Source organism: Prevotella sp. P5-126, from assembly GCF_002251185.1.
Taxonomy (GTDB): Bacteria; Bacteroidota; Bacteroidia; order Bacteroidales; family Bacteroidaceae; genus Prevotella.
In genome coordinates, this window is record NZ_NPIZ01000053.1 from 1 (window position 1) to 230,686 (window position 230,686).

The following is a 230,686-nucleotide window of genomic DNA, read 5'->3' on the forward strand; positions in this document are numbered from 1 at the left end:
AAATAGAGACAAATGCGGAGCCAAATTCTATTGGCTCAGAAGCCCAAGCGAGTTGGGCAACTTGCAAATGTCGGTGCAAAATTGATAAATAAAAATGAAACTGCCAAACTTTTCGGCAACTTTTTATCGTTTAACAACTTTTTTGCTTGGTTTGAAGGGTGTTCACAGAATCATCGGGGACAGGTTCACAGTTATTAACCCGTCCAACTTTGTGGGTTCACTTCACCTTGATATCTGGGAGTCAATAGACTGGCGAAAGGTGCTGAAAGAGATCACAACGAAAGCATATTGGAATTATCAAAACGCCCTTGAAATTCCATTAAGTGACTATGTAGTTCCAGGCACAGAGCATCAGAATCGGATTATCGCTACCCTATGCCAGTTGCTGAAGGAAGCCTACAACATGAACGTTGATGAGCAGACTCACAAAGTGATATTAGAAAAGAAACCATCGGATGTTTAGGCGCTACGCGGAGGACAGCAATTCTTCCCATGTAGGCAGAAAGACGGAGGCAACCCTTTTATATGTTATATAATTCAAGTTTCGCAACTAAGGGATTTGTCCCTTAACTTCTCTCTAACTTCCCTCTAACTTCTCTCTAACTTCCCTAACTTCCCTAACTTCCCTAACTTCCCTTAACTTCCCCACATGCGAAAGTTCAGTTATATAATAGGTACGCGCATGTATGCACGTGCACACGCGATGTTGCAAAATTTCGACCACTCGACCACCACAACAGCATAACACGCTATGTGTGTGCAGTTTACGTGTGTGGTCGATTACGCTGACTCGCGGTATTCGACCACCATTCGACCACCAGGTCCTCTACCGTTACCATCATAAAAACAGTCCAACCGCAATAGCCGCCAATACATGATTTGTATGTTCTGATGTCCGGCAACACCCTTGTCAAACGTAGGGCAAAACTATTGCATAATATTTGACGTCACTCTTTTCCGATAGTTGAAACAACTTGTTTACAACGTTGAAAAGCCCCTTATCTAACGTTTGACAGCACTCTTATCCAACGTTTGATAACACTTTTATCTAACGTTTGACAATACTCTTATCTAACGTTTGACAATACTCTTATCTAACGTTGGATAACACCTTTATCCAACGTTGGACAAAAACTTTGTCAGCCGTTTGAAAATGCCTGAAAATAATTTTTGTTTACTTCGCGTGAATATCCACCATGATTATCGGAAAAAGCATGTGTGGTCGAAGTGTGGTCGAAAGCACGGGTTTGGAACAATTGACCACAGCATAAAGATGCTGTCTCATAGTCGATTACACCACATCTGTGGTCGTGTGGTCGAAATTTTTAGAAAACTTATTTTTTTTATTTCCTTCTGCAAATTTCCAGTTTTTTCGTACCTTTGCCACAAACCAATAACAAAGTGCAATGAACAGAGTGATACAATTCTTTAACTATGATCAGTGTTATCAATACTATACAAAGCGGATTACGAATATTAGACAGGCCAAAATTCATGGAGAAACCATCGTTGCCAAACCTGTGCTATTGGTGGCTCTGATTGATGGCATTGAAGAAAATGTGTTCACTAACAACCAGTTTGTTCTCAATGATTGGATAGAAGAACATTATAACAAACTGATGCGGGAATATACCAAAGACTCACAGTTCGACGGTACTACAGAAATAACGAAACCTTTTTGGCATTTGGAAACTGACGGTTTCTGGCATTTGAATTACTCAGGAGAACAAATCAGCAAAGGCCACACACCATCAAAATCATGGTTGAAAGAGAATATAGAATTTGCATATTTCGACGAGCCATTATGGATTTTGCTGCAAAACAAAGTATGGAGAATGAAACTGCGAGAGTATATCGTAGAACATAAACTGACCGATGACTTTTGGAACAGCAGAATGGTGGCAGAAGGACTTGGAGCTATTGCCGCCATTTTGTTGGTAGCATAAAATGGCAAATTCTGGATGCCATTAATTAACACGACTGGGTTAGTGTCATGCCCAATACACAGAAAAAAAGGAGTTAAACTTTCGTCTAACTCCTTTTTAAAGCGCTTCAGGATGGGCTTGAACCAACGACCCCCTGATTAACAGTCAGGTGCTCTAACCAACTGAGCTACTGAAGCAGGTTTTTCTGTTTTGCGAGTGCAAAGGTAATACGTTTTTTTGAAATACACAAACTTTTTGAGAAAAAAAATCGTTTTTCGGTTATTTTTCTATAATTTTGCATCTTATAAACATAGAAACAATACGAAAAACAATATGATCATGAGAAAAAACAACGTATGCCAACTATGCCGATTGACAGCTTTTGCCGCACTACTGGCATGGCTTCCCATGAATATGAATGCACAGGAAGCGAGAAACCACAACTTAGATGTGGCAAAGAACATCGAAATATTCAATGCCATATACAAGACACTCGACCTAATGTATGTCGATACACTCGATGCCAATACCGTGATTGGCAATGGCATCAATGCGATGCTGCGATCACTCGACCCCTATACCGAATATTACCCTGAGAGCAAACAAAAGGACTTGAAGATGCTGATGACAGGAAAATATGCGGGTATCGGTGCAGTGGTACGCTACCACCAAAAACGAAAACAAGTGGTCATCGACGAACCTTTTGAGGGAATGCCCGCTGCAAAGGTGGGACTGCGCAAGGGAGATATCATCTTGCAGATTGAAGACACGCTGATGACCAACAAACCCGTGGCATACGTCAGCGACCATCTGCGTGGCGATGCAGGCAGCACCATCATGATCAAGATTAAACGTCCTTCGACGGGCAAGGTGATGAATTTCAAAGTGACACGCGAGAGCATCAAGACACCTGAAATAACCTATTATGGTATGCGCCCGGATGGCGTGGGATATATCAACCTGAACACTTTCTCTGGCGAACCAGCCAAACCTATGCGTCTGGCATATCTCGACCTGAAACAACGCGGAGCGAAAAAACTCATACTCGACCTGAGAAGTAATGGTGGCGGTTCGGTTTCGGAATGTGTGGACATTGCCAATATGTGGCTGCCTAAAGGTTTGACATTGGTGGAAACCAAAGGAAAGTTGCGCCGTGCCAACTCTGACTACAAAACCCGACTGGAGCCCATCGATACCGTGATGCCCATCATCGTACTGGTGAACGACGAGACAGCTTCTGCCAGCGAGATTGTCAGCGGTTCGATACAGGATCTTGACCGCGGATTAATAATAGGTACGCGCACGTATGGTAAGGGACTGGTGCAGATTCCTAATGTTGACCTACCCTACAACGGTAACCTCAAGCTGACAACATCAAAATACTATATCCCCAGCGGACGATGCATTCAAGCCATCAACTATAAACACACCGGCGGTGGCTATAAAGAACATGTGCCCGATTCGCTGACACACGTATTCTATACACGCAATGGTCGTGAGGTACGCGACGGAGGTGGTATCATGCCCGATATCGAAATCAAACCCGATACCATGTCGAACATCCTCCTGTATCTGGACCGCATAGACTCTACCGAAGTGATGTTTGACTATGTGGTGGATTATATATCCAAGCATCCTACCATTGCTCCTGCCGACAAGTTCCATCTGACCGATGCTGAATATGCCGACTTCACCCAACAAGTGCTGAAAGCAGGATTTACCTACGACCAGATCAGCAAGAAACAGTTTGAAGAACTCATCAAAACCGCAAAATTCGAAGGATACTACGACGACGCAAAGGCTGAATTTGAAGCACTGAAAGCCAAACTCGACCACCATGATATTGAGCGCGACCTACAACAGCACCGCAACGAAATACAACGGCAGATAGAACAAGATATCATATCCGCCTATTATTTCCAAAGCGGACAACTGCTCCACATGCTGCAAACAGACAAAACTCTGAAGGAAGCAGAGCGAATACTCAACACATCAGGAGAATACGAAAAACTATTATCACCCAAAAAAGTGAAATAAAAGTGGAAATACTTGCAAGATTGACAGAAATGTCGTAACTTTGCACACGTTCAGAGGAATGAGAGACTCGCAAGAGCCTCTCATTCTTGTTTTAATACCAATAAAGGTGTATGATAAATAAAGACGTAGTAAAGGCCGCAGTAGAGGAATGGCTGAGTCAGAATGACTACTTCCTCGTGGACGTTGACATGACGCCCGACGGTCGCATCGTGATCGAAATCGACCACGCCGATGGTGTATGGATTGAAGACTGTGCCGCGCTGAGCCGCTTCCTGCAGGAAAGACTCGGAGAAGAACTCGGCGAGTATGAACTGGAAGTGGGTAGCGCCGGTATCGGACAACCATTCAAAGTCGTACAGCAGTATATCAACCACATTGGCAAAGAAGTGGAAGTGCTGGCTGCCGACGGTAAGAAATACCAAGGCGTGCTCCAGTCGGTAGCCGACGACGGACTGTCGTTTGTGGTGGTGGTCAAGGAGAAGCAGAAGATTGAAGGGAAAAAGCGCCCCGTATTGGTGGATGTGGAGAAGACCTTCAATACCAACGAGGTGAAATATGCCAAATACCTCCTCGCCTTCAAATAATCTCTGACACGTGAGCTAAAGAGTAAACAAAATAAAAAGATTATATAATGGCTACAAAAAAAGAAGACAAAGGTCCGTCAATGATTGAGACCTTTAAGGAATTTAAAGAGACCAAGAACATCGACCGCACCACTCTCGTCAGCGTGCTGGAAGAGAGTCTCCGCAACGTACTTGCCAAACAGTTCGGTAGCGATGAGAACTTCGACGTCATTGTCAACCCTGACAAAGGTGACCTCGAAATCCACCGCAACCGTATCGTAGTAGCTGATGGTGAGGTTCAGGACGAAAACAAAGAGATTTCGCTCACACAGGCACAGAAAATCGAACCCGACTACGAAGTGGGCGAGGAAGTGAGTGAAGAAGTGCGCTTCGAGAAATTCGGACGCCGCGCCATTCTCAATCTCCGTCAGACTCTTGCCTCAAAGATTCTTGAACTGGAGCACGACTCGCTCTACAATAAGTACAAGGATCGCGTAGGTCAGGTAATCAGCGCCGAGGTGTATCAGATGTGGAAACGCGAAGTACTGCTCATCGACGATGAGGGCAACGAACTCCACTTGCCTAAGTCAGAACAGATTCCCAACGACAACTACCGCAAGGGCGAAACCATACGTGCCATCATCAAGGAGGTGCAGAACGAGAACAACAATCCGCGTATCATCCTCTCACGCACCAGCCCTGTGTTCCTTGAGCGTCTGCTCGAAGCCGAAGTGCCCGAAATCAACGACGGTCTCATCACAATCCGTCGCGTGGCACGCATGCCAGGAGAACGTGCAAAGGTGGCTGTAGAAAGCTATGACGACCGCATCGACCCAGTAGGAGCCTGCGTAGGTGTGAAGGGTAGCCGCGTACACGGTATCGTACGCGAGTTGGGCAACGAGAATATCGATGTCATCAACTATTCCAGCAACACACAGCTCTTCATTACTCGTGCGCTGAGTCCCGCCAAGGTGACCAACCTCAACATCAATCCCGAAGAGCACAAAGCCGAAGTCTATCTGCAGCCTGAGGAAGTCAGCCTTGCCATCGGTAAAGGCGGTTTGAACATCAAACTGGCTTCCATGCTGACCGAATACACCATCGACGTATTCCGTGTATCCAACGGTTCAGACAGCGACGACGAGGACATCTACCTCGACGAGTTCTCTGACGAGATAGACCAGTGGATCATCGACGCCATCAAGGCCATCGGTCTGGAGACCGCTAAGGCCGTGCTCAACGCTCCACGCGAAATGCTGATCGAAAAGGCCGACCTCGAAGAAGAAACGGTTGACCACCTGCTCAACGTGCTCCGTGCGGAGTTTGAATAATAAGAATAAAACAGAATTGTAAAGCAACAAATTAAATGGGTGTCAGATTAAATAAAGTATTATCAGAACTGAATATAGGACTTCAAACGGCAGTTGATTTCCTGAAAAACAAGAAAGAACTTGGCGAAGTCAAAGAAGAAATGACGCCAAATACCAAAATCACCGATTCACAATACCAGGCTCTGGTGGGTGCATTCAGTGGTGACAAGGCTGTGAAGACACAGGCCGAAATGATATTTGCGAAGAAAGCCAAGGATAAAAAGGCAGAGAAGGCCGAGAAGAAAAGCAACAAGGCTGAAGACCTGTTGGAACAACGCCAACAGTTTAAACCCTTGGGCAAGATTGACCTCGACAGCGTAGGCAAAAAGAAGGCCGCCAATAGCGATACTGCACCTGTGGCTGCTGCCGTGAGCCAGACAGAGGCATCGCCTATTGTAGAAAAGAAAGAAGAACCAAAACCTGTCGCTGAGCAGAAAGCTCCTGAGACTGCCCCTGCTGCTCCTGCAAACCACGAGCAGAAGGCTGTCAAGGCAGAAGAGGCTAAACCTAACGTCAAAGTGGAAGCCAAGCCAAAAACAGAGGCTAAGCCTCAGCAGGAAGCCAAGCCCAAGGCAGAAGCACCCGTTGCCAATACCGAAGAGGCCAAGCCTGCCACAGTAGAAAACAAGCCTGCGGATGCTGAAAAAGCTTCCGAAACCAAGGTATTCACCCTGAAGAGCGAAACAAAATACGCTCCAAAGGTCAACGTACTGGGTAAAATCGACCTCAGCACCCTCAACCAAAGCACTCGTCCGAAGAAGAAATCGAAGGAGGAGCGCCGTAAGGAACGCGAGGAAAAGAATGCACAGCATGGCAATGGTGGCGAGCGCAAGAAGCGTGAGCGCATCCGTAGCGGACGCGTTGACATAGAGGCTGCAGCCAACCAGAGCGGGCAGCAAGGCGGCAACAAAAAGAACAAAGGCGGACAACAGCGCCAAGGTGGCGGTGGACAACAGCAAGGCGGCAACCAAAACGGACAACAGGGCGGCGGCAAGAAAAACAAGAAGAACCGTCCAGTACAGAAGCCATTGGAAGTTGACGACGAGGCTGTAGCACGCCAGGTAAAGGAGACGCTCGCCCGTCTCACCTCAAAGAGTCAGAACAAGAAGGGTGCGAAGTATCGCCGCGAAAAGCGAGATGCCGTACAAGAGCGCCTCAATAGCGAGATGGCCGAACAGGCTGCAGAGAGTAAGGTACTGAAGCTGACCGAGTTTGTAACGGTTAGCGAACTTGCCACGATGATGAATGTCGGTGTCAACGAAGTAATCGGCACCTGCATGAGCATCGGTATCATGGTAAGTATCAACCAGCGCCTCGATGCAGAGACCATCAATATCGTGGCAGAGGAATTTGGTTTCACCACCGAATACGTAAGTGCTGAAGTGCAAAATGCCATCACCGAAGAAGCCGACGACGAGAACGACCTCGTCAGCCGTGCACCTATCGTCACCGTGATGGGTCACGTCGATCATGGTAAGACATCGCTGCTCGACTTCATCCGCAAGACCAACGTGATTGCCGGTGAGGCAGGAGGTATCACCCAGCACATCGGTGCCTACAATGTGAAACTGAAAGACGGTAGAAAAATTACGTTCCTTGACACTCCAGGTCACGAGGCGTTCACCGCCATGCGTGCCCGTGGTGCTCAGGTGACCGATATCGCCATCATCATTATCGCTGCAGACGACAGCGTCATGCCTACCACCAAGGAGGCCATCGCGCATGCTCAGGCTGCCAATGTGCCAATGGTATTTGCCATCAACAAGATTGATAAGCCCGGTGCAAACCCTGACAAAATTCGTGAAGACCTTGCCAATATGAACCTCCTCGTAGAGGAATGGGGCGGTAAATACCAGTGTCAGGAAATTTCTGCCAAGAAGGGAATCGGCGTTGATGCTCTCCTTGAAAAGGTATTGCTCGAAGCAGAAATGCTCGATCTCAAGGCTAATCCCAACAGAAAGGCTACGGGTAGCATTATCGAGTCGTCACTCGACAAGGGACGTGGCTACGTTTCTACCGTGCTGGTAAGCAACGGTACACTGAAACAAGGTGATGTGGTGATTGCGGGAACAGCTTTCGGACGCATCAAAGCCATGTTCAACGAACGTAACCAGCGCATTGAAAAGGCTGGACCTGCAGAGCCCGCTATCATTCTCGGACTGAATGGCGCACCTACTGCCGGTGACTCGTTCCATGTGATGGAGACAGAGCAGGAAGCACGAGAAATAGCCAACAAGCGTACACAGTTGCAGCGTGAGCAGTCGCTCCGTACCACTAAGACACTTGGACTCGACGATATCTCACACCGTATTGCCTTGGGTGAGTTCCACGAACTCAATATCATCGTCAAGGGTGATACCGACGGTTCTATCGAAGCACTCAGCGACTCGTTCCTCAAACTCTCTACTGAGAAGGTACAGGTCAACGTCATTTCAAAGGCTGTGGGTCAGATCAGCGAGAACGATGTCATGCTGGCTTCTGCATCAGATGCCATCATCATCGGCTTCCAGGTTCGTCCTTCTGCTGATGCACGCCGACTGGCAGAGCGCGAAGGCGTGGAGATCAACACCTACTCTATCATCTATGATGCACTCGATGAAGTGAAATCTACTATGGAGGGTATGCTCGACAAGGTGAAGAAGGAAATTCTTACTGGTGAAATCGAGGTAAAACAGGTGTTCAAGATTTCAAAGGTCGGTACTGTTGCCGGTGGTTTGGTGACCGAAGGAAAAGTACACAACAAGGACAAGGCTCGTGTCATCCGCGACGGTATTGTGGTTCACACCGCTGCCATCGATGCACTGAAGCGCTATAAGGACGATGCCAAAGAGGTTGCCACTGGTTTGGAGTGCGGTATTTCACTCGTCAACTTCAACGATATCCAGGTGGGCGACATCATCGAGACCTTTACAGAAATCGAAGTGGAACAGAAGCTTTAACCCACCTCTATCCTATCCCTATAGCTGCAAGGGCACAACCATGACGGTTGTGCCCTTGTTGTTGATACGCATATTCAAAGTTCATTCTAATCATGCCGACATACTACTACTGGTATTCTGTGCCTCATTGGAGTAGCCAGATAGAAGTGTGAGAGCGACTTTCAATTTCAATAATTGTAGTTTTTAAAACCTGAACAATTCACTCGGTAATACACAATTCTCATGACAGAAAACTTGTTGAACGACAATAAATGACAACGCAGACCTGTTAATCGCATAGCGGAAAAACACTTGTCTATTTGAGCCGTTTTGTATAGTCAATAGCCTTGCCGTTTCAATCTACAGGTCATTCCGGTATGTATGAGAGATCTATTTGCTTGGGCAGATTGTCTTTCTTCACGAAAACGGTTCTTTTATACTTCCCATCCCACGTCATCGTAAACTTCAAGTCTTGATGTAGGGGCACTTGAAAATTGGTTGTGTATGGTGTGATATTTATGTTATAATTACGTGAAGAGTAATATTTGCCATAATTATATACAGGTTTTTCAAATTCACACTCTATGTCATAATACTCAGCACCTTCAGGCTTTGTGTTGGCAAACACTTTAACATATTGGGCTTCCCATAAAATATAATCGCTAACCACATGGTATCTATCTGTCCAGAAAGCATCAATGTCACGAAAATATGTTGCTCGCGTGAAATATTTCTTGTCATCTAAATCAGGGTATAAATAATAGTACTGTTCTAATCCATCATTATTTTCGTCAGTCTTACGAAATATGGTGAACTTATATATGCCGTTCTCGTCAGTCTTTGAAGTGGCTTTTTTACGATTGCAACTAACAATATAAGCACCTCTATAGAAGTAGAATACAACAGGTATATTCTTTACGGGTTGGTTGTTGTGGTCTATTATTCTGCCTGTAATAGTTAGTTGGTCTATTGCATCCGCAGGAGTATCGTCTTCTTCTATTGTACATCCACTGAACAATCCAATGATACACAATGCCAGAATAAGTTTATATGAATACTTCATATCTAAAATAGTTTTAAAAGGTTATAATAGCTATTGTTGGGTCATAAAACACTTGATAATTTCTGCAAATATCGTCTTTTTTTTTTACAGCACAAGGTTTTTTGTGTTAATTAAGGTTAATGGCATAGGAATTTCACTTCAATGGCAGATATTCCCCATCGTTTGTCCACAGAAAAGCCATGATTGTCTTCTTGTTTGCGGACTGTTGCTGACTGTGTTATGGACGTTGGTATAATATGTTGATAAACAGATGTTTCTCGTGAACAGACGGTCGATGCGAATGCAAAGTAAATTGATTTGCTCAGTAAAACAAATTGATTTCCTTTGCAAAGTAAATTGATTTGCTCAGTAAAACAAATTGATTTCCTTTGCAAAGTAAATTGATTTGCTCAGCAAAACAAATTGTTTTGCTGAGAAGAGCGACTTTCGTTTGAGACATGCAGCAGTTCTTTAGCGCATGAATATCATCGTGACAGTAGGGCAAAATCATTAAAAATGCCGAGTAAATTCATTGAATTTGCTGACCAAATTCAATGAGATTGCTGACCAAATTCAATGAATTTGCAAAACAGCGCACTATCCTTTTGACTATCATGCACTTGCAATGACCTTGTTTTGCTGGTCGCGAAACAGCGATGGCGATACGCCATATTTGCGCTTAAAGGCGCTGCAGAAGTGGCTTTGGTGCTCGTAACCCAGATGATAGCCGATGGTGGAAAGGTGGTTGGTCGTTGATAGGAATGTGGCTGTATTTGATGGGAATGTGCCCAGTAGTTGGTCAGTTGGTGGTCGAATGGTGGTCGAAGCGCGTCAGGACAAAGTCATCGACCACCAGTTAAGCCATTGTATCTCTGTCTGTTAAGCGGTATTGGTGGTCGAGTGGTCGATTTTTTCGACATCGCGTGTGCGCCTGCGTGCGCTCGTGTGCGCGTATGTATGCGAGGAATAATAAGGTCTTTATCTCTCTCCGATCCTATAGATTTCCGCGAACTATATCTCGTTGACATCCCGAACACGCAGGGAAGCAAGCGTCTGAATCGAATTTAAAACATTGCGCATAACAGCACTATGCCTTACGAAGGGCAGACGGACAATAACAACGCATCGCTTGACGTCTGCCCTTATACTTTATTTCTGCAATCCGAAGTCGGCCTGTTGCGCTTCTACCTCTTGCAACAGACGGTTGCGCTCATCTTCTGAAAGTTGGCGAGAAGCTGTTTTCGTGGTAGAAACAGCGGCATTTTCACCTGATGTAGGCTGAATATCGCCCGAAAGCATGGGCAAAGGTGCTGCCACACTCGTCAGTTCAAGGTCGGCAGCGGTAGGTGCGTGAGTGCCAGGGAATGCCACTTCGGCATGAACACGTATTTTTCCAGGAGTGCGAGTGGAACGTATCAGCAGAGGAGCACTACCCCATTCTACCACACGGGGATTGGCGCCAATGGATGCGTCGCCGATGACAGAGCCTTCACCCGATACGGTGAAACGGATTTGGTCTTTAGCAAGACGACGTACATGACCGAGATCGTCGGTCACTTCACATACCACAACGATAAAATCGCTGCCATCTGCCACCAGTTGACGTCCCAATGTATCTACACGAAGACGCAGTTTGGTGCTTCGACGTGAAGGCATACGATCATCACGACAAACCACCTTACCATTGACAATACCTTCTGCCACCATGTGCACACGCCGCCAGTTTTTCTGCGTATAACTCCAGTTGCGTGCCTCAAAGAAGTTCCATGCGCCTTTGAATACCACGGGTTGTGAGGGAGCATGACCAACGGAATGAACCACAGGCAATGTCCAAGAATGAACGCCATCGTAGATAGAAAGTCGCACAGAGTCGCAATTGGAGAACACGGTGACGTCAGCATCAGAGAATTGCGTCATTTCATGGGCTATAAACACCTGAGGTTTCGGATCTGACACAAACGGTTGCAATGTGGCAGAAAACATCTGCAAGGCAGTTTTCGGTTGGCGGAACGCATCATAAATACCTCCCCAGTAGGGATCTGGATGATAACCGCGCTGATGGTCGAAGGGGTGCCATTGACAACCGCCGATAAACTGTCCGGTGGTATGAAACAGTTCGTCGGTGCTCTTGAAAAGGCTCATCGCCTGCATCAGCATAGGTCGTTCACCCCAAGATCGAGAAGCCCTGTTGAGATTGTTGTGAGCATACCAGTCGTCAACGAGTTCGCCAAACTCTCTCGTAAAGATGCACTGACGGGGTTTGTCATCCTTGAAATCATCGCCTGGCCAACCATATACAACATCATAATGGTCTGCCACTCCTGCCGAATGAACATCGGCAGCAGCCACAGGACGACCTTCATAGGGATATTCCTCTCGTGTGATTTGCAAGGCATCGAGGGCAAATTTCTTGGGATAGCGCGTTTCGTTGAGGATGGGTTCCCACATCAGAACCGATGGATGGTTGCGGTCGCGACGGATAATCTGACGGGTATTGGCATGTACCTTCTCGTCCCACCCAGGAGTTTTATTCCAGTATTGCCATCCCGGTGTTGCCACAATGACAAAGAGACCGAGTTCGTCGCAAGCATCCATAAATGCAGGATCCTGTGGATAGTGGGCGGTGCGGATGATAGTGAAACCAGCATCACGCAGTCTGCGAGCATCGCGCCACTGCTGAGAGTTGGGCAGTGCGTTGCCCACGTATGCAAAGTCTTGATGACGGTTGGCACCTACCAACTGGTGGTAACGACTGCCATTGAGCCAGAATCCGTCTTTGCCACGAAATTCAAATGACCGGATGCCGATGCGGGTAGTACCGCCATCCATGGGCTGACGACCTTGACGCACATAGGTGTTGACATGATAAAGGGTTGGTGACTCTGGACTCCACAGTTTGGGACGAGCCACTTTGATGCGCTGGCAGACTGTGCGTGTCTCGCCAGGAGCCAGTCGCAACGAGGTAACGACACGTTTTCCTGTCTCCTGCAATACATTGGTCACGGTCAGCGTCACAGGCTGCTGACCAGTATTAGCCACTTCGGTATTGACACACACCACGGCTTTTTCGCTACTGATGTTCTCACAATGCACGAAAATACCGCCTCCAGCTACACGGTTTGCCTCGATGGCATCGGTGATATGCACCATACCTTTGGCTATCAGCCATACATCACGGTAGATGCCACCATGATAGGCAAAATCGAGCGTCATCTGTGGTTTACCTGGAGGAAAACTCTTATCGTCACTATTATCAGCCATAACAGCTACCAAAACATCATCGCCGGCAGTCAGACCGAGCTTCGTCAGCGATATGGTAATAGGCAGATAGCCGCCTTCATGACGTTTCACTTCACGACCGTTGACATAAACCACCTGTTTGCCCATGATGGCTTCGAAATGGAGGGTGACGTCTTTACCAGCAGTTTGGGCGGGCATCACGAAGCGTTTACGATACCATGCCACACCCTGATAGTTACGGCAGCCACTGGCTTCGGCAGGCATCAACTGTACGGTATGGGGAGTGGAAACCACTTCCCAAGCGTGATCATCATAGTCAATGCGGTTGGCTTCAGGCACATCGCCCAGATGGAAACGCCATCCGTTGTTGAAATTCCACACGGTTCTGCCACTGCCTTCGAGAGGGAACAATCCTGCAACGGATGGTACATCGGCTGCATGGAGTCCCATGACAAGCGTCACCATGAGTAATAAGGTATAAAGTCTGTTCATTGTTTATTACTTGTTTCTATGTTCTGCCCCTATCGGCCATCTGCACGAAAAAGGGGAATATGTTCGATTTTATCTTTGTTCTTACAGCTGCTGTCATGCTACATCCTGCTTCGGCGGAATGTATGGATGACCACACACCATCTGAGGCAAAGGTCAGAAATCAGTACGGAATGATGACACAGGCAAACCATCGTGCATTAAATCACCCACTGCCCAGTCGGACCATGCATAGCGTACTGCCACAGGATGGGCAACGCTGTCGGACTTCACATAAACGCGATTACGGGCTATCCACACATGGTTAGCAGGATGGAACACACTGTCTCGACCTGCCACTTCAAAGAGTTTTGAGGTGGTGCCATGTTCGAAATAAACCCATTCCTTACTCCGGTCAAACTGTACCACGGCAGTATCTCCCTGAAATTCTACTTTGCTATAAGTAGCGAAATCGGGCAATCCCTTCACGCCGTAAGTGTTTGTAAGGGCAAGCAGAGCCAGTCGTTCGCCGGCTTGTCGTTTCATGCGTGGATGAATGCCATATTCCAAACCGGCATCCATCAACACCGCCATACGGGCATGGGGTATGCGCTGCTCAGCCAAGAGTTGTTGTTCGCGCAAGAGTTGGCTACCGCTCCAATTGATGAGACTATAATCGTAGGGGGCTATCTGACAATAGTAGAATGGAAAATTGCCTTGCTTCCAGTCGGCACGCCATCCTCGTACCATGGTTTCCAACAGTGAGGCATAGTAGTCGTAACGGGGCACATTATCCTCACCTTGATACCAAATAGCACCACGCATGGCATAACCGATAAGGGGACGAAGCTGTCCATTATATAAAGCGGTGGGGCAACGCTGCTTCAACCGATTCACATCCTTCTCATCACGAGGGAGTGTCACCTTGGGAAATGCCTTCAACCAGTCGGCTGCCATCCATGCTTCACAAGCAGAACCACCCCAGGCGGTGACGATGAGTCCAACGGGAACATCAAGTTGCTGACGCAGCGCACGTCCGAAATAATAGGCGGTGGCAGAGAAATTGCGCACGCTCTCACTGTTGGCCTCGCTCCATTCGCCTTCTACATCGGTTTGTGGAGTGATTGCAGCATGGCGTTTGACGGTGAAAAGGCGCATTTTTGTATCTTTACAGCGCAAGAGTTCTTCGGTTGTTCCCTCTACAGGCTGCATCTTGAAACCTTTCATGGGCATCTCCATATTCGACTGTCCGCTACAAATCCATACCTCACCAACGAGCACATTGCTAAGCATGGTCTTTTCACCGTCGTCGATAGAGATGGTGAAAGGGCCTCCTGCTGTGGGAGTTGTGATGGTGATAGAGAAACTGCCGTCGGCATTAACACGGCTTTTCCATTTACCATGAGTCCATGAAGCAGTAACGACCAAAGGGGCACCAGGTGTCGCTGTGCCCCAAAGCCGACATTCAGTTTGCTGCTGAAGCACCATGCCATCGGCAAAAAAGCGAGGCATCACGACCTTGGCTTGCACCAAGGTGCAGAGACACAAAAGCGGAAGGGATAGTAGAAGTCTTTTCATTATTGTTGTTTTGTTGCTTTAGTAATACGGATAATGGGTTGGGCAAGGAGACCTGCAGGCAATAGGCTGTCGCCCTTGGTGCGGTATCGGGCATTGGTCCAAATGCCATCAAACGGGGCTTTGCCTGCATCAGCACCACGCAAAGCATTATGCCAGGTGTTGGTAACGGCGATGCGCAACGTATTGTTGCCACGATGTACAGCATTGGTAATATCTACCTCGTAAGGGGATGTCCATACAATGCCACAGTCGGTTTCGTTGACCCAAATCTGCGCCACATCTCTAACATCAGGCAACGAGAGATAATAGCGTTGTCCTTTTTTTACCTTGATTTTGAAGTTTGTGGTATAAGTAGCACGACCACTATAATAGCGGATACTATCGTTGGATGACGCTGTCCAATCAGCAAGTGGTTGCTGCTGGAGACTGACACCATTGTTGTGGAAGTGGATATCCCATGGTGCTGTGGTGAGCACATGGTGTTGAAGCGTTGTTTCGGGCGCATTTCCTTGTGACTCATCTGTAAATATAACAAATGCCGAACCATAGGCTGACAAGGTTAACATCAGTTCGGTTCTTCCGTTGGAATGGCGGAAAACTGGTTGTTCCTGCTTCCCATCGATAGGATAATAGATATGAGGAACACCTTTAGTGGTGCGCAGCGATATGGTCATGGTGCGTGCGCTGTCCAGCTGATTGGCAAGGAAATATATCTCTGTATTGCCATCACGACGATGGTTGAATGCCACTCCTTCGGGCAATAAGGCATCAGGGCCGATGACATCGAGGGTGTCTTGACAATAAGGTGTGCGGATGATGCGCACGCCTTGACTTTCGAGTTCTGCAATGCGACGCTTGGAGGCATCGGAAACGAATGAGCCTTGTGGCACGACGAGCGCCTTATAATCAAACCTTCCATTCTGCAATCCGTCAGGATTCATCGAGTCGTAGCAGTAGCCATGAAGGGCATTGACCCAATTCTTGAGGTCTATGATACCTGCAGAATGGCGCACTCCAACGGGACTTTCTTCCATGGGTTGCCCCTCATTGGCAAGGCGCCGTGCCTCATCAGCTATGCGGTCGGTACCAAAAAGACCGGGCAACATGGGCACAAGGCGGTCGGGAGTAAGTGATCGAGACGGCATTTCGTCACCAGTAAATACGGCAATATCTACTACGGGAACACCACGTTGAAGCCATTCTTGGCATCGGGTGATGTAATCGACCATACCCTTGGCCTCACGAAACCAAGTTTGGTCACGTTGGAAGAAAAGTCCGATTCCATCGAGAGTCATACCGGGGCGGCGGTCCATCCATGGGTTGTGGGTGTTGACATGAAAGAACAGTCTATTCATGCCCAATGCCAAATTGCGATCAAGCAATGGTTTGATCATGGCTGGAGTTTCATTCCAAACACCACGAATCTCGGTAAATCCCTCTGCCTGAACGATGGTTTTGCCATAAACATGCGCTCCACTGATGGCATCAAGCATATCGTTGGGCTTGTCGTGTGTGGGAGAATTGAGCCAAAACTCACCCATCGGAAAATCCACATAGCGGTAGTGGGTCAGTCCATCACTAATCATGGTGGGGGCAACACTCTCTGAGGAGAGACTCACCCCATATTGACGGGCCTTACGGGCTGCCGTGGCAAAGAACACATCGTTGATGAGATGGTCAATGGTGGTACGGATGTCACGCAACACGCGATCATCTCCTGGCATCGGAATGCCTGCATAAACGGGAAGGAAAGGTAAAAGGTCGTAACCACAACGCCGCTGAAACTCATCAGCAAACGACGCTGACCAGTTTTGCGACCCACATTCCCAAGAGTCAATATGCATATAGCGCACTACGTTGGAATGGGGTCTTTTCATAAACTGTCCAAACCAACTATCAATTTGTTTCTCTACTGTTTTCTGTGTGAATTTATCACACTCCAGTCCCTTACCTCCACCTGCAGTGGCATTGGTGTGACCTGTAGCGGTATGGCCAAAACGAACAATACGCCATATTCCATTGCCCAACGGATGTCTGGGGCTACCATCCTTGTCGAGCATCACCACTTCTGGAAAATCTGTCGAAGGACTGTTGTTGGTGGCTATGCGCCACACACTACCATTCTTGGCTTCATACTGATCGATGACAGCATCGGCCCCCAAACGGATATCACGTATTTTCAACGTAGGTGCCCATTTAGCAGCATCAAGATCTTCACTACCAGGTTCGGTGCCTACAGGCGTCCAATAACAACGAAAATATCGGGCTGTGGTGGCAGGAAGACTATAGGTATAGTTCTGATCGGTATTCTGCCATCCTTGTCGGGGAGGTGTCAATTGGCGTACCAACTGATAGGTTACACCATCCGTACTGGCTTCAATACGCAATCGCTGCGCCTGCACATTGTTGCCACTGGGCACGATATGGATACTTCGTACTTGTTGCGGAGCATCGAAAGAAAACTCGATAAAACCGGGTGTTTTCGCACGAAATACTCCCTTTTCATCGCGTTTGATCGTTCCGCCTTCATGGGGTTTGGGCAATGGTGATGCCACACGAACGGCAAAAGCGGCAATATCACGATAGAAACCCAAATGGCCGGGATGAGCTTGGGGCAAGACAAATGTGGAATGACGTCGGTCGATATGTGCGATGGTGTCGGTCCATACCACCTGTTGCATCGATTCTTCAGGACTAATCCAAGGACCGCCTGCCAAGGCAAAGCCATCGCAGATATGCACACCCATCTGCATCTGTAGTGAGTCACTCTGCTCCATGGCATAGTCAACCATCTGCCAAAAGGTGGGTGTGAGTTGCTGGGCAGTGCCTTGATAGTCGGGCCGTTCACCCACACCACGTATGGGCATGAGGTAACAGCCTTCCAATCCCACATCTTTCATGGCTTGAAGATCTGCCTTGATGGCTTGTTTGCTTACTGCACCGTACATCCAATACCAGAATGTCCAGGGGCGCGACGAGGCATGTGCTTGCATGCCAAGTGTCAAAAGGGCGATGCTGATGAGATATTTCTTCATTCGAACGAGAGTATTGCGGTGATGGAATCTGAACCTTCTGCCCAATAGGGTTGTGCAGAAGGACCATTGAGATCGGTGGTATTAACCTTGTTGCGCACAGCAGGAATGGCTCTCAAGAGCGAAACACCAGTTTCTGGCAAAGTATAGAGCAAGTGGTCACGGCCATCACGTGGCTGGTAAATACCTACATAGGCATTAGGCTGACGGATGCCGATAACGCCCTCTTTTGTTTCAAGTTGCATCCAGTTGACGGTAGAGAAATAACCTTTAAACTCAGGATATTCGAAGGTTTCACCAGGAATGGGATCATTATAGGCAGTGGTCCAATAGCCATATTGTGGGCCATCGAGGCGATTTTGCCATACACGATAAGGGCCATTGCCCACCCAGCGTTTGCCTTTCACCTGCTGTTCTGGATAATCGAAAGTAATACCCAACAGATCTACTACACCATTGAAATACCAATGGGCGGTCAATCTCACACTACCATCGGCCATAAAGGTCCATTCCACTTGACTTAGAGAACCATGTCTGTAGGTAGCAACGAGTGTGGAATCATTCCATGAAAAACCATCGAAAGCACCTTGATCAGCATAAGTGATATAGTCGGTTTTCTTCTTAAATGCCTCTTTATCATCATGGTTATAGAAGCCATCATCGGAACGGTCGCTACGTTTGGCTGCTACGAAACGGGGACCATTAGCAAAGGAAATGATACGATTTGCCACAGTAACAGACTGAAGACAACCGTTTTTCTTCGAGAACGTATAGTGGCGACCACCCACGGCAACAGTGGTTGTAGTGTCGGTCTCATGCGGTTGGAGCTGTTGAGCTACGACAGGTTTATCAGCAGTGAACTTCTCTGCGAAGCGCCAGGTATAGATTTCCTCACCTTGCGGATTACATACTGTCACGAGGAGTGTGCCTTCTGGCTGTTGGGGTAAAGTAATATATCCCTCGCCATGAGGATTGATATCGGGTGAAGGCAATGAGCCTTGTGCCAATACCTTAGTGGCTGATTCCCCGTAGCGAGGCATTGCCACATACTGATAGGTAAAACGGCAATCCTTCAGCGAAGTAAAATCATAATGGTTTGCCACTTTCAATCGGTTGCCCTCCCTACTGATTTGTACGGGACACCATATTTCGCGGATAGTATAATAAGAGCCTTCTTTCTCCATATGGGGACCTACAATGCCATCGGAGGCAAAGTTACCCATACAATCGACAAGCCCATTCATATCGGTACGCACCACACCTTGATCCATCAAATCCCATAGAAAACCGCCCGCACAACGTGGATTGGACATCATGAGGTGCCAGTAGTCTTTCAGTCCTGCTCCATGTCCGCCATCATAGAGGCCATGAAGAAATTCGGTAGGCATGAAGATTTCTTTCTGTCTCATGTATTCTGCCGTTTCACCCCACGAACGGTAATGTTTGGTTTCAAAGCCATTGCGATTGGCCCAAGGATAAAGCACCACACGCTGTTGAAGGTCGAAACGATGGAAAACAGGTTCGAGGTCGTAGTTAAACCCGCCTTCATTGCCATTACTCCAAAAGATGATAGAAGGATGATTGCAGTCACGAGTGACCATTTCTTCCGCTAGTTGCGACCCAACAATAGTGCCGTGTGCCCAATGCCAACCAGGAAGTTCACACTCTACATAGAGTCCGAGCGAGTCACAAGCATCAAGAAATTCAGGGTCTGCAGGATAATGAGACAAGCGTACTGCATTCATATTCATTGACTTGATAAGCTTGACGTCTTCTATATTCTTGGCTTTTGACAGGGTGCGACCGGTTTCTGGACGGAAAGAATGACGGTTGACGCCCTTGAATATAACTTTCTTGCCATTGATAAACACGCCATCTTCGGCATCGCCATTATAAGTATGGCGGTATTCAATGGTGCGGAAACCAAACTTCTGACGTTCCACATGAAGCAAACGGCCACCACTATCACGCAAAGAGAATACTGCTGTATAGCGATAGGGTTGTTCGGCATTCCACAAGCGGGGATGGCTGACCATGAAATCTATCAGGGTATGGTCACTACCAACAGCAAATCTGTTACTATGGGCAATGGTTTTACCACCCTCATCAACAATTTCCACTCCTACTGTAGAACCGGGAACAGCACGGTTCAGATTGACTTCTGCTCGCATGCGACCATCAGCTTTCGCATCTATGGCTATTCGCTGGATGTTGAGAGCTGGTTTCGCCACGATGAAGACAGGGCGCCAAATACCGCCGAAATTCCAATAATCGGCACGACGTTCAGCAAGATTCACTTGTGGATCAACACTCTCCTTTGACACTTCCACCTCAAGGCGATTAGCCTTTTTGCCGAAGAAAACACGGTCAGAAACATCAAACTGAAAACGGGTAAAACCGCCTTGATGCAATCCAGAACCAGCTTTACGCCCATTGATGGTCACTCGCGCATCGGTAAAGACAGCTTCAAAGGTAAGCAGAATCTGTCTGCCCCGCCATGCTTCAGGCAATTGGAAGGTAGTACGATAATGTCCTTTCTCATCAGCAATGCCTTCGGGAGTTGCCTTGCCATAAAAGCGCATACCATATTGGTAAGTACCAAAACCTTGCAGTTCCCAGCACGACGGCACTCCAATCTTAGTCCATTGTCCGCTGTTGTGACCATCAGTACACCGGAAATCCCACTGCACCATATCGTCAGCACCGTGTCCGGAGAGATACTGTCGTTCGGTTTCTACCGACGGTTGAGCCTGAGTTGCAAGGATAACCATGCTAGCCAGAGCAGAAAAAATCAGTCGTTTCATGTCGTTATTTATTTTATAATAAGGACGCACGAGTACACGTTATGTCATCATCTATACACAGCATACTTGGACTATCCTAAGGGCATAGGACAAGATAGAATAGTAGTAAGAGGCAAATTAAAAAAGCACATGTCAGAACTGCACGACAAATACGCTATCGAGACTTCTTTCCCAAAAAGAGAAAAATTCGCTCTTTCAATCGACCAGCTTCCTCACTGCTGAGGAGTGAACTATCATCAAGATGCATCAAAATATCGCATGCGGTGAGAAATGCATGATGGGCACGATAGGGCGCAGTAATATAGGTTTCCCATCGGGAAACCATCGATGTGTCGCGGTCGAGTACGTAGCGGATGAAATCATCATCACACAAAAACTCATCAACCTGGGTATAATAGTGCTTTTTCACGTGCCTCGTCTTTTTCTAATGACGTATAGGCACATCTGTTGTCATCACTGAATAGTCTGTAAGACACCTGCTGATTCGCGCAATTTCAACATACCACGGTGCATCAAGTTACGTACTGAATGGTAGTTCATCTGCATACGCTCACACACCTCAGGATATTTACGACCTTCCAAATAGTAAAGGGTGATGGCTTCACGCTGTCGCGGTGTGAGACATTGCATCAATGCTGCCACTTGTTGAAATTGCATCTGTTCGTCTTCGATCAATAAGTATCCTTGTTCCACATCGCAGTCAGCTGCTCGTCCTGCATAACACTCTACTTCATTGTCGCTGCAAAATGACTGATGACGAAAGGCGTCAAGGAGACGGTTCTTCATAGAGATGACCAGATAAGAGGCAAAATTCTTAATATCTGTCTGCTCGCTTCGTTTACTATATACCTTAAGGAAAACTTCCTGAATGCAATCTTTCAGCAACTCTTCATTATGTGTCATGCGCAATCCATAAGTATATAAAGGTTGTACATACATTTCGTACAACTCGGCAAAGGCTGCATCGCTGCCCTTGCTGAATTCGGTGAGGAGCGTCTGAGTACGCGCTCTTTGCGTTTCTGTAGTCATCGTTGTTAGGTAGTATATGTGTGTAGTAGTTTGTTTGTTTTCTGATGACAAAGTTAAGAAGAATTGATTTATATCAACCGAAAAAACAAATAAGAAAATGGGAAAAATCGTGAAATACCGATTTTTCCCATTATTTAAGTCATTTTTTACGAATCCAGTATATACCTCGCTCGGTAAACTCTATTTGCCGTCGCACCATTCCTTTCTCGGTGATATCGCCAGTTTTCGCATCTATCTGCATATATTTATAGGTAGAAGAACTGGCAAGCGGCAGACTCAATGGTGTACTGGTTGTCTTATATACCACATAGCCACAATCACCTTGCAACAGGTAGTTGTCGTCAATTTTCTGCGGTTTCATCGAGGTTATGTCACGCAAAAACATCTTATCATTCACCGGAACATTAGCACATGAACCACCTGCCATCAAAGCTGCCCAGCCCATTTCAGGATACTTTTGGGCGGAATAGATGACTGCTTTATCAGGATAGCTGGTGCGATATTCCGCTACGGCACGATACACGTCATCAAAACGCACACTACCACCACGGATTTTACGCATATACTGGCGTGGTGCCATATTCATACCACCCGGCGGTGCATATTGTCCTTTTTGATGGTTGTACCATTGTTCGATGTCGATGATATCGACAATTTTTGAGCGTATAGGATCGTTCAGAATACTATCCTGCACATCCTTTGTGACAGCCAGTGCCACCAAAGTGCGACCATTTTCCGTTTCCCATTCAGCAACCACATCGAGCCAGAAGCGCACAAATTGCAGGGGACCGGTAAATTCCTCACCAATGGAATGTACCACATTAGGCTGTCCTTTGAAAGCATCAAGCATCTGACGGATATATTGCCGATGAAGCGGACGGAGGCTTTCGTTGGTAGTATCGTAGAAAAGTTGAGCGGTGAAGATACGCTTGTCACCTGTAAAATTGACTGGTTCCAAGAATGGTGTATGGTTCACATTATTGGCAGTACGCCATGGACAATCAACCCAATGGGCACCAGCCTCCAAGATATTGTGCTGAAAATAGTGTTGGTTTTTGAGTAGGATACCTATGTCTTGCGATTTTTCAGCAAACTGACGAAGACGATAGAAATACCACAGATTAGGTTTGGTCAAATCGTAGAGCGACAATCCATCCCATGCTGTACCTTGTCCGCTACGGGCAAAAGGCTGTTCAAAGAACGGTGCCCATACGTCACCATTCTTACGACGGATGCGTTCATGGTCATCGCGTCGGCGGTCAGTCCATAGACCATAGTTTTGGCTGAATATTACTGTGTGCGATTTTTTCATGGTTTCTACCACACTATCCACACGGTCGGTGAGACCAGTACCTTCTTCGCCAGGTACGAAACGAGTGAGTGCAGCTTTGGCTTTAGGCAGGAAACTACTTATCGTGCGACCAGACCACCAAGGCGTTTGATGCTTCTGCCCAACCAATACAGCACCATTTTTGGTAATCCAACCATTGGTTAGGGCATAGACGGACGGATTCTGTACCGATGGTTTCGGAGATTTACAGACCAAAGGTTTAATCGGTGTAATGTCTGCTTCAAAATGTGCGGAATCAATCCAAGCCTCCATCGTAGTACGTGGCAACAGGGCTTCTGTCGACATTTTCATCGCCACTTCCATAGTAGGCGAACTGCTTGCAGTAGTATTTCGCTCCAACACACGGCATCGTTTATCTATCTCATCCCGATCGGTAGTTAGGCGTTTCAATAATTGGTCACGATACGCACTGTAGGGTTTGACATGTTCGTTCATATTGGAATACTCACCATTGCCTACTATCTGTCCCCAACAACCAATTGAATAATTGCGATTCAGCGTATCAGGTGAATAGCAGAACAAGCCTGCAGCCGTACACTGCCAAAGCGTGCTATTGGCGGTATTCCAGCCTGCACCAAACTTCTCCAACTCCAGATTACGGAACAAAAGATCGTTGCCATCAATGTTGACAAGGTCAAACAACAGACCTGGCGCCATGGAAGAGATACTGCCACTGGGACCATACGATTGCCAACTGTCACACTGTACAAAGGCATTGGGACCTGGAGCAGTATGTCCGGCAGCATAGTCGTTGATGCCATATTCGGAATAACAACGCTGAAAGAGTGTTTTTTCGCCCAATACTAAATAGGTGCGACGACGTAAACCACCAATCTCTGACACAGGCGCCAATGACTTGCAGTCTTCAACGGTAACCTGAGAAGCACTGCGACCTACGACAACCGAAGAACCTGCAAAATGTCGGAAGGTGACCATACGTACCCAGCAATTCTCAGCATCAGTAATTGATACGCCATCCCAACAGTGGTTTTCATCTTTCGGCAAGGTGCGGTCGTAATCAGATTCAAGTGTAAGATTCTCTACGCCGCAACGTTCAAGGAGCCCTGGTTGGGTATAGGCAACAGCCTTAGCCCCGCCCCACCGTTGTTCTATCGAGAGGGTTACGGGAGCGTCGAGCGCCAGTGTATTGCCCTTATACGACATGATACGGCGATTCCAACGCAGATCAATATCCCCAGGATGCCATGCCCAATACCCCATCCGCTGGCCTCCGCCAAACGATTCGCAACCGAGTGAGCGAATCCAATCTGCAGTAGAAGGCCGCCATACAAGGAGTCGGGTGCCAGTAGTCCATGTTTTGGGTAATGACTTAACACCTATGGATAGAGCGCCAGCAGGCGTATTTTCCACATCAACAGTATCTCCATAGATGCGCTGGGGCTGTCCTTCGATATAGAGTAGCGCTCCCCTGTCGTATCCTGTCTTGCGCAGAATGGTGCGGTCGCGACCACTTCCACGAAGCACCACGCCACTGGTTCCTATGCGTAATGGAGTGGCAAGGTTAAAGACACCGTCTCCCAACAATACCGCACCACGGACACCCAATCGAGCATCGGGTTTCTGCCGACTTACCATGTCAATGGCCTGTTGAATCAACGGAGCATCATCACCACCTGTAGGTTGCACATAGACCTTCACGGTAGCATCAGGAATCGGCTGTTCCGAACGTTCATACCCACAATACGAGTAATCCATCGGCAACACTTGGGCTGCCGATGGAATTACCATAAGTAGGAAAAGGAGTTGTAAGAATCCCTTTTTCATCATTTTTCTGTTTTCTTTTGTTGTTCTATGCGTTTGTACCATGCCTCACGTTCAGCTTTCAGATTATATCCTCTTGCTGTGAGCCAATTGTTAATGCGCCCTTTGTATTTGCCAAACCAACCATGCTTCTTATTAGAATTTTCGGCATCCATGGCAAATTCGCGTGCCTCTTTCAACCATGCCAGAATCTGTGTTTTTTCTTCATCCTTGAGTGATGGTATCATTTCAAGGTGAGCCTGATATGTTTTGGGCACCACGCCATAGGTCATTCCATCTTTCACCGCCTCTACCTGACTATCGTTAAGATAGAGCGAAAGAGTTGCTGTAAACTCGAAATGATGCTTGTAGAGTTCTGCATCTCGACTGCGTTCTGCACATTCTATAATATGCTGACGCTGCTTGGAATCAGCCACCGAGTCTTTGGCAAAGCGTTTTTGCTGTGCACAAGTCTCGTGGATATCGTTGAGCAGGAAGTAACGGTTAGCTATGATATGGCATACATTCTCAGCCTGTTGGGCATCGGCGAGCTTAAGACCATTCACTATTTTCTGCGATCGTGCCTTGATAGTCTCCACATATTGCGCATCGCGGCCTTCGCTCTTCAGCGCCACTTGAGCTATTGCCGAAATAGCAGAGAAGAACAGAAAGCATACGATAGTTGCACATTTTATCATGGTTTTCATCATTGTCAATACCTTGTATTACATCAGTTTACCCTTGGCAGCAAGTGTATCGTAGTTGTTGTTGAGATTACGCCAATCCACTTTGCTCTTGGGATCGATGCCATTGATGTACTTTTCTATATTGGTGTATCCATCGCCATTGCAGTCGCCGTTAGCGTCAGAAGGATCGTTAGGATTCAATCCGTTGGCAATTTCCCACTCATCAGGCATACCGTCGCCATCGGTATCTACCCATGGTGTCCAAGCCTTATATTCAGGATAGCCACCCATCTGACGGGGATCAGTAATGACACCTTGTTTGTAACTGTCCTGCTGAAGACGACGATGTTTGAAGAATCCCTGTTCGTTTTTCGACTTATCGTGTAGTCCCCACATGTCGCCATAGGGATTGTCTTTTACTTTCTTCTCATACTTCTCCACGAAGTATGCCTGTCCGGTACGCACCTCATCACAGATACGCTGATCGACGATATCACGTGAGGGAATAGTAGCTCCAGCATTTGACAATACCCAGTCGAAGGCTTTCTCTGCACCCATGATGTTGACAAATGGCATTTCGAAAGGTTCGTTGCTACGCATCAGAGCGAGTTCTGTAGCATCAATATCACCATCCTTGTCGGCAGTCTGTATGCCACCATTCCAGTTGTTGCGTGTTACTTCATCATATCCTTCCATGATATTGCCGGTAGCATACACACGTCCAAACTGCTTAAAGGGGAAGAGATTGACGCTACGGCTCTCCGATTTTACAATGCGGTGGCCCACTGGTGAGTTTTTCGGAGTGAGAGGACCTGGTTTATAATAGTTGTTGATGAAGTTGGACATGGTAGTAAACTCACCTCCATCAGCAGTACGGTGTACCCAGTTATAAACCACGTTGTTGACGAAGTTGAACACACCGCCCCATCCTATACTTGGATTACGTCCAGTATTATCTGCCCAAAGGTTGCGCATAAATGTTGCATTTTCGCCACCGATGGTAGAACCAAAAGCATGGTTCCATGTATCAAGTGCTTTAGCAGAGATGGTGTTCTGAATGGTAACATTAACTGTAGGCACCTTTCGTTTGGGTTTTCCATCCTTCATGTCAAACATGTGGCGATAGAATGAAATATTCTCATCCAGTCCCCATTCACATGAACAGTGGTCGATCATAATATTGCCCACAGGGTTTCCACCGAAGGAATCCTCGCGATGCCATACCAGAGTTTCACCTCTACGGAAGCGCATGTGGCGCACGATAACATCGTGGGTATCCACCTGAAACGACTCGCCAGCAATAATGACACCTTCACCAGGAGCAGTCTGTCCGGCAATAGTGATATATGGCGCACGTACAAAGATGGGGGATTTCAGACGGATGATGCCCGATACGTTGAATACAACGATGCGTGCACCGCCCTGTTCACATGCCCAACGGAACGATCCGGGACCATCGTCATTGAGATTGGTGACAGTCAATACCTTTCCGCCACGGCCACCAAAGGTGTACATACCGCCTCCCTCAGCTCCGGGGAAAGCGGGGATTTTTGCCTGACGAAGGTCGTATGGACGCGAAGCCCAAGGCACATAGGGTTTTCCTTCCTGTGCCTCTTTCACCACGATGGGGAATGCTACTGCCCAAGCTGAGTCGCTATGGGCTTGCCACTTATTCTCCAAAGAGTCAATCAGTTTTTTTGCTTCCTGTGTGATCTGTGGATACTGGGCTTTGGCTGTTGCAGGAAACAGCAGAGTGGCTGCCATTGCAGCCATCAAAACAGAGTGTTTCATTGTTTCTTATGTAGATTTATTGTAGTTGGCTGTGGTATTCGACTATAATAATGACGAAAGGTTTAAAGAAATGTACCTATTTATCACAGGATTTTTTTTCTGAGGAGATGGGCGGGGGCTGATGGGCTGAGGTTTCTATAGGGAATAGGTTTTCTAGAAAACTTAGCCCGCTCCTCAAAAAAAGGAATCCCTTGCACCGATGATGCAAGGGATTCCTTTTGATATGTTTGTTTCAGATTATTCAGCAGTCAGCGGGTCAAACGTACCCATCGCACCACCGTTATTAGCGTCTTCCCATCCAATGGTTTGGGGCAAACCGATATTCTTTTCTGAGATAGCCGACGAGAAGCCAAGGAAGTAGTACTTCGCACGGAAGTTGGTATAGAGATCCACCTTTGTCGACTCACCATTGGTCTCACGGGCGTCGCCCTTCTTCAGTTTGCGCACGAGGTTGTCGCCATACCATGACTTCAGCGTCTCCAACTGGTCGGTCAGGTCGTTGCGCAAGTCAACGCCAGCAGGACGCGTCACGCCAGCCTTCAGCAGAGGATCCGAGTCATAGGTGGTCTTGCCGACGCCATACTTATCAGCAGTACGGAACTCCATGTTCTCACGACGCTGACCGTTGAAAGGCTTGAAGCCGAGCCATGTGCAGGTATTGCCACCCCATCCTTTCAGCACCTTGGCACCGATAGAGGCGAAGTTTGCACCACCATCGAAGAGCAACCAGCGACGCATGTCGTCGAAGCGCTTACCCTCATAGGCAAACTCCACCTGGCGCTCATAGAGGATTTCGCTCATGCAAGTGGCCTGATCGCCTGGCAGATCATAGGCGGGAACGCCAGCACGCTGACGCACCTGATTGACATAGCCCACAGCATCGTTCAACTGACCGGCACCGCAAGCCACCTCAGCGAGGTTGAGCAGCACCTCAGCATAGCGCAGTTCGATGAGCTGTGCTGCTGAATGGAAGGGCGCGCCATTGCCAGACTGTGTAGGATTGTAGGTGTAGAGAGCAGAAGGATTGACATCGAGGTCATCACTCTTTTTGCGCACGTAGATGCCCTGACGGCTAGCGAGCAAGTTGTCGGCACCATAAGAGTTGCCACTTTCAGCATTGCCCTGGTCGTCGAGCGTGGTGTACCACACATAGTTCCAAAGCACATAGTTCTTGCCATCCGATGGGTTGTTGGCATTGGCAGACGAAGCATCGCCATTATAGGCCCAGCGGAAACCAGGCATAGCGAAGGTGCGATAGAAACGTGGGTCGCGGTCCATGAATGGATAGTTGGCATCGTAAGTATACTTGGAAGTAGGCAGTTTGGTATAGGTTTCCATGCCCTCAGGAATCTTACCATCAGCCATGGGGAACATATCTACGAGCATAGCCGAAGCATTCTTGCCCGAGCCACAAGTATTCTTAGGACGGATGCCGTTCTCCCAGTTGTTATTCTTCTGGTTGTCGGCACCTGTGCCCTTGATGTTGTTGTGGAGTGTCACAAAGACAGCCTCAGGGTTTTGTCCCACCTGAGTGAACTGAGCGGCGAAGTCGCTACCATTCACGTTGTTGGCGGTTTGATAGAGGCCATAGCCACAAGCATTGATCTTGGCGAGGTCGGCCTTCATCTCGGTGTAGGCATTAGTCCAACGGCTTTCATCGTTGTCGCGGTTGAAGAGCGGACTTGCCCAAAGCAGCAGCACGCGGCCTTTCAGGGCTAGAGCCGTACCCGTGGTGACGCGTCCCCAGTTGTCTGAGTCCCATCCGCCATTGGTAGTCTTAGCCTCAAGCAGTTCAGCCGACTGCTTCAAGTCTTCAAGGATGAAGTTGATGCTGGCCTCAGCCGAAGAACGATTGGTGAACGAAGTCTCCACGGGATCGAGTGGTTCGGTCACGAGGGGCACGCCACCATACCATTTCACGAGGTTGTAGTAGCACCAGGCACGGAGGAAGTAAGCCTGTCCGAGCATGATATTCTTATTATCCTCGCTGAGTGTGCACTCTTTGATGTTTTTGATAAAGTCGTTGATATTGCGAATACGACCATAGCAGAGTTCCTGGATATTGCCGTCCGAACCCTTGAAATAGTCGGGTACGCTGGTACCCGTAGTTGTCGATGATAGTTCGTTTTGCGGGTCAACGAATGCGCCGAAGCCGCTATATTCCTCTGTAGATTTGGCAGCGTCGTCGGCATTGCCGCATGAGGGGTACTTCCAAGAGATGTTGCTCACCTGTGGCAACGACCAAGCATAGAGGTCATTGAGGCGGCCGTTGGCACCCTCGATATAGTTATATACGTCCTTGTTGACATTGTCGTAGTTCTTCTTTTCCTCAAGGAACGAGTCGCTACAAGCCGAGAAAGCAGCCACTGTCAACAGACCGAAACTGAAATATTTAATTGTTTTTTTCATATTCTTATACTATTATATATAATGTGTCCCTATAATGAATTAGAACGAGAGGTTGACACCAACAGTCCACTTGCGGAGGTTAGGATAGCTGCCGTAAGTGCCTGCCATAGGATTCATAAACTTATCAGGATAGGGGTTGTAGAAGTTGAGCACGTTCTGACCCGTCACGTTGACACGGATGTTGTTGATACCAAATTTCTTGTAGAGGCTTGAAGGAATGGTATAAGCCAAGGTCAGACGGTTGAGGGCCACACGTGCAGCACTCACTCTCCAGAACGAAGAGGTCACGGCATTCACATTGCTATAAGCCAGGTTAGGATACTGTGCGTCGCGGTTGGCTTCCATCAGCAGATTTCCGCTTCCATCATAGATATCCTGATATACAAACATGTTGTCGGGATTCCAGAACGATGGCATGTTGCAGTATTCCAGGCTACCGTTGGGTTTCAGAGCAGCCGAAGGCACTACGGTGTAGCCACCCCAGCTTGCGCCAAACTGAGCGGTGAGCGAGATGCCCTTCCATTCAGCGCCGGCATTGATGGTGAATCCATAAGGGTTGGTGCGGTTGGAGAGTTGCACCTGGTCGAGCTCCTCGTCCACGTTGTGGTCGGGACCAGCATAAGTGCCGTTCTCTTGCAATGCGCCACGCACATCCTTATAGATCAGCATACCTGGGCGAACCTGTTCTTTGGTCATGCCCATATAGGTGCCATAGCTGCCGTCTTCCTTCTTCATATACATGTCGAAGTATTCGTTGATGTCCTGGAATGAACGGAACATGCCAATGCACTGCATACCCCAGAGTCCCATGTCGGTGCGATGTCCCTTGGTAATTTGGCGATACAGTGAGTTGCCAGTCACCCAGTCCATCACGAGGACCTCATTGTCGCGATAGCCAGTGTTGAGACCAATGCGATATTTGAAGTCCTTACCAATCTTGTCACGCCAGTTGACGCTGAGCTCCCATCCCCAGCTGTTCATCTCGCCGAGGTTGACAGCGGCACTCTGAGTACCAACGGTAGAAGGCACGCTCTGCTTGATGTTCATCAGCATTTCGCGGTTCTTCTCATTGTAGTATTCAGCCGAAACGGCGAGTCGCTTGTTGAGCACCTGGAAGTCAACACCGATGTTGGTCTTGTAGGACTTGTCCCAATGCACGTCGCGGTTGACGGCCGAGTTGTTTTTATTGATGGTGATACGGCTACCCGAATCGATGTTCGCACCCGTACCGAAGATGATACCCTTGTTGGCATCCTGTGCATAGACCTGCATCCACTGCCAAGCAGCGGTGTTGTCACGACCGGTCATACCCCAGCTGGCACGCAGTTTGAGGAAGTCAACCCAAGATGCAGCTTTCTGGAACCATTTCTCTTCGCTGATTACCCAACCTGCTGATACTGCAGGGAATGTTCCCCAATAGTTTTCTGGAGCAAATTTAGTAGAAGCGTCAGAGCGGAGCAAGAATTCGAAGAGATATTTATCAGCATAAGCGTAGTTGATACGTCCGATGTACGACATCGTACCGCTCTCACTGCGGGTGAACACCGTGGTGCGTTCGCCGCTAGCCGAGTTATACTGACCTGTGGTGAAGGGATAAGGAGTCTGACGCTGACCTTCGAGGTATTCACTCTCGGCCTCCGACTTCTCAATGGCGAAGAGCGCGTTGACATGATGCTGTCCGAAGTCACGCGCATAGGTTGCGGTGAAGTTCATCTGATAGTTGTCGGTGCGTGTCATGGTGCGGTAGAGCATATCGCCGTTGGCCCTTTCGAGAGCCACGAAGTTGCTATTGGCGAGATAGTCGAAGCCCTCTTCATCGCCAGATGTTGGTGTATAGAGGTGCTGACCGCTACCATAGCGTTGGTTCATCTTATAGAGTGTGAAGTGAGAACCATACTGGTTGTTCTTCGTGTTGTTGATACTCTTCGAGTAAGAGAACTTCAGTTTCAGTCCTTTGAGGATGTTGCTCCATCCGAAGTCGTAGGTGATGCCAGCGTTGATGTTCATGTTGTTGCTCATCGAACGGCTGTAGTCGCCATTGTTCTGCAGCACCGAGAAGTTGTAGTTCTGGTTTTGGTTCACCTCCGAGTTGCTGACTCCATAGGCAGCCATAGGCATGCCGTTGACATATTCGGGAATATATCCTGGGTGAGTGAGCAGCAGGTTATAGTCTTTCTCATTGCCCGAACCGCCCACTTTCACGAGTGGTGTATTCTTTTTGCCATAGTCGCCGCTGATGGTCAGATTGGCACCGAGCCACTTGCTGACCTTCACGTCGATGCCGGCGCGATAGTTCCAGCGGTTGTAGTCGAGGCGTCCGAGGTTACCGTCCTGTGTGAAGTAAGAAATACCTCCAAAGTAACTGACACGCTCCGTGGCACCGCTGATATTGGCAGAATGCTTCTGCGTGAATCCTGTCTCCCAGTTGTCGCCCAGCAAATCATAATTGAGATTCTTCATAGCCTCGAGCTCATCCTTCTGAAAGAGTGCGGTGGTCTTGTTGAGCGAAGTGTTGGTGGGGTCGGCGGCAGCCACTGCATTGTAGAGACGACCATAGTTATAGGTGCTCAGCATTTTGGGGCGAGCCACCTCATCGGTAAAACCGAAGGTTCCGCTATAGCTGATGGTTGGTTTGCCAATCTTACCCTTTTTGGTGGTCACGAGGATTACACCATTGGCAGCACGTGCACCATAAACGGCGGCAGAAGCGTCTTTCAATACAGAGATGCTCTCCACTTCAGAGGGATCGAGGTTATTGAATGCCTCAGCACCGAGGTTTTGGGTGCTGTTGCCAATCTTGATATCGTTGGGATATACATAACCATCGATAACGAAGAGAGGCTCCTGTGCGCTGACGCCCACGGAACCGAGTGAGTTGGTATCACGTATCTTAATGGTGGCGCGCTCGCCTGGACGGGCATCACCGCCACTAACCGACATACCGTTAACCAGTCCGCTCAGTGTAGAAGCCAGTCCGCCTGCAGCAATATCCTGCACGTCGTTCATATCTACTGTGGCTACTGATCCGGTGAGGTGTGCTTTCTTCTGTGCACCATAACCTACTACTACCACTTCGTCAAGACTTTGGCGGTCTTCCTGCAGGGAGATCTTTCCTCCGGGCAATACGGTCTGTGGCAGATAGCCGATATAAGAGATGACAATCTTTTGTCCTTTCTGCACATTGATTTTATAAGTACCGTTGACGTCGGTGACCGTACCAGTCTTGGTGCCCGACACCATAACGGATGCGCCGATGACGGGTTCGCCGTTTTCATCGACCACGCTACCCGTAACGGTCTGGTTCTGGGCCATGACTGGTGCGGCAGCAAAAGCCATCATCGTACCCAGACATATTCTTGCAATAAACTTTCTCATACTGTGTTCAGTTATATTTTTTGGTCGTTAATGGATTAGTTCTTCCAACGTGGGTCGCCAATAGTACTTGAGATAGCACCTGTGGCTTTGAAATTGATACCGTAGTTGGGCTGTGTGAAGTCGAGTTCTTTCTTGGTCTCAGCGACATCGATACCGATTTCTTCTTCTGTTGCATACTTGCCTTTGTCGGTGCCATCAACTGAGTTGGCAATGCCCTGAATGGTGTTCAGCTCCTGATGGAAGGTCTTGGTGCAGTTGCCCTGAATGAACTTTTGCAGACGGAAACAGTCGTAGAAGATATTGTTATCGAAGGTGATAACATACTCCTTGCGGTTAGGAGTGTTGTTACCAAACTCTTTCTTGTCATAAACGCGCACGAAGGTATTGTCCATCATGGTGCAGCTACCGTCGGCTGTGGGGAATGCACGATCCAAGTCTTTGTTATTGAAACGGAACATGCGGTTCTTGCTATTGCTTACAATGTTGTAGATGGTGCTCTCCTTGATGGTGATACTCTTGATGCCACCATACCAGAATGAGCCACCGCTTGGAGCCTTGAAGCCGTTAGAGAATCCGCAGATGATGGCACCGTTGGAGTTCTTCATACCATCGTTGTTCAACTGAACCACGCAATTCATCACGCGCACATCGGCGATACCCCATGAGCACTCGCCCACTGAAAAGAGTCCGTCACATACGTTTTTGAAGGCGCAATCCTGGATGACGATAGGATCTTGCAGGATATAGACATCGGCTGGTTTGCCACCGTTCTTACCGGCACCCACCTTCTGGGCTTCGGCTGAACATGATGCAGGAGGCTCTGGTGACATCTCGATGACACCGCCCTTACGGTTTATGGCGCTACAGTCGAATTTAATAAACTTCACTTTAAGCTGTGCTGAAGTGAAGATGGCAGCTTTCTCGCCCATCACCACAGTGGCATGGTCGAGTTTGTTACCGCGCAAAGTCATCTTGTTGGTTTTGAAATCTACTGCGGTGTTGCAGGTGTATTGACCGCCTGCTTCCAACTCGAAGGCCTGTTCGTTTTCGCTGTCCTGCATATTGGCAGCTACGAATTCAGCAATATCCTGACCGGCAGGAATAGTGATGGCAGGCACCAGTGTGCTGTACTTCACTGCCTCAGGAGCATCGGCCTCGGTATTGTTCAATCGGGTGTTGCCCATGGTGTGGACCTTCACCTCGTAGTTGGTGTCCTCTGCTTTGGGGAATGTGAACGATGTTCCATCTACAGTACCCTTAGCGAGTTCTACTGGCTTTGTGGGGTCGTCCACATTGTAAGCCTCATACTCGTAGCCACCGGCACCAGCCACGGTTTCCCATTTCACAATGACGCTCTCACTTCCGTCGGAATTGACCTGCGAACCGAAGGTCAGTTCTGGGTTTGTGAGCTTGCTGTTGGTAACAGAGCTAACGAACTGCTCTTCTGTGAAACCGTCTTCTGCACATGAGGCAAGCATCAGCGCACCAGCACCTACGAGGGCTATGGCACACATTTTACCTGATGTAAAGATTCGATTTTTGTTCATAGAATAAATCATTTTGTTAGTAATTAGTTTTTATTTATTGTCTCTTTTTCTTGAAACAGTCTCTTGAGGTATGCCACATTGGTGGAGAAGTTATACTTCACGTCTCTGACACGACTTACATCGCGACTGCGCTCCACTACGAGCCATCCGCTCCACCCCATGCGGTCGAGGGTGCGTTTCACTGCGGGCATATCGATTCGCGTATCGCGGTCGAGGGTGACGCTGTCGGTCAGCGAGGCATGGATCTGGGCGATGCGGCGTCGGCCCAGTATGCGCAATTCTGTCGATGGGTCGAGCCCTTGGTCAACGGCATCTTGAAGATTGAAGTAGGCTTTCACGCCCTTGCTATCAACATCGGCAAGCATCCGTTTGGTATGGCGGGCATCCATTCCTGTGCGCAGCGCGATAGTTTTGCCTTCGCGGCGTGCCATCTCTCCGGCTTCGTGCAGACGTGCAACAAGTGTGTTATAGGGTTCGCCTGTCATCGTCTGCCACTCGCGGCCACTGCCTCCCAATGGCAGGAATGCCACCTTGGCACCCATCACGTCCATGGTTTTCAGACAGTCTGCTACGAGGTCGCGCCAGTTGTCGCGCGTTATCAGACTCTGTGCAAAGAATCCAGACATGGCTACCGATGGCACTTCGATACCAAGTGAATCGGCTGTATGACGGAAGAGTTGCTGGAAATGACGATCACGGAGTTTGTTGTCAAATTGCGGTCGTTTGCCTAATGGCCCCATATCCATCTCGATACCATCAGCGCCAATGGTTTTAGCAAGCTGAAACTCTCCTAACTTTTGTCGTTTCAGCATCATCCAGTCGCATGCAGCCACACGATATTTCTGTGCAAATGCCGTTGTGACATTTGTCATTATCATGAAGGCTACACATATCATCATGTGTAAGGTGGTTGCTTTAAATTTCATTTTAGGTTGTACAAACTATATAGTATTTCAGTATAATGACGCACCATTGCACGGTTTGTCATCATAAACACTAAAAAAAATTAAATTTCTTTGTTTTTGCTTCACAGTTTTCTTATTTAGCTTATCTCTATATTAAAATATAATGTACGCGCACACATGCGCACGCACGCGTGCCTTTAAAATTTTCGACCACTCGGCCACCATTCTACAATATAACGCACGCTTACAGGCACTTACACCGGGTGGTCGATTCCTAAAAATCGGGAAATTCGACCACCATTCGACCACCGTTCGACCACTGACCAACAATCACTTTGTTTTCATTTCGACATTGCCAACACTTTTGCCAAACGTTTGAAAACACCTTTGGCAACATTGGAAAATACCTTTGTCGAACATTAGACAATACTTTTATCAAACGTTGAAAACACCTTTATCAAACGTTGGATAACACCTTTATCAAACGTTGGATAACACCTTTATCAAACGTTGGATAACACTTTTATCAAACGTTGGATAATACCTTTATCAAACGTTGGATAATACCTTTATCAAACGTTGGATAATACTTTTATCAAACGTGCAACACCCTTATGATAAAATTGTTCATAACTCTCACAACCACAATAAAAATATACAAAAAAACATCGAATAATGGGTTGCACATCAATATAAAAAAGACATTAGCAGCAGTACTCTAATGAGCAACGGGGTGTTCGGTGCTCGATTATTTTAAAAAAATCAAAACAACTGCATGCCACATACAATGAGTCAATGGCACTACACCATACATACCCACTGCCTATCGCAATATAGTTTCACTCCTATGCAATAGGGAGCGATTAGCCAATACGTTTGAATGTTTTCAATCGGGTGTAGGTCTTACCTTCGTGTTCTATGAGTACTTATCGATTGTGGTATTATCATTTGTCGTCGGCGACACCGTGTCTGACAAAAGGTAGAAAGAATGGAAACAAACTTGTAATATCAAGTGATAGCACACAAAAATACGAGAAAGATGATGGTTTTTTCAGAAAAAATGCCTACTTTTGCGGTTACATAAACATAACCTGGCAATAACTATGTGGAAACTAAAAACAGTGACAGGGGGCTTGCTTGCACTCGCCATGATGACGGGATGCGACGTTGTGCAAGAAGAAAAGCGACAAGAAACACTGCGCACAAACGTGGAAGACTCGATAGGTATGGGACGTACGGCATACGCCTCGCGATGCATCAACCAACAGTTGATGGCAGCAAAAGACAGCGACGCCTACTACCTCTGGCTCTCTATGCGCAATAAACTATACTACACCCGCATGCAGACTGACTCCATGAAGGTTACCATGAACCGCATACAACAGTATATCAGCAGTTGTAACCACAAAGCTCGCAAGCCCGGACGTGGAGGCAGCGACTTCAATCTGCTGCAAGCCGAATGGCTGTTGGCTAAAGGGGTGTGGCATACTGCCATCATGGGGCGACCTGATTCTGGACTGGTCTATAACAACAAGGCCATAGAACAACTCAAAAAAATCAACGCACGCCCTCAACTGATGCTGTCTGCACTAACCAACCAAGCCGATTACTACCGACAATTGGGAAAACTCGACTATAGCGCCGACGCCTATATGCAGGCACTTGCACTATCAGACACGATGAATAACCCCAATGCCAACACTGCCGTAGAGTTGGGCATAGCTACAGTATATACCTTCATGGCAGACTATGAGAATAGCAACAAATGGTGGAAACGCGCCGAACAACACGTATCAGAGATGCAGAGAGCAGATCAATTCATCTTCTACAATAACAGAGGTAATGATCTGTACCTGCAACAACGATACAGCGAAGCTCTACCCTATTTCAAAAAAGCTGCTACACTGGTAAAAGGCGACTCTACCAAAGCATGGGACTACTACACTGCACGTGCCAATATGGGCGAAATCTACGTGTGGCTGGGACAAACCGAACAAGCCCGACAGGCACTCGACGAGGCTGACGCATTCTTCCAACAGGCAGGATTCGATATTGTGCGCTACTATATCGAAACATCGCGCATTGGGCTCGACCTTAAAGAAGGACATACTGATCGGGCACTAAAACGCATGGCTGAAGCCTCAACACCCAAGCACATGCTGCCTGCGGCAGTGGCGCAACGACTTAAAATCGAAGAACTGGTGTATCGTACAGCTAAGATGATGCCCCAAGCTTATGCAGTTCACCAACAAAAAGATGCCATCAATGACTCAATACAAACGGCAAACATGACCATGCGCATGAATGCCAATCTGCTTCAATACCAACACAATAGAAAGCTGGACGAACAACAGCACATCATTGACCGACAATATATCATGGGACTGCTGGCATGGGGACTATTCCTCATTGCCACACTCATCATCATCGTGCTTGGCATATTGGTTTATCTGCGACACCGACAACATCAACTACACAATCTGAAAGTAAGGCAACAGATTGTAAGGCTACGCATGGAAAACATGCGTAACCGCATATCGCCTCACTTCATATTCAACGCACTCAACCATGAAATGCTGGCACAAATGAATGGAAAAAAGGTAAACCTGTCATCGCTGACACAACTGCTAAGAAGAGGACTGGCACAAACCGAAATGCTGGAAACAACACTCAGCGAAGAACTGGCTTTCATCAAATACTACGTCAGCATCGAGTCACAACAGATGGAATCTGACTTCCGTTTCAAGATAGAAAAAGAAAAAAACGTGAACACAGACCGTGTGTTTATACCTGCTATGGTGGTACAAATCTATGTAGAGAATGCTATCAAACACGGACTGAGACCCAAGAAAATAGTGGAAGGCAAATATCGTGACCTACTCATCAAAATACACAGAAAAGGAACTGACAGCACTGAAATAGAAGTGCTCGACAACGGCATGGGACTGGGACCTACATCAACAGAACAGATGCACACCGGTATGAAAGTGGTGCAACAAACCATACAAATGCTCAACGACCACAACAACAGTAAGATTGCTTTCGGCATAATGAACAGGCGAGACCTGCCTGCCGGAGAAACAGGATGCCGCTCGTGGATTACTGTGCCCGACAGTTTCGACTTCTTACTATAACCTTTTATAAAAGAGCTTATGACTAATAGGGAACGACATATCAGAGCATTCATCATTGATGACAGCGTCGTGGCTGTCGAAGTGTTGAAACGAATACTTGAAAGCAATCACCCAGTAACAGTGGTAGGTACTGCCTACGATGGGCCGACGGCTGTCGGACAGGTGATAGAACTACAACCCGACTTGATATTCACCGATGTAGAGATGCCATCCATGACGGGTATAGAATTCTGCCAACAGATACGTCATCAGGTAAAACCAAATACCAAAGTGGTGTTTTATACCGCCCACGAAAAATATATGATAGATGCCCTTCATCTACAGGCTTTCGACTATTTGCTCAAACCACCCACACCAGAAGATGTAGCAATGCTGATGATGCGCTACTACGAAAACAAACTGACGGAAATACCAACCATGCAGACAGTTGCACCACAGCGCCGTCAATCAATTATCGTAATCAACGCAACGGGCGAACATATTGTATTGCAGGCTTCTGAGGTGGCTTTCTTCCGCTTCAATACAGACAGGAAACAATGGGAAGTAATCTGCTGCGATGGCAACATCTACTGCCTACGATCACGCAGCAATAGCGATACTATACTGGACTACTCTGCCGATTTCATACAAATTCACAAAAGCTATATTGTCAACATAGAACACGTCAAAATGATACAGGAGTCGCAGTGTTTTCTCAAAGAGCCACTGCAAGACATCGACGAACTGAAGGTGAGCAGAAACTACAAACGCTCACTAATGGATGCTTTCTATGCACTATAAACACTAAACACATCACACATGCACTATTTGAAACTCATCATCATGCTCATTGCCATCATCACCATGGGGGCATGTAGCAATAAGGCAGAAAAGGCACAAATGCTATATCAGCAAAGCGAACAACTCATTAAGAAGAATCACAAATGGACCGAAGCTGGCGAAATGCTGCTTGGCAGTTTGCAACTGCAAGACGAAAACGAGCCTACACCGCTACTGGCACGCACCTATGCACTACTGTCGAAAGTATATTGGGAGGAAGATCGCATCAAGAAAGCTATAGAATATGCACACCGCGGACTCAACACCGCACTGGCAATGCGCAACGACACTCTTCACTTACAACTATACACAAGAGTGGGATCGTCCTATTATCTCATACACAAGAACGATTCGGCTACCTCCTATTTCAATAAGGCACTCGACAAAGCCATTGCCATGAACGACTCCAACGGCATTTACAATGCATACAACAACCTCGGTGCACTGAAACTCAGCATGGAGAAGTTTGACGAAGCACTCGCCTATTTCGACAAGTCATACAGTTATGCACGCAACATAGATGCCCATGATTTTCACTATTATTATAATAAGTCACGCTGCTATCAGTATTTGAAACAATGGACACTGTGTATCGATGCCACCCGTAAGGCAATCGCCAATATTCCCAAAGAGGATTTAGAAGGAAGATCGAAACTATACCAACGACTCTTCTTGGCTGAACGGAGCATAGGAAACTACGAAGCAGCATGTGTGGCTGCAGATACATCGTATAACTATCTTGACAAATATTGGGATCAAAGGCGCGATGAGGATATGCGCGACTTGACTGAGCAATATCAGCAAGAACGCTACAACACACAACTGAAACTGCAACGCACGCAATGGATGGTAATGGTAGTTGTGGTGCTGATGATTATGGGGGCTGCCATCATGTTTGTATCACACCGCAACAAAAAACGTATCATGCGCTTACAGAAACGCTTGGAAAACCTCAAACTGCAAATCTACCGCGAACGAAACACAATACAACAGACTGCGGAAGAAAGTCAAAACAAGGTAGGGCAAACAATGCCCAACAACGAAAAACTCTATACACTCTGCTTACAACAATTGGCAGTGGCACGCGATTTGTTTAAGATGCGACCCGAATACATGCGACTCTACCAACTGAAATATCGCACCGATCATCAATATCTGTCAGACCCAGAACGCATGCCATTGCTTGATAGTGTGGTGGAGGTGTTTATTGAACCATTGCAAAACCTTCGCAGATTGTTCACCGAACTGACCGAAGACGAATGTATATATGCTATCCTCACCTTCCTCGGATGCAACAATGCCACCATCTCCATGATGACCAAAACATCAGAACCTACACTGCGTAAACGCAGAAGCCGATTCAAACAGAAAAGCCACGATATGGTATTCCGCTTTCTGATGCAGAACGAAGAAACATAGAGATACCTCAAAGACCGAAAAACTACCTGTATTTCCGATTATACCTAACAGAAAGAAAAATTAGTGGAAAGGGAGAGGGATTTTCCACAAAATAGTCGTAATTTTGCGGAATAAAACAAATAAATGCCCTGTTGATGGGCTACGACAAGATTACATATGGAACTGATAAAAGACAAACAATTCAGTGGTGAACGCCCATTGTTCGCCACACACGACCTACAACTGGATAACGTGACCATCATAGATGGTGAGAGTGGTATCAAGCAATGTAGCAATATCGCTGCAACAGGATGTCACTTCTATGGAAAATATCCTTGGTGGCACGTTGATGGTGCACAAATTGACCATTGCTATTTTGCACCAGGATCACGTTCTGCCATCTGGTACACCGACAATCTTACAATGACAGATACCAAGATTGACGGTCCGAAATTCTTCCGCGAAATGAAAAACGTGACGCTGGAAAACGTAGAGATTACAGATGCCGACGAAACTTTTTGGCGCGTAGAAGATGTACGACTGAAAAACGTAACACTACACGATGGGACATACCCCTTTATGTTTGCACGCAACATCTATGTGGACGGACTGGTGAGCGACTCGAAATATATCTTCCAATACTGCGAGAATGTGGAAATACACCATGCTAAAATCACCACGAAAGACTCATTCTGGGAGTGTGAGAACGTGACGGTCTATGACTCTGAGCTCGATGGAGAGTATCTGGCATGGCACTCCAAGAACGTGCGCCTCGTCAACTGCCACCTCAAAGGCGAACAACTGCTCTGCTATGTGGATAACCTCAAACTCGAAAACTGTACCTTCGATGCGGAATGTGACCGCATCTTCGAATATTCTACAGTAGAGGCAGACATCCGCGGACATGTGGAAAACATAAAAAATCCAACGTCGGGACACATCGTGGCAGACTCAATAGGTAGCATCACCATCGACAAAAATGTGCGGCAACCTAACAACTGTGTAATAGAAACTCGCAAGCTATAAAGCCTATGAAATACGATTTTGACAAACCAACACAACGCCGGGGCACCCACTGTGTAAAGTGGGACGAGGCTCCATCAGACAAGGTTATACCCTTGTGGGTAGCTGATATGGACTTCGAAGCAGCTCCTGCCATTGTCGAAGCAGTAGTAAAACGAGCACAACAGGGCATCTACGGCTATACTCTGGTGGAAGATGACTACTATAATGCCGTCATCTCATGGTTTGCAAGACGCCACCAATGGACTATCCACCGCGACGAAATTCTATATACCACTGGTGTAGTACCTGCCGTTTCGGTGGCTATCAAGGCACTGACCATGCCTGGCGAACAAGTGGTGATGCTATCGCCAGACTACAATTGCTTCTTCTCATCAATCCGAAACAACGGTTGTCAGGTATCAGAAAGCGTGTTGTTGCGCCACAACGATACGTTTGTAATAGACTGGGAGGACTTGGAAAAACGTTGTGCAGAAGAGAAAACTACGATGCTTTTGCTCTGCAATCCACACAATCCAACAGGACGAGTGTGGACTATAGACGAACTGGAGCATATCAATACCATCTGCATGAAGCACGATGTGAAGGTGATTAGCGATGAAATACATTGCGAACTTGTCATGCCTGGACACCGATTCCAACCTTTTGCTGCCGTGAGCGAGAGTTGTCGGCAAAACAGCGTGATACTGAATTCACCATCCAAATCATTTAATATTGCCGGACTACAGACTGCCAACATGATTTGCGCCAACCCCGAATGGCGACGCAGACTGAACCGAGCTATTAATATCAATGAGGTGTGCGATATCAATCCCTTCGGCAATGTGGCACTTATGGCAGCCTACAACGACTGCGAAGACTGGATAGACCAACTCAACGAATACCTCTGGGGCAACTACCAATGGCTCTGTCAGTTTGTGGGAAACAACATCCCGCAATGGAAAGTATGCCGATTGGAAGGCACCTATCTACCATGGATTGACGTATCGGCTGGTGGCGAGGAGACTGATGCACTCTGCCAACGACTGCTCGACGAAGCTCAAGTATGGCTCAATCCTGGCACTATGTACGGCGCCGAAAGTGGTCGTGGCTATGTCCGTGTCAATATTGCTTGCCAGCGCAAACGCTTGGAGGAAGCTATGAACAGAATCAAACTAAAATTATAATATGAAACAACAAAACGAAGTCAACGTATGGTCTGTCACCTGGGGTGTACTCATGGCTGTACTATTCTCGGCTGCCGCAGCCTATCTCGGTCTGAAAGTAGGACAGGTTTTTGAAGCAGCCATCCCCATCGCCATCATTGCCGTGGGCGTATCAACAGCAGCCAAGCGCAACAATGCACTACGCGAAAACGTCATTATCCAGTCGATTGGTGCCTGTTCTGGAGCCGTTGTGGCTGGTGCCATCTTCACCTTGCCTGCCATCTATATCCTGCAGGCCAAGTATCCTGGAATGGAAGCCGACTTCCTGAAAATCTTCATTGCATCGCTATTGGGCGGTGTGCTCGGCATCCTTTTCCTTATTCCTTTCCGCAAATACTTTGTAGAAGCTCCTGCCGAACAGTTTCCTTTCCCTGAAGCTACTGCTACTACACAGGTTTTAAAGAGTGGAGAGAAAGGTGGATCACAGGCTCGCCCATTGCTGTTGGCCGGACTGATTGGAGGTCTCTACGACTTTATCGTGGCAACCTTCGGATGGTGGAACGAGAATGTAACCAGCCGCATGATACCATTCGGTAGCGATTTGGCAGACCGCGCTAAACTCGTATTCAAAAACAATACAGGGGCAGCAGTTCTCGGTTTGGGCTATATTATCGGTTTCCGATACGCACTCATCATCACACTGGGTTCACTCTTTGTATGGTGGTTGGTGGTGCCCGGAATGGCACTACTCTTCCCTACCGAGGTCCTCAACCAATGGAACCCTGCCATTACTACAGCAGTAGGTGCAATGTCGCCAGAGGAAATATTCACCAGCTATGGCAAATCGATAGGTATCGGTGCCATTGCCATGGCAGGCATCATAGGTATTATCAAGAGTCGCGACATCATCATTAGCGCAGTGAAACGCATGAAACCTACCGCTAAAACAACAGATATCGAACCAACAACAGAACAAAAAAATGATGCCGATCTGTCCTTACGCTTCATCGCCATCGCTTCCATTGCTACATTGCTCATCACCTTCATCTTCTTCTGGTTTGGTGTTATGGGCGGCAAACTGCTCTTTGCCGTAGTAGCTATTCTTCTTACTGCCATCATTGCGTTCCTCTTCACTACCGTAGCTGCTAATGCCATTGCCATTGTGGGTAGCAATCCTGTATCAGGAATGACACTGATGACATTGATACTTGCTTCGGTAGTCATGGTAGCTGTAGGACTGAGCGGCACCGGCGGTATGGTGGCTGCACTCATCATGGGCGGAGTGGTATGCACAGCTCTCTCTATGGCAGGTTCGTTTATCACCGACCTGAAGATTGGACACTGGACAGGTACACAACCTCGTAAACAGGAAACGTGGAAATTCCTCGGTACACTGATAAGTGCTGCAACTGTAGGTGGTGTCATGATGCTACTCAACGAGACATACGGTTTTGCATCAGGAGCACTCGCTGCACCTCAGGCAAATGCTATGGCTGCTGTCATCGATCCGCTGATGACAGGCACAGGAGCGCCTTGGGTTCTCTATGCCATCGGTGCCATACTGGCTATTATCCTCACTTGGTGTAAAGTTCCTGCACTGGCTTTCGCATTGGGCATGTTTATCCCCATACAGCTCAACGTGCCACTGCTGATTGGCGGTGCTGTCAATTGGTTTGTAACATCACGTTCTAAGAATGCAGAAGAAAATAAAGAACGTGGCGAAAAGGGCAACCTCATCGCTTCAGGATTCATTGCTGGTGGTGCATTAATGGGAGTCATCAGTGCACTGTTGCGCTTCGGTGGTGTGCAGTTTGACTATACAGCATGGTGGGCAAACCCATTGAGCGAACTCCTCTCGCTCGTTGCATATATTCTACTGATTACCTATTTCATTCGCGCCACAAGAAAATAATCATGTGACAGGAATACAGAGAACGGGTGTGGAGGAAAAGAATGATTTATCACACCCGTTCTTATTTTCATTCTTTGCCGAAATAGAAGTAAGCGTATTGTAATATTCGTTCCCGTTATCTCTATCACGATGCACCTATATCTTTATATTTGATAACAACAAATAACAACACCACACAAGATAGCGATTGTGAGAAATGTCTTATTACATGAGTACCAATGCACATATTTTTATCAGGAATATCATTGATTTTCAAAAAATCTTTGTAATTTTGTCACCATGACGAAATTTAAAAACTGTCTGGTACTGCTACTGACCATCATACCCGCATTAACAGTATGGGGGCAAACAGCATCGTTACTTGTAACGGACCACTATACAACCAGCAACGGACTTCCAAGCAATAATGTGTATTGTGCGATGAAAGACCGCGATGGCTTTCTGTGGTTTGGCACATGGTATGGACTATGTCGTTTTGACGGAAGCCACTTCGAGACAATGAAGAAAAGTACACGCCCGGACTCTGACATACCACCACGCAAGATAGAAAGCATGGCAGAAGACCAACAAGGTAATCTTTGGCTAAAGACCGTGGATTGGAAAGTGTATGTATTCTACCGACGCACAGGACGGTTTCATGCCTTAGGCGAGGAACTCAAACACCTCTCGCAAAACATGCAGGTCATTAAACTGCAGGCTACAGATAATGGGCAAGTATTGCTACTTACAAAAGACAAGAACCTCTTGATGGCAACAACAACCCCCAAGGGACATATTGACATCAAGACACTGTTTTCGTCAAAAGGGAAAATCAACCCATTCACCTACCAACTATACCGTGACTACTGTGAAGAAAACAACGGATATTCAGTATGGGTGGGACGCGACTATCGCATCTTTGCTGTACCCAGAGGCGAACAACTACAACAACGGATGGCAGACAACGACAATCTGCAAAAGAGGAAAAACACACAGCTGGAGGCGATAGTTGCACAAGCTGGCATCAACGACTATGTTCAAATCTACGAAGACAACGACCGCCTTGTGTGGGTAACAACTCCAACGAACGGCATCTATTGCATACATTCACCAAAAAGCATTTTCAAACTCATCCCCTTTGATTTCGATCAAACGGGAGTAAGAAGCATCTTTCAACTTCCTAATGGCAACGTATTGGTGGGCACTAGAAGCCGAGACGTTTTCATTCTCAACCCACAAGGACAACGCATACATACCTTCGACTATAAGACTCATGGTATCGGAGCCATTTACCACGTCATGGCAGACAAGCACCACAGACTCTGGCTATCAACCAAACGCGACGGACTTGTCGTGGCAACACCCGATAACAGCCAGCCTACTGGATACAGACTGAACCACTACCTACACGATGACAATAATCCACAAAGCATCAGTGGCAATGCGGTATATATGACTTATACTGATAAAAAAGGACATATCTGGGTAGCAACTCTCGATGGCGGGCTCAATCTGGTGAAACAAAACGGCAGCACGCAACTGGTTTTCTACAACAGACACAACGGATTTATCAACTACCCGTCCTACGGATTATATACTGAAGTGAGAAACATGGCCGAGGATCAACACGGACGGCTATGGATTGGAACGATTGACGGACTGATGAGTACAGATACCAAATTCCGCCAACCACAAGACATCAAATTTGAAACCTATAAGGAACAGCGTGCATCATCGTTTGCAAACAACGACATCTACACCATCTTCAAAGACAACAGGGATAATATATGGATGGGCGCTTTCGGTGGTGGACTGAGCAGACTAACCAACTACGACAAACACAAACACTGTCCTGACTTCAAAACACTTGGCATGAGAGAAGGACTGCGCAACGACGTCATCGTATCCATTACCGAAGACTTGAACGGCAGACTGTGGTTTGCAGGAGAAACCACTATTGCTTGCTATAATCCGAAAAATGAACGCATACGTAACTTCGACAAATACGATGGACTGCCTGATGTCAAATTTGAAGAGGCTTCTGCATGTCGCATGAACAATGGTGAAATATGGCTAGGATGCAAACAAGGCATCATCGTCTTCGACCCCAAGCATCTGGTCAACGAAAACAGTAACTACCATACGTTCATTACCAATATGAGCGTAAACAACAGAAACATCACCCAACAACTGGAACGCATAGAAAACCAACATGGCATCGACCAACTCAAACAGATAGAACTGAAACACGATCAGAATTCATTCACCATCGAATTTGCCGCACTCAACTTCATCAATAACAACAATGTGGCATACAGATACCGACTGAAAGGATACGACCACGACTGGAACTACAGCGGACAAAACAGACAAGCATCGTACACCAAAGTACCACCAGGTAACTACACCTTTGTGGTTGAAACAATAGACGACAGCAATCCAACACTCTGCTCAAGAGACGAACTGCACATCTGCATACTTCCACCGTGGTGGGCCACATGGTGGGCATATCTTATCTATCTGGCTGTCATCGGCATCATCACATTCTTCATTGTACGCACAGGACTGCAAATGAACCGAATGAGAAACGAAATGATTATCGGTCAACGACTGGCAAAGCTACATACTATGGCCACCGATACACCAGCCAAAGAGATTGACTACTCACAATATGTTGAGCAAAAAGGTATGGAGTTTATAGACCAGTTGCATCGCATCATCGATGAGAATCTGCAAAACAGCGAATTCAACATCGATACCATGGCTGCTGAAATGGGGCTGTCGCGATCGGCATTCTTCAAGAAAGTGAAGAACGTCACAGGCTTTGCACCACTCGATCTTATCAAGGAGTTCCGACTATCACGTGCTGCCGAACTGCTAAAACACACTAACCTCAGCATCAACGAAGTGGCATATCGTTCAGGCTTTAAGGATAGTAGTTATTTCGGCAAGTGTTTCCGCAAGCGCTTCGGTCTATCACCACGCGACTATGCATCATCAAGCAGAGAATAGTTTTCTAAAGGAACTAAAGCGAAAAGAAAAACTCGTTTTCCTTTTGTACTTCACTCACTTATTCGTAACTTTGTACCCCAAATGGAAATGAAAGAAAACAACAACGAATTAGTACGCCAAGTAGCTGAACAGAAATACGAGTTTGGATTCACTACTGATGTACATACTGAAATCATTGAGAAAGGACTCAATGAGGATATTGTCAGGCTCATATCGAAAAAAAAGGGAGAGCCCGAATGGATGCTTGATTTCCGTCTCAAAGCTTTCCGTTACTGGCAACAGCAGACGGAACCACGATGGGGACATGTACATGTGCCACCTATTGACTATCAAGCCATATCATACTACGCAGACCCGCTGGCCAAGAAACCCCAAGGTGACGGAAAGATTGACCCGGAACTGGAGAAGACTTTCGACAAACTGGGTATTCCCCTTGAAGAACGTCTGGCATTGAGTGGCAATACAGCAGTGGATGCCATCATGGACTCGGTATCGGTAAAGACCACCTTCAAAGAGAAGCTCGCAGAGAAAGGTGTAATATTCTGCTCCATCGGTGAAGCCATTAAGGAACATTCCGAACTCGTCAGACAATACCTCGGTACGGTAGTACCATACCGCGACAATTTCTTCGCAGCGCTCAATAGTGCCGTATTCAGCGATGGATCTTTTGTCTATATCCCCAAAGGTGTGCGCTGTCCTATGGAATTGAGCAGTTATTTCCGCATCAATGCACGTAACACAGGACAGTTTGAACGCACATTGATTATTGCCGACGACGATGCCTACGTATCCTATCTCGAAGGATGCACAGCCCCTATGCGCGACGAAAACCAATTACATGCCGCCATCGTAGAGATCATTGTCAATGATAGAGCCGAAGTAAAATACTCTACCGTACAAAACTGGTATCCCGGTGATGAGAATGGTAAAGGTGGTGTGCTCAACCTTGTCACCAAGCGCGGTGATCTCAGAGGTGAAGGTTCTAAACTTTCGTGGACACAGGTAGAAACCGGAAGTGCTATCACTTGGAAATATCCCTCCTGCATACTCCGTGGTGACAACTCGACAGCAGAGTTCTATAGTGTAGCTGTTACCAACAATTATCAAGAAGCAGACACTGGCACAAAGATGATACACATGGGCAAAAACACCAAAAGTACCATCATATCGAAAGGAATATCTGCTGGCCACTCCCAAAACTCATACCGCGGACTGGTACGTGCTACCAGCACAGCCGACAATGCACGCAACTACTCCAGTTGCGATTCTCTACTGCTGGGCAGTGACTGTGGTGCACACACCTTCCCCTATATGGATGTACACAATGACACCGCAGTATTCGAACACGAAGCAACTACCAGCAAAATATCGGAAGACCAACTCTTCTACTGCAACCAGCGTGGCATACCCACCGAACAAGCCGTAGGTCTCATCGTTAATGGCTATGCCAAAGAAGTAATCAAGAAACTCCCCATGGAGTTTGCCGTCGAGGCACAGAAACTGCTCAGCGTATCACTCGAAGGTACCGTGGGATAAAACAACAACGACAATAAAAAGACTCAAGATATGTTAGAGGTAAAAAACCTGCATGCCACCATTGCTGGCAAAGAAATACTGAAAGGCATCGACCTGACCATTCGCGACGGTGAAACACATGCCATCATGGGCCCCAACGGTTCGGGCAAGAGCACACTCAGTGCCGTTCTCGTGGGCAATCCACTCTACGAAGTGACCGAAGGAGAAGCATATTTCAATGGTAAAAATCTATTGGACATGAAGCCCGAAGACCGCGCACACGAGGGATTGTTCCTTTCGTTCCAATATCCTGTGGAGATTCCCGGAGTATCGATGACCAACTTCATGAAAGCTGCCATTAACGAAAAACGGAAATATCAAGGTCTTGAACCAATGAATGCCGCAGAGTTCTTAAAACTGATGCGCGAGAAGCGAAAGATAGTAGAACTCGATTCTAAACTTGCCAACCGCTCGGTCAACGAAGGATTCAGCGGTGGCGAGAAAAAGCGCAACGAGGTATTCCAAATGGCTATGCTTGAACCAAAGCTAAGCATTCTCGACGAGACCGACTCAGGCCTCGATGTCGATGCCATGCGCATTGTTGCAGAAGGAGTCAACAAACTGCAGACTCCACAAACCTCCTGTATCGTTATCACCCACTACGACCGACTGCTGGAGATGATTCGTCCACAGTTTGTTCATGTGCTCTACAAGGGACGCATCGTAAAAACCGGAGGTCCAGACCTGGCCAAAGAGATACAAGAACATGGTTACGACTGGATCAAAGAAGAAATAGGAGAAGAATAAATGGGTAGCGAACAACAATATATCGAGCTCTATCAGGAAGCAAGGCAGATGATTATCAGTCATGCCCCAGAGCACATGAATGCCATACGCGACAAGGCTTTCGAGCATTTCAAAGCGCAGGGCTTCCCCACCCGACGGGTGGAACGGTATAAATATACCGACCTGCAACAACTCTTCGAACCCAACTACGGACTGAACCTCAACCGACTCAACATCCCCGTTGACCCCTATGAGGCCTTCCGATGCGATGTACCCAACCTATCTACTTCGCTTTATTTCATGGTCAATGACGCCTTCTACACCCAAGAAACTCCTAAAGGCCATCTGCCCGAAGGTGTTTTTGTGGGATCAATGAAGGAACATCCCGAACTGGTGGCAAGCCACTATGGGCGCTTAGCAAAAACCGACGAAGATGCCGTAACAGCTCTCAACACCATGTTGGCCCAAGACGGACTGCTTGTTTATGTGCCACGCCACACCAAAGTGGAACGTGCCATACAGGTCATCAACATCCTCCGAAGCGATGTTGACCTTATGGTCAACCGCCGCGTGATGATTATCCTGGAGGATGGAGCCGAACTGAAAATGCTCTTCTGCGACCATGCAGCCGATGACCGCAATTTCCTTTCCACACAGATCATCGAAGCATTTGTTGGCAACAATGCCTCGCTCGACCTCTATTGTTTGGAAGAGACACACCACAAGAACGTACGTATCAGCAATGTATATATAGAGCAACAAGCTAATAGCCGTGTCAACCACAATGTGATAACCCTTCACAATGGTGTGACACGCAACCGCCTTGATCTCACCTTTGCTGGCGAAGGTGCAGAATGTGGATGCTATGGCTGTGTGATTGCCGACAAGAAACAACATGTAGATAACAACACGCTCATCCGTCATGAGGTGCCCCACTGCACCAGCACAGAACTCTACAAGTACGTGCTCAACGAAGATGCCGTTGGAGCATTTGCAGGAAGAGTCTATGTGGCACATGGCGCACAGAAGACCTCATCGCAGATGACCAATCAGAACTTGACAGCTTCAAAGACAGCCCGTATGTACACCCAGCCCATGCTGGAGATTTATGCCGATGACGTAAAATGTGCTCACGGAAGTACAGTAGGCCAGCTCAATGATGCGGCCCTCTTCTACATGCAGCAACGCGGCATATCGAAAAAAGAGGCACGACTGCTGTTGCAGAACGCATTCATCAACGAGGTGGTCGATCAGATGCAACTCGAACCACTCCGCGACCGCCTGCACTATTTGGTAGAAAAGCGTTTCCGCGGTGAACTCAGCAAATGTGTGGGATGCAAACTCTGTAAATAAGATTATAAGAAAAGATGTACGATATCAATAAAGTGCGGGAAGATTTCCCCATTCTGTCGAGAAAAGTCTATGATCGTCCACTTGTCTATCTCGACAATGCAGCCACCACTCAGAAACCTCTCTGCGTGCTCGATGCTATGAGAGAGGAGTACCTCAACGTCAATGCCAATGTACATCGCGGTGTCCACTACCTGTCGCAACAGGCCACCGACCTACATGAGGCAGCAAGAGAAAAGGTGCGTGCTTTCATCGGTGCCGCTAAAACAGAAGAGATTGTGTTCACTCGCGGCACTACAGAAGCCATCAATCTAGTAGCATCATCATTCTGCGAAGAGATGATGAAAGAGGGCGATGAAGTTATTGTCACCGACATGGAGCACCACTCCAACATCGTGCCTTGGCAACTACAAGCCAACCGCCGCGGCATCGTAGTACGTCATCTGCCTTTCGACGAAAAGGGCGATCTCTGTTTGGATCAGTTGGAACAGATGATCAACGAGCGTACCAAACTGGTGAGCATGGCCCATGTAAGCAATGTGCTCGGCACAGTAAACGATGTAAAGCATGTGACAACCATTGCCCACAAATATGGAATTCCCGTATTGGTGGATGGTGCACAGAGCACTCCCCACTTTCATATTGATGTAAAAGAACTGGATTGCGATTTTTTTGCCTTCAGTGGACACAAGATGTATGGCCCTACTGGTATCGGTGTGCTCTATGGTAAAGAAGAATGGTTGGAAAGACTTCCACCCTATCAAGGTGGCGGCGAAATGATAGATAAAGTATCGTGGGAACAAACCACTTTTGAACGCCTGCCCTTTAAATTTGAAGCAGGCACGCCCGACTATGTAGCAACCCACGGCCTCGCCACTGCTATTGATTATATTTCGGCATTAGGCCTTGACCAGATAGCAACCCATGAGCAGATGCTTACCCATTATTGTATGGAGCAGATGTCAACCATCGATGATATGCGTCTGTTTGGCACATCAGCACACAAAGATGCAGTAGTCAGTTTTCTGGTGGGCAATATCCACCACCTGGACATGGGCACCCTGCTCGATCGCCTTGGCATAGCTGTACGCACTGGACACCATTGCGCCCAACCCCTGATGACTCGCCTTGGTATCAGCGGCACGGTGCGCGCATCGTTTGCCCTTTACAATACGAAAGAGGAGATTGACATTTTGGTCAATGGCATACGCCGTGTCAGTCAGATGTTCTGACCAACAGTGTCAAGTTTCTGCATATTGGGCATTAACTATTAGTCGCGTCCAAGTCCGCTGTTTCGGCATTTGAGCAATGCGTTGCAAAACCACAGCAGACAGAGCAGCCGCAATACCAACGACATAGATGCAAATACAAGGAAGAAGAAAGCAGCCTGTGCATTGCATAGCAACAAGGTCTGTCGCACGTTGACTTTCTCGCCTAGCAATCGCGAATAGTAGTTGGCAAGAGCCGCAAGGGGTTTATTGGCAAGATTGGCTATACGCTGTACATTGAGCATGAGGCGCTCGTTACGATTCAAAGTGATGGTCTGTTTCATATTCAGTTCAGATTTTATTGTTTCGATGCTGCAAAGGAACTACTATTTTGTGCACAATATGTTCACTTTCAAAATATCTTAGTTAAAAGAATTTAATCGTTAACATCTCTTTACAATATTATATGCTTGCAAGCCATTATTACACGGGTAAGATAGAAGCAGGATGCGATGAAGCCGGACGTGGATGTTTGGCAGGCAGCGTCTATGCTGCTGCTGTTATCTTTCCTGAAGACTACCACAACGAGGCGCTCAACGACTCGAAACAATTGACAGACCATAAGCGCAAGCAGTTGCGCGAGATTATTGAGCGCGACGCATTGGCATGGGCTGTAGGCATCGTAACAGCCGAGGAGATCGACCGCATTAACATCCTCAATGCCTCGATACTCGCCATGCACCGTGCTCTCGACCAGTTGAAAGTGCGTCCAGAAGCAATTATTGTGGATGGCAACCGTTTCAAACCCTATCAGAAGTTGCCCCACACCACTATTGTCAAAGGTGATGGTAAATATCTCAGCATTGCAGCAGCCTCGATTCTTGCCAAGACTTACCGCGACGACTATATGGATGGACTGGCAGAGGAATATCCTGAATACGACTGGCATTCCAACAAAGGATATCCCACCAAGAAGCATCGCGAAGCTATCAGCCGTTGCGGTATCACTCCCTATCACCGCAAGAGTTTCAATCTGCTGGGCGATGGGCAGCTTTCACTCGATTTTGGAGAATAGCCTATGCGTCACGACAAACTGAACCGAGAGCTGTCGTTGCTGCTTCTACTTACCGAAAACAAGAAGCTCAACGTACAGCAACTCTGCGAAAAGATGGAGCTATCAAAGCGCACGCTCTATTACTATCTCGATTTTTTCCGTGACTTTGGCTTCGAAGTGGAAAAGCGCGGTACCGTCTATTCCATCGACAAAAACTCCACCTACTTCACCAAGCTCTTCCGCAAAGTGCATTTCACCGAAGACGAAGCCATCTATATCCGCCGCATGCTTGAAAACTATGGTGGTCAGGGAGCACTGGTGGCCCATCTAAAGAGGAAGCTCGACACGCTCTACGATTTTAATATCCTTGCCGATGCCCAGTTGCGCGAACAGCAGGCTTTGAATATCAGCGTCCTCTACGATGCCATCAAATATCATCGCAACGTCATTCTCCACCATTATTCATCGCCACACAGCAACTCGGTGAGCGATCGCATTGTCGAACCGTTCATGTTGATGAACGACAATCGCGAGGTGCGTTGCTATGAATTAACATCAAAGATGAACAAGACCTTCAAGGTGGCACGCATGGAATCGGTAGAGTTGTTGGCCGACGAATGGCAGCACGAAAGGCAGCATCGACAGATGTACACCGACATCTTCATGTTCAGCGGCGAACAACAGATGCGTATCAAACTACGTCTGGGCCGCCTATCAGCCAATATCATACAAGAAGAATATCCATTATCGGCAGCCTATATCAGTAAAGACAATGACACCCATTGGATACTTGAACTCGATGTGTGCAGCTATATTGGTATAGGTCGTTTTGTCATGGGACTGTTTTCTGATATCGAAGTATTGGAAGACTCTGGTTTCTGTAAATATATCCACGACAAAGTCAAGGAGATGGAAGAAAAGATAAAAAACACACCATGATAGTGTTCAACATAAAGGAATAATTAGTACTTTTGCGTCGGTAAAAAGAAAACAGCAAAAGATAACCCGTACATTATGGAAACGTCACACTCTAACAAAGTAGAACTGCGCAACCTCCAAATGGAGGACTACGACCAGTTGGCACGATCATTCCGACGCATCTATGCCGATGCTGATGTCTTCTGGACTCACGCACAAATCAAGAAACTCCTCACTATCTTTCCCGAAGGCCAGATTGTTATCGTGGTCGATGATAAGATAGTGGGATGTGCCCTATCCATCATTGTTGACTACAACAAGGTGAAAGGCGACCACACCTATGCACAGGTCACTGGCAACGAAACGTTCAACACTCACAACCCCAACGGCAATATCCTTTATGGCATCGAGGTGTTTATCCATCCCGACTACCGTGGCATGCGACTGGCTCGCCGCATGTACGAATATCGCAAGGAACTCTGTGAGAAACTCAACCTCAAGGCCATCATGTTTGGCGGTAGAATACCCAACTACCACCTCTATGCCGACACCATGCGTCCTAAGGAATATATAGAAAAGGTACGCACGCGAGAGATATACGACCCGGTACTTACTTTCCAACTGTCCAACGACTTCCACGTGCGTCGTGTCATCCGCAACTATCTGCCCAACGACGAGGAGTCGAAACATTGTGCCACACTGCTGCAATGGGACAATATCTACTATCAGCCATCCAACAATGTAGTGGAAAAGCGTCCCACGGTACGGATCGGTATGGTACAATGGCAGATGCGCCCCTACCATACGCTCGATGATTTGTTCGAACAGGTAGAGTTCTTTGTCGATTCCGTATCCGACTACAAGAGCGATTTCATCCTCTTCCCCGAATACTTCAACGCTCCACTGATGGCGAAGTTCAACGATATGGGCGAGGCACAGTCTATCCGTGCCATGGCACAATATACGGAGAAAATCCGCGACCGCTTCGTTGAAATGGCTATCAGCTATAATATCAACATCATCACAGGTAGTATGCCTTACGTTAAAGACGATGGTGCTCTCTACAATGTGGGCTTCCTTTGCCGTCGCGACGGATCATACGAGATGTTTGAAAAGATACATGTCACTCCCGACGAACAGAAATGCTGGGGACTGACCGGTGGCAGCCATGTGCAGACTTTTGATACTGACTGCGGACGCATCGGCATACTGATTTGCTACGATGTAGAGTTCCCTGAGCTGTCACGCCTGATGGCAGATGAGGGCATGCAGATACTCTTTGTACCATTCATGACCGACACCAAGAACGCCTACTCACGTGTTCGCATCTGTGCACAGGCTCGTGCCATCGAAAACGAGTGCTACGTGGCAATTGCCGGAAGTGTGGGCAACCTGCCGCGTGTCCACAACATGGATATCCAGTATGCACAGTCTGCTGTGTTCACCCCGTGCGACTTCGCATTCCCCACCGACGGTATGCGTGCCGAGGCAACACCCAACACCGAGATGATATTGGTAAGCGATGTAGATCTGAGTCTGCTCAACGAGCTACACACCTATGGTGCTGTGCGCAACCTGCGCGACCGTCGTGGCGACCTCTACGAACTAAAGATTAAACCTGCCGCTAAACAGGATATCGAAGGTTAACCTCATACTCCTTGCGCGTGCGCATGGGCGCACGCGCATTTTTTTCGTTTTCATCGAACATCGAACACCAACCTAAAACTCTGCGAACATCATTTTATCAGCAAGAACATCGGCAATACATTTCCTGCTCCCATACTTTATTAGCAAATGAAGTATTCAAACGCAACTATAATTAAGGTTTTCTATGTGTAATAGATTGTTCTTTTTGCAGAAAAGGAAAAAATTGACTACCTTTGCCATACAAATAAAGAAATAGTCCAAACTGTATTACTACACATTCTGCCCATAGTCCCAAAAGGATTCGAGAATATATGAAGCTGACAACACGACAGAAACAAAAGCTACAACACATGTGCAGCATTGTGCTTCTGGCAATGCTGACAACTATCCTTCTATGCACCTGTGGCAAAAGCAACAGGAGTATTGCCATATTAGAACATGCAGAAAATATAATGGACGAACATCCCGACTCTGCACTATTGCTACTCAATAGCATCAGCAGCGAACAAAATGAAATGGACAAAAGCCAATACATGGCCTACCATCTGCTACTGACTGACGCAAGCTATCGCACGGGAAACACAATAGTGGAAGATAGCATAATCATAGAAAGCGCCAACTATTACGACCTGCATGGCACTTGTAAAGAGCAGGTGCGCGCCAACTATTTGGCTGCACTCGTTTACGACTACAAAGGTAATACGCCCATGGCACTCCAATACTATATGAAGGCTGTGGCACACACTGACACTTCCGATACACACTGTGATTGGCACTTATTGGGCACACTCCATGCACAAATGGCGAAAGCATACGGAAGGGCGATGGTCTATAGTATGCAGATGAACTGCATACATAAAGCCGAACACGCATTTTTCAAAGCCAACGATACCGTCAATGCTCTCAAGGCTAAAACACAAACGGCAGACATCTACGCACAAAACGGCGATACTTACAGAGCAATAACACTGCTCGACTCAGTGGCAGATGTCATGGCTAAACAACAATATCACGAGTTGGCTGTCGGTTTCTTCCTGAAAGAAATGCCCCTTATTGCTAAAAAGACAGACCGGAAATTTGCAGAATCTGTCATGCAAAAAGTACAGCAAGAAATGCACTACCTTGCCTCAAACCATCGCTTGTGGAACAATTACTATGCCTGCCAAGGCATATTGGCTGAGCTACAAGACAATATCGACTCGGCTGGTTTCTATTATATGCAAGCCAACCTTTCTGATATCAACGACATGCCGTTGACAGCCTGCATAAATGGTGGTTTGATGCGTTATTACACTGCCAAAGGAAACCTGCGTGAAGCCACTCGCTATGCCACTTATTACACTTTAGCTTGCGATTCTCTACAAAAAATGCATGCAGAAAATATCGACTGTGAAATGTACCGTCTCTATACACAGGATCGCATGGGAGAAGTGGAGAAGCACATGGAAGCGCGTCTGAAAACAATGATTGCTGCACTCCTTATCGTTATATTTGTGCTCTGCATCGCGGGATTGATTAGTCACCAGTGGTACAAACGGCATAAACAGTGGCAGCGCATCAAGATTGAACGCCATAATATGTACTTCCAGCAACTACGTGCCACCTACGACCATGCACGCCACGAATATGACACACTACAAAACGATTTCCTCGCATACAAGCAAGCAAAAGGCGAAGAATTGGAGTCGCTGCGCGCTCAAGTGGCAACCTATTTAGACCAAAACGTATCGATTGAAACATGGGACAAAGAGCGCGAACTCTTCGATGACAAGGCTATCAGCCATCTCCACTCATTGCTTGAACGAGGAAAAATTCCATCTGGGCGCGACCTACGGGAGGTGGTACAGTTGGCAGAAGCCCATCTACCCGACTTCTGGGCAGTGGTATGCAATCCCACCAAGCACTTGTCGCTAACTGAAATACAAGTATGTGTGTTACTCCGCGTCTGCTTCATTCCATCGGAAATAGCCGCTGCAATGAATATCAGTATGCAACGAGTGAGCAATGCGAAAGCAAGCATACACGAAAAACTCTTTGGCACGAAAGGTGCAAAAGGATTGGAAGACAAATTGCTGGCTCTACACTAATCCCTATACTCGGCAACGCATTTTTATCCTAAACTAAAAAGAATGAAAAGGTCAAACATAAATATGATGTTGGAATCATGGCTATACACCGCTGTGTTTTTCCATGGTACATTGGACCCTATGATAGACTACTTCTACGATTCGAGTTCCTTCGTATGGTGGAGTTTCCAAGCCTGTGGAGCTTTGCTTATTATTATTGCCGTATTCTTCAGCAGACAACTATTGAGCAAAAAATGGACTTACACACTGAAAAAATTGGCATCTGAACAGCTTTTTCTGAATATCAACACCTGTCTCTGCTTCTTGGGTATTGCCATTGCACTGCTTTTCGACTCACAACGATGGATAGCATGGACGGTATTCCTCATCATTTTCGTCGGTCTATTTATCTCTAATCACAACCGCAAGAGAAAGGACGATATTTCACAATCAACATCACAAAGCGCATAAGCTACTATCTCATAAGCCATTAAAGCCACACTTCTATACACACAAAATACACACTTGATGTTTTGTGAATTTAACGTGTATTGATTTTTTGCTCGTTGTTTTGGTTCTGCTTAATTTTGCAATCGAAACAAAACAATTATTCACACAACAAAAATCAATCAAATTATGAAAACAATGATCGGTATTTCAAAAGGCATGGCAGTAATGACAATGATTATACTGCTGACAGCATGTACATCAGACAACTATGACATGGAAATGACACCTAAAGCAAAAACTCCTGACGTAATCTCCAAAATTGAAAACATCAACGCTGAACTTGAACAGCTCAAAACACCATTTGTGACAAGAGGATGGAAAGACTGGAATAGAAATAAGAGAAATGAATTGGTAAGAGCTGATTTCAAAGGATGCTACGATGGAGTTAAATATGGATATGAAATCGGAAAACAAATTGATTCATCACGAGGTGGATGCTTTGGCGCCATCATCGGAGGCGTGATTGGTGGCGGTGTTTCTTCTTGGTGGAAATATCGCGATATGGATCATAAACTTGAATGTAATGATGCTGATATAGAAACAATATCCGAATTATGTAGGAGTTTGGCACAAAAAGGAGACATTACTGAATCAGGCATTACCAATTTGGATGAAGCTCTTAAAGGAGATTCTATTGTAAACAATGATCTCATATTATTATCAAATTTAGATGCACTTTCACTATGTATAGGAAAAATGCATAATACTGCACTTGCCACATTTGACGGTTCAAGTGGACCAAACATGGATAAAAATGATGAAAAATATCCAGATAAAAAAATTGATGCAGAAACTATTGAATTACAATTAAGTTTGATTGACTCAAAAGAATTAAAAACGAAATGCAAACAAATTGCCATTGATATATGTACAGGAGAAAAAAACGAATCAGACTCTACTACGGATAAAATCATAAGGTTGTTTGACGAAGCATTAGACAGCTATACAGAAAACGCTGAAGACATTGCATTTATCATCGGAAAGTATTGTGAAATAATCGATAGTACTGCAGATTTGACAGAAGAAGAGAAAACGCAAGTAAAAGCTGCTTTTTCTACTGCTTTGTATAGTATATCATATTGGGAAACTAAAATGAAATAGGCATGGACAGATATTCTAAAAGCATAATATGGGCATCTTGGATTTTTCGTGCAGGACTACTTGTATGGACCTTTGACCCTTTGATAGAAAACATTTCTAAAGGCAATGAATTATTGATTGATGTATGGAGCAACCTATCGTTCGGTCTTTTAGTTATTTCTGCACTGTTTGAACTTGTGATGCTTATAATAAACCACAAGCGTTTTATCAAGGCATTGGAGAACTGTAAAACTACTGGTTATAGCATGGCAATAATCGATATCATTGGTATTATAGTTGCATTAATCTTCCAAAGTTCATTCTGGAATTTCTGGGCATTCATGCTCGTCTGTGATACAGTTGGCATAGGCATAGATGCCAAAAAGCAGAAAAAACAGCAAGATGCAGTGGGTTAACGGTTTGATGCTACCACAAAGTTAACAGAAAAGATTCACTCAAAACAATCATTAGACCTCATTTCGCCCATCGTGTACATCCGTATGCGATGGGTTTCATATTTTTCACAAACACTCATCAAACATGAAGATAGCAGAGGTCCACATCAGTCTTTTAAGTATCTGATTTTCAACATGTCTCGTGTGTAATATTGAAAAAAAACTTTTATCAAACGTTGGATAATACTTTTATCAAACGTTGGATAATACTTTTATCAAACGTTGGATAATACCTTTGTCAAACGTTGGATAATACCTTTGTCAAACGTTGGATAATATCTTTGTCAAACGTTGACAATACCTTTATCATACGTTAGACTATACCTTTGCCAAACGTTGGACTATACCTTGGCCAAACGTTAGACTATACCTTTGCCAAACGTTGAACAATACTTTTGCAAAACATTTGGCACAGCTTGGCAAAACGTTATCAAAAGAATATCGATCTATTTTATTTCTGAGCGACATTCGAATAGATATGAGCATCGCAGATATGCTTTCGCAATTTGGTGGTCGATGGGTGGTCGATAGAAACAGTTTCGACCACCGCCTAAAGTACTGAACGATAACGTGATGCACACATCGGTGGTCGAGTGGTCGAAATTTTCTGAAAAATAAAATTCTTGTATAACTCTAGAAAACGGAAAAGTGTCTTGCAAAGCCGTAAAGCTTCAGCAGGACACTTTAGATTATTTTTCAGCTATATGATTCGCTGCAATTAGAAGTCCATTTTGTCGAGAGCATCGCTGAAATCCTTGGGCTCGTTGTTGGGCTCATGGAATTCGTCGTTGCGCTGTGGACGCTCGCGGTGATCGTTGTGCTGACGACGCTCGCCACGCTCAGGACGGGGGCGACGCTCGCTACGGTCGCGACGTGCAGGACGCTCAACATATCCCTCAGGCTTATCAATAAGAACGCGATGAGAGAGTTTGAACTTACCGGTCTTAGGATCAATCTCCAGCAGTTTCACCTTAATCTTATCGCCTTCCTTGATACCAGCTTCCTCTACGGTCTCCAAACGCTTCCAGTCAATTTCTGAAATATGAAGCAAACCATCCTTGCCTGGCATGAACTCTACAAAGCAACCATAAGGCATGATGCTGCGTACGGTACCCTCGTAAACCTCACCAATCTCAGGAATAGCCACAATGGCACGAATCTTGGCAATAGCAGCATCGATGCTGTTCTTATCGGGACCGCTCACCTGAATCTTACCAACGCCATCCTCTTCATCGATAGTGATAGTAGCACCGGTATCCTCCTGCATCTGCTGAATGATCTTTCCGCCCGGGCCAATCACAGCACCAATGAACTCCTTAGGAATCTCAAAGGCTACGATGCGGGGTACGTGTGGTTTAAGCTCAGCACGTGGCTCAGCAATAGTATCGGTGATGCATTTAAGGATGTGCTCACGGCCAGCCTTAGCCTGCATAAGAGCTTTTTCCAAGATTTCGAACGACAGACCGTCGCACTTGATATCCATCTGAGTGGCTGTCAGACCGTCCTTAGTACCAGTGGTCTTGAAGTCCATATCACCCAAATGGTCCTCGTCGCCGAGGATATCGCTCAATACAGCATATTTATCTTCACCGGGATTCTTAATCAGACCCATGGCAATACCTGATACAGGCTTCTTCATAGGAACACCTGCATCCATCAGGGCAAGCGTACCTGCACAAACGGTAGCCATAGATGAAGAACCGTTAGACTCGAGAATCTGAGATACCAGACGTACGGTATAAGGGAAGTCCTCAGGTATCTGACCCTTCAAACCACGCCATGCCAAGTGACCGTGACCAATTTCACGACGACCCACGCCACGCTGGGCTTTGGCCTCACCAGTACAGAATGGAGGGAAGTTATAATGGAGCAAGAAGCGCTGATAGCTCTTGTCAAGTACATCGTCAACAAGTTTCTCATCGAGTTTAGTGCCGAGAGTACAAGTGGTCAGAGACTGTGTCTCACCACGTGTAAAGATAGAGCTTCCGTGAGGCATGGGCAGTGGAGAAACCTCGCACCAAATAGGACGAATCTCGTCGGTCTTACGACCATCAAGACGAATACCCTCATCCAAAATGCAACGTCGCATAGCGTCGCGCTCCACATCATGATAGTAACGGTCCATCATGGCATATTTCTCTTCGAGCTCATCTTCGGTGAGATCGGCATGTGCAGTAGCATACTGCTCCTTGAAATCTGCCAATATCTTTTCGAATGCCTCAGCACGCGCATGTTTCTCAAGAGCCTGCTTGGTCACGTCGTACGAAGGCTGATAGAGTTCCTTGTTCATCTGCTCACGCAGTTCTTCATCGTTGACTTCGTGATCGTATTCGCGCTTCACATCGGTACCGAGTTCCTTGCTCAGTGCGGTTTGCAATTCACACATAGGCTTGATAGCAGCCATCGCTGCTTTCAGTGCGCCAATCATATCTTGCTCTGAAACTTCCTTCATTTCGCCTTCCACCATCATGATGTTTTCGGCAGAAGCACCAACCATGATGTCCATGTCAGCTTCCTTCATCTGTTCGAAGGTTGGGTCGATAACAAACTCGCCATTAACACGAGCTACACGAACCTCACTGATGGGGCACTCGAAGGGAATATCCGAACATGCCAATGCTGCTGATGCGGCGAATCCTGCCAATGCATCGGGTTGGTCAACACCATCTGCACTCAGAAGCATTACATTCACATAAACTTCAGCGTGATAGTTAGAAGGGAACAGCGGACGGAGCACACGGTCCACCAGACGGCTGGTAAGGATTTCGTTGTCACTGGCTTTGCCTTCGCGTTTAGTGAAACCACCGGGGAATCGACCTGCGGCGGCATACTGCTCTCTGTAGTCAACCTGCAGAGGCATGAAATCTGTTCCAGGAACTGCATCTTTTGCGGCACAAACAGTGGCCAGAAGTACGGTGTTGTTCATACGGAGAACAACGCTTCCGTCAGCCTGCTTTGCCACTTTCCCGGTTTCAATTGTGATGGTTCTTCCATCAGGCAACTGAATACTTTTCGTAATTACGTTCATCTTATTTTTTACGTCTAAATAAATAATTCATGCAAAATTACCTATTTTATTGGTAATAAACGAATAATCTGCCGATATTTTTCTTTTTTTATGAATTTGCCACAACCGTTTTCTATCGTGGGGATATAGGTACCGATAGCGGCATTCGGTATTTTTAATAGCCAATGCAAAAAGATATGGATAAAAAGCGAGACCTTTGCACACGCTTTCGAGGAAAGCGATATCGCTCAACCCTCGTTTTTACATATAAAAAGAAAGAAAAAAAATATATAAATTATGGAGACTTATAGATTAGTTATTTTAGCTGTTTCATTGGCTATGCCTTTGTTTGTTGTGGCGTTGAAAAAGTTCACTTTCGCTTTCCAAAATTACAAGAAGAGAACTCTGGGCTGTCAAGAGAAACTATTTCTCAACAACGAATGTTACGACTACGTAACAGCTGGCCACATGGCAGAAGAGGAAGTGATGATTAAGGACAACGAAACAGGCATGGTATATGACGACTACGAACTTGAACAGCTCTAAAGAAACTGCCCATTTTCTTGCCACCTATGCCGCAACCATGCTGGCTGCCGGCGGTTCATCCGCCCGTTGCGAAAAGACGGTACACCGTATTGCCGAAGCATACGGAACAACAGCAGAGATCACCATCTTACCCCATACGGTTATGACCACTGTATGGGACAAGGATCATAGTCAGTCCTTTTCCGTTGGAGAGAAATTGCCTGTCACAGGCCTCAACTTCTATGTCATTTCCCGTCTGAGTCACTTGTCATGGGATATCCGCGACAATGGCATCACACTGAAAGATGCAAAAAACGAATTTCGTAGCATCATGAAGAAACCACGACTCAACCCTTGGTTGGTAACGCTGCTCACTGGCCTTGCCAATGCTTCGTTCTGCCGTTTGTTTGAAGGCGATTGGAGAGCCATGCTCATTGTATTTATTGCCACTGTCAATGGTTTCTGGATTAAGAATGCTTTGCATAAAGAATGGAAATGGGATATGCGCCTGGCTGTACTTTGCGCTGCTTGTTGTTCATCAGTCATCGCCTGTGCAGGTTTTATGTTCCATTGCACCGACACACCAGACATTGCACTAGGTACCAGTGTGTTATATCTTGTACCTGGCATCCCATACATCAACTCCGTCAGCGACCTTATCCACGGACATTTACTCTGCTGCATCAGCCGTTTCATCGAAGCATCTGTGCTGACAGCATGCTTGGGTATCGGCCTATCGGTAGGCATTCTTTTAATGAACATACAATATTTCTAAAGACTTTACGTTATGATTATGACAGATATCCTGTTGGACGGTTTCTTTGCCGCCATTGCCGCCATCGGTTTCGGAAGCATCAGCAATGTGCCTCTCCAAGCTTTCAAAGGATGTGCACTGCTTGCGGCAGCAGGTCATGCCACACGTTTCGTGCTGACCCATGCCTGCGGTTGGGGACTGATTCCAGCAGCCTTTATCGGTGCATTGGTCATTGGATTCTTTGCACCGAAAGCGAGCCGCCACTGGCGTATTCCTGCCGAAGCGCTGGCATTTCCCGCTCTCTTACCGATGATTCCGGGTATGTATGCCTATCGTTCGGTTGAGGGATTGCTACAATGCATTATGAGCAAGGATGCCGAAACATTCACCCATGCCTTCTATCTGTTTAGTTACAATGGCATGGTATGCGTCATCATTGTCATACTGATGGTACTTGGTGCGACAGTTCCCATCATAGTGGATGCACGCAGACAAACTGATAATAGCGATACAAAAACAGCATAACATGGAACTAAGACAGCTTCGTTTCTTCCTAAAAGTCTCTGAGACTCTCAATTTCTCAGAAGCTTCTAAGCAATTGTACATCACCCAAAGCACACTAACACAAACTATTAAACAGTTGGAAACTGAGCTCGGCGTGGTGCTGTTCGACCGTAACAGTCACGAAGTACATCTGACAGAAGCTGGTAAGGAACTTGTGGATTATGCCAACCGCACGGTGACTGCTGCCGATGACTGCATGGCACGAATGACCGATCTGACGCAGATGAAATGTGGAACGCTCCGCATTGGTGTCACCCACTCCTTTTCATTGATGACTGCTGAAGTGGTGACAGAATTCTGCCGTCTCTATCCCAACACGCACATTGATATCACATACTTGCGTATGGAAGAACTTATCGACAAGTTGTGCCGTCATGAATTGGATGTAGTGCTGTCATACAAGCCCACTCATATCAGCAAGAAAGTGGAATCGGTAGAACTCTTCAAAGACCAGTTGGGGGTGGTTGTACCGCAAGACCACGAGCTGGCATCACGCCCTTCGCTGACTCTTGCCGACATTGCCAACTATTCGTTTGCACTTCCAGCAAAGGGCTTACAGGCGCGCAACGTATTGGAACGTCTGCTGGTTGCGCACAACATAACTCTCAACACACGTGTGGAACTGAACATTGCCACGCCCTTATTGCGCCTGGTGCGTAAGAGCAAGATGCTGACCGTGCTGTCTTGTTCAGCTGTTGCCACCACACCAGACCTATGCGCCATTCCTCTTGAAGGGGAAGAAAGTAGTATGGTGGGATGTTTCCATACGTTGAAAGGAGTATATCGGAAGCATGCTGCCGACGAAATGCTCCGTCTGCTGAAAGAGTATATCGCCTTCTACAAGATGTAAATGCAAGTGCTGACCCCATCATTCAAATGCTACATGACTATCCTCCAATCGCATATTAAACCGAAAAGTAGGGATAAATAGAATCTCTATAACCGATTGGGAGTAAAAAGAAATGGTGTAAAGTTGCCAAAAAAAAATAATTTGCGTAACTTTGCACCATTATTATTTCATGCCGCATGGAACAACTCCTACACTATGTCTGGAAGCACCGTTTGCTGCCTGCCAGACCACTTGCCACCACCGACGGACGACCGATAGAGGTGATAGACCCTGGTCTTCATAATCGCAACAGCGGTCCCGATTTCTTCAATGCCAAGGTAAAAATCGGTCAGACGCTATGGGTGGGCAATGTAGAAATCCACGACAAATCAAGCGATTGGTTTCTGCATGGTCATGACCATGATGCTGCCTACGACAATGTAGTACTGCATGTAGCTGGCATCATCGACTGCGATGTGACCAATACATTGGGTCATTTCATACCACAAATGCAGATCGATGTGCCTCAACAAGTCATCGACAACTATGAGGAGTTGCTACGTACCGACCAATATCCGCCGTGCTACCGTATCATTCCTCAATTGGCTCCCATCACCATCCATGCTTGGATGGCTGCTTTGCAAACCGAGCGGTTGGAGCAAAAAACGGAGGCTATAGCTGAACGCGCACGTAGATTGGGTGGTTCGTGGGAAGACGCTTACTTCATGACCTTGGCGCGCAACTATGGTTTCGGCATCAACGGAGACAGTTTCGAAGAGTGGGCAGCACACATTCCCCTATCGGCTGTGGGACATCATCGCGATGATCAGTTTCAAGTGGAAGCCATTTTCATGGGACAAGCAGGATTACTAACACCCGAATCCATTCCACAGCGCTACCGCGACGAAGCCGTTGCTGACCCATACTTTCAGCGCCTTAGTAAGGAATATACATACCTTGCCCATAAATTCTCACTCCAACCGATGGACCACCACCGCTGGCGTTTCCTACGACTGAGACCTCAGAATTTCCCCTATATCCGTTTGTCACAACTGGCATGTCTCTATCATGAGCGTAAAACAAGTCTCTCGCAACTGACCGATTGCAAAACTGTGGCAGAGTTGCAGAATATGATGGGCACCCACGTATCCGACTACTGGAAGACTCACTACACTTTCGGACAGGAGAGTGAAAGCAACACTAAACATCTGTCGCCATTCTCTATCAACCTATTGCTCATCAACACTTGCATACCGATGCTCTTTGCTTACGGTCGTCACACTGCCAAAGAGGAATATTGCGACAGGGCTTTCGACCTGTTGGAACAGCTCCGCGCCGAGAGCAACCATATCATCCGCATGTGGAGCGAATGCGGTCTGAAAGTGAAAACGGCCGGCGATTCGCAAGCACTTATCCAACTAAAAAAAGAATACTGCGACCGAAAAGACTGTCTGCGCTGCCGCATTGGCTATGAATACCTTCGCCGACCAGGAGACAAAACACAGCAGCCCCATGAACAGATAAATAGCAAATCATAAATACATGAGTAAATATATCTTTGAAGCGCACATGGAAGTGCGCGACTACGAATGCGACATCGAAGGCATTGTCAACAATGCCAACTATCTGCACTATGCCGAACATACCCGCCATCTGTTTCTGAAATCACGAAACCTGAGTTTTGCAGAAATGCATGAGCGTGGAATAGATGCCGTGGTTGCACGTATGAATCTGCAATACAAGACACCACTTCGCTGCGATGACGAATTTATTTCACGACTGTGGGTAGAGAAAGAAGGTGTCAAATACATATTCCATCAAGACATCTTCCGTGCTTCCGACGAGGCATTATGTTTCCGCGGAATCATCACACTGGTATGTCTGATAGATGGAAAACTCGCTAACAGCGAGGATTACGACCGGGCCTTATTATCATGACGATGAACGAAGATATCCGCTATACCATTGCCTTAAGTCGCATACTGGTGCTCTATCCTGCCGTTGCACAATTGCTCTACCGCGAATTTGGATCGGCCCAAGCGGTATATGAAAACCGCAACAGACTGACTGAAACCGTACCCGATTGTTCACAAAGATTGATCGAACTGCTACAAGACTGGTCAGAGCCACTACTGCGTGCCGATGAGGAGATACGTTACATGACGGAAAACAATATCGAAGCTATCCCCTTCGGTAGCGACAACTATCCCACACGACTGCACGAATGTGCCGATGCACCACTTCTACTCTACTATCGTGGCAACGCCAACCTCAATGCGCGACGCGTGATAAGCATCGTGGGAACACGCCATTGTACGGTTTATGGCAACGATTTGATTCGCCGGTTTGTGGCAGACCTAAAGACAAAATGCCCCGATGCACTTATCGTCAGCGGTCTGGCATACGGTGTGGATGTGTGCGCTCATAAGTACTCCCTTGACAACGGGATACCTACTGTTGGAGTCCTTGCCCATGGACTCGACACGCTCTACCCATCTGCCCATCGTGGCATTGCCCAGCAAATGACCGAACAGGGCGGTCTGCTGACAGAATATATGTCGATGACACGTCCTGAAAAAATGAATTTCGTGAAACGCAACCGCATTGTAGCTGGCATAAGCGATGCCACTATCGTAGTAGAAAGTGCATCACATGGCGGCAGTCTCATTACTGCCGACATTGCTCAAAACTATGGTCGCGAGGTGTTTGCATTCCCTGGTCCGGTAGGAGCGGAATATAGCAAAGGATGCAACCAACTCATCCGCAACAATGGCGCAACCCTCATCACTTCTGCCGATGATTTCATTTCATCAATGGGATGGACTACCGACAGTTTGCGTCCGCAAGCCGTAGAGCGCCAGCTCTTCCCTGATCTTACCATCGAAGAACAGGCTGTTGTTGATGCTTTAAGCAAAACCAACGACCTACAGCTCAATATGATAACAACCGTCACCAACATCCCTATCGGCCAAGTCACCGCCCTACTCTTCAGCTTGGAAATGAAAGGAGTAGTACGTCCTATGGCTGGTGGCACCTATCATCTACTGAGCTGATACTCCGACAACCATCATACAACAATCAAGAATGACAAAAATAGGAAATATAGAATTGGGCGAACGCCCGGTGTTTCTGGCACCAATGGAAGACGTGACCGATATCGGTTTCCGTCTGCTCTGCAAGCGGTTTGGTGCATCAATGGTATATACAGAGTTTGTATCTGCCGAAGCTTTGGTGCGCGACATCAAATCGACGGTACAAAAACTAACGATTGCAGACGAGGAACGTCCCGTTGGCATACAGATATACGGCCGCGACATTGATGCGATGGTCGATGCTGCAAAGATTGTAGAACAAGCTGGTCCAGATCTGATTGACCTCAACTTCGGTTGTCCTGTCAAGAAGGTTGCAGGAAAAGGCGCAGGTGCTGGCATGTTGCAGAATATCGACAAATTGCTCGACATCACTCGTAAGGTTGTCGATGCAGTAAATCTGCCTGTCACGGTAAAGACCCGTTTGGGTTGGAACAACGACAATCTCGTCATCACCACACTCGCCGAACAGTTGCAAGACTGTGGCATAAAGGCACTAACCATCCATGGCCGCACTCGTGCGCAGATGTACACAGGCGATGCCGACTGGACACTGATAGGAGAAGTGAAGCGCAATCCCCGCATCCACATCCCCATCATAGGTAATGGCGATATCAAATCGCTCGACGATGCCGACCGCGCTTTCGACCAATATGGTGTTGATGCGGTGATGATTGGCCGTGCCACATTTGGTTGTCCTTGGATATTCAGTCGTAAGGAACTAACGCTTGATGAGAAGATTGACGTATTGGAAGAACAATTGCGCATCAATGTTGAGCGCATCGACGAGCGCCGTGGCATTCTCCACACCCGTCGTCACTTAGCAGCATCGCCTGTATTCAAAGGTATTCCAGACTTCCGCCAGACGCGCATTGCCATGTTGCGTGCAGAGAAGATGGACGAGGTGATGCAGATACTGGAACAATGTCGTGAGCGATTGCGCCAATAGAGTTGTTCATCAAAATAATTATCGCATATAACTTTAAAAGGGGTGGAAGCCACATGGCATCCACCCCTTATCAGTATTTGCTGTAGTAATAGAGATTACTTCAGTTTCTTGTAACCATAAACTGAACGGCCACCGAGCTGCTCCTCGATACGGATGAGCTGGTTGTATTTAGCCATGCGGTCGGTACGTGAGAGCGAACCAGTCTTGATCTGACCACTGTTGGTAGCAACAGCGATGTCAGCGATGGTGGTGTCCTCTGTTTCACCTGAACGGTGAGAAGTAACGGTGGTATAACCGTGACGGTGAGCCATTTCGATAGCGTCGAGAGTCTCGGTGAGTGAACCAATCTGGTTAACCTTGATCAGGATAGAGTTGGCAGCACCCATCTTGATTCCCTTCTCCAGGAACTTCACGTTGGTTACGAACAAGTCATCACCAACGAGCTGGCAACGGTCACCGATGCGCTGTGTGAGTTTAACCCAGTTGTCCCAGTCGTTCTCATCGAGTCCGTCCTCGATAGAGTCGATAGGATATTTGGTAATCAGCTGCTCGAGGTAAGCAATCTGCTCCTCAGCGCTGAGCTTCTTACCATTAGGATCTTTCTTCTTACCATTCTTCAGCTGACGGTAATCGTAGAACCACTCACCATTCTCCTGAACAGCAAATTCAGAAGCAGCGCAGTCCATTGCGATCTTCACGTCCTTTCCTGGCTCGTAGCCAGCAGCCTTGATAGCTTCCATGATGGTGTCGAGTGCATCCTCGATGCCGTCAAAGTTAGGAGCGAAACCACCCTCATCACCAACAGCAGTAGAGAGGCCACGAGCCTTCAACAGCTTAGCAAGATTGTGGAAAACCTCAGCACCCATGCGGATGCCTTCCTTTTCGTTGGCAGCGCCAACAGGGCGGATCATGAACTCCTGGAATGCGATAGGAGCGTCAGAGTGAGCACCACCGTTAACGATGTTCATCATAGGAACAGGCAGAACGTAGGTGTTAGTACCGCCGATATAGCGATAGAGGGGAATCTGCAGATAGTTGGCAGCAGCGTGAGCAACGGCCAGTGATACACCGAGGATAGCGTTAGCACCGAGGTTCTTCTTAGTAGGAGTACCGTCGAGTTCCAGCATCTTGGCGTCGATAGCGCGCTGATCCAGAACGCTCATACCTTCGATAGCGGGAGCAATCTTGGTGTTTACGTTCTCTACAGCTTTCTGAACGCCCTTGCCCAGATAGCGGCCTTTGTCGCCATCACGGAGCTCAAGTGCCTCGTTTTCACCGGTAGAAGCACCAGAAGGAACGCTGGCACGACCCATGTCGCCAGTTTCCAGAGTTACTTCAACCTCTACAGTAGGATTACCACGTGAATCCAGAATCTCTCTTGCGTGAATGTTTTCAATAATCATAATAATCTATTATTTTAATGAATGATTGTAAATTTCCGTGCGCAAAGTTACCAAATTTATCTCAAAACTCCATACTCCTGTGGCATTTTTATCGGTGTTTAACCTTTATTTATTTTATATAAGGTGTAGTTTGTCATGCCGAAATGGCAAAACAAAGTGCATCGGTTGGTTGGTAACAGGATGTCGGAACCATATTTCGGCAGCATGGAGCATGAGTCGGTCGGTGTCATCGGGATGGATTCGGGACGTTGTTGGGTTGGTATGTCCATATAGTTCATCGCCTTGAATGGGGCGCCCCAGCCCATCGGGGTGTGCACAATGTACCCGCAACTGATGGGTGCGTCCGGTATGTGGAGTGAGCGAAACTGTATTGGAGTCGATAAATTCATAGTCGGTGACTGCCGTTTTTCCGTGTTCCATATCAACCATTTGCAGCGGTCGATTTGTCATATCGGGCCGCATAGGCAGTCGGATGGTGCCTTTCGCTGGGCAGAGAACCTGTCCAGCTGCAGGTGGTTCGAGCAGAGCAACATAGCGTTTGCGCACCTCATGATGCAGGAATTGGTCTTGAAGGTCGCGATATGCATCGAGTGTCTTTGCCACGATGAGCAGCCCTGAGGTACCCATGTCCAATCGATGTGCCACATAACTGTCGGGATAGCGTTCTCGCATGACGGTCTCCACACTATAGGTTTCGTTGCGACCAGGCACACTCAGCACTCCCGAAGGCTTATCAACCACCAGCAGGCTATCGTCTTCATAGACAATGGCAATGGGTTTTCGTGGATGTGACAATGTATCGGGATCTGGATCCACGTTAAGTCCTTTCAGCATCCATGACAGTACTGGTTTGCATTTTCCACTACACGCTGGATAGTATTGTAAGTGGTGCCGTATCTCTTGGCGAGGCGATTGTCCCCACCAGAATTCTGCCATACACCGTGGTTGAAGTCCGTGTTGATAAGCATACTGTAGGAGTTTGGGGGCACAACAGTCACCCGTACCGCCTGGAGGCAACGGAAATTTTCTTACCACACGGTCGCGATAGTAGCCTTGCCAAATATCGACCAACTGACTACTTTGCCCTTCTGCATTGAGCATGCGATACTGGTCGAACAGCCAGCGTTGTAGTTTTTGCGACCGTTGCTTGCGTGATTCGCGGTCTGTCTTTGCTGTCATGGCTGAGATGGCGCGCTCCTCCTGTTTGAAATATCCATCTGGTTGTTGGGCATCGAATACTGGCGGCACGAAATAATCCCAGTCGTTACGACCGGCAAGGAGTCCACTATAAGCAGCCAGAAACACCAGTTGTCCCTGCTGCTCACACACCAATACACCAAACATCTTGCCGCGGTCGGCATCGTCTTGCAGTTCTTTATGGCTGGCAATATAGCTTTGCACCTCTCTTGCAGCTTGTCGGCAGAGCGGATGTGGCTCGTATCCGAAGGGATAGGTGAACCGTTCGGGTGGCTTTTCGTCGGAATATAGAGGATGTAGCGTCATTGCTTTTTTGTTTTCTGATGCAAAGATACAACTTTTTTGCCAAATTCCTTTTGCATTTCGCTCGCTTAATCGTACCTTTGATACTATGCATCCAAGATAGGCTGCACCTCGAAAATGAAAAGAAAAACATTTTTTCTTTTGCATTTCGCTCGGTTTGCACTACCTTTGCAAACGCTACATAAAAAACGAACTAAAACTACTAAAACATTAAGCTTATGAAACATTTTCTACACATGTTTCTCTGTTTGCTGTGCACACATACCGCTCATGCGCAACAAATAGACTTCAATCAACCCAACGACAATCCTTCACAGTATCTGGAGGAAGGTTATGAAGCATGGGGAATCCCTACGCAACAGCAACCAGCTACCAAGACATTCGGTGGCGTTACATTTACCGTAGAAATAGAAGGCGATGTCAAGGGAAAGACCCTCTATACCGTAAGATGGAAAGACGGACGCCAACATTCCAAGCTCATCTGCGATGGTGTGATGGTCAAGGGACTTGACGAACAGGGCAACAGACCCGAACTCACCACCGGACGGGTAGGCATCAAGGTGCATATAGCTGGACTGCCCAATGGCAACCACACCTTGCTGGCCTATCACAACAATACGGATGGAGGCGATTTCGTAGCTCCTCCCATCAGTATCGATGTTGATGGAGTGACCAAAGTGACGGGCATACAACAGACCCGTCGTGCTACTTCGCTCTCTGAGTCTGCCAAATCGAGCGTAGAATTTACCGTCACAGATCAACGACCTGTCACCATCACCTATTATACAGTACCTGTAGAGGGCACGACCTACACTACCACATCGCTCGAACTCAACTCGCTTGAAGTGGGCGGTGACACTTTCATGGCACTCGACCCTACCCCTGCCAACAACGACCGCCATGCGGCCTGGGAGGATGGTAAGGCTTCGCTGTCGTGGAAAGCTCCCGATGGTACCGCCAAGCATCACTTGGTATTCGGCACCGACTCCATGGCAGTTGTCAATGCCACAACCTACGACTATGAAGGAACAGCAGCCTCATGGCAGACCGGTCAGCTATCGCCATTGACCAGATACTTCTGGCGCATGGACGAAGAGGATGCCCAAGGCAAGATACACCATGGCACGGTATGGTCGTTTCAACCGCGCCGCAAGGCATTTCCTGATGCCGAAGGCTATGGTCAATATGCTGTTGGTGGACGCGGAGGCATAGTCTATCATGTCACTTCACTCGATGACGATGCCACCAATCCCCAACCCGGAACTTTCCGCTATGGTATCACTCAGGTGAAAGGGCCACGCACCATCGTGTTTGATGTGGCAGGTGTAATCCACCTGAAAGCCCGTCTGACCTGTTCTGAGAAATATGTTACCGTGGCGGGACAAACCGCGCCAGGCAACGGTATCTTGTTCCGTGGTGCACCATTCGGCATGCAGAGCGACGGTATCACCCGTTTCATCCGTCTCTACCGTGGCCATATCATTGATGCCAAAGATGCACAGATCGGTATCGACGGAATGGGTATGGCGGGCAACGACCATGCCATCATGGACCATTGCTCCATTTCTTGGACCATCGACGAGGGTTTCTCAAGCCGTAATGCCAAGGCCATCACGCTGCAACGCACTATCATCAGCGAGGCGCTCAACTGTGCCAACCATCCCAACTACGGCACGGGAACACAACACGGCTATGCCGCTACCATCGGAAGCGGACAGATGGGAGGACTGCCCGGATCGTTCCACCACAATCTTTTGGCACATAACGAAGGACGCAACTGGAGTATCTCTGGCGGACTCGATGGCACCGGCAACTATGATGGTCATCATGATGTGTTCAACAATGTGGTTTATAACTGGGGCAGCCGTGCTACCGACGGTGGTTCCCACGAAATCAATTTCGTCAACAACTACTATAAGATGGGACCTGCCACAACCATGAGAAAACTCTTCCGCCATCAGTTTGAAGGAACGGGCAGCGGCACACAGGCTGCTTATGTCAAAGGCAATATTCGCGAAGAACCATCAGGATCAAAAGTCAACGATAAGGAAGGCGACACCTATATATATGAACTCTCCAACGGTCAAGTGCTCAACTGGGAACCCTGGGCCACTAAGCCTTTCTTTGAAAGCTATGCCGAAATCGAAACGGCAGAGAGTGCCTACAAGAGTGTGTTGAGCGATGTGGGTTGCAATATGCCTACTCTTAACAAGCACGATGCACGTATCATCGACGAAACGCGCAACGGATCTACATCGACCACCGGTAGCAAAACGGGCAAAAAAGGCCTCATCGACCATGAGGAAGACAGCGAGGGTTTCGATGCCGCCAAACTTGGAATCACCACCGAGACACGTCCTACAGGATTCGATACCGATATGGATGGCATCCCCAACTGGTTTGAAGAAATTGCAGGAACAGATAAAAATGTTGCCAACAACAATGACGATCGAGATGGAGACCACTACACCGACTTGGAAGAATACCTTGATTGGATGGCACATCCAAACTTCATCGTGAAGGTTGGCGATACCAAGAGCATCGACCTCAAACCCTATTTCGCAGGCTATCCTTCGTTTACGGCTACCATTGCCAATAGCGTCAGCGGTGCCACCATCGAAGACAACAGCCTCAATATGGTCACTACGGTCAAGGGATTCTATACCGTTCGCGTCAAAGTGAGCGACGGTTCCGACTCGATGGTACGTCAGTTCAACTTTGCCGTGACCGACGGTACAACAGGTATCGAACATGTGAAGACCGACGAAGAACAGACCGACGGTCCTATTTACGACCTTCAGGGCCGTCGCATACAGCGTCCGTCAAAGGGCATCTATATACAGAACGGACAGAAGCGACTGGCTCGTTAACTCGAAAAACAAATCCCGATTAGGGAATAAATCACATAGCAGGGTGCAGAGATACACAAAAAAAGTGTAACTTTGCACCCACTATGGTTTCTACGACATCGCCTGTTCAGGCACTCACCCAACAACGATTGCTACTCCAGATGGAGTATCAAGCCGAGAAAGAAGCCTTCCGCAAACAGACCGAAGAGATGGGAATGATGCGGAAGGTAAAGCGTGGCGATGCTTGGTATCCGTTGCAAATCACCAAGAGCTACTATAATTCGCTCAACCAACTGGCTGTGGAGGTGATGCGCACTACCGATACCGACATCGAGCACAACTTCGAATTTGGCAAACCCATCATATTTTTCTCCTGCGATAGTATGTCGCAAAAGGACGCCCCAATCAAGTATTTGTCGTTTACGGCTATGGTGAGCTATGTGGATGGCGACCGCATGGTGTGCGTCATTCCCAACGATGGCTATCTGCTGACACTTCAGCGCACCGACCATCTGGGTGTGCAATTATCGTTTGATGAGACCAGTTACCGATTGATGCTCGATGCACTCGACCGCGCCATACGTGCCAAAGGACGTCTGGCTTACCTTCGCGACCTCTTTTATTCGCGCAAAGAACCTGAAGTGCTGACGTTCGCACCCATGCATTTTCCCTATCTCAACACCACGCAGGAGGCGGCGGTCAACTTAGTGTTGCGTGCCAAGGATGTGGCTATAGTCCATGGTCCGCCAGGAACAGGAAAGACCACAACGCTCGTAGAGGCTATCCACGAGACTCTTATGCGCGAGAGCCAGGTATTGGTATGCGCACAAAGTAACATGGCTGTTGACTGGATTTCGGAGAAATTGGCAGACCGTGGCATCCCCGTACTGCGGTTGGGCAACCCCACACGTGTTACCGACAAGATGCTGTCATTTACTTACGAGCGGCGCTTTGAGGGTCATCCCGACTATCCACAACTATGGGCCATCCGCAAAGCCATACGTGATTTGCGTGCTCACCGAAAGCGCGGCGATGAGAAATACCACCAGAAAATGGAGAGTCTGAAAGGGCGTGCCACCGAATTGGAGATACGCATCAACCAAGAACTCTTCGACGATGCACGAGTGATTGCCTGCACTTTGGTAGGAGCCGGCCACCGACTGTTGGACGGCAGAAAGTTCAGCAGCCTCTTTATCGACGAGGCAGCACAGGCATTGGAAGCTGCCTGTTGGATTCCCATGCGCCGTGTGGGCCGAGTCATCCTTGCCGGCGACCACTGCCAACTGCCGCCCACGGTGAAGAGCATTGCTGCTCTCAAGGCTGGTTTGGGCCGCACATTGATGGAGCATCTGGTAGAGACAAAACCCTCGGCAGTCAGTCTATTGCAGACGCAATACCGCATGAACGAAGACATCATGCGCTTCTCTTCCGACTATTTCTATGATGGTAAGGTGGAGAGTGCTCCCGATGTGAAGTATCGTGGAATACTCGATTTGGACATTCCCATCGAGTGGATTGACACCAGCGGAGAGGAGATGCATGAGGAGTTTGTTGGCGATTCGTTCGGTCGTATTAATAAAAAGGAGGGAACGCTGACGCTCGAAACCCTTCAACATTACTTCGAGCGCATCGGCAAAGAGCGTCTGCTCGACGAGCGCATCAATGTGGGCATCATCTCGCCCTATAGAGCACAGGTGCAATACCTGCGCCGGTTGGTGAGCCGCAGCGAATACTTCAAGCCCTTCCGAAGGCTTATCAGCGTCAATACGGTAGATGGATTTCAAGGGCAGGAACGTGACATCATCGTCATCTCGCTGGTGCGTTCCAATCAAGAGGGACAGATCGGATTTCTCCGTGACCTACGCCGCATGAACGTTGCCATTACTCGTGCACGTATGAAACTCATCATCTTGGGCGATGTGCCTACCATGACACGACATCCATTCTATAAGCAGCTGTGGGACTATATACAACGGTTGAAGAGGAAAGAATAGAGAGAAAAACGAGTTTTCACTTTGCTCTTCACTCACTTAATCATACCTTTGCGACGGTGTCGCCAAGGTACTAACGTTCGGAAAAGCAAAAGAAAAACGAGTTTTCACTTTGCTCTTCACTCACTTAATCATACCTTTGCGACGGTGTCGCCAAGGTACTAACGTTCGGAAAAGCAAAAGAAAAACGAGTTTTCCTTTTGCTTTTCGCTCACTTAATCGTACCTTTGTACCCAAAACCGAAAAAACAATTAAAATGAAGAAGTATATGATGATGGCCATGGCTGTACTGGCAATGGCCTCTTGTAGCGAGAAGAAATTCCATGTAGAAGGCACCATTGCCAATGCTAAAGACTCTGTGCTCTACCTCGAAAACGTGGGCATTGAGGAAATCAACGTAGTGGATTCTGTAAAACTGGACGGCGAAGGCAACTTCAATTTTGCTTGTGCACAAAACGATGCACCCGAATTTTACCGTCTGCGCATTGCAGACCAGATCATCAATGTAAGTATCGATTCTACCGAAACTGTGACCATCAAGACCAAATATCCACAAATGGCTACACAGTATGAAGTAAGCGGTTCAGAAAACTGTGAGAAGATTAAGGAACTTGCCCTTAAGCAAATCGACCTGCAACAGCGGGTCATGGCTATCCAGCGCGACCCAGCTCTGACCATCGACCAAAGCAACGACAGCATCTTACGCATCATCAACGACTATAAGAATGATGTTAAGATGAACTATATTCTCAAAGAGCCCAACCGCTCTTATGCATATTTTGCACTGTTCCAGACCTTGGGCAACATGCTGCTGTTTAACCCTCGCAGCAACAAAGATGACATCAAAGTGTTTGCAGCGGTAGCTACCAGTTGGGATACCTACCATCCAGGAGCTGAGCGCGGAACCAACCTGCACAACATTGCCATCGAGGGCATGAAGAATATGCGCATCAACGAGGCAGACCGTGCCAATACCATCGATGCCAGCAAGGTATCGACCACGGGACTTATCGATATTGCACTGACCGACAACCATGGTAAGGTGTGCCGTCTGAGCGACCTCAAGGGCAAGGTGGTGATGCTCGATTTCCATGTCTTTGGCACAGAAAACTCACCCAAGCGCATCCTGCTCTTGCGTGAACTCTATAACAAATACCATGCACAGGGCTTTGAGATCTACCAGGTAGCACTCGATCCCGATGAGCATTTCTGGAAACAGCAAACCGCCGCACTGCCATGGATTAGCGTGCGCGACCCACAAGGTCTCGACTCACAGTCGCTTATCGTTTACAACGTACAAGGGCTTCCAGAATACTTCCTCATCGATCGTACCAACACTTTGCGCAAGCGCAGTCAGCAAGTACGTGACATCGAGGCTGAGATTAAGGCACTGCTGTAACAGTCTGGCAGACCGTCAGAACCATCAAGAAACAAGCATCGCACAGACCACCAAGTCTATGCGATGCTTATTTTTTGATGAATCCTATTACAGACTATTGTACTATAATGCGTGATGGATGAATGTTTCGGCTGATGCCCTTAATACTTTTGCGGAACTTAGAAACTCTGCAACCAACGGCGCAACTCCATCATCAATTCGAGATGATAGGGGAAGGACTGGAGGATGCCGAAACCATGTCCACCAGTGGGATAGATATGCATCGAGGCAGAAACACCTGCCTGACAGAGTTCCTCGTAATAGCTGACAGCATTGATGGGTGATACCGCTTTATCATCGTTGGCTAATGCTATGAAGGCAGGAGGTGTGGCATGGGTCACGTGCTGCTCGTTGCAATAGTCGTTGATGAGTTTGCGCTTGGGATTCTTACCCAACAGATTATCGCGCGAACCCTGATGGGTGACACCTGTCTCCATAGAGATGACGGGATACATCAATATCTGGAAATTGGGCGCTGCATCGCCCTTAGAATGGGTGGCAATGGTCGAAGCGAGATGACCGCCTGCTGAGAATCCCATGATGCCCACTTGCTGCGGGTCGATATCCCAACTCTTTGCGTTGCGACGCACGGTGCGCATGGCCTCTTCAGCATCTTCGGCAGGCACTTTCCATACGCAATGGGGCATGCGATACTTCAACACAATGACGGCAATGCCCATACTGTTGAAGAAGGGTGCCCATGCAGTTCCCTCTTTTTCAAATGCCAGATGAGTGTAGCCACCGCCTGGACAGATGACAATGGCACGTCCTGTAGATTGGCTCTTCTTAGGCAGAAAGATGCTTATCTTCGCCATGTCGTTGGGGTCGCCATTATTGGTTTGTGGTCCCTGGGGCCACAGATTCAACTCCATGCCTTGCTGGGCATAAGCCGAAGCAGACACAAACAATAAGATTAAAAAAAGTAGTTTCTTCATAATAAAATGATATTTTTAGGTGCAAAGATACATATTATTATTGAAAAGTCTGTATCTTTGCACTACCAAAACGACAAATCATTACGACTATGAATAAAAGATTTCTTTCATTAATGGTGCTCGCCGGACTGACCATCGGAGCACAGGCAAAAGTAAAATTGTCGCATCTTGTGGGCGATAACATGATTATTCAGCAACAGAGTGACGTGCGCCTTTGGGGATGGGCAAAGCCCAAGAGCAAGGTAGTGGCGACCACTTCGTGGAGCAATGAGCGTAGCGAAGCTGTTGCAGGCAAGGACGGTAAATGGTTGCTGACCGTTAAATCGCCCAAAGCCAGCTATACCCCACTGAGCATTAGCTTTGACGACGGTGATGGAAAGGTTACTGTCAATAATGTATTGGCAGGCGAGGTATGGGTCTGCGCAGGCCAGTCTAACATGGAAATGCCTATCAAAGGATTCGGCAATTGCCCTGTGGAAGGCTACAACCAAGTAGTACTCGAAGCCAATAAGCATAAAGGTATTCACTATGTCAAAGTGCCCAGCATCATGAGCACAAAGCCTCTCGACGATGCCAACTGCGAATGGAAAGAGGCCAATGCAGACAATGTTAGCGAAGCATCAGCCACCGGTTACTTCTTCGCCAAGACTGTCAACGAGGCTATCGACGTTCCCGTTGGACTCATCATGGCAAACAAAGGAGGCAGCCGCGTAGAGAGTTGGCTCGACCGAGACTATCTGACCAAGAATACCAAAGAGGATTTAGACTCCACACACATGGTGAATAAATTCAAATGGGACTTTCTCTATCCACTTCTTTGGGGCAACGGCACCTTCAACCCAATACTCAACAGCACCGTAAAGGGCATCCTCTTCTATCAAGGCTGCTCTAACGTGGGCGACCCAGACGGTCAATACACCCAGCGACTGGCTGACCTTGTGGCTCAATGGCGCCGCGATTTCAAGCAGGGCGACATTCCCTTCTACTTCGTACAGATAGCTCCTTATCATAACGGCGACATCAACGGCGACGCTGGACCAAGATTGCGCGAACAGCAGTTCAATGCTGCCAAGGTCATCCCCAACAGTGGTATCGTATGCACCGAAGACCTCGTTTACCCCTACGAGGTAGAGCAAATCCATCCTGCACAAAAGCGTCAGGTGGGCGAACGACTTGCCTATCAAGCCCTCAACAAGACCTACGGCATGAAATCTGTCATCTGTGAGAGCATGACTTTCAAGGAGATGAAGATCGACGGCGATAAGGTTTTGGTACATTTCGACAACGAATACGGAGCCTACAGCCGTTTCGAAGGCATCGAAGGCTTTGAGGTGGCTGGTGCCGACCGCGTGTTCCACAAGGCTACCGCACGCCACACATGGGTTGATGCACCAGGCCCTTGGAACGAAGCCATCGTAGTATCAAGTCCTGAAGTGAAGGAGCCTGTGGCTGTACGCTACTGCTTCCGCAACTTCCAATTGGGCAATCTGGCCAATGCGGGAGGCCTGCCCCTGTTCCCATTCCGCACAGACAACTGGTAATATGAAACATCCTCTTGATATGTTTGCTTACTGCCCAATATGTGGCAGTAAGCAATTTGTTACTAACAATTTTAAGAGCAAGCGCTGCAAAGACTGTGGCTTCACCTATTATGCCAATGTTTGCGCTGCAACAGCAGCATTCATTGTCAACGATCGCGGCGAGATACTCGTGGTGCGCAGAGGTAAAGAACCCGCCAAAGGCACACTCGATTTGCCCGGCGGCTTTGTCGATATGGACGAAACCGTAGAGGAGGGAATGCGTCGCGAGATACAGGAAGAGACGGGCATCCATGCCACAAAGATGGAATATCTCTTTTCCTTCCCCAACCAATATCTATACAGCGGCATCACAGTACATACCATCGATATGGACTTTCTGGTACGTGTTCCTGCCGAAACGCGTGCCCGTGCAGCCGACGATGCTGCCGAATGTATGTGGATTCCCATACGCCATCTCCAGCCAAAAGAGTTCGGACTGACCAGCATACGCCGTGCAGTGGAACGCTTTCTGGAAGTGGCACGCATCGAATAGGCCACACTTCCGTATGCACAAGTCGTTAGTCGGCAGTGTTTTACACATTGCTCGTCACCGCTTCAAATATCACTTGGAACAGCAAAACAAATTGATTTGCTGAGCAAAGTAAATTGATTTGCTGAGGAAAACAATTTGTTTTGCTGAGCAAATCAATTTATTTTGCTATCATATCCCCTATTCATTATATGTCTAACCAACGTCAATAACCTACCGAAAAAAACATCCATAGCACTTCTATAGAATACCCATAAGCGAGGAAACTCAATGAGTTTGCTCAGCAAATTCATTGAAATTGCCCGGTAAATTCATTGAATTTGGTCAGCAAAATCATTGAATTTGCTAAGAAAAGCAACGTCTGAATATAGGCTGCCAGCATGCAAGTAGCTGAATAACAGACATTCAAAGCATATCAACAAGACATTGGCAACAGAACACAGAAACACCATCGGCACAACGCTGAGATATAGATAGCCGACGTTGAAGACAAGCAGACACCAACCAACTATCATGCGGCGAATAGTTAAGAAAACAAAAAAACACCTATATATATAAGGTGTAACCAAAACTTTTACCTACTTTTGCAGCCCGAACAATATTATTATCAAAGGTATGCAAAAGAATTTAGTCATTGTGGAGTCGCCTGCCAAGGCCAAAACAATAGAAAAGTTTTTGGGGAAAGACTATAAGGTCATGTCAAGTTACGGACACATCCGTGACCTCAAGAAGCACGACATGAGCATCAATACCAGCACACTCGAACCCGAATATGAAATACCAGAAGAGAAAGAGAAACTGGTAAAGGAACTCCAGACAACTGCCAAGAAAGCTGAAAAGATATGGCTCGCATCCGATGAGGACCGCGAAGGAGAAGCCATCTCATGGCACCTTTGCGAAGTACTCGGACTCGATGAAGAGAAAACAAGCCGTATCGTGTTCCACGAAATCACAGAGCCTGCAATTCTCAAGGCCATCGAAACACCACGTCACCTCGATATGAATCTGGTCAATGCACAACAGGCCAGACGTGTACTCGACAGACTCGTGGGATTCAAACTATCACCCGTGCTCTGGAGAAAAGTAAAGCCATCACTCTCTGCCGGACGTGTGCAGAGTGTGGCACTAAGACTTATTGTGGATCGCGAACGCGAGATACAAAACTTCAAGAGCGTACCCTTCTATAGCGTAAGCGGCGTGTTTGGAGTGGTCAATGCAGACGGTTCACAGACCGAAGTAAAGGCTCAACTCAACAAGCGCTTCAAGACACACGATGAAGTACTGGCATTCCTCGAGAAGTGTAAAGACGCATCATTCATAGTAGAAGAGGTGACCAAGAAACCTACCAAACGCACACCAGCTCCCCCATTCACTACTTCTACGCTCCAACAGGAAGCTGCACGCAAACTCGGACTCACCGTGAGTCAGACCATGATGGTGGCACAACACCTCTACGAAAACGGACTTATCACCTATATGCGTACCGACTCGGTCAACCTGTCGGCACTATGCACCGAAGCAAGCCAACAGATTGTCACCTCACTCTATGGCGACAATTACAGCCGACCAAGACAGTATCACACCAGTTCGAAAGGCGCACAAGAGGCACACGAGGCCATCAGACCAACCTATATGGACCGTACAGAGATTACGGGAACACCACAGGAGAAACGCCTCTATGAACTGATTTGGAAGCGTACTGCTGCCAGCCAGATGGCAGACGCAGAACTCGAAAAGACTACCATCAGTATTGCCATGAGTGGAACATCAGAACTCTTCGTGGCACAAGGCGAAGTGATTACCTTCGACGGATTCATCAAAGTATATCGTGAATCATTTGACGACGATGACAGCCAAGACGAGGAAATGGCAAAACTGTTGCCTCCTTTGAAACAAGGCGAAGAACTGCAACGCCGCGAAATACAGGCTGTAGAGCGATTCAGCCAAGGACCTTCACGATACAACGAAGCTTCATTTATCAAAAAAATGGAGGAACTCGGCATCGGACGACCTTCTACCTATGCACCAACCATCTCTACTATCCAACAGCGCAAATATGTGCACAAAGGTGACCGAACTGGAACTGAACGCAACTACACTATCGACACGCTGAAAGGACTCCAGATCAAAACCACAGAACGCACAGAGGTGACTGGGTCTGACAAGGGAAAACTGCTGCCTACAGATATCGGTATCGTGGTCAACGACTTCCTCATGGAACACTTCAAGGAGATCATGGACTACAATTTCACCGCTAAAGTGGAACTCGACTTCGATAAGATTGCAAGTGGAGAAGAGCAGTGGAAAGACATGGTAAAACAATTCTACGACGGATTCGAACCTATCGTAGAGAAGACCATCAATGCACGCGACGAGCACAAAGCCGGCGAACGGCAGTTGGGAACAGACCCCAAAAGCGGACGACCCGTATTCGTTAAAATCGGACGATTCGGTCCTGTCGTACAGATAGGATCTGCAGACGATGCAGAAAAGCCACTCTTCGCACAGATTCCAAGCGACAAGAGCATCGAAACCATTACATTGGAAGAAACACTCGAACTCTTCAAACTGCCACGCACCGTAGGAGAATTTGAAGGATCGCCAGTAGTGATAGGCAACGGACGCTTCGGACCTTACATCCTCCACGACAAGAAATACACCTCACTGCCTAAGGATACAGACCCCATGGCGATTACACTCGACGAGTCGATAGCACTCATACGCGAAAAGCGCGAACAGGACCAGAAGCGCCACCTCAAGGTGTTTACCGAAGATCTCGACCTCGAAGTCATCAACGGACGATATGGCCCATACATCGCCTACAAGGGTAAAAACTACCGACTGCCCAAAGCACTCCATCAGAAAGCAGCAGAACTGACATACCAAGAGTGCATGGATATTGTCAACACATCCATTCCCACAAAGAAAAAATGAGACGCATCATACTGATAGGCTATATGGGTTCGGGGAAAACCACAGTAGGCAAAGCCCTCTCCAAAGAGACGGGCATGATGTTCTACGACCTCGACTGGTATATAGAAAGCCGCATGAGAAAAACTGTGGCACAAATCTTTGCGGAAAAAGGCGAAGAGGGATTCAGAAAAATAGAACACAACATGCTCCACGAAGTGGCGGAATTTGAAAACGTCATCATCAGCTGCGGCGGTGGAACACCATGCTTCTTCGACAACATAGACTATATCAACCAACAGGGAGAGGTGGTCTATCTCAAAGCTACACCCGAAGTGCTCTATCGACATCTGCTGATGGGAAAGGTCGAAAGACCACTCATCAAAAACAAGACACCAGAAGAACTCATTGCCTATATCACCGAACAAGTCGCCAAACGCGAGGAATTCTACAACAAAGCACGATACACACTCGACGTCAGTCTCATGGACAACTACGAGAAAATACAACTCAGCGTAGATCAACTGCGCCAACTGCTCAACATCTGAAATCTATTCTCATCCACAACAAATCCCACTCTGTCAAGACATGAAGAAATGGACTATTGAAGATTCTAAGGAACTCTACAACATCAACGGCTGGGGCACCAGCTATTTCGGCATCAACGAACAAGGCAACGTCTATGTCACTCCGTTTAAAGACGGAACACAGATTGACCTGCACGAAGTGATGAACGAACTCGCTCTGCGCGATGTAGAATCACCCGTACTACTGCGTTTCCCTGACATTCTCGACAACCGTATCGAGAAAACATGGAGTTGCTTTAAGAAAGCAGCAAAGGAGTATGACTACAAAGGTGAGAACTATGTGGTCTATCCCATTAAGGTCAATCAGATGCAACCCGTAGTAGAAGAAATCATATCTCACGGACGCAAATTCAATCTCGGACTTGAAGCGGGATCAAAACCAGAATTGCACGCGGTCATTGCCATGCAGTGTCAGAGCGACAGCATCATCATCTGCAACGGATACAAAGATGAAAACTACATCGAACTGGCTTTGCTGGCACAGAAAATGGGTAAGCAGATATTCATTGTGGTGGAGAAAATGAACGAGTTGGAAATCATTGCCAACAAAGCAAAGAAGATGGGTATCAGGCCTAACATCGGCATACGCATCAAACTCGCATCATCCGGAAGCGGTAAATGGGAGGAAAGTGGAGGCGATGCCAGCAAGTTCGGACTCACCAGCGCAGAACTGCTGGAAGCTCTCGACATGCTCAACAAGAAGGGCATGCGCGACTGTTTGAGACTCATCCACTTCCATATCGGAAGCCAAATCACCAAAATCAGACGCATACAGACTGCACTCAGAGAGGCTTCACAATTCTACATACAGCTCCACAAGATGGGCTACAACGTAGATTTCGTAGATTGTGGAGGCGGACTCGGAGTGGATTACGACGGCACAAGGTCACCATCCAGCGAGAGTTCAGTCAACTATTCTATACAGGAATACGTAAACGACTGTATCTACACCTTCGTTGATGCGGCCAATAAAAACAATCTGCCCCACCCCAATCTGATAACAGAAAGCGGGCGATCGCTGGCTGCACACCACTCGGTATTGGTTATCGACGTGCTCGAAACAGCATCGCTACCCGAAATGCCGGAGGAGTTTGAACCCGATGAGAATAGCCACCAACTGGTGAAAGACCTATACGAAATATGGGACAACCTATCACCAAGAAACGTATTGGAAGACTGGCACGATGCAGAACAAATCAGAGAAGAGGTGCTCGATCTCTTTGCACACGGCATCGTTGACCTCAAGACAAGAGCGGAAATTGAGGCGATGTACTGGAGTGTGTGCCATGAAATCAATGCATTGGCAAAGAATCTGAAACACATACCGGAGGAGCTGATGAACATCGACAAACTGCTTGCCGACAAATATTTCTGCAACTTCTCACTCTTCCAGAGCCTCAGCGACTCATGGGCCATCGACCAGATGTTCCCTATCATGCCTATACAGCGACTCACCGAACGGCCCACACGAAACGCAACACTACAGGATATCACCTGCGACTCCGACGGAAAGATTGCCAACTTCGTAACCAATCGCCACAACTCCCACTCGCTGCCGGTGCATCCGCTACGTCGCAACGAACCCTACTACTTAGGAGTTTTCCTCGTAGGAGCCTATCAGGAAATTCTCGGCGACATGCACAACCTCTTCGGCGATACTACCGCAGTACACATTTCCGTTAAGGACGGACAGTATCACATCGACCAGGTGATCGACGGAGAAACCGTTGCTGAGGTGCTCGAATATGTGCAGTATGAACCCAAGAAACTGGTAAGACAACTGGAAATATGGGTTACCAAGAGCGTCAAGCAAGGTAAGATCACACTCGAAGAGGGTAAGGAATTCCTTTCTACCTACCGCAGCGGACTCTACGGTTACACCTATTTAGAATAATAACTGCCGGTTGTCAACAACCGCAGAAACATCACACACCGACGGTACAGACCGTCAACAACTGTTGGCTCTGACCAATCCGGTCAGGGCCAACAATAGTTAAAGAACAAAAAGAAACAAGTGAAACACTGCATATTACGCAAATTTATTACTAATTTTGTATGTGCAACATCACAATAATAAAAATGTTATGGAAAAAATAACCATCGTAAAAGTAGGCGGTGCGGTCGTTGAAGACGAAGCACAACTGACACAGTTACTCAAAGACTTTGCTGCCATCGAAGGGAAAAAAGTACTTGTACATGGCGGAGGACGACGAGCCACAAAGGTGGCTGCAGCACTCGGCATTGAGAGCAAGATGGTCAACGGAAGACGTATCACCGATGCCGACATGCTCGAAGTGGTAACCATGGTCTATGGCGGACTGGTCAACAAAAACCTCGTGGCACGACTGCAAGCTGCGGGAGTGAACGCACTCGGACTGACTGGCGCCGACATCGACGTCATCCGCAGCCATAAGCGCCCCATCAAAGACGGTATCGACTTCGGTTTTGTGGGCGATGTGGAAAAAGCCAACGGACAAATGCTCCACACCCTCATCAACGCAGGAATCACTCCCGTCATGGCGCCGCTGACACACGACGGACAGGGACATATACTCAATACCAACGCCGACACCATTGCCGGAGAAACCGCTAAAGCACTTGCACCCTACTACGATGTTACACTCATCTATAGTTTCGAGAAGAAAGGCGTGCTAAGCAATCCCGACGATGACAACAGCGTCATCAGCGAAATCACACGAGAAGACTTTGAGAGATACAAGGCTGACGGAACCGTAGCAGGGGGCATGATACCCAAACTCGACAATGCTTTCGACGCCATCGGCGCAGGGGTAAAACGCGTGATCATCACCCTTGCAACAGCCATCGACGGACAACACGGCACCGTCATCCGATAATTTAGAGAAAAAAAAATCCATCATTCTGTAACTTTCACTTTCCACAATCGTCGTATATATAGAGAGGATGAAAAAAATCAGTTTTCGAAATGACATCCTGCCACTGAAGAATCTACTCTACAGGCTGGCGCTCCGCATCACTCTCGATCCTGCGGAAGCAGAAGATGTCGTACAGGAAACCATGATAAAGGTATGGAACCGGCGAGACAGCTGGGATACGATAGACAATATCGAAGCCTTCTGCACCACGACATGCCGCAACCTCTCGCTCGACAAGACACGGCGCATGGGACGACAGGAAGCATCGCTCGACAGCGTAGCAACAGACCCTGAAGACCACAGCAGCGCGTCAAACCCCGAAGAGCAGGCAATGCAACGAGACCGGGTGGCACTCATCCGACAACTCATAGACAGACTGCCAGAGAAGCAAAGATGCGTCATGCAACTGCGGGATATCGAGGGGAAGAGCTACAAAGACATTGCCACCTTGCTCGACATCAGCGAGGAACAAGTGAAGGTCAATATCTTCAGGGCACGTCAGGCTATCAAACAACAATTTAAGAAAACAGAGAATTATGGACTATAAGTACATCGAACAACTTTTGGAACGTTACTGGAAAGCGGAAACCTCTATCGAAGAAGAGGACATCCTCCGTGCGTTCTTCAGCCAACAGGACATTCCTGCGGCACTGAAGCAATACCAGCCGCTATTCACCTGCCAGCAGGAAGATGCCGACATCAAGTTGGGCGATGACTTCGATGAACGCATCTTGGCACTCACAGAAGATACCGAAGTGAAGCCCGTCAAGGCTCGCACCATCTCTCTGCAACAGCAGTTGAGACCGCTCTTCAAGGCCGCAGCAGTTATTGCCATCATCTTCTCTGTAGGTGGAGCCCTTCAGCATCCATGGGATGCCAGTTGGAACGACCCACGAATCGACTATGCCAACTCCTATATCCAGCAGATTGACACAGCCGACACCATAGTGCCCATGCAGGCGGAAAACATCACCGATGCCCCTGCCGACAGCAGCAAAGCTGTCAATGAGACACTACACAAAGAATGATACATTTCTATGCTTTCTCTATATTTAAATCATTTCAACATTAAAACAACAACGAAACTGTGAAGTTTCACTTCTCTCAAATTTTTCATAACATACTAACGAAGCGGGCCACCCATCAATAATGATAGGTGGCCCGTCGTACTTTTTGTCGCTAAAGTCCTGAAACTGTTTATGACTTAGATCATAAACCGAAATGCCGCAACCGTCATTCGGTCGTTCTAACGGCCTGTCGGCGATGTTGACCAACCGGACGACATCAGTTCTGACTGTCGGCACGCTTCATCTGCAGATACAGCTGCCACAAGGCTGGAATAACTATCATCAACGAGAATCCTGCTGCCATCAGCGCATGTTGCTCACTTCCGAAGATATCTACCAGCTTCACATCAGCCTGTTGATACATATTGGAAACGATATACGCAGCACTGTTGTTCACCCAGTGATACACCATTCCGGGAATGATTGAACCCGTGCGCCAATACATCCATCCCAACAGCAAACCGCCAATAAAGGCATAGGGCATTTGGGCAGGATTGCCATGCACCAGACTGAAAAGCAAAGCAGATACGACTATTGCCTTCCATGGTGTCAGCTTCTCAAGCAGTACGCGAAGCACTGCACCACGGAACACGACTTCCTCTACCAAAGGGGCCAACAGCCCGACGACCACATATCCCCAGTAGTTGGCCATCAAATTGCCCATCTCCATTTCTATCAGGTTAGGCAACTCAGGAAGATGCTCCTGCAACCAAGTAAAGGGAATTGCCATGCCTATTGATGCCAGTGCAGTCCAAAGCAGAACGCTCCAAGGACGTGTCAGCAACCAACTGGGCGATAAGGGTGTCATCCGTTTCCACAAGAAAACAACAAGGGCAAGGACATTGGCAGCCGACAAACCGATAATCATCTGTGTTGTTTTGTCAACCACCACCGCTGTGCTTCCTATCAATAGGCATACGCCTTCTACCACATTCATGACCACCACCTGAATGGCCACAAACAGCAAAACATATAATATTGCCTTTTTCATCTATTTCATCTATTTAATTGGTTTATCTTATTTCTACAGCTGTCAACTACTTGCCGCATACTGTTTCCTGCGCCTCTGCATCGGCACGAAGCACCTGCAAGGCGTCGCTCTGATCCTTTGCCAACTGCGCTTTCAGGGCTGAGGCATCGGCAAAACACTGTTCGTCGCGCAACCTACCGACAAAGCGCACACGCACAGTCTGTCCATAGAGATTGCCGTTATAGTCGAAAAGATGCACTTCGAGCGTTGTAGGCCGACCGCCAAACGTTGGACAATGCCCGATATTCATCATGGCAGGCAGCGTAGGTCCATCCACACCAATTGTTGCCCATACGGCATAAACCCCAGCCTTAGGCAGCAGTTTATGGGTATCGGGCGAGAGATTGGCAGTGGGATAGCCAATCTTCATACCGATCTGTTCGCCGCTGACCACTTGACCTTCGAGACTATAGTCGCGTCCAAGACAGTGGTGCACCTTGTCTAGCGCACCGTCAGCCAACAGTCGTCTGACCATCGACGAACTCACGGGGCAGTCTTCTTCTGTGATGTTGCACGGCTCAAGCGCCTCAACATCCATATCCATCTCCTGCCCATAGCGCACATAGTCGCTAAAGCCAGCAGATCGGTCGTGGCCGAAACGGTTGTCGTAACCCGTCAGCAGAAGCTTCACGCCAAGTTGTTGGCGCATCAGCAACATAAAGTCGCAGGCAGCCAAGCCAGCCATCTCTTCAGTAAACGGCAGTACCACGCAACGCTGCACACCGGTGGCGCACAGCAATTGCAACCGCTCATCGAGTGTTGTCAGCAGCGGAGGACACTTGTCAGGACATACCACACTGAGTGGATGGCGGTCGAACGTGATGACCGTAGATATCAGTTTTCGCTCGCGTGCCTTATCTGCCAGTTGTTCGAAAACAAAGCGATGTCCACGATGCACACCGTCAAAAACTCCGATGGTTGCCACCGCCAATCCTTCGAGTTGCATCGCCTTATCGTATATTAATATTTCCATTTCGGGTACAAAATTACAAAATTTCATGCAATTAGTTGCGTATTTGCAAAAAAAGCAGTACCTTTGCACCGCAAAAATTTGCGGACTTGTAGCTCAGTTGGTTAGAGCAACAGACTCATAATCTGGAGGTCCCAGGTTCAAGCCCTGGCTGGTCCACCTCTTAAAATCAAGCAGTTAAGTCGCAAACTTAACTGCTTTTTCTTTTGCCTTGCGAACACATTGCGAACACAGAGACATTCGTACAGCAACGTGCTTTTCGCAAATTTTCATGCTTTTTTATCTTGCGAACACGTATTTTCATCAGATTTCATTTGGGGAAGAAAAATAATCTGATGATTCTGCAGTAATATTTTTCCTCCCTTTTATCATATTCATCACCATGCATTCTCTATGAACCGTTGGAAACCGTCCCTAATTGCACTCTCATTTGGACGATATCCAATACGTTGCTAACAATGCTGATAATACCAAGCCCCATTACTAGTGATAGAACAATCGTCGCTATCGTCCTGGAATATTGTTCAATTGCCAACAAGATGCCAGATGATGCATGGAAAGTAAACAATGGCAATTCCGATGGCGTGGACAGAACAAAGGCAAACAATGCTCCGCCAGCGATGAAGCCTGCCACAAATGCAGCTATCATAGCATATTTGTATCGACGAAGGTTTGCCTCCTCATACTGACGAAGGTATTCTACGGCATCGAGTTTTTGGGTTAGGCGTGCCATAAACTCATCCTTATCGTCAAATTTCGGACGCTGGGCAAGGAAGAGTTCCTCAAGTGCTTTATCTTTCATCATAACTTCAATCTTGTTTTCAGTTTGTCACGTCCTCGCGAGAGTTGCTTCTTCACGGCATCTTTGCTTGTGTCTGTTATCTGGGAAATCTCTTTTACAGAATGTCCGTCAAGATAGAACAACACAATGGATGCTCGTTCTTTGGGAGGCAAAGTGGCGAGAGCAAGGTAGAGATCCTGATAAGCATATTTTACATCAGCATCACTTGTGCCTAAGACTGTTTTTGCCTCTTCGATGCTTTCAAATGTCCGTTGGGCTGCCTTATGATTAAGGAATGTGTTCTGTGCAATCTTGAAGAGCCACGATTGGAACTTTCCTTTATTCTGATAGCCTGCCGAGGCAAGATACGCCTTGACCAAAGCATCTTGAGCAATATCGTCAGCATCATCCTTGTTGCCACAGCAGAGGGCGAGCAAGAATCCACGAAGTGCCTCCTGCTCGTCACTGACGAGTTGTATGAACTGCTCTCTGGTCATCTACTCTTTATGCCTGTCGCAAGTTCCGTTCCTCTGCTTCCATTTCCTTGGCAAGCATCTTCTTACCGATCTGATAGTTGGCTAGGAAGGCTATGCCTACAGCTAACAGTACCAATCCTATACTTATACTTACCAACGGATCTGTACTTCCTCCTACTAAGTTGCAGTTCAAGTATATTCCGTAACCTATCATTCCTACTCCCAGGATGAAAGCAAGCATTCCCCACTGTAGTTTTTCCAACAACTTCTCTTTCAACAACTTCTCTGGCTTATTCATCTTTCTTACTAATTCCTCAATGTCAATGTCAGCATTCTTTTCGAGTGCAGCAAGAATGATTTCCTTTCTATTCCTTTCCGAAGCCATCTTACCTCTTAATGCAAGAAAAATAATGGTAATTGGGAGAATAACGGCTGTTCCAAGCACAATAAAAAGACCTACGATATCATGACTTCCCATATTTTTAATTGTTTTATTGGTTAAACTTCTTGTTAATTATTGAACCGATTCACTATAACAACAAGTGAAAGTAGGAAAAGGTGACGTCCCATCTGTGTTTTTTTCAAAATTATCTCAAAAAACTACACCAAAGACAAAACAACATCTGGCGACATCTCCATCTTTGTTATAGCGCAAAGGCTGGTACCCATATCCTTGACACTTGCACCCATCAGGTACATATCATCATCAACAACCAAGAAACGGTCATGGGATTGATGGGGCAACTGTACGAACACCAAAGCCCATTTCATAGCATTTCACTTAATTTTTACTTTTCGGGTGCAAAGTAACAAAATATCTATGAATCAGCGAAATATAATTCAAAATAAAATTACTTGATTCAGAGGGGAACGGTAGAAAAAACGAGGAGACATCAAGGCTTTTTTAATTTTTTTCTTTACCTTTGCAATCAGAAATAATAAGGTAAAGAGAAAAGCAATACCGAAGGATTGAAAACTAAAGACAAAACACAAAGCATGAAAAAAAATATCTTGATTACCCTCTGCCTGCTCATGCTGTCAGCCACCATAACGTGGGCACAGGATGCCAACTTTTCTGAGATTCATTCAAACACCAGCCAACAGTCGCGCACACCTGAGGGTGACCGCCACCACTATGGACTATGGGCAAAAGACAAACTGATGTCGCCACCTCAGTTTAAGTCGCACTGGAAGTCGGCAGCAGACTCTATCCAGAAGCGTCGCGAGTTTGTCAATCTCTGTGGCAAGGCGTTTGGCTATTACGACGAGAAAGATGCGCTAAACACGGTTATCTATGGCGACAGCGCCCTGCGCACAGGTTTTGATAATGACCAGATATACTTCTATGTGGCACTCTCCTACGAGCAATTGGGCGACTACAAACAGGCTGAGCGCACCTTTAAGCAGGCTCGCTCGCGTGGCATTCCCAATGCCGGCAGAGCGCTGAAGGCTTTCCGCAAGCGCATGAAGGAAATGAAGGAAGCCACCAAGAAGTAACCTACCCTTGCAGGCAGGAAGATTGAGGCAACCTACTTGTATTATATAGTAGGTACGCATGCGCACACGCGTATTTGCAAAATTTCGACCACTCGACCACAACAACCGCATAACACGCTGTGTGTGTGCAGTTTACGTGTGTGGTCGATTACGCTGACTCGCGGTGTTCGACCACCATTCGACCACCCTTCGACCACCAGCCATCTGCCGTTGCCATCACAGAAACAGCTTGACCAAAATAACCACCAATACACGATTTTGCATGTTCTGACGACCGGCAACACCCTTGTCTAACGTTGGACAAGACTATTGCATAATATTTGACACCACTATTTTCCGATATTTGAAACAATTTGTTTCCAACGTTGAAAAGACCCTTGTCTAACGTTGGACAACACTCTTATCTAACGTTAGATAACACTCTTATCTAACGTTTGATAACACTCTTATCTAACGTTTGACAATAACTTTGTCAGCCGTTTGAAAATGCCTGAAAATAATTTTTGTTTACTTCGCGTGAATATCCGCCATGATTTTCGGGAAAAACATGCGTGGTCGAAGTGTGGTCGAAAACACGGGTTTGGAGTAATCGACCACAGCCTAAAGATGCTGTCTCATAGTCGATTACACCACATCTGTGGTCGTGTGGTCGAAATTTTTAGAAAAATAAAATTTTAAGGATTCCAAGTGTATGTACCCTGCCGCCCATCCGAGATGATTGCTGTCTCGATACCGACCTCCCGTCAGAAGAGTCGCCACTTGGAGGACTGGCAGATTCTGAGCCATGTGCCCATGGGGCAGACGAAGCGACAATACGGGCGAACAACCACGAAAGACAATAGCACAAAGGCGATGGCGATGGCGATGACCACCCACGATGCCGACTGGAAGATGAATGCGGCAAACGGTTCATAGTCGGTCCAATCTGCCCACACCCCTGTCCAGATGAGGATCATCAGCACGCACCATAGCAGTTTTCGGAAAATGTCCAATCTCCGCACGAGGCGGGCACCCATCTTCACCTTATAGCTGACACACCGACTTGCCATATACTGCAGCGAACCGAATGGGCACAGGTGGGTGCAATAGTATGACTTATGGCCTATCAACGGATAGACCAAAGCGACCAAAAGCATGAGACAAGGCACCGCTACCGCCAGCGGATTCATGCCGTGTGCCATATATCCCATGAGCGAGGTATAGGACAGGAAAGATCCACACCATAAGCCGAGCACCACCACATTGAGTGTGGATTGGCAGAAACGGTAGGTTTTGTTTTTCACAAACAACGGCAGGATGGCAGCCATCAGCACCACCAAGATGCCGGCTATGTTTTTTACCGACCAGTCGAAAGACGGTTGCGCAATGGTAGCCTGTGCGCGACGGGCATACGCCAATCCGCGCTGCACGTTGCCGATAATGGCTTTCGAAGAAAAGGTAGCGCCCGACACCGCATCCACCTGCAAAGCCTCAGCCTCTTCCGTGGTTTTGCCGTTCCACCGGGAAAGCAGCTCCGCTGCCATTTCAAAGAAATCTTCCGTCTCCTGATTGGGCAACGCCTTGATATGCTCCACCCTGTTGTCTTTGATGGTAATCAGGAGTGGAACCGTTCCGGCATAGCCGATAATATCTGATGCGATCGACGTGGTATTCACCACCATAGATCCATCGTCGAGCACCTGCAAGGTGTCGTTGTCGGCTTGGTGGGCTGTGGCTGTTGTCGCTTGGAAGTCGTGGCCGGGCAACGAACCATGTTTCGCCAGGGCAATCGAAGCGAGAATCAGCAATCCCGCCAACAGGCTGCCCATTTGTCGCATAGCATCTTTCTTCTTCATCATCAATACTTGTCGTTGTGATAGATCATCGTGTTTTCGTGCACAAAGATACGGCGATTATTTCTAATCTCCAATTTTTCCAACACAAAATAAAGGATTCCTCCACCCCACTTGTTCGTTTGTCTGTTGCCCCACACAGCAATTCCACAAGGCGAAAAATGCATATAAATAGGTGAAAATCATAAAATTATTGGGATTTACGCTTGTCATTTTCACAAATATTCGTATCTTTGCACCCAGAGAATCACTATACTTATCGTTTCCGAAATAACGAACAAACAAAAAATATAATTATAGATCTATGAGAAAACTATTATTGTTATGTGCCTTGATTACAGCATCGGGTACATTCTTTTTGAGCTCCTGCTCTAAAGACTCAAACCTCTACGATCCCAATCAGAAGGTCAATGAGTACAACAACAGTTGGAACCAGCAGTTTGGAGCCATCGACCCCACACAAGACTGGAATGTAGCAACCACCGTTAGCGCAACAGCCGCTTGCCCCACCATTGCCGGTGAGAGCGAGATGCGCATCTATTCTGATGCTCCGCTGGAAGACGAAAGCAACCTGATGGCAGTTACCAAACTGACCAATGGCGCAGGCAGCATCTCGTTTGATGCCAAGAAGGCTGCCAACCACGTATTCGTTTCTATCAAAAACAGCGAAGGCCTCTTCAAAATCTACAATTACTATGCTATCGTAAACGGCACAGTAAACATCACCCCATCAGACTATATCACACCAACTCGCAGCGGATTTACACGTGCTGCCAATTGCCCGGTGGAAAAAGGTGAGAAGAAAGTGCTGAACAACCAATACGAATCATTAGTCAAAGATATGATTTGGTGGAACTGGACTACAAAAACCGTTGAAGAATGGAAAAAAGTTTACCAAGGTCAAAGTGTTCAGTATAACAACCCTGGTCCTTTCACCACAGAATCTATCGTAACCAAAAACGCAGACGGTTCTATCAACTATACAGTATTTGACTTCTCAAATGCCGAGCTTAAGCCTGAGGCAAAATGGGTTGGATCTACCAAGAATATTGAAATCACCCTGCTCAAAGGTGTTGCTCAAGAAGAAGCAGTTCCCTGCTGGACATTGGGTCAAGGCTACAAGCTCTTCGGTCCTGGCTCATTCTTCATGGAGAGCCAGAAGTACTACAGCAGCAAAAAACTTAACATCTACACCAATGGTCTTGAAGACTTGAAGCAGGTGGAGAAGGGATTCTCTATCGTTACCGAAGGTGGAGAAATCAAAATGCCAGTAGTATATGGTGCGACACAAATTTCAGACCGCCTCGGCTACATTTACTACAAAGACGGTCAAGACCCATTGACCCAGCCCCACTACATCTTGATTAACGATGCACGTCCTCAGAGCAACATCTATTTCAATAGTTGGAAAGGACAAGCCGTTGGTAACATGGATTTGTCAAACTGGAGCGAAGCAGAGGAGTCGCTCTTTGGTAAAAGCAAAGACACCAAGATGTATGGCACTTCATACAAATTGGCTTTCTTCGGCGAGAACCACGACCAAGAAGCAACCTACAATTTCCCAGCAGGCTACCACATCGTGTTCTTCATCGCACCATATCAGCCATACAATACCAACGATTACAGTAACCACAATGGTAACTACACAGATGTCAACTACAACTACTCGCTGCCCGAACTGAACAAGCGCATCAACCACTTAGACCAAAAGGACTGGGAGATTTCTAAGCCTACCTACGATCCCACTCGTGGCGCTATCAAGGCAGCCGCTTGGACATTCAACGGACAGACATTCCTTGGATTTGAAGATGGCGGTAACGACGAAGACCTCAACGACATCGTATTCTGGGTACAAGGACAATACAAGACTCCAGAACCTCCAATCACCGTGCCCGACCCAGATCCACTGCCCGAACCACAGTCAGAATCATGGATTATCGCATGCGAAGACTTGGGTAATACCGACGATATCGACTTCAACGACGTAGTGTTCAGCGTTAGCCATACCGCTGGCGAAACCACAGCGAAAGTCACTCCGCTGGCTGCAGGTGGTGTGCTGCCTTCAAACATCTACCACGGTGGCAACAACCTCGGCGAAATCCACAACCTCATCAATGGTGCACAGCCCAATGCCAACGGACAGTATTCTATGCTCAACACCGGCAGCAAGGGCACTCCCGGTAGTGCAATCACCATCACCGTGCCTGCCGACTACTCTGTAACCAACCATGGTTTCACAGTAAAGGTGAAAGACCAGAACGAGTCTATCGTGCTTGAGTCAGCAGAGATTGGCACAGCTCCCCAGATGCTTGTATTGCCAGGCGAATGGGCATGGCCTACCGAGCGTACTCCTATTGGTATCGCCTTCCCCATGTTTGTAGAATGGAGCAAGGCTGCCAATACCGCAATCGACTGGTATAAGAGTCCCGTAGAAGGTAAAGTGGTGAAGTAATTCACTACTCCCTGTACAATCCCCCAATCACCCTAAGCAACTCCCACCCTACCTGGGTAGAGTTTCTTAGGGTGATTTGTTTGTTTCATCCCCTTGCAGGAAGACCATACCCTGCATCGCATTCCCCATTCCCTTCGGGATGTGTTCGGGATGCGTTCGGGATGAATATGATATGGATATAGTATGGGTTTAGTATGGATTCGGGAAAATAAAACTGAGCCAACCTGATAAGGAAGGCTCAGTTGGTCATACAGCAGATGGTCGTTGCTATTATCTATAGGTATTGGTATTATCGGGATAGAGATACCAGTCGCGTGCATTATAGCGGTCGCGTCCCCAGTCGAAGAAAGAATGGCTGGGCGTGCAGTAAGCACCATCATAACCGTTAGCTCCGAGCGTTCCTATCACTTTTCCTTCGCGGGCATAACGGAAATCCGTAGCCACGAGCAAAGCCCAAATATAGTTTTTAGAATAAACCTCCTGGTTGGCACCGTTTATATATTGGTGGATCACTTCGTCAGCTTTATACGTCATGGTGTGGGTTTCAAAATATCCGCCATTATAGGAAGTGACTGCAAAGAGGTCAAGATCCATCATATTGAAATCGTTGAAGGAGGCACGGCTCGACTGATGAAACAACACACGAAACTCGCGCTTCACCGTTCCCACCTTCATTCCCAACTTGCCGGTAGTAGCCACCTCAGCCATATCTTCGTCGGTCATGGTGTTGTAATAACAGCGCACCACCTGCTGCGCATTGTCCATAGACCCTTTGCTGATGGCATAGTGGGCATCGCAGAATAGCGGAATACACACGTCGCGGTTGGCTGGATTCACCTCGCTCGTCTTCTCTATAAACTTGCGGCCCTCGGTTGTCGGCACAAAACTGCTGCCGTATTTATAATAAGGATAGGTGTCTTCTGCCTCGTAAGTAGTACCCACCACGGCGGTATTCACCCCTTTCAGGCGCATGGCAGCACCTATGGGGTTGACCGTTCCCACTGCTTTGAGATTGGTGGAAATAATCAGCGTATCGGGATCGGTGGTGTTGGCAGCATAGCGCTTGTTGAGCTGAACGCCCATCACCAAGTCGTTGAAATCGTAGTCGCCAGGCTGTGGAAACGCATCTTCAAAACAGAATGTATAGGGTTGCGGACTTACTCCAGCCAGCATGGCAGGCGTAGAACCACGCAAATAGGCATTGCTGAGGTCGGCTGTGATGTTGACCTCATTGGTTCCAACGGAAATACGAGCCTCTTTCACTCCGCCCGCCGCATCGACAATAGCTATCCATAGCTCCGAAAGAACCGTCGGACACGACACGTTGACCGACTGCCGGTTGGCTCCATTGAGTTTCACATGTTGCAACAGTCGGGTTGTTGAAACGGCAGGAATGCCCGTGAACATATAAACCTCATAGCTGTCGGCAGAAGGCAGTATGACCGACATGGTGAGTTCTCGTGCCGTAGCCCAAGTATGTCCTGCATCAAAGTCCTTAACAGGAAATTCCTCTGCCACCAGATCAACATATCTTTGTTTTTGGAAAAACTCATGTTGACAAGCAGTCAGCACGAGCGTTGCCATTGTTGCGGCAATCAATAGTTTCGGTTTATTCATATTTGTTCGTAATAAAAACAGGATACAAAGTTAAGTAAAATAATGTATATCAGCACTATTCTTGATGAAATTATGATTTTTTAACATACTGTTAACTATACAAAAACGAAAAAGTTTTTATCTTTGCACCCACAATGGAAAGACTCTATATATAACGAAAATGAGCCAACCGTTTAATCTCATAGAATTATCAACAACAGTAAAATTAAAAATCGAGAAAATGAAAAAGATTCTTTTTGTAGGAATTACAGCCTTAGCCATGGCTAGTTGTACGCACGATGACTATGCCCCTGTTAGTAAGCAAGAGCAATATCAAGCTGTCTTCGAAAAGGAGTTTGGGGCAGTCAATCCTAATGTTAACTGGGGATTCACTCCTCAGCAAGTATTCACATTCGACAAGGATGGCAAGCTCATTGGTACTCGTGGTTCAGACCCCAATGCCAACGACTGGTATCAATATCTGACCGTACCCGCCCCACTGACCGACGCTCAGAAAGAGGTGGTACGCAAATGGTTCCAGAACACCAAAAACCCTCAAGGCCAAAAAGTCAACTGGAGCGACTTCTTTGTACAGCAAGTGTATCAAGGTGGTACTAATCCTGGTTCAAATTCGCCCGAAATTTACACTATCAATAAACCTGCTGGCGGAACTGAACAGATTACTGGTTCCGAAAAGATGAACTGGCTGGCTTGTGGTAGCAATGCAAAAGAGGGAGACCACATCTACAACTTCAACGGTGGTAATGCAAGCGAGACGAATGTTGGAGAGGGCAACAACAAGTTCCATAAGGACAGAATCATGTATATGAAGGACTACAACACCACTTGCTTTGGTTTCCACGACTCTTATGGAAGTAAATACTACTACGACTCATACGTGCTAATTCCCGGCGATATCATCGATCCTATTGTGGCAGGCATGTATTTTGTAGGTTTCGACTATAAGACCGAAAAAAACGACAACGGAAAAATAGAAGTCAGACCCGACGGATACTATAGCGACTGGATTGTCAGAATAGCTCCAGGCCTCAACGCTCCTGGTACAGTTGCTATGCGCGTCATGGTAGAGGATATCATCGATAGCAATCTGGCTTCTGTACAGACCAGCGACTGGGACTTCAACGATGCTGTATTCGATGTAAAATTCGAGTACAATTGGAAAGATGGTCACAATCAAAAATTTGCTGTCATCACTTTGCACGCAGCTGGTGGTACGAAGTATCTCACCATCGGTGGACAGGGTGACAAAGGTGTAGAGGTGCACAAAGCTCTCTGTGTAGAAGAACAAGGCACTATGATCAATACCGGCAACGGAGCCACACGTCCTGTAGCCATCTTCCGCATCCCTGTGGCAGACAATGTGAACAATGCCAACGATATTCCCGTTTATGTAGGCGCACAAGAACTGACAGCTCAGAAGGGCGAAGCTACCCAAAAGCTTTGCGTACCTACAGACGTAAAATGGATGAAGGAGCGCGTACAGTTCATAAATACCTATGAGAAGTTCAAGGACTATGTCAACAGTAACACTCCTGACAACTGGTACAAGAGTGTCAAAAACCAAGAAAATTTATACTAATTCTTTATAATCATATAGACACAGGAGGAAGCGTGTCGGCGTATTGCCGACACGCTTTTTCTATGAAAAGACCAGCATATATTTGGCGTTGTGACAGAAAAAGTGTAATTTTGTTGGCTGTATGGTTTTAAATTATATTTGGGTAGCATTCTTCATCATCGCCTTTGTGATAGCGATGGTGAAATTGGTATTCTTTGGCGACTATAGTGTGTTTCCTGCCATGATGGATTCCACATTCAGTTCGTCGAAGACAGCCTTTGAGATTTCATTGGGATTGACGGGTGTATTATCGCTATGGCTCGGTGTGATGAAGGTTGGCGAACGCGGTGGCGTGGTCGATGTATTGGCACGAATCCTATCGCCGGTGTTCAGCAAACTCTTTCCCGATATTCCCAAAGGGCATCCCGTCACAGGCAGCATCTTCATGAATATTGCAGCCAATATGTTAGGACTCGACAATGCCGCCACACCATTGGGATTGAAAGCCATGGAACAGATGCAAGCCTTGAATCCAAAGAAAGACACAGCATCCAATCCGATGATCATGTTTCTCGTGCTCAACACCAGCGGATTGACCCTGATACCAGTCAGCATCATGGTTTATCGTGCTCAGTTGGGTGCTGCCCAACCCACCGATATCTTCATCCCCATCCTTTTGGCCACATTCTTCTCGACGTTGGCAGGAGTGGTAGTCACCTCACTATTCCAGCGCATCAATCTACTGAACCGCATCATGCTGCTCACACTTGGTGGTGCCTGTCTGGTGGTGTCAGCCATTATTTGGGCATTCAGCCAGATGGATGGTGAGACGATGAACCGCGTCAGCACGACAGTAGCCAACATCCTGCTGATGTCTATCATCATAGGATTCATCCTTGCCGGAGTGCGCAAGAAGGTAAACGTCTATGATGCTTTTGTAGAAGGAGCCAAAGACGGATTCCAAACTGCCGTGCGCATCATCCCCTATCTGGTGGCTATTCTGGTGGGCATCGGTGTGTTTCGCGCATCGGGAGCCATGGACATGCTGATAGACGGTATGCGCTGGACGGTAGAACAAACTGGCGTTAATGCACAATGGGTGGATGCGCTACCCACAGCACTCATGAAACCGCTATCGGGAAGCGGGGCACGCGGCATGATGGTCGATGCAATGACCACCTATGGCGCCGACTCCTTTGTAGGACGCCTGTCGTGCATCTTCCAAGGATCTACCGATACTACATTCTATATCCTTGCCGTATATTTCGGTAGTGTGGGTATTGCCAAAACCCGACATGCCGTAGCCTGCGGCTTGCTGGCAGACTTTGCAGGCATCGTTGCCGCCATCTGCATCAGCTATCTCTTCTTCTATTAAGAAATAAAGAAACTGAACTATCGCATGTGGGGAAGTTAAGGGAAGTTAAGGGGAGTTAGAGGGAAGTTAGAGGGAAGTTAGGGAAGTTAGAGGGAAGTTAGAGGGAAGTTAGAGGGAAGTTAAGGGAAGTTAAGGGACAAATGTCCTACGTCTTACGGCAAAAGGCTATTGTCTCTTAACTTCCCGAACGACCGTAGGAAGTGATAACTTCTTTTACTTCAATCAATTCCCTCAGTTGCGAAACTTGAATAAAAAAAAATAGAAATATGCCAAATCTGAAATCATTAGCAAAAGACACAGCCATCTATGGATTGAGCAGCATCGTAGGACGCTTCCTCAACTATCTGCTCGTGCCGATCTACACCGCATCCATGCCGGCATCGGGCGGTGCTTATGGTGTCATCACCAACATGTATGCCCTGACAGCATTAATCCTCGTATTGCTGACCTTCGGCATGGAGACCACTTTCTTCCGTTTTGCCAATAAGGAAGGGGAGCATGCAGAACGGGTATTCTCTACTGCTCTGATAGGAGTGGCATCAGCATCAACATTGTTTTTCATAGCCATTCTGCTACTCATCACTCCCGTCAGCACCTTCCTTGGCTATGCCGACCATCCGCAATATGTGTGGGTCATGGCGCTTACCGTTGCTATCGATGCCGTGCGTGCCATCCCCTTTGCCTATCTCCGACTACAGAAGAAAGCGTTGAAATTTGCAGCCCTGCAGATGCTGAACATCGCCATCAATATTGCACTCAACATCATCTATTATATCGGTATGGACGGTCATGATCCCGGTTATGCCTTCTATATCAACCTCGCCACATCAGCAATCGTCACACTCTGTCTCTTCAAAGAACTGTGGGGCATACGTTACGGCTTCGATTCACAACTGATGAAGCGCATGCTGAACTACAGCTGGCCTATCGTCATCCTGGGTGTGGCAGGCATCCTCAACCAAGTGGCAGACAAGATTCTCTTTCCTTTTATCTATCCCGGAAAAGATATGCACACCCAACTTGCCATCTATGGCGCTACGGTGAAGATTGCCATGATTATGGCTATGATCACACAGGCCTTCCGCTATGCTTATGAACCATTCGTGTTCGGCAAGTCGAAAGATAAAGACAACGATCAGATGCAGGCTTCTGCCATGAAATACTTCATCATCTTCACCCTACTGGCGTTCCTTTGCGTGATAGGTTGGATGGATGTGCTCAAGCGCATCATCGCACCCGACTATTGGGAAGGACTGCGCGTAGTGCCTATCGTAATGGCTGCCGAAATCATGATGGGCATCTATTTCAACCTGTCGTTCTGGTACAAACTGGAAGATAAAACCTATTGGGGAGCGATCTTCTCCGGTGTGGGCTGTGCCGTTCTCATCAGTATCAACGTCATCTTCGTACCGCGCTATGGGTATATAGCCTGTGCATGGGCAGGGTTTGCCGGCTATCTGACAGCGATGACCCTCTCCTACCTCGTAGGACGAAAATACCATCCGATAGCCTATCCGATGCGCGATATTGCCCTCTATGTGGTATTGGCAGCGGCTGTATTCTTCGTGATGCAAGCCACCAACCACCTCTCTACCGCTGTTGCCATGGGAGTCAACACCATCTTCATCCTACTCTATACCGCCCTTGTGGTAAAGAAAGACTTCCCATTGGGCAGTCTGCCCGTTATCGGTAAATACTTCCGGAAACATCAAAACAAATAATTATAACACTATGAAAAGAAAAGCAATGTTACTCTTCGGCGCTTTGATGGCCCTGTCTGTCAACAACGCCAAGGCCGACGAAGGCATGTGGACACTCTACAACCTGCCGCCAGCCATCTATGAACAGATGAAACAGGAGGGATTCCAACTCCCTATGGAACAACTCTATCAGAGCAGCAATGCCGTGAAAAATGCCGTTATCAACTTTGGAGGCTATTGCTCAGGCGTTGTGGTATCTCCCGATGGACTCGTATTCACCAACCACCATTGCGGTTTTGAATCTATCCGTAGCCACTCTACCGTAGAGCACGACTATATGCTCAACGGATTTGTTGCCAACTCGTATGAAGAGGAATTGCCCAACAAAGATCTCTTCGTAAGCTTCATGGTGGAACAAAAAGACGTGACCGACGAATTGCGCAAACTGGGCATGAGCAGCCTCGCTATCGGCAAAGTGGGCGAATGGGTGGATTCTGTAGAGAATGCCTGGCAGAAAGACATCCGCCAGAAAGACTCTACGTTGCGTGTAGAAATCAAGCCTTTCTACGAGGGCAACAAATACTATATGACAACCTATCGCGACTTTACCGACGTGCGTCTGGTATTCTCTGTGCCCAAATCGATGGGTAAGTTTGGTGGAGAAACCGACAACTGGATGTGGCCCCGTCAGACTTGCGACTACTCTGTATTCCGCATCTATGCCGACCCAAAGACCAATGGTCCTGCCGCTTACTCCAAAGACAACGTGCCCTATCATCCTGCATCATGGGCACCAGTATCAATGGATGGCTATAAACCCGGCGATTTTGCCATGATTATGGGATATCCCGGCAGCACCAGCCGCTACCTGAGCAGCTATGGTATCAAGGAACGCCGCGATGCTATGAATGCTGTTATGGCTCAGGCTCGTGCCGTAAAACAGGAAATCATGCTCCGCCACATGCGTGCCGACGAAGCTGTGCGCATCAAGTACGACTCGAAATATGCCCACAGCTCCAACTACTGGAAGAACTCCATCGGTATGAACAAATGTATCGATTCCATCGGACTCATCAGACAGAAACAGGAGTTTGAAGCCAAATTGCAGCAATGGCAACAGGAGTCTGGCTATCTGAAAGGATTGCTCGACTTTGCAAAACTGGAAAAACTCTACGCTAATCGATTCTCTGCCCTGCGTGCCCTCTACTATTGGAACGAGACTTGGGGTCGCGAACCAGACCAAATGAGCCTTCGTGCTAAGCGCATCCACAACGGCATGGAGGTGAAAGGTCCGGAAAACAAGAAGCAGAAACAATATGTGGAGTTTAAAGACAATCGCAACGAGTGGGATGAAGCTACAGACCGTGAACTGCTTGCCGCTATGATGAAAAACTATAGCGAGCATGTGGAAAAGCAATATCACCCTGCATTCTTCACCACCATCGAAGAGAAATACAAGGGCGATTTCACCGCCTATGTCAACGATCTCTACGACAAATCGCTGCTGATGAAGGACAATACTCCTATTTATATTAATAAGAAGAGCTATGCCAAAGACCTCGGTGTGCTGTTCGGTCAGGACCTTATCGAGACCATGGGTGCCATCCGTGCCGACCTTTCTGGTAGTGCCGACCAGATTGAAGAACAGGAGAAATGGCTCTGTGCTGCCAAACTGCGCATGGAACAGGATCTTCCTAACTATTCGGATGCCAACTTCACACTCCGCATGACCTATGGTCAAGTGGGCGAATACACCCTTGGCGGCAAACCTTCTGGCTACTATACCGATGCTCGCAGCCTCTGGGAGAAGATGCAACGCGCCAACGACAACTTCGAATACTTTGCCGAACCCGTCATGCACGAACTGCTCTCGGCAAAAGATTTCGGTGCTTATGCCGACAAAGAGACAGGTACGCTGCAACTCTGTTTCCTCTCTAACAACGACATTACCGGCGGTAACTCTGGTTCTCCTATCTTCAACGGTAAGGGCGAACTGTTGGGCCTTGCCTTTGATGGCAACTGGGACAGCCTGTCGAGCGATATCTTCTTCGACAAGCAGTTGGCACGTACCATCAACGTGGATGTGCGCTATATGCTCTACATGATGGATCGTTGGGGCCATGCCGACCGTCTGCTGAAGGAAATCGGCATCAAGAAATAAGATGAATGATAACCCATAGCAAAGGGAGCAGCACCATAGTGTTGCTCCCTTTCTTTTATTAGAATCGTTGCCCATACCCCGATATGATATGCTCAACGACTATCGTCCCATTTGGTCGTTAGGTTTTATCACAAACCAGATGTTAGGGCTTATCCCCTATCGGTCGTTAGTTTATTTCTTCTTCGGACGACGACGTGCCCAGCCTTCCTCGCTGAAGTCGGGCTCTTCACCACGCAAGCGCATAGAGTCTGGATTCATCAGCGATCGCCAATCATTCATATCTTCATGATTCTGATGGCGTGCAGCTCCCCTTGAACCACGTTGCTGACGACCGTCGTTTCTGTCGGCACGACCATAACCTTTAGCGCCACGGCCTTCGCCACGTCCACTACGACCCTCGCTACGCTGATTGCGTGGAGCAGACTCGGAGGGACGTCTGCCGTTTCCGTGTCCAGCCTCATCAGCATCGTTGCAGCGCACTTCACGGCGCTTATAGTGCTGTCCGTTGAGGTTTTGCATCACGCGGTCAGCATCTTCCTCAGGAACTTCTATATAAGAGAACTTGCCCAAAAGGTCGATATGTCCCACCTGTACACGTCCTGGCACACACTTATTGAGGAACTGCATCACTTCGCCAGGATAGAAACCATCGTCCTTGCCTAAATTGACAAACAAGCGGCGGTATCCGGCTTCAGCCTTACGCGGTCCATTCTGACGAGTACGACGGTTGCCGTCTGCTTTACCTTCGCCCCTTGCAGCCTTGGCACTACGGCTATCGGGCTTGATGATTTCGGGTGCATTCTTATAATAGTCGAGAAATTTACCGAAGGTGATTGTCACCATCTTCTTGATAATATCCTCTTTGTCGATATATTCAAACTGACGGTTGATTTCTTCCATATAGGGAGCAATCTGCTCATCATCAACATCAGTCTTCATAATATCGTCCATGGTCTTGAAAAGCTGTTTCTTGCAAATCTCCTCAGGAGCAGGCAACGTACCATCCACAAAGTCCTTACCAATCTGTTTCTCTATCTGTCTCACCTTGAATTTCTCTTTGGTATGGATGATAGAGATAGACGTTCCCTTCTTGCCTGCACGTCCGGTACGACCGCTACGATGGGTGTAGCTCTCAATATCGTCGGGCAATCCGTAGTTGATAACATGGGTAAGATCATCCACATCAAGGCCTCGTGCTGCAACATCGGTAGCCACCAGGAACTGTACGGTGTGCTGGCGGAACTTCTGCATGGTCAGGTCGCGTTGTTGCTGACTGAGGTCTCCGTGGAGTGCCTCGGCATTATATCCATCCTTGATGAGTTTGTCGGCAATCTCTTGTGTTTCTATCTTAGTGCGACAGAAGATAATGGCAAAGATGCGAGGATAGAAATCTACCACTCGTTTCAATGCAAGATATTTATCACGTGCATTGACCAGATAATAGATGTGGTTCACATGTTCAGCACCTTCGTTTCGTGATCCCACCACAATTTCCTTATGGTCATGCAGATAGTTGAGTGCTATTTTCTCAATATCCTTACTCATAGTAGCCGAGAAAAGCAATGTGTTTCTATCGGCAGGCACACACTCGAAAATAGCATTGATACTGTCAGAGAATCCCATGTTGAGCATCTCGTCTGCCTCGTCGAGCACTACATTATTCACCTGATCGAGTTTAGCAACTCCACGGTTGATGAGGTCGATGAGACGTCCTGGTGTGGCAACGATAATCTGCACACCATGTTTTAGTGTACGTATCTGCGAACCGATATCCGTTCCACCATATACAGCAGCAATATGCATGCCGTCGATATATTTTCCAAAACTGTTGAGATCGTCAGCAATTTGCAGACAGAGTTCACGTGTAGGACTAAGGATGATGGCTTGTGTTTCTTTTCGCGATGCATCAGTTTTCTGCAACAACGGCAGTCCATAGGCAGCAGTTTTACCTGTTCCTGTCTGTGCCAATGCAATGACATCGTTTTTGTTACCCAACAAATAAGGGATTACTTCTTCCTGTACTGGCATTGGATGTTCGAATCCAAGCTCGTCAATAGCGCGGCGAATCTCTTCGCTGACGCCCAATTCTTCAAATGTTTTCAATGTTTTTTACCTTGATAATATTGCTAATAAAGAAGGCTGAATTCACCCTCCCAGCCATTATCCCACACAAACGATATGGGATCATCAGGGTGCAAAAACCTTCCAAAAATCCTGCGGACCATCATACACATGGTCTAAATTCGTGTGCAAAGGTAGTGCAAACCGAGCGAAATACAAAGAAAATCAGAAATTTTCTTTTATTTCCGAGGTGCAGCCTACCTAAGAGACAAAGTCTCAAAGGTACGAATAAGTGAGTGAAATACAAAGAAAATCAGAAATTTTCTTTTATTTCCGAACACTTGCAAAGTTGACGCAAAAATATTTTTGTCCTCTTATCAACCAATTTCTTCCTCTTATCTGCACTTATTACCTGTCATCGTATATGGGCATTTTGGCGACTTGTAGAATCTAAAAAAACACAGTAAATTTGCAAGTAGGAAATGATTAAAAAATAACTAAAAACTATACCCATTATGAGAGACTGGACGATACGGTTGCTCCTCCTATTATTGGTTGCTATGCCAATCACAATGGAGGCTAAAGAAAAAGACAAACCACTTATATATGAAGTAAGTTGTGGCGGGGCAGCAAAAAAAGGTTTTTTTTTTGTAAAAGTGAAAGCCGTGGTCGATAAAAAAAAAATCGGCGACAATATCCTAAAGCGTTGCGCTATCCATGGCGTGTTATTCCGAGGCTATTCAGGTGGCGGTGGATGCATTTCGCAACCGCCAATGGCAGGTAGTGCCATGGTTGAACAACAGTATAGCGACTTCTTTATTCCTTTTTTCCGCAAAGGAGGAGGATGCGAGGCTTATGCCACTCTGATAGAAGGATCTATGCAGGTAGTGCGTCAAGGCAAACAGTATATCGTTACCGGCATCATCTCTGTATCCAAAGAACAACTCCGCAAAGATTTAGAAGCAGCAGGAGTGGTGAAACGATTAAACAGTGGTTTTTAACCCTAACACGAAACAATATGAAGAAAACCATTCTCATCAGCATCGCCATATTTATGATCGCAGGTGCAAAGGCACAAGTAGCCATGTCGCCACGAGTAGGATTCGAGACCCAATGTCTCGGTGTGGAGGAAGATGGCACTCAGACACTACGTGTATGGGGATTCGGCAGCAAGAAGAAAGATGCGGTAGAACAAGCTATGAAAACTGCCGTACGTGACATTCTCTTCAAGGGTATTCATGCTGGCATGGAAGGTTGCAACACACGTCCTATGCTGACAGAAGTCAATGCTCGCGAACGTCACGAAGCCTATTTCAACAAGTTCTTTGCCGACGGCAACCGTTTCAAGAAATATGTTTCTTTCAAGGATGAGAAAAAAAAGAAAAAGTCAAGAGAACATACCGAGAGTACGTTGGGAACCCGATGGAGCATTGTGGTAACCGTGAAATGCCCACAGCTGCGCCAACGACTCATCAAAGATAAAATTATTCAGAAAGACTATAAATAGACACGCTATAATAATGAACACAAGGATTAACATTATACTGATAGCATTGTTGGCAATTGCCATGCCGTCGTTCGGACAGGCCAAACTGCCGAAATTGATGGTTGTGCCAAGTGATGTCTGGTGTAACGAACACCATTGTATGGATACTGTAGATATAATGGGCATCAAGGAAATGATTCCCAACTATAAGAAGGCACTACAGGAAAACCGCGACCTGATGGCGGTCATCTCCAAAATCAATACACTCATGGCAGAACGTGGTTTCCCTTTGCAGGACCTCTCACAGACCATCAAAAGTATAGAACGTCTCAATCAAGAGAACAGTGTGATGCGTACCAAAACCTCAGGTGCTGGTTTGGCAGAGAGTCCTGTTGATCGTTTGCGTCGCACGGCTCGTGCCGACATTATCTTAGAAGTAGATTGGGGAGTGAATGTCAATGGGCCGAAACGTTCCATTACCTACAATCTCCGCGGACTCGATGCCTATAGTAACAAGCAGGTTGCTGGTGCAGAAGGAACTGGAGCACCATCATTCTCTGCAGAAGTTCCTGTGCTCATCGAAGAGGCAGTGCAAGACCACATGGACAGTTTCACATCTCTGCTCCGCCAGCACTTCGATGACCTTCTTGCCAAAGGCCGCGAGGTTGTTATCGAATTACAGATTCCAGACAACGGACAAGAACTCGATTTCGAAACAGAGTATGACGGTAAGGAACTCGGCGAACTGATTACCGAATGGATGGCAAACAATACCGTAGAACATCGTTTCAACAAGAGCGATGCCACCGAAAACTATCTGCTCTTCGATCAAGTTCGCATCCCACTCTACCACACCAACGGTATGGCTATGGATGCAGAAGGTTTTGCACGCGAACTACGTAAATATCTGAAAGGAGCCCCACGCAACATATCCACTAAGGTGGTCAACCGTGGACTGGGTCGCTGTCTGCTTATTGTTGGAGAAAAATAAAGTATTACGACTATGAAGAAATATATTGCATCGTTTATTATAGCCTGCACAACGGCACTTTCCGTTCAGGCTCAAGAGTGCAGTCTGCCTATTGGCATTGCATTCCAGTCTGGTGCGTCTGCCATTCCAGTATCTTACCAACGAGTGGTAGCAGGCAAACTGCGCCAGTTATTGACAACGAATGGTGTATCGGCAATGGCAGGACTCCATAGTTTTGCATTGGTCCCTGAATATGAAATCATAGGCAAGAGCATCACAGCAGGTCCTCCCCGCCAAACAGTCTGTCAGATACAACTCAACCTAAAGGTGCTCAACGCTGACGATGGTGTTGTATTCTCGGCATATACCACTCAACTCGATGGTGTCGGTCAGAGTGATGCTGCCGCATTCAGCGATGCCGTAAAACGGCTGACGCCACGTCATCAAGGATTGTCAGACTTCATTGCTCAATCACAAAAAAAGATTGTTGCATACTATGATGCACAAGCAGACCGTATCATTGCCCGTGCCAAGATGTTGGACAAAACCCGTAAGTATGATGAAGCCATCTACGAGTTGCTCATTATTCCCGAATGTGCAGCAGCCTATGATCGTGCGCTATCATGTGTCAAGGAAGTATGGCAACACCGTATCAACACCGAAGGCGAACGACTATTGACCAAAGCCGTTGCTGTTTGGTCTGGTCGTACAAATAGTGATGCTGCTATCGAAGCCGCCAATCTGTTGGCAGAGATAGATCCCGAATCATCAAGTTATGAGGCTGCTATCAAACTTCTTGAGGAAATCAAAGAGAAGGCTGAACTGAATACACCATGGGATATTGCACTAAAAGTCATGGACGACAACATCGATATGGAGCAACGTCGCCTCGATGCTTCCAAGGAAGTGGCTAAAGCCTACGCAGAGAACATGCCACAGACCGAAACCAAACTTCTATTCTTAGATAAATAAAACTAATTTTTCAATATATAAAAACAGATATCAATATTACAATAACCTCAAAAAAATTATGATTATGAAGAAAATTATGCTTTCAATTATCGCTTTAGTTTCATCGATATCAATGGTTCAGGCACAGACATACAAAATTGGTGACGTCTATGACAAAGGCGGTGTAAAGGGTGTTGTGTTCTACGTAGATGACAGTGGGGAACACGGTCTGTTAGTAAGTCCTTCCGGTTTTGAGGGCAAATGGTGTAAAAAAGAGCAAGCAAATAACACAATCAATTGTTATGACGAAAAAGACGGTGCCGTAAATATGGAAACCATTGCCACATACATCAAAGACAATGATGCTTCATGGGACGAATTTCCTCTGTTTCAATGGGCTCGTAGTTTAGGAGAAGGTTGGTACATTCCTGCAAGTGATGAGCTCAAGCTCTTAGCCAAAGCCATTAACGGTGGTGAAGAATACAGCGAAAAGAATATCAACAAATTCGCCAAGATCTTAAAAAAGGAAAAAGGCAAAGGATTTATCAACAAGGGGTTTGGACATTCTGATGACTTTATGAATATTTACTCTTCCACTGAAATGCGAGATTCCAACGGTTTGGTTTTTACGCTCTTTTTCCAAGAGTCATCTGGCAGTAAGTTTGGAACAGCCATGCTGGGCAAATTTGCTAAGCGTAAAGGAAAACTTATTCTTGCTGGTCAATATAAGAATATACTTACTGGCGGTTTGACCATCAAGACTGATTTCGGTCGCGCCGTTCATAAATTCTAAAATAACACGTATGCCTTACCACAGACTTTTCTGTATCGTATTTTTGTGCATGACCCTATTGATGGGTCGTGCACAAAACCTCACAAAAATACAAACGGACGAGAAATGGGGCTTCATGAAGACAGACAGCACCATAGCTGTGCCTTGTATTTACGATGAGGTATATCCGTTTGTCGATAATATTGCCATCGTTCGCAAGGACACATTATGGGGGTTTGTAGATACAAAAGGTATAGAGAAAGACATTCGCTATACCCAAATCAGTACCTTTGGTAACAATGGCATGTACAAAGCTTTGTACAATAAAAAATGGACGTTACTGGACTTACATGGCAATCCTCTGCCCAACAGTCAACAATATGACATCATATTACCTGTACATAAAGGAGTAGCTATTGTTGTCAACGACAAGAAACGTGGTCTTGTTGATGGAGTTGGAAACATCATCCTTCGTCCGCAATATGAGGCTTTAGAATGTGGCGAATACATTATATTCAGCAAGCAATCCGACAAACCGGGTAGTTCCATCGGCATGTGCGACTACCAAGGTCGCATGATCTTGCCTGAAGGAATTCTTATGTCTGGCTATCCCCCCTCAGACGACATCATTTTAGGAAAAGTCTGGAATAAAGACGGCAAAGGAACCTCGTTTGCCTTTTATAATATCAATACAAAACAAACCACGATACTACCATCGCCGTTTGGCATTGTCTATAATGAATTCAAGAATGGTTATTGCCTTGTCAAAGAGTCTGGAAATCGTTCTTATTTCATTGACAAGACGGGCAAGAAAGTTTCTCCTGACTATGAAATGGTTGGAGCCAGAAGCGAAGGGCACTATGTCGTGAAACTAAATGGTAAATATGGAGTGATTGACTCGCTGATTCATGAAACGATTCCATGCAAGTACGATGAGGGTGGAACATATATCAGCGAAGGACTATGGAACACCATGAGCGATGACGAATGGGGTTATCTTAATATGATGGGGCAGCAAGCCATCCCATTTGAATATGAATTCACCCAACCATTCTTCAAAGGCCATGCCTATATTGGTGAACTCATTGATGGCGATGTGCGCTTCGGACTTATCAATAGGAATGGCAATATGGTGCTACCTATCAAATGGAAGAATATCAAATACACACTCAACAACAAGGGGGAAATGAATGCCGTATGGCTGACCGCAGATTCTGTATATTGCCGGCTCGACACCAAGACCATGAAATACAGTTACCAACAATCAGGTTTCAACGATGTAGAGTTCGATAATCAAGGTAACACCCTTGTAAGACAAGGCGAGTTTTGGGGATGTGTCGATACTGATGGCAACCAATGCATACCAGCCCGCATACCAACAAAAGAAATGATTATAAGCATACTTGACAAGATGCAGAAGGAAGGAAAGAAACAACTCGATTACACCGAGACCTATCGAAACAGCATCTATGCTAACGAGAAACGAAACTACTGGAATTTGCGAAGCCAGATACCAGAAAACATGTGGGACTACTAATTTTCAGAACAATGATAAAACGAATACATATTCTCTTAGCTGTAGCTTGTGTGTCACTGCCAATGAAAGCACAAGACCAACAGGAGCTGAAATACAGACGCAGTTCCATCTATAGCATGATGGTAAAACATGTCAATCAAGATTTTGCTGAAGATATCAGCAAGGTATTTATTGACATGCCGACCCCTGATAAATATAACAACCATGATCTGAGTGTCAAAGTGGTCAGTGTGCCAGAAAAGAAACTGGACGAAAATTCAGACATAACCAGTTTTCTGAAACGACATGTGATTGGTAGCCGTTTGGTTGCCAGATGGTTCAACCGTGATATCATTACTGGTAAGTGCAACATGGAACTGGTAAAAGAACGGGGGCTGTATAATGCCAATGAATTCGACAAAGAACTTGCGCGCCATTCGCAACGTGGTAATGCGTTACTGGAAGATGCAGGAGAAGACCTGATAGGCAACACCTTCGTTCTGGTCAACGATATCCGATATATCGACCGTTCGAAAGGCTCTTCCATTGTGGGCAGTATTCTTCGCATAGGCGGTTCGATCATGGATATTGCCAATGGCGGAAATACAAATTATTCAGAGAACATGGAGAGTCTGGCACAGATTGCAGAAAGCTATAAAGGCTTTAAGGTGAAGATTCATACATTTCTGTATCGCTTGGTATGGGAAAAGGAGACTGCCAACAAATTCTACCGCCAATACTACGCGGTTGGCAATGATGAAGAAAAACGCTTGGCATTTGACAAAAACCGAGAACTCTTTACTCTCGAATATGTAGGCGAACAGGAGAGTAGCGGTAGCAATGTCTCATTCATGGGTATCAACGAAGACGAACCATTGCTCATGGTGCGCAAGGCTTGTCAACGTGCTTTGGACGAAAACGTGGCAAACCTACAGAAAAACTTTGATGTGTTTAAAGTGAAGATTCCTCTTACATCAACTGACCCTATCACAGCTCCCATCGGCATGAAAGAGGGACTTAGCATAGACTCAAAATTCGAAGTGCTGGAGATTACTACTGATGAAGACGGCCGTACTACCTACAAAAGAGTCGGTACCATAAAACCCGTAAAAAACAAAATATGGGACAACCGCTTTATGGCAAAAGAAGAAAAGGCAACAGGTGCTGAACTTGGTCATACAACGTTTGAAAAGTCCAGCGGAGGCAAATTCTATCCTGGCATGTTAATACGCGAAATCAAATAACATAAACTATAACAATTATGAAACAGTTCAAAACTATCACACTAACACTGCTTTTTCTCTTCACAGCATCCGCTGTTTCTTGCTATGCAGAAAGCAGTGAATTGAGGAAACTTATAAACAAGGTCAATAAATGCAAGCAGGAGAATGCCACACAGAAAGACATGGCTTCAGCGATAGAGTTGGCAAATAAAGTAATAGAAAAAAATCCCAAAGAGACTGGTGCCGCCTACTATTATCTCGGTGAGATATATGCTCGCACAAATAGTGAAAAAGTCAGAGACTATGAAAAAGCCATGGATTGTTTGCAGAAGTCTCTTCATGCACTTGGACCCAAAAACAAATTAAGAAGCTTTGCACACTATAATATTGGTTTGTTATATTACCAAGGCAAAGGCATGGAACAGAATTACGATTCAGCTTTTGTGCATTTTGAGAAAGCACAGGAACTTAATAAATCACTTATTGCCGGATATGCTGAGATGATAGAATTCGGGTTAGGCACCAACAAAGACCCTGGTTATGCCTTAACCTGCTATGAAGAAGGCATCTCTGCAGGTGAAGATCTTTATGGAAAAGCTTATGGTTTGAGATATGTTATCCAACACATGATAAACAATGATCTCAATGAAGAAGCATATAAGAACTATCAGATGTACATTATAACATGTTCTGCTAAAGACGACGATAAAGGTTCTTTGAAATATCTGAAAGCATCTTCTGATGCCGGCTTTGTTCCTGCTATGTGCGACTACGCTGATTATCTGCGTCAAGGAGAATTGGTAGAAAAAAATCTGGAAGAGGCTGTCAGACTGTGTAAAGTGGCTTCAGATGCTGGCTACTTACCTGCAATGCACAATTATGTCAGTACATATAAACTTTTCGATAATTCTATTACATTAGAAGAAGAGTTCAAACTATACAAGAAATGTGCAGATTTAGGGTTCCCATTATCACAAACTACAGTAGGCGCTTATTATTACAATGGATGGGGCGTGAAAGCAAACATAGAAGAGGCTTACAAATGGAACTTTATTGCTGCAAAACAAGGTGAAAAACAAGCTAAAATAAATCTGCAAAACATCGGAGTTAATCTATCCAAGGAGCAACGAGACGCCTTGGAAGTTGAAGCCTTAAAATTGCCGACAAGCAATAAAGAGTCATCCAAACTACTGGCAGAATTATCAAGTATTCCTACATTCGGAAACGATAAGAGCAATGCCGGTGCACAGAAAAGCCAAACCTCTGCCGGTGGTGCGCTCAACGCATCGTTCTATCAAAGTCAATACAACAAATACAGCCGTAAGGCTGAACGGGAGTTGAAATCACCAGAACCGCGTGCCGACTATCTCGCTTCGTTGCAGAAAAACATGTCATCGTTGGCTGAACAAGCCCTTGCAAAGGGGTTCACCATTAATCGCAATACAGAACTTGAACAAGCGACTATAGATAAAAAATAGTTTTCTACCAATAACCAATTTATAAACATTTAAATTTTTACTATTATGAAGAAATTATTAGTTGTAGCAATTCTCGCACTATCTGCAGTAAGTGCTTTCGCACAGGTTGAAGAAGGTAAATCTTACCTGAAAGTATATGGTGGTTATACCAATACGACAAGTAATGCCAGTGATGCCAGTGCCAAATCAGGATTTGTGGGTGGTGCACTTCTCGAATATGCCCTGGGTGATAATGTATCACTCGGCTTTGGAGCTAACTATGCGAAGAAACAGATCAATTTCTGTGGCTCTGGCTACGATCTTGACGCAGAACTGAATTACATCACTGTTCCTATTATTGCGCGCTATTATATTGCTGGCGGCCTGTCTGTATACACCGGAGGAGAACTTAGCTATCTAGTATCTGATGATACAAAAGGTACTGGACAATTGATGAAACATAATAAGTTTAATGTCGGCATTCCTGTTGGTGTCGGCTTTGAGTTCAGTCACTTTGTTCTTGAGGCACAATATAGCGTCAGCGTGACTGGTTTCCGCAAAGACATGGACAGTAGTGATACCACCAATCCTAAACTTCATGGTTTCCAAGTGACTCTTGGCTACAAGTTCTCTCTATAGCCCAAAAGACCAAGCAATATCTAATAGATAAAAAGTTGCGCAAGACACGAAGCAAGAGTAGAAAACAATGAAAACATAACTTTTGCCCCTGTTGGCAATCCTTTTTATAGGATTTCTCTTGCGACAACAGCTATATTAAATGCAGTCGGAATGGCTGCATTTTTTATTTATACCAAAAGCTATACCATTACCTTTCTATAGATGTCGTCAGTTTTGTGTATCGGTTGCGTAGTTAACAAAGTTTGTATCGCAGATGTGACAGTATATTTGCCATCTTTTCCGTTACGTTAAAATGGTTTGTTCGGAATATCCATACCTTTGCACTTGGATATCAATCAACACTATTATAATATGGATAAGAAAGAAATGAGATTTTGCCAAAGCTGCGGTATGCCGCTGACAGACGAGATTCTTGGTACCAATGCCGATGGCAGCAAGAGTGAAGAGTTTTGCATCTACTGCTATAAAGACGGGGCATTTACCGGAAACTACACTATGGAAGAAATGGCAGATTATTGTTCAATGTTTGTAGATGAATACAACAAGAACATGGGAAAACAACTCACAAAGTGTGAATACAAGCAACAACTACTGCAGTGGTTTCCGAAACTCAAGCGATGGAGCATGCCACAGGATGCCATTCCACATGCCGACCATCCCATGAAACAGGTATATATCGACCACATCAATGCACTCGGCATTGACGAACTTCACGTGAACAATCTCTATGTCTTCATGGGGGCTATGGTCAACCAATTCTATACCGTCAATGGCAATACCACCAAACTTCTTAATGATGATGAGGCATATTGGGGAACTCAGATTCAGAAATCAAATGGTCGTTGCTATGGTGTTGCGTGTAATGAGAAGTATATTCTCGTGAGCGAATATAACAAAGATGGTACAGATGCCGAAGTTGTGACCTTAACCCGAATCGACCATGAAGTAGGAAAGAAATAGAATCTACATCGTTCTCGTGCGCGCGCATGCGTATGTATGCACGCGCTCGCGATGTCGAAAAAATCGACCACTCGACCACCACATAGCATAACTATCTGTAAATTACCCGTTTATAGTGGTGGTCGATTGTTCTCTGAGTGCTTTTTCGACCACCAATTGACCACCCATCGACCACCATGCGCTTATTGTTGTTAAGATGATGGCTGTTTAGACAGCGAAGTAAACTAATAGCGACAACACCTGTTCCTAATATTTGAAAGTACTTGTTTCTTATGTTAGAAAAGACCTGTTTACAACGTTGAAAAGACTTGTTTACAACGTTTGAAAACACCTTTATCAAACGTTGGATAACACCTTTGTCAAACGTTGGATAACACCTTTGTCAAACGTTGGATAACACCTTTGTCAAACGTTGGATAAAAACATTATCAAGGTTTGTTAGAACCCTGAAAATAATTTCTTTTCAATAATTTCAATATTTCGTCACAAGCATATAATAGTTAGCGACCATAAAACCTGATATACAAACTGGAGAAACGGATGCTTGTTTCTCCAGTTATCTTCGGTTATTTCATGCATCACAAACCATTATTCTGCAAACCTTTCCGCATCTTTTCGCCATATTCTTCCGACACATAATTGTAAATATCCCTACAACACTCTGCCGAGAAATCAAGAGCTGACGATACAAGAGCGTCCCATTGTGATTCGGTAAGCCCTTGGTCAATATGCTGGCGGGTAATGCCATTCTTGATGAGTCCGTAGATGAAACCTGCATTGAAATTGTCGCCGGCACCGATGGTGCTGACCGTTTCGGTGGGCAAAACGGGATATTGCTTGCTGAAACCACTATCACCACGCACCTCAACAGGATCTGCCGAACGGGTATAGATGAACTTTTTGGTATAGAAGGCTATCTGCGAACGATAAACGGTGTCGGCATCATGCTGGCGGAAGAGTATTTCGAAATCCTCCGAACTGCCACGAACAATATCTGCCATCTCTAAATTGTCGAGCAGATTGGGCGTCACCTTCATCACCTCGTTCTTATGAGAAGCACGGAAATTGACGTCATAATAAAGTATGGCGCCACGTTGGCGAGCATAGTCAAGGAAGGCATATACCTGGGGACGGATGACAGGATTGAGAGCAAAGAAACTGCCGAAAAGCACGATGTCATCGGCATTAACCTCAGGATAGACATAGTCTATGCGATCGTGGGGATGGTCTTTATAGAAAATATAGTCGGCATCGTTGTGGTCGTTGAGAAATGCCAACGACAATGGCGACTTTGATTCAGGATAGACATTGACGTAGGAAGCATCGATACCATTGCTTTCCATAAACTTAATGATATTTTGTCCGATACGGTCGTTGCCTGTCTCACTAATCATACTCGCCTTCACTCCCGAACGTCCGAGAGAGATGATGGCATTGAAAGTGCTACCACCAGGCAGTGCGCTGATGGGTTTCTCGTCGCGAAAGATGATGTCGAGCACCGTTTCGCCTATTCCTATTACTTTTCGCATAGCATTTGTGTGTTGTTGTTTCTATATAGCAGACAAAGTTAACGCAATTTTGCGTAAATACAAAAAGAAAAAAATATTTTTTATGAACGTTTTCATCGGAACCGAACTAGGTCGAGTTATGTCATGTCGTGAAAACAATGATGAAATCCAACCATTTTTTAATATCCTCCATCCATTTATGGCTTTTTCTCAATTATTAGCTGTAATTTTGCAAACGAAATATTGTTTTTTGAGATGAACAACTATCACACCTATACACTCAACAATGGTCTCCGAGTAATCCATCTGCCATCTGATTCGCCCGTTGTATATTGCGGAATCGGCGTGCGCGCGGGGTCCTGCCAGGAAGAAACGGGCAAAGAAGGCGTTGCCCACTTCTGCGAACACGTTACTTTCAAAGGCACTGCACGGCGCTCGGCACTACAGATTCTCAACACACTGGAGCGTGTGGGTGGCGACCTCAATGCCTTTACCAACAAGGAAGACACGGTGTTTTACGCTGCTATACTGCGCGACCACCTGCCCAAGGCGGTAGATTTATTGTGCGACATCGTATTCCACAGCACTTATCCTGATACTGAAGTGGGGCGCGAACTGGATGTGATATGCGACGAAATAGAGAGTTATAACGACTCGCCTGCCGAACTTATCTACGATGACTACGAGAACTTGCTGTTCTGCGGACACCCTTTGGGCCACAACATACTGGGCAGTCGCGACGTGGTGGCACACTTCACTGCCGACGATGCACGTCTGTTCACCAGAAAACACTATCGCCCTGACAATGCCATCTTCTTTGCCTACGGCGATATAGACTTTCAGAAGCTCATCAAACTGCTGGAACGCCACGCTGATGTCATAGACACAACGATGAAAAGCGACGAAAAAGCGCCCATTTCATCGGGCTCTACAGACCTGTCCGAAACTTATACCGACCCGGGAGAGCATACCCATATCGTGCAACGAAACACCCATCAGGCACACGTCATGCTGGGCTGTCGCACCTTCTGTTTCGATGACAAGCGACGTCTGCCACTCTATCTGCTCAACAACATATTGGGCGGACCGGGCATGAATGCACGCCTCAACCTGTCGCTGCGCGAGCGCAACGGACTGGTATATACCGTAGAAAGCAGTATGGCGAGCTATCACGACACAGGGGTGTGGTCGGTATATTTCGGTTGCGACCACCACGATGTGAAGCGCTGCCTGCGACTGGTTCACCACGAACTGGACCGACTGATGCAGCGTCCGCTCAGTCAACGACAACTGCACGATGCAAAGCAACAGTTGAAAGGACAGATTGCCATAGCCTGCGACAACCGCGAACAGTATGCACTCGACATTGCCAAATCGTATCTGCACTACGGCAAGGAGCGCGACATCGACTTGCTACTCCAGCAGATTGACGCCTTGACCGCCGACCAACTGCTCGATGTGGCACGCTATACGTTTGATTCTGAACGGTTGCAAACACTCATTTACGAATAGAGCCACACAGCGCGTTTCGCCAGAAACTACGGCAGAAACAGCCATCAGACAGTAAGAGGATGCTACGGAGCAAAAGCTCTATAGCATCCTCTTATACTTAGGATTGGCAGTTGCCAGTATGGTCTGGCTACTCGTTGATAACTTTCTGAATGGTGCCATCCTCATTGTAGAAGAGGCGTTGTACCTTCAGTGAACGCAACCATGTCTTATCGTTGCTGGGCACACAGTCGTGGTAGAAGAGATACCACTGACCCTTGAACTCTACGATAGAATGGTGAGTGGTCCATCCCACAACAGGATCGAGTATCACACCCTGATAGGTGAACGGTCCGTAAGGATTGTCGCCAATACCATAGCAGAGGTAGTGGGAGTCACCAGTAGAATATGAGAAATAGTACTTACCATTATACTTGTGCATCCACGATGCCTCGAAGAAACGGTGAGGATCGTCGGCCTTAAGGGGCTGTCCGTCTTTGTCAACCACAAGAACTGGGCGTGGTGCTTCAGCAAACTGCTTCACATCGTCGCTCATGCGAACCACACGACTGGGCAGTGCTGGTGTACCTTCCTGCAATACCAACGGAGTTTTTTTGTCGGGAGCCGGGCCCATCACAACGCCCTGCTCACCGGGAACGGGAGTTACGCCATTGTCGCCGTACCACTGAAGCTGTCCGCCCCAAAGTCCGCCAAAATAGCAATAAATCTGTCCGTCATCGTCTTTGAATACCGATGGGTCGATACTGAACGAGCCGCGGATGGGCTGTGGTTCCGGCACAAACGGTCCTTCGGGACAATCAGCCACTGCCACACCAAGATGGAACACGCCATTATAATCTTTTGCAGAGAATATCAGATAGTATTTGCCATCCTTCTCAACCACGTCGTTGTCCCACATCTGCTTCTCTGCCCATGCCACTTGCTCTACATCGAGCACGACGCCATGGTCAGTAGCCTCATCGTTTTCCACATCGTTGAACGACAATACGTGGTAGTCTTTCATTTGGAAATGACCGCCATCATCATCGAAAGCCTCACCGCTCTCCCTATCGTGTGAGGGATAGACGTATAGCTTACCGTTGAACACATTGGCTGAAGGGTCAGCCATATAATCTTTCGGAAATAGGTAACGGGGTAGTTTTGCCATAATAGTCAGTTGTTTTATTAGTTATGTTATTTCTTTGTTTTCTTCTTGCCTTTGGTCTTTGCTGCTGCTTTACAGCAGTCACCACCTTCAGGGCGCACCACATTGATGATGGCTTGGATCTCCGGTTTGGGTTGGTTCTGACGGTCAAAGAGTGTGGCATAATCGGTGCGACCCTTGATGGGGAAGTCGTTTCGCCACGAACAAGCATCGTTCAGACACCAGAAATTGACTCTCAGAATATCGTCGCGATGACGCACCAACATCTGGAAAAAACGAGTCCAGAAGTCTTCCACCTCTTTCGTCTTCGCTGCAGGGAGACCATCTTTATAGGGATCCATCTCTGGACGGTAGGCAAACATATCGGAGATATTGGCGCCAGCAAAGCCAAACGGATTGGGCAACACCGACAGATCGAGCTCTGAGAAGAAGGTCTTTACGCCCAAACTGGTAATGGTCTTGATGGAATGTTCGTATTCCTCTACATAGTTGTTATCATCGAGTATGAGGTGCCCCTGCATGCCGATGGCGGTAATGGGCAGTCCTTTGCGGATGAGTGGAGCGAAGTATCGAGCTACACCTTCCACCTTTGTCGCCCTATTCATCGAGAAATCGTTGTAGTAAAGTTGGGCTGTTGGGTCTGCCTCGTGGGCATATTGGAATGCCAGAGGTATGTAGTCTTCACCCAGAATCTGATAGAAGAGGCTCTTGCGAAGTGTTCCGTCATCCTCAAATCCCTCATTGACCACATCCCAGGCTTCGATTCTTCCTTTGAAATGACTGACGATAGTGGTGATATGCTCGCGCATGCGTTTCTTCAAAACCTCAGGCGAAACGAGGTTCCCTTGTTCGTCATAATGGAACCACGGGGCACATTGCGAGTGCCAAATCAAGCAATGGCCCAGCACTTTCAGTCCTGCTGCACGTGCCTTATCTACAAATTGATCGGCAAGCGTAAAGTCATAGACACCCTCTTGGGGGTGGATAACTTCGCATTTCATGCAATTTTCAGCCACTACATAATTGAAATTACGGACGATAACATCCCAATCTATAGTCTGATCGGTATCGATTCCGCCGGTAATAGTCTGATCTGCCAGACTCTTTGAGTTGGCTTTCACCTGCCACTGGTTAACACTTACGCCAGTATTCCAATAGTCACGGTAGGCGTCTTTCAAGGTGATTTGCTGCGCAAAAGCAGCGGTTGCCACGACTGTGGCTGTTGTCAGGAGTGCTGTTCTTAGATGTTTCATTGATGCTTTAAGCGTAGTTTTACGGTGCAAAGATAACACTTTTCTGCTTCACTTTCATTTGATGGTGTCACACAATACCACATCATTTGTTTCATTTCGGGATAAACCCATGTTTTTTTTCGTTTTCATCGCTTTTTTTATATAAGTTTGCAAGAGAAAAAACAAAAAACTATAAGACAAATGAAACGAAGACTTTCCACTACTCTCCTTACACTCTTGTGCATCGCCATGAGCGGTACAGCACAAGTGCGACTGCCACAACTCTTTCAAAATGGTATGGTGGTGCAACGCAACAAACCCACCGTAATATGGGGCGATGCCCAACCCGGACAGCAGATAGGCATCAGGCTGCACAAGCAGAAAACGATGGTAACGGCTGATGCCGACGGACATTTTCGTGCCACTCTTGCACCACAGAAGGCTGGCGGACCTTACCAACTGACCATTGGCACTACGGTTATCAATGATGTGATGATTGGCGACGTGTGGTTGTGCGCTGGACAATCGAACATGGATGTCACTATTGAGCGCGTATATCCACAGTATCCCGATGAAATCGACCATTATGAGAACTCCAAGATACGCTATTTCCGCGTACAAACAGATAAGGACACCCATGCTCCGAAAGCCGATGTGCTACCCACAAGTTGGAAACCATTGACACAAGCCAACGTCAAGGGTTTCTCCGCCATCAGTTATTTCCTTGCCAAAAGGATGTTTGAACAAACCGGTGTGGCACAAGGAGTGATCTGCAACTCCTTAGGTGGAACACCCGTCGAGGCTTGGATTTCTGCCGATTCACTACTGTCTGAATTTCCCATAATGGTACAGAAAACCATGCTGTACGATAATCCGGAGATGGTTGCAGCACAGGACAAAGCCAACAATATGGCAAACAATCGATGGTCTGAACTGCTTGACAAGAGCGACAAAGGCATGGCTGAAGGATGGAACAGCGAGGCTTATAACGATAAAGACTGGCGCACCGTGAACCAATACAGCACGCTGACACAAGGCTACCATGGCAACTATAGGGGGGCGCTGTGGCTCCGCCAACACCTCAACATCGACAGCAAGCATGCCGGAAAAGCAGCGCGACTGTTGGTGGGAACCCTCTTCGACATGGATTACACCTTTGTAAATGGTCGCGAGGTGGGACGCACCTATTATCAATATCCGCCACGCCGCTACCAGATTCCTACCGGTTTGCTCCACAAAGGTGACAACGTACTGTCCATACGCTTCATCAGCAAATACGGAATACCCCATTTCATCCACGAAAAACCCTATATGCTCATCTTTGAAGATGGCGACACCCTGCGTCTCAGCGAACAATGGAAAGTGCAGGAAGGAGCATTGATGACAACCTGTCCAAGTGGCGGTACATCCATACAAAACTTGCCTTCGGTGCTTTACAATGCTATGCTCTACCCCTTGGCACCTTATACTATTAATGGTGTGGTGTGGTATCAAGGTGAATCGAATACCGGTGCCAACGATGGATGGGTGGAAGACAATGGCCCTGCCGTATATGGAAAACTGCTGAAAAAGATGATGGGCAACTGGCGCGCACTGTGGAACAACGAACAACTGCCGTTCTGCATCGTGCAATTGGCAAACTTCATGGCGCCCAGCGAACAGCCTCAGCCTCGCTCGGCATGGGCACGACTGCGTGAAGCACAGCGTCTGGTAGCCATCAACGACCCGTTTGCCGAACTGGCAGTAGCCATCGATATGGGTGAAACGGTAGATATCCATCCGTTGCGCAAAAAGGAGGTTGCTGATCGTGTAGGCGCTTGCATGGATCATTTAGTATATGGCAAGAAGGCATGGCTGTCGCCACAACCCGTGAAAGCAACAGCCAACGAGCGCCAAGTAACCGTCAGCTTCAACCAACCCATGCTGTCGGGCGAACAGCCAGAGTTTGAAGTTTGCGACGCTTCAGGCCGTTTTGTCAACGCCAAAGCCACATGCGATGGCACCACAGTCACAATCGAGAGTCCTGTTGCCAACCCTGTCCGCGTGCGTTATGCCTTTAAGGACAACCCATTGAAAGCACGCTTACAATCGGCAAAAGCCGTTCCTGCCAGTCCGTTTGAAATAGCTATCGAACACTAATATTCTTCATTTTTAGCCGATTCCATCGGCATTATATCAATTCGTCAGCCTCATCTGTGATTCCTCAGATGGGGCTGATAGTTGTTTATACAATATGGTGATAGGATGTAGCAAGGACTATTATCACTATCAACAATACCGATTGCTGTTTATATATAATATGGTGTCGCTTTACCACAGAAGGCAGTTCGGTAGATTACAAAAAATAAATAGCGCCTATAAACACTACGGGTCGCATGCCTATGCACACGACCCGTAGTCTATTTCATTAAGCGTGGGCATAAAACCACACGCCACACAGCCTATCAATCTATAGCATCGGCAGTCTCACGCTTTTCAATTTCCATGTTAATCTCATCGATTACATCGTCGGTCAACTCATAACGAGAGATGATAAACATAGCCAAAACCAACAGAACAGCAGGTATCACACATACCAACCAGAGGATTCCTTCCTCGGCAAATGGTGTCTGTTCGACGCTCTTTGGATTATAAGCTACGTAAGCCAAGATAGCAGGAGCAACCACACTGCCGAGTGTCATACCAGCTTTGAAGAATATTCCAGTCAGGGCGTTGACAATACCGGCAATACGCTTTCCGCTCTTGTATTCACCATAAGAGATTACCTCTGGCACCAGTGCCCACATATAACCAGTGGCAACGATAACACCAGTAGATTTCACAAACTGAGCCACATAAACAAGTGTCATGCTTGGTGCATCCATCTTTGCCACAATATAGAGGAAGGCCATACCGATAATGGCAATGCTGAGGAATACATAGAACATATTCTTCTTGCCAATAGCTCTTTTAATCATTGGTACCAATGGCATGAAGATGAATGAAGGCGCCGAACCAAGTCCCATGAATATGGAGAGCTGCTCGGAAGTGCCGTGCATATTGCAGTTCATGAAATAAGCACCGGCAGCATTACCAATACTCATCATAGCAAAGGCTGTGATGAAGAAGAAGGCTATGATACGCAATGGACGGTTATGGAAAAACTCCATCCAAAGGTCGCTGACCTTCACATTGGCACTCTCTTCTGCATTCATTACCACACGTTCCTTACACTGTGTGAAGCAGAACAGCAGCAGCAACAGACCCACCAAAGCATAGATTGTCATCGTGGTAAACCATGCGCCAGGATCTTTAGGCAGTCCTTCCACCTGCTCATCGGTAAAGTAAGCAATGAGCAGTGGCAGACCTGAGCCTACTGCCAGACCACCACAGTTTGCCATAAACATACGCACTGAGGTGAGAATGGTTATCTCGTTGGTGTCGCGGGTCAGTGAAGAGTTGAGCGCACCATAGGGCACATTGATGAAAGTATAGAGCAATGTCATGGCAATGTACGTCACGTAGGCATAGAGCAACGACGGTGCAAAGCCGTTCCAGAAACACAGAATGGCAAAACCCGATAGTGGTATGCCGACATAAACCAGGTATGCCCTGTATTTACCCAATGTAGGATTGTGCTTGTCGATGAGTGCCCCAACAATAGGGTCCCATATCACATTAGCCACATTTCCCACCGTAAACATGACCGATACATCGACAGCATCGAGTCCGTAGATATCGGTGTAGAAGAATAGCAGATACATGCAGGTAGTCTGGAAAATCAGATTCTGAGCTAAATCGCCGGAACCGAAACCGATTCGCTGCAACCACGAAAGCTTATAGAAGCCTTTCGTTTCATTTTGAGATTCAAATTGTGCCATTATTACTTTATAGTTTTATTGTTTTCAAATACAGTTGGCTTAGTTGCTTGCAAAATTAAAAAATTTGTGGCTGATTACCATTCACAGATGTTACAAATATATTGTACTTTGTTTCATCCATGCCTTACAAAGGCAAAAAAGCTGTTGAAATGGGCTTTATAGCGTGTTATAAACCCATGAGAACAATAAGGAAAATACTAAAGGCGCTATTACTTAACAGATGTTAATATAAAACATTTTTTAACTAAGAAAAATAGAAAGTGAACTTATTGTGCACAAACTACAAGTAATTTTGCCACCGAAAAACATTATTCACTATAATCTTTTATACTATGAACTACAATTACAGAACCCCGCTAAACCCTGCTTCGAGCGAGCAGCAGTTGATGATCAAACAACAAAGAAGAATGGCACGTACGAAACTGGCACAAGATTTTTGCCAACTACTAAACAGTCCGAACAGTCCTAACCTGCATTGGAACAGTACCATCAGCGATCTCATGGAGGTGGTACTCCTGGTGTTCCAAGAAGGAAACATCGTCAACAAGACCGGATGTCCCTGCTCGTTTAGAGATATGGCAACCGAGATTTGCAACAAACTGCATGTCAAACAGCCCCGCTATGCCCGACGGTGTGCTAACCAGGCCACGCAGCGCAAAGGTGTCAGACAGTGTTCGTTTCTGGACCGCTACCTGTTTACAATGACCAACAACAACGGTGATTCACTACTCAACCAGTATGTGGGACGATGATTACACGGGGCGGGAAATGCCTGCCCAACAATTTTCAATTAACCCAAAAACACACTCTTATCATAACAACCGAATAATTTTTAATATCATGAAAAACACCAAACAAATCCAGTTGAGCGAACATTTCTCGCTCAGAGAGATGACTGCATCGGGCACTGCCATGCAGTTGAACATTGACAACACGCCCGACGAGGCACAAACCGAATGTCTGCGCAACCTATGTCAACAGGTGCTCGAACCGCTGCGAAAGCGCTTTGGAGTCATCAGAGTGACCAGCGGATTCCGCAGCAAACGGTTGAACAACGCGGTTGGCGGTGTGATTTGCTCGCAACACCTGTTGGGTGAGGCAGCCGACCTACACATCAGCAACAGGGAAGTGGGGCGAAAGATGTATGATTACATCCGCAACAACCTGGATTTCGACCAGCTATTGTTCGAACACCGAATGGCAAACGGATGTATTTGGCTACACGTCAGCTACACCAAACGCCATCCCAACCGCCACGATGCACGCCCTGTCTATCTCTAAGCGCCTACTGGCAGAGGGCCTACGAACTATCAATATGCTCGAAAGGCAGTATGCCAGAATCGTATGTCAGCACTGCTGGACACTTGTCTCCCACCCTTTTATATAAATAAGGTGTGGGGGGCTTGGCAAAAAACGAGGTATCCTGTGGGGGATAAGACAATTTGCTTTCGCCTCTAAAAAACATTAACTTTGCACCTGCAATCCGGATGCAACGAGATTATCAACAACATGTCTAACTCAAAAACACCATGAAAACAATGAAAAAGAATTGGCAAACCATCATCAAAGCAATTATCGCAGTACTCAGCGCACTACTTGGCGCACTCGGCACCTCAGCCATGTATAACAGCTGATGAACACCTACAAAGGAAGAGGGAAGTCCGTTATGGACTTCCCTTTTTTATTATTTTGATTTCAATATCACCAATACGCTTTGGCAATATCGCTCGCGTCGATTGGCAATATCGCTCGTGTCGATTGGCAATATCGCTCGCGTCGATTGGCAATATCGATTGCGTCGATTGGCAATATCGATTGTGTTATTCAGCAGCGGCAGGTTTTTCGTCGTTTTTCTGCAGTTCGCGATAGATCACAGCATTGAGCGAAACGGCAGCACAGAGTCCTACAATGACAGCGATATGACCTCTTTGTCGCTCATGTCCATTGGACTTCCGGTTTCCCATCCGTTTTGGAGTGATGCTGAAGCCCCACTGACACAGGAAAAGGCAGGGAACGGCAAGCCCTTCCCCAAGGATCACTTGTGGAAAGACGATATAGTGACCAAGGACAAATTTTAAGTCCGTAATAAGTAAGAGAATAGGCATAAAAAATCTCCCGCCCAATCCGGACGGGAGATTTTTATGTTGCTTAGCAATGAAATTAATTCATAGCGAAGAAGATGTCGCTGTTGGCAATGAGGCGAGCCTTGTTTACACCTTCCTGATTGAGGGTAAAGCTTTCGGTTTCACCGTTGATATTTGCCATGATAGTGCCATCACCGTTGAAGCGGAAGATTTCCTTCACAACGCCGTCCTGCTCCATTGACCAAGAGTCAGTTTTCTGGTCGTGGATGAAGCGTGTAACTTCTCCGGTAGGCGCTTTGACCTCATATCCGTTTTTCAGCGTAGTCACAGCATAGTAGCGACCATCCTGTCCCATCACCTGCTTCGTCTTTCCAACATCAGCCAAGGGATTTGATCCTGTCCAGAACTCGATAGAGTTGAGCACCAAAGAGTCAGCAAACAGACACAAGCCGCCCACGATAGGAGTGAGGATGAAGCCAACGATAGCGTTGACATACTTATTGTTTGTCATCTGAGTCTCCCACTTAGCAAACTTGTTGAAGAGACTGAAAGAACCGATACACGAACTGGTTGCGAGGCAACCGATGAGCAGCCATGCTGCTACTTTCACATTGAGTTTTCTCATAGTCGTGGTGTTTAAGTTAATAATATAATGATTATAGATAATATACAGATTCTGGACCCATGCAGAAGAGCAGGTCGAGGATGGAGAGGTTGGACTGAAATCCGTGTCGCCACTCAAACACTTGCCAGTAGCGCCGAGGTTGGAAATCGGCATCGGGCAAAGGATGTTTGGCATGGATGACCTGTCTGAAATCGTCGTAGGATCCATCGCCGACAGCCGTTAGTGCCGTTTTGTCGTGGGCAGTATCGGCAGGCAGATATGCCGTGGAGTATTCCACGGCGGGACTGATGTCAATCAGCTGGCATACAGTCTGTCTGATTTCCTCGTTGAAATCAATAAGATAGTCGATTCGCCGCTCATAGAATGGGCGGATATCATCGGCATAATATTCAAAGAATGGACTCTCGCTATAGGCGCTCTGAAGGGCATTCCAGTGTGTGCGGCGCCACTGGTTGTGGTCGCTGATGCGCAGGTCTTTCACCTCGTGTCCGTCCGCCAACCGTTCTACGGGCACTGTGAGAGCCTGCAATCCGTTGGCCGTAGCGATGATACAGCGGTTGCGGTAGGTTTGTTTCTGATAGGAGTCGTGTTGCTCAATGATGGTGCGGTCGTATCGGTGGAGCTTCTGATACCACTGTATAGGACCGAAATAGGCTGTTTGCAATACTGCCGTTTTTACCATATTGCACTCCTTTCTGGACTATAACCCTCGAAGATATTCTTGGTATCGTCGTGACTGTAGAGTATGCCAGCCACCCTTCCGATGATGTTGCGCTCGCTGATGAATCCCAAATGGCGTGAATCTACGGGGTTGTCATCGGCAATAGCTTCGAGCCAATAGTAGTCGAAGGCGCTGCATGTGATGCGTCCGGGGACTATCAGCGGTCCGTTGGTGGTGTGGATGGTATCGCCAGGAATGGCGGTACAGCGTGCCACACAGATGCCTTTGACAGAGTCGCCTGGCATGTCGAATGCCACGATATCGCCGCGTCTGACGCCTTCGCGCAGCAGTCGGCTGTAGGGCAACAGTCGTCCGCCATCTATGCGCAAGCCATAACTCCATCGGCTGACGATGAGTCTGTCGCCGTTGATGAATACCGGTGCGAGTGCTCGTCCGTCCACGGTATATAGCGTGAAGGCTAAAGCGCGAAATGCCAGCATCAGCAGGAATGCCGATGCAAGAGCTATCACGAACTTCAGCCAATTAGCCATTATATACTATTTAATGTTATCAACAAAGCGGAACAATCTGCTCCAGCGTATGCCGCCGAAACCGTTTCTATCGGGATCGCTGCTCCACCAGATGAAGATGGGCTTGCCCACGATATGGTCTTCGGGCACAAATCCCCAGTATCTTGAGTCGAGCGAGTTATGGCGGTTGTCGCCCATCATCCAGTAGTAGTCGAGCTTGAAGGTATAGCTTGTTGCCACCTTACCGTTGATGATGATTTTCCCGTCAGCCACTTCGAGGGTATTTCCTTCGTAGGTACGTATGCAACGCTCGTAGATGGGCAGGTTGTCGAGTGTCAGTTGGATGGATTGTCCCTTAGCGGGTATCCATACCGGACCATAGTTGTCGCGAGTCCAGTGGGTATTGCCGTTGAGTGGGTAGATGTCGAGTGTGCTGTTGTCATCAGATATTTTGATGCTCTCCACCAGATCTTTTCTCTTGGCAAGTGTGCTGACGGCGCGTTTTGTCAAAGGCATATATCCTGCCGTATTGAGCGACATGAGGTCTTCCATGGTAATACCTAAGTCTTCCATGAGTTCTTCGGGCAGGTTTTGCTTAAGCTTCAGATTGTAGGCATACTGCACATTGTCGGGCTCTTTGTTGGCTTTGCCGTCGAGATAGACAATGCGGTTTTTGATTTGCAGGGTCTTTCCGGGCAGTCCTACGCAGCGCTTCACATAGTTTTCGCGGCGGTCGGCTGGTCGGGTAATGATTTCTCCGTATTCAGCCTGATTGCGCTCCACTTCCTGTCTGCCTGCCTGATAGATGAAGTCGAAATACATGCGGCGCTGCATGGCAGAGAGGGAGTCGGGATTTGGACGCTGCGGATATATCTGGTATCCCAACTGATAACAGAGTTGATAGAAATCGTGGGCTTGATACTGTGGTGCGGCACACAGGGTGTCGCCGGCAGGATAGTTGAACACCACGATATCGTTGAGTTTCACTTTTCCAAAACCTTTGGCTCGACGGTAGTCCCAGTGTGGCCATTCGATATAGCTCTTACACTCGAAGATGGGCAGTGTATGCTGTGTGAGTGGAAGTGTGAGTGGTGTTTCTGGAATGCGTGGTCCGTAGCTCATCTTCGAAACGAAGAGGTAGTCGCCCGTCAGCAGTGATTTCTCAAGTGAACTTGATGGAATGACATAGTTCTGAAAGAAGAACAGGTTGATGAAATATACTGCCACGAGTGCAAACACCAGTGCATCGATCCACGACATGATGAACTTGACGGGGCCTTCAGCGTCTTTCCACCACTGCCAACGTATCTTCTTGGTGATATAGATATCGTAGATGAATGGTACGACGATGAGTCCGAGCCATGATTTCAACCATACGAGAAACAAGAGATAGAGGATGATGACAATGGCAAACTTAGTCCATTGCACCTTCATATTGAGTTTTTCCTTTTCTTTCTTCTCCATGATTTAGAATTTAAACATGTCTGATATGGTGAGCAGTCCCTGATGGTCTTTGGTGTATTCGGCAGCAAGCACGGCACCAAGTGCGAAGCCTTTGCGGCTATGGGCATCGTGGGTGATGGTGATAATGTCGGCATCCGAGTCGTAGCGCACGGTGTGTATGCCTGCCACCTCGCCGCGACGGATATGATCCACACGCAGCATTTTGGGGTCGGTGGTCTCTTCTGCCCATGCTTCCTTGCGGTCGATGCGCTCCACGATCTCGTCGGCAAGTGTGATGGCTGTACCGCTGGGATGGTCGAGCTTATGCACGTGGTGGGTTTCTTCCATCTCCACATCATACTGTGGGAACTGGTTCATGATCTTTGCGAGATAGCGGTTGACAGCCGAGAAGATGGCTACACCGATGGAGAAATTGGATGCCCAGAAGAGTGTCTGACCTTCTTCGCAGCACATGCGACGCACATCATCGCCATGGTCTTTCATCCATCCGGTCGAACCGCTTACCACTTTAACACCGTGACTAAATGCTTTGAGATAGTTGCCATAGGCTGCCTGTGGTGCGGTGAACTCAATGGCGACATCTGCCGACTGGAATTGGGGTGAATCAAAATCTTGCTGATTGTCAATATCGATAATGCTCACAATCTCGTGGCCACGCTCGCGGGCTATCTGTTCTATCATCTTGCCCATCTTGCCGTAGCCTATCAATGCTATTTTCATCTTTCGTTTCTTGTTTTATATTTTACTATTGTTTGCTGTATTCTTTATTAGTATGCTATGCAAAGGTAAACAATTTATGCCACAATACGTTGGTTTGCAACAGAAAATAACATTTCAAGGGGCATTTAGCTACCATTTGACATCTTTTCAGACTCCTGCAACAGCTTTCAACATATCGTCGTGGACAAGTCTGTTAGTGGCTACAACATCGTTGCCCTCAGTGAAATCGGTGCTACCGGCATAGTTGCTGACTCGTCCACCTGCCTCATTGACGATGATGGCACCTGCCATATAGTCCCACTGACCGATATACTTCTCCATATAGCCATCGAGGCATCCCTGTGCCACCAGACATAGTGCTATGGCGGCAGATCCTATCATGCGGATGCTTGCCACCCGGCCATAGAAGGTGTCGATGAGATGTTTCGCCACGGGATTGTAGGCTTCGTTGTTGTAGGGCAATTGCAGACAGAGCAGCGCATCATCGAGGTGACGGTCACTGACATGTATACGGTTGCCGTTCATCCATGCTCCCCCGCCCTTCCAGGCATAGTAGCAAGAGGCTGTGGGCACATCGCACACCACGCCAAGGAGTATCTCTTTTCCGCTTATCAGTGCGATACTCACGGCATAAGGAGGATAGGCGTGTATGAAATTGGTTGTTCCGTCCAGTGGGTCAACCACCCAACAGTAGTCTTCTCCTTGATAGGTTGCCGATTTCTCTTCAGTGATGAAACCTGCGTCGGGCAATAGTTGTCGCAGTTGGGCAACGATTTTTTCTTCCGACTGCTTATCCACATACGACACATAATCGTGTGCTTGTTTGTGTTCCACGCAGTTTTGATTGAAGTTGCGACGTTCGTTGCGAATGTATTCTGCCACTCTTCTTGCCACGGCACAAACATCTATGGTAAGCAACTCTAAATTTATCATACTCATAATGGTTGTTATTTCCTTGTCGCAAAGGTACGATTAAGTAAGCAAAACACAAAGGAAAAAACTGTTTTTCTTGTATTTCACCCATCACAAGCAACATTGTTGCAGCAAAAAAGCCAGAGCCATACAACTAAAAACCGTATGGCTTGGCTCTAACTAATGATATTATCCTGATGTCACGCAAATATGACTTGGCACGGTCAAATATCTTGTCATGATGGTGTGTGCCTATTGTGTTGGTTTGCAAATTAAATTGATTTACTCAGCAAATCAATTGAGTTTACTCAGCAAATCAATTGAATTTACTCAGCAAATCAATTGAATTTGCAGAGAGAGGAAACTTTCACACAACTGCCAACAAGCCTCAACAGACTATCTATCAACAATGTATATCAAACACAAAGCGTACTCCTGAATCCTCGTTGCGACAGGCTGTAATGGTGCCGCCATGCATGATAACAGCATTCTTTACAATGGCAAGGCCCAGTCCGGTGCCTCCCATCTTGCGGCTACGACCTTTATCCACACGATAGAAACGCTCGAAAATGCGCATGAGATGCTCCTGCGGAATACCTACGCCATTGTCGGAGAAACAGAAATGCCAATAGTCGCCGGTCTGACGGGCGGTCAGCGTGATGGTGGTGCCATCGCCGGCATAGGCAATGGCATTGTCGGTGAGATTGCGGAAGATGCTGTAGAGCAGCGAAGCATTGCCTCGCACGATGAGTGGCGATGGCAGTTGATTGACAAATGTCATGCGGCGCCCAGACAACTGGAGGGCTGTTTCCTGCTGAATGTGACTGACGGTTTCGTAAATGTCAACGGGTTCGAACTCGTAGGCGATGGTTCCGGAATCGAGTCGGTGAAGCGTTGAGATGTCTTGAAGAATGGCTGTCAGACGCTGCGTCTGTGCAAAACTGCGCTCCAAGAACAGTTGGCGATTCTCCTCGGTCATCTTGGTATCGGTCAGAATGGTCTCGATATAGCCTTGAATACTTGCCACTGGGGTTTTCAATTCGTGGGCTGCATTCTGTATGAGTTCGTGTTTCAGCCGGTTTTGCTCCTCTTTGGTGTATTGCAAACGACGGTAGATTTTGATGATGCGCTCGGCTATCTCACCCAGTTCGTCGCCGGGAAACTCTGCCAAGTCCTCTACGTCAAGACTCTCATTGGCGGCTGCTCGCTGGGCAAAGATGCGCAGTTGGTTGATGTTGCGATCGAGACGCTTGCCGAAACGGAACAGCAGAAACGACAGCAATGCCACAATGACAAGGGCCACCCAAATGTAGCGTTGCTCGGCTTTGAGTGCTTCGGTCAGGGTGTGGTTGTAGGGCAATGCCGAACGCACAATATAGTGTTGCTTGGGAAAATAAGATGCTGAATAGAAGTATTCCTTGCCCGTACTGGCACTGCGGCGGTCTATGTCGAAACCGTTGCCCTGTGTCAATGCCTCTTGCACCTCTTTGCGCTGCAGGTGGTTGCCCATGTCGCCATAGTCTTTGCGCGTGTTGTCATAGAGCACATAACCTTGCTCGCTAATCAGCGTGAGTCGCAAACCAGGCATGTGGTGGCGGCGCTCAAAACTGGCAATAGCGGGTTCGGAGTGATCGCCTGCAGCTGTTAGCGACTGACAGAGTTGCTCGTTGTAGTCTTGCAACTGTGTGTTGAGGCGCTCTATCTTAAATTCTTTCTCACGGTGATGCTGGAAAAGGATGAACACCACAGCAAAAATGCAGAATACAGATATGATCTGCAAGGAAAACTTATTGCCTATCGACATGATGATAAAGGGTTTTCGTTGTTTTTCGGCACTAATACCGAAGAAGAGGTGATGATGGAATTGATATGTTCTGTGCGTTGGTATCTGATGACCGAACGGTGTCAAACAGTCATTGTCTGACACCGAACGGATACTTTCAGATTAGGGATTGAAGTAATAGCCGTAGCCCAAACGCGTGCTGATGCACGGGGCATAGCGACCTATCTTCTTGCGCATTCGGGTGATGTTTACATCGACGGTGCGGTCGAGCACCATCACATCGCTGGGCCAAACATGGTCGATGAGTTCCTGACGAGAGAACACACGACCCTTATGCTCCAACAACAGGCGCAACAACTCAAATTCGGTCTTGGTAAATGCCACTTCCTCGCCATCTACCGAAACGGTCTTGGTGTTGAGATTGAGCACCAGGTGATCGTAACGCAGCGTTTCGGGCGATACCTGCGTGCTGTGTGTGCTACGGTTGAGCACTGCCTTTACACGTGCCAACACCTCCATAATGCGGAAGGGTTTGGCTATGTAATCGTCGGCACCAAGGCCAAAGCCGTGGAGCATGTCCTGCTCGGTATCCTTGGCTGTAAGGAAGATGATGGGGATATGAGCTGTCTTTTCCTCGGTTTTGAGGCGGCGTGCCAAGTCAAATCCCGACATGCCTCCCATCATCACATCGAGCAACATGAGGTCGAAAGCTGCCAACGGCAACTCCAATGCCTCTTCGGCAGAATTGGCCTCGGTCACCTCATAACCATCGTTACGGAGGTTATAAGCAAGTATCTCGCAGAGGTTTTGCTCGTCATCTACTACGAGTATCTTATAGGTCTTATTATCTTCTTTCATCGTTGCAAATATAGTGATTTTTTGCGTATGTTGCTACGTTTCATGATTAAAAATCAACCAAAACCTCTTCTTCATCGGGTTTTAGCAGTTTTTTGCCTGCACGCAACTGGTGACGCATGATGCTCAGAAGCTCCTGACTCTCCTGGAGGATGTTCAAATAGATGAGCGATACGTTGTATTCGGCACTGTTGGCAGAGCGCTGCATGCGGTCGATATGGCGCTTACGATAGACTGACAGCGTGTTTTTGCAACTGTCGGCTTCGAGCATCGTCTCGCGGTAACGGTCGAAACGGCGGGTGTCGAGCATCTGGGCGGTGGTCTTCATCAAGTCGTTGATGCGCTGGCGCATGGGTTCAAACTCGTCGCGGTAGCTCTGTGGCAGCGGAGTGAAATTGTTGTCAACATGCTCCTTAGCGGGATCGAGCATACGTTTCAGACAGTAGATATACTGCTGGTTGCTGTTGAATCCAAGGTGAAACCAGGTATTGCGCTCAAGAGAAATCTGGGCTGGAGAACGGCGCAAGGCTAAAAATTCACGGCGGCGTATCTTGGCCAACTCATCCAATTTATCGTTTAGCGCGCGATGTACGCGACGAAGACCACGAAGATTCTGGTCGGAGAAACTCTCCACAATATCGTTATACTGGTCGAGGGCAAACTCGCAGGTGCCGCTCTGTGTGCGACTCACATGTTTGCAAAGCACATCCCAAACAATCTCTGGATCGCGACTGCGCATCATCAACTTGAACGAAGCATCTTCGGGACTCGCCTTCTTGGCCTTGCGGGCATACTGGATATTGCTGCGAATAAGCAGGAAAACGGCGAGTGCCATGAAGGCAAACATGGCGATGAAACCTCCAAAATAGATGGTCAGGCAGACTAAAGCACAGGTGGCGAAGGCTACACCGGCGGTGACAAACCATCCACCAATCACACTCAGCACACCGGTCACACGGAACACAGCACTCTCGCGACTCCAAGCGCGGTCGGCAAGACTGGTACCCATGGCTACCATGAAAGTGACATAGGTAGTAGAGAGGGGCAACTTGAAGTTGGTTCCGATAACAATCAGTACTGAAGCCAATACCAAGTTGACGGCAGCACGAACCATATCGAAGGCGGCACCGTCTTTCAAAACGACTTCTTCCTTGTTGAAACGGCTGTCAATGCGCTGCATCATGCCCTTGGGCAAATAGCGCACAAGAAACTGACCGCACTCCTGTGTGGCGCGAACGATACTGCGAGCGGCGCGAGAAGTACCAAACATTTCGTCGCTCTCGTCCTGACGACTCAAATCGACAGAGGTCTTTACTACATTCTGTGCCTTCTTAGAAGTGGCCATGGCAAAAATCATAATACCACCGGCTATCATCAGATAAAGGAACGGAGACTTGGCGGATTCCATCAAGGAACCCATCATAAACGTATCAACATTGCCAGCACCGTGGCTTACCCAATCTTGATAGGATGACAAACCGGCAAGAGGAACACCAATAAAGTTGACGAGGTCGTTGCCGGCAAATGCCATGGCGAGGGCGAAAGTGCCCATCAACACAACCAAGCGGAACACGCTGACACGCATCAGCAACAACAGATAGGATAATAAAGTGGCGGCGGCAAAGACAGCGCCCAGCAACATCGTGGTATTGGCATCTATCCACACTTTGGCATCAGTTGCAAACACAGGCGACTTTGACAAGCCCTTGATAAACACAAAGTAGGCAAGAATGGCAAACGAGATACCTCCAAATACCGACTCGGCTACCTTGTGATTCTTGGTGCGGAACGTGAAGATGATACGCGATAGCCATTGTACCAATACACCACAAACAAAGGCTATGGCTACACTGACAAAGATGGCAACAATGACCGATAGGGCTTTGTCGCTATTGAGAAGGTCGGAAAGTGCCAAAGTGGGATCGCCTGCCATCTTCACAAGTGCCAGAATGAAGGTACCACCTAACAGATCAAATACCAAAGATACGGTGGTTGAGGTGGGAAGGCCTAAGGTGTTGAACACGTCGAGAATGATGACATCGGTCACCATCACGGCAAGAAACACCACCATCACCTCATGAAACGAATAGTTGACAGGGTGCATGATGCCATGACGGGCAACATCCATCATGCCTGCCGACATCATAGCGCCTACAGCAACACCAACGGATGCTACTATCAATACGGTACGAAAGCGAGCTGCCTTGGCGCCAATGGCAGACTGCAGAAAGTTTACGGCGTCGTTGCTGACTCCGACGAAAAGGTCGAATACTGCCAGTATCAGCAGGAATGCGACAATTACGATGTAAATTGTTTCCATCTTTTATTTGATATATTTTGTTGGTTTCTGCCGCAAAATTACGTCACAGAGATTACAGCCGTGTGACAACCTTGTTACATTTCTGTTACAGCGCTCGACTGTAACACGTTCTTAACATGTTCGACACTTTTCCGTAACACCGTCATTTTACCTTTGCAGCAGAATAACAAAACAAACAAAAAATGAAAGACAATTATTACATTATGGATGAAAAGAAAGCAGATCACATCCGCACTATAGTGGGATGGATCAGATTGGCAATCCTCGTTGTACTCTTATATATTATAGGTACAGCTATCTGTCACGCGCAACAACGAGACAGCTTGGTAAACCTACACGGTGTGTTGCGCGGTAAATACGAGTATCAACCGGAGATGAATGCTGGACGATTTGAGGTGAGAAACGCACGAATGAGTATCAGCGGTAAACTGTCGAAACGGTCGGAATACAAACTGGAGGTCGATCTATGCGACGAATCATCCATCAAGATGAAGGACGCATGGGTAAGACTGTTGCCATGGAAACAACTGCGAGTCAGCATCGGACAACAGCGTTTGCCTTTCACCATCGACGCACACCGCAATCCTGCCAACCAGTATTTCGCCAACCGTAGCTTCATCGCCAAACAGGTGGGAGATATGCGCGACGTGGGACTGCAACTGGGATATACCTTCAAAAACAAAGAGGGACGAACTCTGGCAATTGCAGATGCGGGAATGTTCAACGGTAGCAACCTCGACAACCAAAAGACTGCATGGAACAAAGACTTGAACTACTCTGCACGACTGCAATGGTTTCCAGTAGAAGGACTGGCTATCGTGCCTAGCATTCAGCATACTGCTATTGCCGACCGAAAAGCTGAATATACATCGCTTGACTTCGGCGCTTTCTACGAAACTAACGGATGGCACCTCGAAGCTGAATACCTACACAAACAATATGCACACGATGCTTTCGACGACTGTGACGCCGTGAACGCCATGGTCATCTACAAAATGCCGATAAAAAGCAAGGACTGGTTCATGCAAAGCGTATCATATCTGGCTCGTTACGACTATATGGGCAACCATGCTGACGGTAAGAAAGGATTTGAACTCGATGCGGACAACAACGAAACCACACGATTGAAAATCAGCGACTATGCACGCCATCGCATGACACTGGGACTGACCTTCGGCATCCGCAACCCATACCTGCCCACAGAAATTCACCTCAACTACGAGCGGTATTGGTATCCCAACGGCGGTATTGCCAAAGAGAGTGAACAAGATAAACTGGTGGCCGAACTGATGATTAAATTCTAATCATCAACGGCCAACCAGTCGTATTTACCCCAAATCTATTGGTATGATTGGCTTGATCTTGTATTTTTTGGAAGATGGATATTGTTCGGCTTTGAATGAATCATAGCATGCTATGACAATTACAAAACGGACTAAAATCACCTCATAAGAAACAAAAGACTGCAATAATCATATAGATGGTCTAATGACCGATTGGGGCTTAACCAAAAGGCGTTTGAGAGGTCATTCTACAGGACGCACCAAATGGCGCATGGCATGGCCACCCCATTGGTTGTCGTCAACATAGCGGAATCCGCAAGATAAATATAGGCGTTCGGCATTGGGATTGCCTTTATCTACAAGCAGACCAACACCAGGAAGGCCCATCTGACGTGCTCTTTCCAAGGAAGCATTGAGCAAATGGGTGGCAATGCCACGACCACGATAGACGGGATCTACTGCCAAACTGTCGATATAAAGTTCGCCTGCCTGCGTCTCATCATCGAGATTGGAATGATCCCGATGCAGATATTCAAGGGCATAACGCACAAACTGCTGGCGCAACTCACGGAGCTCGCCGCCATCATAACACACTAACGCACCTACCACACTATCGCCATCCATAGCCACCAGCGTGTTGCAATAACTATACTGGCTGTCTTCGCGCTCCACCAGCAACGTCATCATCGTGAGAAAATCATCAATCGTGGCACCCTCACCACAGAAGTGAAGACAGCACTCTTCCGTCATTGCCATCATCACCAATCGTGCAATGGCTGCCGACTGCTCAATACGGGCAGGACGTATTTCTATCATTGTTTTGTTATTCATGCAACAAAGATAGCATATTTTTTCTATAAAACAACCATCATTCCGCCGCTATCGTTGGATAATTGCAAAAATAGTCTTACTTTTGCACAAAATAACTACAACGTAACAGAAAATGGCATTAAAAGTATTACGCGACCGCATCCTCAAGGATGGAAGATGCTTCGAAGGAGGCATACTCAAAGTAGATAGGTTCATCAACCATCAGATGGACCCTTACCTGATGAAACAGATTGCTGTGGAGTTTATCAAACGTTTCGCACACAAGCCCGTCAACAAGATTATCACCATAGAGGCTTCTGGCATTGCGCCGGCTATCATGTTGGGATATATGATGGAGCTGCCTGTGGTGTTTGTCAAGAAGAAAAAACCTTCGACCATGAACGATATGTATTCCACCACCGTAACATCGTTTACCAAACAACGTGACTATACCGTTGTGATCAGCAAGGAATATCTCGGTCCGGAAGATCATGTGCTCTTCATTGACGACTTCTTGGCATACGGAAATGCTGGTAAGGGTGTGGTTGACCTATGCCGACAGGCTGGCGCTACTATAGAGGGCATGGGATTTATCATTGAAAAAGAGTTCCAACACGGAAGGGAACTGCTCCAGAAAGAGGGTATCAGTCAGATTGAGTCGATGGCGATTATTGAATCGCTCGACAACTGCGAAATACGCATCAAAAACGACTAAAACAACAATCAGCAATACCATCTTTCGGTCAAACGTCCGATTACGAGATAAAAAAAATCGCCCCATCCGCATGATTACGGATGGGGCGAACTTATAAGAAGGGGATTTCTATCATTTGCGATTGACTTTCATGATAGTGCAACAGGCCTACTCTTTGTTGGTTTCAGGTGCTGCATACTTGCGACACTCAGTAAACTTAACGCCTTGCAACAACTTCTTGATGCGCACGCGGGTATTGACAGTTACAACCTTTCCATCAACAGTACGAGTCAGAGACATGGGCTCGGTGACGGTTTCGGGGATGAAACGGATCTTCTTCTTGCGTATGTTGGTGGCAGAAAAGTCGGCTGCCTTTTCCACACAGGAAGTGGAAATGGTGGGCTTGAAGATGCCCAAGCCTTCGATGCGAACCGCATTTCCGTTGTCGAAAGACTGACGAACGGCATTCTTCAACTCCTTCAGTACGGCATAAACATCCGACTCCTTGACTGATACGTTTTGCTGGATGAGGTCGGCAAGAGTATCGGTATCGACAATAGACTTGATTACTACACGACCAAAATACTTTCCATAGGCGCTGTTCTTTGAATTGTTGTTCTTGTAAACTTCGTAATTAATGCTCATAGTGTTTTTCTTTTAAAGGTTAAACTTGTGTTTTTTCTCTTGCGTGTCTGACGTCTGACTTGCGATTGCAAAGGTACAACATTTTGCAAGCGAAAGCAAATATTGTATAGCCACACTACATACCCACTTTTTTGCCATACCATATATTTTGCATCAATAAACCCCTATTTTTTGTGCCATTTACACCTTAATAAAATATAAAAGGCTATCGGTTTTAATTCTTATTCTCTTATGTTCATATAGCTCTTATAAAATGGTACAAACGGAAATAATAGGCAGAAGAAAAAGAAAAAACATATGTTGGCAACAAGATGAAGGGGGACGATGCCTATGACATACGTGACATCACGACAAAAGCTGTAGTAACAGAGAAAGTGGTGACGACTGAAGAAAGACGAACTAACCGCGGCTTTCACGGTCTTTGATGATGGCGGAGAAATTGTCGATGGCCCATTGTATCATAGGACGACAGGCTTCCATAAACGAACAAGCACGTGGTGTCATGCTATATTCTGTGCGTGGTGGCACTTCAGGATATACCTTACGGATAATGAATCCATCGGCTTCAAGGTCACGCAGCGTGGTGGTAAGCATCTTTTGTGATATGTCGGGGATGGATTTTTGGAGTGCTGAAAAGCGCATAGGTTCGTGGTGTTGCAACAATTCGTGCATCACTATCAACGACCATTTTGCACCTACACGTGCCAAGATATTGCGCACGGGGCAATTGGGAAACATTTCGTTTAGAAACATTGTGGTAGTATCTTCCATAAACATGAACGGAGAAGATGCACGTTTATTGTCTTCCCCGCCTTGGTTTTTAATTATCCTGCGTGTGTTTGCTTATTCTTCTACTACACCATCGGTGGCTGTATATTGTTCAAGAGAACCTTCTTTGGCTTGTATGCAGATATATACTAAGGGAGTGTTGCCAGTATTCTTGGTACAACGGCTTACGGCCGGTGCAATTCTCACCAGACTGCCAGATGCAACGGGTTCTTCTATGCCATCAAGCGTAAATACACCTGTTCCACTAACTACGATATAGAGTTCTTCGTTTTGTTTGTGGTAGTGATTGAACGGAATAGCCTGACCGGGCGCAAGCGTTCCAAACGATACTTCCATTCCGGTAGTACCGACGATGTCTTTCACAAAGGCCTTACCTTCAAAGGTGGCGAGGTTTCCTACTGTAGCTACGGTGTAGCCATTGCCTGTTTTCTGTAATTCTGTCTGATTCATATACTTTGTATTTGTTTGGTTTGACGCTGCAAAATTACTACGTTTCTACCTTTCCCACAAGAGGGCAATCAGAAGATAGTTACTTACCTTTAAGTAACTATTGTTGAGTGTCTGCAGGTTACACAAGACATATTTATGATACATTAACTTATAGCAAAATGGCGATATAAACTTGCTAACAGTGATAGCCAATGGAGTAATTACTACGAAGATGATGGTCAACGGCTCTACAATACCCATAGAAAGCATTTATAGGCGCGCTAAGCGGGCATAGCACGACTATCCTTAGGGAATACCTCATTTTCCTATAAAACACCACACAGGCCATTTATGCAACGTGTGACAATACCATTGCACAATGGTTGATAAGATCTTTGCGCAACGGTTGGTAAAACCTTTATCCAATGGTTGCAAGATCTCTGTCAACGTTTGATAAGACTTTGACCAACGTTTTGCAATATCCTTGTCTAACGTTTTGCAATACTTTTGCCTGTGATTTGGGAAAGCGAAAAATAACGTTCGTTTAGAGGACGCTAATGCTATAAACAAGTTATTGTCGGGTGGTGGATGTGTGGTCGAAGTGTGGTCGAAAACACGAGTAAATGGGCATCGACCACAACATTAAAGATATAATTGCCAAAGAATTATGGTATAGGTGTGGTCGAGTGGTCGGAAAAAACCGAAAACCGACATTTCTGTATGCGCCTTTGCACCACCCTACTGCTTGGTGGGGATGATATTTGAGGAATTTAGGATTATTGCTTATGCTAACCAACAGATAGGGACGGGAAATGAAATGAACCGTATCATGTCCAATAGGGACTGATACGGTTCAAGTGATAAATTATCTATGAATCAGATCAATCGGCAAGTTTTGCCTTGATCATCTCACGATTCAGACGTGCAATGTTGCTGATGGTCTCGTTCTTCGGGCAAACTGCTTCGCAGGCACGGGTATTGGTGCAGTTACCAAATCCGAGTTCGTCCATCTTGGCAACCATGTTCTTCACACGGCGTGCAGCCTCTACGCGACCTTGTGGAAGGAGTGCGAGCTGGCTAACCTTAGATGATACGAAGAGCATGGCAGAACCGTTCTTACAAGCGGCTACGCAAGCACCACAACCGATGCATGAAGCGCAGTCCATAGCCTCGTCGGCGTCTTCCTTCGGGATGAGGATAGCGTTGGCATCCTGAGCCTGACCGGTGCGCACGGTGGTGTATCCACCTGCCTGCATGATCTTATCGAAGGCTCCACGGTCAACCATACAGTCTTTGATAACGGGGAAGGCTGCCGAGCGCCAAGGCTCTACGGTGATAACGTCGCCGTCTTTGAAGCGGCGCATGTAAAGCTGGCAGGTGGTGGCGCCACGTTCGGTCTTACCGTGTGGTGTACCGTTGATATAGAGCGAGCACATACCGCAGATACCCTCGCGGCAGTCGTGGTCGAATACGAAAGGCTCCTGGCCTTCGTTGATGAGTTCCTCATTGAGGATATCCAGCATCTCGAGGAATGAGGTGTCATCGGGGATGTCCTTCATCTCGTGAGTATCGAAGTGGCCCTGGTCTTTGGGTCCGTTCTGACGCCAGAACTTGATGGTAAATGATATATTCATGATGCTTAGTTCTTATAGTTACGTGTTTGTACCTTGATTGCCTCATACTCCAGTGGCTCTTTGATGAGTTCGGGTTCGTTGCCTTTGCCCTTGTACTCCCAGCAACCTACATAGAAGTAATTCTCGTCGTCGCGCTTAGCTTCGCCTTCCTCGGTCTGATATTCCTCGCGGAAGTGTCCACCGCAAGATTCGTTGCGTGAAAGAGCGTCGAAAGCTACGAGTTCACCCATGGTGAAGAAGTCGCGGAGGTGGATGGCTTTGTCGAGTTCGACATTGAGCCCTTCCTTCTTACCGGGCACGAAGAGGTTGGTGTCGAACTCTTTTTCGAGCTCGTGCATCTTCTTCAAACCTTCCTTCAGTCCCTCTGCGGTGCGACCCATACCTACATATTCCCACATGATGTGGCCGAGTTCTTTATGGATTGAGTCAACTGAGCGCTTACCCTTGATGTTGAGCAGACGGTCGATTTCAGCGTTGACAGCCTTCTCAGCTTCCTCAAATTCGGGAAGATCTGTGGGAACCTTTGCCCATACAGCCTGGTCGGCCAGGTAGTTCTGGATGGTGTAAGGCAATACGAAGTATCCGTCGGCCAGACCCTGCATCAATGCCGAAGCACCGAGGCGGTTTGCACCGTGGTCAGAGAAGTTACACTCACCAATGGCGAACAGACCGGGGATGGTGGTCTGCAGCTCGTAGTCAACCCAGATACCACCCATGGTATAGTGGATGGCGGGATAAATCATCATGGGCTTGTAGTACTTCACACCGTTGATTTCGTTGGCTACATCGCCAGGGAATACGTCGGTGATTTCCTCATACATATCGAAGAGGTTGCCATAACGCTGCATGATAACGTCGAGGCCGAGACGGTTGATAGACTCAGAGAAGTCAAGGAATACGGCAAGTCCGGTATTGTTTACACCGTAGCCCTTGTCGCAACGCTCCTTTGCTGCACGTGAGGCTACGTCACGGGGTACGAGGTTACCGAAGGCTGGATAGCGACGCTCAAGATAGTAGTCGCGGTCTTCCTCTGGAATTTCCCATCCCTGCTTGGTGCCAGCCTGAAGGGCTTTAGCGTCTTCAAGTTTCTTAGGAACCCAGATACGTCCATCGTTACGGAGTGACTCTGACATCAGGGTCAACTTAGACTGCTTGTCGCCGTGTACGGGGATACAGGTGGGGTGAATCTGTACGTAAGAGGGGTTTGCGAAGTATGCGCCCTTGCGGTAGCACTGTACTGCTGCGGTGCAGTTACATCCCATAGCATTGGTAGAAAGGAAGTAGGTGTTTCCGTATCCACCAGTAGCGATTACTACGGCATTGGCGGTGAAGCGCTCGAGTTCGCCGGTCACAAGGTTCTTGGCGATGATACCGCGTGCACGTCCGTCAACGATTACTACGTCTTCCATTTCATAGCGGGTGTAGAGTTTCACCTTACCAGCTTGTACTTGGCAAGAGAGTGAGCTGTAGGCACCGAGCAGAAGCTGCTGACCGGTCTGACCCTTTGCATAGAATGTACGTGATACCTGTGCACCACCGAACGAACGGTTGGCGAGCATGCCGCCGTACTCACGTGCGAAAGGTACGCCCTGAGCTACACACTGGTCGATGATATTGTTTGACACCTCTGCCAGACGATATACGTTGGCTTCGCGGGCACGGTAGTCACCGCCCTTTACGGTGTCGTAGAACAGACGATATACTGAGTCGCCGTCGTTCTGATAACATTTGGCTGCATTGATACCGCCCTGTGCTGCGATAGAGTGTGCACGACGGGGAGAATCCTGAATGCAGAGGTTGATAACATTGAAACCCATCTCACCCAAAGAGGCTGCGGCAGAAGCACCGGCAAGACCGGTACCAACCACGATGACGTCGAGTTTCAGTTTATTCTTTGGGTTGACCAGACGCTGATGAGCCTTATACTCTTTCCATTTGTCGGCTACTGGTCCGGCAGGGATTTTCGAATCTATTTGTTTTGCCATAATTCAAAAGTAATTAAAGATTTGACATTAATCCTGCTCTATACTACCACAGGCTGGGAGCAAGTCCAGCAGCGAAAGCTACTACTACTGCTATGAAAGCAAGGATGAGCAGAGTCACATAGATGTTGCCGATAACGCGCCAACGGTTGAACCAAAGTTTGCCGCTGATACCGATAGTCTGCATGGCTGACCAGAATCCGTGGGTCAGGTGGAACCACAGAGCTACCAACCAAACGATGTAGAGCACTACATAGACTGGGTTCTGGAACGTGTCGATGATAAAGGCGAAACCATCTGAAGGCAGATGACCCATGGTGGTACCGATAAGCTCGGCAAACATCATGTTGTACCAGAAGTTGAACAAGTGGAGCAGCAGACCCAGTACAACGACGATTCCCAGAACGAGCATGTTCTGAGAAGCCCATTCTACCTTTGCGGGCTTTTCTGTCTCAGCATAACGCTCCGAACCACGGGCAGAACGGTTCTGTGCGGTCAGAATGAATGCATAAACAATGTGAATTACTGCCAAGGCAGCCAATCCCAAGGTAGCTACTACAGCATACCAGTTGGCACCAAGAGCTTCACAAATCCAGTTGTAAGCCTCGCCAGAGAACAGCGCAACAATGTTCATGCATCCGTGGAATGTCAGGAACAGGATCAGCGCGATACCCGTTACGGACATCACAACCTTACGACCAATTGATGAATTGATTAACCACATAAAATGTTGAAATTTAATTAATTAAATATTTAATTTTGTTGTTTATACAAAGGAACTTTGCCTCACGGCATATTCGCACAATACCCACTAATAAGTAAGCTTTTGCGCTTTCTGCCGACAAAATTACTAAAAAACAATGAACCACGCAAACGTTTTCGTTAAAATCATCACAATATTATATATTATACTATGTATTGATGCGCGCTATTTCACTTTGTATTTTTGAATAATTCTATCGTTTCGTTTACCTTCGGGATGCATTCGGGATGCATTCGGGATGTTATCATAAGCCATACGCGGTTAGTCTGATGCAAATATGTGAAAAGCCTCAAATAATTCTGCTGTAAGTCCCAACTAAGTCCCAACTAAGTCCCATGATCTTGCGGACAACAATGGGAAAATATTGGGAGTAACAACCTACCTGCATAGTGGGTCACACAATCTATCAAACCTATCGCCTGCTCCACAAACCACCGCTTCAGCCTCTTACTACAATACAGAAACCAATCGTATCAGACTGCATAATATGCTTTTTTAATACTTTAGTACACTACTTGAAAACTTTTTTTGTAATTTTGCACACGGAATAATAAAACATCAATCATCTATGATTCTTCATTACGACGTACTGGTGATAGGAGGCGGACACGCTGGATGCGAGGCAGCATGCGCTTCGGCAAACATGGGAGCAAAGACTTGTCTCGTCACCATGGATATGAACAAAATAGCACAAATGTCGTGCAACCCGGCTGTGGGAGGCATTGCCAAAGGACAAATCGTGCGAGAAATAGACGCGCTCGGCGGACAGATGGGTCTCGTGACAGACGCTACTGCCATTCAGTTTCGTATGCTCAACAGAAGCAAAGGACCTGCCATGTGGAGTCCACGAGCACAATGCGACCGAGGAAAATTCATTTGGGAATGGAGAACCATACTCGACAAAACCGATAATCTCGATATTTGGCAAGACCAAGCAGACGAACTCTTGGTGGAGAACAAATGTGCCGTAGGTGTGAAAACAATATGGGGTGTGGAACTGCGTGCCAAAGCGATCATCATCACAGCGGGCACTTTCCTCAACGGACTGATGCACATCGGACGTACCATGGTGCCGGGTGGACGTATCGCAGAACCGGCAGTTCCCCACTTTACCGAAAGTATTACCCGACACGGAATTCGTTCAGAACGCATGAAAACGGGAACTCCTGTGCGCATAGACCGCCGTTCGGTAGATTTCAACGAGATGGTAGTTCAAGAAGGAGAACACGATTTTCACCAATTTTCCTATATGGGCAAACACAGAGTGTTACCTCAACTGACCTGTTGGACTTGCAACACAAATGCTAAGGTGCACGAGATTCTGCGCTTTGGACTTAAAGACTCTCCTCTTTATAATGGACAGATTCAATCCATAGGTCCACGCTACTGCCCTTCGATAGAAACCAAGCTCGTGACGTTTGCAGACCGCGAACAGCACCCGCTGTTCCTCGAACCAGAAGGAACCGACACCAACGAAATGTATCTGAACGGCTTTTCATCATCACTCCCGATGGAGGTACAAATAGAAGCCTTGCGACAAATTCCTGCTTTCCGTAACATCAAAGTCTATCGACCTGGTTACGCCATCGAATACGACTTCTTCGACCCAACCCAACTGAAACATTCGTTGGAATCGAAAATCATATCTGGACTGTTCATGGCAGGACAGGTGAACGGAACAACAGGATACGAGGAGGCTGGCGGACAAGGTACCATTGCCGGAATCAACGCCGCTATATGCTGCACAGGAGGCGAACCGCTCGTTCTGCATCGCGACGAAGCTTATATCGGCGTACTCATCGACGACCTCGTCACAAAAGGTGTCGACGAACCCTACCGCATGTTCACTTCAAGAGCAGAATACCGCATTCTGCTCCGACAAGATGATGCAGACGCACGCCTCACCGAGAAGGCTTACCAACTCGGCGTGGCTAAAACAGACCGATTCAACTGGTGGATGGAGAAGAAACAATGCATCGAAGAAATCGAAAGATTCTGCCAAACATTCCCCATTAAACCCCGTCTCATCAACGGAGCGCTGGAGGCAATGGGTTCTACTCCACTCGTCTATGGTTGCAAACTTGAAGACTTGATCACACGACCCGAACTCAACATCGACAAACTTGAGGAGGTCATTCCCGAACTGAAAGAGCAACTCGACCGCTTACCAAACCGCAGAGAGGAAATCAAAGAGGCTGCCGAGGTACATATCAAATATAAAGGTTACATCGAGCGCGAGCGTATCGTAGCCGACAAAATGCACCGTTTGGAGAATATCCGCATCAAAGACCACTTCAATTATAACGAGCTTCAGCAATTAAGCACAGAGGCAAGACAGAAACTAACTGCAATAAACCCCGAAACACTCGCGCAAGCAAGTCGCATACCTGGCGTATCCCCCAGCGATATCAACGTGTTACTCGTGCTGTTAGGAAGATAAAGTTTCACGTGAAACAACAACAATATTAAATAAATTACACGATTATGAACAACCCAGTATTATTGGAAAATCTTCGATGCATTCCGGATTTTCCGAAGAAAGGCATTAATTTCCGCGACATAACAACACTCTATAAGAATCCAGAGTGCATGAAGATTATGGTCGATGAAATGTATGAACTATACAAAGAGAAGGGAATCACCAAAATTGTAGGCATCGAAAGCCGCGGTTTTGTCATGGCCGCTGCCCTCGCTACTAAACTCGGCGCAGGTGTTGTATTGGCAAGAAAACCTGGAAAACTCCCCGCTACGGTTATCAAAGAGTCTTTTTCTAAAGAGTACGGAGTAGACACCGTTGAAATGCACATCGACTCTATCGATGAAAACGACGTAGTTCTTATCCACGACGATCTACTTGCCACCGGTGGAACCGCAAAGGCAACTTTGAAACTCGTGAACCACTTCCATCCCAAGAAAGTATATATGAACTTTATCATCGAAATAACCGACGAAGGACTGCACGGACGCGATTGCCTTGAAAAGGACGTAGAAGTAACAACCTTGATGGTTATTTAAATCATTCTCATACACCCCTGTTTCACGTGAAACAACAGCAACATGACTAAAGAAGAGAACGAGGCGCGCATTGCAAGACTAAAATCTATTGTGCTGAATATGCCAGAGAAACCGGGCAGCTATCAGTACTACGACGAAAATGGCACTATAATATATGTAGGCAAAGCCAAACGCTTAAAATCGCGCGTCTCGTCCTATTTTCACACAGAAGTAGATCGTTTCAAGACAAAAGTACTTGTATCGAAGATTCACGATATAAGCTATACGGTAGTAAATACCGAAGAGGACGCGCTATTATTGGAAAATTCGCTCATTAAGAAGTATAACCCTCGATACAACGTACTACTTAAAGACGGCAAGACCTACCCCAGCATTTGCATCACCAAAGAGTATCTTCCTCGTATTTTCAGCACGCGTACTATCAATAAGAAATGGGGAACGTATTATGGGCCATATTCTCATGTGGCTTCGATGAATGCCGTGTTGGATCTTATCAAAAAGCTCTATCATCCCCGCAGTTGCCGTTTTCCCATCACCTGGGATGGCGTAGAGCAACGTAAATATCAGGTTTGCCTGGAATACCACATGAAGAATTGCGGTGCGCCATGCATTGGCAAACAGAGTATGGAAGACTATCAACGTAACATCGAACAGGCCCGCGAGATTCTAAAAGGCAACACGCGTGAGGTTTTACGCGCCATGAAAGACGAAATGATGGCTTTGGCGGAGGAATTACGGTTTGAAGAGGCAGAAGAAGTGAAACGTCGATATTTGCTCATCGACCAATTTGTTTCGAAGAGCGAAGTAGTAAGCCATACGATTAATAATGTTGATGTACTTACGATTACTAATGACGAAAAAATTGCTTTCGTCAACTATATCCATGTAGCGAATGGCGCAATCAACCAGAGCTTCACATTTGAATATAAGAAGCGCTTGGATGAAAGCGATGAAGAATTGCTTCAATTGGCGATTGTAGAGATGCGTGAACGCTTTCAAAGCAATGCGCGGGAGATTATACTACCACAGGAAATAAACTGCAATCTGGAGGGAGTAACCATTACTGTGCCACAACGCGGCGACAAGAAAACGCTTCTCGATCTTTCCCTTATGAACGGGAAACAGTATAAATTTGACCGACTAAAGCAAGCAGAAAAGTTAAATCCTGAACAAAAATCAGTACGACTGATGAAAGAAATACAGGACGCACTCCATTTGCCTAAACTTCCATATCAGATAGAATGTTTCGACAACTCCAATATTAGCGGTACAGACGCCGTGGCTGCATGCGTCGTTTTCAAGAAGGCAAAACCTTCAAAACAAGACTATCGTAAGTATAATATAAAGACTGTGGTTGGTGCAGATGACTACGCAAGCATGAAGGAAGTAGTTGGTAGGCGTTATCGTCGTCTGATAGACGAACAACAACCTCTACCTGATCTCATTATTGCCGATGGTGGAAAGGGGCAGATGGAGGTTATTCGCGAAGTCATTCAAGATGAATTGAAACTAGACATTCCTATCGCAGGATTGGCAAAAGATGACCGTCACAGAACTAATGAACTGCTCTACGGATTTCCACCAAGGGTAATTGGAATGAAGACAGACTCAGAACTGTTCCGACTTTTCACTCAAATACAAGATGAAGTGCACCGTTTTGCCATTACATTCCACCGCGACAAGCGTTCCAAGCACCAACTCCACAGCGAACTTGACGATATTAAAGGTATTGGTCCTAAAACGCGAGACAGTCTCTTGAAGGCTCTAAAAAGCGTAAAACGTATTCGCGAAGCAGACTTAAATACCCTAAATAAGATTGTGGGCGAAGCCAAAGCAAATATTATCTTTGAGCATTTCAACAAACCATAAAGCATGCACAAAAAGATCGGTCTGAGTCAATAACCATGCAGCATAAGTTAAACCAGCAAAGAAACATGCCCGAAAAACGCTTTAATTTGCCGCTCAGAGACAACGAGCAACATATATAGAGAGTTTATCCACAATACTAATCAAACGGCTTTAGATAGAAAAAAAAGCATATTCATTAACAAAAAAAAACAACCAAAGTAATAGTTAAACAAACCTATCATTTTAAAAACCTTTATTATAATAGTAAGGAGTAAGACAACGCTTACTTGATATATCGCTCACTTAATCGTACCTCTGGGACTACAGCGCTTAGATACAAACATTCGGAAATAAAAAAGAAAATGGGATTTTCTTTTGTATTTCGCTCACTTAATCGTACCTTTGTAGCATGAGAGTAGTAATACAACGCGTACAGCATGCCAGCGTAACAATAGAAGGCACGTTACATTCCAAAATTGGTAAAGGTTATCTTATCCTATTAGGAGTGTGTGAAGAAGATACTTCTGAAGACGTGGAATGGCTGGTAAAAAAGATAGTAGGCCTAAGAGTCTTTGAAGATGAAAACGGAGTGATGAATCGTTCTATTATGGAAGAAGATGGTGAAGCACTCGTAGTAAGCCAGTTTACACTATATGCAAGCTATAAGAAAGGCAACCGGCCATCGTGGTTTCGTGCAGCCAGTCACGAGATTTCCATACCTCTATACGAGGAATTTTGCAGTAAGTTAAGTGAAGCGATGAACAAGCCTGTTGGCACAGGAGAATTTGGGGCAGACATGAAAGTGGAACTCTTGAACGATGGTCCTGTTACCATCTGCATGGACACTAAAAACAAGGAATAGCTAACAAATAGAAACAGATAAGCTTGATGATTAAAAGGTTTTTAACCGAAGAAAAGTGGTCAACTATAGCCTATATCTTAAACATAGTGGGCTTAGTGATGATCTTCACACGAAAATTATGGGATACATACAACCCATGGTATGGTTTAATAGGAGGGCTATTGATTGTGTTAGGCTTTAGCATCAACACATACATAGATTTCCCCCACCCTTTTCGTCAAGCAGAAACATCTAAAAAATTTGGGATTATATTTCGAATTTGCGCAATAATAGTACTCATCATCTTGCTTATCTATACAATATTTGAAGAACAGGCAGAACTATCTTTGAACATGTAAATACTTCTAAATAATGACTATAAAAGAAGCTCAAGAAACAGTTGACAATTGGATCAAAGAATACGGAGTACGTTATTTCTCCGAACTTACCAATATGGCTTGCCTAACAGAAGAGGTAGGTGAGCTGGCTCGTATCATAGCCAGGAAATATGGCGATCAGAGTTTCAAAGAAGGTGAAAAGTGTGACCTTAGCGACGAGATGGCCGATGTGTTATGGGTGTTACTGTGCCTTGCCAACCAAACAGGTGTGGACCTTACAGAAGCTTTGGCACGTAACCTTGCAAAGAAAACACAACGCGACGCCACACGCCACATCAACAATCCAAAGTTGAAGTAATAACTAAAAGTCATTGCCCCACCCCTCCCAAGGGGCAATATTTCATTTACAAATAAAAAAACAACAATAAAAAAAGAACATTATGGCAGAGAAACTGAACAACCAACAAGACGAGAACAAGTACGAAAAAGCTTTGAGTCTCTACAATTGTGAAGTATCCGACGAAGAAGTGCGTGACGCAGTCCGCAAGATAATCGCAGAGAAAGTTCATGAAAACGACAACCTTGAGGTGAAAAAATTCCTCATGGGTAGTGTTGAACTTACAACGTTGAAGACCACCGATTCAGAGGATAGCGTACTTGCATTTACCGAGCGCGTCAACCAGTTTGACGAGCAATATCCAGAACTACCCCATGTAGCCACTATTTGTGTCTATCCTTGTTTTGCTAAAACAGTTAGCGAAACACTTGAAGTTGATGGAGTAGAGATTGCCTGCGTGAGCGGCAGTTTTCCCTCATCACAGGCACTTATCGAGGTAAAGGTAGCAGAGACTGCCCTTGCAATAAAGGATGGTGCAACAGAGATAGATATTGTCATGCCAGTAGGAAAATTCCTAAGTGGCAACTATGAAGAAGTGGCAGATGAAATCTCCGAACTGAAGAATGTATGTGGAGAGAAGAAGATGAAGGTAATTCTTGAAACTGGATGCTTGAAAACAGCAGCCAATATTAAGAAGGCCTCTATCCTTTCTATGTATGCAGGAGCAGATTATATCAAGACCTCAACAGGAAAGTTAGAACCCGCTGCAACCCCGGAAGCTGCTTATGTCATGTGCCAAGCTATCAAGGAATATTATGATAAGACAGGCATCCAGATAGGTTTCAAGCCTGCTGGTGGTCTCAATACCGTCATGGACGCCATCACGATGTACACTATAGTCAAGGAAGTTTTGGGTGAAAAATGGCTCACCAACCAATGGTTCCGTATGGGCACATCACGCCTTGCCAACCTGCTTTTGAGCGAGGTGGTAGGTCATGAGACCAAGTTCTTCTAAAGGCGACGCTCTATCACGTAGTCAACATAGGCAGTCAAGGCATCCTTGACTGCCTTTTCATTTACGCTATTGTTGATGTAAGACATACATATCTTACTCATTTCCAACATCTTTTGTTCAGCATATTCAATACCGCCGTTATTCTTCGCAAACTCTACCAGTACCGCAATTTCATCCTTATTGACTGTGCCTTCTTTTACTTTACGTGCCAAAGTCAGCATCGACTCCATTGGCGTATGATTAAGTGCATATATTACAGGAAGCGTTAGCTTACCTTCCATCATATCGTTTCCTGTGGGCTTGCCAATTTCTTTAGAATCATAATAATCAAATATATCATCTCTGATTTGGAACATAACACCTAAAGTCTGTCCAAATTCGCCAGCTTTTTCTATTTCTTCATCGGATGCACCAGTAGATAAGGCACCGATTACGCAACATGCTTCAAAGAGCGCAGCCGTTTTCTGTTTGATAACCTGATAATAAACTTCCTCGCTAATCTCCTGATTTTGAATGCTCGACAGTTGAAGTATTTCACCTGCAGCAAGTGTCCGTCCGAGTTCAGAGAGGTTCTGCACAATACGTTTATTACCTGTTTTAGCAACATTGAGCAACGCAGTAGAAAGTATAAAATCACCCACAAGTACAGCTACCTTATTATTATAAGTAGCATTAACCGATGCCTGTCCGCGTCGTTCATCACTTTCATCCACCACATCATCATGCACAAGAGAAGCAGTATGCAGTAGCTCAAGACCTACAGCAGCATGCTGGGTCTCTAACGATACCTGCCCATAGTTCTTCGCTACGAGTAAAGTCAACATAGGTCTCATACGTTTTCCACCTCGTTGTCTGATGTGATCCAACACTTGAGAAAGCAAAGCTTCATCATGTTTGAGATTACTATTCATCAACTCAATAAAATCGTTGAGTTCCTTCTCTATTGGGTGCTTAATAAGTGATAAATGATCCATAATCGCAGAAATTTAATGCAAAAATAGTGAAAATCTCGCAGTAATGAGAAATTATTTAGTAATTTTACGCAGAAAATAGAAAATGTTATGAATAAACTATTCCTTTTAGACGCTTACGCACTGATATACCGTTCATATTACGCCTTTATCAAGAACCCGCGTATCAATTCCAAGGGGCTGAATACTTCAGCAATCGTAGGGTTTGTAAACACCCTCCAGGAAGTACTTACGAAAGAGCAACCCACACACATTGGCGTGGCATTTGACCCTCATGGACCCACATTTCGCAGCGAAGCATTCCCAGAATACAAAGCACAACGTGAGGCAACTCCAGAAGACATCCGCAAGTCTGTTCCCATCATCAAAGACCTCTTGCGCGCATGGAACATATCCATCCTTGAAGTTGATGGCTATGAAGCTGATGATGTGATAGGTACTTTGGCCACAAAGGCAGGCGAGTTGGGTGTTGACACCTATATGCTCACGCCCGATAAGGACTATGGCCAATTGGTGACAGAACACGTGCACATCTATCGTCCGCGACATGGCGGTGGTTATGAAGTAATTGGACCAGAAGAAGTGAAAGCCAAATACAACATCCCCTCGCCTACTGCTGTCATCGACTTGCTCGCCTTAATGGGCGATGCAGCCGACAACTTTCCAGGTTGCCCAGGTGTTGGAGAAAAGACAGCAGCCAAACTCATCGGCCAATTTGGAAACATCGACCAGCTCCTTGCCCATACCTCAGAACTGAAAGGTGCATTGAAGACAAAAGTCGAAACCCACGTCGATGACATCCGCCTATCACTTTTCCTCGCCACAATCAAAACCGATGTTCCCGTCGAACTCAACCTCGACGAATTGAAGGTGAGTCACCCCAATGAGGAAGAACTGGGTCGTTTACTCGAAGAATTAGAGTTTAAGAGCCTTGCCAACAAGATTCTTAAAAAATCTAAAAATACTCAAACATCTGCTAATCCTCAGCTCTCTCTCTTTGCAGAATTTGCGCCCGAGAGTGCGGAAAGCTCAAAATTTTCGAGTTTTGAGAGCTTAAAAACCACTCCTCACAAATATCATCTTGTTGATAATGAGGAAGAAATGCAACGCATTTGTGACTATTTTAGGACAGTTAAAATTATCAGTCTAGACACAGAGACCACTTCGACAACCGCAATAGACGCAGAACTCGTAGGTTTGAGCTTTGCGACAAAGGAACACGAAGCGTATTACGTACCAGTGCCAGCAGATAGAGCCGAAGCACAAAAAGTAGTTGAAATTATCCGCCCGATCTATGAGAGCGACAAAATAGTAAAGGTTGGACAAAATCTAAAATACGATTTGGAAGTGTTGCGCAACTATGACATTCATCTGCAAGGTCCGATGTTCGACACCATGATAGCCCATTATCTTCTCCAACCCGAACTGCACCACAACATGGACTACATGGCAGAAGCATATCTCCACTACCAAACCATCCACATCGACGAACTGATAGGACCGAAAGGAAAAAAGCAACGTTCGATGCGCGACCTCACTCCCGAACAGGTCTATGAATATGCTGCCGAGGACGCAGACATTACTCTTCAACTGAAAAACCATCTTGAGCCACAACTCAAAGAATATGGTGCTGACCGCCTGTTCTACGATATCGAGATGCCATTGATGCCTGTATTGGCAGAAATGGAAATGAATGGTGTATGTATTGATGCGTCATCATTGGCTGATACCTCATTACAACTTACCGAACGCATAAACACTATAGAACAAGAGATCTATACCTTGGCAGGCGAAACATTCAACATTGCCTCCCCCAAACAAGTTGGCGATGTGCTGTTTGGTAAACTGAAGATTGTTGAAAAACCCAAGAAAACCAAGACCGGACAGTATGTCACAAGTGAAGAAGTGCTCCAACAGTTACGCCACAAACACGAGATAGTAGATAAGATTCTGCAACATCGTGGATTGAAGAAACTCTTGGGCACCTATATCGATGCACTCCCCCGACTCATCAATCCCCGTACCGGCCACATCCACACCTCATTCAACCAGACAATCACAGCCACCGGACGCCTTTCGTCAAGCGATCCCAACTTACAAAACATACCTGTGCGAGGTGAAGATGGCAAAGAAATCCGTAAAGCATTCATCCCCGAACCTGGATGCCTTTTCTTCTCTGCCGACTATAGTCAGATTGAACTACGTGTCATGGCACATCTAAGTGGTGATGAAAACATGATTCGGGTATTCCGCGAAGGCAAGGACCTGCATGCTGCCACAGCTGCCAACATCTATAAAAAAGATATCAACGAGGTTACTCGCGATGAGCGCTCCAAGTCTAAGCGCGCCAATTTCGGAATTATCTACGGCATCACCGTGTTTGGTCTTGCCGAGCGTCTTGACATCGACCGTAGTGAGGCTAAACAACTGATAGACGGATACTTTGATACTTTCCCACAAGTGCATGACTATATGGAGAAGGCCAAAGCGCTGGCTCACGAACAAGGTTATGTCACTACCCTGTTTGGCCGTCGCCGCTATTTGCCCGACATCAATAGTGCCAATGCCGTGGTGCGCGGATTTGCCGAGCGCAATGCCATCAACGCTCCTATTCAGGGAACTGCAGCCGACATCATTAAGGTAGCAATGATACGCATCTTCCAACGTTTCCAACAGGAAGGCATCCGCAGCAAGATGATTCTCCAGGTACACGACGAACTCAACTTCTCTGTCTATCCTGAAGAGCGTGCGCAAGTGGAGCGCATCGTACTCGAAGAGATGCAAGGAGCCATCAAACTCCATGTTCCATTGGTAGCCGACAGCGGTTGGGGAGCCAACTGGCTTGAGGCCCACTAAACATCAGGCAAGAATCAATAGAACTCTAAACATTATCCTATAAATCAACAAACAAAATGAAAAGGAAACAACTCTTTCTGACCGTCACTACCCTATTGGTATGTTTGACCCTTACTGCAATGTTCACATCTTGCGGAGATGATGACTCAAAAACAGATGATTCTCAAAGCTGGATTTGCGGCAAATGGGATGTAAGCGTCGATGTCACCAACTACGAGAACAACAAGGTTGTTGAACACCGAACCGACAGAAAAGGTACAGCCAAGTTTGAAAGAAACGGCACCCTCAGTGGCTTTGAAGATTTCACGAAATGGAAACTTACCGCCAACACCCTGACCGTTAGCGGTTCGAAAGGTAACGTAAGCGAGAAAACTTTCAATATCTCAACAGATGCAAACAATCAAATCTTCACTTTCACCGAAGAGATAGAAACACTAAAGACAAATGACAGCACTTCTGCCAACGGCAAGATAGAAAAGAAATGCATCAAAGTGTATGTCTTCCGAAAAGACTACACTTACAGTTCTAACAAACAATAAGACCCTATCCATCGCCCGATGTGGATTCAACATCCTATCGGGCGATTATTTTATATCGGTCATAATTCCCACGAAAGTATATCCGCAAAACTTATATCTATTCGATGTCGCTCAGAAATAAAACAGATCGATATTCTTTTAATAACGCTTTGCCATGGTTTTCCAGACGTTTGGCAAAACGTATTGTCCAATGTTTGGCAAGGGTATTTCCTAAGGTTTGGCAAAGATATCGTCTAACGTTTGAAAAAGGTCTTTTCAAAGTTTGAAAAAGGTGTTATCCATCATTTGACAAAAGTATTATCCAACGTTTGATAAAAGTATTATCCAACGTTTGATAAAAGTGTTATCCAACGTTTGATAAAAGTATTATCAAGGTCTGAAAAAACGCTGATAAACTATAGTAAACCCATTTATACATCAATCGCTTAGCTGGTCCGTGTTGATGATAGATGGCAATCCGGTGGTCGATGTGTGGTCGAACTTTCAGACATCGACCACCACTTAAAGTTCTAATATACTGCACGTTATACTATAGGTATGGTCGAGTGGTCGAAATTTTCTGAAAACTAAAATAACTGCGTGCTGAGGTAGTAATACTTTCTTGGACGACACGGATTTACAATGATGCCCACAAAGCAACCTTGCTGCCGTCAATAGAAAACATGCTTATTATCAACCGACAACACATTTATTCGCCATGAAAATCAGCACAATAAGTGAAAGAAAAGGTATAAATGGAAATTTTGAACATTATGTAGTAATTTATGAATAGTATGATGTGATGGAAAAGTCGTAACTTTGCGCTCGATTAGTTATAGTTTAGAATATCAGAAGAAATATATCAAGCATAAGAAGATGAAAAAAGTATTGTTTTTTTGTATCGCTCTCTGTGCAATCACAATGGTCAAAGCACAGGAGACCCTTACGCTGAACCAGTGTTTGCAAATGGCGATAGACAACAATCTCTCGTTGAAAATCAGTCGAAATGAGGTTGCAAAAGGTAAACAAACCATTAGCGAAAACCGCGCCAAACTGTATCCACAGATCAATGCAGTGGCACAGCTCAACGACAACTTCACTCCACCAGTATCTGTCACCGATGGTTCGGCATACGGTAAGTCCTACAATGTGACCAAAACACTACAATACAATGCCTCAGCAGGTTTACAATTACAGATGCCCCTCTACAACCAAATGGTGCTTACAGCTATCGACATTTCCAAAACTGTTGACCATCTGAACCAGCTCTCTTATGAGAAAGCACGCGAAGATCTCATCGTGCAGACCGCCAAAGCCTATTATATGGCGCAAAACACATTAGAGCAAATTCGCTTGGTGAACGATAATATCAAGCGTTTGGAAGAGTTGCGCGACATCACCCAAGCATTCTACGACAACCAGATGAGCCTTGAAGTAGATTTGAAGCGCGTCAACCTCAATATCGAGAACCTCACCGTGCAGCGCGACAATGCCGTTGCCATGCTCGATCAGCAATATACCATGCTAAAATATGTCATCGACTATCCTGCCGACAAGGCCATCCAAGTGACCGACATGGAGCCTGCCAAGATAGAGGAAGTGAAGGCCAACGGCCTCAATACCGGCCTCTACGAACTGCAACTGCTTGAGAAGAAAAAGGAATTGACCAAGAAGCAAACCAAGCTAGCCAAAGACGGCTATCTTCCCACACTAAGCCTTACCGGCTGTCTGATGTACTCAGCTTTCACCGATAAGTTTGAACATTGGTTCCATTCGGGCGATTCCAACCATTGGTATGGCTCCAACGGTTTAGGCCTTCAGGTGCGCGTTCCCATCTTCGACGGTTTTGAGAAACGCTCTAAAATCAGACGTGCCAAGATAGAAGAAGACAATGCACGTATCGGCTATGAAAATGCCCTGAAAGGCATGCAGGCCAACTATATCAATGCTGTCAGCGAAGTAAACAACTGCCAACGCAACTACAAAAAGCAGTCAGACAATTATCTTTTGGCACAAGATGTATATAGCGTGACCGCCGACCAATATAAAGAAGGCGTCAGTTCGATGACCGCAGTACTCCAAGACGAGATGCGTATGAGCGAAGCCATGAATAATTATCTTACAGCCTGCTATAGCTATAAGATAGCCAACCTGTCACTTCTCAAACTCACCGGTCAACTGGACCAAGTGAAATAAAGCCATTTTCAAACTATATTATCATACAATAACAACGAACAAAACAAAACGAAGATATGGAAAACAAGGAAAACAAAGAAAATAAAGAAATGGAAAACGTAGAAACAGTACAGGAAGAAAATGCCAAGGAGTTTAAGAAGCTCAGAGGCCGTCGCCTCGTAGTCAGTCTTATCGGCATTGCCATTCTTGCCTATGGCCTATGGAAAATCGGCTGTCTCTTCTTCGATTACTCTTCCAATGAGTCGAGCAACGATGCCCAGATAGAGCAGTATATCTCTCCCGTTAACCTCCGTGCATCAGGCTACATAGCCAAAGTTTGTTTCAGAGAGCATCAAGAAGTGCATAAAGGCGACACCCTGCTCATTCTCGACGACCGAGAATACCGCATCCGTCTGATGGAGGCAGAGGCTGCGCTGAAGGATGCTTTGGCTGGCGCCAACGTCATCGATGCCACCAAGCAAACCACCGAGACCTCGGCATCTATCTATTCTGCCTCTATCGATGAGATAGAAGTGCGCCTCGCCAAACTTGCCAAAGACTGCGAACGCTACCGCAATTTGGTGGCCAAGAAAGCCGCAACCCCAATCCAACTGGAACAACTGGAAGTGGAATATGCCGCCACGAAAAAGAAACTCGAAGCCGCCAAGAAGCAACAAGCTGCTGCTTATAAAGGCGTCAACGAGGTGACCACTCGCAAACAAAACGTTGCTGCCGCCATCGAGCGTGCTCAGGCAGCAGTTGAAATGGCCAAGTTAAACCTCTCCTACTGTGTTGTTGTGGCCCCTTGCAACGGTAAATTGGGACGCCGATCTATTGAGGAAGGCCAGATGGTCAATGCAGGAACCACCATCACCTATATTGTCCCCGACAATCAGAAATGGGTGGTAGCCAATTTCAAGGAGACCCAGATAGAGCACCTCTACGTAGGTCAGAAGGTGCGTATCAGCGTAGATGCTATGCACGACAAGGAGTTTGAAGGCACCGTTACCGCCATTTCCGGTGCCACAGGCGCTAAGTATTCACTTGTTCCTACCGACAATTCTGCCGGCAACTTCGTAAAGATTCAGCAGCGCGTGCCAGTACGCATCGACTTCACCAATATCAGCAAAGAGGACAATGCCCGCCTTGCCGCAGGTATGATGGTAATCGTCAAAGCCCAGAGAAAATAGTAAGATGTCGGAAAAGTATAAGAATTATCCGTTCTACAGTTGGGTGCCGAAACCACTTGGCATCATCTTTATGATCATCCTCTTCGTACCGATGATCACTATGGGTGGTGTCTATGCCGCCAACAGCGGTGAGATGATGAGCGGACTCGGCATCCAGTCGGAGTATATCGTCTTTGCCAGCTTCTGCACCTCAATAGGTATGGCAGCATTTTCGCCATTCTTCTATGACTTGGTGTGTATCCGACGAGAGAAGATGATGTGTATCGTAGGCTTCTCCATTCTCTTTCTGCTGAGTTATGTCTGTGCTATGACCGAATCGCTTTTCATTCTCGGTTTGTGCAGTCTGCTCATGGGTTTTGTGCGCCAAACACTATTGATGGCCCATCTCTTCGTACTCATCAAGTATGCTTTCGGCATAGAAGCCACACGTAATCTCACACCAGGTTGTGAACCTACAACAGAGGAAGGTTGGGATGCTGCAGATAGCGAAAAGATGGTATCACAACCGGTCATCTACCTTTTCTTTATGATTATCGGACAACTCGGAACATGGCTTACAGCTTGGTTGGCCTACGCTTACGAGTGGCAGTATGTCTATCATTTCATGATGGCATTTATGCTTGCAGGCATCATCATCGTATTCTTCACCATGCCCTATCATGAATATGCACTGCCAAAATTCCCCATATCCTTTTCAAAGTTTGGCAATGTCACGGTGTTCAGCGTTATGCTTTGCTCGTTTGTCTATGTCATGGTGTTTGGCAAAACATTAGACTGGTTTGACGACAAATCCATCTGCCTCTCCACACTGATATGCATCGTCTTTACGGGGTTGTTTATCTATTTGGAAGCCTCACGCCGATCACCTTATTTCATCATGGAGGTATTTAAAGTAAGGGTCGTCAACTATGGTATCATGCTGTTCTTTCTGCTGATGTTATGTAATTCAAGCAGCATGTTCGTCAATGTGTTCACCAATGTCAGCATGAAGATAGACAACTGGCAGAATGCCACTTTGGGCAATTGGGTAATGGTGGGCTATACCGTTGGACTCATCTTTGCCATTATAGCCAGAGCCAAAAACGTCCACTTGAAATGGATGTATGCCCTTGGATTTGTATTTATCGGTGCATACGCCCTCTTCATGTATTTCGAGGTTCAAAACGATGGAATGTATGAACGCATGAAGTGGCCCGTCATTATCCGCTCCACCGGAATGATGTTGCTCTATTCGCTGATATCCACTATTGCCAACCAACGCATGCCCTATCGATTTATGTCCACCTGGGTATGTATCATGCTCACCGTGCGTATGGTCATTGCACCAAGTATCGGTTCTGCACTCTATAGTAATGTGCTTCAGTACCGTCAACAGTATTATGTCACACGCTTCGCACAGGATTTCGATCGCACCAGTATCGAGACTGCCACCACCTACGACCAAACAATTCGGGGCATGCAGCATCAAGGCAAGAACGAGACCGAAGCACAACACATGGCAGCCATGAGCGTCAAGGGTAAGATTCAGGTGCAAGCCACGCTGACCACCATTAAGGAGATGGCCGGCTGGACTTTCTATGGGTGTATGGCCTGTGCGCTACTGATGCTTATCATCCCTTGGCGCAAGCGCAATCTGAAGGAACTCACTCGCGAATATTTGCTCAAGAACGTAGATGTCAGTTCACTTGGGGCAAAATAAGAGTGGGGCAAAATATCAAAAAAAGCAAGACTTTCATCGGGAAAGAATGATATTTTTGTTATCTTTGCACCAAATAAGGTCATGGGAACGGTCATCGTTCTCATGACTTGGGCAAAGAAACAATAAATGGAACTGACCGAAAACATCATCATCTGCAACGCCAGCACCTTTCCCCATTGGCTGACCGAACCCTTCTATTCCGACTATGTGGGTATAGTGGTTTGTCATCAGGGAACGTTTCATTTCTGTGTAGATGGCACTTCATATACTACTAAAGCAGATGAAACCGTATTCCTGTCAAAGGGCATCATGCTTCAAGTGACAGAAAGTTCTTCCGATTTACAGTTCACTTTACTCTTCTACCACAGCGAAAACATACGCCCCATGTTAGGCAATACCGTAGTCACCATGCGCCTCTATGCCACCATCTATCCTAAAGCATGCCACATTATCCATACAGGTTTTGAGAATATGCTTGCTTCTTATGCCCGCATGTTGCAGGCATTGGAGCAGCAAGAAGACACCAGTCCGTATAGTGCCTACGAAGAAAAACTCCTATTGCTGGCAGTCACTTACCGACTATGCAGTATCTTCTCCATGTCGTATAAAGTTGCAGGCAAGGATATGGCACGTAAGATAGAAATCTTCGAGTCGTTGCTCAAGCTCATTGAAGACAACTACATGCGTGAACGCAGTGTGGCATTCTATGCCGATCAACTGTGTCTTACACCAAAATACTTATCTGTCATGGTGAAATCGCTATGCGGAAACACTGTTCAACAATTGCTCTTCAAAGCCATTATCCGCCGTAGCATTTTCCTTATGAAGAATACCAATATGTCGATTCAACAGATTTCCTACGAGTTGAATTTTCCCAATGCTTCCACCTTCGGCACATTCTTCAAAAAGCACACGGGACTTTCACCCAAACACTACAGAATGGCTACAGAATAAGCTGTGTAGCCCACTGATATAGCACTATATCGGTTATCTTGCTGGAAAACTCATTTCAAATGCTTGATAACACGAGCAGGATTACCCACTGCCACCACATTAGAAGGGATGTCGCTGACCACCACACTACCCGCTCCTATCGTCACATTGTCGCCAATGGTGACACCGGGAAGAATAGTAGCACCACCACCAATCCACACACTATGGCCAATGGTGACTGGTTTTGCCCATTCACGACGTGTGTTACGCTCCTCAGGATTGGTACTGTGACAAGCGGTATAGATGCCAACATTGGGACCGATAAAACAGTCGTCGCCTATGGTTACTGGTGCTTCGTCGAGCACAGTCCAATTGAAATTGGCAAAGAAACGCTTACCCACGTGTATATTTGTACCATAATCACACCAGAACGGTTGTACAATAAAGGTATCAGTTTCACTGGTTCCCAACATCTGTTGCAGTTTTAAGTTGCGTGCCTGCAAATCGGTTGGACGTATCTGGTTGTATTCCCAACAATCGTCCTTACATTTATTCAATAGTTGTATAAGGTACGCATCACAAGCATTATACTCCTCGCCGCGCACCATTTTCTGGTATTCGACCATATTATGTTCGGTCATCATATTTTCACTTCTATATTAGGGTTCTGTCGTAGCAGTTCTTGTACAAACTCCTGACTGTTTTTGGGCGATATGATAATATCATCGAAGCGGTTGTAGAAAATACAAATGCGCTGAAGACTCAATGCTGGCGAACTAAGCATCGTACGACAAGGCGTTATCTTCAGTATCTTGTCGATAGGTACATCCCATCCGATAAACATGCCGCACCTCACCTTCAACACCCCTTCTCCAATGGTATAGTCGGTATGCAGCAACAGATCTACTAAGAGCCATGTCATCAACACCGTCACCACTACAATTATCCATTCATAGTTGGTGACTATCACCTGCCATATCAAAAAGCCGATAACACACATGAATAATATCACGAGCCAAGTATCCACTCTCGATTTATATACCTTGTTTTCTATCATTTAGCGTTGCAGTTATTCGACTGCAAAGATACATTATTTTTTCTAACTCTACACCTTTTCTATAAACAAATACAAGAGAAGTCGTAGCAAAAAGATTGTCTTTATGGAGACAACCCAGAGTTTCTCGACTTACAAAGTGTCAGCCACATACCATGAAGGGCTGCCGCATCGAGATGCAACAGCCCTGTTATCAACATATATAAAAGCGCTTAACAAAGTAGCGCAGAGACTGCCAGTGCGTCATCGCCTTCATAGACTTTCATCTCTGTCATGGGCGAATAGTTGAAATTGGAAAAACGGAAAAGTTGAACTGCAAGGTATTCATAGTCTTGCGAACAAGCTATTTCCAAACGGAAAGGCCCAACCGCAACAGTGGGCAACTTACCCTTTTCCACTTCGCGACGCATCGTCTTACCGTCAGTCTGAAGCAGTTGTGTGAGTCGGCCTTCCATATCTGGAGCATACTCATTGACCTTCAGATTGATTTTAGATGATGTGGGGGCGTAGGTAAGATTGGTCTTCAATCCGAGAAAACCACGACTGATATTAATACGAGAATCGTTGGAGAGAGCCTCAGCCATCTCCATGTGTTTATAATTTGCCATTGTTTTTTGATGTTAGAATGTGTTTCTTAAAATAAATAAATCATTGTGCTATAGGCCAAGAAGGCCAATAAAGAAACACACTGCTAACGCAGAATCCGCCTCAGTGCAATGATATAATACTGGCACGAGACGGCACTCTGATGGGGTGACACCTCTTGGCGACGACGCCCATCATAGTGATCATGTATAAGAATGATTGGGGTTTTCAGCGAAACGGCTACTAATCGCTGGCCTGTAGGACGCCCACCGCCCATGGTGGGCAAGCGCAACAAGCGTGGCGTAGCAATACGATAGCCATCATAAACATCTGTCAACAGTGCCTCACCCAAAGGTTGATGTTTGCTATCATTATCATAAATCTGGTCGGAAACAGGCACCGATTCGTTACATCTTTCCACGGCAAAAACCTCCTGCTGCTGACCAAAAGTCATCAGCAGAAGCAACAATACAAAGTGGAAAAGACGCTGTTTCATAACTGCAAAATTAAACATTCTGCGCGAAAAAACGGCATATAAATCCATTTTTTACATGTTTCTTAATATTTTAAATAATATATGGATATTTTTTGTTAGATTGTAAGCAATCTTATATATATTGCTTACAATTCGTTTGCAAGCTTTCATTTGTAGATAGAAAACCACCGCTTATCCTATCATATTGCTATATTATTTTGTAATTTTGCAAGCAGAAAGAAAGTTTAAATAGAGGATAATATGACAAAGTGTAAGCAAACCAACAAACAACAAGGGCTTTATCAACATGATTATGAACATGATGCCTGCGGTGTGGGCATGGTGGTCAACATCCATGGCAATAAAAGTCACGAATTAGTAGATAATGCTTTACGAGTGCTGGAAAATATGCAGCACCGCGGTGCAGAGGGCGCTGACAAGAAAACCGGCGATGGTGCAGGTATCATGTTGCAGATTCCCCACGAGTTTATACTGCTTCAAGGCATTCCTGTACCTGAAAAAGGAAAGTACGGAACAGGTTTGATTTTCCTTCCAAAAGACAAGGAACGCCAACAAGAGATACTCTCTATTATGATAGAAGAAATAGAGCGCGAGGGGTTGCAGTTAATGCATCTGCGTAACGTGCCCGTCAATCCCGAATGTTTGGGACAGGCAGCACTGGGCAATGAACCCGACATCAAGCAGGTTTTCGTTACTGGAGTTGCCGACGACAGCGTTGCCGACTTCCCACGCACACTCTATGTCATCCGCAAAAAGATAGAACATCGCGTCAGCGATGAAGACTTCTATATCTGTTCGCTAAGCAACACAAACATCATTTACAAGGGAATGCTCACCAGCAAACAGCTGCGTGAGTATTTTCCCGATCTTTCAAATCCCTATTTCACCAGTGGTCTGGCACTTGTACACTCACGTTTCAGTACCAACACCTTCCCCACTTGGTCGCTCGCACAACCTTTCCGACTGTTGGCACACAATGGTGAAATAAACACCATACGCGGCAACCGTGGATGGATGCAGGCACGCGAAAGCGTATTGTTGAAAGAGGATTCACCACTTACTCCAGCAATCTCGCCCATCGTACAACCGGGTATGAGCGACTCGGCATCACTTGATAATGTATTAGAATTCTTTGTGATGAGTGGTCTGTCATTGCCTCATGCCATGAGTATTCTTGTGCCTGAATCGTTCAACGACAAGAACCCAATATCCGAAGATCTTAAGGCTTTCTATGAATACCACTCTATTCTGATGGAGCCATGGGACGGTCCCGCAGCTCTACTTTTTAGCGATGGGCGCTTTGCCGGTGGTATGCTCGACCGCAATGGCCTACGTCCTGCACGCTATACCATTACTAAAAACGATACGATGGTAGTAGCTTCTGAGGCAGGAGTAATCGATTTCAATCCTACGGAAGTGGCTGAAAAAGGTCGCTTGCAACCAGGTAAAATCTTGCTCATCGATACCCAAGAGGGCAAAATCTACTATGATGGCGAAATCAAGGAACAGCTCGCCAAGGAGCATCCCTATCGCCAATGGCTTTCTACCAACCGTATCCAGTTGGAGAAACTCAAGAGCGGTCGCCATATAGCCAACAGCGTAGATAACCTTTTGCAAAAAGAAGTGATGTTCGGTTATGGCGAGGAAGATGTCGATGGCACCATCGCACCGATGGCAGTCAATGGTGTTGAGCCTACCGCTGCCATGGGTAACGACACACCATTGGCGGTGTTGAGCAATCGTCCACAAACGTTCTTCAACTATTTCCGTCAACAGTTTGCCCAAGTCACAAACCCTGCTATCGACTCTATCCGCGAATCACTTGTCATGTCGCTCACGGAGTATATAGGTCGTGTAGGCGCTGGCATCCTCACTCCAGACGAGAGCAATTGTAAGATGGTGCGTCTCCCCCACCCCATTTTGAATAACACTCAGCTCGATATACTCTGCAATATTCGCTATAAAGGATTCAACACCGTGAAGCTTCCCATGCTCTTTGAATGTAAAAAGGGTGAAGATGGACTCCGCGATGCACTATCGAAACTCTGCCACGATGCAGAACAGTCGGTTGATGCAGGCTACAACTACATTATCTTATCAGACCGTGAAGTAGATCAAGACCACGCTGCCATCCCATCATTACTCGCAGTCAGCGCTGTCCACCATTATCTCATCAGCGTTGGAAAGCGTGTGCAAACCGCCCTTATCGTTGAAAGTGGCGAGATTCGTGAAACGATGCATGCTGCTCTGCTCTTAGGCTATGGCGCCTCAGCGCTGTGTCCTTATATGACGTTTGCCATACTCGACGACCTCGTCAAGCGCCACAAGATACAGGAAGACTATACTACAGCCGAGGCCAATTATATCAAGGCTGTCAAGAAAGGACTGTTTAAAATTATGGCTAAGATGGGTATTTCTACCATCCGTAGCTATCGCGGTGCTAAGATATTCGAGAGCATCGGACTCAACGAGAGTCTCCTGAAGGCATATTTCGGCACAGAGGTGAGCACCATTGGTGGTATCGGTTTGGAACGTATCGCACGCGATGCTATCATACTACACGACAAGGCTTTCGCCACCGGAAACGATGCAGAAACAGCAGCCGAGGCTTTCTTGCCCAATTTAGGACAGTTCCATTGGCGCAAAGACGGTATCCGTCATGCATGGAATCCAGAAACTATTGCCACCTTGCAACTTGCTACTCGCACAGGCAACTATGAAAAATTCAAGGAATATACACACTTGGTGGATGACAAAGCAGAACCCATCTTCATCCGCGACTTCCTTGGTTTCAAGAAGAATCCTATCCCTCTTGAAGAGGTAGAACCCGTAGAAAGCATTGTCAAGCACTTTGTTTCAGGTGCAATGTCATTTGGCGCACTGTCGAAAGAAGCACACGAAGCCATTTGTCTGGCTATGAATCTGCTGGGAACAAGAAGTAATACTGGTGAGGGCGGTGAAGACTCTGAACGTTTTCACAGTACCGTTGACGGCATCTCTCTATCTTCTAAAACCAAGCAGGTGGCCAGTGGTAGATTCGGTGTCACAACTGAATATCTTGTCAATGCAGAAGAAATTCAAATCAAAGTAGCACAGGGTGCAAAACCTGGCGAAGGTGGTCAGTTGCCCGGATTCAAGGTCAATGAGGTCATTGCAAAGACACGTCACAGCATTCCGGGTATCAGTCTTATCTCTCCGCCACCACACCACGACATCTACTCTATCGAAGATTTGGCTCAACTCATCTTTGATTTGAAACACGTAAACCCTCGCGCTGCCATCAGCGTCAAGCTCGTTGCAGAGAGTGGTGTAGGAACTATTGCTGCCGGTGTAGCAAAGGCAAAGGCCGATCTTATCGTTATCAGTGGTGCTGAAGGCGGCACAGGCGCATCACCTGCCAGCAGTATGCGCTTTGCAGGAATATCGCCTGAAATCGGACTGAGCGAAACTCAGCAGACCTTGGTAAAGAATGGATTACGCGGACAGGTACGCCTCCAAGTTGATGGACAAATCAAAACCGGACGCGATGTCATACTCATGGCACTGATGGGTGCCGAGGAGTTTGGTTTCGGCACATCCGTACTTATCGTATTAGGATGTATGATGATGCGCAAATGTAACCTCAACACCTGTCCTATGGGTGTTGCCACACAGAATCCGGAACTGCGTAAGCACTTCATCGGACGCTACGAATATCTCGTCAACTACTTCACTTTCCTTGCAAGAGAAGTACGCGAATATTTGGCTGAAATGGGCTTCCGTCGCCTTAACGATATCGTGGGACATACAGAACTTGCTGTGGTAAAGGATACAGAGACAACAACAGACCACAAACCTGTGCTCGATTTCACACGTCTGCTCTTTAAAGAGGGTGACAGTAAGACAGCACTCTGCCATATCCCAACCAGCGAAATGCACACTGACACTACTTCGCTCGATGCACAGATGATACGCGGTGCAGAGCCAGCCATAGAGCGTCAGGAAGAAGTCAATCTTGACTTTGCCATCAGAAATACCGACCGAGCCGTTGGCGCAACACTTGCAGGAACAATTGCCCTCCGCTATGGACAGCAAGGATTACCCGACCAAACCATCAATGTGAAGTTCAAAGGATCGGCTGGTCAGTCATTTGGTGCATTCCTCAACAAGGGTATTTCATTCAAACTGGAAGGCGAAACCAACGACTACTTCGCAAAGGGACTATCAGGCGGACGTATTGCCATACTGCCTCCAGTACGATCTAACTTCAATGCAGAAGATAATATCATTGCAGGAAATACCGGACTTTATGGTGCTACAAGCGGCGAACTCTATATCAATGGTAAGGTTGGCGAACGTTTCGGAGTAAGAAACTCAGGAGCTATAGCCGTTATAGAAGGTGCTGGCGACCACTGTTGCGAATATATGACAGGCGGACGCGTCGTCGTTTTAGGCCAGACAGGACGCAATTTTGCTGCAGGAATGTCGGGCGGTGTTGCTTACGTATGGGATAAAAACCATAACTTCGACTATTTCTGCAATATGGATATGGTAGAAATCAACCTTGTAGAAGAAGCACAGTACCGCAAGGAACTACACGAACTCATCAGACAACACTATCTGTACACCGGTTCAAAACTGGCACGTACCATGCTCGATGACTGGCAGCGTTACGTAGAGGACTTCATTCAAGTAGTTCCTATCGAATACAAACGCGTGCTGCAAGAAGAACAAATGAACAAACTCAGACAGAAAATCGCTGATATGCAAAGAGACTATTAAGCATTGAAGCACAGAAAGACAATAGACAACTATGGGAAATCCAAAAGCATTCTTAGAGATACACCGGCAAGAAGCTGGCTATCGTCCAATACATGACCGTATCCACGACTTCGGTGAAGTGGAGCAAACGCTCAATACCAAGGAACGCAAAGCACAGGCATCACGCTGCATGGACTGTGGTGTTCCATTCTGCCACTGGGCTTGTCCGCTGGGCAACAAACCACCCGAATGGAACGATGCTTTGTATCGTGGAGACTGGGAACTTGCCTATCGGCTACTCAATGCCACCAATCCGTTCCCTGAATTCACAGGACGCATCTGCCCAGCATTGTGCGAGAAAGCATGCATTCTCAATTTGATAGAACACGAACCCACTACCAACCGAGAAGATGAAGCCTCTATCACAGAAGCCGCATTCCGTGAGGGTTATGTTATTACCCACCATCCCAAGCGCAACGGCAAACGCGTGGCTGTCATCGGAGCAGGTCCTGCCGGCCTCGCAGCAGCTAATGATTTGAATCTAAAGGGTTATGAGGTGACCGTCTATGACCGTCATGAAGCTGCCGGAGGTCTGTTGCGTTATGGTATTCCCAACTTCAAACTCAACAAGGCCATTATAGACCGACGCATGAAAGTGTTGTATGATGAAGGTATTAAGTTTGTATTTGAAGCCGATATCGACCTACAGCATCTGTCACTCGCCAACGAGTTTGATGCCGTAGTGATTGCCACCGGTACACCAACAGCACGCGATTTGAAGATTCCCGGACGCGAACTCAAGGGAGTTCACTTTGCACTCGACATTCTCTCACAACAGAATAGAATACTCGATGGTATAGAGTTTAAGAAAGACGAAATCGTCACCGCTAAGGGTAAAGACGTGCTCGTCATTGGTGGCGGTGACACCGGTAGCGACTGTATTGGTACAGCCCACCGTCAGGGTTGTAAGAGCGTGACACAGATAGAAATCATGCCTAAGCCACCTGTAGGACCAGAAGATCCTAAGAATCCATGGCCTGCATACCCCAGAACTCTCAAAACTACGAGTAGCCACGAGGAAGGATGCACCCGTCGCTGGAATATCAATTCACTTGAATTCATAGGCAAGGACGGTAAACTGACTGGTGTACGCGTGCAAGAAATAGATTGGAAACCCAATCCAGAGGGCGGTCGTCCACTCATGGTGGAAAAGGGAAAACCAGAGATTATCAAAGCCGAACTGGTATTACTCGCTATGGGATTCCTCAAACCCGAACATCCACAGTATCCCAAGAATGTTTTCGTTTGCGGCGATGCTGCCAATGGCGCCAGTCTTGTGGTACGTGCATTAGCAAGCGGTAAACAGACTGCCGCCAAGGTGGATGACTTCCTCAAGAAATAACATCACAAACAATACAAACACAAAAACCATTGCGTGCAGACCGAATCCATTCGTGTCTGCACGCTTTCATTTGCTATTTACGCTTGATAAGCATCATCGCCACGATAGGAGCACCTACCAGTGCTGCCACACTATTGACGGGCAGAGCGCCTTCAAAACCGGGCAATCGCGACAACAAACAGCATATCAACGTAAGCATAATACCAGAAAACAAGGTGGCAGGCATTAACCATCGATGGTCTGAGGTGCGAAACAAAACACGCGCCAGATGGGGTACAGCCAATCCAATAAACATGATAGGACCGCAATAGGCAGTCACTACAGCAGCAAGCAAACCCGAAGAAACGATAATCAAGGTGCGTGAGCGACGGATATCAAGTCCTAAATTTCGTGCATAATTATCTCCCAATAGCAACATGTTCATCGACTTGATGAGCAGCATACTCATAGGCAACAACACCGCCATCATAACGGTAAAGACCATAAGTTGTGTGCCACTGGTGCGTGTGAAGCATCCCAATCCCCACACCACATACGCCTTGACATCCTCTTCAGCACTGAAAAATTTCAGAATGCCTATTATAGATGTGGCAAGATAACCAGTCATCACACCGATAAGTAGCAACGTAACATTTCCCTGTACGTATCTTGCCACAAATATGATGAGTGCTAATACGAGCAATGAACCAGCCATAGCGGCAATAGTCATAGCTACATCGCCCACATAACCCAATCTACTCAATGCCACACCACCAATGGAACTGCTCAACAGCACAACGAATGCCACACCAAGCGAAGCACCGTTAGACACACCAAGCACCGACGGTCCTGCCAAAGGATTGTGGAAAACGGTCTGCATCTGAAGTCCACTCACCGCCAGACCTGCGCCTGCCAAGAGCGCCGTAAGCGTCTGTGGAAATCGTGAGTTCCATATAATATTACTCCAGATGGTAACCTCCGTGGCATCATATCCCGTAGTATCGAGTCCAAGGAGTATGTCTGTCACGGCACGCAAAGGTATCGTTACCGTTCCGATAAGGATGTTGAACAGGAAAAGGACGGCCACTCCCACAAGAGTGAAAGCCATCATGATGGCAGGACGATGTTTCACTTGTATAGCTATATTATTGTTTCAACAGATGATAGAATGTCGGTTTGTAATCCTTCGGCATGAGTTCGGGATGGAAAATGGCAACGAAATCAGCCAAAACCTTATCAGGACAGACAGGAGAAATCTCGTAATACGGTTGGCGTTTCATATTGCAATAGATCACGTGGCGGTCATTATAAGCCTTAAAGAGCTTATTACGAGGTTCCGATTTAGCAAGTGCTTCATAGGAAAAGTCACCCGGAAAACTATTCAGAATACGCCAATAGTCGGCTTGCGCAGCCTTGACATACATCGCTTCGAAGTCGATGGGCTCACCTCCGGTATTATCGTCTTGGATAACATAGTCTGCACCTGCATCACGGAAGATCTGTGCCAAATAGTTCTTTCCGCCTACAGCATGCCAGTTACCACCATGCATTTCACCGCTAAACACAGTAGGACGTTTGTCATTAGCCTTTGCCACTTTCTCCTTCAACGCCTCATAGCGGTCGGCAATCTCCTGAAAAACAGTATTTGCTTCACGCTCCCTGCCTACGAAAAGAGCCACAAACTTAATCCATTCAGCCTGTCCCAACGGGTCGAGTTCCTTAAAGCCGAGATGTGGCACAAGCGTCACACCAGTCTCCTTGATGGCATCATAACCACCTCGTTTGAATGGCGATATGAAAATCACATCAGGTTTGGCAGCCATCACCAGTTCGGGATCAAAGTTGCCTTCCATACCTATTTTCACAATATCACCAGCTTTGACACGAGCCTTGATCTGCTTATCAAAGAGATTTTTTGTACCCGTAATACCCTTCACCACTTGCGTAGCGTCAAGGACAGTAAAGTTTGAAAGTTGCAACATGGTCATCAGTACGACACTACGCACAGGTACCTCTATCTTAGTATATCCGTCAGGAATCTCAACAGTGGCACCTCTGTTGACAAGTGCAAAACGATAGGTCATACCTTTTCCTTTCTGTGGGTCCTTCACTTCCACTAATCGGATGCCGTTACCGGGATATTCCACATGGAATCCCTTGGCATATTTTGGCTGTACTATACTCAGACTGTCGGTAGCTTTTGACAGTTCGGCAGACTGCCCATCTTGTTGTTTTTTATTGCCTGTACACCCCACTGTTACAGCAAGGAAAGCGATGAAAAGATAAATGTAGAACTTCTTCATGTTCGTCAGTTATTATGTTTGTTTTGTTATTCTTCATTCAATATAATGATCTCCAACTGTCCATTGGGCAACAACGGATGACACACCCGATAGCAATAACCAGTCAACACATCGATAAAAGCCTGTTGGCGGTCGGCGGGCACGATAGTCCATAGTTCACGTGCCAGAGTCATTTGCAGCGCCCTACGGCATACATTCTCATCACATCCAGCCTCTGCCAGCATCTTAGCAATGAAGTCTTTGTCCATCGTACAACGCTTGCTATGGGTATCCAGATGTCCGGCTGCCAATTTCACCGCCTTGCCCATCATCATCACCAAACATACTTGCGCAAACTGCAATTGTTGCGCAATCTTCAAGGTATCGCCGATATAGTTGCCATACTCCACAAAACACTGTGCTGGCAATGTTGGAAAGCGGTTGCGAACCATTCTTTCGCTTTTCGCACCGCTATTGATAACAACCGTATCAAAACCTGCAGCCTTTGCCACTGTCATACATTTGCGGATGCTATCAACGAAGGCTTGCTCTGAAAAAGGTTTGATAATGCCCGACACACCAACGATACTGATACCGCCCTCAATGCCTAATCGTGGATTAAACGTATGTTGTGCGAGTTCTTCACCTCCCACTACAGACAGCGTCACACATACCGATGCCTCATGAAGATTACGGTGTATCATCTGTCGCGGCACCTTGTTGATGGCAGCTTCACCTGGTGGATAATCAAAACCAGGAAGTGTGAAACGACCGATACCCTCACCACCTTTGATGGAAAGCGGCTGTCCTGTACAGGTCACCGCAGCACGTATTTCCGCTCCTTTGGTAATATCAGGGTCGTCACCACTTGGTTTGATCACATACGCATACCCCATGCCATAACCCACCGCCACAGGTATTGTCTCACCGTTGGGCAGCATGACATCGACCGTATCGGTTTGTTGTTTGCCCATCAACTGACGATAGGCAGCCACAGCAGCAGCAGTAGCACAAGTACCCGTAGTCAGCCCGCTATGTAGCGGAAAGAACTCAGGCAACAGTTTTTCTACCATCAATCGCACTCCATGTTCACCGTTTACACTCTGAAACGACTGCGGCATAGCTGGTCTGCGGATAGCAATCATCTTCATATTGCGCCGTCTGGCTTCATCCACCTTTTGTTGAAAACCACCCGAAAGTCCGCTCTCCTTCATTATCATGACATCTGCATGGAGTTGATTCTCCTGTCCGTATCGGATGAGTTGATCCATGCCAACACCACAAGCCAAAGCCTTGATCAGGCTCGATGGTCGGTCCAGAATATGATAATACATCTTGATGCCATGGTTTTCCAATACTTTCAACCGGGCAATACTCTGTACCCCCGTAGTGGCTTCCACTATCGTTCCAGGTTGTTTGCTCAATAGTTGTACCACGTCGTCATAGGAATCTACCCATGTGATGTCCGTGTCACGTGGAGGAAAGATGCGTTCAAACCTGATGACGGGCAACCGCAATTGATTTGCCACCCTTGCCACCGTATGGTGCAGTATGGTGGCAAAAGGATGGGCAGCATCCACCAGCAGACGTATCTGCTTCTGTTGACAAAACGCCAACATAGCCTCTTCTGTCATGGCACCTTGTATGGCAATGCCATGACAAAGTTCCACTTCCTGCTCTCCCGTCTTCGTGGAATAGTAGAAAATGTTACCAGCCTCTTCCAGTTCGGCAACGGCTTTTCGTCCTTCTGTGGTACCTCCCAATACCAGTATCATTCCTTTGTAGCTTTTCTAAAAAGATGTGTAAAATGACTGCTGTATAGTTCCGACAATCCATGTCGATTATCGATAGCCTCTCCCACAACAATCATGGTGGTCAATGTCAAATGGTTATCTTTGACAATAGCAGATAGCTGATCGAGCCTGCCGCGGTAGATATGCTGGTCAGGCCACGTCAGATGGTAGCATGCAGCAACGGGTGTATGGGGCGGATACTCCTGCAACAACTGCCGTTGCACATCATCCACAATAGCTGCACTGAGGAAGATGCACATCGTACTTTGACTTCGTGCGAGGAGATGCAGTTTTTCCTTTTCAGGCATAGGCGTACGCCCTTCACCGCGTGTAAGTATTATCGTTTGACAACGCTCAGGTATGGTAAACTGCGAGCGCAACTCTGCTGCAGCCGCCAAGAACGATGATATGCCCGGTGTGATATGATAACTGATGGCATTGTCATCAAAGAATGCCATTTGTTCCTGTATAGCTCCAAAGATACAAGGGTCTCCCGTATGGAGTCTCACCACTAAGAGTCCACGGTCGGTAAACGATTTCATCAGTTCGCATTGCTCTTCCAATGCCATCGAAGCACTACTTCTCACCACGGCTCCATCCTTCGCACAGAGCGTGAGTTCGCGCGGTACAAGACTGCCAGCATATAATATAAGGTCTGCTGTCTCTAAGAAACGGCGTCCGCGCACAGATACCAAATCAGGATCACCGGGGCCTGCCCCAACTATTTCCACGTGTCCACGACGTTCATAGCGAGGTTCGACAGCCATGGCAAGTGTCCAGTGTGTACCCTTCTGCTTGGTCATCAACAAGTCGTTGGTGGCTGCTCCCAACATAGCCGCAGCTTCACAAACGCTCTTAGTGCCTACGTGGTTTTCCACCACTGCGCTGGGTGTGGGCACCTCCTTGGTATTGAGTTCGTCGGCAGTCAATAGTTGCACAGGCGCTTCTTCCTGTAGTTTTCGTATGATAGGTTCGTCAGCTTTCACATCAATAGTATGCCAAGCGACAATTGCCTGCTGCATGATGCGATGATCACTGATACACTTGCAGATGCTTTGCAAGTGAGTGATGGGCGCTTGATGTGCCAGTCCGATGCCGGCATGCAGGCACTTAGGCGAATACCACACGGTCGGCAATTGAGTTTCGGGCATTACAGGCCCCACCACCAAAAGTAGTTTATAGCGTTCCATATCGATGTCTTCCGCATGATAGAACACGCTGACGTGTGGCAAGCAATGGCTTTCCATCCAGTCAGTACCCTTGTCTCTTGTTTCCAACAACAATGCGGTAGGCTGTTGAGCAACAAACAGAGCAATCTGTTGATTGATGTGTGTATCAGCCATGACCCATCCAAAGCGTTGCGCCAATATGTCGAGAGGCCACAAATCATTTAAGTCACTCTGCGTAGTGATGACAGCTTCTGCCCCTATGATATGTGCAATATGCCGGGTGAGTTCGTTGGCACCCCCCACATGTCCTGATGCCACGGCAATGGCATGGCGTCCGCAGGTATCTACACAAACCACTGCAGGATCAGTATGCTTGTCTTCCAAGAGCGGTGCTATCGTACGTACACAGATGCCCAGCGCGGCAATAAATACAAAAGCCTCGTAGTATTTCCAGCTTTTTTCCACGTCTTTTACCGACAAGATATCGGCATCGGTCTCTCTGGCCATCGTTTCTGCCAGCATCCGCTGATCTTCCGAAAGGATAATTATTGCTTGATGCATTTCCTTATTGTTATAGGGTTATAATCGTTAAGTGTCAGGTGTAATGGCGTTTGTGGTGTGAGCGGAAGGCTCTGACAGGCTTCTTCAAAGAGTCTGTTGCTCTCTTCCGTCACACAGTTCATCACCATACAGCCTCCCGATGGCAACACTTCACAGAGTTTTGCCATCATTTCTTTGAGTTTTCCGCCATGTCCTCCGATAAACACACTGGTAGGTTTGGGCAACGTATCAAGATGCTGCAGCATGAAATCGCCTATGACAGTCTGTATGCCTGGAGTACCAAATCGGCGCGTATTCTCGCGCATGAGCGCCTCCCCCTCCTTTCTTATTTCAAATGCCACAATATCTATTGTGGGATAGAGCCGTTTGGCTTCTATCGATATGCTACCAGTACAGAATCCCACATCCCACAGTACACTATCGGCATGGAGTCCCAGCTGTTGGATGCTCAACAGTCGGAAGGGCATCTTGGTAATCATCTTGGGTCTGCCATCAAGTATGGAGAAATCCTCGTCGGGTATTCCCATGGGAACATTTTCACGGAATTCTTTCTGCAACAGTATGCAGCAGTTTGGTTGTGCAAAAGAGAGCGATGCCGCCTGTTCAATACTGATTTGACAGATATGCTCCGTCTGTGGGTTTCCCAAGTGTTCGCCAATGGCTATTTCGTAGTTGTCATAACCATAGTCCAACAAGCGCTGTGCAATGGTAGCCGGTGTATGGTGACGGTCTGTGAGACATCCTATCTTCTGTTTTCCAGTTATCAGTGCCGCATCGAGGGCATTCCATGGTCTTCCTGTGAGCGATACAAGCGTCATGTCGTGATAGGGCAAAACGAGTCGATGTGCCAACATTTGGAGGGAATGAAACGTGGGTACGACGCGGATTGGAGCCTCAGGAAACTGTCTTTTCAACGTTGTTGCAAAACCATAGAATAATGGATCGCCAGATGCAAACACCACGATGTGTCCCTCACATGCCATATATTGCCTGAACACATCCGCAAGCGGAACGGTGATATCTATCCACTGTGCACCATGTGGCAACCGTTCCGCCATGATTTCATGATGTCGGCTTCCACCCGAAAACACCGTCGATGTAGCGATAAGCTGTTCCACTTCTGAAGGAAATACTGGATTGGGATGGTCGTTGATACCTATGACTGTAAACTGTAACATCATCGATTGTGTTTTATTATAAATCTCTTCCCGGCACGAGTTGAATGGCGTCGTCGAGTGTCATGATGGCATTACACAGTGTTGCAGCAATATTACTGCCACCCTTGCGCCCTTCAACAATGACCTTGGGTACGTCAGCAAAACTCTTCACCATATACTTAGACTCCTTCACATGTACGAATCCAACAGGTGCAGCCACGATACCTTGCGGTCGTGCTTTACCCTTACGCATCAGTTCGCAAAGTTCGATAAGTGCTGTAGGTGCGTTGCCAAAGGCAAATAGTGCATCGGGATGTTCCTCCACAGCCAGTCGTATGCCAGCCTGTGTCCGTGTGATATGCTGTTGGGCTGCTATCTGTTCCACTCTTGAATCGTGTAGATAGCACTTCACTTCCAGTCCTAACCGTTGCAAAGCACCCTTGCGTATGCCGCTCTCCACCATGGTGACATCGGTCACGATGGTCTTGAGCTTTCCTTGTCTGATACGCTCAAAGATGCACTCCGCAGCACCCTGATCTGTATAGAGCACATTCTCCATTTCGAAATCGGCAGTGGTATGGATGGCATGTAGCAATAGCCAACGATGGTCGGTGGGATAGTCTTTGCGGTGCAGCTCTGATAGAATAGTGTGAAAACTCTCGGTCATAATACCCGCACCTATCGACTTTTCATTCTCTTTCTGACCATATTTCTGTATATAGCCACGCGGTGTTATCATCTTGTCGGCAAAGGCAAAGGTCTGCGAATTACCTATGATGACGATGGTCAGCATATCAATATCATCCGGATTGAGCTTTCCGAGCGTGGTAAGCACTACCGTTTCTCCTTCACGCCCAGCCTGCCTGACATAGCCGACGGGGGTTTCAGGACTTCTTCCCGCGTTGAGGAATATCTCCTTGAGACGTCCCAACTGCCAATAGCGCTCGTTGGAACGTGGGTTATAGACGGCAGTCACAAAGTCTGCCTGTGCTGCCGCAGTGATGCGACGTTCTATAAGATTCCATGGAGTCATCAGGTCAGAGAGTGAAATCACACAGAAGTCGTGACTGACAGGAGCGCCCAACAAGGCGCCTGCCTTCTGAAAAGCGGATATGCCCGGATGCACGATAACCTCTACATCCGACTGACTTTTCGCCTTCATCTCCCATATCAGCGATGCCATGCCATAGATGCCGGCATCGCCCGACGACATGACAATCACCTGATGGCCCAGTTCTGCCAGTTGAAAAGCTATTTTTGCACGCTCATACTCACGCTTCATTCCAGTGTCGATACACTGTGCGGTATCGGGCAGCAAGGGTTTTATAAACTGGAAATAGAACTTATATCCCACCACGACATCGGCTTGTGCGAGGGTTTCTCGCACAGCCATTGTCATGTCGTCCATACTTCCCGGACCTATTCCTACAACGATGATTTGTTTCATAACTTAATTTTTAATCCAGCTACCAACATACGTCCCGGTGAATAGAGTGCATAGCGTCGCAGGCTGCTGTCTATTCGGTTGTCCGTCTTGTTGAATATGTTGTCTATACCCAAACTGGGCTCTACGGTCAGATGGCGAGCCAGCGAGAAGGTGTGTGTGGTATTGATATTCCACACCCCATAGCCCGGTGCATCCTCGTAAGCCGCATAATAGGTTTTCGATTGTAGTCTGCCATTGACATTAGCCGACAAGCGGTAGATGCCCCAAGCGCGGCTATAACTTGCCGACAGCGTAAGTGCATTCTTGATACTGCGGTCGAGAATCTGCCATTCGTCGCCCGATTTCGATTGTGCATAGGTATAGGCATAGTTCACATTGAAGTTGAATCCATCGACAGGATTAGCGTAGATGTTGACCTGTAGTCCTTTCACATCACCCTTGTCGCTATTGACATAGTGTGCATAAGACGTCATTTTGTTGGCTTGTTCATCTGTCATTTCAGGAAATTCAGCCTTCAGCATCTCACGCAATGGGTCAGTGAGCTTGATATTATCCTTGATAATCATGTCGTTGATGCGGTTGATATAACCCATGACCGACAGCGAGAAGCGGCTAACGCGATATTCTGCTCCCAGCGATACATAGTGGCTGGCTTCCGATTTCAAGTTTTTGTTGCCAAACGACACCTGTGGTTTTCCGCGATTGACAGAGAAGTAACGGTAATAGAGTTCGTCGAGTCCGGGAGCTCTGAATCCGTTGCTATAGGTTGCTCTGAGTCGTATAGGTCCGTTGCTAAACATCAGTGCCACCTTTGGTGTCAGTCTGCTACCAAACTCCTTATGGTAGGTATAGCGTGCACCAACGGTAGCTTTGAGGTGTAGTGGCAATGCCATTTCGTGCTGTCCATAGCCAGAAAGGGTATAGGCATTATTGTCTATGTTTCCTGATGTAGTCACCAACATATCGTTGCGCCAATCAACACCGAAGATGGTTGTAGAGTTTTGGGTGAGTCCGAGTATGGCTTTCACCTCGCCATCCATGGTGCGTTGCTTCTTCGACTGCACATAATCGCCCACCTTGTAGGTTTTGGTTTCTACGTCATACTCCTTTCCATAGCGGTAACGATCTACTGTAAAATCCGTCTGAATGGAGTTTCTTGAGTTCCATTTGTATATTCCTCCCACATTCCAGCGCAGCGATTTATAGCGCATTTCATAGTCGAGACCACCGGTGATGTCGGGGTTTGTATTGGGACGGTCAGTCTTTTTATATCCATACTCCATACCCGCATTGAATGCCAGTTGCTTGGTTGTCTGCCAAGTGAAGCGCTGACTGACCAGATTGTTTCTATATCCAGTAAACAAGGGCGACAGCGATTGCTGTGTTTTGTCCTCTTCTCCCTTCACATATTCCAGTGGGTTGATGCGATAACTGTCTGCCCTATCGTGTGAAAAGGAGGTGTATGATCCGAATCCATGGCTATAGATATCTACATTGACCTGCTCGGTAAACTGTCCTTTCCCACTTACCCGCGAGTTGGAAGTGGCACTGACAAGATTGCCTGTAGGTTGGTCTGTGATGATATTGATTACTCCTGCGATGGCATCGCTGCCGTACAGTGAACTTGCCGCACCGTCGAGTACCTCTATACGCTTCACTCTTGCCATGTTGATGCGATTGAGATCTGCGTTGTTGGAGATGTCTCCACTGAGTTTATGTCCATTGATGAGGATGAGAATATACTTTCCTCCGAGTCCGTTCAAACGGAGTTGCGACCCCATGGCATTAGGTGCCATGGAAAGTTGCGGCATAGTATGTGTGAGCGCATCAGCAAATGTAGTGATGCCCTGCTCTTTGATTTCCTTCGCCGAGAGTACGTGCACCGGTGTAGCAGTGACTCCCAAACGCTGATGATGCCCCGACCCCGTCACTACAACGGGATTGAGGCTCATCTGTTTGTCAGCATCTGCCGATCCGCTTTTGCTGTGGATCTGTGCCGATGCAACTATTGCGTTTACTGATAAGGCGAAGATAACGAGTAGTCTGTTGGTCTTCAAAGTTTATCAGATTTTATGTTTGTTTCTGGTTTATTCGGGGTTCTTTGAGTGATAGTAATCCACAGTTTCAGCGTTCTTGGTGTGTGCTTTATAGAGTGCGCGGACATTGGCAAACTCAAGCAGACCCTTTACAATTCCCTTGTCGTCGGTATAGCTATCGTCCTCGATGGTGTATCCCATGTGTTTGAAATACATCTTCCAACTGGTGTCTTCAACCTCACCTTCGTCGTTGGTCTCAAATCCATTGTCCCAAGCATCGTCGTCACCAGCCATATCGTTGTGGGCGTGGTCACCGGCGATAGACATCAGCGGAGCGCAATATACCTTACCGCTGGTGATGCCATCGTTGGCCATGCGCTGGTGAACGTGAGTTTTGAAGTTCTCCTTCATATCAACAGTTCCTACATAGTAGTTAGAGTTGTAAGCCTTCAGGGCTGTTTCCAACTGGGTGTAGCGAACATTAGCTTTGTAGGTATCGTAGGTGTCGGGGTTACCGTGACCCATGAACAACAAAGCGCCTTTCTGTGCATAAGAACTGAAGTTGTCGTTGAGTGCCTTAGCCAACTTATTCACGTCTGAAGGATATTCAGCCATCAGAGGATAGCCCAGCTTAAGGGTCATGGTGCTCAGATACTTATCGTCGAGGTCACCGTTAGAGTTGTTAGCGAAGTCTTTCATAGCGTTGATGACACGTGTGTATTCTTCTCCGGGAATCACCTGCATAGACTGAACGATGATTTCCTTATACTGCACACGTCCGAAAGCCTCCAGCCAGTATTTTGGCTCATAGAAGTTGCGGGGCTTTACGTGTTCGCCAGCCATAGCACGGTTGATACAGATAGCTGAAGAGAACGACAGATAGACGTCGTAACCAGGGAATTCTTTCTTGTATTCCTCTACGGTAAGGTCGAAAGCATCGTATGCCTGCTGCCATGTCGAACCAAATGCAACGACGAGAATAGCCTTGTCGTTTTTCTTCTGTGACTTAACGGTAGCATCTACTTCCTGCTGGTAACGCTCCATGTTTGACAGTTGTCCGCCCTTGGAGTCATCGTCGTCGTCACCACAAGCAACGAATGTTGAGGCAGTCAGCAATGCTACGGCTGCCATCATGAGAAATTTAATCTTCTTCATTGTCTTTTTGTTTGTTATAATGTTGATTATTAAAAATGTTTCTAATCTTCTTTCCTTTCGCAAATCTGACAGTCAGCGAGGCGAAAAGCGTAGTACCCGATGTGTTGGTACCGAGGTGTAATCCGTGTGGAGTTTTATCCACATAGTTGAAGATATTATCCACTCCAGCCTCTATACGGTAGGTCATGTGTTTACTTTTTCCAAGGTCGTGGGTGGTGCTGAGACGCCATATCTGGTATCCCTTACCGTTGCCGTTGGTCTGATAGTAGCGTTTGGTTGACATCTTGCCATAGATGCCGACACCCATCTGATAGTTGGTGGCAAACTGATGGTTCCATGTAGCGAAGACGTTGGCTTTATGGTGTGCCATGCCATCGATGGTGACATTGACCATTCTGTCGTGTGTGGTGTCGTAGATATTGGCTTTGGTATCAAGGTAACTATACCCTGCCCCGATACTCAGATGGTCTGTGGTGTATCGCAGATTGACATCCACACCATAGGTTTTGGCATCTTCCATGTTGTGATAGCGACGCACTTTACTGAGCATCTCACCATACTGTTGGCGGTAAACGTCTGGTGCTTCGCTCTTGGGTATGGTTACCAAGGCTATCATATCATCCACCTTATTATAATATCCCGTAACAGATACGTTGAAATGACCTATGGTATATTCGCCGTTTAGCGAGAAGTAATTGCTGGTTTGTGCCTTCAGGTCTGGATTTCCCAAAAACAGAATGATGCCGCTCATGTCGCGTGCATACTGGTAATTGAGCTCTTTGATGGTGGGTGTCTTAAATCCCTGGCTCCACGATGCTCTAAGTCTGAAGTCGCCAAGTTTAAGCATGGTAGAGAGTTTGGGGGTAAGTTTCCATCCGAAACTCTCGTTGCGGTTGAGTCGGAGTCCGGCTGTCACCTGGAGGATGTGCAGCAGTTGGAGTTCGTCTTGCACATAGATGGCCTCGGTATTATCGTCGGCGGTGCGTCCTTTGATGCTTGCAGGAGCTTTGAGATAATCGTAGCGTGCCTCAATACCGGCGCTGAGTTTGTTGGTTGGGGTGAGTGCAAACACACCTTTTAGATTAAACATGGTGCGCTCCTGATTGCTCATCAGCAGTTTTTGTCCGGTGAAATAGGGGTAGTCGAGAATGAAGTTGCCATCTTCATCGAAGCCTTCTGCCAGTGTTGTCGAGGTGAAAGCGTGGTAATAGGCATGTTTGTTCCAACTGACATCTGCCGTGACGAGGTCACCGCGATTAGTGGTCCATTGCATGCCGGCAACGGCTGAAGCGTTCTTATACTTTAGGTCATAGTTATAGACATCATATTTGGGATATTTGCCGCTCTTGCGGTATATACCCTTCTGATACCATGATCCTTCGGCATAGAGTTCTAATTGTTGGGTAGGATTCCATACCAACCGCTCTGCTATCTGCCAATTGGTAAACTCGTTTGCAGTTTTGCTTTTCGAGTCGGTGACGGGTGTTGCCGAACTTGGTGTATGTTCGGTGGCGGTATTCTGCCATCCGTCGTTGTGCTGAAGTTGAAAGTTGGTGTATGATTTCCATTGTCCAAAGCGCAGGGCAATGCCGTTGTGCTGTCTCACATCGTTATGCGATCCGTAGCGTGTCTTGTTTTCAAGCATCACGCCTTCATTATGCTTACGGGTGATAATATTGATGACTCCGGCTATGGCATCGCTTCCATAGAGTGCCGACGAGGCACCCTTGACAATCTCGATGCGCTCAATATTGTTGGGGTCGATAAGTCCGAGGTCGTTTTGTCCGCCTACATCACCATGCAGGCGCTTACCGTCGATGAGTATTAGGATATAGGAATTGCCCAGTCCGTTCATCTGCATTTGCGATCCCATGTCGCCCTGTTCGAAGTCGAACGATGCTGACAACTGGGAGAGTATGTCTTCGATGCTGCGTCCGGCAAAGGTTTTCAGCACCTGCCGATTGATGACTTCGGTCTGTACCGGAGCATCTTTCAACAAGTGGCGCGTACCAGTTCCTGTCACCACAACCTCTTGCAGCGACTCCTTGCTCTCAATGGTTTTCTGTGCTAAAACCGGCGGACACACTACTATAGCAAGTAGCAGACCCGCAATGTTTCTGCAAGTCATAATACCCTTATAATTCATTCTAAAATAAAATAGGAAATTGTCAACCCTTAATCCTGAGGGCGCAATGTCTTGTCTGGGCGTTTGCCTGAGATAGAACATATAAGGCAGGTCTTCTGGCTCTCCCCAGTCTGTCATACCTTCCCGAGTTGCCTCAGTGGCGTTATACTGACAAACTTGCTTCAAAGGGGGATTACAGCTGCAGGTACAGCTCCGGTCTTTCACCGGATTCCCTTGCATCATACGGCATCTGCCGTTGATTGCCTTTTCTTTCCGGGTGCAAATGTAGTCATTTTATGTTATATGGCAAAAAAATCATAGAAAAATCGGATTATTATCCTCCTTTTTTGTAATTTCGCACCCATGAAGCATACTTTCGCCCAATTTCTAATAGCGGCACCGGCATCTGGGTCGGGCAAGACCACCATTTCCATTGGTATGATGGCGGCGCTGGTGCGTCGCGGCAGGGTGGTGCAACCGTTTAAGTGCGGTCCCGACTATATCGATACAAAATATCACGGTATGGCGTGCCACCGATCGTCATACAACCTCGACCTCTTCATGGCGACAGATTCGCACGTGAAGGCTATCTACTCTGAGGCTTCGCGCGATGCCGATATATGTGTGGTGGAGGGCATGATGGGACTTTTCGACGGCTTTCAGCGCCAGCAAGGCAGTGCGGCACATGTGGCAGCCACACTCCATTTGCCGGTAATACTGGTGGTAGATGCCAGCCATACGGGCTATTCGGTGGCACCACTGCTACAGGGTTTGGCGCGTTACGATGCCGATGTCCATGTCAAGGGTGTTATATTCAATAAGGTGGGAAGTCCACGCCACGACCTCATGCTGCGTGAGGCGGCAGCCGATGCAGGGTTGGTGTGTCTGGGATGTGTACCGCGCCAGCGACAAGCGGAGGCTTCGTCGCGCTATTTGGGACTGGACTTTAGTCGTACCACGGATATGGACGAGATGGCAGACCTTGTGGAACAGCATGTGGATATAGACCGGTTGTTGCTGCTGACAAGTGGCGAGAGACCGCAGGAAACTATCGACCATCACACCGATAGACCACTATCAGACTGCCACATCGTAGTGGCTCGCAACGACGATTCGTTTTCGTTTGTCTATCAGCACCATATCGATTTACTGCAACGCTTGGGCAGGGTTACCTTTTTCAATCCCGAAGACAACCAGCCGATACCGGCAGACACCACCCTACTCTATCTGCCGGGAGGCTATCCCGAACAGCATTTAGAGGCATTGCAACGCGCCCAACAAACCAGAGCGAGCATACGCCGCTATGCCATCAGTGGCGGAAAGATACTGGCGGAGTGTGGCGGCATGATGTATCTCTGCAAGGATATCGTCAGCGACGAAGGTACGTACGAGATGTGTGGCGTACTGCCCTACTCTATTGGCAGCCGAAAGAGCGACCGAAAACTATCTTTAGGCTATCGCCGCGTGATAGTTGGAGAGAAGGAATATCGCGGTCATGAGTTTCATTACTCCCAGTTTTTGCCGCCACTGCCCCACTCCGGCGCCGATGTGTTTAACGCTCGCAATGAGCAAACGCCTTCGCCGTTTATCATCGAAGGCAATGTGGTGGCGAGCTATACCCACTTGTATTGGCAGGACGAAGTGCCGTTCTTTGGCAAATGACAATAAACCACAGTAGGACAAAAGACCTTTGTTGCCACTGCTACACAATAAGCATAACGTACTGATATAATGTACGTTTCAACACTTTTCAACATACTTTCCTCAGCAAATCAATTTGTTTTCCTCAGCAAATCAATTTGTTTTCCTCAGCAAATCAATTTGTTTTCCTCGGCAAATCAATTTGTTTTGCTCAACTACATGACGTTTGCAGCCATGCTGAATGACGTTCTCGATGACGTTGAATGACGTTCTCGATGATGCTGAATGACGTTGATGACTATGCAATTTCAATGAGTTTGGTCAGCAAATTCATTGAGTTTGCTGAACCACATGACGCTTATAGGTATTTAATCTTCTATATACCAATAGGTTACACCATATCAAAAAAATCACTGAAAAACAGGGTATCAGGACGATACGCAACCCACTGTCTGCTGAAACAACTGTCAGCTACGGCTGAGAAGTGATGCGGAATGAAAGAAAAACAGTCTCCGACAAACAGCGTGTCGGAGACTGAAAAGAGTAGGGGATATCAACTGTTTGGAGTTGAAAAACTGTAGAAAGTACTACTACCTGACATTGTTGCCAGCATAAAAACATCGGCTGGAGAAAACACAGACTTAATATGCCTGCTCGTGAACACCCTTCACAGCACGACCACTGGGGTCGTTCAGATGTTGGAACGAACGGTCCCATGCCAATGCTTCGGCAGTGCTGCATGCCACGCTTGGCACACTTGGAACACTGCGAGCTGCACTATCGGAAGGGAAATGCTCAGCAAAAATGCTGCGATAGTAGTACTCTTCCTTATTCTGTGGCGTATTGATGGGGAAGCGCTCGGCGGCATGTGCCATCTGTTCGTCGGTCACAGCGGCTGCGGTAACGGCTTTCAGCGTGTCGATCCACGAGTAGCCCACACCATCGGAGAACTGCTCCTTCTGGCGCCATGCCACTTCATCGGGCAACATATCTGCAAAGGCTTGACGCAAAATCTTCTTCTCCATCATCATGCCGGGACAGAGTTTTGCCTCAGGATTGGTGCGCATAGCGATGTCGAGAAACTCTTTGTCGAGGAATGGCACACGACCTTCCACACCCCATGCAGCAAGACTCTTGTTGGCACGGAGGCAGTCGTAGAGATAAAGCTTAGAGAGTTTGCGCACCGTTTCTTCATGGAAAGCACGCGCATCGGGCGCTTTGTGGAAATAGAGATAACCGCCGAATATCTCGTCGGCTCCTTCGCCAGAGAGTACCATCTTAATACCCATCGACTTGATGACACGGGCAAGGAGATACATCGGAGTAGAGGCACGTACGGTAGTGACATCATACGTCTCGATAAAATAGATGACATCGCGGATGGCATCAAGGCCTTCTTGAATGGTATAGTTGATTTCGTGGTGGACAGTGCCTATGTGGTCGGCCACCAAACGGGCTTTGGCAAGGTCGGGCGCTCCCTTCAATCCAACGGCAAAACTATGAAGACGGGGCCAATAGGCTTTGGTCTTACTGTCGTCTTCAATACGCATATCGGCATATTTCTCGGCTACGGCTGAGATGATACTGCTATCAAGACCACCGCTGAGCAACACGCCGTAGGGTACATCGCTCATCAGTTGGCGGCGTACAGCGGCTTCAAGACCGTCATGGATAGCAGTCACACTGGCCTTATTGTCCTTCACCTGGTCGTAATCCATCCAATCACGATGGTAATACCGATGCATCTTTCCCTCGCCACTCCAGTAGTAATGGCCTGGCAGAAATGGTTCGTAGTGGTCGCACTGACCTTCAAGCGCCTTCAATTCAGAGGCTACATAGACCTTGCCATCGGCATCATAGCCGATATAAAGAGGGATGACACCTATCGGATCGCGGGCGATGAGAAACTCATCGCGCGTTTCGTCGTAGAGCGCGAAAGCGAATATGCCATTCAATTCTTCAAGGAAATCGATGCCACGGTCGCGATATAAGGCTAAAATAACCTCGCAATCGGAACCGGTTTGAAATTGGTATTGATCCTTATAGCGCTCGCGAAGGTCCTTATGGTTATAAATCTCGCCATTGACGGCAAGCACTTGGCAGCGATCGGGACTATAAAGAGGTTGCTGACCTGACTCAGGATCGACGATAGACAAACGTTCGTGGGCGAGAATGGCATGGCCTCCACAATAGATACCGCTCCAGTCTGGACCACGATGACGTATTTTCTGACTCATGCGCAAGGCCTTGTCGCGAAGGGCTTGCGTTTGTTCTTCCACATGGAAGATGGCTACTATTCCACACATGATGATATTGTTGTTTTTATGTTTGCGTTGAGGTTAGGATAGGGGAGTGGCTGGATTAGCCTGCAGCCACTTAGGGCTGCAGGGTAAATCCAAACACGAAATAGGCTTTCTGATCACTGGGATTGGCCACCACCTGACCGAAGATAGGCAGGGTGAAGTGGTCGGTGATCTGAATGTCTTTAGAGGCTTTGAGGGCAAGATTGGTAACCGCAAAACCTGAAGTGTTGTAAGTGGTGGTGGCAAAAGGCACCGCACCGGCTGTGGCTGTCCAATCTACACCGCCCAACTTAAACGGAGCGTTGACTTCGAAATAAGATGAATAGGCACGGTCACCGTCTTTGTTGACACCGTCGTTGCCTGCAAAATTGGTGTACCAAGCTGCTGAAACAGGACCGAAATCGTAGCTCACATATCCTTCAAAGATATGGCTGGTGCCATGGGCGTTATAGTAGAAATAACGCTTTTCGGGGGTATTAAACCAATAATCGGTGACACCGATAGAGAATCCACCTACACTGTAACTGGCGGTAAGGTCGAGTTCTTTGTTGTCGTCTTTATCGAGTCCTACACTTCCCCAAGCCGAAAGACTCAGGCCTTTATAGGCAACACCCAAGGTGGGCTGAATACTTACATTGCCGCAATCAGTACCACGCCAGATATAATGGTTTACTACATCGGCAGATAAAGTGGTTTCTACTTTGTCCTGTGCATGGGCGGTAGCGACTGCAAAAAGCAGTCCTACCGATATAAGCAATACATTCTTTTTCATCGTCTTCATGTTTTTTATTGATTAATACTATTGTTGTGATCTCTCAGGAGAGAGGATCAGTTGTAGCAAGTCTCACCGTGTTCGTAGATGTCAAGACCTTCATCTTCAATACGGGCACTGACGCGCAGACCGTGAATCTTCTTAATAGAGTAGAACAGAATGACACCAGTGACTGCTGCCCAAAGGTCGATTATCAGTATACCGAAGGCTTCGGCACCGAGGAATCCCCAGCCATGACCGTAGAAAAGTCCTTCGCTGACAGAGAACAGACCGGTCATCAATGTTCCCAATATACCACATACACCGTGTACAGAAGAAGCACCTACAGGGTCGTCAATGTGAAGTTTCCGGTCGATGAACTCAATAGAATATACAAGAACTATGCCACAAACCAAACCGATGATAATGGCGCCCCAAGCATCAACAGCATCGCAACCAGCAGTAATACCTACCAATCCTGCCAATACACCGTTGAGGGTCAGTGAGAATGAAGGTTTGCCGTACTTCATCCAAGTAACAAACATCGTGGCGATACCACCGCAGGCGGCTGCAAGATTGGTGGTCAGGAAGACGTGAGAGATAGCGATGCGGTTTACTTCACCCGTTGCTGCCAACTGAGAACCGGGGTTGAAACCAAACCAACCCATCCACAAGATGAATACACCGAGGGCTGCCAAGATGAGTGAATGACCAGGAATGGCACGGCTCTTGCCGTTTGCATCATACTTGCCGCGACGGGGACCGAGGGCAATAGCACCAATCAATGCCAGCACACCACCTACACTATGAACAATGGCTGAACCTGCAAAATCATGGAACACATGTCCGAAAGTGGTCATCATAAAGCTTTCGGCTGCGTCGTTGCACAACCATCCACCTCCCCAAGTCCAATGGCCTTCCACAGGATAAATAATCAGAGAGATGAAAAAGCTATAGACTATATACATAGAGAACTTTGTGCGCTCGGCCATGGCACCGCTGACAATAGTGGCGGAAGTGGCACAAAAGACTGTTTCAAACATCAAGAAACCCTCTACAGGCAGATCACTCTTATAAAAAGAAAGGTCGCCCCAGTTGGGAGCACCGATGAAACCAGCGCCATCGGAGCCAAACATAAAGCCAAAACCTACGAAAAAGAACAATACCGAACCAAGCATGAAATCGACAAAGTTCTTAAACAGAATATTGGCAGTGTTCTTACTGCGGGTGAAACCTGCTTCACACAGCGCAAAACCGGGCTGCATCCAAAATACGAGTATAGCAGCTAACAACATCCATACGGTATCGAGAGAAATTCCTACTTCATTCATAATCTTCTAAATTTTGTGTTTGTGTTATTGTGTTATCCGTTTCTCTTGTTGTGTTTCAATATTACGCAACCAGACTATTTCTTATCGCGCAAAACCGTGTCGCCGTTCTCACCTGTACGGATAGAATAGGTGTCGATAACCTCACTGAGGAAAATACGACCATCACCAATCTCTCCGGTATGGGCTACATTTAATATGACTTTGATGGTTGGTTCGACAAACATTTCACGACACACGATGGTTAGCGCTACACGCTCTATCACATCGGTGTTATACTGAACACCACGATAAATGCGCTCCTGCCTGCTCTGACCTATTCCGTGTACGTCGTGGTACTCAAACCAGTCGATGTCGGAAGAGAGCAAAGCACTCTTCACCTCCTCAAATTTTGTTTTGCGGATGATTGCTTCAATCTTTTTCATACCTTAAACCTTTAATGTTACTAATTATATTAATATGTCGTATTGATAACAAACTGTATTGTTTCGGATGCAAAATTAGTGCAAAAAGTAAGTAAAACAATGATATTTATATCAATAAGAAAATAAAATATTAGTTTTGTTTGCATTTATTATAGTTTTTATTGTAGTTACTTACAATTTGAAAGCAATATGGCCTATTTGCTTTCAAATTAACAAAATAACACAAAAAGTTATCAAATAAACTTGCAATAAACTTGCAAATACTATCAAATCGACGTAACTTTGCACCAGAAATAAGACATTAAGCAATTAAAAAAGGCAAAAAGATTAGCATGATGAAAGCTAAAGTTCATTTCACAAAGATGCAGGGGGCTGGTAATGACTATATTTACGTCAATACCTTATTATATAATATAGCCAACCCTGAAGAGGCTGCCAGAGTATGGAGCAAGCCTCATACAGGCATCGGAAGCGATGGACTGGTGCTCATCGGTGAGGTAGATATGCCTGAAGCCGACTATTCCATGAGAATATTCAACGCTGATGGAAGCGAGGCGATGATGTGTGGAAACGCATCAAGATGTATTGGTAAATACCTCTACGAAAAAGGGATAACCCATAAGACCGATATCCGACTGTTGACAAAATCGGGCATTAAGACATTACATCTGAACGTTGCCCATGAGAGAGTGTGCAGTGTCACAGTGGATATGTCAGAACCTAAACTGTACAACACAAGGCAGTTTATAGGTTCAGACAATCGGTCGGAACAACTAATCACCTTAACAGCAGACGGAGAGGATTGGCCCGGAACATTCGTGTCGATGGGCAATCCACACTTCGTCATCTTCACAGAAAAACTGAATCAAATAGACATTGCACGAATAGGAAATATACTGGAACACCATGAGGCTTTTCCTGAAAGATGCAATATAGAATTTGCACAAGTCATGGATAACGGACATATCAGAATGAGAGTATGGGAACGCGGAAGCGGAATTACCATGGCGTGCGGAACAGGGGCATGTGCTACGGCGGTTGCAGCAGCACTCACTGGAAGAAAAGGAAGAGAGTCAGTCATTGAAATGGACGGCGGCAATGTCACTATAAAATGGGACGAAACCAACAACCATATATATATGACAGGGCCGGCGGAATTTGTTTTCGAAGGAGAAATAGAACTTCCAGACGGAGAACCGCCAACCAATTGAATACAAACGACAACTTTTAAAACAACCAAAGATATGGCATTAGTAAACGAACACTTTCTCAAATTGCCGAACAATTACTTGTTCGCTGACATCGCCAAAAAGGTGAATGCCTTCAAGACGATGCACCCAAAGTCCGACATCATATCGCTCGGCATCGGTGATGTTACTCAACCACTGTGTCCAGCAGTAGTGGAAGCCATACACCACGCAGCTGATGAAATGGCTACACAAGCCACGTTTAGAGGCTACGGACCGGAACAAGGCTACGACTTCCTGCGTGAAGCCATCCTGAAAAACGATTTTCTGCCTCGCGGAATACATCTCGATATCAACGAGATATTCATCAACGACGGTGCTAAAAGCGATACAGGAAACATACAGGAACTGGTGAGATGGGACAACAGCATCGGTGTGACAGATCCTATCTATCCTGTATATATCGACTCCAACGTAATGATTGGAAGAGCTGGGGTAGTGGAAAACGGACGATGGTCAAATGTTTTATACATGCCATGCACGGCTGAAAACGGATTTATTCCACAGATTCCTAACAAAAGAGTAGATATCATTTACCTCTGCTATCCTAACAACCCAACGGGTACGGTACTTCCTAAGGAGGAATTGAAAAAGTGGGTAAACTACGCATTAAAAAACGATGCAATCATATTCTACGATGCGGCGTATGAAGCATATATTCAAGATGACTCTATACCACACTCCATTTACGAGATAAGAGGTGCAAGAAAATGTGCTATAGAATTTCATAGCTATTCGAAAACAGCTGGATTTACCGGTGTAAGATGTGGTTATACCGTGGTGCCGAAAGATATTACAGCGTCAACACTGACGGGTGAACGCATTCCACTGAACCACCTTTGGTACAGAAGACAATGCACAAAATTCAACGGAACAAGTTATCTGAGCCAAAGAGCTGCACAGGCTATCTATACACAAGAAGGTAAGGAACAGGTGAAAGAAACCATCAGCTACTATATGCGCAATGCACATAAAATGAAGGAGACACTCACTAAACTCGGACTGGAAGTATATGGAGGTGAAAACGCACCATACCTTTGGGTGAAAACACCAAATGGAGAAGGGAGCTGGAGATTCTTCGAACAGATGCTATACGATGCTCATGTGGTATGTACACCAGGTGTGGGATTCGGTCCAAGTGGCGAGGGATACATCCGTCTGACTGCCTTCGGACAACAAGAGAAAACCGACGAAGCACTGCTACGTATAGAAAACTGGTTGAAGTAACAACAATATAACAGACAACACAGACACAAAATAACAAAAACACAAACACAAAATAAAAACACAGTGATTATGGCAAATTTAAGATTTCAGGTCGTGGAAGAGGCTTTTCAGAAAAAGCCACTCGACGTAAAAGCTCCATCGGAAAGACCGTATGAGTATTTCGGTAAAAAGGTATTCAACCGCGAGAAAATGTATAAGTACCTGCCGAAAGATGTCTATGAAAAAATGATTGATGTCATAGACAACGGTGCAAGACTCGATAGAAAAGTAGCTGACGCTGTGGCTGCAGGTATGATGCAGTGGGCTAAAGAGAATGGCGTAACTCATTACACACACTGGTTCCAGCCTTTGACAGAGGGCACAGCAGAGAAACATGACTCGTTTATAGAGCATGACGGTAAAGGTGGAATGGTAGAAGAGTTTTCCGGAAAACTCCTTGTGCAGCAGGAACCTGATGCATCATCATTCCCTTCAGGTGGCATACGTGCTACTTTCGAAGCAAGAGGATACTCTGCATGGGATCCTACAAGCCCTGTGTTTATCATCGATGATACGTTGTGTATCCCGACCATCTTCATCTCTTACACCGGTGAAGCACTCGACTATAAGGCTCCACTGCTACGCGCATTGCATGCAGTAAACGTGGCTGCTACTGATGTGTGCCATTATTTTGACCCAACAGTCAAGAAGGTCACATCTAACTTGGGATGGGAACAGGAGTATTTCCTCGTTGATGAGGGACTCTATTCGGCTCGACCAGACCTCTTGCTCACTGGACGTACACTGATGGGACACGATTCTGCAAAGAACCAGCAAATGGACGATCACTACTTCGGATCTATTCCTGAGCGTGTTGCAGCATTTATGCGCGACTTGGAAATGCAGGCTCTTGAACTGGGAATTCCATGCAAGACAAGACATAACGAAGTAGCACCTAACCAGTTTGAAGTAGCTCCTATATTCGAAGAGACTAATCTCGCTGTCGATCACAATATGTTGCTCATGTCGTTGATGAAGCGCGTAGCTCGCAAACATGGATTCCGCGCTCTGCTGCATGAGAAACCTTTCGATGGCATCAACGGTTCTGGTAAACACAACAACTGGAGCTTATCTACTGACAATGGCGTATTGTTGCATGCTCCTGGTAAGACTCCGGAGGCTAATCTGCGCTTCGTGACCTTCATCGTAGAGACACTGATGGGTGTTTATAAGCACAACGGACTGCTCAAAGCTTCTATCATGAGTGCTACTAATGCACACCGTCTGGGTGCAAACGAGGCGCCCCCTGCCATCATTTCATCATTCTTGGGCAAACAGTTGACCGAACTGCTCGACCATATCGAACTCGCAGACAAGGACGATCTATTTACTATGGCTGGAAAACAGGGTATGAAACTCGATATTCCGGAAATTCCTGAACTGCTTATCGATAACACAGACCGCAACCGTACATCGCCTTTTGCATTCACAGGTAACAGATTTGAATTCCGTGCCGTTGGTTCTGAAGCCAACTGTGCATCAGCCATGATTGCACTGAATGCGGCAGTTGCTGAAGCTTTGATTAATTTCAAGAAGCGCGTTGACGCTCTCATTGAAAAAGGTGAAGATAAGACCAGCGCTATTGTGGAAGTATTGCGTGAGGATATTAAAACCTGCAAACCTATCCGATTCGATGGCAATGGATATAGTGACGAATGGATTGAAGAGGCTACCAAACGTGGTCTTGACGTGGAAAAATCATGCCCGAAGATCTTTGAGCGCTATCTCGACAAGGCAAGTATAGAGATGTTTGAGAAACTCGGCGTGATGAGTAAGAAGGAACTGGAAGCCAGAAATGAGGTGAAATGGGAAACATACACCAAGAAAATACAGATTGAAGCACGTGTTCTGGGCGATCTTTCTATGAACCATATCATACCTGTAGCTACACAGTACCAAAGTAAATTGCTCGATAATGTACAGAATATGCGCGCCATTTTCCCTGTTGACAAAGCTGATAAACTATCAGCACGCAACATTAAAATCATAGAGGAAATTGCTGAACGCACATCAACTATCGAGAAAGGCGTAGAAGAACTTGTCAACGCAAGAAAGGTTGCAAACAAAATTGCCGATGAACATGAAAAGGCTATTGCATATCATGACACGATAGAACCAAAGATGGACACCATCAGATATCAGATTGATAAACTCGAACTGATTGTTGATGATACCTGCTGGCCATTGCCTAAATATCGTGAACTATTGTTCATCCGCTAATATAAGACTGATGAATAGACATCAATAACAACAAATCTATTTCTTTTTTTGGTTGTTTGAAGTTTGCGCAGGGTTCGATGCTGTGAAGTATCGAGCCCTCATTTTTTATATCTATAGCAATAGCAAGACCAACGTTCCAAAATATTCTCATGCGGGAAATCCCTACTTCCCATCCTACAAAAGCAAGCCCCGCCGTTGTTTCAAAACTAAAACATCGACGGGGCTTGTCTTATCCAAACGTGCCGCGAGCGGGACTCGAACCCGCACAGCCATTACTGGCCAAGGGATTTTAAGTCCCTCGTGTCTACCATTCCACCATCGCGGCAGTGGAATTTGGAATTCGCCTGCAAAGGTACGAATAACTAAGCAGAATACAAAAGAAATTGTTATTTTCTTTTTTTTATCACACATAGAAAATGGCGAAGAACTATGGCTTTAGCACCGCCTATCACCATTATTTCCACGCATTAACTCAATGCTAACATACGCTCAATAGGCTTCACGGCATCGCGAGCTGTGGCTTCATCCACCTCTACGGTAGGCCATTCGTGACGAAGGGTATGATAGATCTTCTCTAAAGTGTTCTTCTTCATATAGTCGCACTCATTGCACGAACAACCCAATCCGCCTTCACTAACCTCTGGAGGTACGGGATAGAACATGGTGGTGGGACACTGGCGCTGCATCTCATGCAGTATTCCAGACTCTGTAGCCACGATGTATTCTTGCTCTGGGTGTTCTACCGCATACTTCAAAAGAACTGCCGTAGAACCCACTACATCGGCTACAGCAAGCACAGGACCCTTACATTCGGGGTGTGCTAATACCAGGGCTTTGGGATGATCGGCTTTCAGTTTGGCAATTTCTGCTACCGAGAAACGCTCGTGTACATGGCAACCGCCATTCCATAGAAGCATGTTACGACCCGTAACTGAATTGATATACGATCCTAAGTTATAATCTGGACCAAATATCAACTTTGCATCGGCAGGAAAGGTATCAACTATTTTCTTGGCATTGCCACTGGTCACCACCACATCGGTCAATGCCTTGACTGCGGCAGTGGTATTCACATAACTGATAACCTGATAACCTGGATGCTCCTCTTTATATTTCTTGAGATCTTCTGCACGGCATGAATCAGCCAACGAACAGCCTGCTGTCACATCAGGACAAAGCACTTTCTTCTCAGGAGAGAGTATCTTACAGGTTTCAGCCATGAAGTGAACACCACACATCACTATCATGTCGGCATCGGTTTCGGCTGCCTTACGCGCCAAAGCCAACGAGTCACCAATGAAATCGGCTACCTCTTGTATTTCGCCACGAGTGTAGTAATGTGCCAGAATCAAGGCATTCTTCTCCTTCGCCAACCGTCTTATTTCTTTTTTCAGATCGGTGCCGTCAGCAATAGGTTCATCAATGAATCCTTGTTTTATCCATTCGTTTTTCAACATCACAATATTATATTATTTATTTTTTATTTTAATTTTAAAATAGAAATGTGTATGATAATAGCCTGTTGATAAGTGCAAAACTTTCTTATTGATATTTTGCTTTTTTCGTTATCAACTTGTGGTCACACACTATCCACAATAGGTGTTGATAGTTAAGTGCTGATTTTTAGACCACTGAATAACTTATCCACAATTCCGTATTTTGGTGCAAATTTAATAAGTTTATATCTTTTTTCATCATAATTGCGTGGAAAAGTTGCTAAAAACAACTGTATAAACCTGTGGATATCCATATACCAGAAATGTCGTTGTGGATATTAGTGGATAATTAACACGTTATCCACACGGTTATCAACATAGTTATCCACAATAATTTGTATTATCGTTTTTTATTTGTAATTTTGTCGCCAACTATGAGAAAGATACGCACGATAGAGATGCAGCGACTGAGTATTGAGGAATACAAGAAGTCGGAAAAGCTGCCTTTAGTGGTTGTCCTTGACGACGTCCGCTCTATGTATAATATAGGTAGTGTATTTCGTACGGCTGATACGTTTAGGGTAGAGGCTGTTTGTCTTTGTGGCATTTGTCAGACACCGCCTGCCACTGAGATTCATAAGACGGCGCTTGGCGCAGAAGAGTCTGTGGATTGGCGATACTACAAGACGGCATTTGAGGCTGTCAATGCTTTGAAGAACGATGGTTACGAGGTGTTGTCGGTGGAACAAGTGGAACATTCTACCAAGCTGCAGCATTTCGTTCCTGATCCTTCGAAGCGTTATGCTGTGGTATTAGGAAACGAGGTAAAAGGTGTTCATCAGGAGGTTGTTGATGCCAGCAACGGTTGTTTGGAAATTCCTCAATTGGGCACCAAACACTCCATGAACGTATCTGTTACGGCAGGCATCATTATTTATAAGTTTGCAGAATCGCTCGTTTTGAAACCAGAATAGTTTGCTGTAATCGCTCCGCCATATCTGTTTGTTTCTAAACCAATATACAGGTGTTAACGGGTATAGATACTTATAGGTTGATAACTTTGTGGATAACATAGGTAATCAACTGATTTTTAACTTCATATTCATACTTCTATCACATCTTTGAAACATACATCTCATATCTTTGCACCCAAAAAGTATTAGATAAGCTTTATCAATACAACTTTCAGTTAAAAGATATTAGTCACAAATCGGGCATTAGAAATATAATAATCCATGGTCATGCATGTAATATAATGACCGAATTCGAATAAAGTCGTAGGCGAATGGACATCACCGCTTAACGTGTACAGTTATTTTAGTTTTCAAGAAAATTTCGACCACTCGACCACCAAAGTGTGCATCACGCTATCATATAGTACTTTAGGTGGTGGTCGATGTCTGAAAGTTCGACCACCCATCGACCACCAACTTACGGCTGACAGTTGGCCAGGCTGTTGCTCACAGAATCTAATAGTTCAGTACTTTCCACAAGCATTTTCCTGTCGTTTACGATGTAGCTGTCGAATGCCGTTCCTTTGTGTCGTAAGAGCGATGGTGCCATCAGGTGTACATCCGATATTACTGTCATGCGTTTGAGTTGTGTTTGTTTGGCGTAAAGTGTTGATGTGTCCAATACTGTTGTTATCAAAACAATCTTCAGTCTGTTCATATCCGATATGGATTTTTTTTTCGGCTGCAAAAGTATAGATATGGTATTACAGCTCGATTTCTATCTTATGGAGAAAGGATGAATATCATGTTTCAGCATCAATGGTTCGTATATATATAATAGGTGGAACACTTCGGGTTTAACCTTTAACACCATATTTATACGATTATCACACGATTGTAATACCGCTCTTGGATTTTTGCAGACGCAAAAATTTTATATGATTAATAGATCTATGAAAATGAAGAAAGTTTATTATTGTATGTTGATATGATTGCTTAGTGGTGTTTTTGGTTAGTACAAAGGTAACAGCCAACGTTTGTACAACCGGAAGCAACACTTCCTTTAGTATCAGTATTGCTTTCAAACAAGTTGCAACCACTGTCAACACATCCTGCGGCAATACTTTTTAGTTCATAAAAAAAATAGCGGCTAAGCGTTGAAACCAACACTTAACCGCTCTGCTGTACCCAGACCCGGGCTCGAACCGGGATGGGTTTCCCCACTGGTGTTTGAGACCAGCGCGTCTACCGATTCCGCCATCTGGGCTTATTTAGCGAGTGCAAAGTTACAAAATTTCTTTGAATATCTGTTTATGAAAGGAGAAAAATTATTAAAAATGATTGATTTTTTTGTTCAATATGCAGAAATTGACTAACTTCGTACCGTAAAATAGTTCCTTTAAAGCCTATAACATGGACAACAAACAATATTGCATCATTCTCGCAGGAGGCAAAGGCAGAAGACTTTGGCCCTGTAGCAGAGAGACAAACCCAAAACAGTTTATAGATTTCTTTGGCTCTGGTCGCACACAGTTGCAACAGACCTACGACCGCTTCACCAAGATATTACCACAAGAAAATATTTTCATCACAACTGCTAAAGAGTATGTCGAATTGGTGAAAGAACAATTGCCCGACATGAATGCCGACAACATTTTGGCAGAACCAGTAAGTCGTGGCACTGCTCCGGCTGTATTGTGGGCCAACATGCGCATATGCCGTCAGTGTGCCGATGCCAATGTGGTGATTACGCCGAGCGACCAGTTTGTGCTCAACGAAGAGGCTTTCCAACATAATATAGAGGAAGGTTTCCGCTTTGTGGAGCATCATCAGGCGCTGCTCACCATAGGCATCACTCCCACACGTCCAGAACCTGGCTATGGTTACATACAGATGGGTGATGCGATGGAAGGCGCTACAGAGGTCTTCCGTGTGAAGTCTTTTACCGAAAAACCCGATCGCGACTTCGCCAAAGTGTTTATGGAAAGCGGTGAATTTCTATGGAACACAGGTCTTATACAAGCCAACGGACAATATCTGAACAGTTGTTTCCGACAGCTGTTCCCCGATGTGATGAAGCGTTTGGATGCTGTGCGTCCCAACTTCACCTTAGAGGATGAGTTGGAATTTGTAAGCGAGAACTATCCTTCCTATGCCAATCTCTCCATCGACCGAGCTGTGTTAGAGCGCTGCGACGAGGTTTGCGTGATGCACGGCAACTTCGGTTGGGCAGATTTAGGTACTTGGCATGCCATCTATGAATGTAGAAGTCGTGGTGAAGGAGATAACGTGGTGGTCGATTCGGAAGTGATATTGGATGAGTCGCACAATAATGTTATCAAGCTTCCTAAAGGTCGTTTGGGTATTGTCAGCGGTCTCGACGGCTATATTGTGGCCGAGGAAGACAATGTATTGCTTATCTGTAAGAAAGGAGATTCATCTGCACTGGTTCGCAAATATGTGAACGAAGTGCAGATGAAATACGGTGATGAGTTTGTTTGAGACGGTCTGAAATCTACTTAAACTCATTTAGAATCTTATCGGCAATAGCCTGAAATTCCTCCTCAGAGAGTTTCAGTTTCTCTCTACGGAAGTCTGCATCAGCCTCACTCTGCATTGGAATGAGGTGGATGTGGGCGTGTGGTACTTCAAGACCGAGCACCACCTGTGCCACTTTGCGACAGGGGAAAGCGCGCTTGATAGCTGCTGCAACACGCTTGGCAAACTTCTGGTAGCGTGCCAACTCCTCATCGTCCATGTCAAAGAAGTAATCCACTTCACGGCGGGGAATCACCAGTGTGTGGCCTTTCACCAGTGGATTGATGTCGAGAAAGGCATAGAACTCATCGTTCTCTGCACATTTGTAGCTTGGAATTTCACCAGCTGCAATCTTTGAAAAGATGTCCATAAGCATTTGTATTAATATGGTTTAACCCTTCTCTGTGGCCTTTTTGTTTGGATATTAGGCTATAGAGATGTTCTCAATGCGCAGTTTGATGGTGCCGCGTGGTATTTTGATTTCCACTTCGTCGCCAACCTTTTTGCCCAAAAGTCCCTGTGCGATAGGAGTCTGGATAGATATTTTTCCAGCGCGCAAATCAGCTTCATTCTCGCTGACAATGGTATAGGTCATCTTGGCTTTGGTGATGATATTGGTCATTTCCACCTTGGTCAGAATCTGTACCGAGTCGGTGCTGAGTCGTGAAGTATCGATGATTTTAGCTTCGGCAATGGTAGATTTTAATTTGTTGATTTTGTCTTCTAGATGTGCCTGTGCTTCTTTGGCAGCATCATACTCACTGTTTTCACTTAAATCGCCCTTGTCGCGGGCTTCGGCGATTGCTGCAGAGGCCTTTGGTCGCTCAATACTTTCCAATCGCTGCAATTCAGCTATGAGGTTGTCATAGCCTTCTTGTGACATATAAGCCATAATTGTTCTTGTTTTAAAAGGTTTCTGTTTTCTTGTAATATAACTTCACGAGATGCAAAAAAAATAAAGAATTCCGACTATGCTCATGTCGGAATCCCCTTTTTCTACTGTGTCTCGTTATCGTTTGCAAAGTTAGGCATTTATTTCCTACTTTCCAAATTTTTCCGATAAAATCCGTCCAAAGCGAAATAAAAGATGACACCGCTGACCCATCCGCCAATCACATCGATGGCGTAGTGTGCTTGGATATAGACGGTAGCCATACACATTAATATATAGAAAGGTGTTACGCTCCATAGCAGTTTGCGGCTTCCACTCTTCCAAGCCAATAGCATGAGAATGGTTGTCACACCTACGTGACTACTGGGAAATGCCGCTGTTGGGCGTTCTCCTGCTGCGTGTGCGGCAGCCACCAGATGGTAGCAAAAACCGTCAGACCACCCCGGTATGGGCAGTGACTCGGTGTGGTTGATAAACCATTGTCCTATTTCAGGGAACACCCCGGCGCCGATCTGGTCTGTTCCGGCTGCCAGATAGTAGTATTGCGGACCAGTAACCGGCACGACATCGAAGATGACGTAATAGACAAAAAACGATGTCAGCAGTACGAAAGTGGCTCTTGCAAATCGCTCGTAGCGGTAGCAGAAGTAGTAAAGGCTTACTGCCACCATCAGCGGATAATAACTGGCGTATCCCAGATGCATGAGTTCCGACCACCAATGTTGCGGCATCCACTGTGAAAAGAGCAGTGCGGGTTGGCATCCGAACAGCCATTGATCAGCCGCCGCAAAGTATGGATCGTAGTTGGGCAATAGTTTATTGATCTCATAGGTATCGGGATACCACCATGAGAGGAGTCCGAGTTGCAGCAGTATTCGTGCCAAATGGGTGATGCGACACGGTTTCCATTGATAAATAATCCATGCCAGCAATACCCCGATGACCATTGCCAATCGTCCTATGAGCATGGGTGCAGGCTGTTGGATGCGCGGCCAGAGACATGCCATGAGTGCCAGTGTAAACAGCAGATAGAGCATCATAGCCCACTCTACAGCCAACAGTCCGCGTGTGGGGTGACTGTCATGTGCCACCAGTCTGATAAGGAATTTCGGTGTATGCATGTTTATAGCCATCCCTTTGCTTGATACCATTCCACGCTTTTGCGCACACCTTCCTCCAGTTTCACCTGTGGTTTGTAGCCCAGTTCATTGATGGCAGGAGTGATGTCACAGCGCCAGTTGCGTTGCTTGAGTATGTTAAACTTGTCGTTGTTAAGTGCTGTAACCTTTCCGGTGATATGTCCGATCCATTCGCCGCATGTTGTAACGATGCGTAAAAGCCATATCGGTGCAGTGATGCGAATCCACCAAGGGCGTCCCAATGCCTCATGTATGAGGTTGCTGAAGTCTGCCGACTGATACACTTCACCGTCTGACAGGAAGTATCTGCGGCCTGTTTTGCCTTTCTCCAAAGCCAGGAAAACCGCCTGTACCACATCGCTGACATAGACAAAGGTGATATCTTGTCGTTGGTGGCCTACTGCGAAATCGGTGTGTCCTTTAATGCTTTTAAACTGCAGGAAGTAGTCTTTTTCCCTTGGGCCATACACACCGGTAGGTCTGAGTATCACGTATGGGAAGTCTTTCTGTGTGTCGAGCCATTGCTCTGCTTGCAGTTTACTTTTGCCATAAGCCGTGTTGGGTTGTGGTGTGTCGGTTTCGCAGATTTCCTGATAAGGCAGTTTTTCACGTATAGCACCCATGATACTGAGGCTGCTGATGAACACAAAGCGCTGTATAGGCATTTGTAGGATGCGCAGTGCAGTAACCAAATTCTTGGTACCCTCGGTATTGATGCGCGCAAAGTCGGCTTTGTTGAGACACTTGGTGGCACCGGCAGCATGCACTACATAGTCGAACGAGCAGTTTTGCAACTGTTCCACCAGTTTGCTTTCCGATGAAAGGTCGAGTTCTATGAAGTGTATGCGTGGGTCTTGCAGATAGTCCTTCGAACTCGAACGGCGTATAGCCGCCCATGTTTCGAAACCCTGTCTGATAGCTTCCTCCACGATAAACGAGCCGATGAAACCACTGGCTCCAGTGATGAGAATCTTCATTTTTAGTTTATTCGTTGATGATTTCCACCGTCATGGTCACGTCGTTTTTAGGACGGTCACCGCGCAGTGTCTCTGTGTTTTGTATTTTTTCCACCACGTCGAGTCCTTCTTCCACTTCGCCAAACACGGTGTATTGTCCGTCGAGGAACGGAGTTCCGCCCACGGTAGTATAGGCATTGGTCTGTTCTTGGGTAAAGGTAGGCAGTCCCATGTCCTTACATTGTTGTTTTGTTTGTGCTATGAGTTGGTCTTGCAGCGCCATGAGTGCCTCGCGGTCGCGGTTGCGTCTGAGTTCCATGATGCGTTCGTGGTTCTGTCGTGCCAGTTGGTTAAACACGTTTTGCTCTTGTTGCATAGCCATTTGTCGCTCCATTTGTCGGAGCTCTTGAGGTTTGTAAGTCTTTCCCCAGACGATGTAGAACTGGCTTCCGCTGCTTTCTTTTTCAGGATTTACCTCATCGCCGAGTCGCGCAGCACTAAGTGCGCCACGCTTATGGAAACACTGTGGATATGCAAATTCAGCGGGAATGGTATATCCGGGCCCACCCGTACCGAGCATTTTGCCAGCAGGTGCGCCTTTGCTGTCAGGGTCTCCGCCCTGAATCATGAAGTCTTTGATGACACGATGAAAGAGTGTTCCGTTGAAGAATCCCTCTCTGGCCAACTTCAGGAAGTTGTCGCGATGCTTTGGAGTCTCGTCGTAGAGGCGCACAGTGATACTGCCCTCTGGGGTGTTTATTCTAACTTTTGCCATAATCTATTTCTTGTTTTTATATTCTTTTTTGTGTTACCAACAGGTTCCAAGCCTCTCTTATCCATAGTACGAGCGACGATCCTGCGATGATAATGAGCCAGTCAGTCCATCGGAGACTGACCACGTTGAAGAACTTTTGGAAGCCTGGTGTCTCAACCATTGCCACTTGTCCTACGAAGATGATGACCACGATAGTGATCAAGCCCTTACACCCTTTGAAATGCAATGCACTGCGATGACTTCCGAATGCCCTTGCGTTGAAGAGGTAGAAGAAGTGTGTCATGACAAAAACGGTAAACAGCAATGTGAGTTCGTAAGCGCTGATATGTCGTTTATTGCTGAGTTGCAGTTGCAGAAAGTCTGTCAGCGAGGTGATGTCGGTATGTTGGAAAGCATAGAGCATGGTGAGCAGCAGTAGGAAGAAGAACAGTCCTACGCCCACAATCTCTCTTAGCATTTCCTTGGTCAGAATGGATTTATACCTGTTGCGTGGCTTATCTTTCATCACAGCGTGTGATGGTGGGAGTGATGCCAAAGCCATGGCAGCAAACGTATCCATAATGAGATTGATCCAAAGCATCTGTGTCACGGTGAGTGGCGACTCAGTATCCATGAACGCACCGAATAGCACAAGGAGGCAAGCGGTGACGTTTACTGTGAGTTGGAACAGTAGAAAGCGCTGAATATTCTGGTAGAGCGACCGTCCCCACATGACCGCTTTGCCTATGCTGGAGAATGAATTGTCGATGATAGTGATGTCGCTGGCCTCTTTGGCAACACTCGTTCCGTCGCCCATCGACAGTCCCACGTGGGCAGCACGCAGTGCAGGGGCATCGTTGGTACCGTCGCCAGTGACTGCCACCACCTCTCCGTTCTTCTGCAATGCTTCTACCAGTCGGCGTTTGTCCATAGGTCGTGCGCGTGCTATGATTTTCAGTTGCTCCACACGCAGGCGCACCTCTTCATCGGAAAGCGCTTCAAATTCAGGTCCCGTAATGATGCTTTGGTCGGTGTCGTGATCGTTCCACAGTCCTATTTGTCGTGCTATCTCGCGAGCAGTACCCGGTGTGTCGCCAGTCACGATCTTGACTTTAATGCCCGCCTCCATACATTCGTTGATGGCTTGTGGCACATCGCTTCTGACGGGGTCTGCTATGGCTGCAATGCCTATGAAATGCAGACAGGATGCCTGTAGCTTATGATTGACAATGGGGAGGGGTGCTCCCGGTTCGAGTATCTGATAGGCAAATCCCAGTGTGCGCATGGCGCGTTGCTGATAGACAGCCAGTTGTTGGTCTATCTCTCTGCGTTCCACGTCAGCTGTTTGACACATGGCAAAGACGATTTCCGGTGCACCTTTCACATAGAGTATGCGTTGTCCTTTACGGGCAACCGACTCCACAACCGTAGCCATGAATTTATGTTCGGTAGAGAAAGGCAGTTCTGCCAGTGTTGTGGTCTGCAGTCTGATGGTGCGATAGTCGTTGCCTTGGCTGTGTAGCCATAGCAGCAATGCTCCCTCAGTGGGGTTTCCCAATACGGCAGGTTCGCCACTTTTCGAATAGTCGAGCGATGCAGTAGCGTTGACAGCGAGTCCTTCCGCTACGATGTCGGCATCTGTTGTGCCATACAGCTTCATCTCATCCACCCGCATTTGATTTTCCGTCAATGTTCCAGTCTTGTCGGTACAGACGACAGTGGTAGCTCCCATAGTTTCGCAGGCATGCATCTTGCGCACCAAATTATTGCTTTTCAGCATGCGTCGCATACTGTAGGCCAGACACAGTGTGACGGTCATGGGTAGTCCTTCTGGTACCGATACCACGATCAGCGTCACTGCAATCATGAAGGTTTGCAGCATATAAGCGGTGAAGTCGATCCACTGAAAATGGTCCATGGCAGTGAGATATGCCACGATTCTTCCCACTACAATACCTGTAGCCACGATATAGCTGACGACGGTGATCCATTTTCCCAGTTGTCCGAGCTGTTCGTCGAGTGGTGTACGTATGCTGTTGTCTATCTGTACAGCCTCAAACACTTTGCCTTGTGCGGTATGGTCGCCCACTGCCGTGACGCGACAGATGGCATGTCCCTCCATTACTTTCGTGCCCTTCATCACTTGGTTGGTGGGGTAGGTGGCATCGGGGTCAGCCTCTTCCGGACGTTCACTTTTGTGGCAGATGGGTTCGCCCGTCAGTGTCGATTCGTCGATTTGCAGCGATGTGGAAGTCAGCAAGACGGCATCGGCAGGCACTTCCATGCCTGTGTTGAGCACCACCACATCCTCCACCACCAGTTCGCGTCGCGGTATCATGGTAGTGTTTCCCTGTCTGATCACCTCCACGGGTTCATCATCGTTTACTTGGTTGAGTATAGCAAACTCTTTGTTGGCTTGCCATTCAAAGTAGAAAGAGAGTCCTGTAGCCAGCATGATAGCCACAAAGATGCCTACGGGTTCGAAGAAAACTTCGCCTCCTTTGTCGAGTCCGTAGTGTTCGTAGCATGCTATTCCCACTGACAATAATCCTGCAACGAGTAGGATTATGATGAGTGGTTCGTGAAATTTTTCCAGGAACTGCCGCCACAAAGGATCCTTTTCTGGTGGGGTCAGTATGTTTTCCCCATACTTTTTTCGGTTCTCTGCCACTTGTTGCGGTGTCAGTCCTGTATATTGTTGTTTCTGTGTCATGTATGCTTTTGTAAATGCAGTGCAGTCGTTACCTTACGACAATCAGTTTGCAAAGTTACGATTAAGCAATCGGAAAACAAAGAAAAAACAGATATATTCTTCGTGGTGTTCCTATTTTTTATCATATTTTGACATGGTGTAACCCTTTGAACCATATTACATTGCAGATACGTAGAGGGGGTGTCGGGCTGTTGTGAGTGGCGGTTAGTCCTGTTATGATGGTCAGATATGGCAGCCAGTCTATGACAATTTAATGAAAATTAACCGTCGAAGCGTACAAGAAATTGACTTTTTTCATATCTTTGTAGCAGAATACAATCCAAAAATTACGATTATGAATAAGAAAAAAGGTGGAAAACGCATAACGAAGAAGCAACTCGTGGAGCGGCTTCAGACATTCTTCCAAGAAAATCCCAACGAGACATTCTCGTTCAAACAGATATTCCGTGCACTCCGATTGGTAACCCATCCCGCTAAAATGCTCGCCATCGACACGATGGAGGAAATGGCATGGGACGACTATCTCTCGAAGGTTTCGGAAAACAGTTACCGGCTCAACCTCAAAACACAAGTGCAGGAAGGCACCTTTGTGCGCAAGGCCAATGGTAAAAACTCGTTCCTTCCCGACGATGGCGGCACGCCCGTGTTTGTCAGTGAGCGCAACTCTATGTATGCACTCAACGGCGACCGTGTGAAAGTGGCCTATATGGCACGTCGCGAAAAACATATCAAGGAGGCAATGGTGGTAGAAATCTTGTCGCATAAGCGCGATCAGGCGGTGGGTCGTCTGCGTGTGGAAAAAGACTATGCCTTCCTTGTTACCGAGGGAAACATCTTTGTTCACGACATCTTTGTGCCGAAGAAAAAACTCAAAGGTGGTAAGGATGGCGATAAGGCAGTGGTGAAAATCACCCAATGGCCATCAAAGGAATCGAAGAACATGGTGGGCGAAGTCATTGATGTGCTTGGTAAAGAAGGCGACAACAATGTGGAGATGCACGCCATATTGGCACAATACGGACTGCCTTACAAATATCCGAAAGCCGTGGAAGATGCTGCCGAAAAGATAGATCCCACTATCACGCCCGATGAGATTAAGCGTCGTGAAGACTTCCGCGATGTGTTCACTTGCACTATAGACCCGAAGGATGCGAAAGATTTCGACGATGCACTCTCCATTCGCAAAACGAAGAATGGACTCTGGGAAGTGGGTGTCCACATTGCCGATGTGTCTCATTATGTGACCGAAGGATCTATCATTGACAAGGAAGCCATGAAGCGTGCCACGAGTATCTATCTCGTTGACCGCACCATCCCGATGCTTCCCGAACGGCTGTGCAACTTCATCTGCTCCCTTCGCCCCGATGAGGAGAAGCTCGCCTATTCGGCTATTTTCGAGATGGACGACAATGCAAACATCAAGAAATTCCATATTGCACACACCGTCATCAAGAGCAACAGACGCTATGCCTATGAAGAAGTGCTCGACATTTTGCAGCAGTGTGAGGCTAAACCCTCATTGCGCAAGACCATTGAAAATGCAGAAATGCTCTGCACCCTCGCTCGCTTGTCGCAGATACTGCGTGAGCGCAGATTCAAAGGCGGTGCCGTGCGCTTCGACCGCGAAGAGTTGCATTTCGATATAGACGAGAAGGGTAAGCCCATCAGAGCTTATTTCAAGAAATCGAACCAGGCTACCCAACTCATTGAAGAATTTATGCTCATAGCCAACAAGTGGGTGGCAGAAAGTGTGGGTAAGGTGAAGAAAGGTGTCAAAGCCAAGACACTGCCCTACCGTATCCACGACCAGCCCGACCCCACCAAGCTGGAGGCATTGCGCGAATTTGTAGTGAAGTTTGGTTATAAGATGAAGACTGCCGGCACCAAAGGAGCAATCTCGCGCAGTCTGAACACGCTCATGGACGAGTGTCAGGGTAAGCGAGAGCAGAACCTGATAGAGATTGTTGCTCTCCGATCAATGATGAAGGCAAAGTATTCCACCCATAATATAGGTCACTACGGACTGGCTTTTGAATACTACACCCACTTCACTTCGCCCATCAGACGCTATCCCGACACGATGGTACACCGTCTGTTGACACGCTATCAGGACGGAGGCCGCAGTGCCAGCCAAGATAAATACGAGGAACTCTGCGAGCACTGTTCCGACATGGAGCAGGTGGCACAGCAGGCTGAGCGCGATTCTATCAAGTATAAGATGGTAGAGTTTATGGCAGACAAGTTGGGCCAGTGCTTCGATGCGCATATCAGTGGCATCCAGTCGTATGGTATCTATTGCGAGATAGACGAGAACCACTGCGAGGGAATGGTACCTATGCGCGACCTTGACGACGACTACTACGACTTCGACGAGAAGAACTATTGTCTCGTTGGCAGACGTCATCACCACAAATACCAACTGGGCGATGCAGTACGCATCAAGGTGGCAAGAGCCAATATAGAGAAGCGACAGCTCGACTTCACACTGGCTGACAACGACGAATAATCCATCGGGACAACCCCTGGAAAATACATATTCCATATACTATCGGGAGGCATAGCCGTCAACGGCAGGTTGCTTCCCGATTTTATATGCTATTTGCCAAGGTGTTTCCGATGGTGTGTAATAGTATGAAATATAATGGTTTACAGCTATATGAAAGATACTTTTCTCAGCAAAACAAATTGATTTGCCGAGGAAAACAAATTGATTTACCGAGCAATTCAATTTGATTTGCTGAGTAAATTCATTGAAATTGCTGAGTAAATTCATTGAAATTGCTGAGTAAATTCATTGAAATTGCTGAGTAAATTCATTGAAATTGCTGAGCTGTACGCGTAACGTTTTGAACGTAAGGAATATATAGATGGGGTAAAAGAATGTTGTCGGCAAGGGGAAAATGATGTTGTTTTCAAGCGGAAATGCACCTCGGAAAATAGAAGAAAAATGGTCTTTTCTTTTGTATTTCGCTCGGTCTGCACTATTTTTGATGCTACGCATCCAATGTACTCACGTTCGGAAAAACAAAAGAAATAAATATTTTCTTTCGTTTTTCGCTCACTTAATCGTACCTTTGACGCTACGCGTCCAAGATAGGCTGCACCTCGGAAATGCAAAAGAAAAACTCGTTTTTCTTTTGTACTTCGCTCGGTTTGCACTATCTTTGATGCTACGCATCCAAGGTACTCACGTTCGAGAATACAAAAGAAAAATGTATTTTCTTTTTGTATTCTACTCACTTAATCGTACCTTTGCAAAACGAAAAACAAATAAACAAAGATATGGACGCAATCAAAAAACTGTTCGCAAAGAAGCTGATGGATATCAAAGCCATCAAATTGCAACCCAACGAACCCTTTACATGGGCATCAGGTTGGAAGTCACCAATCTATACCGACAACCGCAAAACACTGTCTTATCCCGACGTGCGCTCGTTTGTAAAACTCGAACTGTGCCACGCCATTCAGGAGAATTTCCCTGAGGCAGAGGCTGTGGCTGGTGTTGCTACAGGTGCTATAGCACAAGGAGCTCTCGTGGCAGACCAGCTCGGACTGCCCTATGCCTACGTTCGTCCGAAACCAAAAGACCACGGTATGGGCAACCAAGTAGAGGGACACATCGAAAAAGGTGCTAAGGTTATCGTGGTAGAAGACCTGATCTCTACCGGAGGAAGCAGTCTTAAAGCTGTTGAAGCACTGCGCCAGTATGGATGCGAAGTCATTGGTATGGTGGCATCGTTCACCTATGGTTTCCCCGTTGCCGAACAGGCTTTCAAGGAGGCTGGCGTGCGTCTGATTACGCTGAGCAACTATGCTGCCGTGCTTGAACAGGCTGCCGACACCGGATACATCAAGCCAGAAGACATCGAAGTGTTGAACGAGTGGCGTAAGGACCCAGCTGCTTGGAAGGCATGACAAAGTTTGAAAGCAGCGTACACCAGATTCCATATCCGGTGGAAAACGTTTATCGCAACATCAGCGACCTCACCAACTTGGAGCGTATTAAAGACCGAGTGCCCGAAGACAAACTGAAGGATTTTCAGTTTGACAAAGATAGTGTGCAGGTCAATGTGCCACCGGTAGGACTCCTGAAACTGCGCATCATAGAGCGTGAAGACAATAAGTGTGTGAAGTTTGAAGCAGAGAAATCGCCAGTACCCTTCAACCTTTGGATACAGGTGCTGCCCGTCAACGACCACGAAAGCAAGATGCGCGTCACCGTAAAGGCCGACATCCCATTCATGCTCAAAGGCATGGTGAGCGGTCCACTGCAGGATGGAGTAGAGAAAGTTGCCACTGCTTTGGCACAGGTGCCCTACACCTTGTAGGCACACCTCTGCCAATCAACCCTTACACCGATTATATATTATACACGACAGATGAATAAACTTTGGGAGAAGAACTTTGAGGTGAATGCAGAAATAGAGCGCTTCACCGTGGGACGCGACCGTGAGATGGATCTCTACCTCGCACCCTACGATGTGATGGGATCTATGGCACATATCACTATGCTTGAGAGTATTGGCCTCTTGGAAGCCGACGAACTGAAACAACTGTTGGCTGAACTCAAACAAATATATGCCATTTGCCAGCGCGGCGAATTTCGCATAGAAGACGGAGTGGAGGATGTACACTCACAAGTGGAACTCATGTTGACACGAAAACTGGGCGACATGGGTAAGAAAATACACTCAGGCCGATCACGCAACGACCAAGTATTGGTGGATTTGAAACTCTTCACACGCCATCAACTCATGGAACTGGCAGACGGGGTGAAAGTGCTTTTCGACGAATTGCTCGCTAAGAGCGAACAGTATAAAAGCGTGCTCATGCCGGGCTACACCCATCTGCAGGTGGCAATGCCATCATCCTTCGGACTATGGTTTGGCGCCTACGCCGAGTCGTTGGCAGACGATATGCTCTTTCTGCAAGCAGCATACAAGATGACCAACCGTAACCCGTTGGGATCAGCAGCAGGATATGGATCGTCGTTCCCACTCAACAGACAGATGACCACAGACCTCTTGGGATTCGATTCTATGGACTATAACGTGGTTTATGCGCAGATGGGACGAGGAAAAATGGAGCGCAACGTGGCATTTGCCATGGCTACTATAGCAGGAACACTTGCTAAAATGGCATTTGATGCGTGTCTCTTCAACTCGCAAAACTTCTCGTTTGTGAAACTTCCAAAAGAGTGTACCACCGGAAGTAGCATCATGCCCCACAAGAAAAATCCCGATGTCTTCGAACTCATCCGTGCGAAATGCAACAAAATTCAGGCTTTGCCACAACAGGTGACACTCATCATGAACAATCTCCCCGTGGGTTATTTCCGCGATCTGCAGATTATCAAAGAGGTGTTCCTGCCTGCTTTCGACGAACTGAAAGACTGTTTGCAGATGGCGGCATACATCATCAATAAGATTGAAGTGCGCGAGGATATTCTCGACAATCCCATGTACGACCCGATGTTCTCCGTAGAGGAAGTCAACCGTTTGGCTGCTGCCGGAATGCCCTTCCGCGATGCGTATAAGAAGGTTGGGCTCGATATCGAGGCTGGAACTTTCACACCCAACAAGGACATACACCATACGCATGAGGGTTCGATAGGCAATCTCTGCAACGACAAGATAGCCGATCTGATGCAGCAAGTGCTTGGAGGTTTCGGTTTCAACCGCGTCACCGATGCAGAAAAATCGCTGTTGGAAAACGCTTAAACCATAAGGCAAACAACAGAACAATATGGCTGAAGGCTATAGCAAACATTATAATATGGATAGTCGCCCTACCGTTGTGTCAACACCAACGGGAAGGCGACTTTCTGCTTGGACAGGGCACCTTTCTCTTTGGACAAGGCGCCTTACGGCAGGTGTGGCAGTACTGCTGATGGCAACGGCATGCTCCACAGATCCTGAATTCAGTGCATGGCCCTGTCGCTTTGTCTATGATAACGGACTCCACCTCGACCAAACACTCGCCACAGCCACCAACAGCATGTCGCGTGGCATATTTTGTCATATCACCGAAAGCGTAAGACAAGGAGCGAAACACCTCGTGTTTACCAATTCTGACGGACTCTCATCCACACAGCGCGAAACGGCGGCAGAGAGCGAGAGCCACTATCAGCTCGGACTCAGCAACGGCATCATTGTGGGCTATCAAACTTTTAATACGACGCCAAACGGCGGATTTATTGCTTATGATGCACAGTGTCCAAACTGTGTGAGAAACGGCAATTCGCTGGGAAGTAGCAAGTATATCATCCAAATGGATCATAAAGGCATGGCGACCTGTCCCACTTGCAAGCGACAATATATGCTCAACAATCGGGGCATAGTGGTCAATGGCGGTAAAGACGACCATAAACTGGAACAATACGCACTGGTCAATTGTACCGGGCCAACGGGGGTTGTTTCTGTTTTCTCACGACAATAATCTACCAAGGTTTATCCGATAGGCAATGGATGGAAGTCGCAGAGACCTCTATCCAGTATTCTCATGTGCTGACAAGACATAGCGACTGGTCAGCCGCAATGACTCTATTCGTTCAGAAAGCGATGCAAAGCACTGATGAGGACATCGTTTTCTTCAGGACTCTGGGTGGCTATGCGGAAGTGGTGGGGCGATAGATTGGCAAAGTTTGAACAGTTGCGAATCAGAATGCCCTCATGGTCTATCAGCCAATTCTTCAGTTGAAGGCTGCTGGCTTGCTCTATCATACAGAGCATAAAAGTGCTGTCGGTGTCGTAAACGCTGATGCCAGGGAGGGCACGCAAAGCATCGCGAAGGCGTGCGGTCTCTTTCAACAGTCCTTCAAGATCGCTGATGGCGGGCTTGTCTTGAGCGATCAGAAAGCGTGCACCCTCGATAGCCAAGGCTCCTACCGACCATGGGCGCTGGTACTGGCGGAGGTGTCGCAATATCTCAGGATGTGCTGTCACATAGCCTACACGCATGCCCGGCACCGCATAACGCTTGCTCAGCGAATGGAGCAGAATGAGGTTGGGATAGCGCATCACTTGTTTCACATCTACTAATTTTGCGGCGGTATAACCTTCATACGACTGATCGACCACGAAACGGTGGATGGGATTGGTGGCGATAAGATGGTCGATGATGCCTTCGGTCATCACTCCTCCTGTTGGATTATTAGGATTGCAGAGCCAGTAGATGCGGCGCGTAGGCAGCAACTTCTGGTCGTTTTCATACTCATAGCTGATGATATGTTCGTTGAGGCGACAAGCATCGGCATACTCGCTGAAAGTGGGTTGGGGGATGACAGACATGCCGCCACGCGTCATCTGGGCTATGAGATAGATGGCTTCGGTCACACCGCTGGTCACCATCACGCATTCGGCAGGGATGTCGTGATACTCGGCCAACTGTTCTTCGAGCTTCCGAGGCTGAGGTTCCGGATAGTGGTTTACAAGGTCAAGATGGTTGGCAAGATGGGCTTTCAGGGCTGTATGGTCTGTCTGTTGGCAGATGTTGGAACTGAAATTGATGCGCACCTGACTGTTGTAGCGGTAGAGATCGTCACCGTGTCCTTCTATCATTGTCTTATTCTTCTGGAGAGTTTAGGAATCGTTGGATGTTTGGTAATAAGTGAAGTAATGCCTGTCAAGGTGTAGGGCTACACCTTATTTATATATATAGGGCGGCTCGTTCATGTCTGACGTGCCACCCGTATGGTCATATCGTTAGTATCGAAATGTATGCCAGGGCGCTCGATGAAGCGACTCAGCGAACCGTCGGCGGCGAGCTGGTGAGGGGTGTCGATGCTCAAACGGTCGGGTTCCATCAGCCAAATGCGGTCTGCCAACTGCATGGCGAGTTCTACATCATGGGTGGAAAGAAATATCGTTTTCTGTTGTTCGTGTGCCAGTCGTCGCAGCAATTGCATCATCTCAACCTTGCTGGGAAAGTCGAGAAAGGCTGTTGGCTCATCCAGATAGATGGTGGGTGTTTGCTGCGCAAGGGCTTTGGCTATCATACATTTCTGGCGTTCACCGTCGCTCAACGTGTGAACTGGACGGCGTCTAAGCCGGTCGATGCCTACCAAACGGATGGCTTCGTCTATCATTTGGTGGTCGTCAGCATCGAGTGAACCCCAGAAACCGGTATAGGGCGAACGCCCCATGCCTACCATTTCTTCTACAGACATATTGCGCACATCGGGCTTTTCAGTCAGTACTACACCCACTTTCTTGCTGAGTTGGCGCGACGAAAGGGCTGTCAGCGGAGTGCCGTCGAGATAGATTTCGCCGGAAAGGGCGGGTTGGAATGCCGACAAAGTGCGCAGCAGTGTGGATTTGCCGATACCGTTCTGCCCCAACAAACAAGTCAGTTCGCTGGCATTGATGGTTGCGTTGATATCGCTGACCACGATGCGTTGCTGTCCTTTGACGATATACCCGATGGTGAGATGTCTGAGTTCTACGGTTTCCATGAGGTTGACTTTTGTATGCTGGGAGTTATTTCTCTTTAGAAGTGAGTTCGTTGCGCAGACCCTTCATGCCTGTGAGATAGGCTTTGGCAGATCCGAACGAAAGGAACATATCCAAGCGTACGGGCAGGTGATTCTTATCGTCGGTGACGAAGAAACGTATGAGTTCGTGGTTCTTGCCGTCCTCACGTTCGATAAATGAGAATATCAGACAACGGAACTTCGCATTGCTGTTTTTCATCTTCAGCGTAGTCTTTCCGCCGTATTTCAACCATGAGTTGCTTAGGTGTCTGGCATCGCTGATGGGCATGGGGATATTCTCGCCCTTGCGCAACTTGGATGTGTCGAAGTTGCGTGCACGAAGGAAAATGCTCATCATGTCGTAGATGCAGTCCTTATACTCTGCTTGTTTCCAGTGGTGTTTACCGTCGGCATCGATGCGATGCATCTTCAAGTGGCTGTTTCCCTTAGGGTAGCTATACCACAACTCATCTACGTAATAGCGCTTGCCCTCGCGTGCTCCTTTGCGGTAATAAAGTGGGGTAATATCGGTAGTGGTGTAGCATAGCAGGGTATCGCGCATGATAAACATATTGTCGAGCTTGTCGTTACCACGCGTGATGAGGCTCGACCGGAAGGCAGGCACACCTTTGTGGGTCGATTGTACGGTGGACATAGATGCCGTGCCGACCTTCACCCATACGAATTTCCAATTGAAATAGAGGTCGTAGGAGAGATACTCGCCCGATTTGAAGGCGGTGTTGTGGATGCCACATTGCGCTTGCGAGGTGGTGACGGTGTGTGAGAAAAGTGGCAGACAGAGCATCAGCATGAGCAATAGGCGTCTGCCGTTGGTATTCAGGTGTTTCATCTTTTATCGTCATTTAGAGTTGTTGTTAGCGGTTTGCAACACGCCGTTCTTGTAGTAGGAAATACCCAAACGACGTGCGCGCTCGGCATTTCTATTGAGTAACTTCTGTTTCTCTTTATCCGGTTTCTGCTTGGTTATCTCGCCGGGCTTCTGCATGTTGAGCGGTGTGGCGGTAAGATTCCAAGGGCGGGTGATGTCCCATTTCTCCTTACAGTCTATGCGTCCGGGGAAATAATATACTTCCTCTGGTTGTAAGTTGGCATCGTAGTTGCCTGTATCCCATACGCCATTGCCGTTGCGATCGCGGAAGGCACGTGCGTAATAGCCACCGGGTTTGACATAGAAGAATACGGCATCGCCATTGGCATCGGTACGCACTTGCTTGATGGTCTTCTCGCTTTGGTCGAGCAACTCTACCACATAGGTGGTGTCGGTGACGCCTGCGAGTTGCAAGACGATGGTCGAGAACTCATCGAGGGTGCTGATCTTAATGCCTTGTTTGAAGGGTTTCGATACGTTGCCGTAGATGTCTTCGAAGGCGGCGGAATCTACTTCTAAGCTGTATTCGCTACCGGCTGTCCATTCGGCAAGCACATCATACGTGCGGAGCAATGAGTCGCGACGCTGCACATCAACGGGCACACGATACCAAAGGGTATCAACCTTAGTATATAGGTGGATAGAGGCGGTGTCGCATCGAGCCAGTGGAGCGGGCATATTGATGGTGGGACGACTGTCTGGTGCCATGGTGCCGGGCACGTTATACTGCACTTTAAGTGGCTCGCGCGGCATGATACTGTCGTAGGGCTCGCCTTGCTTTTTGAGTTTAGCTTGCTCCTTTTCCCAACTCTCAACCTGTTTTTTCAGGTCTTTCTGCCGTTTGGCGTAGCTGGTTTTGGCTATCACATCTACCGTATCAATCTGTGTGACGAGTACTCCGGTAGAGTCGGTCATGAGATAGGAGAGTTGCATGGATAGCGTATCTTGGTTGACCAGTGCCGTATCGCGCAACCAATAGGTCAGTGTGTCCTTCTTTTCGCTGGCCTCAAGAACGAAGGCGTCTTTCTCATCGAAGTTGAAGCCGCGTATTTCTGGCAGTTGTGGGTTGCCATAACTGAAATATAAAGTGAAGCGGTCGGCATCTTTTCGCTCTGGCTGTTTCAGCAGATAGCGGTCGGTTTGAACTTCTTGGAAGGCCAGAAGGATGATGTCGTCGGGATAGAAGTGGGTGTATGGCACTCGCAATATATTATCGATACGCAAGGAATCACGCCAGATGGTGTCCTGTCGGATATCTGGTCCGGCTGACGGTTTATAGGTGGTATGGGAGAAAGCCACCATCTCGCTCTTCTGATTGAACATATAATTGCCATCGGCATCTTGTAGCGCATAGACGCGATACTCGCCAGGTGCAACACCTTTGATGACGAAACGGCCTCTGCCATCGGTACGGGCAACGCGCAAAAGGGGCTTGGTGCGGAACGCTGAGTCTGCCAGATCGGCATAGAGCCCAACTTGTATGCCTTTGATAGGTTCGAGGTTTGAGGCGTCGAGCACCGTTCCTGCCACCTCGAAAGTGTCGATGCGTTCACCGGTAGAGAAGGTGAAGGTGTAGTTGCCCAACGGATTGTTTTCGTTGTTATCGCTGATGGCATCGCTGAAGTCGATGGTGTAGGTGGTGTTGGCCTTTAGTGAGTCTTTCAAGTCAACAACAATCTTTTTACCCGTTGCCTTAATCTCGGGCATCTCCAATTGTGGTGGAGAGACGATAACATTCTGTGTGGCATCCTCCAGCTTGATATACTCATCAAACTGTATGGTTATTCTTTTGGAGTTCACACCGACAGCCTGATCGGCTGGATTGGAGCCGATGATGCGGGGTGGATCATCGTCAAACCATCCGCCATCGGGTTGTCCCATACGTGCGCATGCCACCATCAGCAGGGATAGGGCTGCTATGAGTATCAACTGGAAGTGTCTGTTTGTAGGTCTGTTCATGATTGCAGTTTGAGAAGCTGTTCGATATGTTCACGCGAATTGCTTAGGCGTGGCACTTTGTGCTGACCGCCTAATTTGCCGCGTTGCTTAAGCCAATCGTTGAAAAGTCCCTTTCTGGCAGGGATAATCTCCAGATGTTGCAGGGTGATATTCTTATAGCGTTTGGCTTCATAGTCGCTGTTGAGCTCTTGTAGGCGACGGTCAAGCAGGTCGGAGAACTGCTGCAAATCGGCTGGAGGGGTGCTGAATTCAATCAACCACTGGTGGCGACATTTGGCATTGGCATCCATGAAAACGGGGGCTGCGGTGTATTCCAGCACCTCGGCACCTGTTTGTTGACAGGCATAAGCCAGACCCTGTTCGGCATTATCTACGATGAGTTCCTCGCCAAAAGCGTTGATAAAGCTCTTGGTACGACCTGAGATAACAAACTTATAAGGGTTGGTGGAGGTGAATCGGATGGTATCACCGATCATGTATCGCCATAATCCGCATGATGTAGTGATTATCATGGCATAGTTTTTGTCCTTTTCAACGCCCCATAACGGAACGATGTTGTCGGTGCCCATCTCTTGGAACTCGTAGAAAACATCATAGTCGAGCATGAGCAACATCGCTTTGTCGGATGGGTCATCCTGCAGGCCGAAGAATCCTTCGCTCGCATTATACGTTTCCATATAATGCATTTTGGGTGACGTGATAAGCTGTTCATACTGCTTGCGGTAGGGGGTGAAAGCCACTCCGCCATGGAAGAATACTTCAAGATTGGGCCATACTTCTTCCAAATGGGTCTTGCCAGAAATCTCCATGACACGGTTTAATACCGATAACATCCATGAGGGAACGCCTGATATGTTGGTCACATTCTTGTGGAGTGCTTCGTGGGCAATGCGGTCGCGCTTCACTTCAAAGTCTTCAAGCAATGCGGTCTTCTTCTTCGGAATGCGCACCAAATTTGCCAAAGGATTGATGTTTTCGATGAGAATGGCGCTGAGGTCGCCTACCAAAGAATCTGGCAGATTATAGTTAGGAGCATGGCTGCCACCTAAAATCAATGCGCGGCCGTCAAACAATCGAGATTGAGGATTGTTGCGGAGATAGAGGGCTACAGAGTCGAAGCCACCTTTGTAGTGGATATTTCTCAGACCGTCGCTGCTGACAGGAATGAACTTCGACTTGTCGTTCGTAGTGCCACTCGATTTGGCATACCATTTCACACGTCCGTTCCAGAGGATATTTGTCTCTCCGTGGCGCATGCGATCTATCTGTTCTTTCAGTTCTTCGTAGGTGTTGACGGGGCAGTTTCGCACGAAAGTATCATAGTCTTTCGTGGCTGAAAATGCATATTTGCGTCCTATTTCGGTGTTGGATGCTTGAGCAAGCAGGCGGTGCAACACCTCGCACTGAAGGGCTTCGCCCTCCTTCTGATGGCGTTCCAGTTCATGCATGCGATGCACGAAGATGTGGCGTACAATATTTGTTAAACTCATATCTGTATTATTATACAAGGTGCAAAGGTAGTGCAAACCGAGCGAAATACAAAAGAAAAGACCATTTTCTTTTGTATTTCCGAGGTGCAGCCTACCTTCGCGACGTAGTCACAAAGGTACGATTAAGTGAGCGAAGTACAAAAGAAAAACTCGTTTTTCTTATATCTGCAAGACTTCTATGTGACTTCTACAAGCCACATACGCAGCGTTTGACAGAATCATGAGCAACTTGCATTTGTTGCTTTTAAAAATTTAACTTCGTGTGTTTCATAGTATTTAATATAGTTACAAATTCTTATTTTTGAATGGAAGAACCATGTTTTTTTATCAGAAATCAAAGAAATATACTACCTTTGTAACCAATATACTAACAAAAAAGCCCTAATGATGGCGCTTATCAACTTCAGATAAAACAACTAACAATAATGAAGAAAATTATCTCTATCACTCTTGCATTGCTTTGTTTCGAAAGCATGGAAGCACAGAAAATCACCTTCTTCTCACCTACTGTGGTACGTGTGGAGAAGACTACAGATGGGCAGTTTGCAGAAAAGAAAAGCCTTGTTATAACGGCTACACCGCAAAAAGTGGCGGTCAGTGTCAAGCAGGCGGATGGCAAAACTGTCTATCGGACGAATGCGTTGACCGTTACCGTGGATGATAAATCGCAACAGGTAAGCTTTGCAAAAGCCGACGGTACAATGCTTATGACTGAAGGCGAATTTGCCTTTACGCCTATTACAGAGGGTATAGACAAGGGATCGTATCGCGTAAAACAAGCTTTTGCACTGGAAAAAGATGAGCCCATCTATGGATTGGGAATGATGCAGAGCGGAAAAATGAATCTCAGAGGAGAACACAGACTGATGATACAAACTAATCTGGAAGACTTTACTCATTTCTTCCAGAGTATTAAAGGATATGGCATCTATTGGGACAATTACTCGCCAACAACAATCAACGACGATGATACACTGCAACTGGAGAGTCAGGTAGGAAAGGCTGTTGACTACTATTTCATGTATGGTAACGATGCTGATGGCGTCATCCGACAGATGCGGTGGCTAAGCGGAAAAGTGCCTATGGTGCCACGTTGGACCTATGGATTCCATCAAAGTCGTGAGAGATACAAGTCGGCAAACGAACTGCTCGACGTGGTAAGACGCTATCGCAAAATGGGAATACCATTCGACGGAATAATACAAGACTGGCAATACTGGGGTGGTAACTACAACTGGAACGCTATGGAGTTTCTTAATGATGCGTTCAGTAATCCACAAGCTATGATAGATGAGGTGCACCAACGTCATGCACATCTCACCATTTCGGTATGGGCATCGTTCGGACCACATACAAAACCATATCGGGAACTCGATGAAAAGGGATTGCTCTTCCATTTCAAAACATGGCCAGAGTCGGGACTTACCCAGTGGCCACCACGTCAGGACTATCCGTCTGGTGTACGTGTTTATGACTGCTACTCGCCTGTGGCACGCGATATCTATTGGAAATATCTATCAAAACTCCATCAGATGGGGATCGATGCATGGTGGATGGACTCTACAGATCCCGACCATTGCCAGTTTAAGGATAGTGACCTTGACGAAAAATGCAGCATGGGTAGCTGGAGATCTGTACGAAATGCATTTGCCTTGATGGCGGTTGGAGGAGTGGATCAAAACCAGCGTAAGGTGGATTCAATACATCGACCTTTCATTCTTACACGTTCCTTCTTCGCCGGACAACAGCGCTATGGAGCACATACGTGGAGTGGAGACGTGGGCAGTTCGTGGCAGTCTTTTCGCGCACAAGTGCCACTTTGTCTGAATCACACACTTTGCGCCAACCCCAATGTGAATACCGATATAGGCGGATTCTTTGCCAATGCATACAACCACGCCAATCTCATCAATACAGGAACAAATAATCCACAGTTCCAAGAACTATACGTGCGATGGATGCAGTTCGGACTTTTCACACCAATGATGCGTAGCCACGGTACTGAGGTATATCGAGAACTCTATTACTACGGCAAGCCTGGCGAACCTGTATATGATGCATTGCTTGATGCCGTAAAGATGCGTTATCGCCTATTGCCATATATCTATAGTCAAAGCTGGCAGGTAAGTGCCAACGATGACTCGTTTATGCGTCCTTTGATAATGGACTTCCGCAACGATAAAAATGTGTGGAACAATGGACGACAATATATGTTTGGTCACAGCTTCTTAGTCTGCCCAGTGCTTGATCCACTCTTTACTGAGGAGAAAATAGTAAAGACCGACGAGCAATCGGGCTGGGATAGACACGATAACAATGAGTATGCAAACGGATGGCCAACGGTGGATTGGAGTCAGAAAAAGCAGTTTGACGTCTATCTGCCACAAGGGGCAGACTGGTATGACTATTGGACAGGAAAGTTATATAATGGCGGACAGACCATCAAAGCTGATGCACCAATAGCACACTCACCACTCTATGTCAAGGCTGGAAGTATTGTGCCGATGGGTGATGACCGACAGTATAGCGACGAAAGACCATGGGATGTGCTCACACTATTGGTTTATCCAGGATGTGATGCATCGTTTACACTCTATGAAGATGAGGGCGACAACTTCAACTACCAACGTGGACAATATGCCGAAATTCCTATGACATGGAACGAAAAACAGCATACACTGACTATCGGACAGCGTCGCGGAAAATTCAAAGGAATGCTCCAAAAGCGTGTCTTTGAGGTGAAGATGCCCGATAATACCATTTATAAAGTGGCCTATAATGGTAAGAAAACAACGGTAAAAATTAAACGATAAAATCAGAAAGTGAGCGTATATATAACGAAAAGAACGCTGCATACAACCATACTGACGCTCTTGTTGCTGATGTTACACACAGCAACATGGGCGCAGTATGACTTATTGTCGGCAAAGAAAGGAGTTGTGAAAGACGGCTACGATTTTTGGGTATATACGCCAGATGACTATTATTTCTCGCAGGAACAAACTCCATTGATTATCTTCCTTCATGGTGCAAGTCGCTGTGGACGCGATATGAAACGCTGTTTGCAATATGGCCCTGTTGATGCCGTTAAGATGGGAAGACAGATTCCCGCACTTATAGTTACCCCACAAAACCCAGGCGGGGCATGGAATCCACGCCGCCTTAACAATATTCTGGAGTGGATGAAGAAGAACTATTCATTTGACGATACACGCGTATATGTAATAGGTATGAGTCTCGGAGGCTATGGTACACTGGATTTCGCAGGTACTTATCCTGACAAAATAGCTGCCGCAATAGCACTATGTGGCGGTTCTACGCTGAAAGACTATCGTGGATTGGGTGAATTACCATTATGGATAGTGCATGGAACTGCAGACCGCGCCGTATCGGTGCGCGAATCACAGAAGGTGGTTGAAGGGATGAAAATACTCGGAGCTACCGAGCGTTTGCGTTATGACTGGATGCCTGGAGCATCACATGGTGCTTTGGCACGCTTCTTCTATACCGACAAAACGTATGATTGGTTGTTTCAACACGCATTAAGCGACCCACGGCGACCGATTAACACAAATATCGATATTACCAAAACCGACCTGTCACAGGCTTACCGCGATATAAAGCGGCGAACTGATGAACTCGAACTTGAACTTGATAACGACAAATAATTCGTACCACCGACACATCTGTTTTCTGACCAAAGAGACGCTGTTGGTGGTCAATCACTATAACAATGAAAAGTCTATCAAAGCAACTAAGAACTCTGGAATCGTATCTGTATTCCATCCTTATGGCTGTTTTGGCTGCCATCGGGATGCCTTCGGCTGCTCAACAGAAAGGTAAAGCAACCTTTTATTCGAAGCACGCTAATGGTTCAAGAACGGCAAGTGGAGAACGTATCCATAGTGACAGTCTGGTCTGTGCGCATCGCACACACCCCTTCGGCACACTCCTAAAAGTGAGAAATCCTGCCAATGGCAAGGAAGTTGTAGTACGCGTTATCGACCGAGGACCTTTTTCCCGTGGTCGTGTCATCGATCTTTCCTATCGCGCTGCCCGTGAGTTGGGCATCGTAGCGCAGGGTGTTGCCATGGTTGAGGTATCGGTTTATAAGCGAAAAGTAGAGATACCATTCAAGCCAGATGACGGTTTTGATGTGCCTGAACTCGATTTGGAAATGACCGAAAGCGATGATAAAATCGTTCCGCAATGGCAAGATGAAGATGAAAAAACTGTTGCTGTTCCTGCGAAAAAAACGGCAGGAAAATCCACAGGAAAGTCTGCAATGCATCCAAATAAAGCCACGGAGAAGGTTTCAGGTAAATCTGCTACATCTCATAGTAAAGGTACAGGGAAGGCTTCCGGAAGGTCTGCTGCACATACAAGTAAGTCGGCTGTTCACAAAGTGCAACCTGTCGAGAAGCAGAAAAAGAGATGATTTCATGGTCTTCATCATCTTTTTGGAATGGCTGTTTAATGGTCTGTCAACCCAAGCGTCAGTATGCTGAAGCGTATATTTTTTGCTACTTGCATCTCTTGAATACAGGCCATGGCGGTGGCACCTGTAGTGCAGATGTCGTCTATCAATAGGATATGTCGGTCAGAAAGTGCTGAGGCATCACGCAATACAAACATGTTTTCCACATTTTTCTGGCGTTCAGTGTGCCCCAACATCGTTTGACTTTGTAGGAAATGCTTGCGACGGAGCGCTTTGGTAATTACTGGAATAGAGGTGATTTTACTGACTCCACGTGCCAAGTATTCGCTTTGGTTGTAGCCTCGTTGATGTAGCCGGCGGCGCGAAAGTGGTACCGGAACGATGGCATCTATATCGTTAAAGAACCCTGAGGATAATAGTTCTTTTGCCATGATTTCCCCCATAGCCATCGCATAGTCAGGATGCCGATAGTATTTTATAGCATAAATGAGGCGCGCTGAAACATTGTGAGGATTGAAATGGACGAATGCCACGGCCTTTTCTATAGGTACGATACCTTGAAACAAGACGGTCATAGGATTATAGTCTGCCGTCAGTTCGTAGTGGGTACGCGGCAGTCTTGTGGCACAACTGCCACAAATGGCTTTCTCGTCGAAGCCCAACCGACTGTCGCAGATACTGCAATGGCGGGGCAGAATGGTGTCGAGAAGCCTATTCCATATCGTATTCTTCTTCGTCATCGATACTGATACACTGTTTGATAATATCCATGGTGAATCCTCTGCCGATGGCAAATTTGATGAGCTTCTGCCGCAGTTCATAGTCGTTATGCGCCTTTACTGAGCGTCTTTTCTGTTGTAGCAATGGGCGCAGAATGGCAATGTATTCCTCGTCGTCGATACTGTCGAGCACTCGTTGGCGTATGTCTTCGGCAATGTGTTTCAGCCACATGGCCTGTTCGACCTTGCGTCGTCCCCATTTATTGTATTTCACTTTGTCGTTGGCAAAAGCACGTGCAAAGCGCTCATCATCTACATATCGCTCGGTTATCAGCCGTTGCATCACTCTCGCCTGAGCATCGTCAGCAATTTCCCAACGGCGCATTTTCTCCTGCATCTCATATTCGCAGTGTTCAGCTTGAGCACATAATGCAGCCAAGCGGAGGTAGGCTTCTTGTTCTGTCATCGTGTTCATCGGCGGCAACGGATAAAGCGTATTTTGCCAAAAGCATCGCTACG

175 protein-coding genes, 4 tRNA genes, 3 pseudogenes and 1 riboswitch (1 of these 183 cut by a window edge) are annotated in these 230,686 nt (G+C 46.8%); of the genes and pseudogenes, 95 read left to right on the forward strand and 87 right to left on the reverse strand.

What is annotated here, in order from left to right:
- Positions 1 to 94 precede the first annotated feature (94 nt).
- Positions 95 to 463 carry a hypothetical protein gene (locus CIK90_RS05010; protein ID WP_094464502.1) on the forward strand — a complete coding sequence of 123 codons (369 nt, stop codon included), beginning with the start codon at positions 95 to 97 and terminating at the stop codon, positions 461 to 463.
- A 943-nt stretch (positions 464 to 1,406) separates the two neighbouring features.
- On the forward strand, positions 1,407 to 1,946 hold the full coding sequence (locus tag CIK90_RS05015; protein ID WP_094439738.1) for a hypothetical protein: 540 nt from the start codon (positions 1,407 to 1,409) through the stop codon (positions 1,944 to 1,946).
- A gap of 102 nt (positions 1,947 to 2,048) precedes the next feature.
- On the opposite strand, the gene CIK90_RS05020 is transcribed toward CIK90_RS05015, so the two are convergent.
- Positions 2,049 to 2,122 (reverse strand) — tRNA-Asn (locus CIK90_RS05020).
- A gap of 142 nt (positions 2,123 to 2,264) precedes the next feature.
- Between CIK90_RS05020 and CIK90_RS05025 the strand changes: the two genes are divergently transcribed.
- The 4 genes from CIK90_RS05025 (at position 2,265) to infB (ending at position 8,834) form a co-directional block, all read left to right on the forward strand.
- Positions 2,265 to 3,962: a S41 family peptidase gene (locus tag CIK90_RS05025; protein ID WP_371595932.1), complete on the forward strand. Its 1,698-nt coding sequence runs from the start codon at positions 2,265 to 2,267 to the stop codon at positions 3,960 to 3,962.
- A 110-nt stretch (positions 3,963 to 4,072) separates the two neighbouring features.
- Entirely contained in the window at positions 4,073 to 4,546 is a 474-nt protein-coding gene (rimP, locus tag CIK90_RS05030; RefSeq protein ID WP_094391460.1) for a ribosome assembly cofactor RimP, read from the forward strand.
- Positions 4,547 to 4,593: 47 nt separating this feature from the next.
- Complete coding sequence (gene nusA / locus CIK90_RS05035; protein ID WP_094391461.1) at positions 4,594 to 5,856, forward strand: transcription termination factor NusA; 1,263 nt, start codon at positions 4,594 to 4,596, stop codon at positions 5,854 to 5,856.
- A gap of 35 nt (positions 5,857 to 5,891) precedes the next feature.
- Positions 5,892 to 8,834 carry a translation initiation factor IF-2 gene (gene infB / locus CIK90_RS05040; RefSeq protein WP_094464503.1) on the forward strand — a complete coding sequence of 981 codons (2,943 nt, stop codon included), beginning with the start codon at positions 5,892 to 5,894 and terminating at the stop codon, positions 8,832 to 8,834.
- Between the two features lie 346 nt (positions 8,835 to 9,180).
- On the opposite strand, the gene CIK90_RS05045 is transcribed toward infB, so the two are convergent.
- From CIK90_RS05045 to CIK90_RS05115, 15 genes are all read right to left on the reverse strand, one after another.
- Entirely contained in the window at positions 9,181 to 9,876 is a 696-nt protein-coding gene (locus CIK90_RS05045) for an Ig-like domain-containing protein (RefSeq protein ID WP_094439894.1), read from the reverse strand.
- A 591-nt stretch (positions 9,877 to 10,467) separates the two neighbouring features.
- Positions 10,468 to 10,671 carry an AraC family transcriptional regulator gene (locus CIK90_RS14630; protein ID WP_094435036.1) on the reverse strand — a complete coding sequence of 68 codons (204 nt, stop codon included), beginning with the start codon at positions 10,669 to 10,671 and terminating at the stop codon, positions 10,468 to 10,470.
- Positions 10,672 to 11,004: 333 nt separating this feature from the next.
- Positions 11,005 to 13,587 (reverse strand): glycoside hydrolase family 2 TIM barrel-domain containing protein, encoded by a 2,583-nt coding sequence (locus tag CIK90_RS05055; protein ID WP_094464504.1) that lies wholly within the window; start codon positions 13,585 to 13,587, stop codon positions 11,005 to 11,007.
- Positions 13,588 to 13,740: 153 nt separating this feature from the next.
- The gene (locus CIK90_RS05060; RefSeq protein ID WP_094434710.1) at positions 13,741 to 15,141 is read right to left on the reverse strand and encodes a sialate O-acetylesterase; all 1,401 of its coding nucleotides are present in this window, start codon (positions 15,139 to 15,141) and stop codon (positions 13,741 to 13,743) included.
- Entirely contained in the window at positions 15,141 to 18,176 is a 3,036-nt protein-coding gene (locus CIK90_RS05065) for a glycosyl hydrolase (RefSeq protein WP_094434712.1), read from the reverse strand. The genes CIK90_RS05060 and CIK90_RS05065 overlap by 1 nt, the downstream gene beginning before the upstream one ends.
- Complete coding sequence (locus CIK90_RS05070) at positions 18,173 to 20,977, reverse strand: glycoside hydrolase family 2 TIM barrel-domain containing protein (protein ID WP_094434714.1); 2,805 nt, start codon at positions 20,975 to 20,977, stop codon at positions 18,173 to 18,175. The genes CIK90_RS05065 and CIK90_RS05070 overlap by 4 nt, the downstream gene beginning before the upstream one ends.
- 154 nt (positions 20,978 to 21,131) lie before the next feature.
- Positions 21,132 to 21,386, reverse strand: coding sequence for a hypothetical protein (locus tag CIK90_RS05075; RefSeq protein ID WP_094434716.1), 255 nt, complete (start codon positions 21,384 to 21,386; stop codon positions 21,132 to 21,134).
- 44 nt (positions 21,387 to 21,430) lie between these two features.
- Positions 21,431 to 22,006, reverse strand: a complete 576-nt coding sequence (locus tag CIK90_RS05080) for an RNA polymerase sigma factor (protein WP_094434718.1) — start codon at positions 22,004 to 22,006, stop codon at positions 21,431 to 21,433.
- 139 nt (positions 22,007 to 22,145) lie between these two features.
- Positions 22,146 to 25,145: a DUF6298 domain-containing protein gene (locus CIK90_RS05085; RefSeq protein WP_254046284.1), complete on the reverse strand. Its 3,000-nt coding sequence runs from the start codon at positions 25,143 to 25,145 to the stop codon at positions 22,146 to 22,148.
- Positions 25,142 to 25,816: a DUF3826 domain-containing protein gene (locus CIK90_RS05090; RefSeq protein ID WP_094447283.1), complete on the reverse strand. Its 675-nt coding sequence runs from the start codon at positions 25,814 to 25,816 to the stop codon at positions 25,142 to 25,144. Before CIK90_RS05090 ends, CIK90_RS05085 begins: the two co-directional genes overlap by 4 nt.
- Positions 25,817 to 25,843: 27 nt before the next feature.
- Positions 25,844 to 27,595: a polysaccharide lyase gene (locus CIK90_RS05095; RefSeq protein WP_094391470.1), complete on the reverse strand. Its 1,752-nt coding sequence runs from the start codon at positions 27,593 to 27,595 to the stop codon at positions 25,844 to 25,846.
- Positions 27,596 to 27,832: 237 nt separating this feature from the next.
- Positions 27,833 to 30,004: a RagB/SusD family nutrient uptake outer membrane protein gene (locus tag CIK90_RS05100; protein ID WP_094464505.1), complete on the reverse strand. Its 2,172-nt coding sequence runs from the start codon at positions 30,002 to 30,004 to the stop codon at positions 27,833 to 27,835.
- Between the two features lie 39 nt (positions 30,005 to 30,043).
- Entirely contained in the window at positions 30,044 to 33,379 is a 3,336-nt protein-coding gene (locus CIK90_RS05105; protein ID WP_254046285.1) for a TonB-dependent receptor, read from the reverse strand.
- Between the two features lie 35 nt (positions 33,380 to 33,414).
- Positions 33,415 to 34,926 carry a DUF4992 family lipoprotein gene (locus CIK90_RS05110; protein ID WP_158214826.1) on the reverse strand — a complete coding sequence of 504 codons (1,512 nt, stop codon included), beginning with the start codon at positions 34,924 to 34,926 and terminating at the stop codon, positions 33,415 to 33,417.
- A 23-nt stretch (positions 34,927 to 34,949) separates the two neighbouring features.
- On the reverse strand, positions 34,950 to 35,852 hold the full coding sequence (locus CIK90_RS05115; protein ID WP_094464507.1) for a sugar phosphate isomerase/epimerase family protein: 903 nt from the start codon (positions 35,850 to 35,852) through the stop codon (positions 34,950 to 34,952).
- A 1,082-nt stretch (positions 35,853 to 36,934) separates the two neighbouring features.
- On the opposite strand from CIK90_RS05115, the gene CIK90_RS05120 reads away from it, so the two are divergent.
- The 11 genes and pseudogenes from CIK90_RS05120 (at position 36,935) to CIK90_RS05170 (ending at position 53,136) form a co-directional block, all read left to right on the forward strand.
- Positions 36,935 to 38,965 (forward strand): histidine kinase, encoded by a 2,031-nt coding sequence (locus CIK90_RS05120; protein ID WP_094464508.1) that lies wholly within the window; start codon positions 36,935 to 36,937, stop codon positions 38,963 to 38,965.
- Positions 38,966 to 38,983: 18 nt separating this feature from the next.
- Positions 38,984 to 39,745, forward strand: a complete 762-nt coding sequence (locus tag CIK90_RS05125; protein ID WP_094464509.1) for a LytTR family DNA-binding domain-containing protein — start codon at positions 38,984 to 38,986, stop codon at positions 39,743 to 39,745.
- 18 nt (positions 39,746 to 39,763) lie between these two features.
- Entirely contained in the window at positions 39,764 to 41,203 is a 1,440-nt protein-coding gene (locus CIK90_RS05130; RefSeq protein WP_094464510.1) for a tetratricopeptide repeat protein, read from the forward strand.
- Positions 41,204 to 41,359: 156 nt separating this feature from the next.
- Positions 41,360 to 42,208: a DUF3737 family protein gene (locus CIK90_RS05135; protein WP_094464511.1), complete on the forward strand. Its 849-nt coding sequence runs from the start codon at positions 41,360 to 41,362 to the stop codon at positions 42,206 to 42,208.
- Positions 42,209 to 42,213: 5 nt separating this feature from the next.
- Positions 42,214 to 43,371, forward strand: a complete 1,158-nt coding sequence (locus tag CIK90_RS05140; protein ID WP_094447190.1) for a MalY/PatB family protein — start codon at positions 42,214 to 42,216, stop codon at positions 43,369 to 43,371.
- 16 nt (positions 43,372 to 43,387) lie between these two features.
- Positions 43,388 to 45,262: pseudogene (locus CIK90_RS05145) on the forward strand (OPT family oligopeptide transporter); the annotation flags it as partial.
- 279 nt (positions 45,263 to 45,541) lie between these two features.
- Positions 45,542 to 48,253: an AraC family transcriptional regulator gene (locus CIK90_RS05150; protein WP_094464513.1), complete on the forward strand. Its 2,712-nt coding sequence runs from the start codon at positions 45,542 to 45,544 to the stop codon at positions 48,251 to 48,253.
- 81 nt (positions 48,254 to 48,334) lie between these two features.
- Entirely contained in the window at positions 48,335 to 49,789 is a 1,455-nt protein-coding gene (sufB, locus tag CIK90_RS05155) for a Fe-S cluster assembly protein SufB (RefSeq protein WP_094439911.1), read from the forward strand.
- A gap of 30 nt (positions 49,790 to 49,819) precedes the next feature.
- Entirely contained in the window at positions 49,820 to 50,575 is a 756-nt protein-coding gene (gene sufC, locus CIK90_RS05160) for a Fe-S cluster assembly ATPase SufC (protein ID WP_094464514.1), read from the forward strand.
- The gene (sufD, locus tag CIK90_RS05165; RefSeq protein ID WP_094391483.1) at positions 50,576 to 51,907 is read left to right on the forward strand and encodes a Fe-S cluster assembly protein SufD; all 1,332 of its coding nucleotides are present in this window, start codon (positions 50,576 to 50,578) and stop codon (positions 51,905 to 51,907) included.
- 14 nt (positions 51,908 to 51,921) lie between these two features.
- Complete coding sequence (locus CIK90_RS05170; protein ID WP_094464515.1) at positions 51,922 to 53,136, forward strand: aminotransferase class V-fold PLP-dependent enzyme; 1,215 nt, start codon at positions 51,922 to 51,924, stop codon at positions 53,134 to 53,136.
- Between the two features lie 38 nt (positions 53,137 to 53,174).
- On the opposite strand, the gene CIK90_RS05175 is transcribed toward CIK90_RS05170, so the two are convergent.
- On the reverse strand, positions 53,175 to 53,456 hold the full coding sequence (locus tag CIK90_RS05175) for a hypothetical protein (protein WP_094391485.1): 282 nt from the start codon (positions 53,454 to 53,456) through the stop codon (positions 53,175 to 53,177).
- 122 nt (positions 53,457 to 53,578) lie between these two features.
- Here CIK90_RS05175 and CIK90_RS05180 point away from each other — a divergent pair, with 122 nt between their 5' ends.
- The 7 genes from CIK90_RS05180 to CIK90_RS05210 all read left to right on the forward strand — a co-directional run bounded on the left by CIK90_RS05180 (position 53,579) and on the right by CIK90_RS05210 (position 60,803).
- The gene (locus CIK90_RS05180) at positions 53,579 to 54,187 is read left to right on the forward strand and encodes a ribonuclease HII (RefSeq protein ID WP_094434742.1); all 609 of its coding nucleotides are present in this window, start codon (positions 53,579 to 53,581) and stop codon (positions 54,185 to 54,187) included.
- Positions 54,188 to 54,190: 3 nt separating this feature from the next.
- Positions 54,191 to 55,105, forward strand: a complete 915-nt coding sequence (locus CIK90_RS05185) for a YafY family protein (protein WP_094391487.1) — start codon at positions 54,191 to 54,193, stop codon at positions 55,103 to 55,105.
- A 75-nt stretch (positions 55,106 to 55,180) separates the two neighbouring features.
- Entirely contained in the window at positions 55,181 to 56,731 is a 1,551-nt protein-coding gene (locus CIK90_RS05190; RefSeq protein WP_094434746.1) for a carbon-nitrogen hydrolase family protein, read from the forward strand.
- A gap of 311 nt (positions 56,732 to 57,042) precedes the next feature.
- Positions 57,043 to 58,818: a hypothetical protein gene (locus CIK90_RS05195; protein ID WP_094464516.1), complete on the forward strand. Its 1,776-nt coding sequence runs from the start codon at positions 57,043 to 57,045 to the stop codon at positions 58,816 to 58,818.
- A gap of 42 nt (positions 58,819 to 58,860) precedes the next feature.
- A complete protein-coding gene (locus CIK90_RS05200) occupies positions 58,861 to 59,268 on the forward strand; it encodes a hypothetical protein (RefSeq protein WP_094391490.1) in 408 nt (135 codons plus the stop codon).
- Positions 59,269 to 59,433: 165 nt separating this feature from the next.
- Complete coding sequence (locus tag CIK90_RS05205; RefSeq protein WP_094464517.1) at positions 59,434 to 60,408, forward strand: hypothetical protein; 975 nt, start codon at positions 59,434 to 59,436, stop codon at positions 60,406 to 60,408.
- 2 nt (positions 60,409 to 60,410) lie between these two features.
- Positions 60,411 to 60,803, forward strand: a complete 393-nt coding sequence (locus CIK90_RS05210) for a hypothetical protein (protein ID WP_094391492.1) — start codon at positions 60,411 to 60,413, stop codon at positions 60,801 to 60,803.
- Positions 60,804 to 61,560: 757 nt separating this feature from the next.
- Here CIK90_RS05210 and pnp read toward each other — a convergent pair.
- Positions 61,561 to 63,870 carry a polyribonucleotide nucleotidyltransferase gene (pnp, locus tag CIK90_RS05215; RefSeq protein ID WP_094439917.1) on the reverse strand — a complete coding sequence of 770 codons (2,310 nt, stop codon included), beginning with the start codon at positions 63,868 to 63,870 and terminating at the stop codon, positions 61,561 to 61,563.
- Positions 63,871 to 64,146: 276 nt separating this feature from the next.
- On the opposite strand from pnp, the gene CIK90_RS05220 reads away from it, so the two are divergent.
- The 8 genes from CIK90_RS05220 to dusB all read left to right on the forward strand — a co-directional run bounded on the left by CIK90_RS05220 (position 64,147) and on the right by dusB (position 70,559).
- On the forward strand, positions 64,147 to 64,395 hold the full coding sequence (locus tag CIK90_RS05220) for a hypothetical protein (protein WP_094391494.1): 249 nt from the start codon (positions 64,147 to 64,149) through the stop codon (positions 64,393 to 64,395).
- Positions 64,367 to 65,149, forward strand: coding sequence for a threonine/serine exporter ThrE family protein (locus CIK90_RS05225; protein WP_094464518.1), 783 nt, complete (start codon positions 64,367 to 64,369; stop codon positions 65,147 to 65,149). The genes CIK90_RS05220 and CIK90_RS05225 overlap by 29 nt, the downstream gene beginning before the upstream one ends.
- A 12-nt stretch (positions 65,150 to 65,161) precedes the next feature.
- Positions 65,162 to 65,653, forward strand: a complete 492-nt coding sequence (locus CIK90_RS05230; RefSeq protein WP_094391496.1) for a threonine/serine exporter family protein — start codon at positions 65,162 to 65,164, stop codon at positions 65,651 to 65,653.
- A 1-nt stretch (position 65,654) separates the two neighbouring features.
- Positions 65,655 to 66,542 carry a LysR substrate-binding domain-containing protein gene (locus CIK90_RS05235; RefSeq protein ID WP_094439920.1) on the forward strand — a complete coding sequence of 296 codons (888 nt, stop codon included), beginning with the start codon at positions 65,655 to 65,657 and terminating at the stop codon, positions 66,540 to 66,542.
- Between the two features lie 176 nt (positions 66,543 to 66,718).
- Entirely contained in the window at positions 66,719 to 68,059 is a 1,341-nt protein-coding gene (locus tag CIK90_RS05240) for a DUF2851 family protein (protein WP_094391498.1), read from the forward strand.
- 4 nt (positions 68,060 to 68,063) lie between these two features.
- Positions 68,064 to 68,459, forward strand: a complete 396-nt coding sequence (locus CIK90_RS05245) for a thioesterase family protein (protein WP_094434760.1) — start codon at positions 68,064 to 68,066, stop codon at positions 68,457 to 68,459.
- A 2-nt stretch (positions 68,460 to 68,461) separates the two neighbouring features.
- Positions 68,462 to 69,574 carry a DNA-processing protein DprA gene (gene dprA / locus CIK90_RS05250; RefSeq protein ID WP_094391500.1) on the forward strand — a complete coding sequence of 371 codons (1,113 nt, stop codon included), beginning with the start codon at positions 68,462 to 68,464 and terminating at the stop codon, positions 69,572 to 69,574.
- Positions 69,575 to 69,605: 31 nt separating this feature from the next.
- Positions 69,606 to 70,559, forward strand: a complete 954-nt coding sequence (gene dusB, locus CIK90_RS05255) for a tRNA dihydrouridine synthase DusB (RefSeq protein ID WP_094464519.1) — start codon at positions 69,606 to 69,608, stop codon at positions 70,557 to 70,559.
- A 95-nt stretch (positions 70,560 to 70,654) separates the two neighbouring features.
- Here the strand turns inward: dusB and eno are convergent, their stop codons facing one another.
- On the reverse strand, positions 70,655 to 71,962 hold the full coding sequence (gene eno / locus CIK90_RS05260) for a phosphopyruvate hydratase (RefSeq protein WP_094391502.1): 1,308 nt from the start codon (positions 71,960 to 71,962) through the stop codon (positions 70,655 to 70,657).
- A gap of 114 nt (positions 71,963 to 72,076) precedes the next feature.
- Positions 72,077 to 73,465, reverse strand: a complete 1,389-nt coding sequence (locus CIK90_RS05265) for an RluA family pseudouridine synthase (protein ID WP_094464600.1) — start codon at positions 73,463 to 73,465, stop codon at positions 72,077 to 72,079.
- A 215-nt stretch (positions 73,466 to 73,680) separates the two neighbouring features.
- Between CIK90_RS05265 and CIK90_RS05270 the strand changes: the two genes are divergently transcribed.
- From CIK90_RS05270 to CIK90_RS05280, 3 genes are all read left to right on the forward strand, one after another.
- Complete coding sequence (locus CIK90_RS05270) at positions 73,681 to 76,332, forward strand: hypothetical protein (RefSeq protein WP_094464520.1); 2,652 nt, start codon at positions 73,681 to 73,683, stop codon at positions 76,330 to 76,332.
- Between the two features lie 83 nt (positions 76,333 to 76,415).
- Positions 76,416 to 78,305 carry an AAA domain-containing protein gene (locus tag CIK90_RS05275; RefSeq protein ID WP_094464521.1) on the forward strand — a complete coding sequence of 630 codons (1,890 nt, stop codon included), beginning with the start codon at positions 76,416 to 76,418 and terminating at the stop codon, positions 78,303 to 78,305.
- Positions 78,306 to 78,558: 253 nt separating this feature from the next.
- Complete coding sequence (locus CIK90_RS05280) at positions 78,559 to 79,701, forward strand: TlpA disulfide reductase family protein (protein ID WP_094434772.1); 1,143 nt, start codon at positions 78,559 to 78,561, stop codon at positions 79,699 to 79,701.
- A gap of 158 nt (positions 79,702 to 79,859) precedes the next feature.
- Here the strand turns inward: CIK90_RS05280 and CIK90_RS05285 are convergent, their stop codons facing one another.
- A complete protein-coding gene (locus tag CIK90_RS05285) occupies positions 79,860 to 80,675 on the reverse strand; it encodes an alpha/beta hydrolase (protein ID WP_094434774.1) in 816 nt (271 codons plus the stop codon).
- An 89-nt stretch (positions 80,676 to 80,764) separates the two neighbouring features.
- Here CIK90_RS05285 and CIK90_RS05290 point away from each other — a divergent pair, with 89 nt between their 5' ends.
- From CIK90_RS05290 to CIK90_RS05325, 8 genes are all read left to right on the forward strand, one after another.
- Positions 80,765 to 82,216: a sialate O-acetylesterase gene (locus CIK90_RS05290; RefSeq protein WP_094391508.1), complete on the forward strand. Its 1,452-nt coding sequence runs from the start codon at positions 80,765 to 80,767 to the stop codon at positions 82,214 to 82,216.
- Between the two features lies 1 nt (position 82,217).
- Positions 82,218 to 82,748 carry an NUDIX domain-containing protein gene (locus tag CIK90_RS05295; protein ID WP_094464522.1) on the forward strand — a complete coding sequence of 177 codons (531 nt, stop codon included), beginning with the start codon at positions 82,218 to 82,220 and terminating at the stop codon, positions 82,746 to 82,748.
- A gap of 612 nt (positions 82,749 to 83,360) precedes the next feature.
- Entirely contained in the window at positions 83,361 to 85,679 is a 2,319-nt protein-coding gene (gene topA / locus CIK90_RS05300) for a type I DNA topoisomerase (protein WP_094434778.1), read from the forward strand.
- Complete coding sequence (locus CIK90_RS05305) at positions 85,676 to 86,203, forward strand: shikimate kinase (RefSeq protein ID WP_094391511.1); 528 nt, start codon at positions 85,676 to 85,678, stop codon at positions 86,201 to 86,203. Before topA ends, CIK90_RS05305 begins: the two co-directional genes overlap by 4 nt.
- A gap of 40 nt (positions 86,204 to 86,243) precedes the next feature.
- On the forward strand, positions 86,244 to 88,136 hold the full coding sequence (gene speA / locus CIK90_RS05310) for a biosynthetic arginine decarboxylase (RefSeq protein ID WP_094391512.1): 1,893 nt from the start codon (positions 86,244 to 86,246) through the stop codon (positions 88,134 to 88,136).
- A 190-nt stretch (positions 88,137 to 88,326) separates the two neighbouring features.
- The gene (gene argB / locus CIK90_RS05315) at positions 88,327 to 89,097 is read left to right on the forward strand and encodes an acetylglutamate kinase (RefSeq protein WP_094464523.1); all 771 of its coding nucleotides are present in this window, start codon (positions 88,327 to 88,329) and stop codon (positions 89,095 to 89,097) included.
- A 67-nt stretch (positions 89,098 to 89,164) separates the two neighbouring features.
- The gene (locus CIK90_RS05320; protein WP_094391514.1) at positions 89,165 to 89,683 is read left to right on the forward strand and encodes an RNA polymerase sigma factor; all 519 of its coding nucleotides are present in this window, start codon (positions 89,165 to 89,167) and stop codon (positions 89,681 to 89,683) included.
- The gene (locus CIK90_RS05325) at positions 89,673 to 90,164 is read left to right on the forward strand and encodes a hypothetical protein (RefSeq protein ID WP_094391515.1); all 492 of its coding nucleotides are present in this window, start codon (positions 89,673 to 89,675) and stop codon (positions 90,162 to 90,164) included. Before CIK90_RS05320 ends, CIK90_RS05325 begins: the two co-directional genes overlap by 11 nt.
- 256 nt (positions 90,165 to 90,420) lie before the next feature.
- On the opposite strand, the gene CIK90_RS05330 is transcribed toward CIK90_RS05325, so the two are convergent.
- Positions 90,421 to 91,194 (reverse strand): CPBP family intramembrane glutamic endopeptidase, encoded by a 774-nt coding sequence (locus CIK90_RS05330; protein WP_094464524.1) that lies wholly within the window; start codon positions 91,192 to 91,194, stop codon positions 90,421 to 90,423.
- A gap of 46 nt (positions 91,195 to 91,240) precedes the next feature.
- Positions 91,241 to 92,206, reverse strand: coding sequence for a bifunctional riboflavin kinase/FAD synthetase (locus CIK90_RS05335; RefSeq protein WP_158216032.1), 966 nt, complete (start codon positions 92,204 to 92,206; stop codon positions 91,241 to 91,243).
- Positions 92,207 to 92,288: 82 nt separating this feature from the next.
- Here CIK90_RS05335 and CIK90_RS05340 point away from each other — a divergent pair.
- Positions 92,289 to 92,362: transfer RNA gene (locus tag CIK90_RS05340), tRNA-Ile, on the forward strand.
- Between the two features lie 232 nt (positions 92,363 to 92,594).
- On the opposite strand, the gene CIK90_RS05345 is transcribed toward CIK90_RS05340, so the two are convergent.
- The 4 genes from CIK90_RS05345 to CIK90_RS14145 form a co-directional block, all read right to left on the reverse strand.
- Positions 92,595 to 93,008: a hypothetical protein gene (locus CIK90_RS05345; protein ID WP_094434788.1), complete on the reverse strand. Its 414-nt coding sequence runs from the start codon at positions 93,006 to 93,008 to the stop codon at positions 92,595 to 92,597.
- Positions 93,005 to 93,481 (reverse strand): RNA polymerase sigma factor, encoded by a 477-nt coding sequence (locus CIK90_RS05350; protein WP_094434790.1) that lies wholly within the window; start codon positions 93,479 to 93,481, stop codon positions 93,005 to 93,007. The genes CIK90_RS05345 and CIK90_RS05350 overlap by 4 nt, the downstream gene beginning before the upstream one ends.
- A 7-nt stretch (positions 93,482 to 93,488) precedes the next feature.
- Positions 93,489 to 93,938 carry a hypothetical protein gene (locus CIK90_RS05355; RefSeq protein ID WP_094464526.1) on the reverse strand — a complete coding sequence of 150 codons (450 nt, stop codon included), beginning with the start codon at positions 93,936 to 93,938 and terminating at the stop codon, positions 93,489 to 93,491.
- A 122-nt stretch (positions 93,939 to 94,060) separates the two neighbouring features.
- Positions 94,061 to 94,231, reverse strand: coding sequence for a hypothetical protein (locus CIK90_RS14145; RefSeq protein ID WP_158216033.1), 171 nt, complete (start codon positions 94,229 to 94,231; stop codon positions 94,061 to 94,063).
- A 225-nt stretch (positions 94,232 to 94,456) separates the two neighbouring features.
- Here CIK90_RS14145 and CIK90_RS05360 point away from each other — a divergent pair, with 225 nt between their 5' ends.
- Positions 94,457 to 94,957 (forward strand): tetratricopeptide repeat protein, encoded by a 501-nt coding sequence (locus tag CIK90_RS05360; RefSeq protein WP_094464527.1) that lies wholly within the window; start codon positions 94,457 to 94,459, stop codon positions 94,955 to 94,957.
- Positions 94,958 to 95,700: 743 nt separating this feature from the next.
- Here the strand turns inward: CIK90_RS05360 and CIK90_RS05365 are convergent.
- Complete coding sequence (locus CIK90_RS05365) at positions 95,701 to 96,795, reverse strand: FMN-binding protein (RefSeq protein ID WP_371595935.1); 1,095 nt, start codon at positions 96,793 to 96,795, stop codon at positions 95,701 to 95,703.
- A gap of 298 nt (positions 96,796 to 97,093) precedes the next feature.
- Here CIK90_RS05365 and CIK90_RS05370 point away from each other — a divergent pair, with 298 nt between their 5' ends.
- A complete protein-coding gene (locus tag CIK90_RS05370; protein WP_144007226.1) occupies positions 97,094 to 99,241 on the forward strand; it encodes a DUF4114 domain-containing protein in 2,148 nt (715 codons plus the stop codon).
- A gap of 270 nt (positions 99,242 to 99,511) precedes the next feature.
- Here the strand turns inward: CIK90_RS05370 and CIK90_RS05375 are convergent, their stop codons facing one another.
- On the reverse strand, positions 99,512 to 100,858 hold the full coding sequence (locus CIK90_RS05375) for an LruC domain-containing protein (RefSeq protein WP_094464529.1): 1,347 nt from the start codon (positions 100,856 to 100,858) through the stop codon (positions 99,512 to 99,514).
- A gap of 220 nt (positions 100,859 to 101,078) precedes the next feature.
- Between CIK90_RS05375 and CIK90_RS05380 the strand changes: the two genes are divergently transcribed.
- From CIK90_RS05380 to CIK90_RS05395, 4 genes are all read left to right on the forward strand, one after another.
- Complete coding sequence (locus CIK90_RS05380; protein WP_144007227.1) at positions 101,079 to 102,437, forward strand: DUF4842 domain-containing protein; 1,359 nt, start codon at positions 101,079 to 101,081, stop codon at positions 102,435 to 102,437.
- A gap of 121 nt (positions 102,438 to 102,558) precedes the next feature.
- Positions 102,559 to 103,791 (forward strand): nucleoside recognition domain-containing protein, encoded by a 1,233-nt coding sequence (locus CIK90_RS05385; protein ID WP_094391522.1) that lies wholly within the window; start codon positions 102,559 to 102,561, stop codon positions 103,789 to 103,791.
- Between the two features lie 266 nt (positions 103,792 to 104,057).
- Positions 104,058 to 105,512 carry a lipopolysaccharide biosynthesis protein gene (locus CIK90_RS05390; RefSeq protein ID WP_094464531.1) on the forward strand — a complete coding sequence of 485 codons (1,455 nt, stop codon included), beginning with the start codon at positions 104,058 to 104,060 and terminating at the stop codon, positions 105,510 to 105,512.
- A gap of 10 nt (positions 105,513 to 105,522) precedes the next feature.
- Complete coding sequence (locus tag CIK90_RS05395) at positions 105,523 to 107,652, forward strand: S46 family peptidase (RefSeq protein ID WP_094447411.1); 2,130 nt, start codon at positions 105,523 to 105,525, stop codon at positions 107,650 to 107,652.
- 171 nt (positions 107,653 to 107,823) lie between these two features.
- Here the strand turns inward: CIK90_RS05395 and CIK90_RS05400 are convergent, their stop codons facing one another.
- Entirely contained in the window at positions 107,824 to 109,755 is a 1,932-nt protein-coding gene (locus CIK90_RS05400) for a DEAD/DEAH box helicase (protein ID WP_094464532.1), read from the reverse strand.
- Positions 109,756 to 110,228: 473 nt separating this feature from the next.
- Between CIK90_RS05400 and CIK90_RS05410 the strand changes: the two genes are divergently transcribed.
- From CIK90_RS05410 to CIK90_RS14420, 10 genes and pseudogenes are all read left to right on the forward strand, one after another.
- Positions 110,229 to 110,714: a hypothetical protein gene (locus CIK90_RS05410; protein ID WP_144007228.1), complete on the forward strand. Its 486-nt coding sequence runs from the start codon at positions 110,229 to 110,231 to the stop codon at positions 110,712 to 110,714.
- A 17-nt stretch (positions 110,715 to 110,731) separates the two neighbouring features.
- Complete coding sequence (locus tag CIK90_RS05415; protein ID WP_094464534.1) at positions 110,732 to 111,220, forward strand: hypothetical protein; 489 nt, start codon at positions 110,732 to 110,734, stop codon at positions 111,218 to 111,220.
- 13 nt (positions 111,221 to 111,233) lie between these two features.
- Complete coding sequence (locus CIK90_RS05420) at positions 111,234 to 112,190, forward strand: DUF6175 family protein (protein WP_094464535.1); 957 nt, start codon at positions 111,234 to 111,236, stop codon at positions 112,188 to 112,190.
- Positions 112,191 to 112,202: 12 nt separating this feature from the next.
- Positions 112,203 to 113,141 (forward strand): hypothetical protein, encoded by a 939-nt coding sequence (locus CIK90_RS05425; protein ID WP_094464536.1) that lies wholly within the window; start codon positions 112,203 to 112,205, stop codon positions 113,139 to 113,141.
- Between the two features lie 64 nt (positions 113,142 to 113,205).
- The gene (locus CIK90_RS05430) at positions 113,206 to 113,913 is read left to right on the forward strand and encodes a hypothetical protein (RefSeq protein ID WP_158216034.1); all 708 of its coding nucleotides are present in this window, start codon (positions 113,206 to 113,208) and stop codon (positions 113,911 to 113,913) included.
- Between the two features lie 10 nt (positions 113,914 to 113,923).
- A complete protein-coding gene (locus CIK90_RS05435) occupies positions 113,924 to 115,429 on the forward strand; it encodes a WG repeat-containing protein (protein WP_094464537.1) in 1,506 nt (501 codons plus the stop codon).
- Between the two features lie 11 nt (positions 115,430 to 115,440).
- Positions 115,441 to 116,652: a hypothetical protein gene (locus CIK90_RS05440; protein WP_254046286.1), complete on the forward strand. Its 1,212-nt coding sequence runs from the start codon at positions 115,441 to 115,443 to the stop codon at positions 116,650 to 116,652.
- Between the two features lie 179 nt (positions 116,653 to 116,831).
- Positions 116,832 to 118,109 (forward strand): SEL1-like repeat protein, encoded by a 1,278-nt coding sequence (locus CIK90_RS05445; protein ID WP_158216035.1) that lies wholly within the window; start codon positions 116,832 to 116,834, stop codon positions 118,107 to 118,109.
- Positions 118,110 to 118,154: 45 nt separating this feature from the next.
- Positions 118,155 to 118,727 (forward strand): porin family protein, encoded by a 573-nt coding sequence (locus CIK90_RS05450; RefSeq protein ID WP_094464539.1) that lies wholly within the window; start codon positions 118,155 to 118,157, stop codon positions 118,725 to 118,727.
- Between the two features lie 351 nt (positions 118,728 to 119,078).
- Positions 119,079 to 119,348, forward strand: a pseudogene (locus tag CIK90_RS14420) (zinc ribbon domain-containing protein); the annotation flags it as partial.
- Positions 119,349 to 120,265: 917 nt separating this feature from the next.
- On the opposite strand, the gene CIK90_RS05460 reads toward CIK90_RS14420, so the two are convergent.
- Positions 120,266 to 121,216: a carbohydrate kinase gene (locus tag CIK90_RS05460; protein ID WP_094391535.1), complete on the reverse strand. Its 951-nt coding sequence runs from the start codon at positions 121,214 to 121,216 to the stop codon at positions 120,266 to 120,268.
- 234 nt (positions 121,217 to 121,450) lie between these two features.
- Between CIK90_RS05460 and CIK90_RS05465 the strand changes: the two genes are divergently transcribed.
- Positions 121,451 to 122,707: a pitrilysin family protein gene (locus tag CIK90_RS05465; RefSeq protein WP_094464540.1), complete on the forward strand. Its 1,257-nt coding sequence runs from the start codon at positions 121,451 to 121,453 to the stop codon at positions 122,705 to 122,707.
- Between the two features lie 127 nt (positions 122,708 to 122,834).
- On the opposite strand, the gene CIK90_RS05470 is transcribed toward CIK90_RS05465, so the two are convergent.
- Together CIK90_RS05470 and CIK90_RS05475 are read right to left on the reverse strand one after the other, a co-directional pair.
- Positions 122,835 to 123,851, reverse strand: a complete 1,017-nt coding sequence (locus tag CIK90_RS05470; protein WP_094391537.1) for a glycoside hydrolase family 43 protein — start codon at positions 123,849 to 123,851, stop codon at positions 122,835 to 122,837.
- A gap of 26 nt (positions 123,852 to 123,877) precedes the next feature.
- On the reverse strand, positions 123,878 to 125,101 hold the full coding sequence (locus CIK90_RS05475; RefSeq protein WP_094464541.1) for an endo-1,4-beta-xylanase: 1,224 nt from the start codon (positions 125,099 to 125,101) through the stop codon (positions 123,878 to 123,880).
- A 180-nt stretch (positions 125,102 to 125,281) separates the two neighbouring features.
- Here CIK90_RS05475 and CIK90_RS05480 point away from each other — a divergent pair, with 180 nt between their 5' ends.
- Positions 125,282 to 127,219: a sialate O-acetylesterase gene (locus tag CIK90_RS05480; RefSeq protein WP_094464542.1), complete on the forward strand. Its 1,938-nt coding sequence runs from the start codon at positions 125,282 to 125,284 to the stop codon at positions 127,217 to 127,219.
- A gap of 305 nt (positions 127,220 to 127,524) precedes the next feature.
- Here CIK90_RS05480 and CIK90_RS05485 read toward each other — a convergent pair whose 3' ends face one another.
- Positions 127,525 to 128,940 carry an MFS transporter gene (locus tag CIK90_RS05485; RefSeq protein WP_094464543.1) on the reverse strand — a complete coding sequence of 472 codons (1,416 nt, stop codon included), beginning with the start codon at positions 128,938 to 128,940 and terminating at the stop codon, positions 127,525 to 127,527.
- Between the two features lie 332 nt (positions 128,941 to 129,272).
- Here CIK90_RS05485 and CIK90_RS05490 point away from each other — a divergent pair, with 332 nt between their 5' ends.
- From CIK90_RS05490 to CIK90_RS14150, 3 genes are all read left to right on the forward strand, one after another.
- On the forward strand, positions 129,273 to 129,692 hold the full coding sequence (locus CIK90_RS05490) for a hypothetical protein (RefSeq protein ID WP_094447419.1): 420 nt from the start codon (positions 129,273 to 129,275) through the stop codon (positions 129,690 to 129,692).
- 88 nt (positions 129,693 to 129,780) lie between these two features.
- Positions 129,781 to 130,221 carry a D-Ala-D-Ala carboxypeptidase family metallohydrolase gene (locus CIK90_RS05495; protein ID WP_094391542.1) on the forward strand — a complete coding sequence of 147 codons (441 nt, stop codon included), beginning with the start codon at positions 129,781 to 129,783 and terminating at the stop codon, positions 130,219 to 130,221.
- Between the two features lie 257 nt (positions 130,222 to 130,478).
- On the forward strand, positions 130,479 to 130,574 hold the full coding sequence (locus tag CIK90_RS14150) for a smalltalk protein (protein WP_158214640.1): 96 nt from the start codon (positions 130,479 to 130,481) through the stop codon (positions 130,572 to 130,574).
- A 186-nt stretch (positions 130,575 to 130,760) separates the two neighbouring features.
- Here the strand turns inward: CIK90_RS14150 and CIK90_RS14155 are convergent, their stop codons facing one another.
- The 10 genes from CIK90_RS14155 to CIK90_RS05540 form a co-directional block, all read right to left on the reverse strand.
- Positions 130,761 to 131,045, reverse strand: a complete 285-nt coding sequence (locus tag CIK90_RS14155; protein ID WP_158216036.1) for a hypothetical protein — start codon at positions 131,043 to 131,045, stop codon at positions 130,761 to 130,763.
- Between the two features lie 55 nt (positions 131,046 to 131,100).
- Positions 131,101 to 131,649, reverse strand: coding sequence for a DUF3332 domain-containing protein (locus CIK90_RS05500; RefSeq protein ID WP_094391543.1), 549 nt, complete (start codon positions 131,647 to 131,649; stop codon positions 131,101 to 131,103).
- Between the two features lie 31 nt (positions 131,650 to 131,680).
- Positions 131,681 to 132,331 (reverse strand): WbqC family protein, encoded by a 651-nt coding sequence (locus CIK90_RS05505; RefSeq protein ID WP_094464544.1) that lies wholly within the window; start codon positions 132,329 to 132,331, stop codon positions 131,681 to 131,683.
- Complete coding sequence (lepB, locus tag CIK90_RS05510) at positions 132,325 to 132,861, reverse strand: signal peptidase I (RefSeq protein ID WP_094391545.1); 537 nt, start codon at positions 132,859 to 132,861, stop codon at positions 132,325 to 132,327. The genes CIK90_RS05505 and lepB (CIK90_RS05510) overlap by 7 nt, the downstream gene beginning before the upstream one ends.
- 6 nt (positions 132,862 to 132,867) lie before the next feature.
- Positions 132,868 to 134,304: a signal peptidase I gene (gene lepB / locus CIK90_RS05515; RefSeq protein ID WP_094464545.1), complete on the reverse strand. Its 1,437-nt coding sequence runs from the start codon at positions 134,302 to 134,304 to the stop codon at positions 132,868 to 132,870.
- A 3-nt stretch (positions 134,305 to 134,307) separates the two neighbouring features.
- The gene (gene dapB / locus CIK90_RS05520) at positions 134,308 to 135,024 is read right to left on the reverse strand and encodes a 4-hydroxy-tetrahydrodipicolinate reductase (RefSeq protein WP_094391547.1); all 717 of its coding nucleotides are present in this window, start codon (positions 135,022 to 135,024) and stop codon (positions 134,308 to 134,310) included.
- A 147-nt stretch (positions 135,025 to 135,171) separates the two neighbouring features.
- Entirely contained in the window at positions 135,172 to 135,957 is a 786-nt protein-coding gene (locus CIK90_RS05525) for an inositol monophosphatase family protein (RefSeq protein WP_094464546.1), read from the reverse strand.
- Positions 135,958 to 136,339: 382 nt separating this feature from the next.
- Complete coding sequence (locus CIK90_RS05530) at positions 136,340 to 137,863, reverse strand: cell wall metabolism sensor histidine kinase WalK (RefSeq protein ID WP_254046287.1); 1,524 nt, start codon at positions 137,861 to 137,863, stop codon at positions 136,340 to 136,342.
- A gap of 18 nt (positions 137,864 to 137,881) precedes the next feature.
- Positions 137,882 to 138,577: a response regulator transcription factor gene (locus tag CIK90_RS05535; RefSeq protein ID WP_094440099.1), complete on the reverse strand. Its 696-nt coding sequence runs from the start codon at positions 138,575 to 138,577 to the stop codon at positions 137,882 to 137,884.
- A gap of 46 nt (positions 138,578 to 138,623) precedes the next feature.
- Entirely contained in the window at positions 138,624 to 140,894 is a 2,271-nt protein-coding gene (locus CIK90_RS05540; protein ID WP_094464548.1) for an inorganic phosphate transporter, read from the reverse strand.
- 182 nt (positions 140,895 to 141,076) lie between these two features.
- Here CIK90_RS05540 and CIK90_RS05545 point away from each other — a divergent pair, with 182 nt between their 5' ends.
- Entirely contained in the window at positions 141,077 to 142,198 is a 1,122-nt protein-coding gene (locus CIK90_RS05545) for a porin (RefSeq protein WP_094464549.1), read from the forward strand.
- A 222-nt stretch (positions 142,199 to 142,420) separates the two neighbouring features.
- On the opposite strand, the gene CIK90_RS05550 is transcribed toward CIK90_RS05545, so the two are convergent.
- Positions 142,421 to 142,993, reverse strand: a complete 573-nt coding sequence (locus tag CIK90_RS05550; protein ID WP_094464603.1) for a GNAT family N-acetyltransferase — start codon at positions 142,991 to 142,993, stop codon at positions 142,421 to 142,423.
- A 127-nt stretch (positions 142,994 to 143,120) separates the two neighbouring features.
- Between CIK90_RS05550 and xpt the strand changes: the two genes are divergently transcribed.
- Positions 143,121 to 143,702, forward strand: a complete 582-nt coding sequence (xpt, locus tag CIK90_RS05555; protein WP_094434844.1) for a xanthine phosphoribosyltransferase — start codon at positions 143,121 to 143,123, stop codon at positions 143,700 to 143,702.
- A gap of 147 nt (positions 143,703 to 143,849) precedes the next feature.
- On the opposite strand, the gene CIK90_RS05560 is transcribed toward xpt, so the two are convergent.
- The 6 genes from CIK90_RS05560 to CIK90_RS05585 form a co-directional block, all read right to left on the reverse strand.
- Positions 143,850 to 144,326 carry an HU family DNA-binding protein gene (locus tag CIK90_RS05560; protein ID WP_094391555.1) on the reverse strand — a complete coding sequence of 159 codons (477 nt, stop codon included), beginning with the start codon at positions 144,324 to 144,326 and terminating at the stop codon, positions 143,850 to 143,852.
- 399 nt (positions 144,327 to 144,725) lie between these two features.
- Positions 144,726 to 145,064, reverse strand: coding sequence for a helix-turn-helix domain-containing protein (locus tag CIK90_RS05565; protein ID WP_254046288.1), 339 nt, complete (start codon positions 145,062 to 145,064; stop codon positions 144,726 to 144,728).
- Positions 145,065 to 145,169: 105 nt separating this feature from the next.
- Complete coding sequence (locus CIK90_RS05570) at positions 145,170 to 145,565, reverse strand: cupin domain-containing protein (RefSeq protein WP_094391557.1); 396 nt, start codon at positions 145,563 to 145,565, stop codon at positions 145,170 to 145,172.
- A gap of 860 nt (positions 145,566 to 146,425) precedes the next feature.
- Positions 146,426 to 147,178, reverse strand: a complete 753-nt coding sequence (locus tag CIK90_RS05575; RefSeq protein WP_094391558.1) for a succinate dehydrogenase/fumarate reductase iron-sulfur subunit — start codon at positions 147,176 to 147,178, stop codon at positions 146,426 to 146,428.
- A 5-nt stretch (positions 147,179 to 147,183) separates the two neighbouring features.
- The gene (locus CIK90_RS05580) at positions 147,184 to 149,163 is read right to left on the reverse strand and encodes a fumarate reductase/succinate dehydrogenase flavoprotein subunit (protein WP_094391559.1); all 1,980 of its coding nucleotides are present in this window, start codon (positions 149,161 to 149,163) and stop codon (positions 147,184 to 147,186) included.
- A gap of 43 nt (positions 149,164 to 149,206) precedes the next feature.
- On the reverse strand, positions 149,207 to 149,884 hold the full coding sequence (locus tag CIK90_RS05585) for a succinate dehydrogenase/fumarate reductase cytochrome b subunit (RefSeq protein ID WP_094391560.1): 678 nt from the start codon (positions 149,882 to 149,884) through the stop codon (positions 149,207 to 149,209).
- A gap of 607 nt (positions 149,885 to 150,491) precedes the next feature.
- Here CIK90_RS05585 and mnmG point away from each other — a divergent pair.
- The 6 genes from mnmG (at position 150,492) to deoC (ending at position 157,317) form a co-directional block, all read left to right on the forward strand.
- Positions 150,492 to 152,363 carry a tRNA uridine-5-carboxymethylaminomethyl(34) synthesis enzyme MnmG gene (mnmG, locus tag CIK90_RS05590; RefSeq protein ID WP_094464550.1) on the forward strand — a complete coding sequence of 624 codons (1,872 nt, stop codon included), beginning with the start codon at positions 150,492 to 150,494 and terminating at the stop codon, positions 152,361 to 152,363.
- 44 nt (positions 152,364 to 152,407) lie between these two features.
- Positions 152,408 to 152,938, forward strand: a complete 531-nt coding sequence (locus CIK90_RS05595; RefSeq protein WP_094464551.1) for an adenine phosphoribosyltransferase — start codon at positions 152,408 to 152,410, stop codon at positions 152,936 to 152,938.
- A gap of 42 nt (positions 152,939 to 152,980) precedes the next feature.
- The gene (gene uvrC, locus CIK90_RS05600) at positions 152,981 to 154,807 is read left to right on the forward strand and encodes an excinuclease ABC subunit UvrC (protein WP_094440105.1); all 1,827 of its coding nucleotides are present in this window, start codon (positions 152,981 to 152,983) and stop codon (positions 154,805 to 154,807) included.
- Positions 154,808 to 155,195: 388 nt separating this feature from the next.
- Positions 155,196 to 155,648: a D-aminoacyl-tRNA deacylase gene (dtd, locus tag CIK90_RS05605; RefSeq protein ID WP_094434852.1), complete on the forward strand. Its 453-nt coding sequence runs from the start codon at positions 155,196 to 155,198 to the stop codon at positions 155,646 to 155,648.
- A 351-nt stretch (positions 155,649 to 155,999) separates the two neighbouring features.
- Positions 156,000 to 156,323, forward strand: coding sequence for a nucleotide pyrophosphohydrolase (locus tag CIK90_RS05615; RefSeq protein WP_094389982.1), 324 nt, complete (start codon positions 156,000 to 156,002; stop codon positions 156,321 to 156,323).
- Between the two features lie 82 nt (positions 156,324 to 156,405).
- Positions 156,406 to 157,317: a deoxyribose-phosphate aldolase gene (gene deoC / locus CIK90_RS05620; protein ID WP_094440107.1), complete on the forward strand. Its 912-nt coding sequence runs from the start codon at positions 156,406 to 156,408 to the stop codon at positions 157,315 to 157,317.
- Here deoC and CIK90_RS05625 read toward each other — a convergent pair.
- Positions 157,314 to 158,291 carry a polyprenyl synthetase family protein gene (locus tag CIK90_RS05625; RefSeq protein WP_094464553.1) on the reverse strand — a complete coding sequence of 326 codons (978 nt, stop codon included), beginning with the start codon at positions 158,289 to 158,291 and terminating at the stop codon, positions 157,314 to 157,316. The two genes, deoC and CIK90_RS05625, sit on opposite strands and share 4 nt — an antisense overlap.
- A gap of 87 nt (positions 158,292 to 158,378) precedes the next feature.
- On the opposite strand from CIK90_RS05625, the gene polA reads away from it, so the two are divergent.
- The 6 genes from polA (at position 158,379) to CIK90_RS05655 (ending at position 167,680) form a co-directional block, all read left to right on the forward strand.
- Entirely contained in the window at positions 158,379 to 161,144 is a 2,766-nt protein-coding gene (gene polA / locus CIK90_RS05630; protein WP_094464554.1) for a DNA polymerase I, read from the forward strand.
- Positions 161,145 to 161,200: 56 nt separating this feature from the next.
- On the forward strand, positions 161,201 to 161,683 hold the full coding sequence (locus CIK90_RS05635) for a hypothetical protein (protein WP_094449308.1): 483 nt from the start codon (positions 161,201 to 161,203) through the stop codon (positions 161,681 to 161,683).
- Between the two features lie 855 nt (positions 161,684 to 162,538).
- A complete protein-coding gene (locus CIK90_RS05640) occupies positions 162,539 to 163,858 on the forward strand; it encodes a TolC family protein (RefSeq protein WP_094464555.1) in 1,320 nt (439 codons plus the stop codon).
- 56 nt (positions 163,859 to 163,914) lie between these two features.
- Positions 163,915 to 165,027, forward strand: a complete 1,113-nt coding sequence (locus CIK90_RS05645) for an HlyD family secretion protein (protein ID WP_094389988.1) — start codon at positions 163,915 to 163,917, stop codon at positions 165,025 to 165,027.
- Positions 165,028 to 165,031: 4 nt separating this feature from the next.
- On the forward strand, positions 165,032 to 166,726 hold the full coding sequence (locus CIK90_RS05650; protein WP_094434866.1) for an MFS transporter: 1,695 nt from the start codon (positions 165,032 to 165,034) through the stop codon (positions 166,724 to 166,726).
- A gap of 126 nt (positions 166,727 to 166,852) precedes the next feature.
- A complete protein-coding gene (locus tag CIK90_RS05655; protein WP_094464556.1) occupies positions 166,853 to 167,680 on the forward strand; it encodes an AraC family transcriptional regulator in 828 nt (275 codons plus the stop codon).
- A gap of 50 nt (positions 167,681 to 167,730) precedes the next feature.
- Here CIK90_RS05655 and CIK90_RS05660 read toward each other — a convergent pair whose 3' ends face one another.
- The 4 genes from CIK90_RS05660 to CIK90_RS05675 all read right to left on the reverse strand — a co-directional run bounded on the left by CIK90_RS05660 (position 167,731) and on the right by CIK90_RS05675 (position 169,794).
- A complete protein-coding gene (locus CIK90_RS05660; protein WP_254046289.1) occupies positions 167,731 to 168,303 on the reverse strand; it encodes a sugar O-acetyltransferase in 573 nt (190 codons plus the stop codon).
- On the reverse strand, positions 168,300 to 168,716 hold the full coding sequence (locus tag CIK90_RS05665) for a PH domain-containing protein (protein WP_094434870.1): 417 nt from the start codon (positions 168,714 to 168,716) through the stop codon (positions 168,300 to 168,302). The genes CIK90_RS05660 and CIK90_RS05665 overlap by 4 nt, the downstream gene beginning before the upstream one ends.
- Before the next feature lie 209 nt (positions 168,717 to 168,925).
- Positions 168,926 to 169,321: a hypothetical protein gene (locus CIK90_RS05670; protein WP_094464557.1), complete on the reverse strand. Its 396-nt coding sequence runs from the start codon at positions 169,319 to 169,321 to the stop codon at positions 168,926 to 168,928.
- 83 nt (positions 169,322 to 169,404) lie between these two features.
- Positions 169,405 to 169,794 (reverse strand): hypothetical protein, encoded by a 390-nt coding sequence (locus CIK90_RS05675; RefSeq protein WP_094389993.1) that lies wholly within the window; start codon positions 169,792 to 169,794, stop codon positions 169,405 to 169,407.
- Between the two features lie 240 nt (positions 169,795 to 170,034).
- On the opposite strand from CIK90_RS05675, the gene gltB reads away from it, so the two are divergent.
- The gene (gene gltB, locus CIK90_RS05680) at positions 170,035 to 174,555 is read left to right on the forward strand and encodes a glutamate synthase large subunit (RefSeq protein WP_094464558.1); all 4,521 of its coding nucleotides are present in this window, start codon (positions 170,035 to 170,037) and stop codon (positions 174,553 to 174,555) included.
- 31 nt (positions 174,556 to 174,586) lie between these two features.
- Entirely contained in the window at positions 174,587 to 175,936 is a 1,350-nt protein-coding gene (locus CIK90_RS05685; RefSeq protein ID WP_094389995.1) for a glutamate synthase subunit beta, read from the forward strand.
- Positions 175,937 to 176,009: 73 nt separating this feature from the next.
- Here the strand turns inward: CIK90_RS05685 and CIK90_RS05690 are convergent, their stop codons facing one another.
- The 9 genes from CIK90_RS05690 to CIK90_RS05730 are packed head-to-tail and all read right to left on the reverse strand — an operon-like array spanning position 176,010 to position 189,643.
- Complete coding sequence (locus tag CIK90_RS05690) at positions 176,010 to 177,047, reverse strand: iron chelate uptake ABC transporter family permease subunit (protein ID WP_371591505.1); 1,038 nt, start codon at positions 177,045 to 177,047, stop codon at positions 176,010 to 176,012.
- Between the two features lie 13 nt (positions 177,048 to 177,060).
- The gene (locus CIK90_RS05695; protein ID WP_094389997.1) at positions 177,061 to 178,218 is read right to left on the reverse strand and encodes an ABC transporter substrate-binding protein; all 1,158 of its coding nucleotides are present in this window, start codon (positions 178,216 to 178,218) and stop codon (positions 177,061 to 177,063) included.
- 26 nt (positions 178,219 to 178,244) lie between these two features.
- Positions 178,245 to 179,972, reverse strand: coding sequence for a cobalt-precorrin-5B (C(1))-methyltransferase CbiD (cbiD, locus tag CIK90_RS05700; protein ID WP_094464559.1), 1,728 nt, complete (start codon positions 179,970 to 179,972; stop codon positions 178,245 to 178,247).
- Positions 179,969 to 181,720, reverse strand: coding sequence for a precorrin-4 C(11)-methyltransferase (gene cobM, locus CIK90_RS05705; protein ID WP_094389999.1), 1,752 nt, complete (start codon positions 181,718 to 181,720; stop codon positions 179,969 to 179,971). The genes cbiD and cobM overlap by 4 nt, the downstream gene beginning before the upstream one ends.
- On the reverse strand, positions 181,705 to 182,901 hold the full coding sequence (cbiE, locus tag CIK90_RS05710) for a precorrin-6y C5,15-methyltransferase (decarboxylating) subunit CbiE (RefSeq protein ID WP_094464560.1): 1,197 nt from the start codon (positions 182,899 to 182,901) through the stop codon (positions 181,705 to 181,707). Before cbiE ends, cobM begins: the two co-directional genes overlap by 16 nt.
- Positions 182,902 to 182,914: 13 nt before the next feature.
- Complete coding sequence (gene cobJ, locus CIK90_RS05715) at positions 182,915 to 184,324, reverse strand: precorrin-3B C(17)-methyltransferase (protein WP_094464561.1); 1,410 nt, start codon at positions 184,322 to 184,324, stop codon at positions 182,915 to 182,917.
- On the reverse strand, positions 184,321 to 186,381 hold the full coding sequence (locus tag CIK90_RS05720; RefSeq protein WP_094434889.1) for a TonB-dependent siderophore receptor: 2,061 nt from the start codon (positions 186,379 to 186,381) through the stop codon (positions 184,321 to 184,323). Before CIK90_RS05720 ends, cobJ begins: the two co-directional genes overlap by 4 nt.
- Before the next feature lie 30 nt (positions 186,382 to 186,411).
- Positions 186,412 to 187,515 carry a sirohydrochlorin cobaltochelatase gene (locus CIK90_RS05725; protein WP_094440118.1) on the reverse strand — a complete coding sequence of 368 codons (1,104 nt, stop codon included), beginning with the start codon at positions 187,513 to 187,515 and terminating at the stop codon, positions 186,412 to 186,414.
- Positions 187,502 to 189,643: a TonB-dependent siderophore receptor gene (locus CIK90_RS05730; protein WP_094464604.1), complete on the reverse strand. Its 2,142-nt coding sequence runs from the start codon at positions 189,641 to 189,643 to the stop codon at positions 187,502 to 187,504. The genes CIK90_RS05725 and CIK90_RS05730 overlap by 14 nt, the downstream gene beginning before the upstream one ends.
- Before the next feature lie 85 nt (positions 189,644 to 189,728).
- Positions 189,729 to 189,923, reverse strand: a riboswitch (cobalamin riboswitch).
- Between the two features lie 80 nt (positions 189,924 to 190,003).
- Here CIK90_RS05730 and CIK90_RS05735 point away from each other — a divergent pair.
- Positions 190,004 to 191,302 carry a cobyrinate a,c-diamide synthase gene (locus CIK90_RS05735; protein WP_094464562.1) on the forward strand — a complete coding sequence of 433 codons (1,299 nt, stop codon included), beginning with the start codon at positions 190,004 to 190,006 and terminating at the stop codon, positions 191,300 to 191,302.
- 620 nt (positions 191,303 to 191,922) lie between these two features.
- On the opposite strand, the gene asnB is transcribed toward CIK90_RS05735, so the two are convergent.
- The 4 genes from asnB to CIK90_RS05760 form a co-directional block, all read right to left on the reverse strand.
- The gene (gene asnB / locus CIK90_RS05745; protein ID WP_094391027.1) at positions 191,923 to 193,587 is read right to left on the reverse strand and encodes an asparagine synthase B; all 1,665 of its coding nucleotides are present in this window, start codon (positions 193,585 to 193,587) and stop codon (positions 191,923 to 191,925) included.
- Positions 193,588 to 193,657: 70 nt separating this feature from the next.
- Positions 193,658 to 194,365 carry a hypothetical protein gene (locus CIK90_RS05750; protein WP_094391026.1) on the reverse strand — a complete coding sequence of 236 codons (708 nt, stop codon included), beginning with the start codon at positions 194,363 to 194,365 and terminating at the stop codon, positions 193,658 to 193,660.
- Positions 194,366 to 194,412: 47 nt separating this feature from the next.
- Complete coding sequence (locus CIK90_RS05755; RefSeq protein WP_094464564.1) at positions 194,413 to 195,666, reverse strand: ammonium transporter; 1,254 nt, start codon at positions 195,664 to 195,666, stop codon at positions 194,413 to 194,415.
- Positions 195,667 to 195,740: 74 nt separating this feature from the next.
- On the reverse strand, positions 195,741 to 196,088 hold the full coding sequence (locus CIK90_RS05760; protein WP_094391024.1) for a P-II family nitrogen regulator: 348 nt from the start codon (positions 196,086 to 196,088) through the stop codon (positions 195,741 to 195,743).
- 335 nt (positions 196,089 to 196,423) lie between these two features.
- Here CIK90_RS05760 and dapF point away from each other — a divergent pair, with 335 nt between their 5' ends.
- The 3 genes from dapF to CIK90_RS05775 all read left to right on the forward strand — a co-directional run bounded on the left by dapF (position 196,424) and on the right by CIK90_RS05775 (position 200,821).
- Positions 196,424 to 197,299 carry a diaminopimelate epimerase gene (dapF, locus tag CIK90_RS05765; protein WP_094391023.1) on the forward strand — a complete coding sequence of 292 codons (876 nt, stop codon included), beginning with the start codon at positions 196,424 to 196,426 and terminating at the stop codon, positions 197,297 to 197,299.
- A 33-nt stretch (positions 197,300 to 197,332) separates the two neighbouring features.
- Entirely contained in the window at positions 197,333 to 198,562 is a 1,230-nt protein-coding gene (locus CIK90_RS05770) for an LL-diaminopimelate aminotransferase (protein ID WP_094391022.1), read from the forward strand.
- Positions 198,563 to 198,631: 69 nt separating this feature from the next.
- Positions 198,632 to 200,821, forward strand: a complete 2,190-nt coding sequence (locus CIK90_RS05775; RefSeq protein WP_094447445.1) for a glutamine synthetase III — start codon at positions 198,632 to 198,634, stop codon at positions 200,819 to 200,821.
- A 240-nt stretch (positions 200,822 to 201,061) separates the two neighbouring features.
- On the opposite strand, the gene CIK90_RS05780 is transcribed toward CIK90_RS05775, so the two are convergent.
- Positions 201,062 to 201,146, reverse strand: a tRNA-Leu gene (locus tag CIK90_RS05780).
- A gap of 142 nt (positions 201,147 to 201,288) precedes the next feature.
- Entirely contained in the window at positions 201,289 to 202,278 is a 990-nt protein-coding gene (gene nadA / locus CIK90_RS05785) for a quinolinate synthase NadA (RefSeq protein ID WP_094391020.1), read from the reverse strand.
- Between the two features lie 413 nt (positions 202,279 to 202,691).
- On the opposite strand from nadA, the gene CIK90_RS05790 reads away from it, so the two are divergent.
- Entirely contained in the window at positions 202,692 to 203,231 is a 540-nt protein-coding gene (locus CIK90_RS05790) for a TrmH family RNA methyltransferase (protein ID WP_094391019.1), read from the forward strand.
- A 457-nt stretch (positions 203,232 to 203,688) separates the two neighbouring features.
- On the opposite strand, the gene CIK90_RS05795 is transcribed toward CIK90_RS05790, so the two are convergent.
- Both CIK90_RS05795 and CIK90_RS05800 read right to left on the reverse strand, forming a co-directional pair.
- Entirely contained in the window at positions 203,689 to 203,928 is a 240-nt protein-coding gene (locus tag CIK90_RS05795) for a hypothetical protein (RefSeq protein ID WP_094464565.1), read from the reverse strand.
- 467 nt (positions 203,929 to 204,395) lie between these two features.
- Positions 204,396 to 204,477, reverse strand: a tRNA-Leu gene (locus CIK90_RS05800).
- 146 nt (positions 204,478 to 204,623) lie between these two features.
- Here CIK90_RS05800 and CIK90_RS05805 point away from each other — a divergent pair.
- Positions 204,624 to 205,712, forward strand: coding sequence for a mannose-1-phosphate guanylyltransferase (locus tag CIK90_RS05805; protein WP_094464566.1), 1,089 nt, complete (start codon positions 204,624 to 204,626; stop codon positions 205,710 to 205,712).
- 13 nt (positions 205,713 to 205,725) lie between these two features.
- Here CIK90_RS05805 and CIK90_RS05810 read toward each other — a convergent pair whose 3' ends face one another.
- The 6 genes from CIK90_RS05810 to CIK90_RS05835 all read right to left on the reverse strand — a co-directional run bounded on the left by CIK90_RS05810 (position 205,726) and on the right by CIK90_RS05835 (position 212,202).
- Positions 205,726 to 206,118, reverse strand: a complete 393-nt coding sequence (locus CIK90_RS05810) for an HIT family protein (RefSeq protein ID WP_094391037.1) — start codon at positions 206,116 to 206,118, stop codon at positions 205,726 to 205,728.
- Positions 206,119 to 206,172: 54 nt separating this feature from the next.
- The gene (gene greA, locus CIK90_RS05815; RefSeq protein WP_094391016.1) at positions 206,173 to 206,640 is read right to left on the reverse strand and encodes a transcription elongation factor GreA; all 468 of its coding nucleotides are present in this window, start codon (positions 206,638 to 206,640) and stop codon (positions 206,173 to 206,175) included.
- A 140-nt stretch (positions 206,641 to 206,780) separates the two neighbouring features.
- A complete protein-coding gene (locus tag CIK90_RS05820) occupies positions 206,781 to 207,773 on the reverse strand; it encodes a phosphatase PAP2 family protein (RefSeq protein WP_094434907.1) in 993 nt (330 codons plus the stop codon).
- Positions 207,764 to 208,756: an NAD(P)-dependent oxidoreductase gene (locus CIK90_RS05825; protein WP_094464567.1), complete on the reverse strand. Its 993-nt coding sequence runs from the start codon at positions 208,754 to 208,756 to the stop codon at positions 207,764 to 207,766. Before CIK90_RS05825 ends, CIK90_RS05820 begins: the two co-directional genes overlap by 10 nt.
- 7 nt (positions 208,757 to 208,763) lie before the next feature.
- A complete protein-coding gene (locus tag CIK90_RS05830) occupies positions 208,764 to 209,510 on the reverse strand; it encodes a peptidylprolyl isomerase (protein WP_371595940.1) in 747 nt (248 codons plus the stop codon).
- A gap of 16 nt (positions 209,511 to 209,526) precedes the next feature.
- Positions 209,527 to 212,202, reverse strand: a complete 2,676-nt coding sequence (locus tag CIK90_RS05835) for a calcium-translocating P-type ATPase, PMCA-type (RefSeq protein WP_094464569.1) — start codon at positions 212,200 to 212,202, stop codon at positions 209,527 to 209,529.
- Between the two features lie 334 nt (positions 212,203 to 212,536).
- Between CIK90_RS05835 and rnr the strand changes: the two genes are divergently transcribed.
- The 5 genes from rnr to CIK90_RS05860 all read left to right on the forward strand — a co-directional run bounded on the left by rnr (position 212,537) and on the right by CIK90_RS05860 (position 218,640).
- Entirely contained in the window at positions 212,537 to 214,708 is a 2,172-nt protein-coding gene (gene rnr, locus CIK90_RS05840; protein WP_094464570.1) for a ribonuclease R, read from the forward strand.
- A gap of 776 nt (positions 214,709 to 215,484) precedes the next feature.
- Positions 215,485 to 216,117: an orotate phosphoribosyltransferase gene (gene pyrE, locus CIK90_RS05845; protein WP_094391010.1), complete on the forward strand. Its 633-nt coding sequence runs from the start codon at positions 215,485 to 215,487 to the stop codon at positions 216,115 to 216,117.
- Positions 216,114 to 216,530, forward strand: a complete 417-nt coding sequence (locus CIK90_RS05850; RefSeq protein WP_094391009.1) for a polyketide cyclase — start codon at positions 216,114 to 216,116, stop codon at positions 216,528 to 216,530. Before pyrE ends, CIK90_RS05850 begins: the two co-directional genes overlap by 4 nt.
- A 51-nt stretch (positions 216,531 to 216,581) precedes the next feature.
- Positions 216,582 to 217,922, forward strand: coding sequence for an argininosuccinate lyase (argH, locus tag CIK90_RS05855; protein WP_094391008.1), 1,341 nt, complete (start codon positions 216,582 to 216,584; stop codon positions 217,920 to 217,922).
- 25 nt (positions 217,923 to 217,947) lie between these two features.
- Positions 217,948 to 218,640 carry a hypothetical protein gene (locus CIK90_RS05860; protein WP_144007230.1) on the forward strand — a complete coding sequence of 231 codons (693 nt, stop codon included), beginning with the start codon at positions 217,948 to 217,950 and terminating at the stop codon, positions 218,638 to 218,640.
- A gap of 104 nt (positions 218,641 to 218,744) precedes the next feature.
- On the opposite strand, the gene CIK90_RS05865 is transcribed toward CIK90_RS05860, so the two are convergent.
- From CIK90_RS05865 to CIK90_RS05885, 5 genes and pseudogenes are all read right to left on the reverse strand, one after another.
- A complete protein-coding gene (locus CIK90_RS05865; protein WP_094464571.1) occupies positions 218,745 to 219,761 on the reverse strand; it encodes an aminotransferase class I/II-fold pyridoxal phosphate-dependent enzyme in 1,017 nt (338 codons plus the stop codon).
- Positions 219,762 to 219,886: 125 nt separating this feature from the next.
- Positions 219,887 to 220,654: pseudogene (locus CIK90_RS05870) on the reverse strand (ABC transporter ATP-binding protein); the annotation flags it as partial.
- Positions 220,655 to 220,679: 25 nt separating this feature from the next.
- A complete protein-coding gene (locus tag CIK90_RS05875) occupies positions 220,680 to 221,522 on the reverse strand; it encodes a DUF3108 domain-containing protein (protein ID WP_094391004.1) in 843 nt (280 codons plus the stop codon).
- Between the two features lie 9 nt (positions 221,523 to 221,531).
- The gene (locus tag CIK90_RS05880; RefSeq protein WP_254046290.1) at positions 221,532 to 223,520 is read right to left on the reverse strand and encodes an Ig-like domain-containing protein; all 1,989 of its coding nucleotides are present in this window, start codon (positions 223,518 to 223,520) and stop codon (positions 221,532 to 221,534) included.
- Positions 223,517 to 225,010 (reverse strand): GH3 auxin-responsive promoter family protein, encoded by a 1,494-nt coding sequence (locus CIK90_RS05885; protein WP_094434917.1) that lies wholly within the window; start codon positions 225,008 to 225,010, stop codon positions 223,517 to 223,519. The genes CIK90_RS05880 and CIK90_RS05885 overlap by 4 nt, the downstream gene beginning before the upstream one ends.
- Before the next feature lie 425 nt (positions 225,011 to 225,435).
- Between CIK90_RS05885 and CIK90_RS05890 the strand changes: the two genes are divergently transcribed.
- The 3 genes from CIK90_RS05890 to CIK90_RS05900 all read left to right on the forward strand — a co-directional run bounded on the left by CIK90_RS05890 (position 225,436) and on the right by CIK90_RS05900 (position 229,448).
- Entirely contained in the window at positions 225,436 to 227,823 is a 2,388-nt protein-coding gene (locus CIK90_RS05890; RefSeq protein ID WP_094464572.1) for a glycoside hydrolase family 31 protein, read from the forward strand.
- Positions 227,824 to 227,832: 9 nt separating this feature from the next.
- Entirely contained in the window at positions 227,833 to 228,678 is an 846-nt protein-coding gene (locus tag CIK90_RS05895; RefSeq protein WP_254046291.1) for a dienelactone hydrolase family protein, read from the forward strand.
- Positions 228,679 to 228,800: 122 nt separating this feature from the next.
- Positions 228,801 to 229,448 (forward strand): septal ring lytic transglycosylase RlpA family protein, encoded by a 648-nt coding sequence (locus CIK90_RS05900; protein WP_371591513.1) that lies wholly within the window; start codon positions 228,801 to 228,803, stop codon positions 229,446 to 229,448.
- A gap of 35 nt (positions 229,449 to 229,483) precedes the next feature.
- On the opposite strand, the gene CIK90_RS05905 is transcribed toward CIK90_RS05900, so the two are convergent.
- The 3 genes in view from CIK90_RS05905 to prmC are tightly spaced (at most 5 nt apart) and all read right to left on the reverse strand, a layout consistent with a single transcriptional unit that may run on beyond the window.
- Positions 229,484 to 230,188 carry a ComF family protein gene (locus CIK90_RS05905; RefSeq protein ID WP_094464573.1) on the reverse strand — a complete coding sequence of 235 codons (705 nt, stop codon included), beginning with the start codon at positions 230,186 to 230,188 and terminating at the stop codon, positions 229,484 to 229,486.
- Positions 230,160 to 230,633, reverse strand: coding sequence for a regulatory protein RecX (locus CIK90_RS05910; protein WP_371593383.1), 474 nt, complete (start codon positions 230,631 to 230,633; stop codon positions 230,160 to 230,162). The genes CIK90_RS05905 and CIK90_RS05910 overlap by 29 nt, the downstream gene beginning before the upstream one ends.
- A 5-nt stretch (positions 230,634 to 230,638) precedes the next feature.
- On the reverse strand, positions 230,639 to 230,686 hold the 3' portion of the coding sequence (gene prmC / locus CIK90_RS05915) for a peptide chain release factor N(5)-glutamine methyltransferase (protein WP_094464574.1). Its footprint extends 768 nt past the window's final position; the window shows 48 of its 816 coding nt (coding positions 769-816); the start codon falls outside the window, past its right edge; its stop codon occupies positions 230,639 to 230,641.

Coding starts and splice junctions, on each gene's coding strand:
- greA (WP_094391016.1), bottom strand. CDS start 206,640: ATGGCTTATATGTCACAAGAAGGCTATGACAACCTCATAGCTGAATTG.
- topA (WP_094434778.1), top strand. CDS start 83,361: ATGCAAAAGAATTTAGTCATTGTGGAGTCGCCTGCCAAGGCCAAAACA.
- CIK90_RS05540 (WP_094464548.1), bottom strand. CDS start 140,894: ATGGAAACAATTTACATCGTAATTGTCGCATTCCTGCTGATACTGGCA.
- CIK90_RS05100 (WP_094464505.1), bottom strand. CDS start 30,004: ATGAAAAAAACAATTAAATATTTCAGTTTCGGTCTGTTGACAGTGGCT.
- CIK90_RS05175 (WP_094391485.1), bottom strand. CDS start 53,456: ATGAAACAGACCATCACTTTGAATCGTAACGAGCGCCTCATGCTCAAT.
- pyrE (WP_094391010.1), top strand. CDS start 215,485: ATGGACGCAATCAAAAAACTGTTCGCAAAGAAGCTGATGGATATCAAA.
- CIK90_RS05395 (WP_094447411.1), top strand. CDS start 105,523: ATGAAAAGAAAAGCAATGTTACTCTTCGGCGCTTTGATGGCCCTGTCT.
- cobM (WP_094389999.1), bottom strand. CDS start 181,720: ATGCATCAAGCAATAATTATCCTTTCGGAAGATCAGCGGATGCTGGCA.
- CIK90_RS05685 (WP_094389995.1), top strand. CDS start 174,587: ATGGGAAATCCAAAAGCATTCTTAGAGATACACCGGCAAGAAGCTGGC.
- CIK90_RS05045 (WP_094439894.1), bottom strand. CDS start 9,876: ATGAAGTATTCATATAAACTTATTCTGGCATTGTGTATCATTGGATTG.
- dapB (WP_094391547.1), bottom strand. CDS start 135,024: ATGAAAATAGCATTGATAGGCTACGGCAAGATGGGCAAGATGATAGAA.
- CIK90_RS05065 (WP_094434712.1), bottom strand. CDS start 18,176: ATGAAGAAATATCTCATCAGCATCGCCCTTTTGACACTTGGCATGCAA.
- nadA (WP_094391020.1), bottom strand. CDS start 202,278: ATGTTGAAAAACGAATGGATAAAACAAGGATTCATTGATGAACCTATT.
- CIK90_RS05325 (WP_094391515.1), top strand. CDS start 89,673: ATGGACTATAAGTACATCGAACAACTTTTGGAACGTTACTGGAAAGCG.
- dapF (WP_094391023.1), top strand. CDS start 196,424: ATGAAAGCTAAAGTTCATTTCACAAAGATGCAGGGGGCTGGTAATGAC.
- lepB (WP_094391545.1), bottom strand. CDS start 132,861: ATGGCTAATTGGCTGAAGTTCGTGATAGCTCTTGCATCGGCATTCCTG.
- CIK90_RS05585 (WP_094391560.1), bottom strand. CDS start 149,884: ATGTGGTTAATCAATTCATCAATTGGTCGTAAGGTTGTGATGTCCGTA.
- CIK90_RS05440 (WP_254046286.1), top strand. CDS start 115,441: ATGATAAAACGAATACATATTCTCTTAGCTGTAGCTTGTGTGTCACTG.
- CIK90_RS05080 (WP_094434718.1), bottom strand. CDS start 22,006: ATGACTACAGAAACGCAAAGAGCGCGTACTCAGACGCTCCTCACCGAA.
- CIK90_RS05135 (WP_094464511.1), top strand. CDS start 41,360: ATGGAACTGATAAAAGACAAACAATTCAGTGGTGAACGCCCATTGTTC.
- CIK90_RS05525 (WP_094464546.1), bottom strand. CDS start 135,957: ATGATAAATTTAGAGTTGCTTACCATAGATGTTTGTGCCGTGGCAAGA.
- argH (WP_094391008.1), top strand. CDS start 216,582: ATGAATAAACTTTGGGAGAAGAACTTTGAGGTGAATGCAGAAATAGAG.
- CIK90_RS05650 (WP_094434866.1), top strand. CDS start 165,032: ATGTCGGAAAAGTATAAGAATTATCCGTTCTACAGTTGGGTGCCGAAA.
- CIK90_RS05285 (WP_094434774.1), bottom strand. CDS start 80,675: ATGAAGAAACTACTTTTTTTAATCTTATTGTTTGTGTCTGCTTCGGCT.
- CIK90_RS05580 (WP_094391559.1), bottom strand. CDS start 149,163: ATGGCAAAACAAATAGATTCGAAAATCCCTGCCGGACCAGTAGCCGAC.
- CIK90_RS05775 (WP_094447445.1), top strand. CDS start 198,632: ATGGCAAATTTAAGATTTCAGGTCGTGGAAGAGGCTTTTCAGAAAAAG.
- CIK90_RS05295 (WP_094464522.1), top strand. CDS start 82,218: ATGAAACATCCTCTTGATATGTTTGCTTACTGCCCAATATGTGGCAGT.
- CIK90_RS05345 (WP_094434788.1), bottom strand. CDS start 93,008: ATGATGAAAGATAAAGCACTTGAGGAACTCTTCCTTGCCCAGCGTCCG.
- CIK90_RS05360 (WP_094464527.1), top strand. CDS start 94,457: ATGAAAAAAAATATCTTGATTACCCTCTGCCTGCTCATGCTGTCAGCC.
- CIK90_RS05625 (WP_094464553.1), bottom strand. CDS start 158,291: ATGGATCATTTATCACTTATTAAGCACCCAATAGAGAAGGAACTCAAC.
- sufB (WP_094439911.1), top strand. CDS start 48,335: ATGGAAATGAAAGAAAACAACAACGAATTAGTACGCCAAGTAGCTGAA.
- CIK90_RS05575 (WP_094391558.1), bottom strand. CDS start 147,178: ATGAATATATCATTTACCATCAAGTTCTGGCGTCAGAACGGACCCAAA.
- CIK90_RS05890 (WP_094464572.1), top strand. CDS start 225,436: ATGAAGAAAATTATCTCTATCACTCTTGCATTGCTTTGTTTCGAAAGC.
- argB (WP_094464523.1), top strand. CDS start 88,327: ATGGAAAAAATAACCATCGTAAAAGTAGGCGGTGCGGTCGTTGAAGAC.
- CIK90_RS05170 (WP_094464515.1), top strand. CDS start 51,922: ATGTACGATATCAATAAAGTGCGGGAAGATTTCCCCATTCTGTCGAGA.
- sufC (WP_094464514.1), top strand. CDS start 49,820: ATGTTAGAGGTAAAAAACCTGCATGCCACCATTGCTGGCAAAGAAATA.
- infB (WP_094464503.1), top strand. CDS start 5,892: ATGGGTGTCAGATTAAATAAAGTATTATCAGAACTGAATATAGGACTT.
- nusA (WP_094391461.1), top strand. CDS start 4,594: ATGGCTACAAAAAAAGAAGACAAAGGTCCGTCAATGATTGAGACCTTT.
- CIK90_RS05240 (WP_094391498.1), top strand. CDS start 66,719: ATGGAACAACTCCTACACTATGTCTGGAAGCACCGTTTGCTGCCTGCC.
- CIK90_RS05665 (WP_094434870.1), bottom strand. CDS start 168,716: ATGATAGAAAACAAGGTATATAAATCGAGAGTGGATACTTGGCTCGTG.
- CIK90_RS05760 (WP_094391024.1), bottom strand. CDS start 196,088: ATGAAAAAGATTGAAGCAATCATCCGCAAAACAAAATTTGAGGAGGTG.
- CIK90_RS05430 (WP_158216034.1), top strand. CDS start 113,206: ATGAAGAAAATTATGCTTTCAATTATCGCTTTAGTTTCATCGATATCA.
- CIK90_RS05350 (WP_094434790.1), bottom strand. CDS start 93,481: ATGACCAGAGAGCAGTTCATACAACTCGTCAGTGACGAGCAGGAGGCA.
- dusB (WP_094464519.1), top strand. CDS start 69,606: ATGACAAAAATAGGAAATATAGAATTGGGCGAACGCCCGGTGTTTCTG.
- CIK90_RS05560 (WP_094391555.1), bottom strand. CDS start 144,326: ATGAGCATTAATTACGAAGTTTACAAGAACAACAATTCAAAGAACAGC.
- CIK90_RS05880 (WP_254046290.1), bottom strand. CDS start 223,520: ATGAACAGACCTACAAACAGACACTTCCAGTTGATACTCATAGCAGCC.
- CIK90_RS05675 (WP_094389993.1), bottom strand. CDS start 169,794: ATGAAACAGCGTCTTTTCCACTTTGTATTGTTGCTTCTGCTGATGACT.
- CIK90_RS05220 (WP_094391494.1), top strand. CDS start 64,147: ATGGAGACTTATAGATTAGTTATTTTAGCTGTTTCATTGGCTATGCCT.
- xpt (WP_094434844.1), top strand. CDS start 143,121: ATGGCATTAAAAGTATTACGCGACCGCATCCTCAAGGATGGAAGATGC.
- CIK90_RS05480 (WP_094464542.1), top strand. CDS start 125,282: ATGAAACGAAGACTTTCCACTACTCTCCTTACACTCTTGTGCATCGCC.
- CIK90_RS05810 (WP_094391037.1), bottom strand. CDS start 206,118: ATGGACATCTTTTCAAAGATTGCAGCTGGTGAAATTCCAAGCTACAAA.
- CIK90_RS05500 (WP_094391543.1), bottom strand. CDS start 131,649: ATGAGAAAACTCAATGTGAAAGTAGCAGCATGGCTGCTCATCGGTTGC.
- CIK90_RS05570 (WP_094391557.1), bottom strand. CDS start 145,565: ATGAATCAGACAGAATTACAGAAAACAGGCAATGGCTACACCGTAGCT.
- CIK90_RS05085 (WP_254046284.1), bottom strand. CDS start 25,145: ATGATGAAAAAGGGATTCTTACAACTCCTTTTCCTACTTATGGTAATT.
- CIK90_RS05655 (WP_094464556.1), top strand. CDS start 166,853: ATGGAACTGACCGAAAACATCATCATCTGCAACGCCAGCACCTTTCCC.
- CIK90_RS05910 (WP_371593383.1), bottom strand. CDS start 230,633: ATGACAGAACAAGAAGCCTACCTCCGCTTGGCTGCATTATGTGCTCAA.
- CIK90_RS05390 (WP_094464531.1), top strand. CDS start 104,058: ATGCCAAATCTGAAATCATTAGCAAAAGACACAGCCATCTATGGATTG.
- CIK90_RS05875 (WP_094391004.1), bottom strand. CDS start 221,522: ATGAAACACCTGAATACCAACGGCAGACGCCTATTGCTCATGCTGATG.
- mnmG (WP_094464550.1), top strand. CDS start 150,492: ATGATTCTTCATTACGACGTACTGGTGATAGGAGGCGGACACGCTGGA.
- CIK90_RS05200 (WP_094391490.1), top strand. CDS start 58,861: ATGAAAAGGTCAAACATAAATATGATGTTGGAATCATGGCTATACACC.
- CIK90_RS05055 (WP_094464504.1), bottom strand. CDS start 13,587: ATGAACAGACTTTATACCTTATTACTCATGGTGACGCTTGTCATGGGA.
- pnp (WP_094439917.1), bottom strand. CDS start 63,870: ATGAACGTAATTACGAAAAGTATTCAGTTGCCTGATGGAAGAACCATC.
- CIK90_RS05410 (WP_144007228.1), top strand. CDS start 110,229: ATGAGAGACTGGACGATACGGTTGCTCCTCCTATTATTGGTTGCTATG.
- CIK90_RS05225 (WP_094464518.1), top strand. CDS start 64,367: ATGACGACTACGAACTTGAACAGCTCTAAAGAAACTGCCCATTTTCTT.
- CIK90_RS05140 (WP_094447190.1), top strand. CDS start 42,214: ATGAAATACGATTTTGACAAACCAACACAACGCCGGGGCACCCACTGT.
- CIK90_RS05750 (WP_094391026.1), bottom strand. CDS start 194,365: ATGAAGACGATGAAAAAGAATGTATTGCTTATATCGGTAGGACTGCTT.
- CIK90_RS14155 (WP_158216036.1), bottom strand. CDS start 131,045: ATGCCTATTCTCTTACTTATTACGGACTTAAAATTTGTCCTTGGTCAC.
- CIK90_RS05670 (WP_094464557.1), bottom strand. CDS start 169,321: ATGGCAAATTATAAACACATGGAGATGGCTGAGGCTCTCTCCAACGAT.
- CIK90_RS05640 (WP_094464555.1), top strand. CDS start 162,539: ATGAAAAAAGTATTGTTTTTTTGTATCGCTCTCTGTGCAATCACAATG.
- CIK90_RS05550 (WP_094464603.1), bottom strand. CDS start 142,993: ATGATAGAAATACGTCCTGCCCGTATTGAGCAGTCGGCAGCCATTGCA.
- CIK90_RS05275 (WP_094464521.1), top strand. CDS start 76,416: ATGGTTTCTACGACATCGCCTGTTCAGGCACTCACCCAACAACGATTG.
- dprA (WP_094391500.1), top strand. CDS start 68,462: ATGAACGAAGATATCCGCTATACCATTGCCTTAAGTCGCATACTGGTG.
- CIK90_RS05460 (WP_094391535.1), bottom strand. CDS start 121,216: ATGCGAAAAGTAATAGGAATAGGCGAAACGGTGCTCGACATCATCTTT.
- CIK90_RS05695 (WP_094389997.1), bottom strand. CDS start 178,218: ATGAAGAAGTTCTACATTTATCTTTTCATCGCTTTCCTTGCTGTAACA.
- CIK90_RS14145 (WP_158216033.1), bottom strand. CDS start 94,231: ATGAAATGGGCTTTGGTGTTCGTACAGTTGCCCCATCAATCCCATGAC.
- CIK90_RS05130 (WP_094464510.1), top strand. CDS start 39,764: ATGCACTATTTGAAACTCATCATCATGCTCATTGCCATCATCACCATG.
- CIK90_RS05180 (WP_094434742.1), top strand. CDS start 53,579: ATGCTTGCAAGCCATTATTACACGGGTAAGATAGAAGCAGGATGCGAT.
- rnr (WP_094464570.1), top strand. CDS start 212,537: ATGAATAAGAAAAAAGGTGGAAAACGCATAACGAAGAAGCAACTCGTG.
- CIK90_RS05385 (WP_094391522.1), top strand. CDS start 102,559: ATGGTTTTAAATTATATTTGGGTAGCATTCTTCATCATCGCCTTTGTG.
- CIK90_RS05320 (WP_094391514.1), top strand. CDS start 89,165: ATGAAAAAAATCAGTTTTCGAAATGACATCCTGCCACTGAAGAATCTA.
- polA (WP_094464554.1), top strand. CDS start 158,379: ATGAATAAACTATTCCTTTTAGACGCTTACGCACTGATATACCGTTCA.
- CIK90_RS05305 (WP_094391511.1), top strand. CDS start 85,676: ATGAGACGCATCATACTGATAGGCTATATGGGTTCGGGGAAAACCACA.
- CIK90_RS05195 (WP_094464516.1), top strand. CDS start 57,043: ATGAAGCTGACAACACGACAGAAACAAAAGCTACAACACATGTGCAGC.
- CIK90_RS05025 (WP_371595932.1), top strand. CDS start 2,265: ATGAGAAAAAACAACGTATGCCAACTATGCCGATTGACAGCTTTTGCC.
- CIK90_RS05105 (WP_254046285.1), bottom strand. CDS start 33,379: ATGAGAAAGTTTATTGCAAGAATATGTCTGGGTACGATGATGGCTTTT.
- cbiD (WP_094464559.1), bottom strand. CDS start 179,972: ATGATACTGGTATTGGGAGGTACCACAGAAGGACGAAAAGCCGTTGCC.
- deoC (WP_094440107.1), top strand. CDS start 156,406: ATGGCAGAGAAACTGAACAACCAACAAGACGAGAACAAGTACGAAAAA.
- CIK90_RS05635 (WP_094449308.1), top strand. CDS start 161,201: ATGAAAAGGAAACAACTCTTTCTGACCGTCACTACCCTATTGGTATGT.
- CIK90_RS05265 (WP_094464600.1), bottom strand. CDS start 73,465: ATGACGCTACATCCTCTATATTCCGACGAAAAGCCACCCGAACGGTTC.
- CIK90_RS05805 (WP_094464566.1), top strand. CDS start 204,624: ATGGACAACAAACAATATTGCATCATTCTCGCAGGAGGCAAAGGCAGA.
- CIK90_RS05450 (WP_094464539.1), top strand. CDS start 118,155: ATGAAGAAATTATTAGTTGTAGCAATTCTCGCACTATCTGCAGTAAGT.
- CIK90_RS05185 (WP_094391487.1), top strand. CDS start 54,191: ATGCGTCACGACAAACTGAACCGAGAGCTGTCGTTGCTGCTTCTACTT.
- CIK90_RS05645 (WP_094389988.1), top strand. CDS start 163,915: ATGGAAAACAAGGAAAACAAAGAAAATAAAGAAATGGAAAACGTAGAA.
- CIK90_RS05860 (WP_144007230.1), top strand. CDS start 217,948: ATGGCTGAAGGCTATAGCAAACATTATAATATGGATAGTCGCCCTACC.
- CIK90_RS05230 (WP_094391496.1), top strand. CDS start 65,162: ATGATTATGACAGATATCCTGTTGGACGGTTTCTTTGCCGCCATTGCC.
- CIK90_RS05900 (WP_371591513.1), top strand. CDS start 228,801: ATGGCTGTTTTGGCTGCCATCGGGATGCCTTCGGCTGCTCAACAGAAA.
- CIK90_RS05370 (WP_144007226.1), top strand. CDS start 97,094: ATGAGAAAACTATTATTGTTATGTGCCTTGATTACAGCATCGGGTACA.
- CIK90_RS05120 (WP_094464508.1), top strand. CDS start 36,935: ATGTGGAAACTAAAAACAGTGACAGGGGGCTTGCTTGCACTCGCCATG.
- CIK90_RS05150 (WP_094464513.1), top strand. CDS start 45,542: ATGACGAAATTTAAAAACTGTCTGGTACTGCTACTGACCATCATACCC.
- CIK90_RS05420 (WP_094464535.1), top strand. CDS start 111,234: ATGAACACAAGGATTAACATTATACTGATAGCATTGTTGGCAATTGCC.
- CIK90_RS05070 (WP_094434714.1), bottom strand. CDS start 20,977: ATGAAACGACTGATTTTTTCTGCTCTGGCTAGCATGGTTATCCTTGCA.
- CIK90_RS05505 (WP_094464544.1), bottom strand. CDS start 132,331: ATGGTAAAAACGGCAGTATTGCAAACAGCCTATTTCGGTCCTATACAG.
- CIK90_RS05725 (WP_094440118.1), bottom strand. CDS start 187,515: ATGAAGAAGATTAAATTTCTCATGATGGCAGCCGTAGCATTGCTGACT.
- CIK90_RS05425 (WP_094464536.1), top strand. CDS start 112,203: ATGAAGAAATATATTGCATCGTTTATTATAGCCTGCACAACGGCACTT.
- CIK90_RS05245 (WP_094434760.1), top strand. CDS start 68,064: ATGAGTAAATATATCTTTGAAGCGCACATGGAAGTGCGCGACTACGAA.
- CIK90_RS05380 (WP_144007227.1), top strand. CDS start 101,079: ATGAAAAAGATTCTTTTTGTAGGAATTACAGCCTTAGCCATGGCTAGT.
- CIK90_RS05190 (WP_094434746.1), top strand. CDS start 55,181: ATGGAAACGTCACACTCTAACAAAGTAGAACTGCGCAACCTCCAAATG.
- CIK90_RS05415 (WP_094464534.1), top strand. CDS start 110,732: ATGAAGAAAACCATTCTCATCAGCATCGCCATATTTATGATCGCAGGT.
- CIK90_RS05110 (WP_158214826.1), bottom strand. CDS start 34,926: ATGAACAAAAATCGAATCTTTACATCAGGTAAAATGTGTGCCATAGCC.
- CIK90_RS05905 (WP_094464573.1), bottom strand. CDS start 230,188: ATGACGAAGAAGAATACGATATGGAATAGGCTTCTCGACACCATTCTG.
- CIK90_RS05485 (WP_094464543.1), bottom strand. CDS start 128,940: ATGGCACAATTTGAATCTCAAAATGAAACGAAAGGCTTCTATAAGCTT.
- CIK90_RS05330 (WP_094464524.1), bottom strand. CDS start 91,194: ATGAAAAAGGCAATATTATATGTTTTGCTGTTTGTGGCCATTCAGGTG.
- CIK90_RS05830 (WP_371595940.1), bottom strand. CDS start 209,510: ATGGCAAAAGTTAGAATAAACACCCCAGAGGGCAGTATCACTGTGCGC.
- CIK90_RS05290 (WP_094391508.1), top strand. CDS start 80,765: ATGAATAAAAGATTTCTTTCATTAATGGTGCTCGCCGGACTGACCATC.
- CIK90_RS05545 (WP_094464549.1), top strand. CDS start 141,077: ATGAAAGACAATTATTACATTATGGATGAAAAGAAAGCAGATCACATC.
- CIK90_RS05365 (WP_371595935.1), bottom strand. CDS start 96,795: ATGATGAAGAAGAAAGATGCTATGCGACAAATGGGCAGCCTGTTGGCG.
- CIK90_RS05730 (WP_094464604.1), bottom strand. CDS start 189,643: ATGACTTGCAGAAACATTGCGGGTCTGCTACTTGCTATAGTAGTGTGT.
- dtd (WP_094434852.1), top strand. CDS start 155,196: ATGAGAGTAGTAATACAACGCGTACAGCATGCCAGCGTAACAATAGAA.
- CIK90_RS05825 (WP_094464567.1), bottom strand. CDS start 208,756: ATGAAGATTCTCATCACTGGAGCCAGTGGTTTCATCGGCTCGTTTATC.
- rimP (WP_094391460.1), top strand. CDS start 4,073: ATGATAAATAAAGACGTAGTAAAGGCCGCAGTAGAGGAATGGCTGAGT.
- CIK90_RS05015 (WP_094439738.1), top strand. CDS start 1,407: ATGAACAGAGTGATACAATTCTTTAACTATGATCAGTGTTATCAATAC.
- CIK90_RS05565 (WP_254046288.1), bottom strand. CDS start 145,064: ATGTTTCCCAATTGCCCCGTGCGCAATATCTTGGCACGTGTAGGTGCA.
- cbiE (WP_094464560.1), bottom strand. CDS start 182,901: ATGATGTTACAGTTTACAGTCATAGGTATCAACGACCATCCCAATCCA.
- CIK90_RS05205 (WP_094464517.1), top strand. CDS start 59,434: ATGAAAACAATGATCGGTATTTCAAAAGGCATGGCAGTAATGACAATG.
- CIK90_RS05060 (WP_094434710.1), bottom strand. CDS start 15,141: ATGAAAAGACTTCTACTATCCCTTCCGCTTTTGTGTCTCTGCACCTTG.
- CIK90_RS05280 (WP_094434772.1), top strand. CDS start 78,559: ATGAAGAAGTATATGATGATGGCCATGGCTGTACTGGCAATGGCCTCT.
- CIK90_RS05795 (WP_094464565.1), bottom strand. CDS start 203,928: ATGAACAGACTGAAGATTGTTTTGATAACAACAGTATTGGACACATCA.
- CIK90_RS05850 (WP_094391009.1), top strand. CDS start 216,114: ATGACAAAGTTTGAAAGCAGCGTACACCAGATTCCATATCCGGTGGAA.
- CIK90_RS05115 (WP_094464507.1), bottom strand. CDS start 35,852: ATGAAATTTAAAGCAACCACCTTACACATGATGATATGTGTAGCCTTC.
- CIK90_RS05755 (WP_094464564.1), bottom strand. CDS start 195,666: ATGAATGAAGTAGGAATTTCTCTCGATACCGTATGGATGTTGTTAGCT.
- CIK90_RS05465 (WP_094464540.1), top strand. CDS start 121,451: ATGAACAACTATCACACCTATACACTCAACAATGGTCTCCGAGTAATC.
- CIK90_RS05270 (WP_094464520.1), top strand. CDS start 73,681: ATGAAACATTTTCTACACATGTTTCTCTGTTTGCTGTGCACACATACC.
- CIK90_RS05470 (WP_094391537.1), bottom strand. CDS start 123,851: ATGGCAAAACTACCCCGTTACCTATTTCCGAAAGATTATATGGCTGAC.
- gltB (WP_094464558.1), top strand. CDS start 170,035: ATGACAAAGTGTAAGCAAACCAACAAACAACAAGGGCTTTATCAACAT.
- CIK90_RS05435 (WP_094464537.1), top strand. CDS start 113,924: ATGCCTTACCACAGACTTTTCTGTATCGTATTTTTGTGCATGACCCTA.
- CIK90_RS05835 (WP_094464569.1), bottom strand. CDS start 212,202: ATGACACAGAAACAACAATATACAGGACTGACACCGCAACAAGTGGCA.
- CIK90_RS05235 (WP_094439920.1), top strand. CDS start 65,655: ATGGAACTAAGACAGCTTCGTTTCTTCCTAAAAGTCTCTGAGACTCTC.
- uvrC (WP_094440105.1), top strand. CDS start 152,981: ATGACTAAAGAAGAGAACGAGGCGCGCATTGCAAGACTAAAATCTATT.
- asnB (WP_094391027.1), bottom strand. CDS start 193,587: ATGTGTGGAATAGTAGCCATCTTCCATGTGGAAGAACAAACGCAAGCC.
- CIK90_RS05375 (WP_094464529.1), bottom strand. CDS start 100,858: ATGAATAAACCGAAACTATTGATTGCCGCAACAATGGCAACGCTCGTG.
- CIK90_RS14150 (WP_158214640.1), top strand. CDS start 130,479: ATGAAAAAGAATTGGCAAACCATCATCAAAGCAATTATCGCAGTACTC.
- CIK90_RS05770 (WP_094391022.1), top strand. CDS start 197,333: ATGGCATTAGTAAACGAACACTTTCTCAAATTGCCGAACAATTACTTG.
- CIK90_RS05095 (WP_094391470.1), bottom strand. CDS start 27,595: ATGAAACACTCTGTTTTGATGGCTGCAATGGCAGCCACTCTGCTGTTT.
- CIK90_RS05535 (WP_094440099.1), bottom strand. CDS start 138,577: ATGAAAGAAGATAATAAGACCTATAAGATACTCGTAGTAGATGACGAG.
- CIK90_RS05125 (WP_094464509.1), top strand. CDS start 38,984: ATGACTAATAGGGAACGACATATCAGAGCATTCATCATTGATGACAGC.
- CIK90_RS05210 (WP_094391492.1), top strand. CDS start 60,411: ATGGACAGATATTCTAAAAGCATAATATGGGCATCTTGGATTTTTCGT.
- CIK90_RS05865 (WP_094464571.1), bottom strand. CDS start 219,761: ATGATAGAAGGACACGGTGACGATCTCTACCGCTACAACAGTCAGGTG.
- CIK90_RS05735 (WP_094464562.1), top strand. CDS start 190,004: ATGAAGCATACTTTCGCCCAATTTCTAATAGCGGCACCGGCATCTGGG.
- eno (WP_094391502.1), bottom strand. CDS start 71,962: ATGATTATTGAAAACATTCACGCAAGAGAGATTCTGGATTCACGTGGT.
- CIK90_RS05615 (WP_094389982.1), top strand. CDS start 156,000: ATGACTATAAAAGAAGCTCAAGAAACAGTTGACAATTGGATCAAAGAA.
- CIK90_RS05595 (WP_094464551.1), top strand. CDS start 152,408: ATGAACAACCCAGTATTATTGGAAAATCTTCGATGCATTCCGGATTTT.
- speA (WP_094391512.1), top strand. CDS start 86,244: ATGAAGAAATGGACTATTGAAGATTCTAAGGAACTCTACAACATCAAC.
- CIK90_RS05790 (WP_094391019.1), top strand. CDS start 202,692: ATGAGAAAGATACGCACGATAGAGATGCAGCGACTGAGTATTGAGGAA.
- cobJ (WP_094464561.1), bottom strand. CDS start 184,324: ATGAAACAAATCATCGTTGTAGGAATAGGTCCGGGAAGTATGGACGAC.
- lepB (WP_094464545.1), bottom strand. CDS start 134,304: ATGGAGAAGAAAGAAAAGGAAAAACTCAATATGAAGGTGCAATGGACT.
- CIK90_RS05885 (WP_094434917.1), bottom strand. CDS start 225,010: ATGAGTTTAACAAATATTGTACGCCACATCTTCGTGCATCGCATGCAT.
- CIK90_RS05090 (WP_094447283.1), bottom strand. CDS start 25,816: ATGATAAAATGTGCAACTATCGTATGCTTTCTGTTCTTCTCTGCTATT.
- CIK90_RS05475 (WP_094464541.1), bottom strand. CDS start 125,101: ATGAAACATCTAAGAACAGCACTCCTGACAACAGCCACAGTCGTGGCA.
- CIK90_RS05495 (WP_094391542.1), top strand. CDS start 129,781: ATGAAAAACACCAAACAAATCCAGTTGAGCGAACATTTCTCGCTCAGA.
- CIK90_RS05335 (WP_158216032.1), bottom strand. CDS start 92,206: ATGGAAATATTAATATACGATAAGGCGATGCAACTCGAAGGATTGGCG.
- sufD (WP_094391483.1), top strand. CDS start 50,576: ATGGGTAGCGAACAACAATATATCGAGCTCTATCAGGAAGCAAGGCAG.
- CIK90_RS05660 (WP_254046289.1), bottom strand. CDS start 168,303: ATGATGACCGAACATAATATGGTCGAATACCAGAAAATGGTGCGCGGC.
- CIK90_RS05820 (WP_094434907.1), bottom strand. CDS start 207,773: ATGGCTATAAACATGCATACACCGAAATTCCTTATCAGACTGGTGGCA.
- CIK90_RS05355 (WP_094464526.1), bottom strand. CDS start 93,938: ATGGGAAGTCATGATATCGTAGGTCTTTTTATTGTGCTTGGAACAGCC.
- CIK90_RS05490 (WP_094447419.1), top strand. CDS start 129,273: ATGAACTACAATTACAGAACCCCGCTAAACCCTGCTTCGAGCGAGCAG.
- CIK90_RS05010 (WP_094464502.1), top strand. CDS start 95: ATGAAACTGCCAAACTTTTCGGCAACTTTTTATCGTTTAACAACTTTT.